Source organism: Streptomyces sp. NPDC001606, assembly GCF_053596835.1.
The window spans coordinates 1-225,480 of sequence record NZ_JBSFHC010000006.1 but is presented as its reverse complement, the minus strand read 5'-3'; the positions used below and the strand labels follow the sequence as shown (position 1 = coordinate 225,480).

General features: G+C 72.8%; 205 protein-coding genes and 7 pseudogenes. 129 read left to right on the top strand and 83 right to left on the bottom strand.

Annotated features, from left to right (window positions below; all coding sequences use genetic code 11):
- Window positions 1-87 precede the first annotated feature (87 nt).
- Together ACWCV9_RS14400 and ACWCV9_RS14395 are read right to left on the bottom strand one after the other, a co-directional pair.
- Window positions 88-663 (bottom strand): annotated as a pseudogene (locus ACWCV9_RS14400) (ATP-binding protein); the annotation flags it as partial.
- 334 nt (window positions 664-997) lie between these two features.
- Window positions 998-1,321 (bottom strand): hypothetical protein, encoded by a 324-nt coding sequence (locus tag ACWCV9_RS14395; protein WP_450786598.1) that lies wholly within the window; start codon window positions 1,319-1,321, stop codon window positions 998-1,000.
- A 311-nt stretch (window positions 1,322-1,632) separates the two neighbouring features.
- Here ACWCV9_RS14395 and ACWCV9_RS14390 point away from each other — a divergent pair, with 311 nt between their 5' ends.
- Complete coding sequence (locus ACWCV9_RS14390; protein ID WP_450786596.1) at window positions 1,633-2,757, top strand: PLP-dependent cysteine synthase family protein; 1,125 nt, start codon at window positions 1,633-1,635, stop codon at window positions 2,755-2,757.
- Window positions 2,758-2,801: 44 nt separating this feature from the next.
- Here ACWCV9_RS14390 and ACWCV9_RS14385 read toward each other — a convergent pair whose 3' ends face one another.
- The 6 genes from ACWCV9_RS14385 to ACWCV9_RS14360 all read right to left on the bottom strand — a co-directional run bounded on the left by ACWCV9_RS14385 (window position 2,802) and on the right by ACWCV9_RS14360 (window position 9,359).
- Window positions 2,802-3,263: an SRPBCC family protein gene (locus ACWCV9_RS14385; protein WP_450786595.1), complete on the bottom strand. Its 462-nt coding sequence runs from the start codon at window positions 3,261-3,263 to the stop codon at window positions 2,802-2,804.
- Between the two features lie 77 nt (window positions 3,264-3,340).
- Window positions 3,341-4,183 carry a DeoR/GlpR family DNA-binding transcription regulator gene (locus ACWCV9_RS14380; RefSeq protein WP_450786593.1) on the bottom strand — a complete coding sequence of 281 codons (843 nt, stop codon included), beginning with the start codon at window positions 4,181-4,183 and terminating at the stop codon, window positions 3,341-3,343.
- A 397-nt stretch (window positions 4,184-4,580) separates the two neighbouring features.
- Entirely contained in the window at window positions 4,581-7,019 is a 2,439-nt protein-coding gene (locus tag ACWCV9_RS14375) for a right-handed parallel beta-helix repeat-containing protein (protein WP_450786591.1), read from the bottom strand.
- A 229-nt stretch (window positions 7,020-7,248) separates the two neighbouring features.
- On the bottom strand, window positions 7,249-7,854 hold the full coding sequence (locus ACWCV9_RS14370; protein ID WP_450786589.1) for an Rv1733c family protein: 606 nt from the start codon (window positions 7,852-7,854) through the stop codon (window positions 7,249-7,251).
- A 202-nt stretch (window positions 7,855-8,056) separates the two neighbouring features.
- Window positions 8,057-8,881: an MOSC domain-containing protein gene (locus ACWCV9_RS14365; RefSeq protein WP_450786587.1), complete on the bottom strand. Its 825-nt coding sequence runs from the start codon at window positions 8,879-8,881 to the stop codon at window positions 8,057-8,059.
- A 43-nt stretch (window positions 8,882-8,924) separates the two neighbouring features.
- Window positions 8,925-9,359, bottom strand: coding sequence for a DUF6643 family protein (locus ACWCV9_RS14360; protein ID WP_450786586.1), 435 nt, complete (start codon window positions 9,357-9,359; stop codon window positions 8,925-8,927).
- A 288-nt stretch (window positions 9,360-9,647) separates the two neighbouring features.
- On the opposite strand from ACWCV9_RS14360, the gene ACWCV9_RS14355 reads away from it, so the two are divergent.
- The gene (locus tag ACWCV9_RS14355; protein ID WP_450786584.1) at window positions 9,648-11,000 is read left to right on the top strand and encodes a TerD family protein; all 1,353 of its coding nucleotides are present in this window, start codon (window positions 9,648-9,650) and stop codon (window positions 10,998-11,000) included.
- Window positions 11,001-11,006: 6 nt separating this feature from the next.
- On the opposite strand, the gene ACWCV9_RS14350 is transcribed toward ACWCV9_RS14355, so the two are convergent.
- Complete coding sequence (locus ACWCV9_RS14350) at window positions 11,007-12,170, bottom strand: glycosyltransferase (protein WP_450786898.1); 1,164 nt, start codon at window positions 12,168-12,170, stop codon at window positions 11,007-11,009.
- A gap of 69 nt (window positions 12,171-12,239) precedes the next feature.
- Between ACWCV9_RS14350 and ACWCV9_RS14345 the strand changes: the two genes are divergently transcribed.
- Together ACWCV9_RS14345 and ACWCV9_RS14340 are read left to right on the top strand one after the other, a co-directional pair.
- Window positions 12,240-13,034: a glutamate racemase gene (locus tag ACWCV9_RS14345; RefSeq protein WP_450786582.1), complete on the top strand. Its 795-nt coding sequence runs from the start codon at window positions 12,240-12,242 to the stop codon at window positions 13,032-13,034.
- Between the two features lie 167 nt (window positions 13,035-13,201).
- Window positions 13,202-13,747, top strand: coding sequence for a hypothetical protein (locus tag ACWCV9_RS14340; RefSeq protein ID WP_385842429.1), 546 nt, complete (start codon window positions 13,202-13,204; stop codon window positions 13,745-13,747).
- Window positions 13,748-13,771: 24 nt separating this feature from the next.
- Here the strand turns inward: ACWCV9_RS14340 and ACWCV9_RS14335 are convergent, their stop codons facing one another.
- On the bottom strand, window positions 13,772-14,743 hold the full coding sequence (locus ACWCV9_RS14335) for an O-antigen ligase family protein (RefSeq protein ID WP_450786580.1): 972 nt from the start codon (window positions 14,741-14,743) through the stop codon (window positions 13,772-13,774).
- Between the two features lie 383 nt (window positions 14,744-15,126).
- On the opposite strand from ACWCV9_RS14335, the gene lnt reads away from it, so the two are divergent.
- The 4 genes from lnt to ACWCV9_RS14315 all read left to right on the top strand — a co-directional run bounded on the left by lnt (window position 15,127) and on the right by ACWCV9_RS14315 (window position 20,149).
- Window positions 15,127-16,740: an apolipoprotein N-acyltransferase gene (lnt, locus tag ACWCV9_RS14330; RefSeq protein ID WP_450786578.1), complete on the top strand. Its 1,614-nt coding sequence runs from the start codon at window positions 15,127-15,129 to the stop codon at window positions 16,738-16,740.
- Window positions 16,741-16,806: 66 nt separating this feature from the next.
- Entirely contained in the window at window positions 16,807-17,286 is a 480-nt protein-coding gene (locus ACWCV9_RS14325) for an NUDIX hydrolase (RefSeq protein WP_385842433.1), read from the top strand.
- A gap of 54 nt (window positions 17,287-17,340) precedes the next feature.
- Window positions 17,341-18,153, top strand: a complete 813-nt coding sequence (locus tag ACWCV9_RS14320; protein WP_450786576.1) for a 3-hydroxybutyrate dehydrogenase — start codon at window positions 17,341-17,343, stop codon at window positions 18,151-18,153.
- Window positions 18,154-18,229: 76 nt separating this feature from the next.
- The gene (locus ACWCV9_RS14315; RefSeq protein WP_450786575.1) at window positions 18,230-20,149 is read left to right on the top strand and encodes a helix-turn-helix domain-containing protein; all 1,920 of its coding nucleotides are present in this window, start codon (window positions 18,230-18,232) and stop codon (window positions 20,147-20,149) included.
- A 50-nt stretch (window positions 20,150-20,199) separates the two neighbouring features.
- Here ACWCV9_RS14315 and ACWCV9_RS14310 read toward each other — a convergent pair whose 3' ends face one another.
- The gene (locus ACWCV9_RS14310) at window positions 20,200-21,576 is read right to left on the bottom strand and encodes an MFS transporter (protein WP_450786573.1); all 1,377 of its coding nucleotides are present in this window, start codon (window positions 21,574-21,576) and stop codon (window positions 20,200-20,202) included.
- Between the two features lie 290 nt (window positions 21,577-21,866).
- Between ACWCV9_RS14310 and mscL the strand changes: the two genes are divergently transcribed.
- From mscL to ACWCV9_RS14295, 3 genes and pseudogenes are all read left to right on the top strand, one after another.
- Complete coding sequence (gene mscL / locus ACWCV9_RS14305) at window positions 21,867-22,319, top strand: large conductance mechanosensitive channel protein MscL (RefSeq protein ID WP_450786571.1); 453 nt, start codon at window positions 21,867-21,869, stop codon at window positions 22,317-22,319.
- 62 nt (window positions 22,320-22,381) lie between these two features.
- Window positions 22,382-22,549, top strand: a pseudogene (locus tag ACWCV9_RS14300) (ATP-grasp peptide maturase system methyltransferase); the annotation flags it as partial.
- 923 nt (window positions 22,550-23,472) lie between these two features.
- Window positions 23,473-23,631 (top strand): hypothetical protein, encoded by a 159-nt coding sequence (locus ACWCV9_RS14295; protein ID WP_450786912.1) that lies wholly within the window; start codon window positions 23,473-23,475, stop codon window positions 23,629-23,631.
- Window positions 23,632-23,685: 54 nt separating this feature from the next.
- Here the strand turns inward: ACWCV9_RS14295 and ACWCV9_RS14290 are convergent.
- The 3 genes and pseudogenes from ACWCV9_RS14290 to ACWCV9_RS14280 form a co-directional block, all read right to left on the bottom strand.
- Window positions 23,686-23,826 (bottom strand): annotated as a pseudogene (locus tag ACWCV9_RS14290) (phosphorothioated DNA-binding restriction endonuclease); the annotation flags it as partial.
- The gene (gene katG / locus ACWCV9_RS14285; RefSeq protein ID WP_450786569.1) at window positions 23,826-26,018 is read right to left on the bottom strand and encodes a catalase/peroxidase HPI; all 2,193 of its coding nucleotides are present in this window, start codon (window positions 26,016-26,018) and stop codon (window positions 23,826-23,828) included. The gene katG and the pseudogene ACWCV9_RS14290, both read right to left, overlap by 1 nt.
- A gap of 317 nt (window positions 26,019-26,335) precedes the next feature.
- Window positions 26,336-26,941, bottom strand: coding sequence for a hypothetical protein (locus tag ACWCV9_RS14280; RefSeq protein ID WP_450786567.1), 606 nt, complete (start codon window positions 26,939-26,941; stop codon window positions 26,336-26,338).
- A 335-nt stretch (window positions 26,942-27,276) separates the two neighbouring features.
- Between ACWCV9_RS14280 and ACWCV9_RS14275 the strand changes: the two are divergent.
- From ACWCV9_RS14275 to ACWCV9_RS14245, 7 genes and pseudogenes are all read left to right on the top strand, one after another.
- Window positions 27,277-27,511: pseudogene (locus ACWCV9_RS14275) on the top strand (DUF5655 domain-containing protein); the annotation flags it as partial.
- Between the two features lie 180 nt (window positions 27,512-27,691).
- On the top strand, window positions 27,692-28,087 hold the full coding sequence (locus ACWCV9_RS14270; RefSeq protein ID WP_450786565.1) for a hypothetical protein: 396 nt from the start codon (window positions 27,692-27,694) through the stop codon (window positions 28,085-28,087).
- Window positions 28,088-28,093: 6 nt separating this feature from the next.
- Entirely contained in the window at window positions 28,094-29,035 is a 942-nt protein-coding gene (locus tag ACWCV9_RS14265; protein ID WP_450786563.1) for a hypothetical protein, read from the top strand.
- A complete protein-coding gene (locus ACWCV9_RS14260) occupies window positions 29,032-31,974 on the top strand; it encodes a CHAT domain-containing protein (RefSeq protein WP_450786561.1) in 2,943 nt (980 codons plus the stop codon). Before ACWCV9_RS14265 ends, ACWCV9_RS14260 begins: the two co-directional genes overlap by 4 nt.
- Window positions 31,975-32,724: 750 nt before the next feature.
- Window positions 32,725-33,813, top strand: coding sequence for a sensor histidine kinase (locus ACWCV9_RS14255; protein WP_450786559.1), 1,089 nt, complete (start codon window positions 32,725-32,727; stop codon window positions 33,811-33,813).
- A gap of 19 nt (window positions 33,814-33,832) precedes the next feature.
- Window positions 33,833-34,507, top strand: coding sequence for a response regulator (locus ACWCV9_RS14250; protein WP_450786557.1), 675 nt, complete (start codon window positions 33,833-33,835; stop codon window positions 34,505-34,507).
- Between the two features lie 76 nt (window positions 34,508-34,583).
- Entirely contained in the window at window positions 34,584-36,092 is a 1,509-nt protein-coding gene (locus ACWCV9_RS14245) for a tannase/feruloyl esterase family alpha/beta hydrolase (protein ID WP_450786555.1), read from the top strand.
- Here the strand turns inward: ACWCV9_RS14245 and ACWCV9_RS14240 are convergent.
- The 3 genes and pseudogenes from ACWCV9_RS14240 to ACWCV9_RS14230 all read right to left on the bottom strand — a co-directional run.
- Window positions 36,089-36,199: pseudogene (locus ACWCV9_RS14240) on the bottom strand (IS5/IS1182 family transposase); the annotation flags it as partial. The gene ACWCV9_RS14245 and the pseudogene ACWCV9_RS14240 overlap by 4 nt on opposite strands.
- 111 nt (window positions 36,200-36,310) lie before the next feature.
- Window positions 36,311-37,252 carry an amidohydrolase family protein gene (locus ACWCV9_RS14235; protein ID WP_450786553.1) on the bottom strand — a complete coding sequence of 314 codons (942 nt, stop codon included), beginning with the start codon at window positions 37,250-37,252 and terminating at the stop codon, window positions 36,311-36,313.
- 683 nt (window positions 37,253-37,935) lie between these two features.
- On the bottom strand, window positions 37,936-38,526 hold the full coding sequence (locus ACWCV9_RS14230; protein ID WP_450786551.1) for a TetR/AcrR family transcriptional regulator: 591 nt from the start codon (window positions 38,524-38,526) through the stop codon (window positions 37,936-37,938).
- Window positions 38,527-38,611: 85 nt separating this feature from the next.
- On the opposite strand from ACWCV9_RS14230, the gene ACWCV9_RS14225 reads away from it, so the two are divergent.
- The 7 genes from ACWCV9_RS14225 (at window position 38,612) to ACWCV9_RS14195 (ending at window position 47,099) form a co-directional block, all read left to right on the top strand.
- On the top strand, window positions 38,612-39,511 hold the full coding sequence (locus ACWCV9_RS14225; protein ID WP_450786550.1) for an alpha/beta fold hydrolase: 900 nt from the start codon (window positions 38,612-38,614) through the stop codon (window positions 39,509-39,511).
- 556 nt (window positions 39,512-40,067) lie between these two features.
- Window positions 40,068-40,895: an FAD binding domain-containing protein gene (locus tag ACWCV9_RS14220; protein WP_450786549.1), complete on the top strand. Its 828-nt coding sequence runs from the start codon at window positions 40,068-40,070 to the stop codon at window positions 40,893-40,895.
- Window positions 40,892-43,609, top strand: a complete 2,718-nt coding sequence (locus ACWCV9_RS14215; protein ID WP_450786547.1) for a molybdopterin-dependent oxidoreductase — start codon at window positions 40,892-40,894, stop codon at window positions 43,607-43,609. The genes ACWCV9_RS14220 and ACWCV9_RS14215 overlap by 4 nt, the downstream gene beginning before the upstream one ends.
- Before the next feature lie 6 nt (window positions 43,610-43,615).
- On the top strand, window positions 43,616-44,590 hold the full coding sequence (locus ACWCV9_RS14210; protein WP_450786545.1) for an antibiotic biosynthesis monooxygenase: 975 nt from the start codon (window positions 43,616-43,618) through the stop codon (window positions 44,588-44,590).
- 82 nt (window positions 44,591-44,672) lie between these two features.
- Window positions 44,673-45,713, top strand: a complete 1,041-nt coding sequence (locus ACWCV9_RS14205; RefSeq protein WP_450786543.1) for a VWA domain-containing protein — start codon at window positions 44,673-44,675, stop codon at window positions 45,711-45,713.
- A gap of 35 nt (window positions 45,714-45,748) precedes the next feature.
- A complete protein-coding gene (locus ACWCV9_RS14200) occupies window positions 45,749-46,651 on the top strand; it encodes an NAD-dependent protein deacetylase (protein WP_450786541.1) in 903 nt (300 codons plus the stop codon).
- 4 nt (window positions 46,652-46,655) lie between these two features.
- Window positions 46,656-47,099, top strand: coding sequence for a DUF6087 family protein (locus tag ACWCV9_RS14195; protein ID WP_450786539.1), 444 nt, complete (start codon window positions 46,656-46,658; stop codon window positions 47,097-47,099).
- 93 nt (window positions 47,100-47,192) lie between these two features.
- Here ACWCV9_RS14195 and ACWCV9_RS14190 read toward each other — a convergent pair whose 3' ends face one another.
- Entirely contained in the window at window positions 47,193-47,618 is a 426-nt protein-coding gene (locus ACWCV9_RS14190; protein WP_450786538.1) for a hypothetical protein, read from the bottom strand.
- A 205-nt stretch (window positions 47,619-47,823) separates the two neighbouring features.
- Complete coding sequence (locus ACWCV9_RS14185) at window positions 47,824-48,435, bottom strand: DUF5317 family protein (protein ID WP_450786536.1); 612 nt, start codon at window positions 48,433-48,435, stop codon at window positions 47,824-47,826.
- Window positions 48,436-48,642: 207 nt separating this feature from the next.
- On the opposite strand from ACWCV9_RS14185, the gene ACWCV9_RS14180 reads away from it, so the two are divergent.
- A complete protein-coding gene (locus ACWCV9_RS14180) occupies window positions 48,643-48,972 on the top strand; it encodes a hypothetical protein (protein WP_450786534.1) in 330 nt (109 codons plus the stop codon).
- A gap of 48 nt (window positions 48,973-49,020) precedes the next feature.
- The gene (locus tag ACWCV9_RS14175; RefSeq protein WP_450786532.1) at window positions 49,021-50,133 is read left to right on the top strand and encodes an ABC transporter substrate-binding protein; all 1,113 of its coding nucleotides are present in this window, start codon (window positions 49,021-49,023) and stop codon (window positions 50,131-50,133) included.
- Between the two features lie 30 nt (window positions 50,134-50,163).
- Here ACWCV9_RS14175 and ACWCV9_RS14170 read toward each other — a convergent pair whose 3' ends face one another.
- The 6 genes from ACWCV9_RS14170 to ACWCV9_RS14145 all read right to left on the bottom strand — a co-directional run bounded on the left by ACWCV9_RS14170 (window position 50,164) and on the right by ACWCV9_RS14145 (window position 56,166).
- Complete coding sequence (locus tag ACWCV9_RS14170) at window positions 50,164-51,036, bottom strand: YncE family protein (protein ID WP_450786530.1); 873 nt, start codon at window positions 51,034-51,036, stop codon at window positions 50,164-50,166.
- Between the two features lie 37 nt (window positions 51,037-51,073).
- Window positions 51,074-52,570, bottom strand: coding sequence for a Dyp-type peroxidase (locus ACWCV9_RS14165; protein WP_450786528.1), 1,497 nt, complete (start codon window positions 52,568-52,570; stop codon window positions 51,074-51,076).
- A gap of 128 nt (window positions 52,571-52,698) precedes the next feature.
- A complete protein-coding gene (locus ACWCV9_RS14160) occupies window positions 52,699-53,190 on the bottom strand; it encodes a hypothetical protein (protein WP_450786527.1) in 492 nt (163 codons plus the stop codon).
- Between the two features lie 105 nt (window positions 53,191-53,295).
- Entirely contained in the window at window positions 53,296-53,808 is a 513-nt protein-coding gene (locus ACWCV9_RS14155; protein ID WP_450786525.1) for a RipA family octameric membrane protein, read from the bottom strand.
- Window positions 53,809-53,839: 31 nt separating this feature from the next.
- On the bottom strand, window positions 53,840-54,526 hold the full coding sequence (locus ACWCV9_RS14150) for a DUF4328 domain-containing protein (RefSeq protein ID WP_450786523.1): 687 nt from the start codon (window positions 54,524-54,526) through the stop codon (window positions 53,840-53,842).
- A 122-nt stretch (window positions 54,527-54,648) separates the two neighbouring features.
- The gene (locus ACWCV9_RS14145) at window positions 54,649-56,166 is read right to left on the bottom strand and encodes a transferase (RefSeq protein WP_450786521.1); all 1,518 of its coding nucleotides are present in this window, start codon (window positions 56,164-56,166) and stop codon (window positions 54,649-54,651) included.
- Window positions 56,167-56,365: 199 nt separating this feature from the next.
- Between ACWCV9_RS14145 and ACWCV9_RS14140 the strand changes: the two genes are divergently transcribed.
- Window positions 56,366-57,688: a cytochrome P450 gene (locus ACWCV9_RS14140; protein WP_450786519.1), complete on the top strand. Its 1,323-nt coding sequence runs from the start codon at window positions 56,366-56,368 to the stop codon at window positions 57,686-57,688.
- 34 nt (window positions 57,689-57,722) lie between these two features.
- Here the strand turns inward: ACWCV9_RS14140 and ACWCV9_RS14135 are convergent, their stop codons facing one another.
- Window positions 57,723-58,874, bottom strand: a complete 1,152-nt coding sequence (locus ACWCV9_RS14135) for a PP2C family protein-serine/threonine phosphatase (protein ID WP_450786517.1) — start codon at window positions 58,872-58,874, stop codon at window positions 57,723-57,725.
- A 48-nt stretch (window positions 58,875-58,922) separates the two neighbouring features.
- A complete protein-coding gene (locus tag ACWCV9_RS14130) occupies window positions 58,923-59,726 on the bottom strand; it encodes a helix-turn-helix domain-containing protein (protein WP_450786516.1) in 804 nt (267 codons plus the stop codon).
- Window positions 59,727-59,799: 73 nt separating this feature from the next.
- Between ACWCV9_RS14130 and ACWCV9_RS14125 the strand changes: the two genes are divergently transcribed.
- Window positions 59,800-60,618 carry a phytanoyl-CoA dioxygenase family protein gene (locus ACWCV9_RS14125; RefSeq protein ID WP_450786514.1) on the top strand — a complete coding sequence of 273 codons (819 nt, stop codon included), beginning with the start codon at window positions 59,800-59,802 and terminating at the stop codon, window positions 60,616-60,618.
- Entirely contained in the window at window positions 60,615-60,965 is a 351-nt protein-coding gene (locus ACWCV9_RS14120) for a hypothetical protein (protein ID WP_450786512.1), read from the top strand. The genes ACWCV9_RS14125 and ACWCV9_RS14120 overlap by 4 nt, the downstream gene beginning before the upstream one ends.
- On the opposite strand, the gene ACWCV9_RS14115 is transcribed toward ACWCV9_RS14120, so the two are convergent.
- Together ACWCV9_RS14115 and ACWCV9_RS14110 are read right to left on the bottom strand one after the other, a co-directional pair.
- Window positions 60,955-62,229 (bottom strand): glycoside hydrolase family 6 protein, encoded by a 1,275-nt coding sequence (locus tag ACWCV9_RS14115; protein ID WP_450786510.1) that lies wholly within the window; start codon window positions 62,227-62,229, stop codon window positions 60,955-60,957. The two genes, ACWCV9_RS14120 and ACWCV9_RS14115, sit on opposite strands and share 11 nt — an antisense overlap.
- 82 nt (window positions 62,230-62,311) lie before the next feature.
- Window positions 62,312-63,253, bottom strand: a complete 942-nt coding sequence (locus ACWCV9_RS14110) for a glycoside hydrolase family 6 protein (protein WP_450786508.1) — start codon at window positions 63,251-63,253, stop codon at window positions 62,312-62,314.
- A 296-nt stretch (window positions 63,254-63,549) separates the two neighbouring features.
- On the opposite strand from ACWCV9_RS14110, the gene ACWCV9_RS14105 reads away from it, so the two are divergent.
- A complete protein-coding gene (locus tag ACWCV9_RS14105) occupies window positions 63,550-64,563 on the top strand; it encodes a LacI family DNA-binding transcriptional regulator (protein WP_450786506.1) in 1,014 nt (337 codons plus the stop codon).
- A gap of 88 nt (window positions 64,564-64,651) precedes the next feature.
- Here the strand turns inward: ACWCV9_RS14105 and ACWCV9_RS14100 are convergent, their stop codons facing one another.
- From ACWCV9_RS14100 to ACWCV9_RS14085, 4 genes are all read right to left on the bottom strand, one after another.
- The gene (locus tag ACWCV9_RS14100; RefSeq protein WP_450786504.1) at window positions 64,652-66,406 is read right to left on the bottom strand and encodes a cellulase family glycosylhydrolase; all 1,755 of its coding nucleotides are present in this window, start codon (window positions 66,404-66,406) and stop codon (window positions 64,652-64,654) included.
- A 74-nt stretch (window positions 66,407-66,480) separates the two neighbouring features.
- Entirely contained in the window at window positions 66,481-67,992 is a 1,512-nt protein-coding gene (locus ACWCV9_RS14095) for a glycoside hydrolase family 43 protein (RefSeq protein ID WP_450786502.1), read from the bottom strand.
- Between the two features lie 48 nt (window positions 67,993-68,040).
- Window positions 68,041-70,026, bottom strand: coding sequence for a beta-galactosidase (locus ACWCV9_RS14090; RefSeq protein WP_450786500.1), 1,986 nt, complete (start codon window positions 70,024-70,026; stop codon window positions 68,041-68,043).
- 228 nt (window positions 70,027-70,254) lie between these two features.
- The gene (locus tag ACWCV9_RS14085; protein ID WP_450786498.1) at window positions 70,255-70,836 is read right to left on the bottom strand and encodes a TetR/AcrR family transcriptional regulator; all 582 of its coding nucleotides are present in this window, start codon (window positions 70,834-70,836) and stop codon (window positions 70,255-70,257) included.
- 258 nt (window positions 70,837-71,094) lie between these two features.
- Here ACWCV9_RS14085 and ACWCV9_RS14080 point away from each other — a divergent pair, with 258 nt between their 5' ends.
- The 5 genes from ACWCV9_RS14080 to ACWCV9_RS14060 are packed head-to-tail and all read left to right on the top strand — an operon-like array spanning window position 71,095 to window position 77,112.
- Entirely contained in the window at window positions 71,095-71,676 is a 582-nt protein-coding gene (locus ACWCV9_RS14080; protein WP_450786496.1) for a (2Fe-2S)-binding protein, read from the top strand.
- Window positions 71,673-72,665, top strand: coding sequence for an FAD binding domain-containing protein (locus tag ACWCV9_RS14075; protein WP_450786494.1), 993 nt, complete (start codon window positions 71,673-71,675; stop codon window positions 72,663-72,665). The genes ACWCV9_RS14080 and ACWCV9_RS14075 overlap by 4 nt, the downstream gene beginning before the upstream one ends.
- Window positions 72,662-74,797 (top strand): xanthine dehydrogenase family protein molybdopterin-binding subunit, encoded by a 2,136-nt coding sequence (locus ACWCV9_RS14070; RefSeq protein WP_450786492.1) that lies wholly within the window; start codon window positions 72,662-72,664, stop codon window positions 74,795-74,797. Before ACWCV9_RS14075 ends, ACWCV9_RS14070 begins: the two co-directional genes overlap by 4 nt.
- Window positions 74,790-75,932, top strand: coding sequence for an XdhC family protein (locus ACWCV9_RS14065; RefSeq protein ID WP_450786490.1), 1,143 nt, complete (start codon window positions 74,790-74,792; stop codon window positions 75,930-75,932). The genes ACWCV9_RS14070 and ACWCV9_RS14065 overlap by 8 nt, the downstream gene beginning before the upstream one ends.
- Window positions 75,933-75,978: 46 nt before the next feature.
- A complete protein-coding gene (locus ACWCV9_RS14060; RefSeq protein ID WP_450786488.1) occupies window positions 75,979-77,112 on the top strand; it encodes a CapA family protein in 1,134 nt (377 codons plus the stop codon).
- A 20-nt stretch (window positions 77,113-77,132) separates the two neighbouring features.
- Here ACWCV9_RS14060 and ACWCV9_RS14055 read toward each other — a convergent pair whose 3' ends face one another.
- Complete coding sequence (locus ACWCV9_RS14055; RefSeq protein WP_450786486.1) at window positions 77,133-77,876, bottom strand: PP2C family protein-serine/threonine phosphatase; 744 nt, start codon at window positions 77,874-77,876, stop codon at window positions 77,133-77,135.
- A gap of 216 nt (window positions 77,877-78,092) precedes the next feature.
- Here ACWCV9_RS14055 and ACWCV9_RS14050 point away from each other — a divergent pair, with 216 nt between their 5' ends.
- On the top strand, window positions 78,093-79,001 hold the full coding sequence (locus ACWCV9_RS14050) for a TolB family protein (RefSeq protein ID WP_450786484.1): 909 nt from the start codon (window positions 78,093-78,095) through the stop codon (window positions 78,999-79,001).
- Between the two features lie 47 nt (window positions 79,002-79,048).
- Here the strand turns inward: ACWCV9_RS14050 and ACWCV9_RS14045 are convergent, their stop codons facing one another.
- Window positions 79,049-79,612 (bottom strand): hypothetical protein, encoded by a 564-nt coding sequence (locus ACWCV9_RS14045; protein ID WP_450786482.1) that lies wholly within the window; start codon window positions 79,610-79,612, stop codon window positions 79,049-79,051.
- An 89-nt stretch (window positions 79,613-79,701) separates the two neighbouring features.
- Window positions 79,702-80,502 (bottom strand): maleylpyruvate isomerase family mycothiol-dependent enzyme, encoded by an 801-nt coding sequence (locus ACWCV9_RS14040; RefSeq protein WP_450786480.1) that lies wholly within the window; start codon window positions 80,500-80,502, stop codon window positions 79,702-79,704.
- Between the two features lie 255 nt (window positions 80,503-80,757).
- Here ACWCV9_RS14040 and ACWCV9_RS14035 point away from each other — a divergent pair, with 255 nt between their 5' ends.
- The 7 genes from ACWCV9_RS14035 (at window position 80,758) to pqqB (ending at window position 87,436) form a co-directional block, all read left to right on the top strand.
- Entirely contained in the window at window positions 80,758-82,470 is a 1,713-nt protein-coding gene (locus ACWCV9_RS14035) for a sigma-70 family RNA polymerase sigma factor (protein ID WP_450786478.1), read from the top strand.
- A gap of 251 nt (window positions 82,471-82,721) precedes the next feature.
- A complete protein-coding gene (locus tag ACWCV9_RS14030) occupies window positions 82,722-82,937 on the top strand; it encodes a hypothetical protein (protein WP_450786476.1) in 216 nt (71 codons plus the stop codon).
- A 160-nt stretch (window positions 82,938-83,097) separates the two neighbouring features.
- A complete protein-coding gene (locus tag ACWCV9_RS14025) occupies window positions 83,098-84,603 on the top strand; it encodes a purine-cytosine permease family protein (RefSeq protein ID WP_450786474.1) in 1,506 nt (501 codons plus the stop codon).
- On the top strand, window positions 84,600-85,151 hold the full coding sequence (locus ACWCV9_RS14020) for a cysteine hydrolase family protein (RefSeq protein ID WP_450786472.1): 552 nt from the start codon (window positions 84,600-84,602) through the stop codon (window positions 85,149-85,151). Before ACWCV9_RS14025 ends, ACWCV9_RS14020 begins: the two co-directional genes overlap by 4 nt.
- Entirely contained in the window at window positions 85,148-85,852 is a 705-nt protein-coding gene (locus ACWCV9_RS14015) for a GntR family transcriptional regulator (protein ID WP_450786470.1), read from the top strand. The genes ACWCV9_RS14020 and ACWCV9_RS14015 overlap by 4 nt, the downstream gene beginning before the upstream one ends.
- A gap of 180 nt (window positions 85,853-86,032) precedes the next feature.
- Entirely contained in the window at window positions 86,033-86,431 is a 399-nt protein-coding gene (locus ACWCV9_RS14010; RefSeq protein ID WP_450786468.1) for an SseB family protein, read from the top strand.
- A 111-nt stretch (window positions 86,432-86,542) separates the two neighbouring features.
- Window positions 86,543-87,436, top strand: a complete 894-nt coding sequence (gene pqqB, locus ACWCV9_RS14005) for a pyrroloquinoline quinone biosynthesis protein PqqB (RefSeq protein ID WP_450786466.1) — start codon at window positions 86,543-86,545, stop codon at window positions 87,434-87,436.
- Here pqqB and ACWCV9_RS14000 read toward each other — a convergent pair.
- From ACWCV9_RS14000 to ACWCV9_RS13985, 4 genes are all read right to left on the bottom strand, one after another.
- Window positions 87,433-87,831 (bottom strand): MarR family winged helix-turn-helix transcriptional regulator, encoded by a 399-nt coding sequence (locus tag ACWCV9_RS14000; protein ID WP_450786464.1) that lies wholly within the window; start codon window positions 87,829-87,831, stop codon window positions 87,433-87,435. The two genes, pqqB and ACWCV9_RS14000, sit on opposite strands and share 4 nt — an antisense overlap.
- A 74-nt stretch (window positions 87,832-87,905) precedes the next feature.
- A complete protein-coding gene (locus ACWCV9_RS13995; RefSeq protein ID WP_450786462.1) occupies window positions 87,906-88,256 on the bottom strand; it encodes a VOC family protein in 351 nt (116 codons plus the stop codon).
- Between the two features lie 127 nt (window positions 88,257-88,383).
- Complete coding sequence (locus ACWCV9_RS13990) at window positions 88,384-90,693, bottom strand: FtsX-like permease family protein (protein ID WP_450786461.1); 2,310 nt, start codon at window positions 90,691-90,693, stop codon at window positions 88,384-88,386.
- Entirely contained in the window at window positions 90,690-91,397 is a 708-nt protein-coding gene (locus tag ACWCV9_RS13985; RefSeq protein WP_450786459.1) for an ABC transporter ATP-binding protein, read from the bottom strand. The genes ACWCV9_RS13990 and ACWCV9_RS13985 overlap by 4 nt, the downstream gene beginning before the upstream one ends.
- A 140-nt stretch (window positions 91,398-91,537) precedes the next feature.
- Here ACWCV9_RS13985 and ACWCV9_RS13980 point away from each other — a divergent pair, with 140 nt between their 5' ends.
- Both ACWCV9_RS13980 and ACWCV9_RS13975 read left to right on the top strand, forming a co-directional pair.
- Window positions 91,538-92,377: a sensor histidine kinase gene (locus tag ACWCV9_RS13980; RefSeq protein WP_450786457.1), complete on the top strand. Its 840-nt coding sequence runs from the start codon at window positions 91,538-91,540 to the stop codon at window positions 92,375-92,377.
- Complete coding sequence (locus tag ACWCV9_RS13975; RefSeq protein ID WP_450786455.1) at window positions 92,374-93,078, top strand: response regulator; 705 nt, start codon at window positions 92,374-92,376, stop codon at window positions 93,076-93,078. Before ACWCV9_RS13980 ends, ACWCV9_RS13975 begins: the two co-directional genes overlap by 4 nt.
- On the opposite strand, the gene ACWCV9_RS13970 is transcribed toward ACWCV9_RS13975, so the two are convergent.
- From ACWCV9_RS13970 to ACWCV9_RS13955, 4 genes are read right to left on the bottom strand one after another with little or no spacing between them, the layout of a single operon-like run.
- A complete protein-coding gene (locus ACWCV9_RS13970; RefSeq protein WP_450786453.1) occupies window positions 93,047-94,078 on the bottom strand; it encodes a LacI family DNA-binding transcriptional regulator in 1,032 nt (343 codons plus the stop codon). The genes ACWCV9_RS13975 and ACWCV9_RS13970 overlap by 32 nt on opposite strands.
- Window positions 94,075-94,980 (bottom strand): carbohydrate ABC transporter permease, encoded by a 906-nt coding sequence (locus tag ACWCV9_RS13965; RefSeq protein WP_450786451.1) that lies wholly within the window; start codon window positions 94,978-94,980, stop codon window positions 94,075-94,077. Before ACWCV9_RS13965 ends, ACWCV9_RS13970 begins: the two co-directional genes overlap by 4 nt.
- Entirely contained in the window at window positions 94,977-95,900 is a 924-nt protein-coding gene (locus ACWCV9_RS13960; protein ID WP_450786450.1) for a carbohydrate ABC transporter permease, read from the bottom strand. Before ACWCV9_RS13960 ends, ACWCV9_RS13965 begins: the two co-directional genes overlap by 4 nt.
- Window positions 95,897-97,213 carry an ABC transporter substrate-binding protein gene (locus ACWCV9_RS13955; RefSeq protein ID WP_450786449.1) on the bottom strand — a complete coding sequence of 439 codons (1,317 nt, stop codon included), beginning with the start codon at window positions 97,211-97,213 and terminating at the stop codon, window positions 95,897-95,899. The genes ACWCV9_RS13960 and ACWCV9_RS13955 overlap by 4 nt, the downstream gene beginning before the upstream one ends.
- Before the next feature lie 236 nt (window positions 97,214-97,449).
- Between ACWCV9_RS13955 and ACWCV9_RS13950 the strand changes: the two genes are divergently transcribed.
- The 13 genes from ACWCV9_RS13950 to ACWCV9_RS13890 all read left to right on the top strand — a co-directional run bounded on the left by ACWCV9_RS13950 (window position 97,450) and on the right by ACWCV9_RS13890 (window position 111,957).
- Window positions 97,450-99,471 (top strand): beta-galactosidase, encoded by a 2,022-nt coding sequence (locus tag ACWCV9_RS13950; protein ID WP_450786448.1) that lies wholly within the window; start codon window positions 97,450-97,452, stop codon window positions 99,469-99,471.
- Between the two features lie 104 nt (window positions 99,472-99,575).
- A complete protein-coding gene (locus ACWCV9_RS13945) occupies window positions 99,576-101,138 on the top strand; it encodes a glycosyl hydrolase 53 family protein (protein ID WP_450786446.1) in 1,563 nt (520 codons plus the stop codon).
- 192 nt (window positions 101,139-101,330) lie between these two features.
- On the top strand, window positions 101,331-101,618 hold the full coding sequence (locus ACWCV9_RS13940) for a winged helix-turn-helix domain-containing protein (protein ID WP_450786444.1): 288 nt from the start codon (window positions 101,331-101,333) through the stop codon (window positions 101,616-101,618).
- Window positions 101,619-101,670: 52 nt separating this feature from the next.
- Entirely contained in the window at window positions 101,671-102,630 is a 960-nt protein-coding gene (locus tag ACWCV9_RS13935; RefSeq protein ID WP_450786443.1) for an SMP-30/gluconolactonase/LRE family protein, read from the top strand.
- Between the two features lie 68 nt (window positions 102,631-102,698).
- Window positions 102,699-103,160, top strand: coding sequence for a fluoride efflux transporter CrcB (gene crcB / locus ACWCV9_RS13930; protein ID WP_450786441.1), 462 nt, complete (start codon window positions 102,699-102,701; stop codon window positions 103,158-103,160).
- A gap of 70 nt (window positions 103,161-103,230) precedes the next feature.
- A complete protein-coding gene (gene crcB, locus ACWCV9_RS13925) occupies window positions 103,231-103,605 on the top strand; it encodes a fluoride efflux transporter CrcB (RefSeq protein WP_450786440.1) in 375 nt (124 codons plus the stop codon).
- Between the two features lie 75 nt (window positions 103,606-103,680).
- Complete coding sequence (locus ACWCV9_RS13920; protein ID WP_450786438.1) at window positions 103,681-104,517, top strand: undecaprenyl-diphosphate phosphatase; 837 nt, start codon at window positions 103,681-103,683, stop codon at window positions 104,515-104,517.
- 170 nt (window positions 104,518-104,687) lie between these two features.
- Window positions 104,688-105,368: a FadR/GntR family transcriptional regulator gene (locus ACWCV9_RS13915; RefSeq protein WP_385841357.1), complete on the top strand. Its 681-nt coding sequence runs from the start codon at window positions 104,688-104,690 to the stop codon at window positions 105,366-105,368.
- Window positions 105,365-106,804: an amino acid permease gene (locus ACWCV9_RS13910; protein WP_450786436.1), complete on the top strand. Its 1,440-nt coding sequence runs from the start codon at window positions 105,365-105,367 to the stop codon at window positions 106,802-106,804. The genes ACWCV9_RS13915 and ACWCV9_RS13910 overlap by 4 nt, the downstream gene beginning before the upstream one ends.
- 41 nt (window positions 106,805-106,845) lie before the next feature.
- Complete coding sequence (locus tag ACWCV9_RS13905; protein WP_450786434.1) at window positions 106,846-107,862, top strand: asparaginase; 1,017 nt, start codon at window positions 106,846-106,848, stop codon at window positions 107,860-107,862.
- A 109-nt stretch (window positions 107,863-107,971) separates the two neighbouring features.
- Window positions 107,972-108,910 (top strand): glutaminase, encoded by a 939-nt coding sequence (locus ACWCV9_RS13900; protein WP_385841246.1) that lies wholly within the window; start codon window positions 107,972-107,974, stop codon window positions 108,908-108,910.
- Window positions 108,911-109,171: 261 nt separating this feature from the next.
- Complete coding sequence (gene mptB, locus ACWCV9_RS13895; protein ID WP_450786433.1) at window positions 109,172-110,575, top strand: polyprenol phosphomannose-dependent alpha 1,6 mannosyltransferase MptB; 1,404 nt, start codon at window positions 109,172-109,174, stop codon at window positions 110,573-110,575.
- Window positions 110,576-110,580: 5 nt separating this feature from the next.
- Window positions 110,581-111,957 carry a glycosyltransferase family 87 protein gene (locus tag ACWCV9_RS13890; protein ID WP_450786896.1) on the top strand — a complete coding sequence of 459 codons (1,377 nt, stop codon included), beginning with the start codon at window positions 110,581-110,583 and terminating at the stop codon, window positions 111,955-111,957.
- A gap of 59 nt (window positions 111,958-112,016) precedes the next feature.
- Here the strand turns inward: ACWCV9_RS13890 and ACWCV9_RS13885 are convergent.
- Window positions 112,017-112,847: pseudogene (locus tag ACWCV9_RS13885) on the bottom strand (D-alanyl-D-alanine carboxypeptidase family protein); the annotation flags it as partial.
- A gap of 88 nt (window positions 112,848-112,935) precedes the next feature.
- Entirely contained in the window at window positions 112,936-114,087 is a 1,152-nt protein-coding gene (gene rho / locus ACWCV9_RS13880; protein ID WP_450786431.1) for a transcription termination factor Rho, read from the bottom strand.
- A gap of 364 nt (window positions 114,088-114,451) precedes the next feature.
- On the opposite strand from rho, the gene ACWCV9_RS13875 reads away from it, so the two are divergent.
- The 4 genes from ACWCV9_RS13875 to ACWCV9_RS13860 all read left to right on the top strand — a co-directional run bounded on the left by ACWCV9_RS13875 (window position 114,452) and on the right by ACWCV9_RS13860 (window position 117,855).
- A complete protein-coding gene (locus tag ACWCV9_RS13875; protein ID WP_450786430.1) occupies window positions 114,452-114,670 on the top strand; it encodes a hypothetical protein in 219 nt (72 codons plus the stop codon).
- Window positions 114,671-114,729: 59 nt separating this feature from the next.
- Window positions 114,730-115,320 (top strand): RNA polymerase sigma factor, encoded by a 591-nt coding sequence (locus tag ACWCV9_RS13870; RefSeq protein WP_450786429.1) that lies wholly within the window; start codon window positions 114,730-114,732, stop codon window positions 115,318-115,320.
- On the top strand, window positions 115,317-116,789 hold the full coding sequence (locus ACWCV9_RS13865) for a hypothetical protein (RefSeq protein ID WP_450786427.1): 1,473 nt from the start codon (window positions 115,317-115,319) through the stop codon (window positions 116,787-116,789). The genes ACWCV9_RS13870 and ACWCV9_RS13865 overlap by 4 nt, the downstream gene beginning before the upstream one ends.
- A 166-nt stretch (window positions 116,790-116,955) precedes the next feature.
- Complete coding sequence (locus ACWCV9_RS13860; RefSeq protein WP_385841239.1) at window positions 116,956-117,855, top strand: hypothetical protein; 900 nt, start codon at window positions 116,956-116,958, stop codon at window positions 117,853-117,855.
- A 58-nt stretch (window positions 117,856-117,913) separates the two neighbouring features.
- Here the strand turns inward: ACWCV9_RS13860 and ACWCV9_RS13855 are convergent, their stop codons facing one another.
- Window positions 117,914-118,312 carry a nuclear transport factor 2 family protein gene (locus tag ACWCV9_RS13855; protein WP_450786425.1) on the bottom strand — a complete coding sequence of 133 codons (399 nt, stop codon included), beginning with the start codon at window positions 118,310-118,312 and terminating at the stop codon, window positions 117,914-117,916.
- A 72-nt stretch (window positions 118,313-118,384) separates the two neighbouring features.
- Here ACWCV9_RS13855 and ACWCV9_RS13850 point away from each other — a divergent pair, with 72 nt between their 5' ends.
- Both ACWCV9_RS13850 and ACWCV9_RS13845 read left to right on the top strand, forming a co-directional pair.
- Window positions 118,385-118,948: a PadR family transcriptional regulator gene (locus tag ACWCV9_RS13850; RefSeq protein WP_450786423.1), complete on the top strand. Its 564-nt coding sequence runs from the start codon at window positions 118,385-118,387 to the stop codon at window positions 118,946-118,948.
- Between the two features lie 3 nt (window positions 118,949-118,951).
- Window positions 118,952-119,707: a class I SAM-dependent methyltransferase gene (locus tag ACWCV9_RS13845; protein ID WP_450786421.1), complete on the top strand. Its 756-nt coding sequence runs from the start codon at window positions 118,952-118,954 to the stop codon at window positions 119,705-119,707.
- On the opposite strand, the gene ACWCV9_RS13840 is transcribed toward ACWCV9_RS13845, so the two are convergent.
- From ACWCV9_RS13840 to ACWCV9_RS13815, 6 genes are all read right to left on the bottom strand, one after another.
- A complete protein-coding gene (locus ACWCV9_RS13840) occupies window positions 119,677-120,420 on the bottom strand; it encodes a GntR family transcriptional regulator (RefSeq protein ID WP_450786420.1) in 744 nt (247 codons plus the stop codon). The two genes, ACWCV9_RS13845 and ACWCV9_RS13840, sit on opposite strands and share 31 nt — an antisense overlap.
- Window positions 120,421-120,568: 148 nt before the next feature.
- Window positions 120,569-121,537 (bottom strand): acetylxylan esterase, encoded by a 969-nt coding sequence (locus ACWCV9_RS13835; RefSeq protein WP_450786418.1) that lies wholly within the window; start codon window positions 121,535-121,537, stop codon window positions 120,569-120,571.
- A 194-nt stretch (window positions 121,538-121,731) separates the two neighbouring features.
- Window positions 121,732-122,316: an Rv1733c family protein gene (locus tag ACWCV9_RS13830; protein WP_450786416.1), complete on the bottom strand. Its 585-nt coding sequence runs from the start codon at window positions 122,314-122,316 to the stop codon at window positions 121,732-121,734.
- Between the two features lie 215 nt (window positions 122,317-122,531).
- Window positions 122,532-123,311 carry a ferredoxin reductase gene (locus ACWCV9_RS13825; RefSeq protein WP_450786414.1) on the bottom strand — a complete coding sequence of 260 codons (780 nt, stop codon included), beginning with the start codon at window positions 123,309-123,311 and terminating at the stop codon, window positions 122,532-122,534.
- Window positions 123,304-123,909 (bottom strand): sulfite oxidase-like oxidoreductase, encoded by a 606-nt coding sequence (locus tag ACWCV9_RS13820; RefSeq protein ID WP_450786412.1) that lies wholly within the window; start codon window positions 123,907-123,909, stop codon window positions 123,304-123,306. The genes ACWCV9_RS13825 and ACWCV9_RS13820 overlap by 8 nt, the downstream gene beginning before the upstream one ends.
- Window positions 123,910-123,955: 46 nt before the next feature.
- Window positions 123,956-124,396 carry a MarR family winged helix-turn-helix transcriptional regulator gene (locus ACWCV9_RS13815; RefSeq protein ID WP_450786410.1) on the bottom strand — a complete coding sequence of 147 codons (441 nt, stop codon included), beginning with the start codon at window positions 124,394-124,396 and terminating at the stop codon, window positions 123,956-123,958.
- A gap of 83 nt (window positions 124,397-124,479) precedes the next feature.
- Between ACWCV9_RS13815 and ACWCV9_RS13810 the strand changes: the two genes are divergently transcribed.
- Window positions 124,480-125,565 (top strand): hypothetical protein, encoded by a 1,086-nt coding sequence (locus tag ACWCV9_RS13810; protein WP_450786408.1) that lies wholly within the window; start codon window positions 124,480-124,482, stop codon window positions 125,563-125,565.
- A gap of 64 nt (window positions 125,566-125,629) precedes the next feature.
- Here ACWCV9_RS13810 and ACWCV9_RS13805 read toward each other — a convergent pair whose 3' ends face one another.
- The 3 genes from ACWCV9_RS13805 to ACWCV9_RS13795 all read right to left on the bottom strand — a co-directional run bounded on the left by ACWCV9_RS13805 (window position 125,630) and on the right by ACWCV9_RS13795 (window position 130,210).
- A complete protein-coding gene (locus ACWCV9_RS13805) occupies window positions 125,630-126,919 on the bottom strand; it encodes a vWA domain-containing protein (protein WP_450786894.1) in 1,290 nt (429 codons plus the stop codon).
- A gap of 302 nt (window positions 126,920-127,221) precedes the next feature.
- Window positions 127,222-128,484, bottom strand: a complete 1,263-nt coding sequence (locus ACWCV9_RS13800; RefSeq protein WP_450786407.1) for an AAA family ATPase — start codon at window positions 128,482-128,484, stop codon at window positions 127,222-127,224.
- A gap of 46 nt (window positions 128,485-128,530) precedes the next feature.
- The gene (locus ACWCV9_RS13795) at window positions 128,531-130,210 is read right to left on the bottom strand and encodes a hypothetical protein (protein WP_450786405.1); all 1,680 of its coding nucleotides are present in this window, start codon (window positions 130,208-130,210) and stop codon (window positions 128,531-128,533) included.
- Between the two features lie 349 nt (window positions 130,211-130,559).
- Between ACWCV9_RS13795 and ACWCV9_RS13790 the strand changes: the two genes are divergently transcribed.
- Window positions 130,560-131,354, top strand: a complete 795-nt coding sequence (locus tag ACWCV9_RS13790) for a putative protein N(5)-glutamine methyltransferase (RefSeq protein ID WP_450786892.1) — start codon at window positions 130,560-130,562, stop codon at window positions 131,352-131,354.
- 12 nt (window positions 131,355-131,366) lie between these two features.
- Here the strand turns inward: ACWCV9_RS13790 and ACWCV9_RS13785 are convergent, their stop codons facing one another.
- Window positions 131,367-133,445 (bottom strand): SpoIIE family protein phosphatase, encoded by a 2,079-nt coding sequence (locus tag ACWCV9_RS13785; protein WP_450786404.1) that lies wholly within the window; start codon window positions 133,443-133,445, stop codon window positions 131,367-131,369.
- Between the two features lie 314 nt (window positions 133,446-133,759).
- Between ACWCV9_RS13785 and ACWCV9_RS13780 the strand changes: the two genes are divergently transcribed.
- Together ACWCV9_RS13780 and ACWCV9_RS13775 are read left to right on the top strand one after the other, a co-directional pair.
- Window positions 133,760-134,641 (top strand): hypothetical protein, encoded by an 882-nt coding sequence (locus tag ACWCV9_RS13780; protein ID WP_450786402.1) that lies wholly within the window; start codon window positions 133,760-133,762, stop codon window positions 134,639-134,641.
- A gap of 93 nt (window positions 134,642-134,734) precedes the next feature.
- Window positions 134,735-135,109 carry a hypothetical protein gene (locus ACWCV9_RS13775; RefSeq protein WP_450786400.1) on the top strand — a complete coding sequence of 125 codons (375 nt, stop codon included), beginning with the start codon at window positions 134,735-134,737 and terminating at the stop codon, window positions 135,107-135,109.
- Window positions 135,110-135,125: 16 nt separating this feature from the next.
- Here ACWCV9_RS13775 and ACWCV9_RS13770 read toward each other — a convergent pair whose 3' ends face one another.
- Complete coding sequence (locus tag ACWCV9_RS13770; protein ID WP_450786399.1) at window positions 135,126-135,533, bottom strand: tautomerase family protein; 408 nt, start codon at window positions 135,531-135,533, stop codon at window positions 135,126-135,128.
- Between the two features lie 158 nt (window positions 135,534-135,691).
- On the opposite strand from ACWCV9_RS13770, the gene ACWCV9_RS13765 reads away from it, so the two are divergent.
- Together ACWCV9_RS13765 and ACWCV9_RS13760 are read left to right on the top strand one after the other, a co-directional pair.
- Window positions 135,692-137,707 (top strand): oxidoreductase, encoded by a 2,016-nt coding sequence (locus ACWCV9_RS13765; protein ID WP_450786398.1) that lies wholly within the window; start codon window positions 135,692-135,694, stop codon window positions 137,705-137,707.
- A gap of 31 nt (window positions 137,708-137,738) precedes the next feature.
- Complete coding sequence (locus ACWCV9_RS13760; RefSeq protein WP_450786396.1) at window positions 137,739-138,284, top strand: PadR family transcriptional regulator; 546 nt, start codon at window positions 137,739-137,741, stop codon at window positions 138,282-138,284.
- Between the two features lie 19 nt (window positions 138,285-138,303).
- On the opposite strand, the gene ACWCV9_RS13755 is transcribed toward ACWCV9_RS13760, so the two are convergent.
- Complete coding sequence (locus ACWCV9_RS13755; protein WP_385841219.1) at window positions 138,304-138,846, bottom strand: hypothetical protein; 543 nt, start codon at window positions 138,844-138,846, stop codon at window positions 138,304-138,306.
- Between the two features lie 181 nt (window positions 138,847-139,027).
- Window positions 139,028-140,002, bottom strand: coding sequence for a fibronectin type III domain-containing protein (locus tag ACWCV9_RS13750; protein WP_450786394.1), 975 nt, complete (start codon window positions 140,000-140,002; stop codon window positions 139,028-139,030).
- Between the two features lie 438 nt (window positions 140,003-140,440).
- Here ACWCV9_RS13750 and ACWCV9_RS13745 point away from each other — a divergent pair, with 438 nt between their 5' ends.
- Entirely contained in the window at window positions 140,441-141,139 is a 699-nt protein-coding gene (locus tag ACWCV9_RS13745; protein WP_450786890.1) for a glycoside hydrolase family 75 protein, read from the top strand.
- A gap of 121 nt (window positions 141,140-141,260) precedes the next feature.
- Here the strand turns inward: ACWCV9_RS13745 and dhaM are convergent, their stop codons facing one another.
- The 4 genes from dhaM to ACWCV9_RS13725 form a co-directional block, all read right to left on the bottom strand.
- On the bottom strand, window positions 141,261-141,671 hold the full coding sequence (dhaM, locus tag ACWCV9_RS13740; RefSeq protein ID WP_450786392.1) for a dihydroxyacetone kinase phosphoryl donor subunit DhaM: 411 nt from the start codon (window positions 141,669-141,671) through the stop codon (window positions 141,261-141,263).
- Between the two features lie 3 nt (window positions 141,672-141,674).
- Entirely contained in the window at window positions 141,675-142,274 is a 600-nt protein-coding gene (gene dhaL / locus ACWCV9_RS13735) for a dihydroxyacetone kinase subunit DhaL (protein ID WP_450786390.1), read from the bottom strand.
- A 67-nt stretch (window positions 142,275-142,341) separates the two neighbouring features.
- Window positions 142,342-143,334 carry a dihydroxyacetone kinase subunit DhaK gene (gene dhaK, locus ACWCV9_RS13730; RefSeq protein WP_450786388.1) on the bottom strand — a complete coding sequence of 331 codons (993 nt, stop codon included), beginning with the start codon at window positions 143,332-143,334 and terminating at the stop codon, window positions 142,342-142,344.
- Between the two features lie 245 nt (window positions 143,335-143,579).
- The gene (locus tag ACWCV9_RS13725) at window positions 143,580-144,815 is read right to left on the bottom strand and encodes a trypsin-like serine peptidase (protein ID WP_450786386.1); all 1,236 of its coding nucleotides are present in this window, start codon (window positions 144,813-144,815) and stop codon (window positions 143,580-143,582) included.
- 474 nt (window positions 144,816-145,289) lie between these two features.
- Here ACWCV9_RS13725 and ACWCV9_RS13720 point away from each other — a divergent pair, with 474 nt between their 5' ends.
- Both ACWCV9_RS13720 and ACWCV9_RS13715 read left to right on the top strand, forming a co-directional pair.
- Entirely contained in the window at window positions 145,290-146,732 is a 1,443-nt protein-coding gene (locus tag ACWCV9_RS13720) for an MFS transporter (RefSeq protein WP_450786888.1), read from the top strand.
- Between the two features lie 133 nt (window positions 146,733-146,865).
- Window positions 146,866-147,114 carry a hypothetical protein gene (locus ACWCV9_RS13715; protein ID WP_450786385.1) on the top strand — a complete coding sequence of 83 codons (249 nt, stop codon included), beginning with the start codon at window positions 146,866-146,868 and terminating at the stop codon, window positions 147,112-147,114.
- Between the two features lie 128 nt (window positions 147,115-147,242).
- Here the strand turns inward: ACWCV9_RS13715 and ACWCV9_RS13710 are convergent, their stop codons facing one another.
- Window positions 147,243-147,830 (bottom strand): rhodanese-like domain-containing protein, encoded by a 588-nt coding sequence (locus ACWCV9_RS13710; protein ID WP_450786383.1) that lies wholly within the window; start codon window positions 147,828-147,830, stop codon window positions 147,243-147,245.
- A gap of 95 nt (window positions 147,831-147,925) precedes the next feature.
- Here ACWCV9_RS13710 and ACWCV9_RS13705 point away from each other — a divergent pair, with 95 nt between their 5' ends.
- Window positions 147,926-148,213: a metal-sensitive transcriptional regulator gene (locus ACWCV9_RS13705; RefSeq protein WP_450786381.1), complete on the top strand. Its 288-nt coding sequence runs from the start codon at window positions 147,926-147,928 to the stop codon at window positions 148,211-148,213.
- Window positions 148,214-148,228: 15 nt separating this feature from the next.
- Here ACWCV9_RS13705 and ACWCV9_RS13700 read toward each other — a convergent pair whose 3' ends face one another.
- The 3 genes from ACWCV9_RS13700 to ACWCV9_RS13690 are packed head-to-tail and all read right to left on the bottom strand — an operon-like array spanning window position 148,229 to window position 150,707.
- The gene (locus ACWCV9_RS13700; protein WP_450786379.1) at window positions 148,229-148,975 is read right to left on the bottom strand and encodes a sulfite exporter TauE/SafE family protein; all 747 of its coding nucleotides are present in this window, start codon (window positions 148,973-148,975) and stop codon (window positions 148,229-148,231) included.
- Window positions 148,972-149,301 (bottom strand): rhodanese-like domain-containing protein, encoded by a 330-nt coding sequence (locus ACWCV9_RS13695; RefSeq protein WP_450786378.1) that lies wholly within the window; start codon window positions 149,299-149,301, stop codon window positions 148,972-148,974. The genes ACWCV9_RS13700 and ACWCV9_RS13695 overlap by 4 nt, the downstream gene beginning before the upstream one ends.
- Before the next feature lie 41 nt (window positions 149,302-149,342).
- On the bottom strand, window positions 149,343-150,707 hold the full coding sequence (locus ACWCV9_RS13690; protein WP_450786376.1) for an MBL fold metallo-hydrolase: 1,365 nt from the start codon (window positions 150,705-150,707) through the stop codon (window positions 149,343-149,345).
- 163 nt (window positions 150,708-150,870) lie between these two features.
- On the opposite strand from ACWCV9_RS13690, the gene ACWCV9_RS13685 reads away from it, so the two are divergent.
- The 3 genes from ACWCV9_RS13685 (at window position 150,871) to ACWCV9_RS13675 (ending at window position 152,337) form a co-directional block, all read left to right on the top strand.
- Window positions 150,871-151,275, top strand: coding sequence for a DUF302 domain-containing protein (locus ACWCV9_RS13685; RefSeq protein ID WP_450786375.1), 405 nt, complete (start codon window positions 150,871-150,873; stop codon window positions 151,273-151,275).
- Between the two features lie 82 nt (window positions 151,276-151,357).
- Window positions 151,358-151,888, top strand: a complete 531-nt coding sequence (locus tag ACWCV9_RS13680) for a MarR family winged helix-turn-helix transcriptional regulator (protein ID WP_450786373.1) — start codon at window positions 151,358-151,360, stop codon at window positions 151,886-151,888.
- A gap of 110 nt (window positions 151,889-151,998) precedes the next feature.
- Window positions 151,999-152,337: a DUF3040 domain-containing protein gene (locus ACWCV9_RS13675; protein WP_450786372.1), complete on the top strand. Its 339-nt coding sequence runs from the start codon at window positions 151,999-152,001 to the stop codon at window positions 152,335-152,337.
- An 84-nt stretch (window positions 152,338-152,421) separates the two neighbouring features.
- Here ACWCV9_RS13675 and ACWCV9_RS13670 read toward each other — a convergent pair whose 3' ends face one another.
- Both ACWCV9_RS13670 and ACWCV9_RS13665 read right to left on the bottom strand, forming a co-directional pair.
- Window positions 152,422-152,985: a hemerythrin domain-containing protein gene (locus tag ACWCV9_RS13670; RefSeq protein ID WP_450786370.1), complete on the bottom strand. Its 564-nt coding sequence runs from the start codon at window positions 152,983-152,985 to the stop codon at window positions 152,422-152,424.
- 110 nt (window positions 152,986-153,095) lie between these two features.
- Entirely contained in the window at window positions 153,096-153,899 is an 804-nt protein-coding gene (locus tag ACWCV9_RS13665) for a polysaccharide pyruvyl transferase family protein (protein WP_450786369.1), read from the bottom strand.
- A 307-nt stretch (window positions 153,900-154,206) separates the two neighbouring features.
- Here ACWCV9_RS13665 and ACWCV9_RS13660 point away from each other — a divergent pair, with 307 nt between their 5' ends.
- From ACWCV9_RS13660 to ACWCV9_RS13590, 15 genes are all read left to right on the top strand, one after another.
- Window positions 154,207-155,208 (top strand): NAD-dependent epimerase/dehydratase family protein, encoded by a 1,002-nt coding sequence (locus ACWCV9_RS13660; protein ID WP_450786367.1) that lies wholly within the window; start codon window positions 154,207-154,209, stop codon window positions 155,206-155,208.
- A gap of 31 nt (window positions 155,209-155,239) precedes the next feature.
- Complete coding sequence (locus ACWCV9_RS13655; RefSeq protein ID WP_450786366.1) at window positions 155,240-156,874, top strand: carbamoyltransferase family protein; 1,635 nt, start codon at window positions 155,240-155,242, stop codon at window positions 156,872-156,874.
- Window positions 156,871-157,872: a glycosyltransferase family 2 protein gene (locus ACWCV9_RS13650; RefSeq protein WP_450786364.1), complete on the top strand. Its 1,002-nt coding sequence runs from the start codon at window positions 156,871-156,873 to the stop codon at window positions 157,870-157,872. The genes ACWCV9_RS13655 and ACWCV9_RS13650 overlap by 4 nt, the downstream gene beginning before the upstream one ends.
- Window positions 157,869-158,783, top strand: coding sequence for an HAD-IIIA family hydrolase (locus ACWCV9_RS13645; protein ID WP_450786362.1), 915 nt, complete (start codon window positions 157,869-157,871; stop codon window positions 158,781-158,783). The genes ACWCV9_RS13650 and ACWCV9_RS13645 overlap by 4 nt, the downstream gene beginning before the upstream one ends.
- The gene (locus ACWCV9_RS13640; RefSeq protein WP_450786360.1) at window positions 158,780-159,790 is read left to right on the top strand and encodes a glycosyltransferase family 9 protein; all 1,011 of its coding nucleotides are present in this window, start codon (window positions 158,780-158,782) and stop codon (window positions 159,788-159,790) included. The genes ACWCV9_RS13645 and ACWCV9_RS13640 overlap by 4 nt, the downstream gene beginning before the upstream one ends.
- Window positions 159,787-160,749 (top strand): glycosyltransferase, encoded by a 963-nt coding sequence (locus ACWCV9_RS13635; RefSeq protein WP_450786358.1) that lies wholly within the window; start codon window positions 159,787-159,789, stop codon window positions 160,747-160,749. Before ACWCV9_RS13640 ends, ACWCV9_RS13635 begins: the two co-directional genes overlap by 4 nt.
- The gene (locus tag ACWCV9_RS13630) at window positions 160,746-161,978 is read left to right on the top strand and encodes a glycosyltransferase (RefSeq protein WP_450786356.1); all 1,233 of its coding nucleotides are present in this window, start codon (window positions 160,746-160,748) and stop codon (window positions 161,976-161,978) included. The genes ACWCV9_RS13635 and ACWCV9_RS13630 overlap by 4 nt, the downstream gene beginning before the upstream one ends.
- On the top strand, window positions 161,975-162,718 hold the full coding sequence (locus ACWCV9_RS13625; RefSeq protein ID WP_450786354.1) for a D-sedoheptulose-7-phosphate isomerase: 744 nt from the start codon (window positions 161,975-161,977) through the stop codon (window positions 162,716-162,718). The genes ACWCV9_RS13630 and ACWCV9_RS13625 overlap by 4 nt, the downstream gene beginning before the upstream one ends.
- Entirely contained in the window at window positions 162,715-164,133 is a 1,419-nt protein-coding gene (locus tag ACWCV9_RS13620; RefSeq protein WP_450786352.1) for a PfkB family carbohydrate kinase, read from the top strand. The genes ACWCV9_RS13625 and ACWCV9_RS13620 overlap by 4 nt, the downstream gene beginning before the upstream one ends.
- Before the next feature lie 186 nt (window positions 164,134-164,319).
- On the top strand, window positions 164,320-165,303 hold the full coding sequence (locus ACWCV9_RS13615; protein ID WP_450786351.1) for a glycosyltransferase family 9 protein: 984 nt from the start codon (window positions 164,320-164,322) through the stop codon (window positions 165,301-165,303).
- Window positions 165,293-166,345 (top strand): glycosyltransferase family 2 protein, encoded by a 1,053-nt coding sequence (locus ACWCV9_RS13610; protein WP_450786349.1) that lies wholly within the window; start codon window positions 165,293-165,295, stop codon window positions 166,343-166,345. The genes ACWCV9_RS13615 and ACWCV9_RS13610 overlap by 11 nt, the downstream gene beginning before the upstream one ends.
- A complete protein-coding gene (locus ACWCV9_RS13605) occupies window positions 166,342-167,250 on the top strand; it encodes a glycosyltransferase family 2 protein (protein ID WP_450786347.1) in 909 nt (302 codons plus the stop codon). The genes ACWCV9_RS13610 and ACWCV9_RS13605 overlap by 4 nt, the downstream gene beginning before the upstream one ends.
- 127 nt (window positions 167,251-167,377) lie before the next feature.
- Window positions 167,378-167,848 carry an STAS domain-containing protein gene (locus ACWCV9_RS13600; RefSeq protein ID WP_450786345.1) on the top strand — a complete coding sequence of 157 codons (471 nt, stop codon included), beginning with the start codon at window positions 167,378-167,380 and terminating at the stop codon, window positions 167,846-167,848.
- Between the two features lie 84 nt (window positions 167,849-167,932).
- Window positions 167,933-169,462, top strand: a complete 1,530-nt coding sequence (locus tag ACWCV9_RS13595; protein ID WP_450786343.1) for an ANTAR domain-containing protein — start codon at window positions 167,933-167,935, stop codon at window positions 169,460-169,462.
- Window positions 169,463-169,521: 59 nt separating this feature from the next.
- Complete coding sequence (locus ACWCV9_RS13590) at window positions 169,522-169,977, top strand: RpiB/LacA/LacB family sugar-phosphate isomerase (RefSeq protein WP_450786341.1); 456 nt, start codon at window positions 169,522-169,524, stop codon at window positions 169,975-169,977.
- A 56-nt stretch (window positions 169,978-170,033) separates the two neighbouring features.
- Here the strand turns inward: ACWCV9_RS13590 and ACWCV9_RS13585 are convergent, their stop codons facing one another.
- A complete protein-coding gene (locus tag ACWCV9_RS13585) occupies window positions 170,034-170,399 on the bottom strand; it encodes a DUF6479 family protein (RefSeq protein ID WP_450786340.1) in 366 nt (121 codons plus the stop codon).
- A gap of 108 nt (window positions 170,400-170,507) precedes the next feature.
- On the opposite strand from ACWCV9_RS13585, the gene ACWCV9_RS13580 reads away from it, so the two are divergent.
- The 3 genes from ACWCV9_RS13580 to ACWCV9_RS13570 all read left to right on the top strand — a co-directional run bounded on the left by ACWCV9_RS13580 (window position 170,508) and on the right by ACWCV9_RS13570 (window position 173,053).
- The gene (locus ACWCV9_RS13580) at window positions 170,508-170,882 is read left to right on the top strand and encodes a ferredoxin (protein ID WP_450786338.1); all 375 of its coding nucleotides are present in this window, start codon (window positions 170,508-170,510) and stop codon (window positions 170,880-170,882) included.
- 87 nt (window positions 170,883-170,969) lie between these two features.
- Window positions 170,970-172,148, top strand: a complete 1,179-nt coding sequence (locus tag ACWCV9_RS13575) for an acyl-CoA dehydrogenase family protein (RefSeq protein WP_450786336.1) — start codon at window positions 170,970-170,972, stop codon at window positions 172,146-172,148.
- 278 nt (window positions 172,149-172,426) lie between these two features.
- Window positions 172,427-173,053, top strand: a complete 627-nt coding sequence (locus ACWCV9_RS13570) for a TetR/AcrR family transcriptional regulator (RefSeq protein WP_450786335.1) — start codon at window positions 172,427-172,429, stop codon at window positions 173,051-173,053.
- Window positions 173,054-173,134: 81 nt separating this feature from the next.
- On the opposite strand, the gene ACWCV9_RS13565 is transcribed toward ACWCV9_RS13570, so the two are convergent.
- The gene (locus ACWCV9_RS13565; protein ID WP_450786333.1) at window positions 173,135-174,736 is read right to left on the bottom strand and encodes an MFS transporter; all 1,602 of its coding nucleotides are present in this window, start codon (window positions 174,734-174,736) and stop codon (window positions 173,135-173,137) included.
- A 186-nt stretch (window positions 174,737-174,922) separates the two neighbouring features.
- On the opposite strand from ACWCV9_RS13565, the gene ACWCV9_RS13560 reads away from it, so the two are divergent.
- Window positions 174,923-175,672 carry an LmeA family phospholipid-binding protein gene (locus tag ACWCV9_RS13560; protein ID WP_450786331.1) on the top strand — a complete coding sequence of 250 codons (750 nt, stop codon included), beginning with the start codon at window positions 174,923-174,925 and terminating at the stop codon, window positions 175,670-175,672.
- Window positions 175,673-175,674: 2 nt separating this feature from the next.
- On the opposite strand, the pseudogene ACWCV9_RS13555 reads toward ACWCV9_RS13560, so the two are convergent.
- Window positions 175,675-175,791, bottom strand: a pseudogene (locus tag ACWCV9_RS13555) (TetR/AcrR family transcriptional regulator); the annotation flags it as partial.
- Between the two features lie 145 nt (window positions 175,792-175,936).
- Between ACWCV9_RS13555 and ACWCV9_RS13550 the strand changes: the two are divergent.
- The 10 genes from ACWCV9_RS13550 to ACWCV9_RS13505 all read left to right on the top strand — a co-directional run bounded on the left by ACWCV9_RS13550 (window position 175,937) and on the right by ACWCV9_RS13505 (window position 188,806).
- A complete protein-coding gene (locus ACWCV9_RS13550; RefSeq protein WP_450786330.1) occupies window positions 175,937-177,079 on the top strand; it encodes a VOC family protein in 1,143 nt (380 codons plus the stop codon).
- A gap of 35 nt (window positions 177,080-177,114) precedes the next feature.
- Window positions 177,115-178,053, top strand: coding sequence for a fumarylacetoacetate hydrolase family protein (locus ACWCV9_RS13545; RefSeq protein WP_450786328.1), 939 nt, complete (start codon window positions 177,115-177,117; stop codon window positions 178,051-178,053).
- 19 nt (window positions 178,054-178,072) lie between these two features.
- Window positions 178,073-179,653 (top strand): bifunctional 3-(3-hydroxy-phenyl)propionate/3-hydroxycinnamic acid hydroxylase MhpA, encoded by a 1,581-nt coding sequence (mhpA, locus tag ACWCV9_RS13540; RefSeq protein ID WP_450786326.1) that lies wholly within the window; start codon window positions 178,073-178,075, stop codon window positions 179,651-179,653.
- Window positions 179,650-181,620 carry an acetoacetate--CoA ligase gene (locus ACWCV9_RS13535; protein WP_450786324.1) on the top strand — a complete coding sequence of 657 codons (1,971 nt, stop codon included), beginning with the start codon at window positions 179,650-179,652 and terminating at the stop codon, window positions 181,618-181,620. The genes mhpA and ACWCV9_RS13535 overlap by 4 nt, the downstream gene beginning before the upstream one ends.
- Window positions 181,621-181,713: 93 nt before the next feature.
- Window positions 181,714-182,556, top strand: coding sequence for an oxygenase MpaB family protein (locus ACWCV9_RS13530; RefSeq protein ID WP_450786322.1), 843 nt, complete (start codon window positions 181,714-181,716; stop codon window positions 182,554-182,556).
- A gap of 76 nt (window positions 182,557-182,632) precedes the next feature.
- A complete protein-coding gene (locus ACWCV9_RS13525; protein WP_450786321.1) occupies window positions 182,633-182,848 on the top strand; it encodes a hypothetical protein in 216 nt (71 codons plus the stop codon).
- A gap of 66 nt (window positions 182,849-182,914) precedes the next feature.
- Window positions 182,915-184,480: a phytoene desaturase family protein gene (locus ACWCV9_RS13520; RefSeq protein WP_450786319.1), complete on the top strand. Its 1,566-nt coding sequence runs from the start codon at window positions 182,915-182,917 to the stop codon at window positions 184,478-184,480.
- 95 nt (window positions 184,481-184,575) lie between these two features.
- On the top strand, window positions 184,576-185,679 hold the full coding sequence (locus ACWCV9_RS13515; RefSeq protein WP_450786317.1) for an NAD(P)H-dependent flavin oxidoreductase: 1,104 nt from the start codon (window positions 184,576-184,578) through the stop codon (window positions 185,677-185,679).
- Window positions 185,680-185,684: 5 nt separating this feature from the next.
- Complete coding sequence (locus ACWCV9_RS13510) at window positions 185,685-187,235, top strand: acyl-CoA synthetase (protein WP_450786316.1); 1,551 nt, start codon at window positions 185,685-185,687, stop codon at window positions 187,233-187,235.
- Window positions 187,236-187,306: 71 nt separating this feature from the next.
- Window positions 187,307-188,806, top strand: a complete 1,500-nt coding sequence (locus ACWCV9_RS13505) for an acyl-CoA synthetase (RefSeq protein WP_450786315.1) — start codon at window positions 187,307-187,309, stop codon at window positions 188,804-188,806.
- 3 nt (window positions 188,807-188,809) lie between these two features.
- Here ACWCV9_RS13505 and paaK read toward each other — a convergent pair whose 3' ends face one another.
- Window positions 188,810-190,123 (bottom strand): phenylacetate--CoA ligase PaaK, encoded by a 1,314-nt coding sequence (gene paaK / locus ACWCV9_RS13500; RefSeq protein ID WP_450786314.1) that lies wholly within the window; start codon window positions 190,121-190,123, stop codon window positions 188,810-188,812.
- 164 nt (window positions 190,124-190,287) lie between these two features.
- Between paaK and ACWCV9_RS13495 the strand changes: the two genes are divergently transcribed.
- A complete protein-coding gene (locus ACWCV9_RS13495) occupies window positions 190,288-190,761 on the top strand; it encodes an HIT family protein (protein ID WP_450786312.1) in 474 nt (157 codons plus the stop codon).
- 76 nt (window positions 190,762-190,837) lie between these two features.
- On the opposite strand, the gene ACWCV9_RS13490 is transcribed toward ACWCV9_RS13495, so the two are convergent.
- Window positions 190,838-191,053, bottom strand: coding sequence for a hypothetical protein (locus ACWCV9_RS13490; RefSeq protein WP_385841145.1), 216 nt, complete (start codon window positions 191,051-191,053; stop codon window positions 190,838-190,840).
- Window positions 191,054-191,219: 166 nt separating this feature from the next.
- Between ACWCV9_RS13490 and ACWCV9_RS13485 the strand changes: the two genes are divergently transcribed.
- From ACWCV9_RS13485 to ACWCV9_RS13470, 4 genes are all read left to right on the top strand, one after another.
- Window positions 191,220-192,059, top strand: coding sequence for an alpha/beta fold hydrolase (locus tag ACWCV9_RS13485; RefSeq protein ID WP_450786310.1), 840 nt, complete (start codon window positions 191,220-191,222; stop codon window positions 192,057-192,059).
- 519 nt (window positions 192,060-192,578) lie between these two features.
- Entirely contained in the window at window positions 192,579-193,361 is a 783-nt protein-coding gene (locus ACWCV9_RS13480; RefSeq protein ID WP_450786309.1) for an MEDS domain-containing protein, read from the top strand.
- Window positions 193,358-194,308: an anti-sigma factor RsbA family regulatory protein gene (locus ACWCV9_RS13475; protein ID WP_450786307.1), complete on the top strand. Its 951-nt coding sequence runs from the start codon at window positions 193,358-193,360 to the stop codon at window positions 194,306-194,308. The genes ACWCV9_RS13480 and ACWCV9_RS13475 overlap by 4 nt, the downstream gene beginning before the upstream one ends.
- Before the next feature lie 165 nt (window positions 194,309-194,473).
- Complete coding sequence (locus ACWCV9_RS13470) at window positions 194,474-194,830, top strand: STAS domain-containing protein (RefSeq protein WP_450786305.1); 357 nt, start codon at window positions 194,474-194,476, stop codon at window positions 194,828-194,830.
- A gap of 13 nt (window positions 194,831-194,843) precedes the next feature.
- Here the strand turns inward: ACWCV9_RS13470 and ACWCV9_RS13465 are convergent, their stop codons facing one another.
- Window positions 194,844-196,457: an acyl-CoA synthetase gene (locus ACWCV9_RS13465; RefSeq protein WP_450786303.1), complete on the bottom strand. Its 1,614-nt coding sequence runs from the start codon at window positions 196,455-196,457 to the stop codon at window positions 194,844-194,846.
- A gap of 186 nt (window positions 196,458-196,643) precedes the next feature.
- Between ACWCV9_RS13465 and ACWCV9_RS13460 the strand changes: the two genes are divergently transcribed.
- The 10 genes from ACWCV9_RS13460 (at window position 196,644) to ACWCV9_RS13415 (ending at window position 206,108) form a co-directional block, all read left to right on the top strand.
- Entirely contained in the window at window positions 196,644-197,444 is an 801-nt protein-coding gene (locus tag ACWCV9_RS13460) for a crotonase/enoyl-CoA hydratase family protein (protein ID WP_450786301.1), read from the top strand.
- A 14-nt stretch (window positions 197,445-197,458) separates the two neighbouring features.
- The gene (locus ACWCV9_RS13455; RefSeq protein WP_450786300.1) at window positions 197,459-198,400 is read left to right on the top strand and encodes a Zn-ribbon domain-containing OB-fold protein; all 942 of its coding nucleotides are present in this window, start codon (window positions 197,459-197,461) and stop codon (window positions 198,398-198,400) included.
- Window positions 198,397-199,461, top strand: coding sequence for a thiolase domain-containing protein (locus ACWCV9_RS13450; RefSeq protein WP_450786298.1), 1,065 nt, complete (start codon window positions 198,397-198,399; stop codon window positions 199,459-199,461). The genes ACWCV9_RS13455 and ACWCV9_RS13450 overlap by 4 nt, the downstream gene beginning before the upstream one ends.
- Window positions 199,458-200,624, top strand: a complete 1,167-nt coding sequence (locus ACWCV9_RS13445) for a thiolase domain-containing protein (RefSeq protein WP_450786297.1) — start codon at window positions 199,458-199,460, stop codon at window positions 200,622-200,624. The genes ACWCV9_RS13450 and ACWCV9_RS13445 overlap by 4 nt, the downstream gene beginning before the upstream one ends.
- 93 nt (window positions 200,625-200,717) lie before the next feature.
- Window positions 200,718-200,960: a DUF397 domain-containing protein gene (locus ACWCV9_RS13440; protein WP_385841138.1), complete on the top strand. Its 243-nt coding sequence runs from the start codon at window positions 200,718-200,720 to the stop codon at window positions 200,958-200,960.
- Between the two features lie 118 nt (window positions 200,961-201,078).
- The gene (locus ACWCV9_RS13435) at window positions 201,079-201,978 is read left to right on the top strand and encodes a universal stress protein (RefSeq protein WP_450786296.1); all 900 of its coding nucleotides are present in this window, start codon (window positions 201,079-201,081) and stop codon (window positions 201,976-201,978) included.
- A gap of 64 nt (window positions 201,979-202,042) precedes the next feature.
- The gene (locus ACWCV9_RS13430; protein WP_450786295.1) at window positions 202,043-202,558 is read left to right on the top strand and encodes a hypothetical protein; all 516 of its coding nucleotides are present in this window, start codon (window positions 202,043-202,045) and stop codon (window positions 202,556-202,558) included.
- A gap of 178 nt (window positions 202,559-202,736) precedes the next feature.
- Window positions 202,737-204,002, top strand: coding sequence for an extracellular catalytic domain type 1 short-chain-length polyhydroxyalkanoate depolymerase (locus tag ACWCV9_RS13425; protein ID WP_450786293.1), 1,266 nt, complete (start codon window positions 202,737-202,739; stop codon window positions 204,000-204,002).
- 135 nt (window positions 204,003-204,137) lie between these two features.
- Window positions 204,138-205,553, top strand: coding sequence for a tannase/feruloyl esterase family alpha/beta hydrolase (locus tag ACWCV9_RS13420; protein WP_450786291.1), 1,416 nt, complete (start codon window positions 204,138-204,140; stop codon window positions 205,551-205,553).
- Between the two features lie 57 nt (window positions 205,554-205,610).
- On the top strand, window positions 205,611-206,108 hold the full coding sequence (locus ACWCV9_RS13415) for a glycosyltransferase family protein (RefSeq protein WP_385841133.1): 498 nt from the start codon (window positions 205,611-205,613) through the stop codon (window positions 206,106-206,108).
- 15 nt (window positions 206,109-206,123) lie between these two features.
- Here ACWCV9_RS13415 and ACWCV9_RS13410 read toward each other — a convergent pair whose 3' ends face one another.
- Together ACWCV9_RS13410 and ACWCV9_RS13405 are read right to left on the bottom strand one after the other, a co-directional pair.
- The gene (locus tag ACWCV9_RS13410) at window positions 206,124-208,094 is read right to left on the bottom strand and encodes an N-acetylmuramoyl-L-alanine amidase (protein ID WP_450786289.1); all 1,971 of its coding nucleotides are present in this window, start codon (window positions 208,092-208,094) and stop codon (window positions 206,124-206,126) included.
- A 321-nt stretch (window positions 208,095-208,415) separates the two neighbouring features.
- A complete protein-coding gene (locus ACWCV9_RS13405) occupies window positions 208,416-209,561 on the bottom strand; it encodes an aminoglycoside phosphotransferase family protein (RefSeq protein WP_450786287.1) in 1,146 nt (381 codons plus the stop codon).
- 337 nt (window positions 209,562-209,898) lie between these two features.
- Between ACWCV9_RS13405 and ACWCV9_RS13400 the strand changes: the two genes are divergently transcribed.
- Window positions 209,899-211,392 carry a DNA-binding protein NsdB gene (locus tag ACWCV9_RS13400; RefSeq protein ID WP_450786285.1) on the top strand — a complete coding sequence of 498 codons (1,494 nt, stop codon included), beginning with the start codon at window positions 209,899-209,901 and terminating at the stop codon, window positions 211,390-211,392.
- Window positions 211,393-211,443: 51 nt separating this feature from the next.
- On the opposite strand, the gene ACWCV9_RS13395 is transcribed toward ACWCV9_RS13400, so the two are convergent.
- Window positions 211,444-212,871 (bottom strand): PP2C family protein-serine/threonine phosphatase, encoded by a 1,428-nt coding sequence (locus ACWCV9_RS13395; protein ID WP_450786284.1) that lies wholly within the window; start codon window positions 212,869-212,871, stop codon window positions 211,444-211,446.
- 346 nt (window positions 212,872-213,217) lie between these two features.
- Here ACWCV9_RS13395 and ACWCV9_RS13390 point away from each other — a divergent pair, with 346 nt between their 5' ends.
- A complete protein-coding gene (locus ACWCV9_RS13390; protein ID WP_450786283.1) occupies window positions 213,218-213,631 on the top strand; it encodes an SsgA family sporulation/cell division regulator in 414 nt (137 codons plus the stop codon).
- Window positions 213,632-213,761: 130 nt separating this feature from the next.
- Window positions 213,762-215,789: a phosphocholine-specific phospholipase C gene (locus tag ACWCV9_RS13385; protein WP_450786281.1), complete on the top strand. Its 2,028-nt coding sequence runs from the start codon at window positions 213,762-213,764 to the stop codon at window positions 215,787-215,789.
- Here the strand turns inward: ACWCV9_RS13385 and ACWCV9_RS13380 are convergent.
- Together ACWCV9_RS13380 and ACWCV9_RS13375 are read right to left on the bottom strand one after the other, a co-directional pair.
- Window positions 215,779-216,804, bottom strand: coding sequence for a Gfo/Idh/MocA family protein (locus ACWCV9_RS13380; RefSeq protein WP_450786280.1), 1,026 nt, complete (start codon window positions 216,802-216,804; stop codon window positions 215,779-215,781). The two genes, ACWCV9_RS13385 and ACWCV9_RS13380, sit on opposite strands and share 11 nt — an antisense overlap.
- 80 nt (window positions 216,805-216,884) lie before the next feature.
- Window positions 216,885-217,979, bottom strand: coding sequence for a baeRF3 domain-containing protein (locus tag ACWCV9_RS13375; protein WP_450786278.1), 1,095 nt, complete (start codon window positions 217,977-217,979; stop codon window positions 216,885-216,887).
- A gap of 157 nt (window positions 217,980-218,136) precedes the next feature.
- Between ACWCV9_RS13375 and ACWCV9_RS13370 the strand changes: the two genes are divergently transcribed.
- Window positions 218,137-218,928, top strand: a complete 792-nt coding sequence (locus ACWCV9_RS13370) for an alpha/beta fold hydrolase (protein ID WP_450786277.1) — start codon at window positions 218,137-218,139, stop codon at window positions 218,926-218,928.
- A 276-nt stretch (window positions 218,929-219,204) separates the two neighbouring features.
- Window positions 219,205-221,046, top strand: a complete 1,842-nt coding sequence (asnB, locus tag ACWCV9_RS13365; RefSeq protein ID WP_450786275.1) for an asparagine synthase (glutamine-hydrolyzing) — start codon at window positions 219,205-219,207, stop codon at window positions 221,044-221,046.
- A gap of 8 nt (window positions 221,047-221,054) precedes the next feature.
- On the opposite strand, the gene ACWCV9_RS13360 is transcribed toward asnB, so the two are convergent.
- Both ACWCV9_RS13360 and ACWCV9_RS13355 read right to left on the bottom strand, forming a co-directional pair.
- Window positions 221,055-221,579: a DUF4232 domain-containing protein gene (locus ACWCV9_RS13360; RefSeq protein ID WP_450786274.1), complete on the bottom strand. Its 525-nt coding sequence runs from the start codon at window positions 221,577-221,579 to the stop codon at window positions 221,055-221,057.
- 51 nt (window positions 221,580-221,630) lie between these two features.
- The gene (locus tag ACWCV9_RS13355) at window positions 221,631-223,265 is read right to left on the bottom strand and encodes an alpha/beta hydrolase (RefSeq protein ID WP_450786272.1); all 1,635 of its coding nucleotides are present in this window, start codon (window positions 223,263-223,265) and stop codon (window positions 221,631-221,633) included.
- Between the two features lie 286 nt (window positions 223,266-223,551).
- On the opposite strand from ACWCV9_RS13355, the gene ACWCV9_RS13350 reads away from it, so the two are divergent.
- Both ACWCV9_RS13350 and ACWCV9_RS13345 read left to right on the top strand, forming a co-directional pair.
- A complete protein-coding gene (locus tag ACWCV9_RS13350) occupies window positions 223,552-224,295 on the top strand; it encodes a chaplin (RefSeq protein WP_450786270.1) in 744 nt (247 codons plus the stop codon).
- Between the two features lie 208 nt (window positions 224,296-224,503).
- Window positions 224,504-225,358, top strand: a complete 855-nt coding sequence (locus ACWCV9_RS13345) for a GNAT family N-acetyltransferase (RefSeq protein WP_450786268.1) — start codon at window positions 224,504-224,506, stop codon at window positions 225,356-225,358.
- Window positions 225,359-225,480: the final 122 nt, after the last annotated feature.

The window sequence follows — 225,480 nt, the reverse complement described above, 5'->3', positions numbered from 1 at the left end:
GGCCGCGCTTGCCGGTGCGGGGCCGGTACTCCCCGGCGCGCCCGCGCTCGCCACCGGAGCCACCGACAGCGGCGCTCCTGTTCCCGCGCCCGCGGGTACGGCGGTCCCGGCGCCGACGGGGGTGGCTCGGGGCGTCACGGCGGCCGGTCCGACGCGGACGGGCTCCGGAGCGGGCCGTGTCTCGGGCGTGGTGTGCGGCGCATGCGCCGGCTGGGTGCGCACTGCTGCCGTCGCGGGCAGCGTGAACCATACGACCTTGCCGTTCTCGCCGTCGGGCCGCGCGCCCCAGCTCTCGCTCACCGCGGCCACCATCGCCAGCCCCCTCCCGCAGGTGGCCAGCGGGGTGGCGTCCAGCGGGTCCAGGGCGTCGGTCAGGGCCGGCGCGTCCGACAGGTCCGCCGTGTCCGTCGCGCCCGCGGCCTCGGCCGGTACGGGGAGGCGCGGGTCGTTGTCGCGCACCGAGACGGTGAGCCGGTCCGGCAGCAGTTCCAGCTCGACGGTGCACGACTTGTCGGGTCTCGCATGCCGGTGGACGTTGCTCAGCAGCTCCGTCACGCCGAGCGCGGCCCGGTCTATCAACGGGTCCAGATGCCAGTAGCGCAACTGCGCAGATACGATTCTGCGGACCTGGCCGATCCGCGACGGCAGGGCTTGGAGCTCCACCGTGCAGTGCCTGCTTGGATGACTGATCACGGCTGCGACTCCCCGATGTAGAGGTCCTGAAGGACCGGAAGAACACGGAGAACAACGGATCCAGCAGGGTGCTTGCGTCCAAACGTCCGCCTGCTGTCGTGGCCGGCGGGCTGGTTCGCAGCGTTATCGCCGGTAAACCCAGAGTGACGTGAGACCAGCGTGACGCAGCGGCAGCGCTCCCGCAACTCGCCGCGACCGGATGACCCCGCCCGGTGCCCGCACCCGGGAACCGGCACCCACGCGCATCGGCGCAGCGGTGCACCGGCCGGCATGCAGGCACACCGGCGCCCGGGCGGCGCGGCGTTCAGTTGCCGCGCCCGGCCGCGCGCCGCACCGCCTCGATGAACCGCCGTGCCGCGGGCGGCCCGGACCGGCCCGGTGCCGGGTCCTGCTCGCCCAGTGTGAGCAGATACCGCGTGCCGTTGAGATCGGCCAACGCCCGGTCGTCCGGGGCGTACCACGGCTTGGACGCGCGCACCGCCTGCACCGGCGCGCTGTCGATCTCGCTGCCGTAGCTGGTCAGCAACTCCAGCCTGCCGCCGTTGATCCGGACCTGCCCGGCCCGGGTGAGCGAACGCATCCGCTTGCCGATCCGCACGCCCGTGGCCGTGAACTCCGGCTCCGCCATTCCCTGCCGCCCCCTTGTAGCTGTTCCCGTGGCTCTCCTGCTCCTGACTGCGCCCCCGTTCGGGACGATCGTCCCGTCGCGTGCAGTCTGCCCCGATGCGGCGAGGAGCACCAGTACGCACGAGGCACATGAGTACGGAGCCCGGAGCACTCGCGCCAGTGCGCTCCGGCCGCCTCGCACGCCTGTGCCCCAGCGTGCCTTGGAGTGGCTGAAAGATGTGTTTATGCAGGTGGGAAGCGGTGCTAAAGATGCCTATGCTCGAGGTGTCGGCCACGCGAGGCGTCGTCGGCGCACAGCCTAAGGAGCCCGCCGTGAGCATCACCCCCCAGACCCGGACCGGCGCCACCCTCGACGTCGACCGCAGCGACGCCGCCTACCGTGACTGGCTCAAAGAGGCCGTCCGCAAGGTCCAGGCCGATGCCAACCGCTCGGCGGACAGCCACCTGCTGCGCTTTCCGCTGCCCGAACACTGGGGCATCGACCTCTACCTCAAGGACGAGTCGACGCATCCGACCGGCAGCCTCAAGCACCGCCTCGCGCGCTCGCTGTTCCTCTACGGCCTCTGCAATGGCTGGATCCGCCCCGGTCGCCCGGTGATCGAGGCGTCCAGCGGCTCGACGGCCGTCTCGGAGGCGTACTTCGCGAAGCTGATCGGCGTGCCCTTCATCGCGGTCATGCCGCGCACGACCAGCGCCGAGAAGTGCCGTCTGATCGAGTTCCACGGCGGCCAGTGCCACTTCGTGGACGACTCCCGGAAGATGTACGAGGAGTCCGCCCGCCTCGCAGCGGAGACCGGCGGCCACTACATGGACCAGTTCACCTACGCCGAGCGGGCCACCGACTGGCGCGGCAACAACAACATCGCCGAATCCATCTTCCGCCAGATGGAACTGGAGCGGTTCCCGGAGCCCGCCTGGATCGTCGCCACGGCCGGCACCGGCGGCACCTCCGCGACGCTGGCCCGCTATGTCCACTACATGCAGCACGACACCCGCATCTGTGTGGCCGACCCGGAGAACTCCTGCTTCTTCGAGGGCTGGACCACCGGCGACCCGGACGTCACCTGCGACTGCGGTTCCCGGATCGAGGGCATCGGCCGGCCGCGCATGGAGCCGAGCTTCGTGCCCGGCGCGATCGACCGGATGATGAAGGTGCCGGACGCGGCCAGCGTCGCCGCCGTACGGGCTCTGGAGCGGGCGATCGGCCGCAAGGCGGGCGGTTCCACGGGCACCGGACTGTGGAGCGCGCTGAAGATCGTCTCCGAGATGGTGGCCGAGGGCCGTCGGGGCAGCGTCGTCACCCTGCTGTGCGACCCTGGCGACCGCTACCTCGACAAGTACTACTCGGACACCTGGCTCGAGGAACAGGGCCTGGACATCACGCCCTACACCGCGGCGATCGAGACCCTGCTGACCACCGGGGTGTGGCCGGACTGACCCGGAGAGGGCGAACAGCTCACTCGAACACGCCGGGCCGCGCTCTAGGCGAGCCGTCCCTCCAGAGCCTTCATCGCCTGTCCGAAGGCCCGGCCCACCGCAGGGCGGGCCAGGCGGCACGCCAGACGGAACGGGGACGTGCCGTCGAGGGCGAAGGTCATCCGCACCCGGGTACCGGCGCCCGCCGGATCGAGGCGCCACTCCTCGACCCAGGCACGGGCGCCCGGGACGTCGGTCACGTCGACCCGGTAGGCGTACACCGTGGGCGCCTCCGCCTCCAGCACGGTCTCCCGGAAGCGGACGCCGCCGCGCAGCCGTACCTCGCGACCGCCCTCGGTGGGCCGGGCGGAGGCCACCGCGGAGAACCACTGCGGCCAGCCGGGCACATCCTCGGCGAGCGCGTGGAAGACCCTGCCCGGGGCGGCGGCCAGCTCCCGGGTGAAGGCGAGCCGCACCGGCGCGGACGCGACGAACTCCGGTCCGACCGGACGCAGACGCTGAGCCATGACGGCGAACTCCTCGTGAAGTCCCGTAAGTCCGCTACGAACGCGGGGCGTTGACGGTCAGCGTAGTTGACGGTACGTCAGATGTCGTCGTCCGATTCGGATTCCGGTTCCGGCTCGCCCGCGACGATCAGCCGTGGCAGATACTCGGAGATCTCCGCGCGCGCCGCGGCCGGCAGGCCCGCGTCGGTCACGAGCGTGTCCACCTGCTCCAGCGTGGCGAACGAACTAAGGCCCACCGTGCCCCACTTGGTGTGGTCGGCGACCACCACGACCTGGCGCGCGGAGTGCACCAGGCGGCGGTTGGTCTCGGCCTCCGCGAGGTTCGGCGTGGACAGGCCCGCCTCGACCGATATCCCGTGCACCCCGAGGAACAGCACGTCGAAGTGGAGCGCGGCGATCGCCTGGTCGGCCACCGGCCCCACCAGCGAGTCCGACGGGGTGCGCACCCCACCGGTCAGCACCACCGTGGCCGCGCCGGGCCGCTGCCCCGCGGTGCGCTGCGCCGCGTGGAAGACATCGGCGACCCGCACCGAGTTCGTCACCACGGTCAGGTCCGGCACCTCCAGCAGGTGCTGCGCGAGCGCGTAGGTCGTCGTACCGCCGGACAGGGCGATCGCCGTGCCGGGCGTGACCAGCCGGGCGGCGCTGCGGGCGATGTCCTCCTTGGCGCTCAGCTCCAGCCCGGACTTCGCCTCGAACCCGGGCTCGTGGGTGCTCGCCTCCACCACCGGCACCGCCCCGCCGTGCACCTTCTCCAGCACACCCTGGCGGGCGAGCGCGTCCAGGTCCCGGCGGACGGTCATGTCCGAGACGCCGAGCTTGCGGGTCAGCTCGTTGACCCGCACTCCGCCCCGGCGCCGGACCTCGTCCAGGATCAGGGCGCGGCGCTGCTCCGCGAGCAGGTTCTGATTCTCGCTCACGTACGCTCCGGTCCTTTCGCCGCCACTCGTCCGAAACACCCTCCGTGCCGCCTCCGACCAGGACGTTCCGTCCGTTCGAAGGTGCGCGGGCGTCCATCTTTTCACGGGCGGGTACGGGGTGCGCCACCAGCCGTACACGATGCGCACACGCCACTGCGGTCACCGCTGTCACGTCCGCCCCGCCGGTCCTGCTGACCAGGCAGGCATCCGCGATCCCGGCGACCCTCGCGGTCCTGCTGCTCCTGGCCGCACGGCTCGCCGTACACACCACCGGGCTCGCCCGCGATCTCCTCGCCTACGGCCGCACCCCCGAGCATCCGCTCCCGGCCCCGATCCTCGGCCACTCCGACTACCAGGCCGACCCCGTCTCCACCCACAAGCGCGGCCGTCCGAGCGCTCACGGCTGCTCCGGCAGGTCCTCCGCGTACAGCAGGGTCAGATCGTCGGTGCTGGGGTCCGCCAGCTGGGCGACCCGGCTCGCATGGCGCTCCACCATCGCCTCGAACGTCTGCCGGGCCGTACGGCCGTTGCCGAACGCGGGGCCCTTCGGGATCGCCGTGAAGTACTTCAGCAGTGCCTCGGAGGCACCCGGCGTCAGCCGGTACTCGTGCTCGTCGGCCTGCTGCTCCACGATCCGCAGCAGTTCCTCGGGGCCGTAGTCACCGAAGGTGATGGTGCGGGAGAAGCGCGAGGCGACGCCCGGGTTGACGGTCAGGAAGCGCTCCATCTCCGCCGTGTAACCGGCGACGATCACCACGACCGCGTCCCGGTGGTCCTCCATGAGCTTCACCAGCGTGTCGATGGCCTCCTTGCCGAAGTCCCGTCCCGCGTCCTCCGGCGACAGCGCGTACGCCTCGTCGATGAACAGCACCCCGCCGCGCGCCTTCTCGAACGCCTCCTGGGTGCGGATCGCCGTGGAGCCGATGTGCTCGCCGACCAGGTCGACCCGGGACACCTCCACCAGGTGGCCCTTCTCCAGCACGCCGAGGGAGGCGAGGATCTCGCCGTAGAGCCGGGCCACCGTGGTCTTGCCGGTGCCGGGGGAGCCCGTGAAGACCAGATGCCGCTTGACCGAGGCCGCCTTCAGGCCCGCCTGCCGACGGCGCCGGCCCACCTCGATCATGTCGGTCAGCGCCCGCACCTCGCGCTTGACGCTCTCCAGTCCGACCAGCGCGTCCAGCTCCCCGAGCACGTCCTTCGACGTCCGCACCGGCTTCTCCGGCCCCGTGGGGGCGGCCGACGGCTCCGGTACGGCGGTGTGCTGCACCGGCACCGAGCCGAGCAGCCCGGGGGAGTGCGGCGCCGTCTGCACGGCCGTCTCGCGGAGCACCGGCTGCCGCAGACTGCCGCTCTCGTCGCTGGTGCAGTCCTCCGCCACCGGGCCGGTTCCGGACCCGCTGTCCAGCCCCGCGTCGGCGAACTCGTACCCACCGCGCGCGCACCGCTCCGTACGGCACCGGCGCAGCGTCGTACGACAGCCGTCGATCACATGGAAGCCGTAGCCCCCGCTGCCGCTCACCCGGCAGTTCAGGAAGCTGCCGCGGCCGCCCGCGGAGACGTAGAACCCGGCCTCGGCGGGGGATTCCACCGTGCAGCGCTCGATGGTCGGGTCGGCGCCCTTGGTGACGATCACTCCGGTCTGGGTGCCGTCCAGCGTGCAGTTGCTGAGCGTGCCGCCGCTGCCGTGGTCCCGGAACCAGGCGCCGGTGGCCGCCTCCCGGATCCGGCAGTCGTCGAGCTGCGCGGTCGCCCCGTCGCTCACCGAGACCGCGGTGTTGCGCACCTGGGACAGGTCGCTGTCCACGACGTCCGCGCGCGAACCGCGGTCCAGCACGAACAGCGCGTCCGGCACGTCGTGCACCCGGCAGGAGTCGAGCACGGCCGTGGCGCCGTCGCTCACCCACACCGCCGGGTAGTCGCCGGTGCTGTCGAAGATCTCGCACTGGTTGGCGTCCACCCGGGTCCCCGGGTCCCACACCGACAGGCCGTTGCGCCCGAACTGACGCACCGTCGTGCGGGTGAGCGTGAGCACCGAACGGGAGCGCAGGTCGACCGCGTTCTCCGGGATGTCGTGGATCCGGCAGTCGGCGAGCGTGAGCACCGCGTCCGTGTCCAGCGTGACCCCGTCGGCGGTGGTGCGGTGCACATCGCAGTCGGTCAGCTGGGCGGTGGCCTGCTGGGTGACCTGCACGCCGGAGCCGCGGACCTCGTAGATCTCACAGCCGACGGCCTCCAGCGAGGAGTTCTCGCCGGTCACGGTCAGCCCGGTGCCCGAGGCGTGGTGCACCCGGCAGCGCTCCAGCCGCGGATGGCCGCCGCCGCGGACCGCCACCCCCGCCTGCCCGGCCGCGACCACCTCGCACTCCTCGAACACCCCGCTGCCGCCGTCGAGTACGGCGATGCCGATGCCCGCCGGGTTGTCGACGGTGGCGCGGCGCACGGTCGGACGGGCGCCGCCGCGCACCTCGATGCCGGCGGCGGACCGGGTGACGATCCGCAGGCCCAGCAGCTCGGGCGTGCCCTCCTCGACCAGCAGCGCGGGCGCCGCCGCGTCCTGGCCCTCGACATGCAGGTCCTGCACCACGGCCGAGGCACGCACGGTCAGCGGCACCCCCGCCTCCGGTGCGATCCGCACCGAGCCCGGCGAACCCTCCGGGCCACGGAGCGTCACCGCCCGCTGCACGACCAGGTTCTCCCGGTAGGTCCCGGGGGCGATGGTGAGGACGTCGCCGTCGGCGGCGGCCTCCAGGGCGGCGGCGAGCGAAGCGTACTCACCCGTGCGGCGCCGCCACCGCGATGTACCGGTGTGCGTCACCTGGACCGTGCCCTGTGCCATGGCGTTGCTGTGCCCCCACCTCGTCGTACTGATGGCTCGCTCCCCGCGGGGGCGCTGCCTCGGCCGCCGGGAGAGGGCAGGCGCTCAGCCGCGCGGGCCGGTGTGCATGCGGACTCCCGAAGACCTGCGTCCCCGCCGGTCGTTCACCCGCGGGTTGTCGCCGAAAGCGCTTCGGCCGGTCCACCGTAGCGTGTGCGTGCACGGTGGGTTGACCAGAGCCGTAAGGCCGTCAGCTGCCGGTGCCCGCCTTGCCCCAGTCCGGGCCCGCCCGCTCCCAGGCCTGGTCCCATCGGGCGTACCGCCGGCGGACCATGCGCCAGACGGCCAGGCGCCGGCCGCTCTCCACCAAGGCCGCGGTGACCAGGGCCGCGCCGAGCCCGGCGAGGACCGCGTGTGCCGTGGCCGTGGCGGAGTCCAGCGGGCGGGCCGCTATTCGGCCGTGCGGGTCCGTCCACAGCCGGAAGTGCTCGCCGGAGTGCGGGGACTTCAGGTCCGCGAGGGTCGGGCCGTGCTGGTGCGTGCCGTCCGGTGCGGTCCAGTCCGCGAGGACGCGGCTGGGCGCGTCGCGCGCGGCGGAGGTGTCGGGGTCGGCCTCCGGCGGGGCGCCCCGCAGGGCGTGCACGACGGTGGCGGTGACGAGATGACGGGTGTGCTGCTGCACCCGCACGGCGCGCTGCAACGAGTTCTCAGCGGCGGTACCGACCAGCCAGCCGGCCACGGGTGCGGCCACGGCGATCAGCAGGAGTGCCACGAGGGCCACCCATGCCTCGGCCAGATCGGTCGCGCGGCGCAGCGGATTGCGCCGCCAGCGCCACAGGCCACAGACTGCCCGCAACTCCTCACCCCCTCACGCTCCGTCAAGCCCCCGGAGCGGACGCTCACCCGCGCCCGGGTCCGGGAGACGGAGCCCCCATCAGCCGCGACCCGCCGGCACCAGGAGCCGCACGGATGTCCCACGCCCTCTCAACGAGCGGCACCCGCCCGCGGTTCCCGGTCCGGTGCACCGGAAAGCGGGGCCTGCCGGCCGTCGCCCCGGCCTACTCCTCGACCCGCACCGGGTCCCCGACCCGGATCGTCCCGGTGGACAGCGGCACGAGGTTCACGCCGAAGAGCAGCTTGCCGCCCACCCTGCGGTGGCGGGCCAGGGTCCGCAGCGGCTCACGGCCGCGAGCGGCGGTGTCCTGGTCGGTGGTGGTCACCACACACCGGCCGCATGGCTTCGCAGCACGGAAGAGCACGTCCCCGACGGAGAGGCGCGACCAGCTGTCCTCGGCCCAGGCGTCGGTGCCGGCCACGACGAGATTGGGCCGGAATCGGTTCATGGGCAGGGGGCCCTCATGGGCGTGGTCGCCCTCGGCCATCAGGGAGTTCAGGGCGTCGAGGGACGCGGTCGTGGTGACCAGAAGGGGATAGCCGTCGGCGAAGCTCACCGTCTCGCCCGGCAGCGCGTGGCCGGGGTCGACCGGGCGGCGGGTGGCCGGGTCGTCCATGTGGACCAGCCGGACACCGGACCCCAGATAGGCGCTGCACCAGGCATGCGCCTCCGCCGCGGCCGGGACCGCCTCGACCTTCGTGCCGAAGATGTCCACCGGCACGGTCGCCGTCGGCTCTGGCACCCGGACCGTCAGCGGTATCCGCCCGGGCGCGGACAGACGAACGCCGCCGCCGGCCAAGGGCTCGGCGGCGGCCAGCGCGAGACGCGGCTGCTCGCGCTGTGTGACGACCTTTCCCCCGTCGTCGACCAGTGTCCAGCGTCGGTCCCCGGCCAGGCCCCAGGGCTCCACCACGGCCTCACGGCACCGAAGGCCCCGGAACGCCTTGACCGGATGGACGTGGAGCGAGTGCACTTCGGTGTTTCCCATGACGCCATCGTGCCAGTCGGCACCGACAGCGGGGACCCGTCGGTCAGTAGCCGCGGTACTGCTGGTTGTTGTACGGATCCTGGTACTGGGCCTGCGCGGGCCGCGGCGCGGCCGGGCGCATGGCCTCGTACCCGGTGCCCGGCGCCATCGGCTGCTGCTGCGGGGCCTGCGGGCCGGGGTAGCCGCGCGGGGCGGCCGCCTGCTGCGGGATGTACGCCGTGGGCGCCTGCTGCAGCGGAGCGGGCTGCGGCGTCTGCGGGTAACCGTAGGCAGGGGCCTGCGGGGACGGCGCCGCCGGGAGGGCGGGCAGCGCCGAGGGCAGGGCGGGGAGGTTGCCGCCCGTGTCGTAGGCGGCGGGGACCCGGATCGGGGCGATCTGCGGGGTGCCCCGCTCGGCCACGAGCGAGTCGTAGATCGGGGTGTCCCGGAAGGAGGCGGAGTAGTAGCCGCCACCATAAGTGGAGCGGGGGGAGGTCATGGCACATAAGTTAAGCCCACGATGTGCTGGTTGGGGAGACCGATAAGAGGGTTGTTTTCCGTGTCGGCAGTGGTCCGGTACCCCCAATCCGAGCGAACGTGGCAAAAAGGGACGCGAATCCATGTTTGGATCGTGTAAAGCCCGAGTTCCTGCGGGGTTACCGCCGGTTGACCGGCGATCTTCCGGCGCCGCTCCGTGGGTGTGCACCCGGACGGGAATAGGTTGTGCGGGCAGGGGTGATTCCGACGACCGGAGACACCGGAAAACCGACACGGGTTGGGGGCGGACATGTCAATGCCGAAGGGGTCGAACACGCAGGTGCCGACCGCGGCCCTGCGCGTCGAACTGGGCTGGCGGTCCGGGCCCGGCGTGCCCGACGCGGACGCCTCGGCGCTGCTGCTCGCCGAGGGAAAGGTCCGCTCCGACGGCGACTTCGTCTTCTACAATCAGCCCGCGCACTCCTCCGGCGCGGTGCGCCACGAGGGCAAGCGGACGGCCGGCGCCCAGGTCGCCGACACCCTCTTCGCCGACCTCGCGCGCGTGGAGAGCGCCGTGGAGCGCATCGTCCTCGCCGCCTCCGCGGACGGCGGAACGTTCGGGCAGGTCCCCGGTCTCTACATCGAGGTGACCGACGCCGCGACCGGCGCCGTGGTGGCCCGCTTCGACAGCCCCGGCGCCACCAGCGAAACGGCGTTCGTCCTCGGCGAGTTCTACCGCCGGCAGGGCGGCTGGAAGTTCCGCGCCGTCGGCCAGGGGTACAGCAGCGGACTCGAGGGCCTCGCGACGGACTTCGGTATCACCGTGGACCAGCCGCAGCACGCCGCACCGCCCGCGGCGAGCGCCCCGGTGAACGCGCCGCCGCCTCCCGCGGCCCCGCCGGTGCAGCCGACCGCGGTCCCCGCGGTGCAGCCGACCGTGACCCTGCCGCCGCCGGCAGGGCCCCCGCCGCAGCCGGCCGCGACCACCCCGCCACCTCCGCCCGCCGCCCCGCCGACCCCCGCGGCCCGGCCGGTACGGCTGTCCAAGGTGACCCTCACGAAGGCCGCCCCCTCGGTCTCGCTGGCCAAGCAGGGCGGCACCTCCGGCACCATGCGCGTGAACCTCAACTGGCAGGTCCGCAAGCAGTTCCCCGGCTGGGGCGGCCGCCGGGGCGGCGGGCAGAGCGACCTCGACCTCGACCTGTGCGCCCTGTACGAACTCGCCGACGGCCGCAAGGGCGTCGTCCAGGCCCTCGGCAACTCCTTCGGCTCCCTGCACCGGCCCCCGTACATCCACCTCGACGGCGACGACCGCACCGGCGCCGTCGCGAGCGGGGAGAACCTCACCGTCAACCTCGACCACATCCAGGAGTTCCGGCGCATCCTCGTCTTCGTCACCGTCTACGAGGGCGCCGCCTCCTTCGCCGGCCTGCACGCCACCGTGACCCTCCAGCCCCAGTACGGCGCGCCGATCGACTTCTCGCTGGACGAGTGCACGGTCCCCTCGACGGTGTGCGCGCTCGCCCTGATCACCCACCAGGGCGGCGACCTCATCGTGCAGCGGGAGGCGCGCTATCTGGTCCCGGAGCGCGGGGTGAGCCCGCAGCGGACCGTGGACCGCGCCTACGGGTGGGACATGAACTGGACGCCGGGCCGCAAGTGACCCCGCTCAGCCCTCCTCCGGCACCGCGTCCGGACGCGCGTACGTACGGCCCTTCCAGGCGGCGCCGCGCCCCCGGTAGTGCTGCACGGCGGAGTCGACCGTCATCAGCAGGTACAGGAACGCGGTGAACGGAAGCAGCGGAGCGAGCCACAGCGGCTGCCGGTAGTACCGCAGCATCGGCAGATACGTGCCGGTCATCACCGCCCACGTCACCGCACCCAGGACCGCGGTCGCCGCACCGCCGGCGGCCGCGCCCGCGACCAGCGCGGCGGGCGGCACCAAATAGACCAGCGCCAGCCCGGCGACCGTACCGAGCAGCAGCAGCGGGTTGTGCCGCAGCTGCGCGTACGCGCTGCGCGAGACCATCCGCCACAGGTCGTGCAGCCGCGGATACGGGCGCACGCTGTCCACCCCGTCGGCCAGCCCCAGCCAGACACGGCCGCCGGCACCCTTCACCGCGCGGGCGAGTGCCACGTCGTCGATCACGGCATGCCGGATGGCGTCCGGGATCCGTGCCCGCTCCGCCGTACCGGCGCGCAGCAGGACGCAGCCGCCCGCGGCCGCGGCCGTACGCGTGCCCTCACGACTGATCCACCGGAAGGGATACAGCTGTGCGAAGAAGTAGACGAAGGCCGGGACGACCAGCCGCTCCCACAGGCTCTCCACCCGCAGCCGGGCCATCTGCGACACCACGTCGAAACCGCCGGTGCGGGCCGCCGCCACCAAGGCGCGCAGGCTGTCCGGCGCATGCGCGATGTCCGCGTCCGTCAGCAGCAGGAACTCCGGGTCGCGCGCGCGTGCCAGGCCGATGCCGTGGCGCACCGCCCACAGTTTGCCCGTCCAGCCCGCGGGCGGCTCCCCGGGCGAAGCGACCGTCAGCGGCAGCCCGCCGTGCCGCCGGGACAGCTCCCGGGCCAGTTCCCCGGTGCCGTCCGTGCTGCCGTCGTCCACCAGAAAGACCTCGGCCCGCCCCGGATAGTCCTGCGCCAGCAGCGACGGCAGACTCGCGGGCAGTACGGCGGCCTCGTCCCGGGCCGGTACGACGACACAGACCGACGGCCACGCGTCCGGTTCCCGGCGCGGCGGCAGCCGGACGTCCGTGCGCCAGAAGAAGCCCTGGCCGAGCAGCAGCCAGCACCAGGCGGCCAGGGACACCACGGTGATCCACATCAGGGCGCTCACGGCCGCAGTCTGCCCCACCGCAACGGCCGGCAAGACTCCATCGTCTATCGTGGCCGGGTGAAGATCGCGCTCATGGACTCCGGAATCGGCCTGTTGGCGGCCACCGCCGCGGTACGGCGACTGCGGCCCGACGCCGATCTCGTGCTCTCGCTGGACCCCGACGGCATGCCCTGGGGGCCGCGCACCCCCGAGGACGTCACCCAGCGCGCGCTGGCCGTCGCCGAGGCCGCCGCGGGCCACCGGCCCGACGCCCTGATCATCGGCTGCAACACCGCCACGGTGCACGCCCTGCCCACCCTGCGCGCCCGGCTGGAGCCCGGGATCCCGGTGATCGGCACGGTCCCGGCGATCAAGCCGGCCGCGGCCGGCGGCGGCCCCTTCGCGATCTGGGCCACCCCCGCCACCACCGGCAGCGCCTATCAGCGCGGGCTCATCCAGGACTTCGCCGACGGCGTCCGGGTGCACGAGGTGCCGTGCTGGGGCCTTGCCGAGGCCGTCGAGCACGCGGACGAGGCGGCCATCGACGCGGCTGTCACCGCCGCGGCCGAGCTGACTCCGGACGATGTGACAACCGTCGTCCTGGGCTGCACCCACTACGAGCTGGTGGCGGAACGTATCCGCGCCGCCGTGCAGCGCCCCGGCGCCGCCCCGCTCGTGCTGCACGGCTCCGCCGGCGCGGTGGCCGCGCAGGCCCTGCGCCGGATCGGCGAACAGCCCGCCCCCGAGGCTCCCGCCGAAGGCACCCTGACCGTGCTGCTCAGCGGCCGCGAGGGCGAGCTGCCCGCGCCCGCGCTGCACTACGCCGAGGGCCGGCTGCTGCCGGTCCCCGGCCCGGTCGCCGACCGCAGCTGACCCGACCGGACGCACCCATGTGCGGCGTATACACATGACGGTCGTTCTTTGTATATGCGTCCTCTGTGTGCGCGCTCACAGGTCCCTGTCAGCCACTGGGCCGGACGGGTGCGGTCACCCTCCGCGAGCGGGTACCCGCGGATCGAAACCTGAGTAACCTCATAAACATGAGGGACCATCCCCGAGCCGACGACACCGCGCGCACCGACGTCTGGACCGGCCGCGCCACCAACCGGGTCCAGTGGCTGCTGGCGCTGGTCGGCGCGGCCTGCCTGGCACTCGGCATCGAGCTGGCCGTGGACTCGGCCTGGACCTCCGGCGTCGCCGCCCTGGCGATGTCCGTCGTGGGCTGTATCGCGGCCGGCCTGCTGGTCCTCTTCGGCACCCTCGCCTTCGTGCACGTCGACCTCAGATGCGACCGGGAGTGCGTCGAGGTGCGGTGCGGCCACATCGGGCTGCCCCGCCGCCGTATTCCGCTCTCGCATGTGGCGGGCGCCGACTTCACCGCCCATGTGACCCCGCGCCACTGGGGCGGCTGGGGCTACCGCTGGCGCCCCGAGAAGGGTACCGCCGTCGTCGTGCGCCGCGGAGAGGGCGTCGTGCTCCGGCTGTGGGACGGCCACACCTTCACGATCACTGTCGACAACGCGGAGTCGGCGGTGCGGGTCATCCGGGACCGGCTGCGGGCGATCACCCCCGGCACGGCCGGCTGAGTCCGCCGCCCATCCCCCCACGGGTCAGGGCCGCGGCGCCGCGTCGTCGCCCGCCCACGGGCGTGCCGTCGCCCAGCCGGCCAGCAGTCCCGCGCCCGCCGTGACCGTCGGAAAACTGAGCGCGTTGCCCACCGCGGCGAGCCCGGCCAGCGCCGTCAGGGCCGCCCCCGCGGTGAGGGCGACCGGCGTCGTACGAGGGCTGCGCCACAGCGCGTGCAGCACCCAGCAGAACACGGCGCCGAGCAGCACGACCCCGACCACGCCCTGCTCCGCGGCCTGCTGGAGCAGCGCCGAGTGGGCCCTGCCGTCGGACGCGGGCGCCGGCGGTGCCGTACGGCTCAGCTCCCCGAACCGGCCGGGCCCGACGCCGAGGCCGCCCGCCCCCTCCCCGAGCCCCAGCGCATCCCGCCACACCCGTACCCGGTGCGGAGTCGACCACTGCGTGAGCACCTCGGCAAGGCCGCCCGGCAGCACATCCGCGGCCAGCGCCCAGACCGTCGCCGCCACCCCGGCCGCCGCCACCGCCAGACCCGCGAGCCCCACACCCCGACGCGGCGCCGCGCCCGCGGCCAGGGAACACAGCAGGACGGCCGCGCCGGTCGCGCAACCGGCCACCGACCCCAGTGCCGCTCCGGCCCCGACGATCCCGGCGGCCAGCGCCCACAGACCCAGGCGCAGCGCCGGTACGGGCGTCGCCCAGGCTGCACAGCACGCCGCTCCGGTGGCCAGGGCCAGCAGGGCGGCCGTGGCCCCGGCATGCCCGAGGGGTACGGCGTACCCGGGGCCGGGGGAGAGGCCGGGCAGGGCCACGGCCAGGGCCAGCCCGGCCAGCGCACCGGCGCCGGGCGCGGCCACCGGCAGCAGGGTCCCGGAGACCCGGCCCGCGGCATAGCCGGCGGTCACGGCCAGCACCGCGAGCAGCAGTCCCTCGGGCCGCCCGTCATGTGCCGCCGCGGTGATCAGCGACCATCCGGCGCACGCTCCTAGCAGGATCATCCCGACCCCGTCGGAAACGTTTCTCTCGCCGCTTTCGGTGTCCGTGTCGTCCGCACCGGTCGCGGACCTCGTCCCCGTCGACCCCACCCGCCGCCCCTCGCACCTGGTCCCCCGACCTATGGCAAGCCCAGACACACGCACCGAGACCGGCCGCATTGCCCAGGCTGGGCTCACCGTAACGGCTCATGGCGGGTTTGGGGACGATGTGCGCGCAGAGGTCCGCATTCCGGTAGTGGCCAGAACGACTCTCCCGGTCCGGGAAAGCGGGCGCCCGCTGCGGCGAGGAACTACCGGCCCGGGGGCGGCCACACCCGTCCCTCGCGATCAGCAGGCCCCCCGCCCGCGCTGTCAACAGCAAGGTCGACGGCCGTACACTCACCCGGGTGACCGTCACCGCACCTTCCCTGGACCAGCCGGACCAGCTCCGGCCGTCTCCCGCGCCCAGCGCGCTCGGCGGCCGCCTGCTGCGCCTGGTCCCGGCCGTCGCCTCCGCCCTGTGCGGAGTGCTGCTCTACGTCAGCTTCCCGCCACGCACCCTGTGGTGGCTCGCGCTGCCCGCCTTCGCCGGCTTCGGCTGGGTGCTGCGCGGCCGGAGCTGGAAGGCGGCGCTGGGCCTCGGCTACCTCTTCGGGCTCGGCTTCCTGCTCCCGTTGCTGGTGTGGACCGGTGTGGAGGTGGGGCCCGGACCGTGGCTCGCCCTGGCCGCGATCGAGGCGCTGTTCGTCGCCCTGGTCGGCGTGGGCGTCGGCGCCGTCTCCCGGCTGCCTGCCTGGCCCGTGTGGGCCGCCGCCCTGTGGATCACGGGGGAGGCCGTACGCGCGCGCGTGCCCTTCCGGGGCTTCCCCTGGGGCAAGATCGCCTTCGGCCAGGCGGACGGTGTCTTCCTGCCGCTCGCCGCGGTCGGCGGCACCCCTGTGCTCGGCTTCGCGGTCGTGCTGTGCGGGTTCGGTCTGTGCGAGGCCGTCCGGCTGATCGCCGAGCGGCGCCGCGGCCATGCCGTCCGGCGCGGGACCGCGGCCGCCGCACTGCTGAGCGTGGCCGTACCGGTCGCGGGAGCGGCCGCCGCGACGCCCCTGGTCAGCGACAAGGCCGAGGCCGGCACCCGCACCGTCGCGCTCATCCAGGGCAATGTGCCGCGCTCGGGCCTGGAGTTCAGCGCCCAGCGCCGGGCCGTCCTCGACTACCACGCGCGCGAGACGTTCGAGCTCGCCGCCGACATCAGGGCGGGCAAGGTCGCCAAGCCCGACTACGTGCTGTGGCCGGAGAACTCCTCCGACATCGACCCCTTCGCCAACCCGGACGCGGCCACCGTCATCGCGGGCGCCGCCAAGGCGGTCGGCGTGCCCGTCTCGGTCGGCGGCGTCGTGGAACGGGACGGCAAGCTGCTCAACGAGCAGATCCTCTGGGACCCGGTCAAGGGGCCGACCCAGACCTACGACAAGCGGCAGATCCAGCCGTTCGGCGAGTACCTCCCGCTGCGCGGGCTGGTCGGCGCCATCAACAAGAACTGGACCGGCATGGTCCGCCAGGACTTCAGCCGGGGCAGCAAGCCCGGCGTCTTCGACCTCGACGGCGCCAAGGTGGGCCTGGCCACCTGCTACGAGGCCGCCTTCGACTGGGCGGTGCGGGACACGGTCACCCATGGCGCCGAGATGATCTCCGTGCCGAGCAACAACGCCACCTTCGACCGCAGCGAGATGACCTACCAGCAGCTCGCCATGTCCCGCATCCGCGCGGTCGAACACAGCCGCACGGTGACCGTGCCGGTGACCAGCGGGGTCAGCGCGATCATCATGCCGGACGGCAAGATCACCCAGCGGACCGGCATGTTCGTGCCCGCCTACCTCGTGCAGAAGGTGCCGCTGCGCACCTCCCGTACACCCGCCACCGAGCTGGGCATCCTGCCGGAGATGGCCCTCGTGCTGGTCGCCGCGGGCGGCATCGGCTGGGCGATCGGGTCGGGCCTGCGTACCCGGCGTCGCACCGCCGGCGCGTGAGCGTACGACGTCCCGGGCATTCCCCGGACGGACGGAACGGCGGACCGGCCCGTTAGGGTCGGCCGCATGGCTACTCCTGACTTCATCCGCACGCTCCGGTCCTCCGCCGGACAGCAGCTGCTCTGGCTCCCCGGAGTCACCGCGATCGTCTTCGACGACGACGGCAGAGTGCTGCTGGGCCGGCGGGCCGACACCCGCACCTGGTCGGTGATCGGCGGCATCCCGGACCCGGGCGAGCAGCCCGCGGCCTGCGCCGTGCGGGAGGTCTTCGAGGAGACGGCGGTGCACTGCGTTCCCGAGCGGGTGGTCCTCGTCCAGGCCCTGGACCCGATCACCTACGACAACGGCGACATCTGCCAGTTCATGGACATCACCTTCCGCTGCCGCGCCGTGGGCGGCGAGGCCCGGGTCAACGACGACGAGTCCCTGGACGTGGGCTGGTTTCCGGTGGACGCGCTGCCCGACCTGCACGAATTCGGCCTCTTCCGGATCAAGCAGGCCATGTCCGAGGCACCCACATGGTTTGACCCTATGACTCTTGGCTGAAGTATGGGCGGCGACCATATGTGGTGAGGGATGGGGTCCGCTTAGGGTCGGCACATGACCTCGCCCAGCCCGTTGAACGGCCCCCCTGTCCAGCCGCTCGCCCTCGACCTCGGCGGCCGTACCGCTCTCGTCACCGGTGCCGCCAGCGGCATCGGACGCGCCTGCGCGCTGCGGCTCGCGGCCGCCGGGGCCGACGTGCGGGCCGTCGACCGGGACGGGCCGGGCCTCGCCGCCCTGGCCGACGAGGCCAAACGCGCGGACCTCGCGGGGACCGTCGTACCGCACGTCGTGGACCTCACCGACCTCGACGCCGCCGAACAGGCCGCCGCCGGCACCGACGTCCTGGTCAACAACGCGGGGCTGCAACTGGTGCGCCCCATCGAGGAGTTCCCGCCCGACGTCTTCCACACGGTGCTGACCGTGATGCTGGAGGCGCCGTTCCGCCTCATCCGCGGCGCGCTCCCGCACATGTATGCACAGGGCTGGGGCCGGATCGTGAACGTGTCCTCCGTCCATGGTCTGCGCGCCTCCGCCTATAAGTCCGCCTATGTGGCCGCGAAACATGGTCTCGAGGGGCTGTCCAAGACGGCCGCCCTGGAAGGCGCCGCCCATGGGGTGACGTCCAACTGTGTGAACCCGGCCTATGTGCGCACCCCACTGGTCGAGAAGCAGATCGCCGACCAGGCACAGGCCCACGGCATTCCCGAGAGCCGGGTGCTGTCCGAAGTCCTGCTGAAGGACAGCGCGGTACGGCGGCTCATCGAACCGGAGGAGGTCGCCGAGGCCGTGGCCTACCTGTGCAGCCCGCAGGCCTCCTTCGTCACCGGCACCTCGCTGGTGCTCGACGGCGGGTGGACGGCCCACTGACGGGCCGGACGCCGCCGGCCCCGAGAGTTTTCCACAGGCCTGACGGGCCGGGTGGCCGATGCGGAATCCTGTGACCATGTCTCGCGATCACGTTCACTCGGCAGCACGCGACAGCACGGAGGCCCCGTTCCTCGAGCTGCTGGCCCGCGACGCCTCCGCGGAGGCCTACGAGCAGCCGGCGCTCCTGGCCCGCGCCGAGGGCGGGCCGGCCGAGCGGATCGCCGCGCTGGAGCACGCCAAGCGGCTCGCCCTGCGCGTCCGGGCGGAACTGGAGGGGCGCCGGCGCCGCGAGGCGGAGCTGTCCGCGCTCTTCGAGACCGCCCACGACCTGGCCGGACTGCGCGATGTGGACGCCGTGCTCCAGGCCATCGTGCAGCGCGCCCGCTCACTGCTCGGCACGGACATCGCCTATCTGAGCCTCAACGACCCGGTGCGCGGTGACACCTACATGCGGGTCACCGAGGGCTCCGTCTCCGCGCGCTTCCAGCAACTGCGGCTCGGCATGGGGGAGGGCCTCGGCGGACTCGTCGCCCAGACCGCGCGGCCGTACGTCACCGACGACTACTTCCACGACGACCGGTTCCAGCACACCCACACCATCGACGCCGGCGTCCGCGACGAGGGCCTGGTCGCCATCCTCGGTGTGCCGCTGATGCTCGGCCCGCACGTCATCGGCGTCCTCTTCGCCGCCGACCGCAGAGCACGGGTCTTCGAACGCGAGCAGATCGCCCTGCTCGGCTCCTTCGCCGCGCTCGCCGCGGCCGCCATCGACACCGCGAACCTGCTCACCGAGACCCGCTCGGCGCTGGCCCGGCTCGAGCGCGCCAACGAGATCATCCGGGACCGCAGCGGCGTCATCGAGCGCGCCTCCGAGGTCCACGACCGGCTCGCCGAACTCGTGCTGCGCGGCGGCGGAGTCCATGACGTGGCCGCCGCCGTCTCCCAAGTCCTCGACGGCACGGTCGAGTTCACGGAGGCAGACGCGGCGCCGGCCGAGCCGCTGGAGGCCTCCCGCGCCGACGGGCACGCCGTGCGGCACGGCAACGACTGGATCGCGGCGGTGGCCGCGGGCGGTGAACTCCTCGGCGCCCTGGTGCTGCGCGGCCATCCCGGCCTCGACCCGGTCGACCAGCGCACCCTGGAACGCGCGGCGATGGTCACCTCACTGCTGCTGCTCGCCCGCCGCTCCGCCGCCGAGGCCGAACAGCGGGTCCGTGGCGAGCTGCTGGACGACCTGTTGGACGCGCGCGACCGGGACCCGCGCCTGCTGCGTGAACGCGCGGCCCGGCTGCACGCCGACCTTGACGCCACCCATGTGGTCCTCGCCGCGCGTCTCGACGGTCCGGCGGCCGACGCCGACGAGGAGGCAGCGGCCCGCCGTCGCCTGTGGTCCGCCGCCTCCCACCTCGCCGCGACCCGGCACGGCCTGGCCGCCGCCCGCGACGGCGGCACCGTCCTGCTGCTGCCGCTCGGCTCCGCCGACACCGCCACGGAGGTGGCCCGCCGCACCGCCCGCCGGCTGGGCGCCGCCGTGCGCCAGCCCGTCACGGTCGGCGCCTCCGCCCCCGTCACGGACCTCGCTGCACACCCCGGCTCCGTGGTCGCCGCCTATGCCGAGGGCCGCCGCTGTCTGGACGCGCTGCTGCTGCTCGGCCGGGCCGGAGACGGAGCGGCAGCCGAGGACTTCGGCTTTCTCGGCCTGCTCCTCGCCGGCGAACGGGACGTCACCGGCTTCGTGGAGCGCACCATCGGACCGGTGGTGTCGTACGACGAGCAGCGCGGGACGGAACTGCTGCGCACCCTGGACGCGTACTTCGCCAGCGGGATGAGCCCGGCCCGCACGAAGGAGGTGCTGCACGTCCATGTGAACACGGTCGCCCAGCGACTGGAGCGGGTGGGCCGGCTGCTCGGCGCGGACTGGCAGACCCCCGCGCGGGCCCTGGAGATCCAACTGGCCCTTCGTCTGCACCGGTTGGCCGCGCCGGAACGGCACTGACCGGCCCCCGAGCGGGGTCCGGTCAGTGCCGGGGGACGAGCGCGCGGGGCTCAGGCCGTGCGCGCCTCGGCGGCCGAGCCGGTCCCGGCGGCCTCCTCGTGCCCGGCCTCGTCCTGGGCCAGGTCCCGGTGCCGGGTCTCCCGGGACACGCCCACCGCGACGAGCGTCAGCAGCGCGGCGCCGATCACATACAGCGCGATCGGCGTCGAGCTGCCGTAGTCGGAGAGCAGCGCGGTGGCGATGAGCGGGGCGGGCGCACCGGCCGCCACGGAGGCGAACTGCGCGCCGATGGAAGCGCCCGAGTACCGCATCCGGGTGGCGAACATCTCCGCGAAGAAGGCGGCCTGCGGCGCGTACATGGCGCCGTGCAGCACCAGGCCGACCGTCACGGCCAGCACCAGGTACCCGAACGAACCGGTGTCCACCAGCGAGAAGAAGGGGAAGATCCACAGGCCGACACCGGCCGCGCCGAGCAGGTACACCGGCCGCCGCCCGACCCGGTCGGACAGCGCACCCCAGGCCGGGATGACGGCGAAGTGCACGGCGGAGCCGATGAGTACGGCGTTGAGCGCGGTCTCCTTGGAGACCCCGGCCGAGGTCGTGGCGTAGACGAGGACGAAGGCGGTGATGACGTAGTAGCCGATGTTCTCGGCCATCCGGGCGCCCACCGCCACGAGCACATCGCGCCAGTGGTGCCGCAGCACCGAGACGAGCGGCGGCTGCTCCGGCTCGTCGGCCCGCCGGGACTCGGCCCGCGCCAACGCCTCCTTGAACACCGGCGATTCGTCCACCGACAGCCGGATCCACAGCCCGACGATCACGAGCACTCCGGAGAGCAGGAAGGGGATCCGCCAGCCCCAGCTGCCGAAGGCGTCGTCGGACAGCAGGGCGGTGAGCAGCGAGAGCACCCCGGTGGCCAGCAACTGCCCGGCCGGGGCGCCGGTCTGCGGCCAGGACGCCCAGAAACCCCGACGGCGCGCATCGCCGTGCTCCGACACCAGCAGGACGGCGCCGCCCCACTCACCGCCGAGCGCGAACCCCTGCACGAGCCGGAGTGCCGTCAGCAGCACGGGTGCGGCGGCGCCGACGGTCGCGTGGGTGGGCAGCAGCCCGATGCCGAACGTCGCCCCGCCCATCAGCACCAGGCTCAGCACCAGCAGCTTCTTCCGCCCCAGCCGGTCACCGTAGTGCCCGAACACCAGGGCCCCCAGCGGGCGGGCCGCGAAGCCCACGGCATAGGTCAGAAACGACAGCAGTGTCCCGACGAGCGGGTCGGAGTCGGGAAAGAACAGCTTGTTGAACACCAGCGCGGCCGCGGAGCCGTAGAGGAAGAAGTCGTACCACTCGATGGTGGTGCCGATGAGACTGGCGGCGACGATGCGGGGGAGGCTGGTCGGGGCTGGTGGAGCGCTTGCGGGCGACGACATCGGCACCACTTCCTGGCGTGGGACGGGGACGTTTTGCGTGTCGCCACACCGTAGGAACGTGCAGGTCAGGGGCGTATGTGGTGGGACACCATAGTTTTGGGAGTGGGAGTGCGTGCGCACCCCATGGGGGCGCTGGCAGAGCCTCGGTGACGGCCGCAACGAGGCCGCGAAGGGCGCTGTCCGAGTTGCGCTGCTCGGGCATGATTCGCAGATCGGACGTAGCAGTGTTGGGATGGCCTGCGGGGCGCGAGTTATGTACCGCAGCGCAGACGACGCCCGGGTGATAGGGCGTGTCGTGCTGGGAAACATGTCGGCGGGGCCTTCTGCGCGGCAACGTGGTCGACCTGGCGGTCGGCATCGTCATCGGAGTGGCGTTCACCGCAGTCGTCAACGGCTTCGTCAGCGCCTTTCTGACCCCGCTCGTGGGGCTGGCCACCGGTGTCACCGGCGACACGGCCCACAAGACCTTCACCGTAGGCGCCACCAAGTTCCCCTACGGAGCCTTCATCAACGCGGCGATCAGCTTCCTCCTCATCGCCGGCGCCCTGTACTTCCTCGTCGTCCTCCCGATCAACAAACTGCACGAGCGCCTCGCTCCCCACCACGACGTCCAGGCCCCCAAGCGGGACTGCCCCGAGTGCCTCAGCCCCGTCCCGGCCCAGGCCCGACGCTGCGCCTCCTGCACCGTCCCCCTGCCCGCGGTACCCGCCCAGGCCGGGGAGACGACCCAGCGGGCCGGGTGACCGGACCCCTGATCGATCGGTGACAGCCGGACAATTTCGGTGCTCAACGCTTGGCCGGGTTGTCCGAGCACTCCCCGAAGCGGATCACCGCCGCGACCGAGGAGGGCGGTCCATCTGCGGTTCCTCGCCCAATGCGCGGTACCGACCGCCAGACGACGAACGTGGGCGAGGCCGTGCACCTGGTCGACGTCGTTACCGGCTCCGCCGCCACCCTTTGGGACGGTGGCGGGCGTAGGCCCCGGCCGCCGACTTGAACACACTCACAGTGCTCCTCTCACGGCATGCTTCTGGGCCCTTCCACCGACTGGGCTGGAAGAAGAGCTCGATGCGCGGGACGGCGTCCTCGTGGTCGAGCAGGTGCACGGTGTGCAACAAGGTGAGGTCTCCCTCGGCGACAGCGATCCCCGCGCTACTCGTTCCACGTGCCCGGCAAGCGCGTGCCAGTAGCCAACCGCGTACGCCGAAGCGGGATGTCGCTGCCCGAGCAGCACGGCCCCATCCCGCTCCAGGTACAGAGGGGCGCCGACCACGTTCGGCTCGGCGGTCATGCTGCACCTCCGCCCATCACGCGGTTGTGGCGTTCCGGGTGCCCTTCGGGCAGCTGCCGCAGGCCGCGAAGGGGGGAACGGCACAGCACCACGAGGGGCAGCACGAGCAGGAAGGTGCCGACGGTCAAGGTGGGGCGTACGCCGATCGTTGTTCCGAGGCCGCCGGCGACCAACGCGGCCAACGGCCGCGCGCCTGGCGTAAGCCAGTGCTCACGGCCTGCGTGCGAGCCTGCATGCCGTCGGCGGTGACGACCTGACGAATGGAGCGTTGGGTGGTTCCTGCCGCCGCGGCACAGGCCAGTTGGAGGTACAGGGCGGCGCTGATGGCGATCTGCCAGGCCAGGGGAGGCTAGCAGCAGGGGGATGTGGGTGAGCGGGGTGACCGCGAGCGCGACCAACATCATCGGACCGGGCCCGTACCAACGCACGAGTGCCGGAACCGTAAGCGCACCTGCTGCCGCGCCGAGGGCTCCGACTCCCAGAGTCACGCCGAAGGCCGTCGGGCTCATCGCGAGGGACCGGAGCAGGTACAGGGACCACAGCATATTGAGGAGCGCCAGCGCGGCCGAGGTAGTCGCGTTCACCAGGGTCAGTGTGCGCAGCCGGTGGTCCTGCTGGACGTGACCGCCGCGGTCGGCGACGCCTTCACCTCCGGTGTCCACGCCGGCCTGACCGTCATCGCCGCCGTGTTCCCGCGCGCGGCCCTCGCCTCGGCCCTTCTGGTGCACAACCGACCGCACCACACCGCCGCCACGACGAAGTGAGGCACGGCGTCCCGCCTTCGCGGCGATGCCGACGGTGCCGGAGCGCAGCAAGGCCGTAGTGGCGGGGCGTAGCGCCATGGAAGAGCCGGCGGGCGTCACCGTCGCGGTGAGCGGCCGCGACAGGGCGTGCGCCGGGCTGTGGGCCGGCGAGCCACGTCCCGGGCGGCCGGTGAGGGCCGACCGGGACGCCGGGCTCAGGCGAGGTCGAACCGGTCGAGATTCATCACCTTGTTCCACGCTGCCACGAAGTCGCGTACGAACTTCTCTTTCGCGTCCTGGGACGCGTAGACCTCCGAGAGGGCTCGGAGCTGGGAGTGCGCACCGAAGATCAGGTCGACGGCGGTGGCGGTCCACTTGACCTCGCCGGTGGCGCGATCCCGGCCTTCGAACACGTTCTCGTCCGTAGCCGACGCCTTCCACTCCGTGCTCATGTCGAGCAGGTTGACGAAGAAGTCGTTGGTCAGAGTTCCCGGCCGGTGGGTGAAGACCCCGTGCGGGGATCCCTTGAAGCCGGTGTTGAGCGCCCGCATGCCGCCGATCAGCACCGTCATCTCGGGAGCGGACAGCGTCAGCAGGTTGGCGCGGTCCAGCATGAGGGTCTCCGGCGACAGCTTCTCGCCCTCCGGAAGGTAGTTGCGGAAGGCATCCGCCTTGGGCTCCAGCACGGCGAACGACGCCGCGTCGGTCTGCTCCTGCGAGGCGTCCGTACGACCCGGTGCGAACGGAACCGTGACGTCGTACCCGGCGTCCCGCGCGGCCTGCTCGACGGCCGCGCACCCGCCGAGGACGATCAGGTCGGCGAGGGAGACCCGCGTTCCGCCGGGCCGGGAGTCGTTGAAGTCCTGCTGGATCCGCTCGAGCGTGCGCAGTACCTCGGTCACCTCGGGAAGGTCGTTGAGTTCCCAGTCCTTCTGCGGCGCGAGCCGGATGCGCGCCCCGTTCGCCCCGCCGCGCTTGTCGGTGCCGCGGAAGCTCGCCGCCGACGCCCAGGCGGTGGTGACCAGCTGGGGGACGGAAAGGCCCGAGCCGAGGATCCTGCCCTTGAGGGCAGCGATGTCCTCGTCCCCGACCAGTTCGTGATCGACCTCGGGAACGGGGTCCTGCCACAGCTGCGGCTCGGGGATCCATGGGCCGAGGTAGCGGGAGACGGGTCCCATGTCGCGGTGCAGCAGTTTGTACCACGCCTTGGCGAACGCCACCGCGAGCTCGTCGGGGTTCTCGTGGAACCTCTTCGTGATCGGGCCGTAGACGGGGTCCACCTTCAGCGCGAGGTCCGTCGTCAGCATCATGGGCGCGTGCCGCTTCGACGGATCATGGGCGTCCGGGACGGTGTTCCTGGCCGAGGGGTCCGTGGGAGTCCACTGGTGGGCGCCGGCGGGGCTGCTCGTCAGCTCCCACTCGTACCCGTAGAGATTGTCCAGGTACCCGTTGTCCCACGTGGTCGGGTCGGTGGTCCACGCGCCCTCCAGACCACTGGTGAGCGCGTGGCGGCCCGCGCCGCTGTCGTACGTGTTCCGCCAGCCGAGGCCCTGCTGCTCGATGGGGGCCGCCTCGGGTTCCGGGCCGATGTAACTGGCGTCGACCGCGCCATGACACTTGCCGAAGGTGTGGCCGCCGACGATGAGCGCGACCGTCTCCTCGTCGTTCATCGCCATGCGCCCGAACGTCTCCCGGATGTCCCGGGCGGCAGCCATCGGGTCCGGGTTTCCGTTGGGCCCCTCTGGATTGACGTAGATCAGTCCCATCTGCACGGCGGCGAAAGGACCGGTGAGTTCCCTGTCGCCACTGTAACGCTCGTCCCCGAGCCATGTGTCTTCGGGCCCCCAGAAGATCTCCTCGGGTTCCCAGATGTCCTCCCGCCCGAAACCGAACCCGAACGTCTTGAACCCCATGGATTCCATGGCGCAGTTTCCGGCGAATACCAGGAGGTCGGCCCAGGAGATTTTCCGGCCGTACTTCTGCTTGACCGGCCAGAGCAGACGGCGCGCCTTGTCCAGGCTCGCGTTGTCCGGCCAGCTGTTGAGAGGGGCGAAGCGCTGTGCGCCGCTGCCGCCACCGCCGCGGCCGTCCTCGATGCGGTACGTTCCCGCGGCATGCCAGCTCATCCGGATGAAGAGCGGCCCGTAGTGGCCGTAGTCGGCGGGCCACCAGTCCTGGGATGTCGTCATCACCTCAAAGACGTCACGCTTCAGCGCGTCGACGTCGAGGGTCGCGAACTCTTCCGCGTAGTCGAAGTCCTCGTCCATCGGGTTGGACCGGGGCGAGTGCTGATGGAGAACCTGGAGGTCCAGCTGATTCGGCCACCAGTCCCGGTTCGTCCTGGGCCGCCGAGTCGGTGTGGGCGTCGGTGAGGGGATTGCCGGATTCTCACTTTCACTGCCGGACATGCCCGTCCTTCTTCCTGTCTCGGTGTTCTGCCGGCCTGCTGCTGCCCTTGACGTCGTCGGATTTGCTGGTGTCGAACGCGTCGACCCATACAATCAGCGCCACGGCCCGCACCGGCTGGAAATGTGCTGTACCGCGTCCGTATGGTCGCGCACCGCAGACCACACCTCTATGAAACACGCAGAGCACCCCCGCAAGATAGATGCGGCAGCGGGCGCGGCCTTTCTTCTCTCGTACCGACTCCTGAGCGAGCCGAAAACGAATTCCACAGCCTTCGTCCGTGCCGGAGGGAGGCCTGGCGGTGATTTCCGCACCCGGGTCAGCAAGCGGTCAGCAGCGGGCCCGACGGTGTCCAGGCCGGCCGACACGCACCCCTGCCCGGGTGGATTGCTGCGTGGCTCGCCAGGGCGCTGCCCGTGGAGTCGGGGTGCGTGCACCCTTTCCCCTCCAGGTCGCCACGCTGCCGGGACATCCGGCGCACGAGGATCACCTCGTCGCTCACGATGCGCAACGCTTCCCTGACTGGATCGGAAGTGACGCGGAGCATCTCGCGACGCGTGTATTCCACAAGGGCGACCAGTAACTGTTCATCGCCAACGTGAACCGTCTGCCGGCTGAGGACACGCTGGGAGTAGACCTGATCTATCACCATGTGAGCCGGGACAGCTTCATCCTTGTTCAGTACAAGAAGATGGTCCAGGTCGGAGCCGGGCGCAGCGAGTGGGGATATCGGCCGGACGGTGATCTTGACGACCAGCTTAAGCGCATGAGGCAGGTAGAAGAGGCGTGTATGCGGCTGGAACAGGATCCGCCGGCCGATTACCGCTTCGTTCACCAGCCGTGTTGGATCAAGTTCTGCAAGCCCGAACAAGTGGCGCCGAAGGGAGATGCGCTGATCGGGGGGATGTACCTCACGCGCGAACACGTCGAGTGGCTGCGAGGGCGGCCCGGACTGGCCACCGGCCGAACGTACGCGGGAACGCAGGGGCGGTCTAACGGGCTGAGAGTGTGAGGGGTGGGTCGACCGTGAACCGGTGGATCCGCCCTCACCACGGCAAGAAGCGGACTTGAGCCGCCGGTTCCGGGGAGAGCGGCGGGGTATCTGCGCGCCGTCGGCTCGGTCAGCGCTCTTCGGTGGCCCGCTCGGCATGGAGAAGGCTGGCCATGTGAGGATGCGGTCACCGCGGCAGCGGAGGGTCACGGTGCTGCGGGTCCTGATCGCACGGCAGTTGGGGCACGCAATCATCGCGGCAGGCTCGTGAGGCGCACATGGAGACGCTGCTAGGCGTCCGTTTCCTGGCGACCGAGTACAGCACCGGGCCGGTCCACAAGGGCCGGATTGATTCGCTCGGGCTGGACGAGAACGGATCGCCGGTCATCGTCGAGAAAGCGCGGCATCGACGTCGGCCTCATCAACCAGGGCCTGTTCTACCTGGCGTGGCTAATGGACCACCGTGCCGAGTTCGAGCACCTGGTCCTGCGGCTCCTGGCGATAGATGACACATGCTGGCGATATTCGTCACGCCGACCCTGACACCGCCTCGGTCGCCCCCCATGCAGCACGGTAGTGAGCTGGTTTGACGATTCATCAGCTCCCTGTTCGTTCCGTCGCTACGATCTGCTTGAACGTGCGGCTGTCGATGCGGAATGACGGCGGCAAGGGGGTGGGGTAGGGATGCGAGACGAGGACATTGTCGCGGCGGTCCGTGCCATGCGTGTGGAGTCGCCCGATCTGTGGACGGGTGATGCCAGCACATGGGTCACGGCGGTGGACGCACTGCTCCGGCGGGCGGAAGTTGGTGAGCGGGTGAGCGATGAGATCCTCGCGCTGCTGACGTCGGATGCCGCGATCCGCGAGGACCTGGGACGTCGTCTGTCGTGGGAGGAGGATACGTATCGCGGCCCCGAGGCCGGCTCGGGCTTCGCACCCCTTGCCGGGTATGGCGACCCCTCGACCGAGGTCGTCTACGGCTGTGCGGTCTGCGACTACACGTACCCGATCTTCGAGGCCGGTGAGTCGGTGCCCGAAGGATGTCCGAGCGGGCATGTCCCCCTCCTCCGGATCACGTGACCCGCCGTGCTCACGACGCTGTGGTCGGGACTGGGCAGCAAGGCGGCAGATCGGTGGGCGGCGCTACTGACCTCGCCCGCGCTGGTGTTCTGGCTGGGCGGGGTGCTCGCCTGGTCATGGGGACAGGCCGGCCTCGGCAGACCCGCGGCAGGATGGCAGGAGTTCGGACATGCCTGGAGCCGGAACTTCAGCAGCATGCCCGCGGTCGCTCAGGCTGCGGTCGCTGTGCTCGCTCTGCTGCTGGTGATCGGGTCGGGGCGGCTGGCCGAGGCACTGAGCTTGGGCGTGCTAAGGCTGCTGGAGGGCTATTGGCCCGGGTGGGCGTCGCCGGCCCGGGCCGCCCTCGTCAAGGCTCGCGGGAAGTCCATCGATGGCCGGGCCGCGCGATGGCGGGAGCTGGCGCGCCGTCGGGCGGAGCTGTCGGCCACCGAGTACGCCGAGTATGCGGCACTGAACACGGCACGGGCGGCGGTACCTCCTGCACCGCGGGACCGGATGCCGACCGGGCTGGGTGATGTCCTCAAGGCGGCCGAGTCCCGGCCCCGCCACCGGTACGGTCTGGACGCTGTGGTGTGTTGGCCGCAGCTCTGGCTGACCGTACCCGAGCATGCGCGCGCCGAGGTCGGCACGGCTCGCGCCCGGTTGGACGAGAGTGCGCAGCTTTGGCTGTGGAGTCTGCTCTTCGCCGTCTGGACGGTCTTCACCTGGTGGGCAATGGGTATCGCGTTGCTGGGGATGGTCGTCGCCTACCGTCTGGCGCTCTCCAGGGCGAGGCAGTACGGCCAGCTGGTCCAGGCGTGCTTCGACCTGTATCGCAAAAACCTCTATGAAAGCCTCGGCTGGGATCTCCCCGCCGATCCCGCGCAGGAGTACGAGGCAGGTCGGCGGCTGACGGCCTACCTGGAGCGGGGGCCGCTACTGGAGCGAGTGTCCGGGGGGCCGGTGTGAACGCACGACGGGTGCAAGCGGCCGAGGAATGGCTCGGGTGGCCGCCGATCCTGCATCCGCCGCTCCGCTTCCGCGGCATCCTCGTGGCGGCGGGCCGTGCGCTCGCCGACTACGTGGACGGCGATGGACCGGCCCGACGACGCCTCGCCGAAGCGCTTGACCAGGTGGTGGCCAACCCGTACTTCGGTACCGGCCCTCGCGAATTCCAGGTGGCGCTGCTCACTCGGGCGGCAGTCGCGCACAATTGGTGCGGAGTGGGCGAGTCGAACGACGCGGAGCTGGCCCGGGCACGCGAACTTCTCACGGACGGACTCCAGCTTGCCACGGCCGGAGGCCCGGAGCAGGCATGGCTGGAGTACAGCCTCGCCAACACGCTGGTCAACCTGTATCAGCGCGGCAGCCGGCCGGACCTGCTCACCGACGCGCTGAACCACGCCCGGCGCAGCGTCGACTGTGCCGGGGACGACCGGAGGCTCGCGGCGCTATGCCGAGCCGGGCTCGCGTCGACCCTGGACACCAGCTTCCGTTCCCACGGCGACGCGGCGGCGCTGGCCGAGGCGGTGGAACACGCCGAGTGGTCGGTGGCCTCGGCGGGAGAGACTCCGCTGGGCCATCGGTTCAGGTACATCCTGGCCAGCGCACTCAGCAGGAGGTACGACGTCTACGGGAACCTGGACGATCTCAACCGTGCCATCGAGTTGCTACGCCAGGCGGCCGAGAGCCGCGACTTCGTCATGGCGCCGAGGACCGGAAACGCGTTTCACGGGACGCTGGCCAGTCTGCTGCGCCGCCAGTATCTGCGCACGCGGGAGGCGACCGTACTCGATGAGGCGATCCGGTTGTTGGTGACGGAGATCGGGGACGATGACTCCCAAGCTGATCCGATCAGCCTGACGAACCTGGGCAACGCGCTGCTGACGCGCTACCAGGAGTACGGCGACCGGGCGGATCTGCTCCGCGCCGTCGACCTGCAGCTGAAGACGCTCAACGCTCGCCGGGAGAGCGACTGGCAGATGGCCTCTGCGCACAACAATGCGGGCAACGCGTTGGCCGCCGCCTCGCGGGCGACCGGTGACAACGGGCTCGGCGAGCTGGCGGTCGTGCACTACCGGAAGGCGCTGGACCTCACCGCGGAGAGCGCTCCCGAACGGGCCTCCCGCGCCTATAACCTGGGCACGGCCTTGCAAGGTCTGAGCGCAAGCAGTGGCGACAGCGCTCGCGTGATCGAAGCCGAGGCTGTGGCCGCTTATCGGGACGCCGTCCAGCACGGCTTGGAGACCTCACTGGAGTGGGCGCTCGCCGCAGCCAGGCGCTGGGGAAACTGGGCAATGGAGCACGGTTGTTGGGATGAAGCATGTACGGCCTACACGGGTGGGCTTGAGGCGATCGGGCAGTTGTTCCGGCTCCAACTCATGCGTGCAGACAAGGAGGCGTGGCTGGCCGAATCCCAGGGCATGCCGGCTGAGGCCGCCTACGCACTGTTTCGTGCCGGTCGGCCCAAGGAAGCAGTCACCACCCTGGAGGCCGGACGGAGCCTGCTGCTGTCGGAGGCGCTGGAGACGGACCGGTCCAGCCTCGACCAGCTCTCCGAAGGCGGCCACGGCCACCTGGTTGACCGGTACCGAGCGGCGACCACGGCGTTGGACGAGGCCATGCGCGGCGGCGCCGAGCCGGCGACACTGCGACGCTGTCGGGCGGCGGTCGACGAGCTGATTGCGCAGATCCGGTCGGTCGACGGATTCCAACACTTCCTGGTGAGAACGGAGTTCGCCGATGTCTGCCGGGCGGTGCCGCGCGGCGCTGTCGTCGTCTACCTCGCGGCAGCCGCACCTGGCGGGGTGGCACTCGCGGTGGACCACCACGGACGGGTCGGTGCGGTCGAGCTGCCCACGGTGACCTCGGCAGCGGTCCGACGCCGGGTCGGCGCGTTGTGGGATGGGCACCGAGGCCCTGCTGGGCAGGCCGGCGCCTGGAAGGGCGCACTCGACGCCGTCACCCGCTGGGCTTGGTCGGCCGTCGCCTCCGCCGTCCTGCCGATGGTCGGCGACGCCGAGGAGATCGTGCTCGTGCCGTCCGGAGCGCTCGCGATGCTCCCGCTGCACGCGGCCTGGCGGCCGGCACCGGAGGCTCCAAGCACACGGCACTATCTGCTGGACGAACGGACCGTGAGTTATGCGCCCAACGCGCGGGCCCTGGAGGTCACCCGCCGGATCGCGGCCCGTACCTCGGCCGGTCACATCATGGTCGTCGCCGATCCTGCGCCAACCTCATTGAAGCCCATCGGGTACGCAGGTGCCGAGGCCGCTTGGGCTCAGCGCTGGTTCCGGGCCAGCGAGGTGCTGCGGGGCAGGGCGGCCAGCCGCACGGCTGTCACGGCGGCCCTGTCGCAAGCACAGGTCCACCACTTCATCTGTCACGGTCGCGCCGAGACTGACAACCCCTTGGACAGTGCGCTGATCCTGGCCGACGACCAGGAACTCACGTTGCGAGAGATCCTGGGCCTGCGACTGCTGCACCCCGATGCCGGAGCCGGGGCCCGCCTGAGCGTGCTGTCCGCATGCGACACGGACCGCCCCGGCACCGCGTTGCCCGATGAGGTCATCTCCCTGCCGAGCGGCTTGATCCAGGCGGGTGTGGCCGGCGTGGTGGCAAGCCAATGGGCGGTACGCAGCGAAGCGGTCAGCCTGCTGATGGCACGCTTCTACCAACTGTGGCGGACCCAGCGACTCGAACCCGCTGGCGCGCTACGCGCCGCGCAACGCTGGCTGCGAGACACGACCAACCAGGAGAAGATTCAAGACCTTGCCCCCGCTCTGATCCCGCTCACCGAGGACCAGGGCCTCGAAGGGCTGGTGCGAAGCCTGCGACTACGTGATCCGGATGCGCGGCCGTACCTCCACTCCGCAGACTGGGCCGCACTGAGCTACCACGGTTCCTGACGGCCTGTTCCGGGCAGCTGGCCTGGGCCCACAACTCTGGCGGTGCCCGCAGGGAGACGGCGCTTCCAGAGAGGCCCTGCAATCGTGATCATGAACGCAGGTGTCAAAAGACTCTGCAGATCAACGGCCAGTAGTGGTCATGCAACTGGCACGCGTACAGGTCAGCGCGTCGTCCGTGCGTCAGGTATCGCTGGCTGTCGCAGGTCCTCGACCGGCTCGGGATGAGGGCGCAAGTGCGCATGGGCGCTCGCATTGCCTCAGCAGGGCGGGCGCGATCGCCGGTCCGCCTGGCAGGCCAGGAGGACGAAGTCACCGTGTCGTGAGCTACCTCGCCTGCTTCAGTGATCGCATGGCGTTGTCCCTCTTCGGGCGGTTGGCTCGTCCTTGTCGGCTCAGGCTTTCGGTGACACTGAGTAAGTGTGTGCGGATGCACCACTTCCTGGCGTGGGACGGGGACGTTTTGCGTGTCGCCACACCGTAGGAATCCGCAGGTCAGGCGCACATGTGGCGGGGCGCCATAGTTCGAGGGTTCGCTATGCGTGCGGCCACCATGCCGGCTCGTGGAAAGGCACGGTCTTCGAAGTTGACCGCGCACCGCTGGTTCATGATTCGGGGGCGAGCCGGCGTATGGGGTCGTCTGGACGAAGCGGTTCTGCACCAGACATGTCCCCACCGGTACGTCCGGGGATGTAACCGCGGGTCGTTCTCCGGACCGATGCCGCGGCCGGCCTCGCCTCCTACGATCACTGTGTGCACAAGCGGGGTCTTCGCTTTGACGCGGGCGCGGCGGCCGGCTTTTTCGTCGTGCTGGTGGCGTTGATCGTGGTCACGCCGACCGGCCCGGACTCGACGGCCGGCTACAGGCTCGCGCTGACCTGCGCCGCCATGCAGGCGGCTGCGGTCGCGCAGATGCGCCGCCACCCCGAGCTCTCGATGGCCGCCGGCATCCTCGCCGGTGTCGGCATCGAGTTGGCCAGCCCCGACATCGGCTGGCTCGGCCAGGTCGCCGCGGTGCTGGCCGGCTACGCCCGGGTCCGCCCGCCGACCCGATCGCTGTGGGTGCTGGGCCTATTGCTGGCGAGCACGCCGTGGAAGCTGGTGCACGGCGACTGGACCACCATGCTGCTGGCCATGGCCGGGCCGTCGCTGGCCTGGACGCTGGGCGAGCTGGGGCGCACGAGGGCGCTGCGCCGACAGGATCTGGCGCGCCGCATCCTCACCCAGGAACGGGAGCGGATCGCCCGGGAGCTGCACGACGTGCTGGCCCACACGGTGTCGGTGATCGTGGTGCAGGCGGGCGCTGCCGGAGACGTCTTCGACACCCGGCCCGACCTGGCCCGCAAGGCGCTCGCGTCGATCGACCGGGCCGCCCGGTCCACGCTGTCCGAGCTGCGACTGCTGCTGCAGACGGTAAGCCCCCAGGAGGACCCGGAAACCGACGCGCCCCAGCCAGGGCTGGACCAACTCGATGCGCTGGCCACGTCATTGCAGGCCACCGGGTTGCGGGTGGAGCTGGAGCGGGACGCGGCGGCCTTGCCACTGCCGGCCGCGGTGGACTTGTCGGCGTACCGGATCGTGCAGGAGTCGCTGACCAACACGCTGCGCCACAGCCAGGCCACCCGAGTCCGGGTGATCGTCCGGCACCTACCGGGCTCGGTGCGACTGGAGATATCCGACGACGGCCCGGCGCGCCCGGTCGGACGGGCCGACGGGTCCGGGCGTCGGGGCATCGTCGGCATGCGGGAACGCGCCCGGCTGCTGGGCGGTACCCTCGACGCCGGCCCGTGTCCCGACGGCGGCTTCCGGGTGCGTGCCGAACTGCCGGTGGAAGCGGCATGATTCCCAAGGAGATGCGGCGGTGACCGTCCGTGTGCTGATCGCCGACGACCAGGACCTGGTCCGGGCCGGCTTCATGATGATCATCGACAGCCGTGAGGACCTCGAGGTGGTGGGCGAGGCGGGCGACGGTATCGAGGCGGTCGCGCTGGCCCAGTCGCTGGTACCGGACGTGATCTTGATGGACGTGCGGATGCCGCGGATGGACGGTATCGAGGCCACCCGCCGGCTGGCCGCAGCCGGCAATCCGGCCCGGATCATCATGCTGACAACGTTCGACCTGGACGAGCCGGTGTTCTCCGCACTCCGGGCGGGCGCCAGCGGCTTCCTGCTCAAGGACATCCGGCCGGACGAACTGGCCGCCGCGGTCCGGCTGGTGGCCCGTGGAGAGGCACTGCTCGCGCCCACAGTGACGCGGCGGTTGCTGGACCGATTCGCCGGCAAGCTGCCCGGCGGTACCGCTCCGCCCGCGCTGGACGCGTTGAGCGAGCGCGAGATCGAGGTGCTGACGCTGGTCGCGCGGGCGCTGTCCAACGATGAGATCGCGCAGGAGCTGACACTCAGCCGGGCCACGGTGAAGACGCACCTGTCGGCCATCCTGACCAAGCTCGGCCTGCGCGACCGGGTGCAGGCGGCCGTCCTGGCGTACGAGACCGGCCTGGTGCGCCCCGGCTCGGCTCCTCAGCCTCGGGGATGACCGCGGGTCCGATCCCGGGACCGATCCGCTGAACCCGTATCGGTCACTAGCGTCCCTCGACGAAGGAGGGAGCACGATGATCCGGAAATCACTGACCCTGCTGGTCGCGGTCCCCTTGATGCTGGGCGGAGCGAGCGCCGCCGCCCACAGCCCTGCCCCGCTGAACTGCGCTGGGCTCACCGCCGCCCACGTCCCGCAGGGGACGGTCACCTCGGCCACCGCTGCCGATGGCTACTGCCAGGTCCAGGGCGTGCTGGAACCGGCCACCAGGTTCACCGTCAAGCTGCCGGTCAGCGGCTGGACCGGCGAGTACGTCCAGCAGGGATGCGGCGGCCTGTGCGGCACGGTCCCCGACCTGAGGTTCCCGCTGTTCGGGTTCAGCTGCCCGGCCGCACTGGACAAGACGCTGGTGGTGGCCGGCGACGACACGGGACACGTGGGGGACCCCGCGGGCGCGCAGCCGGCCACCTGGGGCCGCGACCCGCGGGCCCGCATCGAGTTCGGGCTGACGTCCGAGCACCGGCTGCGGCTGGCGTCAGACGCGCTGATGACCGCGTACTACGGGCACGGTCCGGCATACCGGTACTTCGACGGCTGCTCGACCGGCGGCCGCCAGGGTCTCAACCTGGCCCAGCGGTTCCCGGCCGACTTCGACGGCATCCTGGCCGGCGCCCCGGCCAACAACGAGGCGCCGCTGGCGCTGCTGGCGGCATGGGTCGCCACCCGCAACACCGACGCGCACGGCAAACAGATCCTCGGCCCGGAGAAGATCCCCACCCTGCACGACGCCGTGGTCAAGACGTGCGGCGACGTCATCCAGGACCCTCGGCAGTGCGGCTTCCAGCCGTCGTCGCTGCGCTGCCCGCCGGAGGTGGACCGGCCGACGTGCCTGACACCGGGGCAGGTAGCCGCCGTGGTGGCCTTCTACCGCGGTCCGCACGGCCTCTACAACGGGGGGATGCCGTACGGGTCCGAACTCGGCTGGATCGACCAGTTCGTGGTCCGGTCCGGATCACCCCTGGACGGCAACGCCGGGAAAATCGCCTTCGACTACCTCAAGTACCTGGGCTACCCGACCGTGCTGCCGGACAGTTTCAAGCTGACCGACGTGCGGTTCACCACGGCCACGTACGACCGGCTCAACCTGCTCGGCAACGCCCTGTACAACGCCAACAACCCCGATCTGTCAGCGTTCCGGGCGCACGGAGGCAAGCTGATCATGTACCACGGCTGGGCCGACCCGTCCATCCCGCCGTTCTCCACGCTGGACTACTACCGGGCGGTGCAGAAGCGGGGTGGCGCCGACGCCTACACGCGGCTGTACATGATTCCGGCGGGCTACCACTGCCTGTTCGGGCCGGAAGCGGCCGCTCCGTCGGAGATCGGCTGGCCGGAGTTCCTTCAGCCACTGATGGACTGGGTGGAGAAGGGCACTGCCCCGGGCGTGATCAACGTACCGACGTTGAGCGGTGACTACACCGACGTGATCCGGGACTTGGACGTGGCACCGTTCAACGCGCTCGCCCCGGTCAAGACCGCGCCGGACAGCCTGAACGCGAACTACCACTATGTCGGCCGCTACTAGGTGGACAGTCTGCGGCAGCAGATGAGGGTGGCGGCGAGGGCAGTGAAGGCCAGGAAGGGGCTGGCCTTGCGTGCGGAGCGGCGGTGCAGTCGTCGGCATCCGCTGAGCTTCGCCTCGGCCGGCCTGTCGAAGGGCGTTCCGGTGACGCCGGACGGCCGGGGCGCGAACTCCGGTCCGGGAGAAGGTGCAGTCCGGCCGCTCAGCCCTTCACGGCCGGGTCAGATCCCGGCCAGACGTGGGAAGAGCGCCTCGGCGCTGACGCGGTTGATGGCGTCGAGCTGTCCCGGCTCGAAGCCGTCGTAGCCGTCGAGGACGGAGTCGAGGAGGAGGCCGGAGTCTTCCGGGGCGAAGGGGTGATCACTGCCGTAGAGGATGTGTCCCGGGGCGGCGAAGGCCAGCAGGGAGGGCAGCGCGGCCGGGGTGGAGGACAGCGCGGTGTCGAAGTAGAAGCGCTGGAGGTCGGTCAGGATGCCCAGGGGTGTGGTGCCGGGGTTGAACTGGGCGCCGGCGGTGAACCGCCAGGCGGCGTACGGCAGGAAACCGCCGGCGTGGGAGAGGATCACCTTCATCCGGGTGTGCCGGCTCATCACGCCGTTCAGCGTCATGTGGACCGCGGTGCGGGTGGTGTCGTAGGGGAAGTCCAGCAGCGGGCCGGGCATGCCCTCCAGCATGGGCAGCGGCGGTACATCGGGGTGGACGAACACGACCGCCTCGCGGGCGTCGAGTTCGGCCCACAGCGGCTCGTACTCCTTGTCGCCGAGGTAGCGGCCGCGGACGTTGGAGAGCAGCACCACGCCGTCGGCGTGCAGTTCGTCCAGGGCGTACGTCGCCTCGGCGAGGGCTCCGTCGACATCCGGGAGCGGGAGGCTCGCGAAGAAGCCGAAGCGGTCGGGGCGGTCCCTGGCCAGTTCGGCGGCGTACTCGTTGACCATGCGGGCGATCGCGCGGGCCTCGGTGTCGTCGCCGAAGTGGGTGCCGGGCGCGCTGATCGAGAGGATGCCGGTGGCGATGGAGCGGCGGTCCATCGCGGCGAGCGCGCTGCCGGCGTCCCAGGCGGGGATGGGCCAGCCCCCGGCCGTCACGCCGTGGCAGTCCATCACGGCTCGGTAGGCCGGGGGGATGAGGTGCTGGTGGACGTCGATGCGGCACGGAGAGGTCATGAGTTCTCCCGCCTCCTAATACGTGGGCGACCAATGGACGGCAGCAGGGGCCACGACCTGCTGCGCGCCGGTGACGAGGGCCGGATCATGCCGGCCGAGTGCGCCACGATGATGATCGACTACCTGGCGCCTCCCTGGACACCACGATCAGCGCCATCTCCAGCGGCTCCGAGCAACACTGCCGTAATGAGGAAATAATCAAGCCTGATGGAATGCTCCGTCAAGGGTCATGGCGGAGAAGCACGATGAGCTCATCAAGAGCGCGGTGCTCTCCCTTGCCGTCCGTGGCCGGTGGCGGCCAGCAGCCCTGGTTCGGTGATCGGCCCGCACGACCCGTCGGCAACTGCGTCAGGACGAGGACCGGATCAGCGTGTGACAGCAGCACACGCCCGCGCGGTAGCTGCCTCAGCGGCGAGTTGCAGCGTGGTGAGAGCCCCGGTGGGCCGCGTGGGACGGCCCTCGAGGAGCCGCTGGATCGCTGCGGTGATGGCGTCGCGTTCGTCATCGTGGTCAGTGGCCATCGCGGGGTTCTCCCGTCGAGTCGCGGGCAGTGACGATGCGTTCCATGGCAGGCGAACGCGATTCCCGTTCTGACTAAAGGCTTCGAGAACCTTGATCTCTGTCTAGCCCCTCCGCACATCGAGCAGCGCCTATGGCTCTCAGGCGGAAACTTGATATGCCGGCTATCCGACCGGTCTCAGCGCCCGCGCGAGCGCGTCGACGGTCACACCGACGATCGCCCGGAGTTGCTCCGGGCTCGCCCCGGCCCTACCCATCACCGCGAGAGACTGGTTCACGGCAGCTATGTGTACGGCGAAGTCCTCGGCTTTCTCGTCGGACATTCCGCCAGCCTTCAGCGCGGTGCGCAGGCGTCGGCGCTGTAGGCCGAACAACTCTTTGACATGCTCTGCGACGCTCGGGCTCAGCGTCGGACTCGCCATGACCGACTGGGCCATCAGGCATCCGTCGGGCACGGCGGGGTCGGTGATGCGCCCCAGGGTGACATCGAAGAACGCCCGGACGGCGGCGACGGGGTCCTCGGCCGCGCACGAGAGGGCGGCGTCGAACTTGTCGCCGTAGCGCGTGGCGTAGCGATCCAGGCAGCGAAGGAAGAGCGTGTCCTTGTCGCCGAGCGAGGAGTAGATCGAGCTGCGGTTCAGGCCGGTCGCCCGGGACAGGTCGTCGAGCGAGGTGTCGGCGTAGCCGGAGCGCCAGAACTGGATCATCGCGGCGTCGAGCACCGTGTCCATGTCGAACTGCTTCTTGCCTGCCATGCGGCCCATCCTCCCATCTTGAACTGATCAGTTCAAGATGTGCTAGCGTCGAGTCACGGTCCACCCGCCTCGACGGAGGATTCCCATGACCAACCCCGTCCCCGCCCTGCCCCTGCATGACCTGGCCGGATTCACCCACCGCTGGGTCGACGCCGACGGCGTCCGCCTGCACGCCGTCGAAGGCGGCCGCCCGGACGGACCGGCCGTCGTCCTGCTCACCGGGTTCCCGCAGACATGGTGGGCCTGGCGAAAGGTCATGCCTGCTCTCGCCGACCGGTTCCGGGTCATAGCGATCGACCGGCCGGGCCAAGGCAATTCCGAGCATCCGGAGCTCAGCTACGACACGCACACGGTCGCCGCGCACATCCAGGCCGCGGTGAACGCTCTCGACGTGCGGGACTACTGGCTCGCCGGGCACGACATCGGCGCCTGGGTCGCCTTCTCCCTCGCCCTGAACTACGAGAGCCGACTGCACGGGGTCGCGCTGCTCGACGCCGGAATTCCCGGTATCACCATGCCGGAAGCGATCCCTCTCGAACCGACTCTGGCGTTCAAGACCTGGCACTTCGCGTTCCACGTGGTGCCCGATCTCCCCGAGACGCTGATAGCCGGCCGCGAGCGGGAATACATCAGCTGGTTCCTGAAGACCAAGTCCCTCGCGCCCGACGCGTTCGAGGAAGCAGGGCTCGACCACTACGGCGCGGCCCTCGCCGTCGATGGCGGCCTGCGCGCCGGCCTCGCCTACTACCGCGCCGCCGCCGAGTCCGCGCGCAAGAACCGCGCGGCACTCGAGCAACGACGCCTGACCGCGCCCGTCCTTGCGATCTCCAGCAGCCACGGCTCGATCCCGGACATGGCGGCCTCCATCAGCCCATGGGCCGAGAACGTGACCGGCGTCATCGTGCCCGACGCCGGTCACTACATCCCCGAGGAACAGCCCGAGGCCGTCGCCGCCGCCCTCACCGACTTCTTCAGCGGCCGTTAGTGCTCCAGCAGGAGGGCGATCCCCACTGCGGTCGGGGGCCCGTCAGCTACGGGCCCGCCCCGCGCGCCTACGGACGTGCCGTGAACCGCCCGTCACCCCGCTTGTGCAGCCAGCCCCGGGCGGCGAGCTTGGTCATCTTCGCCGATGCCGGAGCGGCGGCCCGGCATCGGCCCGGGCCTGCTCGGCCAGGCGGTTCGACACTCCGCTCCGGGATCGCCAGTTCGTGCCGCTCGACCTGCCTCCTGAAGTTGCTTGCCCAACTCCTGGGCGAGAGCGACCAGTTCGCTCCGGCGGGCGGTGATCCGCTGCCACTCCTGCATCCCCGCGTCGGCCGCCGACCGTCGCGCGCGCCCACCTTGGAGGCGGTGCCGTGGCCTCGGTACGACGCGTGCATGACCAGGGGTGACTGACCGGGATGCACCGGCTACTTTCCGATGTTCTCACCCTCCGGCCCGCTTCCGTATGCTGCGATAAACTATGACAAAAGCGTCTGTGTCCGTCGATGTCTCGCGGCTCAGTCTTCCGTTGGGTCCGTTCTCTCGTAGGTCGGTTTTCAATGGACCTCAACACCATCACCGAAGTAGTCCGGCGACCGTCCGAGCGGCCGGGCATGGACTGGCACGAGGGCGATGCCTGGCTCGCGGGCGGAACATGGCTCTATTCCACGGAGCAGCCGGACCTGCGACGGCTGATCGACCTGACGGCGCTGCCTTGGGAGCCTCTTGTCCGGACGGACGAGGGCCTGGAGATCAGTGCCACCTGCACCATTCGTGACCTGTACGCCCACCCATGGCCCATGGACTGGCTCGCAGGAATTCTCTTCCGGGAGAGCTGCGAGGCATTTCTGTCCTCGTTCAAGGTGTGGAACGCAGCGACCGTCGGCGGAAACATCTGCATGTCCCTGCCCGCCGGCCCGATGATCACGTTGACGGTCGCGCTGGAGGCGCAGTACGAACTGTGGGCGCCCGACGGCTCCGTGCGCCGTGTCGACGCCCTCGACTTCGTCACGGGCGACCATCGCAACGTCCTCGCCCCCGGGGAGCTGCTTCGGCGCATCACCATTCCGGAGTACGCGCTGCGCAAACGCACCGCGCACCGTCGCTTCACGCTGACCCGGCTCGGCCGTTCGACGGTGTTCCTCGTCGGCACGCAACGGCTGGGAGCCAGTGACCTGTTGCTCACCATCACCGCCGGCACCACGCGGCCGGTCCGTATCGCCTTCGACTCCCTGCCCGATGTCCGAACCCTGCGGCAGAGCATCGACGCCCTCCCGGCCGACGTCTGGTTTGCGGACCCCAATGGGACCCCTGACCACCGCCGGCATCTGACCCGGCACTTCGCCGAGGAGATCTGCCGCGAACTCACGGCTGGGGACCTGGCATGAGCTACGTCGTCAACGGCAAGGAATTCGACCGGGAGCCGGCCCCCGGCCAGTGCCTGCGCACCTTCCTGCGCGAACTGGGCCACTTCGGCGTCAAGAAGGGCTGCGACGCGGGCGACTGCGGCGCCTGCACGGTGTGGCTGGACGGCGCACCGGTACACAGCTGCATCACCCCCGCCTTCCGCGCGGACGGGCGTGAGGTGACCACGATCGAAGGCCTGGGACGCCCCGGCGCCCTGCATCCCGTGCAGCGGCAGTTCGAGCAGGCGCCGGGGTTCCAGTGCGGCTTCTGCACCGCAGGGATGATCATGACGGCGGCGACCTTCACCGAGGACCAGAAGGCGGATCTGCCACGGGCGTTGAAGGGCAACCTCTGCCGCTGCACCGGGTACCGGGCGATCGAGGACGCCGTGCAGGGCATCAGCGCGGTGGAGACGGCAGCACCGGGCAAGGCCGTCGGGACGAGCGTCGGCGCGCCCGCGGGCCACGACGTGGTGACGGGGCGCGCCGAGTTCACCATGGACACGCAGATCGACGGCATGCTGCACCTCAAGCTGCTGCACTCACCCCACGCGCACGCCCGGATCCTCTCGATCGACAAGACCGCCGCCCTCGCGGTGCCCGGCGTACACCGGGTCTACACCTGGGAGGACGTCCCCCGCAGACGGTTCACCACGGCGATCCATACCGACCACCTGGTCGACCCCGACGACACCTACATCCTCGACGACACGGTCCGTTTCGCCGGCCAGCGCGTGGCCGCGGTCCTGGCCGACACGGTCGGGGCGGCCGAGGAGGGCTGCCGGCGTCTCCTGGTCGAGTACGAGGTGCTGCCGGCGGTGTTCGACCCCGAAGCGGCGATGGCCGACGGCGCCCCCCAACTGCACGGCTCCCACGACCCGTTCGTCCGCGACCCCGTCCACAACATCCTGCTCGAGCTGCACTCGCACATCGGCGACGTCGACGCGGGATTCGCCGCGGCCGACGTGATCCACGAAGGCACGTACTTCTCACCGCGGGTGCAGCACGCGCATCTGGAGACCCACGGTTCGATCGCGTGGATGGAGGACGGCCGGCTGAACGTCTGTACCAGTTCGCAGTCTCCGTCGATCGCGAAGGTCAAACTGGAGTACCTGTTCGCGCTGCGCCCGGACCAGCTGAGGGTGTTCTGCAAGCGGGTCGGCGGCGGGTTCGGCGGCAAGCAGGAGGTGATCGCGGAGGATCTGGTCGCGCTCGCCACCCTGGACACCGGGCGGCCCACCTGCCTCGAGTACACGCGTGAGGAGGAGTTCACGACGGCCTCGCCCCGGCATCCGATGACCCTGACGGTCAAGCTCGGCGCGAAGTCCGACGGAACGCTCACCGCCTTCCAGGTACGCAACGTGTCGAACACGGGCGCCTACGGCAACCACGGCGGCGAAACGCTGTACGCGGGCGGAGCCGCCGTCATGATCTACCGTTGCCCCAACAAGAAGTACGACGCGTACGCCGTCTACACGAACACCGTGCCGAGCGGGGCACTGCGGGGTTACGGGATGACGCAGCCGGCGTTCGCCGTGGAGTCGGCGATGGACGAACTGGCCCGCGCTCTTCACGTCGATCCGCTGGAACTGCGCCGGCGCAACATCGTGCGGCCGGGCGAGCCCCTGGTCGCCCTGCACGAGGGCCCCGACGACGTGACCTTCACCGAGGACGGGCTCGCCGCATGCATCGACCTGGTGGGTGACGCCCTGGCCCGGACGGCTGCCCCGCCACCTCCGGGCCCCGAGTGGCTCGTCGGAACCGGCGTGGCGAGTTCCGTCCACGAGACCGCGCCTCCGACGGAACACATCTCCGAGGCCTGGGTCACGCTGGGCGACGATCTCGTTTACGAACTGGCTGTAGGCACCGCCGAGTTCGGGGAGGGAACCTCCACGGCCCATGTGCAGATCGCGGCCAACCAGCTGGGCACGACGCCGTCGCGGATCCGTCTGGTGCAGTCCGACACCGACCGCACGGCATTCGACACCGGTGCCTTCGCGAGCGCGGGCCTCTTCGTGGCGGGCAACGCGGTCCTGCGGGCGGCCGATGCCGTGCGCGACCGCATCCTGCACTTCGCCGCGGCCCACACGGGCGTCCATGTCGTGATGTGCATGATGGACGACGACGGTGTCGTCTGCGGGGACCGACGGGTGTCGCTGGCCGAACTCGTCGCCCTGGCCCGGACGCGCGGGATCCGTTTCACCGCCGCACGCAAGGCATACGGCTCTCCCCGGAGCGTCACCTCCAACACGCAGGGATTCCGGGTCGCCGTACACCGCGTGACGGGTGAGATACGGATCCTGTACAGCGTGCACGCGGCGGACGCCGGGGTGATCATCAACCCGGCGCAGGTCCGGGGACAGGTGGAGGGCGGCGTCGCCCAGGGAATCGGGTTCGCGCTGACCGAGAACCATCACCTCGACGACAGCGGCGTCATGGTCAACCCGAACCTCCGGAACTACCGCATCCCCACCTATGCCGACATCCCCCGTACCGAGGTGCTCCTGGTGGACTCGGCGGATTCGGTGGGGCCCCTGCGGGCGAAGGGGATGGCGGAGTGCTGTATCAACCCGGTCGCTCCCGCGCTGGCCAACGCGGTGCATGACGCCACGGGCGTCCGCTACCGTGCGCTGCCGCTGACCCCGGAACGCATTTACAGCCGGCTCCCCGCGGAGCACTCGGTGCCGACAGGTTGAGCCACCATGAACACCGAAAGGAACGTAGCCGCCGCGGCGACGGCGATCATCGGCCAGAAGGTGCTGCCCGGGATGGAACGGGAGTACGAGTCGTGGCAGGAGGATCTCAACGCCGCGGCCGCCTACTATCCCGGTTTCCTGGGTGCCGAGATCTCCCCGCCGACATCGCTGCAACCCGACTGGGTCGTCGTGTACCGGTTCGACTCGGTGGCGCATCTCCAGGCGTGGATCAACAGCGGGACCAGGCAGACATATCTCGACGCCGGCGCCAGGTACTTCGACGGTCCGGCGACCCAGCAGGTGGTCAGCAGCGGCACCCAGTCACTGGATCCGCTGGTCACCGTGGTGGTCACCCACCGCGTCGCCCCGAACCAGGTCGACGACTTCCTCGACTGGCAGCACCACATGGTCGAGGAGGAGAGCAAGTTCGAGGGGTTTCGGGGGACCGAGCTCTTCCGCCCCATCGAAGGTCTCCAGGAGGAATGGACCACGCTGTACCGCTACGACACCGCCGAGCACCTCGACGCCTGGCTGACCTCGCCCCAGCGGCAGGAGATCCTGGCCGAGGGTGAGAAGTTCAGCGACTTCAGACTGCGCACCATCGACAACTCGTTCGGCAGCTGGTTCGCCTTCGAGGGCAACGGCAGACAGGCACCGCCGCCGCCCTCCGAGACCAGGACCTCCCTCGCCATCTGGGTCGGGCTCTACCCGACCGTTGTGCTGCTGACGCTCGCCCTGTCCCCGCTGCACATGCCGCTCTGGATCGGCCTGCTCGTGGGCAACCTGCTGTCGAGTCTCATCATGAGCTTCCTGACCATGCCCTACTACGTGAACCCGCTGCTCGGGCGATGGCTGCGGCCACCGCCGGACGAACCGGCGGCACGGAGCAACCTCCGTGGCCTCGGTGTCGTCGCGGTGGTGATGACCTTCTGGGCCGCCGTCTTCTACCTCGTCACCGTCCGCTGGTGGACGCTGCCCTGACCGGCGGCGGATGCGGGGCCGGTCGATTGTCAGTGGTGCGTGAGACGGTGAGGACATCGCATCGGAATCAGGGGGAGCTGTCATGTCCGGGAGCCAGAACTACATCAATCACGTCGCCCTCGTGCTGGACGCCAGTTCGTCCATGTCGCACCTGAGCCGCGCGGTCGTCGACGTCGCCGACCGGCAGATCGCCTACCTCGCCCGCAGGTCGAGGGAGCTGGACCAGGAAACCCGTGTCACCGTGTACGTCTTCGCGGACAAGGTGGAGTGCGTCATCTACGACAAGGACGTGCTGCGCATGCCGTCGCTGAAGCAGCTGTACCGGGTCGGTGGCATGACGGCGCTGCTGGCGGCCGCACTGACCTCGCAGCGGGAGCTGGCGCAGACCGCCCAGTTGTACGGCGACCACAGCTTCCTGACGTTCATCCTCACCGACGGGCAGGAGAACGCGAGTCACCGCTGCCCGGGAACGCCGTCCCAGGATCCGCAGGAGCTGGTCCGGGCCGTGGCCGGGATGATCGAGACGCAGCAGGACAACTGGACGCTGGCCGTCCTCGTGCCGGACCAGATGGGCAGGCGCGAGGCCATGCAGTGCGGTTTCCCGAAGGACAACATCGCCATCTGGGACGCCACCAGCACGCAGGGTCTGGAGGAGGCCGGACAGGTCATCCAGCTGGCCACGGAGAAGTTCATGGTGGGCCGCACGAAGGGCATCCGCGGGTCGCGGGCGGTGTTCTCCACGGGCGCCGAGGCGGTCAACAAGGACACCATCAAGGCGGCCGGCCTCACCCCGGTGGATCCGTCGGGCTACGAACTGATCCCGGTGACACGGGACGCGGCGATCCGGGAGTGGGTCGTCGAGTGCGGGCACACCTACCGCACCGGGGGTGCGTTCTACCAGCTGAGCAAGTCGGAGAAGATCCAGGCCCGCAAGCAGATCGCGGTGCTGGAGAAGAAGACGGACCGGGTGTACACAGGGCCCGAGGCCCGGTCCCTGCTCGGCCTGCCGGACGCGGAGATACGCGTCAAGCCGGACCACAACGACGACTTCACGATCTTCGTGCAGAGCACCAGCGTGAACCGCAAGCTCGTCCCGCACACCCGGCTGCTGCTGATGCTGTGACGCCTGCGGCCGCTTCCTTTCCGTACCCTGGCGGCATGCGCATGCGCCCTACTCTGAGCTGGACCCCCACCGGGGAGCTGCCGCCGGGCACCACGGACGTGGAGCCGGTCGTCGATGTGCTGAGCGCCGGCGGTGTGCTGGTGCTCAGCGGGGCGGGCATCTCCACGGAGTCGGGCATCCCCGACTACCGGGGCGAGGGCGGGAGCCTGAGCCGGCACACCCCGATGACGTACCAGGACTTCACCGCGAGCGCCCAGGCCCGGCGCCGGTACTGGGCGCGCAGCCACCTGGGCTGGCGCACCTTCGGCCGCGCCCGCCCCAATGCGGGGCACCGGGCGGTGGCGGCGTTCGGGGGGCACGGCCTGCTCGCGGGGGTGATCACGCAGAACGTCGACGGCCTGCACCAGGCCGCCGGCAGCGAGGACGTCGTGGAACTGCACGGGAGCCTGGACCGGGTCGTCTGCCTCTCCTGCGGCGCCGTGAGCCCGCGCCGGGAACTGGCCCGCAGGCTGGAAGAGGCCAACCCGGGCTTTGCACCGGTCGCGGCGGGAATCAACCCGGACGGTGACGCCGACCTCACCGACGACCAGGTCGGAGACTTCCGGGTGATGCCGTGCGCGGTATGCGGCGGCTTCCTCAAACCGGACGTGGTGTTCTTCGGCGAAGCCGTTCCGCCGCATCGGGTCGAACACTGCCGCGAGCTGGTCCGTACGGCGTCCTCGGTGCTGGTCCTGGGCTCCTCGCTGACGGTGATGTCCGGGCTTCGGTTCGTCCGCCAGGCGGCCCAGGCCGGGAAGCCGGTTCTGATCGTCAACCGGGACCCGACCCGGGGCGACCCGCACGCCGTCACCCGGGTCGCCCTCCCTCTCGGAACGGCCCTCACCACCGTGGCCGACCGGCTGGGCGTCCCCGTCGACGGCGAGGCGATCACCGGGTGAAGCGGTGGGCGTCGACAGCGTCGACCGCAAGGGCGAGAGGTTTCGCCTGACGGTAAGCGTTGGCCTGGGGTGGCAGCGGAGCGCGGTGCTGCGCCACGATGCTGCGATGCACGAGGAGCCGTTGGAGGAGTGGGCGCGGCGTCGTGAGGAGCGCCGGAACGCCGCGAAGGGGAAACTGCGCGCGGTGCCGCTCACCTCGGGTCCGCACCGGGGGGCGCACATCGAACCCCACCAGCCCAGAGTGATCGAGGAATGGAACGGCACCGAGTGGGCGACCGTGGGGGTCGTCCCTGACCTGGCGGCCGCGAAGGCGTTGCTGTATCCGCCGCCTCCGGTGGATCCCGTGGTTTCCGGGGAGGCGAAGTTCCCCGGATCGGACCGGCCGGCGCTGGACAAGGGCCGGGGAAGGCACCGTAAACCCTCCCCGGCGGACGAGCGGAATCGGTGAGCCGCCCGCTCCGCTCAGGGCTCGCCAGGCCCGCCTGGAGGGCTACATGGCCGACGCCCGGGAATGGCCCTGCACCACGTCCTCGACGGGGCTTCAGAACGGGCGCTCGGTCCCGCCCAGGGCGACGAGTTCGGTGCTGTCCAGCACCTCCGCGAGCGCCTGCGGCGCGCCCCGCATATGGAAGTAGTCCCACTGTGCGCGGCGGATCACCTGGTCCGGGTGGCTGAGCCCGCGCAACACATCCCAGTGCAGGGCCTGGGCCCAGACATAGCCCGGTTCACCGTCGACGTCCATGTCCTCCACGTCGATCGGGGTGTCCGCGAGCGCGGAGGCCAAGCGGTGGTCGTCCACGGGCCCGGCGGCGAAGTCCTGGAACGCGGCGGGGTCGGCGCCCAGGGGTGCGTCGTCGGCGGTCTCATCGTCCCGGACCGGCCAGGAGTCGTAGCGATGGGCGCGCACTCCGTCCCGCCAGACCTCCAACTCCAGCCGGTCACCGTCGTACTGGAAAGCGGCCAGCACCGGGGCTCCCAACTCGACGCTGATCGGCCCGGCGAGCGCGAAAACACCGTTGTCGTCGACGGAGGCAAAGGAAATTCGGCGGTGGCCCGCCGGCCGGACGCTCGGCAACCGGCTCGACGGGCACATCATCAGCCGCCGGTCCAGTCGGGGGCGCCGAGGGTGTAGAGGAGGACGGCGATCGAGGCGAGGGTGAAGGCGATCAGCGTCAGGCGTTGCCAGGTGAGGCTGTGGGACATGGCGGGTTCCCTTCTCGGGCGGGGTTGGCCGGGTGGTGCATGGCGGCCGTCACCAGCACGGCCGCGGCGGTCGCCAGGAGCAGGTCGCCGATGCTGACGACGGCGTGCAGTGGCGGAAGAGGGATGGTGTCGCCCAGGGCGAGCAGACGGGTGCTGTGCCCGGCCGGCACGTTCTTGGCGGTCCGGGACCCGGCGCGCAGTCCGGCGTCGGCCGCCGAGGAGGGGCTGTAGGGCATCCGGCCGTTGACGGCGATCGGCAGGGCATTGAGAACCGCACCCGTGAGGGCCAGTCCCACCCCCGTCTTCAACGGCCACGACCTGCCACGCGCGTTGACGCCCAGCCAGAGCAGGGCAAGGCCGAAGGCCAACGCAAGCAGCGGTGCCCCGAGAGGGCGTCCGGCAGCGCCGGGCAGGCCGGCGGTGGCCAGCTGCGCGACCTGCACGGCGGCCGCGAGCCACAGCAGCCACAGCCGTCGCAGTCGTACACCCGGCAGCCTGCCCAGTCGGCCACCGCTGAGGTATCCGGCAGCCGTTCCGACAGCAACCGGTCCGCCGAAGAGGATCAGCGCGGTGGCGCCCATGGTCACACCCCGCAGGTGACGTGCCGTGACACGCTCATCACCGCCCCCGTTGCGTTCTTGCGCTGCAAGAAACGACCGGCCTGCGTCCCCGGGCACCTGCCGCGTCTCGGTGAGACCGTCATCGGATCGTGGCAGAGCCCGGGTGCGGCCGCAAGCACCCGGGACCGACGTTCCTCTGGCGGAAAGGGCATCGCGTTTAATCGGCTGATGGACATGTCCTCCCGAGAGATCCGTCTGCCCCTCAGCGAGGCCGTCGCAGTCCTGCGGGACCTGAACGAGTTCGTCGTCTCCCTCGACCGGCTCGGATCCCGTCAGGCGTCCGGAACCGCCGACGAGCACACCGTCGGCACCTTCATCGCCGACTGGGATGTCGCCCGGCGACTGGCCCACGCCCGAGGCGTCATCAGCGCGGCGCTGGACGCGCAGCTCAGCGAGGAGGAGAACGCCGAGATCGACGCCCTGTGCGAGCAGGGCCGCTTCTACGGCACGGACAGCGCCGCCGGCAAACCGCTCGCGTCGGGGGAGGCCGACCGCTGAAACTGATCATCGACTGCCACCGGATCATCGCACGGGAGACACCGACGCATGAACGCGCCCACATCGCGACCTGGAGCGGAGCGGAGTGACGGGTCGCCCGTCCGGATCGGTGCCCTCGTTCCGCTGACCCAGCCTGGCTGGGTCGAGGCAGGCCGGCACTTGCTCGCCGGAATGGAGCTGGCCGCTCGCGAGGTCAATGACGCCGGCGGGATCGGCGGCAGACCACTCGAGCTGGTGGTCCGGGACACCGCGGCCGATCCACAGCAGGCCGCGGCGGCCGTGGACGAGTTGGCTCGCCTGGGCGTGGCCGCCGTGGCGGGGGAGTATCACAGCGTCGTCGCGCGCGCCGCCGCCGAGCGGGCCGATGCCCTCGGCCTGCCGTTCCTCTGCTCGTCCGCGGTTCTCGACACGCTCACCGAAGAGCCGACGGAATGGGTGGCGCGCCTTGCCCCGGCGCAGTCCCGCGGCTGGCAGACCTACGCGGACTTCCTCCTCGGCGCGGGCCACCGCCGCATCGCCGTGGCAGCCCAGCCGAGTGTCTACTGGGCTTCTGGGACACGCATCCTGCGGGACCGTCTCGCTCCGCGCGGCGGCACCGTCATCGAACTCGACCTGAGCGCGCTCACCCCGACAGCGATGTGCGACGCGCTCGTCGAGCATCGCGCGACGGCCCTGCTTCTTCTGGTCGGCCACCCTGAGCCGGCACTGTCGATCGTGCGGTCCGTCCGCCGCGACCAGCGCCTCGCCGGGACCCTGATGGGTGCTCCGGCCGGGCAACCGGAGTTCGCCGAATGGGCGTCGTCGCTGGGCGGCGACGGCGCCGCGATCCCGTTCCTGCGCTACCTGCCCGAGCGCCTCGGCCCCCTCGGCACCCGGGTCGGGACGGCCCTGCGTGAACAGCTGGCCGAAGAGCCCTCCTTCGTCGCGTTCGAGGGCTACGACACGATCACCGTCCTCGCCGAAGTGCTCCGCTCTCACGGCACGGACCGGGCGCGCATCGCCGATTCCTGGCAGCAGGTTGTGGTCGAAGGCACCCGCGGGACGATCCGGTTCTCCCGCACGCCGGGCATCAGCGTCTGGCAATGGACCTGGCCGCCCCTCCAGATCGTCGACCGGGATCCGGCGGACCCCGGTCGCTTTCGGATCCTCCACACCGGCTGAAGCCGGCCGCGCCTGGCTGCTGCGAGTTCCTCAGAGGCTGATGACCGACACCGTGTCGGCGAAGAAGTTGGTCACGTAGAGGCGGGTTCCGTCCGGGCTGACGGCCACGCCCCGGGGTGCGCCGCCGACCGGGATCGTACCCACCACCTCCTCGCGTCCGGGATCGATCACCGACACGCTGTCGAAGGGGAAGTGGGTCACGTACACCCGGTTTCCGTCGGGGCTCACCGCGATGCCGTACGGGCCTATGGTGACCGGGACACGGCCGAGCAGTGTGTTGCCGGCGATGTCGATGATGGACACCCGGTCGGAGAAGTAGTGGGTGACGTACAGCGTCCGCCCGTCGGGGCTCACCGCCACGCCGACCGGGAAGTCCAGGCCGGTGAACGTTCCGAAGTCCCCTTTCGCGAACGCGTCGGTGACGAACACCCGGTCTTCCAGGGCCAGTGCCAGATAGACGCGCCTTCCGTCGGGACCGGCTGCCACCCCGTACGGCGCATGGCCGAAGCCACTGCCCTGCTCATCGTCCGGAAGGTTGATGATGAACAGCGTCTCGGTCTCCGGAACCGTGACGTGCAGTGTCCGTCCGTCGGGATTGGCCGCCACGCCGTACGGACCCTCGCCGACCGGGATGGTGGCCACCACCTCCCCACGGGAGAGGTCGACCTCCGCCAGGGAGTTCCCCTTGAACTGGGTCACGTAGAGGCGGGTCCCGTCCGGGCTCACCGCCACGCTGTGCGGGCTGCGCCCGACCGGGATGGTGGTGACCCCCGCCGCGACCGGGGGCGCGGTCTCCGCCTGGGGCACCCGCCGGTTCTTCTGCCGGGCCGCCTCGAGAAGGCGCTGCAACGGCGGGTCCAGGTGCGCCGCTGCCAGTTCCCGGCTGTCGTGTTCGATGGTCATGGCATGTCCTGCCTGCTGGGAGACGGACGCGCGGTCGTCACAGGCTGCTCAGGAACGGCAGCGAGGGCATGAAGAAGTACTCGCCGCCCTTCATGGTCACGGCCTGGGTGGGAGCGGGGGTCTCCTGCGTCGCGGCCTCTCCCCAGACCAGCGGCCATGACTGCGGGGGCCGGCTGCCCTGGCCGATGACCGGGTCGAGGCCCGGCTCGGGAGCCTGACCGTGTCCGGGGAATCCAGGGTTGTTCACCCACAGTTGCTGCACGAACTGAAACTGCTGGTCGATCTCGGAGTTGAACGCCATGAACAGCAGGCCGACGCCGCTCTCCGGGTCGACGCCCGGCGTCCGGTCCCCGTAGGTCTGTCCGCGCCGCGCCATCAGATGCCGCTTCTCCCCCTCCGGATCCTCGAACTGGCCGGACCCGCGTGGGTTGGTCTTGCGGACGTGTGCCTGGAACGGGCACTTGTGGGCGTCGGCGTCCTGGTCGTAGGTGAAGTTGTTCATCACCGGCGTGTGGCCTATGGCCTTGGGCTGGAGAGTGAGCGGGGTGCCGTCCCTGAAACGGCCGACGAACATCGCACCGGCCCGTGCGCGGTCGTCGTTGGTGAGATTCAGGGCATTGGCAAGCTCTTCCTCGGCCGCCTTGAAGGCCCGCACGTTCTGTTCCAGCTTGCGCAGGACGAAGTAGCTGCCGAAGTCCGTCCCGGGGTCGGGGGCCCCCGGGTCCGGGACCAGCACCCGGCCCAGCGACAGGAACGGATTCCATACGTCGGTTCCGTCCATCGTGTCGCGCTCCGCCTCCAGGTCCTCCGCGAGGAACAGTGGCAGGCTGCGCCCGTCGACATAGCCGAACTGCTCGACCGCGCGGCCCGCGTCATCGCGCTGGGTCTGGCCGGTCTCTTCGGCGATCACGGTGATCGAATCGGTGAGCAGCGCCTTGACCTCGGCGAGCCGGGCGTCGGCAGGGTCGGGATCGGCGTCGCCCACCAGGACGATGGCGTGGATCACCTGCTGGTACTCCTTCTGCCACTGAGTGGTCTTGGGGTCGCCCAGGTTGGCCACGGAAGCGTCGTCTTTCATCCCATGGTTGAAGATGTCGTCATTGAACGTCACGCCCAGTTGCAGCTTTTCGTAGCCGAGCGCCGACAGCCCCACGCCGACATAGGGGGTGCCGTTCGTGCCGTGTTGGTTGTGCGCGTCCGCTTCTTCGAGCGCCGTCCTGGCCGACTTCATGAGGGGGACCAGACCGGACAGGAAGGCCCGGCCCGCGGACGCGTCGGCGAACTGAAGGATCAGGATGTGCAGACGGTCGCGGACATGCCCCTTCAGGATGTTCGGCTGCAAGTGCTGGAGCATGGTGGCGTCGTCGCCGGTGGCGTTCTTCCACGACAGCGGTGCTGTGTTGTCGAGGTTCACGGGCATGGCAGCCCCCTTTTTCGATATTTCGGCACCTCTTTTCAGTCTGGTGGAGGGAGCCGAAATATGCGAATTGATCGAGGCCCTGGCATGTGCGGGTGCGCGGTATCGCCGGTTCACGGGTGACAAATTGAACGGTGAAAATCTCGGTTGACAGGAAAAGTACTTACACTCCCGGAAAATACTTCGCTGCATCGGGGCGATTTGCCAACAGGATGTGCCGGACAAATACTTGACGTGTAGGGAGGTCAGGTGCCGGACCGCACGGCACCCACAGGCCATACGACGTCGACGGCCAGCCCGGCCGAGCGGGCCGCGGCCACGGTGTCCGCCGTACCGCCGCCGCGGCTCGTGGGGGCGCTGCCGTCCCAGACGGCGACGAGCCGGTCCGCACCCTGGAGCAGTCGGCGATTGGCCGCTTCGTAGGCGGCGCGCCCCGCGTGCTCGTAGGGCATGACCACCACGTCGGAGGCGGCCTTCCGCAGGGCGTCGAACGCGGCGAGGTCCGCGGGACGGACCACCGCTTCCCGGTAGTCCCGGGACGGGATGATCACCGACAGCCGGCCGCCGAGCGAGAGGACCACCTCGGCGAAGAGGGTGTCGGCGCCGCGGGCCAGGCACGAACGCCCCACCAGCGTGTCGTTGCGCAGACCGGCCAGCAGGTCACGGAGTTCCGCGCGCACGGGGCCGACCGTTTCGTCGGCCAGGTCCATGTGACCGGTGACGGCGATGGTGACCATGTGACAACCCGCTTCCCGGCGAGGCGATGTGCCCTTCACCCTAACCCGCCGCGGTGGCGCGGAAAGCGGGAGCCGGCACGCGGCAGCGGGTGGGTGCCGCTTCCGTCACCGCGCGAGAGCGGCGAAGCCCAGCAGGTAGGCCACGGCGAACAGGAGAGGGACCCAGCGCTCCACGCGGCCGAGCGGAAGATAGACACGCCAGTCCCGGCCCTCGCCGAGCGCGCCCCATTCGGCGGCCACGAAGGCGCGGGCAGGCAACCGCTCCTCGAGCGCCCCGATCACCTCGAACTTGCCCTTGTTCAGCTGCTGGTAGGACCGGACCGTGATCCACCAGGCCGCGCACATGCCCAGCAGGACCAGCAGAGCCGCGAAGGCCAGCGCGACCGGGAACCTGCGGTGGTGCTCCTGGGACAGCCAGGTGCCGAGGAAGACGAGCAGACCGCTGTGCAGGGTCAGGAAGAAGGTGTTGGCGAGATTGCGCCGGGCACTGACCCGATCGGCCATCTCCACGCACAGCTTGTACTGCTCGAAGATCGCGGCCTGGTACGTCGCGGCCGTGTCCCGGTAGTGGTCCGCGTCGATGGCCTCGTTCCACAAGGAGTCACCGATTCCGGCCATGTGCCGGCCACCTTCCCCATCTTCGTCACCGTCATACCGCGTTCCGGACACCCTGGGCCTGCCACGCGGTGATGCGCCTGACCACGAGGATGACCAGCACACCGGCGCCCACGTAGAGCGCCGTGAGCAGCGTGGACACGTTCGCGTTGGACTGCACGTCCTGCAAGCTGTCGAACCTCGCGGACATGCGCCACTGGATCGGCTTGACGACGATGGTGGCCGCGAACAGCGCCCACCAGGCGTTGACCAGGGTGACGGGGACGGTCCGCCGCGGGGCGCTGGCCCGCCAGATGTCCGACACGACCTGGTACGGGACCCACAGGTTGACCACCGGGCCGATCCAGCCGCCCACCACCCAGCCCCGGGACCGGCGGTGCGCGGCGGCACCGCTCATCAGCTCGGCGTTGATCCGGGCCCGCCACAACCAGACCAGGAACACCACACCCGCCGCGATCATCACCACGAACGACGGCCAGGACACCAGCTGTGCGAGGGTGTCGGAGTCGGAGGCATCGAGTTCCGCGCTGGTCGCCCGCCCGGCCAGATAGTCGCGGGCGACGAAGTACAGGCGCCAGTTGGCCACCGTCACCAGGACCTCACGCACCAGCTCCAGCGAGACCAGCACCGTCACGGCGGTGGCCGGACCGGTCACCGCCCTGGGCCGCTCCCCACCGACCGGGCCGGCGTTCGCCGGAACGCCCTGCTGTGCACCGTCCATGATCCTCCCCCGAAGACCGGCGGCCCGCTGCGCACAGCCCGGGACCGGGATGCGGTGGGCCGCTGCCCTGTTGTGTCCCCGGTTTCCCGAGAGGTCATGCGGGACGGCCGTAACGAAACGCATCAGCCGAGGCCGGACAGGCGCAGCGCCCGGACCACGAGCCAGGCCAGCAGGGCCAGGGCCGTCACCAACGCGAGCCCTTTCCACAGCGACGTCTGTGTGGCGAGGGTGGCCCGCCAGGCCATCGTCCGTCTGCGGACCCCCACGGACGCCAGCGCGTCCTTCATGGTGCGGGCCACGTGGTGCGCGGGGGAGAGCATCATCATGGAGACCAGGCCCCCCTTCACGGCGCGGCCGGCGCGGCGCAGCAGCGCTCCCCGCGGGGCCGTGGCCCGGGGCACGGGCCCCACCGGGTGCACACGCGGCGTCCAGTCGGGAGAGAACGTGATGACGGCGGAGGTCCAGAGATCGCCCCCGGCCAGCTCGTTCAGCCGGGACGGGACCGGCAGATGCTCGTCCAGCCGCTCGGCCACCTCCGGCAGCCCGCCCGGCGCCAGCAGGACCAGCTTGTGCGCCGGCTGGTTGTCCCTGGCCTGCTGGATCTCCCACCACAGCCCGTCGCCCAAGCCCAGCCGCAGCACGATGAGTCGGGACAGGTCCATCAGTCGCAGCACGGTCGGCTGCCAGTCGTCCAGGGGCAGATAGAACCGCGCCGCCCCCAGCCGCGGCAGCGGCTCCCCGGGCCGGCCCACCGTGATCACCGGGCCGACGGCTCCCAACGCCCCGGTGAGCTGCTCCTCCCGCGAGTGCAGACCGATGAACGCCGCCGAGTCGTCGACCTGGGCCGTGGTGTCGTCGTCGGTGAAACTGCGCAGGTAGAGCACGGGCCGGCGGCCGTCGGCCAGCAGCGCCTGGGCCGCGCCGCGCGCCGAACGGAGGCGGCTGTGGCGCAGGATCAGCACCCCGGCACCCAACGCGGCCAGGCCACCGACCAGCGACAGCATGAACGCCGTCGGCGGCATGTCGGAGCCCTTGCGCTGCGCCGTGCTGACGGCGATGACCCCCGACGCGAACAGCACATAGCCGACGCCGCTGGCCACCAGGAACAGCGGCCGCCGCCACCAGGGCCGGTGCGGGAGGAAGCGGTTGACCACGCGGACGATCTCCGCGGCGCCCGACCGGCGACGCCGCCGCAGCCACAGAGCCGGCACGGGCAGCACCACGGCCGGCACCGCCCACGCCAGCGCGGTCACCCGCGACGAGCCCAGCCGGTGAGCGAGCCTCGTCCGATCCCGCGCGACCTCGGCCGCCAGCCCGGCGGCCCGCGCACGGGCCGGGGAGAACCGGCCCGCCTCGGCGTCGCGGGCGACGGCAAAGACCACGCTCCGGCTGCCTCCTGACGGGGCGTTCTCCGTGAACCACCGCTCGTCCGCGCGGAGTTCGTTGCGCGCGGACACGTCCCCCGCGGCCAAGCGGTCCAGCGCGGCGGTGAACGCGGCGGCCCGCGCCGGGGCGCCGTGGAAGCGGTCGCAGGCCCGCAGGTCCAGGCCCGCGGTGATCGCCAGGTGCAGCGCGACGTACGCCGTGACGATCGCGGCCGCCGTGACCAGCCGCGCGAACGCCCGTAAGCCCGAGGACACCCCAGCCCACCCCCCACCGGACCAGCGCCGTCCGGCGCAGACTGCGTCCTGTCCTACCATCCCGGCCCACCGGCCGGAACCGGTTCCGGCCGCAACCGCGCACCGACACCCCGCCGAGCCTCTGGGCGACCTGTCACCAGTTGTGCCCGCTCCCGTACAGTCCGTGCTGTCGGTCCCCGTCGACCAGGAGAGGACAAGCATGGACGTCGAAGCCGGTCCCGGTGCTCTTCCGTGCGATGCCGCAGCGGTGCGGCCCGTGCCCGAGGCCGGGCCCGGGCTGGTGGAGCGCTGGCGCGCGGGCGGGGGCGAGCTGGTCGAGTTGCTGTCCGAGGTACGACAACAGGTGGGCGGTGTCGCGGCGTTCCGGCTCGGGGCGGCCCCCACCGTACTCGTCACCGACCCCCTCGCGGTCCAGCAGGTACTCGCCCGGTACCCGGAGCTGTACGTCAAGCGCTCCCACCGCGCCCGGCTGCTGATCGGCGACGGGGTGCTCGCCGCCACCGGGACGGCCTGGAAGCGGCAACGCCGGCTGCTCCAGTCCCAGTTCACGGGCACCGGGATGCGCCGCTACGCACAGCGGATCACCGAGGCCGCCCGGACCACCGCACGGCGCTGGGCCGGATACGCCCGCACGGGGCAGACCTTCGACGTCGGACAGGAGATGCGCCGCTTCGCCCTGGACGCCATCTGGCGCTCACTCACCGGGCATCCCCTCGACGAGGGGACCGAGCGGGAACTGGCCGCCGTGGCCGCCGTCGCCACCGCCCTGCCGACCCTGCCCGCCGACACCGGCGACGCCCGGGCCGCCGTCGCCGCCGATCTCGCGCGGATCGACGCGGTCGCCCGGCACGCCATCGACGCCGCCCGGGCCGGCGCGGCAGGTCCCGACGGGCCGGGCCTGCTGCGCGTCCTCCTCGACGCCGCCGCGGACCACCCCGAGTACACCGACCGGCTGATCCGCGACGAGCTGGTCACCCTGCTCATGGCCGGGCACGAGACCACGGCCACCACGCTGACCTGGCTGTACCTCCTCCTCGACCGGTACCCGGCCGCCCGTGAGGCCGCGCTGGCCGCGGGCGGCGAAGGCTCGGCGGAACGCCGGCAGGCCGTCCAGGCCCTGGTCCACGAGACGCTCCGGCTCTACCCGTCCGCCTGGCTCCTGCCCCGGCACGCCACCGAGGACCACACCCTCGCCGGCCACGCCGTCGAGGCGGGCACCGACATCCTGGTCTGCCCCTACCTCACCCACCGCGACCCCGAACTGTGGCCGGAGCCGGAGCGCTTCGACCCCCGGCGCTTCCTCACCCCGGACGGCCGGCCCTCCCACCCGGGCGCCTACTTCCCCTTCGGCATCGGCCCCCGCGCCTGCCTCGGTGTGCAGTTCGCGCTGCGCGAGTCGACCGTCCTGCTCGAACACCTGCTGCCGGGCCACGTCCCGGTCTTCGAGGCCACCCCCGCCAAGGCGGCGTACGGCATCACCGTCCGCCCCGACGGCCCCGCCCCGGCCCGCCTGCGGGGCTGACGGCCCGGCCGCGTCGGCCGCGCACCGGGCCCGTTCACGGCGCCTCGGGCAGCAGACAGACCGCGAGTGCCGCGGTGTCGTCCGTCAGACCGGTGTGGCTGTAGGCCAGCAGGTCGTCGTGGAGCCGGGCGAGCAGGTCCCCCGGCGGCAGCGGACCCCACGAACGCAGGCGCTCCACCAGGGGATAGAAGACACCGGCCGCGTTCCGTGTCTCCGTGACGCCGTCCGTGTACAGCAGCAGCTGATCGCCGGGGCAGAACGGGTACGCGTCCACCTGATAGGGGTCGTCGACCAGCATGCCCAGGTTCAGCGGCGGAGCCGACCGCCCGCTGTCCAGCTCGCGCACCTCGCCGGCCCGCAGCGAGATCGGGGACGGATGGCCGCAGTTGACGATGCGGACGACCTGGCCGTCGGCCGGGATCTCGGCGAAGACCGCGGTGACGAACCGCTCGCCGGCCTCCCGGCCGCCGAGCTGCGTCGCCCGGCGCGTCATGCTCGTCTCCAGGCGGCCGACGAGAGCGGGCAGATCGGGTTCGTCGTACGCCGCCTCCCGGAACGCGCCGAGCAGCGCCGCCGCGGTCTCCACCGCCAGCAGTCCCTTGCCGCGGACATCGCCGATGAGCAGCCGGACCCCGTGCCGGGTGGGCATCGCCTCGTACAGGTCGCCGCCGATCCGGGCCTCCGCGGCCGCGGAGAGGTACAGACTCTCCAGCAGCAGGTTGCCGATGCGGTGCGGCACCGGGCGCAGCAGCACCCGCTGCGCGGTCTCGGCCACGAACCGCACATCGGCGAGGGTGCGCTCACGCCGGATCCGGTGGGCGGCCAGGATCGCGCCGAGGCCGCCCACCAGGGCCGTACACACATAGGAGGCGACGTAGTGACGGTCCCACAGATAGCCGACGGCCCGGCCGGCGCAGCACGGTGTGCCGGCCAGCACCCCTTCCAGGACGAGAGCGAACAGCGTGGCGGCGGCGACACCGGCCGGTCCATGGGCGAAGGCGGCCACCAGGGGTACGGCGATCAGCACGAAGCTCACCGGCCAGTCCACCGGAGTCACCGGCTCCAACAGCAGCACGACCACGACATAGAGGACCGGCAGCCAGCGCAGCCACGCGGGCGGCGCCGGCAGCCGCGCCCGGCTGTCGGCGGCGTCCTCCGGCTTCCGGCCGATCCCTGGGTGCTTCACCCGTCCAGCCTGGTGCGCCACGGCCCGGCACACCGGTGATTGCTCCGCTCAGCGGCATGTCAACGGCGCCCGCAGGGGTCCCTCGGGCCCGGCCGCCCGTACGGCACGCGGGCTCGCGCCCAGCTCCCGGCGGCAGGCCTTGTTGAAGGCCTGGAGGTCGGCGATGCCGACGGCCGCGGCGATGGCGGAGACGGACAGCGTGGACGACAACAGCAGATGACGGGCGCGTTGCAGCCGCCGGTATCGGATGTACGACACCACCGTGCGGCCGGTCTCGGCACGGAACACCCGGGTCAGATGGGTGTGCGAGACACCGACCGCGCGCGCCACCTCCGGTACGGACAGCGGCCCGGCCAGGTGTTCCTCCAGGTAGGCCTGGGCAGCGGCCACATAGGGGTGCAGGCGTCCGGCTTCGGCGCCCCTCGGCAGCTCGGCGATGCGCCACAGGGCGGACCAGACCTCGGCGGAGGCACGTGCGGGAGAGTCCGGCATGGCCGTCACGGTGTGCCGCAGCAGATCGGTCAGGACCGCACGCTCGGCCGCGGCGTCCTGCATCACCGGGACCTCCCGCGCGCTTCCGGCGCCCCGCAGCCGGAAGTGGACGTAGAGATGCTCCGACCTGCCCCGGTAGTGGAAGTGCACCTCGGTGTCCGGGGGCACCAGGCTGACCCGGCCGGGCCGGACGGTGTGCACCGAGCGGCCGAGACGCAGCTCGCCGTCGTAGCCGTAGAGGTGCAGCTGCCACAGGCCGGGCAGCCGGAAGACGTCGTGTGCGGTGGCCACGCCGTGTACCCCGATACCGGCGCCGACCACGGTGGGCGGCTCGTCGAGCCGTAGCGTTGCGCGCTTCACGAGGGTGGAAAGCTACCAGCGGTGGACGATTTCGGCCCACGACCCGGGCCGCCGGGGCCCGTACGTTCGTCGCATGCCCACCACCAAGCGACTCCTGACATCGGTTCAGGTGGCACGGTTCGTCGCGCACGGATATGTGCGTCTGGACGCAGTGGTGCCACCGGAGATCAACGAACGGGCCCTGGCAGCCCTGCCGGAAGGCCTGCCGCAGGTGCCGTACGGCACCCCGCTGGGCGAGGCGTTCGCGCAGGACACCTTCGTCCATCAGCTGCTCGCCCTGCCGGCCGTCGCCGGCGCGGTGGAGAGCCTGGTCGGTCCCGGCCCGACCGTCGACCACCACGCGGTGCATGTGCGCGAGCCGTACGAGGGACAGGCACAGCCGCTGCACGCCGACGCGATCATCGATGTGCGGCCGGACGCCTTCGACATCCAGCTCATGTACTACCCGCACGAGGTGACCGCCGGGATGGGCGGCACGCTGAGTGTGCCGGGGAGCCATCTGCGCAGGATCAACGAGACGGACATCGGCCGGGTGCAGAACCTCCGGGGGCAGACGCGGCTGACCTGCCCGGCCGGCACGGTCGTCCTCGTGCACCACGGCATCTGGCACAGCGGCCGCCGCAACGACACCGCGGACCGCCGCTTCATGTACAAACTCCGCCTCAATCCGACCGTGCCGCAGGTGCGGCTCTGGGACACCTCCGACCTGCACGACCCCGCGGTGACCGCGGAACTCGGCACGTACTTCCCCTGGTACGAGCAGGCCACGGCCCGGCTGGAGATCCACCAGCGGGTGCTGCTGTGGCGCGCCCTGACCGGTGACGACTCCTTCGACGTCGAGTACTGGGTCACCCGCGTCAGCAACCGGCCGGCCCTGAGGAGTCACCCATGAGGCAGCACGTCCTGGTGCTCTACCTCGCGACGTCGGCACTCGACTCCGATGTCGTGGGCTGGTCCCGGTACGACGGCACCGGCCGGTCCCGTCCGACGACCGGCGACGGCGACGAGCCGCCGTACCCCACCGGGCTCGCCGCGCTGCACGACGGCTGGCGCCTGTTCCAGGTCTCCCAGCTGCTGCCGCCGCAAGCAGGCCACGAGTACGAAGTCTCCTTCCTCAAGCACGAGTTCTTCTTCGAGAAGCTGGAGGAAGATGTGCCGCACCCGCTCGGGCCCGGACCCGGTGTCCCCGGACCGCCGGGGGCCACCGGGCCGCAGGCACCGCGCGGGCTCAGCGGTTGAACGTCAGACGGGGTACGGCGTTGCGGGCCAGGGTGTGCGCCTGGTCGGGCCACCAGGCGCCGGCGGGCGGGTCGACGATGCCGTACTCGGGGTCGATCGTGCCGCCGGTGTTGCGGGTGCAACTGCCGTCGGACTCACCGGGGGTCTTGATCCACAGGTAGGCGTCGACCAGCGGGACGCCGGTGTCGGCGGTCGGGCGCGGGCCGAGACCGCGGCCGGGCGCGTTGCACCAGACCTCCGGGTCGCCGGTGTACTTGCCCGGCGCCGGACTCCAGGCGCCCTGACCGTTGCGGCTGGTGTCGATCACGAAGTGGCGCAGCTCGCCGGCCGGCGGGGTGCCCACGTTCTGGTCGTACCAGGCGTCGGTCCACCGCCAGGTGGTGGGGTCGGTGGAGGACACGGAGCCGCCGGGGGTGCCGTCGTTGGGGGCGGCGGACGAGTAGTACTGGCTGGCGCACCAGTCGGTGTGGCCGCGTGCCTGCTCCGGGCCCTCGGTGGCGTACCAGAGGCACTTGGCGATCCAGGTGCCGTATCGGGCGTTGTGGTCGGTGGGGAGCATGTTGGACACGTTCAGGGAGAAGCCGTCGGCGCTCTGGACCCCGGCGTCCTCCAGCCGCTGCGCGATGTCGCCGACCGCCCGCCACTGCACGTTGCCCGCATCCAGGTAGACCGTGCTGTGGGACCTGGCCTTCAGGGTCTTCACGGCATACGCGAGGTCGGCGATGCGGGCGGTGGTGAGGTCGCCGGTCGGGTCGGTGGTGGGCCCGCAGTCCTTGGGCAGGTTGGCCAGCCCGTCGGGTTCGACGACGACCACCGCCTTGTTGTCGCCGACGCCGGCGGCGAAGGCGTCGATCCACTGGCGGTAGGCGGCGGAGGAGGCGGCTCCGCCGCTGGAGTACTGCGAGCAGTCCCGGCCGGGGATGTCGTACGCCACCAGGACGGGGGTCCGGTCGACGGCGTGGGCCCGGCGGACCAGCTGGTGGACCCTGCCGCGCACCTCGTCGGGTGTGCCGTCGGTGAACCACGCGGCCTGCGGCCAGCTCGCGAGCCTGGCCATGTCGACGGCGTCCTCGGTGTCGCCGTTCCTGAGGTCGACGAGGGCCTGCCGGGCGGCCTTGCTGTGCGGGTCCACGTAGAACTTCGTGGCCGGGCTGAGCGCGTGGTGCGCGGGCGTGGCCTGCGCCTGCGTCGCGGTGAAGGCGGCGCAGGCGGTGAGCGCCGCGAGGAGGGCGGTCGCGCGGCGCCGTAGGCTGCGGGGTTTCATGGCTGCTCCTGGTCGGGGGTGGCTGGGGGAGGATCCGCCGCCCGGCCGCGGGGAAGGGGATGGCCGGGCGCGGGGGCCGGGATCAGTAGCCGTAGATCATCTTGTAGGCGACCTCGGGGAGGAACTGGCCGGCCGTGGAGCCGGTTCCGACGCCGCAGTTGCCGTCGGACTCGCCCGGGGTCTTGATCCACAGCAGCATCTCGGCGCCTCCGCCCTTCTGGGTGGGCGTGCCGATCCGCCGGCCGGAGGGGTTGCACCACTGGCCGTTGGAGCCGTTGCCGTTGCGGCTGGTGTCCACGACGAACGGCTTGGTGTAGCCGTAGCGGGCGCTCAGTTCGCTGTTGACGGCGTTGCCGTAGGCGACGTTCTCGGCGGTGGTGAAGTAGTTGGAGATGTTGAGCGAGAAGCCGTGGGCCTGGCGCAGGCCCGCCGCGTTGAGGCGCTGGGCCATGGTCGCGGCGCTCACCCAGCCGGAGTTCCCGGCGTCGAGGTAGACCCAGGTGTTGGGCGCCTGGCGGGCGAACTCGGAGACGGCGCCGGTGATCATGCCCTGGCGCTCGTCGATCTGAGCCTGGGTCATACAGCTGTAGTCCGCGAGGGAGTCGGGTTCCAGGAGGACGAGGGCGGGGCGGCCGGCGATCCCGCCGGCGAACTGGGAGATCCAGCTCGCGTAGGCGGACGGCGAGGAGGCTCCGCCGGAGGACTGCCCGCCGCAGTAGTCACGGTGGTAGATGTTGTACGCGACGAGCAGGGGCAGCTTGTCCTGCTGGTCCGCCGCGCCCACGTAGGCACCGGCGGCGGTGCCGATGGTGCCGCTCCAGGAGCCGAACCAGTGCGCCATCGGGGTGTTGGCGATGGCCGCGCCGATGGCGGCCGCCCGCCCGTCGCCGGGGTTGGCGGCCACCCACTGCTTCGCGCTGGAAGCGGGGTCGACGTAGAAGCCGTTGGTCATGGTGGTCGGGTCGGCCGCGTGCGCGGACGGTGCGACGGCGAGCAGCAGCGGCAGAGCGCCTATCGCTGCCATGAGGGTACGGAGCCTGTGGCGGCGCATGTCGGTACCTCGGTTTCCTGGCGGGGATGCGCCGCACGCTCTCGTCCCGGGCTTGCGACGCGCTGAGGAAGTGCGGTGGTGCGAGCTTGGGAGCGCTCCCATTGGAAGCGGTTCCAGTGGCGCGGAGGGGCTTCTGGGTACGGCCGGTATGGTGTTACGCACTGGTAAAGCTGTCAAGAGTCGATGCCTCAACTGCCCTTCCCAGGGGGAGTGGTGAGCCGTACAGTCCTGTGACTGGAAGCGCTCCCGGTGCGGAAGGCGGATGGCCCATGGCGGCAGACGTGCCCCGTCGGCAGGCGACGCTCGACGAGGTGGCACGGCTCGCCGGCGTCTCCCGCTCGGTGGCCTCCCGCGTCCTCAACAACGCCCCGCACGTCAGCAGCGCCAAACGCGAGGCGGTGGAACAGGCCGTACGGCAGCTGGACTACGTCCCCAATCCGACCGCCCGTGCGCTGGCCACCCGGCAGACCGGAGCGGCTGCCCTGGTCGTCTCGGGGGAGGACCCCTCGATCTTCGCCGACCCGTTCTTCGCCCAGGTGATCGTGGGGGCGTCGGCCGCTCTGGAGGAGGCCGACCTGCATCTGATGCTGTGTCTGGCCGCCTCCGAGCGGGGCCGCAAGCGGGTGGCCGAACTCCTGCGGTCCCGGGGCGCCGACGGGGTCATGCTGATGGCGCTGCGCGAGGGCGATCCGCTGGCCCGGGTGGCCGAGGAGGCGGAGATGCCCGTCGTGTTCGGCGGCCGCCCGGTCGGTTCGACTCCCCGCTGGTACGTGGACGTCGACAACGTCGGCGGCGCCCGGGAGGCCACCGAGCACCTGGTCTCGCGCGGGCGGACCCGCGTGGCCGCGATCTGCGGGCGGCTGGACACCGAGGCCGGGCGCGCGCGGTACCGCGGGTACCGGGACGCCCTGCTCGCGGCCGGACTCGAGCCGTTGCCGCCGCAGGAGGGGGACTTCACCGAGACCGGCGGAGCCGCCGCGATGGCCGCGCTGCTGGCCCACCACCCGGACCTGGACGGGGTGTTCGCCGCCAACGACAACATGGCCGTGGGAGCGCTGCGCGTGCTGCGCGAGGCCGGGCGGACGGTCCCCGCCGATGTCGCGGTGGTCGGCTTCGACGACCTGGCCGTCGCGCAGATCGCCGATCCGCCGCTCACCACCGTCCACCAGCCCATCACGGCGCTCGGCCGGGAGATGGCGCGCATGCTCGTCGCGCTCGTCGACGGGCAGGACCCCACCCCGCTGATCCTGCCGACCCGCCTGGTCACCCGCTCCAGCGCCTGACGGCCGGGCAGGGGCCCGGGTCGCCCTGGCCGCCGGGCGGGCGGGGGCCAGGGCGTGAGGCGGGGCGTGGGCCGGGATGGGCGGCCGGTCAGGAGGCCGAGCCGGTGACCGTGCTTCCGGTCTTGGTGACGTGGTAGGTGACGACGGTGCCGCTCCAGAAGTGGAACTTCAGTGTCACCGGTTCGCCGTCGCGCAGCGTGTTCAGGAAGTCCGTGGTCAGGATGATCGTGCCGTGCGGATAGTCCGGCGAGAAGGCGCGGTTGAACTCCTGGTACGGCGTCCACGAGGCCTGTCCCGCGTTGCTGCCGTCGGCGTACGTGGCCTCCATGGTCGCCAGCAGGTCACCCCGGTACTGCGTGGGAAGGGCGAACGAACCGGTCGTACCCGTGGCGTCCGACAGCACCGGAGGGTCGTAGGTGACGATGTCGATCTGCCAGGGCAGCCCGGCGGAGAACCGGGCCTTGAGCGTGGCGTCGACCCCGTAGGCCCGGTCGCCGGCGAGCCGGGTCAGCGCGCCGGCCGTGAGGGTGAGCCGGTCGCCGGAGACGGTGTAGTCCCGTCCCGGGGCGAGCCGGGTGCCGCCCTGCCACAGGCCCCGGAACGAGGTGCCGTTCCGGTTCAGGGTGAGCGTCTGGGCGGTGATCGGGCCCGACTTCGGCAGGAAGACCTTGTCGAAGGAGGCGGTGCCCGAGCGGGTGGTCCAGCTCGACCTGATCCAGGCGAACAGGGCCGGGTCCCGCCACTGGAGAGTGGAGCGGTTCAGCAGGGAGAAGGGATCCCACAGGGCCGTGGTGACCCCGGCGACGCGCGCCTGGTGGCCGAGCTGTTCGAAGTACTTCAGCCCCTCACCCCGCTCGATGGGATCGGGGTGGGTGTAGTCGGGCCAGCTGAGCGTGCCGTACTCGCCGAGGTAGACCGGGATGCCCTTGGCGACGAACGTGTCGTGCATCCGGGAGAAGGCGTCGGTGAGGTCCTTCTGTGCGGTGGCGTCGTACCGGGTGCCGCCCGCGATGTTCACGCTGAACGGGTACCAGCTGTAGTAGTGCACGGTGGGGACGAGGTTCTTGTCGTGCAGCCTGCCCATCGTGGCGGACAGGTCGTCCATCAGAGGCTGGGTGGGTGAGCAGCCCAGGGTGGGCAGGACCAGCAGACGGCCGGCGTTCCGGCCGCCCGAGGCGCGGACGATGGTGTGGAAGGACGTGTTGAGTTCGTCGAGGAGCTGGGTCTTCTGCGCGTCCGTGGCGTTGTTGAACTGCGGCTCGTTGATGCTCTCGAAGAGCAGGGTGCGCGGCTCGTCCCGGAACGCCGTGGCGACCTGGGACCAGATGGCGTCGAAGCGGGCCAGCACCGTGTCGTGGTGGGCCGGCATGTCCGCGATCCACTGCCACGAGTCGTGGTGGACGTTGATCACGACGTAGAGCCCGTCCGCGAGCGCCCAGTCGACCACCTGCCTGACGCGGCTCAGGAACGTGGCGTCGATGGTGTAGGGCGCACCGGCGGACTGGTGGCCGCTCCAGGTCACCGGGATGCGGACGCTGCGGAAGCCCTGCGCGCGGATGGTGTCGAACAGCGCCTTGGTGACCGGCGGGTTGCCCCAGGACGTCTCGTCGGGAATCGCGTCCAGGGTGTTGCCCAGGTTCCAGCTCGGCTGCATCGCGGCCACCGCGCCCCTGGCGGACGCCGGAACCCTGACCGACGAGCCCGCCGGTTCCCGGGTGCTGCCGGGCGCGGCCAGGGCGGTGCCGCCGGCCAGCCCCAGGAGGACGGCCAGCGCCAGCAGCAGGGCCGCCAGGCGCCCGGGCGGGCGGCCGCGGTGGCGTGCGGGATGCCGTATGTCTGCCATGTGTCTGCCCTTCTCGGTTCCGTCGTGCCTTTCGGTGGGCGGTGGGCGGGGTCCGCTGCGCGGCCGGGAGGAGGTCAGCCGTCCAGCGGCTCGTAGTCGAACCAGTCGAAGTGGACGGTGTTCTCGGCGGCGTACATGCCGATGACGCGGCCGGTGAAGCCGCCGGCGACCTCGGTCGACAGATAGCGGCCGTCGAGCGAGGCGAGGGCGGTGAACGTGCCGTCGGGCTGTTCGACGCCGAGGGTGACGACATCCGGCCCGGTGCACGGTCCGACCGGGGGCGTCGGATCGCTGACGGTGATGCCGAGAACCACGGGCCCGGTAGGGGCGGGCTGCGCGGCCACGACCGTGCGCAGCGGGCCGATGCGCGCGACCACCCGCACCTCGGCGCCGGCCACCTCGATCGCGTAGTGGTGCTGCTCGTCGAGCCGGACGGCCAGGCCGCCGCTGCCCTCGGCCGCGTCCACCAGGACCCGGGCCCGGCACGACGCGTGCTGCTGGCGCCGGCCGAGGAAGACGACGTCGGGCTCGTCCAGGGAACCGCCCCGCGCGCGGAGCGTCAGCCACCCCGGGCGCTCCTTGGTGGTGCAGTGCTCCGCCGGGCGGTCCCGCAGGGAGATCCACGAGGGACCCGGTTCGGCCAGGTCGAAGTCGTCCCGCGGCGCCTCGGCCGGGCCGGGGACGAGGGGCCAGGGCAGCGTGGCCGGGTCCGGGGCCACCGCGCCGACGACCGGCCAGCCGTCCTCCCAGGTCACCGGCGCCAGGAAGGTCTCCCGGCCGAGCACGTGCCAGCCGGGGGTGCCGCCGCGCGGCCGCACCCCGAGCAGAACCATCCACCAGGAGCCGTCGGGGCCCTGGACCAGATCGGCGTGCCCGGTGTTCTGCACGGGGTGGTCGGTGCCGCGGTGGGTGAGGACCGGGTTGTCCGGGCAGGGCTCGAACGGGCCGTCGGGCGTCCGGCCGCGGGCGACCGACACACCGTGGCCGCGCTCGGTGCCGCCCTCGGCGATGAGGAGGTACCAGTACCCGCCGATCCGGTACAGGTGCGGAGCCTCCGGTGCCTTGGCGCCGGGCGTGCCGGACCAGATCTTCCGCGGCTCCCCGAAGGTCCGTCCGGTGGAGGGGTCGAGCCGGACCTGCGACACCCCGGCGACGGTGCACCAGCAGGTGCCGTCCTCGTCCCACGCCAGGTCGGGATCGATGCCGGGCACGCCCGGCGCCCATACGGGGTCCGACCAGGGTCCGGCCGGGTCGGTGGCCGTGACGACCAGATTGCCGCCGCCCTCCCGGACGGTGGTGACGATGAGCCAGAAGCGGCCGTCGTGGTGGCGCAGGGTGGGGGCGTAGATGCCGCGCGAGGACGGCATGGAGGCAGGCAGCCGCAGTTGCTCCGGCCGGTCCAGTACGTTGCCGATCTGGGTCCAGTGCACCAGGTCGCGGCTGTGGAACAGGGGTACGCCGGGGAAGTACTCGAAGCTGGAGCAGGCGAGGTAGTAGTCCTCGCCCACCCGGCAGATGCTGGGGTCGGGATGGAAGCCGGGGATGACGGGGCCGGCCGCGTGGGCGGCCCGGTGCTGGTCTGGCACCCTCGGGTGTCCTTTCGTCGGGTGGTCGGCCAAAAGGGCGGTGACGGGTCAGTGCCCGCGCAGCACCGCGCAGCCGCCGGGCGGCAGGTCACCGGCCGTCGTGCCGGTGAGCAGGTCGTGGGCGGGGGTGCGCAGCGGGACGGCGGCGGGGGTGTGGTTGATCAGGACGTGCCAGTGGCGGCCGTCGGCGGCGTGCCGGGTGACGGCCTCGACACCGGCCGGCAGCTCCGGGTACTCCGGCTGGACGTCGGCCTCCTTCAGCAGCCGGCCGACGAGGGCGCCGTAGTCGCCGTCGTCCAGGCGGGTGGAGAGATACCAGGCCTGCCCGGTGCCGAGGCGGTGCCGGGTGAGCGCGGGGCGGCCGGTGAGCATGCCGTGGGTGTAGGCGGCGAGGGTCTCGGCGCCCTCGGTGTGCAGGAACTCGCTCCAGACCGTGCCGTGCGAGCCGTCGGACAGGGTGATCCGCTCGCCGGCCCGCAGCGGCCGGTACTCCTCGACCCGGATGCCCAGCGCCTCCCGCAGCGGTGCGGCGGGGTATCCGCCGAGGCGGGCGTGCACGCGGGCGTCGACGTATCCGCTCGCGTGCTGGACGAGCAGCGTCCCACCGCCTTCGACGTACCGGCGCAGGTTCTCGGCGCCCGCGTCGGACATCAGGAACAGGGCCGGCGCGATGACGAGCCGGTAGCGGCTCAACTCGTGCTCGGGATGGGCGAAGTCGACCGTGATGCCCGCGTCCCACAGCGCCCGGTGCGCGCCGGCGAGCGACGCGTGGTAGTCGAGGCCGGGGGAGGGCAGGCCGTCCGTGCCCAGTGCCCACCAGGCGTCCGCGTCGTGCAGGACGGCCACCGGGGCGGTGACCGTCGACCCCGCCAGCTCCCCGAGCCGGGCGACCGCCTCGCCGGCCTGCGCGACCTCGCGGAAGATCCGGCTGTCGGGCCCCGCGTGCGGGACCATCGCCGAGTGCCACATCTCGGCACCGGCCCGGGACTGCCGCCACTGGAAGAACAGGGCGCCCTCCGAACCGCGGGCGATGTGGCCGAGGGTGTGGCGCAGGATCTCCCCGGGCTCCTTGGCGAGGGTCCGGTCGCGGTCGTAGACGGTACTGGTGCCCTGCTCCATCAGCAGCCAGGGGCCGCCGCCCGCCAGGGAGCGGGTGCGGTCGGCGTGGCAGGCGGCGTCGGCGGCGGCGTCCAGGCCGGGGGCGCCCGGATACTGGTCGGACGTGACGACGTCGAGTTCAGCGACGAAGGCCCACAGGTCCACGTTCTGGTAGGCGGGCAGCATCAGGTTGGTCGTCACCGGCCGGTCGCTGTGCGCGCGGATCGCGTCCCGCTGCTCGCGGAAGGCGGCGATGATCTCGTCCGACCAGAAGCGGCGGAAGTCCACGCTCTGGCCGGGGTTCTTGTGCCACTGCGTCGCACGCGGCGGCAGCACCTGCTCCCAGGAGGAGTAGCGCTGGCTCCAGAAGGCCGTGCCCCAGGCCTCGTTGAGGGCGTCCAGCGAGCCGTGGCGGGCGCGCAGCCACACCCGGAAGGCGGCGGCGGTGTGATCGCAGTGGCAGAGCGTGCCGTACTCGTTGTGCACGTGCCACAACGCCAGGGCGGGGTGGTCGCCGTAGCGTTCGGCCAGGGCGGCGGCGATCCGCCGGGCGGCACTGCGGTAGGCGGGCGCGGTCAGGCAGTACGTGTCGCGGCTGCCGTGGGTGAGGCGGGTGCCGTCGGCGGTGACCGGCAGCGCGTCGTGGTGGGCCAGGGTGAACCAGGGCGGCGGGGAGGCGGTCGGGGTGGCGAGGTCGACGGCGACGCCGTTCGCGTGCAGGCGCTCGATGTGGGCGTCGAGCCAGTCGAAGTCGTAGCGGCCCTCCTCGGGTTCGAGCAGGGCCCAGGAGAAGACGCCCACCGTGGCCAGGTTGACCCTGGCCCGGCGCATCAGCTCGTCGTCCTCCCGCCACACCGCCTCGTCCCACTGCTCGGGGTTGTAGTCCCCGCCGAAGGCGAGCCCGCCCAGGCGGTCGGTGATGCCGTGTGTCCTCATGGCGGTTCCTCGGGTGAGTGATGGCTGGCCCTGGAGAGTGTCGAAGCGCTTCACCTGGCACGCGAAGATAGCGGCGGGCTTTCCCGCGAAACAAGACTCGTGCAGCGGCGAAAGTTTCCTCAGCCTGAGGTACGGCCGTCCTGCTGGGGGTTCGAGAAGGATTCGATCGCTGTCGATGCGCTTCGACAATGCCGGCCGAGCGCTACGGCGTCGCCGCCGGCCCGTGCGTCAGGACAGCGACCGGGCGCCCGCGCGCAGCCCGTCCATGACCAGGTCGAGGAGGCGGGTGGCGCGGGGGCGCCAGTCGTCGTGCGGGCCGAGCTGCCACAGGCCCGCGATGGCGAGGAGGAAGTCGTCCGCGGTGACGCCGGGCCGGATGGTGCCGGCCTTCTCGTTGGCGCGGAGCAGGAGTTCCGCCGCGGCGGCCACCGGGGTCGGCGAGGGCTTCACCGGGCCGCCCGGGGTACTGGTGACCTGCCGTAGCGCGTCGGCGAGGCCCGCCTTGGCCAGGGCGAACTCGGCGAGCCGGTCCATCCAGGCCCGCAGCGCCTCCTCGGGCGCCCGGGTGGCGAGCAGGTGCTCCGCGCTCTCCGCGACCTGCCGCATCTCATGGCGGTAGATCTCGAGGACGAGGGACTCGCGGTTGGGGAAGTTGCGGTAGAACGTGCCCTGCCCGACACCGGCCTTCCGGGCGATCGCGCTCAGCGGGGCGTCCGCGCAGCGCGAGAGTTCGACGAGCGCCACCTCCAGGATGCGCTCGCGGTTGCGCTGTGCGTCCGAGCGCCGGCCCGAGTCCTTCTGCTGCGGCACTCGTCCTCCTCATGGGATTCTTCCAAACCCCGGCCTTGCTAAACGGACATCTGTCCGTTACTTTTCCAAGTGACCGGACAGCTGTCCGGTTGCCTCCACCATAGCCGCGGACAGGGGAGGACGACAGACGCCGCTGCGTCGACGTCCGGGCCCCCGGCGCCCCGCGGCCGCGCCTTCGCTTCGCACGACAGTCCACCGACAGTCCGACCCCCGGTCAGCCCAGTCCCATCAGTTCTGGAACCGCGAAAGAAGCAGCCCATGGACTCATCGACGTCCAGTGTCATCACCTTGAAGATCAACGGCGAGAAGCACACACTGCCCGTCGACCACCGCACCACCCTGCTCGACGCGCTGCGCGAGCGCCTCGAGCTCACCGGCACCAAGAAGGGCTGCGACCAGGGGCAGTGCGGCGCCTGCACGGTCCTGCTGGACGGGCGCCGGACGGTCGCCTGTCTGCAATTCGCCGTGGCGGCCGAGGGCCGCGAGATCACCACCGTCGAGGGCCTGGCCGACGGCGAGCAGCTGCACCCGGTCCAGCAGGCATTCCTCGATCTCGACGGCTTCCAGTGCGGCTACTGCACCCCCGGACAGATCTGTTCGGCGATCGGCGTGATCGAGGAGCACGCGGCGGGCTGGCCGAGCGCCGTCACCGCGGACATCCGCCCCGAGGCCGGGCCGCCGGAGCTGACCGAGGAGGAGATCCGGGAGCGGATGAGCGGCAACCTGTGCCGCTGCGGCGCCTATGTCTCCATCGTCGAGGCGGTGGCCCGCGCGGCCGCGGCCCGCACGGACAAGGGCCGCGCGCACCCCGCGGCGGACGCGAAGGAGACGGTGGCATGAGGGAGTTCGAGTATCAGCGGGCGTCCGATGTCGCCGGCGCCGTCGCCCTGCTCGGCGCCGACCCGGACACCCGCTTCCTCGGCGGCGGAACCAACCTCGTCGACCTGATGAAGGCCGGTGTCGAGCGCCCCGCCCGGCTCGTCGACATCCGCGAACTGCCGCTGGACCGGGTGGAGTCCACGCCCGAGGGCGGACTGCGGATCGGCGCCACCGTCACCAACGGCGACCTCGCCGCCCATCCCGAGGTACGGCGCCGCTACCCGGCGCTCGCCCAGGCCCTGCTGGCCGGCGCCTCCGGCCAGCTGCGCAACATGGCCACGGTCGGCGGAAACCTGCTCCAGCGCACCCGCTGCGGCTACTTCACCGACGTCACCCGGCCCTGCAACAAGCGGGTGCCCGGCAGCGGGTGCCCCGCCGTCGAGGGCGAACACCACAACCACGCCGTGCTGGGCGCCTCCGCGCACTGCGTGGCCGTACACCCCTCGGACATGGCGGTGCCCCTGGCCGCCTTCGACGCCGTCGTCCGGTTCGAAACGGCCGACGGGCCCGGGGAGTTGCCGCTCGCCGACTTCTACCTGCCCGTCGGGGACACCCCGCACCGCGAGACCGCGCTGCCGCCCGGCGCGCTGATCACCGGGGTCACCCTGCCGCCCGCGCCGGTCGCCGCCCGCTCCCGGTACCGCAAGGTGCGCGAGCGCGCCTCCTACGCCTTCGCCATCGGCTCCGTCGCCGCCGCGCTCGACGTCCGTGACGGCGTCGTCCAGGACGCGCGCCTGGCCTTCGGCGCCGTCGCCTCCCGTCCCTGGCGGGCCGTCGCGGCGGAGCGGGCCCTGATCGGTGCGCCGGCCGGCCCCGAGACCTACGCCGCCGCCGCGGACGCCGAGCTGGCGGCGGCCCGGCCGCTGCCGCACAACGGATACAAGGTGGACCTCGTGCGCAACCTCGTGGTCGCCGTCCTGTCCGAACTCGCCGAGGAGGCTGCACGATGACCACCGCCCCCGCACGGACGTCCGCACCGGCGCCGGCCGTCGGCACCGCCCGCACCCGCGTCGAGGGGCGCGACAAGGTCACCGGAGCGGCCCGGTACGCGGGCGAGGTGCCCTTCGCCGACCTCGCCCACGGCTGGCTGGTGCTGTCCACCGTCGCCCGCGGCCGCATCCGCGCCATCGACACCGAGCCCGTCCTCGCCATGCCGGGCGTCATCGCCGTCCTGGACCACCGCAACGCCCTGCGCCTCAACACCGAGTACGCCGGCATGCTGGGGAGCCCGGACCCGACCTGCGCCGTCTTCCAGCACGACCGGGTGCCCCACCTGGGCTGGCCGGTGGCCCTCGTCGTCGCCGAGACCTCCGAACAGGCCCGGGAGGCCGCCGAGTCGCTCGTGGTGCACTACGAACAGGAGCCCCACGACGTCGACTTCGCGGCCACGCGCCCGGACGCCTACCTGGCGGACGGCCATATGCCGGCGGTGACGGAGAAGGGCGACATCGAGGCCCAGCTGGCCGCGTCCGCCGTCGTCGTCGACGCCGAGTACACCACCCCCGAAGAGCACCACGCCATGATGGAACCCCACGCGGCCACCGCCCGCTGGGACGACGGACGGCTGGAGGTGATCGACTCCAACCAGGGCGTCACCTGGGTCTCGGTGGAACTGGTGAACCTGTTCTCGCTCGACCCGGCCGCGGTCCGGGTGCGCTCGGAACACGTCGGCGGCGGCTTCGGCAGCAAGGGCGCCCGCGCCCACCAGGTGGCCGCCGTCATGGCCGCGACCGTCCTCCAGCGGCCGGTGCGGGTGGTGCTGTCCCGGCGTCAGATGTTCTCGCTGACCGGCTACCGCAGCCCGACCGTCCAGCGCGTCCGGCTCGGCGCCGACCCGGACGGACGCCTGCGCGCCCTGGAGCACCAGGCCGTCAACGTCACCTCCACCGTGTACGAGTTCGTGGAACCGAGCGCCGGGGTGGCCCGGGTGATGTACGACGCCGACGCCCACTACACCGCCCACCGCGTCGTACGGCTCGACGTGCCGAGCCCGACGTTCATGCGCGCCCCGGGCGAGGCACCCGGGTCCTTCGCGCTGGAGGCGGCGCTCGACGAACTGGCCGAGCGGTGCGGGATCGACCCGATCGAGCTGCGGCTGCGCAACGAACCCGAGGTGGGCCCGGTGTCCGGCCTGCCGTTCGCCGGCCGCAACCTGGCCGCCTGCTTCCACGAGGGCGCCCGCAGGTTCGGCTGGGCCGACCGCGACCCGCGCCCCGGACTGCGCCGGGACGGCCGCTGGCTGCTCGGCACCGGTACCGCGGCGGCCTCCTTCATGGCGGGTGCCGGACCGTCCACCGCCTCGGCGACCGCGCACCCCGACGGCACGTTCACCGTCCGGATCGCCGCGGCCGACCTCGGCACCGGGGCGCGTACCGCGCTCACCCAGGTCGCCGCCGACGCGCTCGAGGTGGCCCCGGAGCGGGTCCGGGTGCACATCGGGGACAGCGACTTCGGCCCGGCGATGCTCGCCGGCGGCTCCATGGGCACCCGCTCCTGGGCCTGGGCCGTCAAGATCGCCGCCGGGGAACTGCGCGAACGGCTGGCGCTCGGCGCCGACCTCCCGCCGGAGGGCATCACGGTGCGCTCGGACAGCACTGAGGCCCTCGGCTCCCTCGCCCCGGCCGAACGCCACTCCTACGGGGCCCAGTTCGCCGAGGTCGCCGTGGACACCGCCACCGGCGAGGTGCGGGTACGGCGCATGCTCGGCATCTTCTCCGCCGGCCGGATCATCAACCCGCTCACCGCACGCAACCAGTTCCGCGGCGGCATGATCTGGGGCATTTCCATGGCCCTGCACGAGGAGGCGGTCCGGGACCGCGCCTCGGGCGGCCATGTCGGCCCCGACCTCGCGGGCTACCACGTGGCGACCCACGCCGACGTGCCCCGCATCGAGGCCGACTGGATCGAGGAGACGGACCCGGACGACCCGGTCGGGATCAAGGGCATCGGCGAGATCGGCACCGTCGGCGCCGCCGCGGCCGTCGCCAACGCGGTCTGGCACGCCACCGGGGTACGCCACCGCAGCCTGCCCATCCGGCCGGACCGTGTCCTGTCGGCCGCCGCCGGGACACGGGATGCTTGACCTCGCCGGGGAACTGCACGCGTGGATCGCGGAGGGCCGGGAGTTCGCCGTCGCCACCGTGCTGGCGGTCGCCGGCAGCGCGCCGCGCGGCCCGGGCGCCGCGCTCGCCGTCGACCGCGCGGGCACCGTCATCGGCTCGGTCTCCGGCGGCTGCGTGGAAGGCGCGGTGTACGACCTGTGCCGTACGGCACTGGACACCGGCGCCGCCGTCGTCGAACGGTTCGGCTACAGCGACGAGGACGCCTTCGCCGTGGGACTGACCTGCGGCGGGACGATCGACCTGCTGATCACGCCGGTGACCGCCGGGGCACCCGCGCGCACCGCCCTCGCGGCGGCCCTGGCGGCCGCCGCGGGGGGTGAGCCGGCGGCTCTCGCCCGGGTCGCCCGGGGCCCGGCCGGCCTGCTCGGCCGGGGCCTGCTGGTCCGGCCCGACGGCACCGTCGAGGGCGGCCTCGGCGGCCACCCGGAGCTGGACCGGACGGCGGCGGCCGAGGCCCGCGCCCTGCTGGAGGCGGGCCGCACCGGCACGGTGGAGCTCTCGGCCGACGGCTCGCACTGCCCCGGCGGGCTGACCCTGCTGGTCGAGTCGAACGTGCCGCCCCCGCGGATGATCGTGTTCGGCGCCGTCGACTTCGCGGCGGCGCTGGCCCGGGCCGGGAAGTTCCTCGGCTACCACGTGACGGTGTGCGACGCCCGGCCCGTCTTCGCCACCCGGGCCCGCTTCCCCGACGCCGACGAGGTCGTCGTCGACTGGCCGCACCGCTATCTGCGGCGCACCGGGACCGACGCCCGCACGGTCCTCTGCGTGCTCACCCACGACGCGAAGTTCGACGTACCGCTGCTGACGGAGGCCCTCCGCAGGCCGGCGGCGTTCATCGGCGCGATGGGCTCCCGCCGCACCCACGAGGACCGCGACCGGCGGCTGCGGGCCGAGGGCCTGACCGACGCCGAACTGGCCCGGCTGCACTCGCCGATCGGCCTCGACCTCGGTGCCCGTACCCCCGAGGAGACCGCCCTGTCGATCGTGGCGGAGATCGTCGCCACCCGGCGGGGCGGCACCGGCGTCCCGCTGACCGGATCCACCACGCCCATTCACCACGAGCCCGGGGACCGGCCGCGCCCGGCGGTCGCCTGATCGCCCCCACGTCCCCTTCGGTCGCTTCAGGCCCTAGCGTGGGAGAGTGCACGACGGGTTGGTCACCCTGTTCCTCGCCGGGGACGTGATGCTCGGCCGGGGAGTGGACCAGATCCTTCCGCACCCCGGTGATCCGGCGCTGCGGGAGGCGTACGTCCGCGACGCCCGTGCCTACGTCGAGCTGGCCGAGGCGGCGAACGGGCCGATTCCCCGGCCCGTCGACTTCCGCTGGCCCTGGGGCGAGGCCCTGCCGCTCCTGGACGCCGCCGCGCCCGACGTACGGGTGATCAACCTGGAGACCGCCGTCACCGCCGCCGGGGACTTCGCCCCCGGCAAGGGGGTGCACTACCGGATGCACCCCGCCAACCTGCCGTGCCTGGCCGCGGTCCGCCCGGACGTCTGCGTGCTGGCCAACAACCATGTGCTGGACTTCGGTCCACGCGGCCTGGCGGAGACGCTCGACGTCCTGGCGGGGGCGGGGCTGCGGACGGCGGGCGCGGGCCGGGACGAGAGGGCCGCGCGGCGCCCGGCGACCGTGCCCCTGGGCACCGGCGGACGGGTACTGCTCTTCTCCTTCGGGATGCCCTCCAGCGGGATCCCCGGACGCTGGGCCGCCACCGACCGGTGCGCCGGGGTCGACCTGGTCGCGGAGCCGTCGCCGGCCGCCGCGGCCGCCTTCGCCGCCCGGCTGCGCCAGGTCAGGCGGCCCGGGGACCTGGTGATCGCCTCGGTCCACTGGGGCCCGAACTGGGGCTACGGTGTCTCCCGCGCCGAGGTCCGCTTCGCCCACGCACTGGTCGACGCCGGCGTGGACATCGTGCACGGACACTCCTCGCACCACCCCCGCCCGCTGGAGGTGTACGGCGGCCGGCTCGTCCTGTACGGCTGCGGCGACCTCGTCGACGACTACGAGGGCATCGGCGGCTACGAGCGGTACCGGGACGACCTGCGGGTGCTCTACCTGGTCTCGGTGGCGGCGGACACCGGCCGGCTGGCCGGCCTGCGGATGGTGCCGCTGCGGGCCCGCCGGATGCGGCTGGAGCACGCCCCGCCCGAGGACACCGCCTGGCTGCGCGCCACCCTCGACCGGCACAGCCGCGCGCACGGCACCCGTGTCGAGGACGGCGCCGACGGCACGCTCACCCTCCGGCCCCTGCACGGCGCACCCCCGGACCGCTGACGCGCCCACTGGGCCTTCCGTCACTCCGCGACGCGCACCAGGGCGAGCGTGATGTTGTCGGGGCCGCCGGCCGAGATCGCGGCCTTCCAGAGTTCGTAGGCGGCGCGTCCGTCGTCGTACTCGCGCAGCACGGCGTCCAGCATCTCGTTCGGCAACGGGTCGGTCAGGCCGTCGGTGCTGATCAGACAGCGGTCGCCGGAGCCGAGGGGAGCGGCTGTCACATGCGGGACCACCGGGCGGTACGCACGGGTGCCGCCGAGGCACTGCGTCACCAGCGTGGTGGTACGCCGCCCGGGTGCGAGCGGGGGGCTGTCGTCCGTGCTGAGCTGGAGCACCCCGTCCGGCGGCGCGGCGAAGACCCGGCTGTCGCCCACGTTGAACACCAGCAGCGACCGGGGCAGGACGACGGCGCCCGCCACGGTCGTCCCCATCGTGGCCAGGGCGCCGCCCGCTTCCGCCGCGGCCGCGAACACCTCACGGTTGCAGGCGTGCAGCACCTCGCGCACATCGTCCTCGGTGCCGAGGCGGTCCCCGGCCGCGGCGAGCCGGCGCACGACCAGCGCACTGGCCACCTCGCCGCCCGGCTGCCCGCCGAGCCCGTCGGCGACCGCGACGACGAGCGGCGTACCGAGCGGGAACACCAGCGTCTGCGGGCTCTCCGTCACGGTGGCGCACAGCGTCCACGGCCCGACCACCAGGCTGTCCTCGTTGCGCTCACGGATCAGTCCGGGGTGGCTGAGCCCGGTCACGGCGACGTACGTCATGGAGAACCACCGCCTTTCCCGCCTCGTTCCTCTGCCGGCCGGGCGTGTTACGGCCCTGTGACGCCGAACGGACCGTTCCAGGATCGGCGCCTGACAGGCTCGGCAGCGAACAGAGCGGCAGACGGTCGCGCGGCCCGCAGCGGGCCCCGGGGGACGGCGGAGCGGCTCTGGCGTTGCAGTACCGACCACCTGTAGACGTTCCTGGGGGAATCCGTCATGACCACGCGTACCCGCACCACCGCCGCCGCCATCGCGGTGGCCGCCACCGTCACCGGCAGCGCACTGCTGGGCCTCTCCGGCGCCGCCTCGGCCGCCACCGCCACCGGCCACTCCACCCTGACCGTCAGCAACGGCACCAAGTACGTGCTGATCGACGGCCACCGGGTGAACTTCCACGTGCCCGTCCGGGACCTGGCCTGGTCCCCGAACGGCGCCAAGGCCGCCTTCATCGACGGCTCCGGCAACCTGGACATCGCCAACCCGGACGGCAGCGGGCGCGTGATCGTCGCCAAGAACCCGGGCAACCAGAACTGGTCCCACCCCACCTGGCAGGTGGCCGCCAAGGACACCCAGAACGGCATCCCCGCCAAGGACAACCTCATCTTCGCCGCCCGCGCCAAGGACGTCTCCCGGCTGAAGTACGTCTCCGCCAAGGCCGTCCACGGCACGCCGAAGACGCTGCCCCTCGCCGGGGACCCGGAGCCGGGCGGTGCGGTGCCGCAGACCGGCAACGTCTGGCCGAACGCGGCCGGCCACTACGGCACCGCGGTGTACGCCAACGTCGACACCGGTGCCGTCTACATCCGCGACGACTACCTGCGCCAGCAGGGCGGCAAGCTCACCAAGGGCTCCCAGCCGGCCCTGTCGCCGAACGAGGAGAAGGTCGTCTTCGTGCGCTCGGTCGCCGGGCACGACCACCTCCTCGTGGAGGACTTCGAGCACAACGGCCGCATCACCGACCTCACCCCGCACGCCACCACCGACTACACCGAGCCGGCCTGGTCCCCCGACGGCAAGACCCTCGCGGCCCGCACCCCGTCGGGCACGGTGACCCTGCGCGCCGACGGCACCGGCCACCCGACCAAGGTCACGTCGACGACCGGTCTGGCGGCCTACCGCCCCTGATCCCGGCGGTACGACGGGCCGGGCGGGTCAGAGCGGAGCGGTGCGGGTCACCGGTCCGTCCGGGCCAGCTCGGCCCGCAGCTCGTCCAGATGCACATCCGCCGAGTCGTGCGGCAGGAACTCGACCACGTCGAGGAACCGGAACAGCACCTGGCTGCTGGTGATGGCGTACTCGAACTCGGCGAAGCCCACCACCGCGCCCAGGGTGCCCCGCGCGGCGCCCCGCACCACATGCGCCGTCATCTCGTCCGGCTGCTCCGCCGACAGCCCGCGCCGGGCGTTCGGCCGGGCCAGATAGGGGCACACCATCGACGCGTACAGCATGCACGCGCGGTGCCCCGGCCCCTCCAGCGTCGGCGCGAGATTGCGGTACGGCCGGTCCGCGGCCAGCGCCTCCCCGATCGCCGCGCTCTCCGCGGGGCCCACCACCCGCCACACCGGGCCCTGGGGCATGCCCCGGCCGCACACCGAGCACAGCCGCTGTGCCGCGCAGCGGGCGCTGCGCTCGTAGTCGGTCAGCGCGAACTGCGGTTCCTCCCCCTCCCACGGTGTGATCGCCGGTACCGGATACCCCCGTACGTCCCTCGGCCGGTCGGCAACCCCCGCCGGCATGGGAACACGCTCGAATCGCACAGCCCATCCCTACCAGTCCCGGCGCCCGGACACCAGCACGGGCCGGGCGCCGGGAAGCACCGGCAGGGTCAGAACGCGGTGTGGGCGAACCAGCGGTCGAGCACGGCGGTGTCCCCCGTGATCTCGTAGCCGGGCTCGCCGTACACGCGCCGCCCGTAGAGCAGGAGCAGCAGGTCCGCAGCGGTGGCCCGTACCGTCACCGTGTGCGGTGCGGACCCGGCGGGGCCGGCCTCCGACGCCGGAAGCAGCCGGAAACCGTCGGTGTCCAGCCGTACCGGCCACTCCTCGCCGTCCGTGCTGCGGAAGGCGATGGTCTCACCGGGGCCGCGCAGCCGCGTCACCCCTGGGGCGAAGAGCCCCGCGTACGGCAGGTTGACCAGGAACTCGTCCACCCCGTCGGCCGCCAGGACGGGGTCGACGGCCGACTCCCGGCCGACCGCGCGCTCCGCGTCCACCCGGTGCACCAGCGTCTCGAAGAGCATGCGGCGGGCCCAGAACCGCGCGTGCGGGTCCGCGCCCCACGTCCACATCGCCGCATCCGGATCGGTGTCCCGCAGCACGTCCGCCACCTGCGGCACTCCCGCCGCCACCCACACGGGGTACTCCTCGGCCCGCTCGGGCAGCCCCAGCTCCACGTCACGGCTGCGCGGCGGCTCCTGCACCCGCCGGGTCAGCAGCGCGCAGAACCAGCGCTGGAGCGAACCCACGTGCCGGGTGAGGTCGGCCAGCGTCCAGTCGGGGCAGCAGGGCACGGCCGTCCCGGGGTCGGCCCCTTCGACCGCCGCGGCGAAGCGCCGGGTCTCCTCCTCGATCGCCGCGCGGTAGGTGTCGTACGGCAGCGGATGTGCCGCCTTGTCCGTCGTCGTCATCGGCCGCCGTCATTCCCTTTCTCGGCAGGTACTCGGTCGCGATCAGTGTGGCTGCTGGAGTGCACTCCAAGGCAAATCGCCGCCGACCGGTGTGACGTCTCCCATTGCGGTCCGCCGCCGATGCTGTGACCCTTCGCCGCGAACGACTCGCCGAAGAAGTCGAACATCTCTCCGAGTAACTGTTATCCGCGCGCCCCTCGGCGGTCTCCCAGATATCGGACAGCACCGTTCGGCGACGAGAACAGGGAAGCTTTGATGAGTACACAGCGCACGGTGGGGCCGGCCGCACTGGTGATCGCCGCCCGGGCGGGCGACCCGGCGGCCCAGGACGCCCTGGTCAGCGCCTACCTCCCGCTGGTCTACAACATCGTGGGCCGGGCACTGAACGGCTCGGTCGACGTCGACGACGTGGTCCAGGAGACCATGCTCCGCGCCCTCGACGCGCTCGGCGACCTGCGCACCCCCGAAAGCTTCCGCTCCTGGCTCGTGGCCATCGCGATGAACCGGGTCCGGGCCCACCGGCAGGACCGGCAGTTCGCCCCGGGCGCCGTCGAGGAGGCCGCCGACCTGGCCGACCCGGGCGCCGACTTCGTGGACCTGACCATCGTCCGGCTCCAGCTGTCCGGCCAGCGCCGGGAGACCGCCGCCGCCACCCGCTGGCTGGAGCCGGATGACCAGGAGGTGCTGGCGCTGTGGTGGCTGGAGTGCGCCGGCGAACTGACCCGCGCCGAGGTCGCCACCGCCCTGGAGCTGTCGCCGCAGCACACCGCGGTCCGCGTGCAGCGGATGAAGGCACGGCTGGAGGCGGCCCGGGTGGTCGTCCGGGCGCTCGACTCCCGGCCGCTGTGTACGGACCTGAGCGCCACCCTGGCCACCTGGGACCGCCTGCCCTCGGCGCTGTGGCGCAAGCGGATCGCCCGGCACGCCCGCGACTGCGTCCGCTGCGGCGGCCTGTGGCAGGGGCTGCTCCCCGCCGAGGGGCTGCTCGCCGGGCTGGCCCTGGTCGCGGTGTCGTCGGCGCTGCTCACCACCGTGCGGTCCGCCGCGGCGGCGACCGCCCCGGCCGCGGCCACCGCCCCGCTCCCGCCGCACCCGGCCGACCCGCTCGGCACCCAGGCCACCCAGGTCCTCCCCGCGGCGCAGCCCGGCCCGGGCGACCCCGGCTCCGCCGCCCCGCTCGGCACCGACACCGGTGCGCCGCCCCGCCGGCCGGTGTCCCGGGGCGAGGCCCGGCGGCGCCGGCGGCTGCGGCGGCGCGCCCTGGGCGGGGCCGTGGTGGCGGCCTGCGTGGCGGGCGGCGGCCTGTGGTACCTCGGCCCCGGCTCCGCACCGCGCACCCAGGACACCAGCGCCGCGCGCACCGCGGGCGCGCCCGGTGTCGACCTCGCCGCCCCGAGCACCACCGCGGCCTCGCCGTCGACCGACCCGTCCCCGTCACCGTCCCCGCGCCGGACGAAGAAGAAGGCCACCGCCAAGAAGAGCCCCCGCCCGACCCACAGGACCAGCACCCCCAAGCCCACGCCCACCCGGACGGCGTCCGCCGCGCCGCGTCCCTCCGCCACCCCGCGGCCGGTCCCGCCGGCCACCGGCACCGTCGCCCAGGTGATAGCCCTGGTGAACCAGGAGCGGGCGAGCGCCGGCTGCGGACCGGTCACCGAGAACGCGCTCCTGGACAAGGCCGCGCAGGGCCACTCCGACGACATGGCCGCCCGGCACTTCTTCGACCACGTCAACCCGGACGGCGCCGACCCCGGCCGGCGCATCACCGCGGCGGGGTACAACTGGTCCACCTACGGGGAGAACATCGCCCAGGGCCAGCCGACCCCGAAGGCCGTGATGGACGCCTGGATGAACAGCCCAGGCCACCGCGCCAACATCCTCAACTGCTCGTTCAAGGAGCTGGGTGTGGGCGTGCACACCGGCCCGGGCGGACCGTGGTGGACCCAGGACTTCGGTGCCAAGCTCTGACGCTCCGCCGTACTGCTGACACCGCCGCACTGCTGCCACCGGCGACTGCTGACATCGGCGCACTGCTGGCACCGGTGCGGTGGACCGGCACGGCGCGGCGACCGGCCCCGGGGGGACCGGCCGCCGCGCGGCTGTGCCCGGTGGCCCGGGATCACTTGTTCCGGGAGCGAAGCGGATTCATGTATTCCGTCCGGTCGTGGGAGCGGCGTCGTCCGGGTACTCGGGGGCCGCACAGAGGCAGGTGAGCCCCCATGAGCGAAGACACCCCGTCCCAGGCCGAGGGTGAGCGGGAACCGGACACCACGGCGGCCGGCCAACCGCCGCGCACCACCCCCTCCCAGGCCGAGGGGGAGGACACCACCGAGGAGGGCGGCACCGGGCAGGCCCGGCACGGCGGCAAGCCCGGTCTCGCCCAGCATCTGCGGGAGGAGCCGAGGACACCGATCCAGGAGGAGTTCGACCGCTGACGCCATGTGCCACGACACCCGGCGCGCGCCGCCGGAATGGCAGCTTGATGCCAAACAACATGCCTGTGTCATACGGCAGTTGGCACCCTCTTGACGCTCTCCGGGCCCCCGCCTAGCGTGCAGCGGACACGTCTGGACAGGTTTGGCAGGTGGCTCGGAGATGACGTACCAGCAAGACCCCCTCGACAGCAGATCCACCGCGCGCCCGATGCAGGTGGAGACGCACGGACTCGACGTCATCGGGGACGCGGAGCGCAAGGGCACACCCCGCGTGCTGTTCTGGCCCTGGTTCGGGGCCAACGTCTCCGTCCTCGGGCTGAGCTACGGCGCCTTCGCGTTCGGCTTCGGCATCTCCTTCTGGCAGGCGCTCGTCGCGGGCGTCCTCGGCATCGTCGTCTCCTTCCTGCTCTGCGGATTCATCGCGGTCGCCGGCAAGCGCGGTTCCGCGCCCACGATGGTGCTGAGCCGGGCCGCCTACGGCGTGCGCGGCAACCGGCTGCCGTCCGTCATCTCGTGGATCCTCACCGTCGGCTGGGAGACCGTCCTCGCCGCGCTCGCCACCATGGCCACCGCCACCGTCTTCGACCGCCTCGGCTGGGGCGGCGGCACCGAGACGAAGGTCGCCGCCCTCGTGGTGGTCGCCGCGCTGACCGTCCTCGGCGGAGTCATGGGCTTCGACCTGATCATGCGGCTCCAGACGGCGATCACCGTCATCACCGGCATTCTGACGGTCGTCTACTTCGGCCTCGTCGCCGACCACATCCACTGGTCCGCCGTCAGCTCCCTGCCGTCCGGATCGCCGCAGGAGTTCATCGGCGCGCTGGTGTTCATGATGACCGGCTTCGGCCTCGGCTGGGTCAACGCGGCGGCCGACTACTCCCGCTACCTTCCCCGCAGCTCCTCCAGCCGGGGCGTGATCGGCTGGACCACGTTCGGGGGCTCCGTCGCCCCGCTGCTCCTGCTGGTCTTCGGGCTGCTGCTGGCCGGCTCCTCGCAGACGCTCAGCAAGGCCGTCGCGGCCGACCCGATCGGCGCGCTCACCACGATCCTGCCCACCTGGTTCCTGGTGCCCTTCGCCGTGGTCGCCGTGCTGGGCCTGGTCGGCGGCACCGTCCTCGACATCTACTCCTCCGGCCTCGCGCTGCTCTCCGCCGGCGTGCGGGTGCCCCGCCCGGTGGCCGCCCTCTTCGACGGTGTCCTGATGATCGCCGGCGCGGTCTACATCGTCTTCTTCGCCGGCGACTTCCTCGGCCAGTTCATGGGCTTCCTCACCACCCTCGGCGTGCCCATCGCCGCCTGGTGCGGGATCATGCTCGCCGACCTCGCGCTGCGCCGCCGCGACTACGACGAGACGGACCTCTACCGCCCGCACGGCCGCTACGGCGACGCACCCCTGACACCCCTGCTGCTCACCCTCGCCGCCACCGCCCTCGGCTGGGGGCTGGTCACCAACAGCGCCGCTTCCTGGCTCACCTGGCAGGGCTATCTCCTGGCGCCGTTCGGCCTCGGCGGCAAGACCGGTGCCTGGGCCTTCGCCAACCTGGGCGTCCTGGCCGCCCTCGCCCTCGCCTTCCTGGGCACGCTGCTGCTCCGCCGGGGCCGGGTGCGGGCGCAGGAGGCGCAGGCACCGAGCCCGACAGCCACCGAGGAAGTGCTCAGCCCGTGAACGCCGGCCACCTCGCCGTCATCGACATGCAGCGGGTCTTCGCCGACCCGGCGAGCCCCTGGGCCACCCCCCGCTACGCGGACGCGGCGGCCGGCGTCAAGGCCCTGCTGCCGGCGTTCACCGGCCGAGTCACCTTCACCCGCTTCCTGGCCCCGCGGGACCCGGCCGGAGCCTGGCGCGCCTACTACGAGCAGTGGCCCTTCGCGCTCCAGCCGCCGGACGCCGCGCTCTGGCAGCTCACCGACGGCTTCGCGGACGTCCCCGGCACGGTCCTGGACGCCACCACCTTCGGCAAGTGGACCCCCGAGCTGGCCGCCCGCGTCGGCGTGGGCGGCCGGCTGGTGCTGGCGGGTGTCAGCACGGACTGCTGTGTGCTGTCCACCGCGCTGGCCGCGGCCGACGCCGGCACCGAGGTGCTGGTCGTCGCGGACGCCTGCGCGGGCGCCGACGACGACTCCCACCTCAAGGCGCTCCAGATCATGGAGCTGTACCGGCCGCTGGTCCGGGTCACCAGCATCGCCGAGGTGCTCGCCGGGGCCGGGCCGTGACCGGTGTCCCGCTCAAACACCAGCAGATCAGCAGGACCCTCGCCCGGGAGATCCGCACCGGCCGCAGCCGCGCCGGGGAGCGGCTGCCGGGCGAGCACGCCCTGGCCCAGCGGTTCGGAGTCAGCCGTACGACCGTCCGCGCGGCCCTCGCCGAACTGAACGCACAGGGCCTGATCGTCACCCGCACCGGCAAGGGGTCGTACGTCCTCTTCGACGGCCGGCCGCCGGACGACCGGCTCGGCCGGGCCCGGGTGGTGACCCGCCACGGAGGCGACGGCGCCGTGCACACCCTCGCCGTGCACGAGACGCGCGACAGCGCGCTCGCCGTCGAACTCCGCCTGGACGAGGACATGTTCGTGTGCGTCGAGCGGACCGCGCTGGCCGCCGACGGCACCGTCCTGACGTACGAGCGCAGCTTTCTGCCGCCGGTGCCCGGCATCCGCGAGCTGCCCGCCCAGCGGCCCGGCGCACAGTCGCCCGCCGAGGCGCTGCTGCGGGCCGGGCTGCGGCCCGACCACGGCGAGCAGCGGATGGGCGGCCGGCCGATCGACGCCCGGGAGGCCGAAGCGCTGCGGCGGGCGCCGGGGGACTGGTTCCTGGAGCTTCGGCGCACCAGCCGCGCCGTCGACGGTTCCTTCGTCGAACACCTCGTCAGCCTGCTCGACCCCGCCCGCTGCCACCTGGCCGCCGCCTTCGGCTGACCGCCGCCCAGGACAGTGCTGCCCAGGACACCGGCGGACGCGACCCCGGTGGACGCGACGGCGGTGCACGCGGCGCTCTCGGGGCGCATGGCCCGGCCCGCACCGGGTACGCGAGGCCCAAGCCGCCCGGCGCGCACCTGTCCGGGAGGCCGTACCACTGCCGCTACCAGGGGACCTGCCATGGAGACACCCGCACACGACGCCCTGCCGACTCCGGCCCAGCAGGCGCTGGACGCGCTGACCGAGAACGCCGAGGACCAGGCCGCCCTGGACACCCTCGCGCACAGCGACGTACTCGTACCGGTGCCCGACGACGCGGTCGACGGGGAGGGCGCCGACGCCACGACGGTGGCCCTGCCCGTCCTCGAACAGCCCGGGGGAGACCAGGTCGTCCCCGTCTTCACCACCGAGGGCGAGATGGCCGACCTGCTGCCCTTCGTCTCGCGCTACCGCCTGATCCCCCTGGGCGACCTGGCCTCGCAATGGCCCGAGGAGGATCTCTCGCTGGCCATCGACGGCAGCTCACCCCACGCCCTGACCCTGACCTCCCAGGGGGTGCGCACCCTCCTGGTGCGGTGAGCGGCCGCGGCAGGACGGCCGGAACTGCCCCCGCCGCGGAGTCGTCACCCGCCCCGCCGCCGGGAAGACCCCTGCGGGAGAGACCGGGGCGAGGTGAAGGAGCCGATGGCCGTGAGGGTCGTCCTGCTGGGCACGGCCGCCGGGGGCGGCTTCCCGCGGTGGAACTGCGCCTGCGAGCGGTGCGCGGCCGCCCGGGACGGGAAGCTGCCCGCCCGGACCCAGGAGTGCGCCGCCGTGACCGGCAACGGGCGCGACTGGTGGCTGCTGAACGCCTCGCCCGATCTGCGCGCCCAGCTCGCGGCCACCCCCGCCCTGTGGCCCGGCTCCGGCCGCCGCACCAGCCCGCTGCGCGGAGTCCTGCTCACCGACGCCGAGGCCGATCACACCATGGGCCTGGGGGTGCTGCGCGGCGCGGCGGACCTGAAGGTGTACGCGGCGCCGCCGGCCCGCGCCGCCCTTGCCCCGGCCCGCGCCGCCCTCGGCCGCTACGCCCCCTGGGAGTGGGCGGACAGCCTCGCCGACGGCGGCTTCGTGCTGGCCGGCGGCCTCGTCGTCACCGCCTGCCCGGTCGGCGCGAGCACCCCGGCGTACGTACCGGGGGCGGCCCCCGAGCCCGCCGGGCCGTGGCGGACCGCGTACCGCGTCGAGGACCTGGCCACCGGGGGAGTGCTGGTGTACGCGCCCAGCGTCGGCACCTGGAGCCCCGTCCTGGACGAGCTGTGCGCCGACGCCGACTGCGTGCTGCTGGACGGTACCTTCCTCACGGCGGACGCCTCCGGTACGGCGGCGGCGCGGCCCGGCACCGGACAGGCGCCCCCGGCGCATCTGCCCGTCGACGGCCCGGACGGCACCCTGGCCGCCCTGGCCCGCCTTCAGGTCCCCCGCCGGATCTACACCCACCTGCACCACACGAACCCGCTGCTGGACCCCGGCTCACCGGCCCACGACCGGGTGACCGCACAGGGCGCGGAGATCCTGCCGGACGGCGCGGAGCTGCTGTTCTAGCTGTGCTGACCGGTCAGCGTGCGTTCCAGTGCCGCCCGCTGCAACGGCAGCACCTCGGCGTGCCGTTCGCGGCCCCTGCGGGTGAGGGCGACCCACACCCCGCGCCGGTCCTCCGCGCACACCGAGCGCTCCACCAGGCCGTCCTTCTCCAGCCGGCCGATCAGCCGGGACAGCGCGCTCTGGCTGAGGTGCACCCGGCCGACCAGGTTCTGCACCCGGCACTGGTCACCCTCCGCGGGCGACTCGGCGGCCAGGATGTCCAGCACCTCGAAGTCGCTGGCGCCCAGCCCGTACGGGTGCAGCACCCGGTCGATCTCGCACATCGTGCGCGCGTGCACCGCGAGGATGTCCCGCCACCGCTCCTCGAGCCCTGCGTCGGCCGTCTTGACTGCCATACCCGCACCGTAGCACCGAACCAGCCACTCGTTGAGTGTGCAACTAGTGGGCTCGGTGGGCCGTACGAGGCCGGTCAGCCGACCGGATCCTGAAGCAGCCCCACCAGGTTGCCGTCGGGGTCCTTCACCGAGGCCACGAGCCTGCCGTTGCCCACGTCCCGCACGTCCTGGAGCAGCTCGGCGCCCGCCGCCAGGAGGGCCGCCAGCCGCTCGCGCAGGTCCGTGACGTGCCAGAACGGCACCGGCCCGGTCAGCCCCTGGGCATGTCCGTTGGGGTCGAGGCCGATGTCCTGCCCGGCGGCCTTGAACCCGATGTAGTACGGCGCGTCGACAAAGGGCTCCACCCCCAGCAACGCGGTGAACAGGGCCTTCGCCCGCTCCGGATCCTTGACGGGGTAGATGATCGTTTGCAGGCCGGCGGTCATGGGACGTCACTCCTTCTGAGCTGTGTGCACCGGCGGGGGTGCCCGCCGGTGCTTTCACGCTAGGCCCGGGAAGCCCGCCCGTGCTTCTCCGATCCTGACCGGTTCCGGGCACCCCGGCAGGCCGGCGTCACTCGCCGTGCAGCACCTCCGCAACGGTGAGACGTGCCGCCCGGCGGGCCGGGACCAGCGCACCCATGACGGCGATCAGCACCCCCGCGCAGGCCAGCAGCGCCAGCAGCGGCGCGTGCCAGACGTCCGTCATGGACGACGGCAGGGCGATGTCGATGCCTGCCGCCATGCGGGGTACCACCACCCGGTAGGCGGCGATGCCGAGGGGGACACCGAGCACGGACCCCAGCGCGCCGAGCACCGCCATCGAGGTCATCGTCATCACCGTGACTTGGCGCGGGGTCATCCCGATCGACTTCAGCATGCCGAGGTCGCGGCGCCGGTCGTGGGTGTTGAGGACGGCCGTGTTGAACACCCCGAGGGAGGCGACCAGGGCCAGCATCAGGGTGAGACCGGTCGCGGAGCCGACGATCGTCCCGGTGACGCTGTTCGAGCCGCTGAACTGGACGGACAGCCCCGGGTCGGCTGCCCGCACGGCACGCCCGTACGCCTCCTGGGCCGTGTCCGGGCGCAGCTTGACGTGGTAGGCGATGGGCTTCACCGCCGGCATCAGCGCGGTGACCGTCGGCCAGTCGCCGACGATCAGCTGGTCGTTGGCGTCCATCGTCTCGCCGACGAGCGTCACCTCCTCCGTACGGCCGTCCCTGCCGAGCCGCACCCGGTCCCCGAGGTGCAGACCGAAGCGGCGAAAGACCGGCGTCCCGGCCACCACCTCCCCGGCCCGGTGCATCCAGCGGCCGCGGAGCAGCACCGTGTCCAGGGACCGGCCGCCACGCCGGCCCTCGAACATCACCGGCTGAGTGCTGCCGGCGAGGACCACCTGGTCGTCCGAGCGCGCCGTCACCCGGGTCGCGCCCGGCAAGGAGGCGAGCAGCGCCTGGAGTTGCCGGTCGCTGTGTACCGGCCGAACCTCGGTGCCGTGCCGCTGGGCACCCACGTAGACGGTGACGTCGTAGTCGGCGCGGCGCCCGTTGCCGTAGCTGTCGAGCGTCGCGGCCAGACCGGTCGCGAACGTCACCGTCGTCACCCCCAGCACCACCGCGGCCAGGGTGAGCGCGCTGCGTGCCGGGCGCGTGAACGGCAGTCCCACGCCGAGGCTCACCGACCGCGGCAACCGGGTGCCCGCCAGCCGCCGCTGGAGGCCGAGCGCCCGTCCGGCACGCGGGGCGCTGCCCGCACTGATGGCCCGCACCGCCGGCAGCCGCTGCGCTCGCACCGCGGGGCCGAGCGCGGCGAGCACGCAGACCAGGGGCATGCCGAGCAGGGCGAGCAGGTTCACCCAGGGCGCGATGCCCAGGCCCTCGTGCAGCACCCCCGAGGCCGGCCCGGTGAACACGAACCGGAAGAACGGCGCGGCCAGCAGATTCCCTGCCAGCGTGCCGAGCGCACAGCCCAGTACGGCCGGCACGGAGGTCATCGTCAGATAGACGCCCAGCACCTGCCCCGGAGTGAACCCCAGCGCCTTGAGGATGCCGATGTGCCGGAACCCGGAGACGACCGCCCCGCCGACCACGTTGGCCACGATGAGCACCGCCACCAGGACGCCCAGCACACCGAACGCCACGAGGTACGGCGCGTACGCGCGGGCGCCGCTGCCGATCCGGTGCCTGAGCGCCAGGTAGGTCTGGGACCCGGTGAGCGCGTCGTGCGGCAGTCCGGCCGTCACCCGGGACATCCCCGTGCGCAGCGCACCCTGCGAGGACGCGTCCCGGAACCGGTACAGCATCTGCGTGCCGGTGGGATGCAGGGCCCGCATCTGGGCCGGGACCACCCAGGCGTCCGCCGTGTGGCTCAGGTCGAAGGCGAACCCGACGATGGTGAGGGCGGGGCCCGCCGGTACGCGCAGCTTCCTGCCGAGGTCGTCGGCGGTCCAGTCGGGCTGCCGGTTGACGATCACCTCGCCGGGGCGGCTGGGCCACCGGCCCGCCCACACGTCGACCCGGTCCACCGGGGCCTCGGGGCCGGGGCGGCCCGCGACCGTGATCTCGCCGCCCAGCCCGAAGTCCGCGGCACCGTGCGGGATGCCGAACGTCACCTGGGCGAACGGCCCGGCAGCCGCCTCCACCCCCGGCCGGCGGGCCGAGTGCGCCAGCCGGGCGTCCGACACCTTGCCGGCGTCGTACACGGCCACGACATGCGGCCCGTGCAGCCGCCCGAAGGCGTGGTCGAACGGCGCCGACGCCGCGTCCACGAGCCCCAGCGCGACCACGATCGAGCCCGTCGACACCAGCGTGACCAGCCAGATCACCAGCGTCTGGAGCAGACGCCGGCGCACGGCCGCCCGTGCGGCCCGCCACACCGCCCTCATGAGGACGGCTCCAGGGTGTGCTGACCGGTCACCCGGCCGTCGGCCATCCGCACCAGCCGGCTCGCACAGCGCTGCGCGAGCCGCTCGTCGTGCGTGACGATGACCAGCGTCTGCCCGATCTGGTTCAGGTCGATCAGCAGGTCCATCACCTGCTCCCCGGCCCGGCTGTCCAGCGCCCCGGTCGGCTCGTCGGCCAGCAGCAGCGCCGGCCGGTTCATCAACGCCCGTGCCACGGCCACCCGTTGCCGCTCACCGCCGCTGAGCACCGCAGGGTAGGCATTGCGCCGGCCGGCGATGCCCAGCTCCTCGAACAGCTCCAGGGCGCGCCGCCGGGCCTGCCGGGCCGGAGTCCCCGTCAACTGGGCGGCCAGCGCCACGTTGTCGAGCGCCGACAGGTCGTCGATGAGGTTGAAGAACTGGAAGATCATGCCGATCCGGCGCCGCCGGTACAGCGCGAGGCCCTTCTCGCTCAGTTCCCCTACGTTCTCCCCGTGGACGACGACGCTTCCGGCCGACGGCCGGTCCAGACCGGCGATCATGTTCAGCAGCGTGGACTTGCCGCACCCGGAGGGGCCCATCACCGCGACCGCCTCCCCGGCCCCGATCTCCAGCGACACCGCGTCCAGGGCGACCGCTTCGCCGTACTCCTTGCGCACCCCGTCGAGTCTCACGACGGGGTCTCCCGTTCCCACCTCAGTGACCATGGGCAGGACGCTAGACGGGGGACCGCGCTCGGGGCATCCGTCCCCGGATGGCATCGCGTCCCCGGACTCATCCTGGGGATGCAGTGAACCGAACCCCCAGGTCGATGCGGATGTCAGTGCCGTCTGCGAGCATGAACCGCATGGGGGAGTACGACATGCTGACGGTGGCGCTCGCGATGGCGTGCTCGGCCGTCGTGGGACTCGGCGCGGCGCTGCTGCGCACCCGGCGCCGCTGGCAGGCGGCGGTGGGGGAGCGGGGCTGGCTGCTGGAGCGGGAGCGGGAGAGCGCCGCCGAGGCCGCCGTGGCGGCCGAACGCGACCGGATAGCCCGCGAGTTGCACGACATCGTCAGTCACAACGTCAGCCTCATGGTCGTCCAGGCGAGCGCCGCCCGCGAGGTGCTGGGCACGATGCCCGACGAGGCCGCCGTCGCGCTGCGTGCCGTCGAGGACGCCGGGCGGGGCGCGATGACCGACCTCAGACATCTGCTGGGCCTGCTCGCCCCAGCCCAGGACGGCACCGACACCGATCCGGGCGCGGACCCGAGGAGCACACCGCTCGCTCCGCAGCCCGGGCTCGACCGGCTCGGCAGCCTCGTGGACCGCATATCGTTCGCCGGGCTGCCGGTCGAGGTCCGTGTCTCCGGCGAGCCGAGACCGCTGCCCCAGGGCATCGACGTGACCGCCTACCGCATCGTCCAGGAGGCCCTGACCAACGCACTCCGGCACGGCGACGGCGGATCGGCCGAGGTGAGCGTGCGCTGGGCCGACCACGCGCTGCGGGTCGAGGTGCTCAACACCGGCCCCAGCGTGCTCACCGGCGCCGCACCGGCCGCGCCGAGACCGCACGGCGAGGGCACCGGACGCGGCCTGCTCGGCCTGCGTGAACGGGTCGCCGTCTACGGCGGTGATCTCGACGCCCGGCGCAGACTCGGCGGCGGCTACCGCGTCCGGGCCCGCATCCCGCTGGACCGCCCGTGACCCCGGATGCGCCGGAGCGGGCGCCCCGGGTGCTGATCGTCGACGACCAGACGCTGATCCGGACCGGCTTCCGGCTGATCCTCACCGCCCGGGGCATCGAGGTGGCGGGTGAGGCCGCCGACGGCGCCGAGGCGGTCGGCGCGGCCCGTGCGCTGCGCCCCGACGTCGTCCTCATGGACATCCGCATGCCCGTCCTGGACGGACTGGAGGCCACCCGGCAGATCCTCGCCGAGTCCCCCGACTGCCGGGTGCTCATGCTGACCACCTTCGACCTGGACCGGTATGTGTACACGGCGCTGTCGATCGGTGCCAGCGGCTTCCTGCTCAAGGACGTCACCCCGGAACACCTGGCGGCGGCCGTACGGCTGGTCGGCACCGGCGACGCGTTGCTGGCCCCACAGATCACCCGGCGCCTCGTGGAGCGGTACGCGGCCGAGGCCGGGCGGACACCCGAGCCGGTGCCCCCCGACCTGGCCGCCCTCACCCCGCGCGAGCGGGAGGTGCTGACCCTGCTGGGCCGCGGCCTGTCCAACGCCGAACTGGCCGCCGAGCTGACCCTGAGCGAGGCCACGGTCAAGTCCCATGTGGCCCGCATTTTCGCCAAGCTGGGCCTGCGCGACCGGGCCCAGGCGGTGGTCCTCGCCTACGAGACAGGGCTGGTGAAAGCCGTCAGGCGGACTCCCGGCGCACCAACTCCGTAGGAAGGATCACCGCCGCCGGGTCCTCCCCGCCGATCTGCGCCAGCAGCACCCGGACCATCTCACTGCTGATCCGGTCCCACGGCTGCCGGATGGTGGTCAGCTCCGGGGAGGACGCGGTCGCCGCCGGCGAGTCGTCGAAACCGCCGACAGCGATGTCATCCGGCACCCGCTTCCCGGCCCGCTGGAGGGCCGTCAGCACGCCCTGCGCCATCAGGTCGGACGCGACGAACACCGCGTCCAGGTCCGGGGCCTGCGCCAGCAGCCGCTCCGCGCCCGCCTCACCGCTGGCCCGGCTGTAGTCGCCGGAGACGATCAGCCGGTCGTCCACGGGGATGCCCGCCTCGGCGAGCACCTCCCTGTACCCGGCGAGCCGCTCCACACCGCCGGGGGTGTCCAGCGGGCCGGTGACCACGCCGATCCGCTGCCGGCCCAGCGACAGCAGATGCCGGACCATGTCCCGGGCGCCGTCCCGGTCGTCGGCGGCGACGTAACTCACCTTGGAGCCCAGCCCCATCGGCTTGCCACAGGCGACCAGCGGCACACCGGCCGCGCGCAGTTCCTCGGCGACCGGATCCCCGGAGTGGCTGGAGACCAGCAGCACCCCGTCGACATGGCCGGCGGTGATGTACCGCGTGATCCGCCGCCGCTCGTCGTCGGTGCCCGCCAGCATCAGCAGCAGCGGGACGTCGTGCGCGGCCAGCGCCTGGGTGCAACCGCGCAGCAGCACATTGAAGTTGGGGTCCTCGAAGAACCGCTCCTGCGGCTCGGTCAGCAGAAAGCCGACCGAGTCGGAGCGCCCGGTGATCAGCGACCGCGCATGCCGGTTCACCACGTATCCCGTCTTGCGGATGGCGGCGTTGACCGCCTCCTGCGCGGCGGGGCTGACGTAGTGGCCGCCGTTGAGCACGCGCGAGACGGTGCCGCGCGAGACACCGGCCTCGCGCGCCACGTCGTGGATCGTCGGCGGCCTTCGCCGTCCCCCCGGATTGCCCATGGTCATGACTTTACGGCCCCGGACAGCAGATCCAGGCTCCAGAACCGCTGGATGACCAGGAAGAGGGCGATCAGCGGGAGGACCGCGAGGAAGGCACCCGTGATCACCAGGGTGTACAGGGCGGGCGTGTTGGCCCCCTGCTCCAGCAGGGTGTACAGACCCAGCGTGAGCGGGAACTTCTCGTCGTCGCTGAGCATGATGTACGGCAGCAGGAAGTTGTTCCAGACGGCGACGAACTGGAACAGGAACACGGTGACCATGCCGGGGATCATCATCGGCAGCGCGATCCGGGTGAAGATCCGCCACTCGCTCGCCCCGTCCATCCGCCCGGCCTCCACCACATCGGCGGGGACGGCGGCGGAGGCGTAGATCCGGGCGAGATAGACGCCGTACGGGGAGAGGATCTGCGGCAGCAGCACGGACAGGTAGGAGTCCGTGAGGTTCGCCTTCGCCAGCAGCAGGTACTGCGGCACGGCGAGGATCACCGGCGGCATCAGCACGCCCGCGAGCAGGATGTTGAACATCGTCTCGCGGCCCCTGAACCGGTAGGTGGCGAGCGCGTAGCCGCTGAATGCCGACACGGCGGTCGACAGCAGGGCGCCGAGGACGGCGTACAGGGCGGAGTTGGCCATCCACTCCCAGTAGATGCCGTCCCGGTAGGCGTTCAGGTCCTTGAGGTTCTGGGTGAACCCGGTGCCCGGCAGGAAGGTGAAGGTGGAGAACAGCTCGCGCCCGGACTTGGTGGACGCGATCACCACCCAGGCGACGGGCAGCAGCGTGTAGGCCGCGCCGAGCAGCAGGGTGATCGTCGGCACCAGCGCGGTCCGGCGGCGCAGCGGCGGGCGCCGCGCCGTGCCGGGTGTGGCGCCGGCCGCCGGGGCGGCCTTGTGGACGGCAAGGGTGCTCATCGCGCCTCCTGCTTGTTGCGGCGGTTCGCGGTCCGCAGGAAACCGAAGGACAGGACCAGCGTGACCAGGGCGATCAGGACGGCCTCGGCCGCCGCCGAGTAGATGTCGTTCCGGTGGAAGGCGTCCTGGTACACCTTCATCAGCGGACTCCAGCTGGTGTCCACGGAGTTGGTGAGCGGCTTGAGGGTCGTCGGCTCGTTGTACACCTGGAGCGTCGCGATGATCGAGAAGAAGAAGGTCAGCACCAGCGAGGGCGCCACCATCGGGATCTTGATCCGCAGGGCGATCTGCAACGGGGTGGCGCCGTCCAGCCTGGCCGCCTCGTACACCTCGGCGGGGATGGACCGCAGCGAGGTGTAGATGACGATCATGTTGAAGCCGGTGCCGCCCCAGACCGCGATGTTCGACAGGGCGAGATAGAGCGGACCGCCGTCCAGCAGGTTCGGCTGCGGCAGCTGGAGCTTGGCCAGGACGTAGTAGAAGGGGCTCACGTCCGGCAGGTAGAGGAAGCCCCACAGCAGGGCCGCGACCACGCCGGGGATGGCGTACGGCAGGAAGATCGCGAGCCGGGTGAACGGGGTGAACCGCACCTTTTCGGAGTCCAGCATCAGGGCGAACAGCAGGGCGAGGCCCAGCATCACCGGGACGACGATGCAGCCGTAGCCGAGCACCCGCAGGGCGCCGTGCAGCAGCTCGCTGTCCTTGAAGGCGTCGGTGTAGTTCTCGACGCCGGCCCAGACCTCCTGCCGCGCGTTCGCCCCGAGGCCGAGCCCGGAGATGTGCGTCTTGCGGAAACTGAGGAAGACGGCGTAGCCGATGGGCAGTGCGAAGAAGAGTCCGAAGAGGAGCGTGGCGGGGAAAAGGAAGGCATACGGGGCCCCCTTGACCCCGTACGCCTTCCGGTGTGCGGGGCTTGTCACTGGGAGACCTCGAAGCCCTGCTTCTTCATGTCGGCGACCGTGGCGTCCTGCATCTGCTTCAGGGCGGAGGTGAAGTCCGACTTGTTCTTGGCGGCGGCGCCGAAGGCGTCGTTGAACGTGGCGTAGGCGACGTTCACGTTCGGGCCCCAGGCCGAGGGCGCGGTGGTCTTGGCGATCTCGGCGGCCTTCGGGTAGAAGTCGGCCTGGTTGGAGAAGTACTCCGGCGGGTTGGAGAACGCCCCGCTGAGCTGCGCGGACGTCGAGGCCGGGTAGATGCCGCTGTCCTTGGCCAGGGCGTCGAGGGCGGCGGGGTCGGTGTTCAGCCAGGCGGCGAACTTGGCCGCGGCGCCCTGGTGCGCGGAGTCGGTGGTGACGGCCGTGGAGGAGCCGCCCCAGCTGCCGGTCACGTCCTTCGTCGCCGACCACTGGGGCAGCGGGGCCATCGCCCACTTGCCCTTGGTGTCCGGCGCGGCCGTGGTGAGGGTGCCCGGCGCCCACACGGCGCTCACCCAGGCGATCTGCTTGCCGGTGTCGAGGGCCTTGTTCCAGGACGGGGTGTACATCGGCTGGTTGTCGACGAGGCCGTCCTTGACCAGGCCGCCCCAGAACGCGGCGACCTTCCGGGTGGCCGCGTCGTCGATGGCGACCTTCCACTTGCCGCCGGAGGCGGTCCACCACTTGGCACCGGCCTGCTGGGCCAGACCCGCGAAGAGGCCGGAGTCGTTGGCGGAGAAGGTGGTCAGCTGCTTGTCCGGCGCCTTCTTCTTCAGTTCGCGGGCGGTCGCGGCGAACTGGTCCCAGGTGGTGGGGACCTTCAGCCCGTACTTCTTGAAGAGGTCCTCGCGGTAGTAGAACATCATCGGGCCGATGTCCTGCGGCACCGCGTAGACCGCGTCCGTGCCGAGCGTGGTCTGCTGCCACACGCCGTCGGCGAACTTGCCCTTGACGTCACCGACCTGCTGGGAGATGTCCGCCAGCGCGTTGTTGCTGACCAGGGTCGGAAGCGCCTGGTACTCGGCCTGCACCAGGTCCGGCGCCTTCTTGGCCTTGTGCGCGGTGAGGATCTTGGTGATCAGCGTGTCGCCGGACGCCTGCTTCTTCACCGTGACGGTGATCTGCTCCTTCTTGCCCGGCCCCTTGTTCCACAGGTCCACGACCTTGTCCATGCCGGGGGTCCAGGTCCAGTACGTCAGCGAGACCGGACCGGACTCGGACGTGCTGTCGTCCCCGGAGCCGCAGGCGGCGAGGGCGGTGGCGCCGAGCGCGACGGCGACGGCGGTTGTCACGAGGCGACGGCGCTTCGTGTGCGGCATGGTTTCTCCCCTGACCTGGGCCCCCGCCCGCTGCGGGGACCTGCCATGCAGATGTGCACGTTCACATGACCCGGCTGAACGGCGGGCGCGAACCCCTGTCATGCTTCTGTGAGCGTTCACAGTAGAGAAACATCCCGGACACTTGTCAATGGTTGTTGCTGTGCGGTTATGTTGGGCCTGCACCGCCGATGTTGTGTGTGCACGTTCCCAAATGATCGATGACCGGGAGACCTCACATGCCGGACACCAGCCCCAGGGGCCTCACCAGGCTCGCCTTCGGTGGGGACTACAACCCCGAGCAGTGGCCGGAAAGCGTCTGGCAGGAGGACGTCCGGCTGATGCGCGAGGCCGGCGTGACCATGGTCAGCGTCGGCATCTTCTCCTGGGCCCTGCTGGAGCCGGAGCCCGGGAGCTATGACTTCGGCTGGCTGGACCGGGTCCTCGACCTGCTGCACGCGGGCGGCATCCTGGTCGACCTCGGCACGCCCACCGTGGCGCCGCCGGTCTGGTTCTACCGGGCCCACCCCGAGGCCCTGCCGGTCACCGCCGAGGGCATGCGCTACGAGTTCGGCTCGCGCGGCGCCGTCTGCCACAGCAACGCCGACTACCGCGCGGCCGCGGCGAACATCACCACCCGGCTCGCCGAGCGCTACGCCGACCACCCGGCCCTCGCCCTGTGGCACGTGTACAACGAGTACGGTGTCCCCGTCTCGTCCTGCTACTGCGACTCCTGCGCCGCCCACTTCCGCCGCTGGCTCGCCGACACCTACGGCACCGTCGAGGCGGTCAACGAGGCCTGGGGCACGGCCTTCTGGGGTCAGCGGTACACGAGCTTCGAGCAGATCAACCCGCCCCGGGCCACCCCGACCGCGGGCAACCCGGGCCAGGCACTGGACTACCGGCGGTTCGCCGACGCCACGATGCGGGAGAACTTCCGCGCCGAACGCGACATCCTGCACCGCCTCTCGCCCGGCGTCCCCGTGACCACCAACTTCATGACGGCGCTCAGCCAGTGCGACTCCGTCGACTACTGGGCCTGGGGCCGCGAGGTCGACCTCGTCACCAACGACCACTACCTGATCACCGACGGCCGCCGCACCCACGTCAACCTGGCGATGGCCGCCGACCTCACCCGCTCGGTCGCCGGCGGCGCCCCCTGGCTGCTCCTGGAGCACTCCACCTCGGGCGTCAACTGGCAGCCCCGCAACCCGGCCAAGGCCCCCGGCCAGATGGCCCGGAACTCCCTCGCGCACGTGGCCCGCGGCTCCGAGGGCGCGATGTTCTTCCAGTGGCGCCAGTCCCGGCGCGGCGCCGAGAAGTACCACTCCGCGATGCTCCCGCACGGCGGCACCGACACCCGGGTCTGGCGCGAGGTCGTCGAACTCGGCGCGGCCGTCGACGCGTTGGGCGGCGTCCGGGGCACCCGCACGGTGGCCGACGTGGCGATGCTGTGGGACTGGCAGTCCTGGTGGGCGCAGAACCTGGACTGGCGCCCCAGCGAGGACCACGACGCGCGCGAGCGCGCCGACTCCTTCTACGAGGCCCTGTACGACCGCCACCTCACGGTCGACTTCGCCCACCCCGAGGCCGACCTGTCGGCCTACCCCCTGGTCGTCGTGCCGGCCCTGTACCTGATGACGCAGGCCGCGGGGGACAACGTCCGGCGTTACGTCGAGAACGGCGGCACGCTCGTCGTGTCGTACTTCTCCGGCATCGTGGACGAGCACGACGCCGTCCACGACGGGGCCTACCCGGGCGCGCTGCGCGACGTGCTCGGACTGACCGTGGAGGAGTTCTCGCCGCTGCTCGACAGCGAGCAGGTGCGGCTGACCGGCCCCGACGGCTCCGAGCTGGCCGGGGACGTGTGGACGGAGTTCGTGGTGCCGCGCGGCGCCGAGACCGTCTGGACGTACGCCGACGGCCTCACCGCGGGCGGCCCCGCCGTCACCCGCAACCGGCTGGGCAAGGGCACCGCCTGGTACGTCTCCACCCGCCTCGCCGCGCCGGGACTGGACGCGGTCATCGGCCGGGCGGCCGATGACGCCGGGCTCGCCCCGCGCGCCGACCTGCCGCGCGACGTCGAGGTCGTGCGCCGCACCGGCGAGTCGGGCAGCTACCTCTTCGTCGTCAACCACACCGCCGGCGACACCAAGGTGCCGCTGGACACGCCCGGCACCGAGCTGCTGACGGGCGAACGCGCCGCGGGCCGCCTCGCGGTCCCGGCGGGGGCCGTCCGGGTCGTACGACTCGACGGCTGAGCCGGCTCCCCTCCGCCCGCGTGAGCCACGAGAGCCGTGGGCGGAGGGGTTCTCCTCCCTCCCCGGAGGACCCCCACCCATTCACGTCGAAGGGACGACGGACGATGAGGTTCCATCCCAGACGCACCATCCGGGCCCTGCTGCTGCCGCTCGCCGCGGGGCTTTCCCTCACCTTCCTGCCCGTGCAGGCAGCACACGCCGCGAGCACGCTCACCAACGCCGGGTTCGAGTCCGACGGAACCGGCGTGGCCACCCCCGCCGGCTGGTCCGAGTACGGCGACACCGGCGCCTCCTTCACGGAGGCCGGCGGCCACAGCGGCAGCTACCGGCTCACCCACTACGCGTCCTCCGCCTACAAGGTGGAGACGTACCAGTACCTCTCGGGCCTGACCAACGGCAGCTACGTGCTCACCGCATGGGTCCGCTCCAGCGGTGGCCAGAACTCCGCCTACATAGCCCTCAAGAACTGCGGCAGCGCCGAACAGCGCACCGATCTGCCGATCTCGTCCAGCGGATGGATACGGATCGTCACCCCGATCACGGTGACCAACAACCAGTGCACCATCAGCATCAACAGTGATGCGAACGCGGGCAACTGGATCAATGTTGACGATCTGACCTTCACGTCCGGCACCACCGGTACATCCATCCATGGTGCCGACATCTCCTCCCTCGCCAAGAGCGAGGCCAAGGGCGGCGTCTACAGGACCGCGTCCGGCACCACCGGCGACGCCCTCGCCATCCTGAAGTCGTACGGCATGAACTACGCCCGCCTGAAGGTCTGGGTGAACCCGGCCGACGGCTTCAACGACAAGAGCCACGTCCTGGCCATGGCCCGGCGGATCAAGGCGCAGGGCATGAAGCTCCTGGTCGACTTCCACTACTCGGACACCTGGGCCGACCCCGGCGCCCAGACCAAGCCGGCCGCCTGGGCGGGCCACTCGTACAGCCAGCTCCAGACCGATGTGTACAACCACACGTACGACGTGTTGAACGCCTTGAAGGCTCAAGGCACCACCGCCGACATGGTCCAGATCGGCAATGAGATCAACGGCGGCATGCTGTGGTCCGAGGGATCCACCGACCACTGGAGCCAGCTCGCCGGTCTGCTCAACTCCGGCTACAACGCCACCAAGGCCGTCAGCTCCTCCACGCTCGTCGCACTGCACCTCGCCAAGGGCGGCGACAAGGCCGGCACCGAGGCGTGGTTCGACAAGGCGGTGGCGGGCGGCGTGAAGTTCGACGCGATCGGCCTGTCCTACTACGGCTACTGGCACGGCCCGCTCTCCGACTTCCAGACCACCCTGGACGACGCGGCCTCCCGCTACGGCAAGCCGGTCTTCGTCGCCGAGACGGCCTACCCCTTCACGCTGGCCCAGAACGACTCGCTGGAGAACCAGATCGACCTCACCAGCGAGCTGGTCCCCCGCTACCCGGCGACCGTGGCCGGGCAGACCAAGTGGATGAACGACGTCGCCGGCATCGTGGAGGCCGTCCCGAACCACCGCGGCCTCGGCGTCTTCTACTGGGAGGCCACCTGGACCGCCGTCAGCGGCAACGGCTGGGATCCGGCCGACGCCACCTCCGGCAACGGCTGGGAGAACCAGGCCCTGTTCGGCTACGACGACAAGGCGGTCTCCTCCCTGACGTGGTTCAGCCACCGCTGATCCACCCCTGACCGGGCCCGGCCGTAAGAGGGGACGGCCGGGCCCTTCGCCGTCCCGGGACAGCCCTGCGTACGGTCCCGGTCGCAGTGCCGTGTGCTATCGGACAACGGCGGGGGAGCGGCCCCCACGCGCGCGTCAGCGGCAGCACAGTGGGAAGACGTCGCATGAGGAGGCGGGACGGAGGCGGTGCGGATGCTGGGGACTCCCTCGGGACGCATGCGGCAGGACATCCTCGACTGGATGAAGGACCCGGCCACCCACCTCCCGGGACGGCCGCACGGCGACCCCGCCGACGCGGGCGTGACCGCGCGGGCCGTGGCCGCGGGGCTGGGCGTCTCCCGCCGGACGGCCGTCAGCCATCTCGACTTCCTCACCCGCCTCGGCCTGCTCCGCACCCGGCGCAGCCGCTGGCGCGTCTACTACCGGCGGGACGAGATCCGTATCGCCGAGGTCACCCGGATGTTCGAAAAGGGCTGGTGAGCCCGCGGCCGCCTGGCAGGATGGGCCGATCCGAGCCGGAAGGGCCGTACGCATGCACCCTGTTACCCCGCTGGTCCCGCTGCACTACGTCGGCCTGGGCGCCCGCGGCCCCGAGGACGTGGTGGCCGACCCGCACGGGCGCGTGCTGACCGGCACGGAGGACGGCCGTATCCTGCGGATCCACCATCTCGGCGCGGCACGCACCGCACGGGTGGAGACCCTGGCCGAGACCGGCGGCCGCCCGCTCGGCCTGGAACTCCTCCCGGACGGCGACGTGTTGGTGTGCGACGCCGAGCGCGGCCTGCTCCGCGTCGGCCCCGGCGACGGCAGCGTCCGGGTCCTCGCGGACACGGTGGCGGGGGAGCCGCTCCGCTTTTGCAGCAATGCCGTGGCCCTGCCCGACGGCTCGGTGTACTTCACCGTGGCCAGCCGCCGGTACCCGCTCGACCGGTGGATCGGCGACATCGTCGAACACACCGGCACCGGACGCCTGCTGCGGCTGTCGCCCGGCAGCCGTACGCCCGAAGTCCTCCTCGACGGGCTCCAGTTCGCCAACGGTCTCGCCGTGAGCGCCGACGGCTCCTTCCTGGTGATCGCCGAGACCGGAGCCTGCCGCCTCACCCGCTACCACCTCACCGGCCCCCGGGCCGGGCGCGCCGATCTGTTCGCCGCCGTCCCCGGCATGCCGGACAACCTGTGGCGCGAGGGCCCCGCCGGGCCGTTCTGGGTCGCCCTGGTCAGCCCCCGCGTGCCCGCGCTGGGCCCGCTGCACCGCGGCTCGCCCGCCGTCCGCCGCACGGCCGCCCGGGCCGCCGTCCACGCGCCGTACCGCCCGGCCGGCACGATCGGGGTGCTCGCGCTCGACGACCACGGACGGACCCTGCACCACCTGACCCGGCGCCGCTCCGGCTTCCGCATGGTCACCAGCGTCTGCGCGACCGGGGACCACCTGGTCCTCGGCAGCCTGTGGGAACCCGGCGTCGCCGTCTGCGCCCGGCCGACGCCCGGCTGAGGCGGCGGTACCCTGGTGCCCGCCCGTGATCACCCGTAGGGGGCGGGCCGAACAGGAGACGTACCAGCATGACAGCCCCGCAAGCCGAGAGTGTGGGCGCCCGCCCGGAGCCACGGCGGCGGTCCGCATGGCGTGCCCAGGCGCCCGTCGTCGCGGTGGTGGCCGTCGGCGGCGCCGTCGGTGCGTCCGCCCGCTACGGGCTCGCCCAGGCCTGGCCGACGCCGCCGGGAACCTTCCCCTGGGCCACGTTCGTGACCAATGTCATCGGCTGCGCCGTGATCGGCGTGTTCATGGTCCTCATCACCGAGGTGTGGGCCGCCCACCGCCTGGTCCGCCCCTTCTTCGGCACCGGCGTCCTCGGCGGCTTCACCACCTTCTCCACCTACGCCGTCGACATCCGCACGCTGGTCGACGCCGGCCGCGCCGGGACCGGGCTGGCCTATCTCGCGGCCACCCCGCTCGCGGCCCTCGCCGCGGTGTGGCTGGCCTCGGCCGCGGCCCGCCGGATGCTCGCCGGGGGGCGGGGATGACGCCCCGGAGCGGCCGCGCCGACCAGGCGACGAAACAGGGTGAAAAGGACATGAAGCGTAAGAGGTCGTTGTGAACTGGCTGCTGGTCATCGGGGGAGCCGTGATCGGCGCGCCCCTGCGCTATCTCACCGACCGCGCGGTGCAGGCCCGGCACGACTCGCTCTTCCCCTGGGGCACCTTCCTCGTGAACGTCGTCGGCTGTCTGGTCCTCGGCCTGGTCACCGGCGCCGTCTCCGCCGGGGCCGCGGGTCCCCATCTGCGCCTGCTGCTCGGCACCGGCCTGTGCGGGGCGCTGACGACGTACTCGACCTTCTCCTACGAGACCCTGCGCCTCGCCGAGGCCGGCTCCGGACGCTACGCCGCCGTCAACGTCGTGGCCAGCCTCCTGGCCGGCCTGACCGCGGCCTTTACCGGCGTCTCACTCGCCGGAGCGCTCTGGGGCTAGGCGCTTGCCGCGCCCGGCCGCCCGGCAAGTACCGTCTACGGCAGTGTCGACCACCTTTCCCCAGAACTGGATGCCATGAGCGCCATCTCCGTCGGTCAGTCCGTCGTCCTTGGAGTCGTCGAGGGGCTCACCGAGTTCCTCCCCGTGTCCTCCACCGGCCATCTCAAGATCACCGAGGGGCTCATGGGCATCCCGGTGGACGACAAGTCCGTCGTCGGGTTCTCCGCCGTCATCCAGGTCGGCGCCATCGCCGCCGTACTGCTGTACTTCTTCAAGGACATCAGGCGGATCGTCACCGCCTGGTTCCGCGGGCTGACCAACAAGGACGAGCGCTACCACCACGACTACAAGTTCGCCTGGTGGGTCATCGCCGCCACCATCCCGATCGTGGTCGTGGGCCTGGCGGCAAAGCCGCTGATCGAGGGGCCGCTCGCCTCGCTGTGGGTGGTGGGCGGTTCGCTGATCGCCGGGTCGGTGGTGATGTGGTGCGCGGACCAGATGGGCCGGCACAAGCGCGGTGAGGACGACACGTCCTTCAAGGACGCGATGTGGGTCGGCTGCTCGCAGATCCTCGCGCTGCTCTTCCCCGGCTTCTCCCGCTCCGGCGCCACCATGTCCACCGCGCTCATCCTGGACCTGGACCGGGTCGCCGCCACCCGGCTGTCCTTCTTCCTCGGCATCCCGGCCCTGACCGGCGCCGGCATCTACGAGCTGAAGGACGCCCTCGGCGCGGGCGTGGGCGCCGTCCCGCTGGCCGTCGGCACCGTGGTGTCCTTCGTCGTCGCCTACGCCTCCATCGCCTGGCTGCTGAAGTTCGTCGCCAAGCACTCCTTCAACGCCTTCGTGATCTACCGGATCATCGCCGGCCTGGCGATCCTCGGCCTCTGCGCGGCCGGCGTGGTCAGCGCCTGAACCGGCCCTGCCGATCACCCGGGGTGCGGATGCCTGCATTCAGGCGCCGCACCCCGTGAATGTTTCCTTACTTGATGTCTTGACAGTGCCTGCCCGCAACCCGCAGGATCGCATCCGTGAACCTGTCAGACAGCCAGACAGGTGGTCCGGCCCCGCGGCGCGTCAGCGCCATGGAAGCGGTACTCGGCCACCTCCGCGGCGCCATCGAACGCGGCGAGTACGCCATCGGTGACAAGCTCCCTTCCGAGGCCGAGCTGTGCCGCACCCTCGAGGTGTCCCGGCCCGTGCTGCGCGAGGCGCTGCGCGCCCTCCAGACGATGGGCCTCACGGTCTCCAGGACCGGCAAGGGCACCTTCGTCGTCGCGACCGCCGTCGAGGACCCCACCTTCGGCGACTACGCGGCCAGCGATCTGCTGGAGGTGCGCCGGCACATCGAGATCCCGGTGGCCGGCTACGCGGCCCTGCGCCGCACCCCGGAGAACCTGGACCACCTGGCCCACCTCCTCGACCGCATGGAGCGGGAGACGGACACCACCGCGTGGGTCGCGATGGACACCCTCTTCCACCTCGCCGTGGCCGAGGCCGCCCAGAACCCGGTGTTCCGCCGGGTCATCGAGGAGATCCGCGACGCACTGGCGCGTCAGTCGGCCTTCCTCAACGAGCTGGGCGGGCGCCGTGAGCAGTCCAACCGCGAGCACCGGGCGATCGTCGAAGCGCTGGCCGACGGTTCCGAAGACGACGCGGTGGCGGCGATGAGCCACCACCTGGACCGCGTCGAGACGACCCTCACCGACATCGTGCGCCCCCAGCGGACGCACGACCTCCCCACGGAAGGCGGACCCGAGGCGTGAGCGAGCAGCACCTCAAAGACGAGACGCGCCCCTCGTCCGGCCATGTCGACGCCGGAGACGCGGGCTACAGCAAAGGCCTGAAGCACCGGCACGTCAACATGATCGCCATCGGCGGAGCCATAGGCACCGGCCTCTTCCTCGGCGCGGGCGGCAGGCTCGCCGACGCCGGGCCCTCCCTCTTCATCGCCTACGCCGTCTGCGGCGTCTTCGCCTTCCTGGTCGTACGGGCCCTCGGCGAACTCGTCCTGTACCGCCCGTCCTCCGGCGCCTTCGTGTCGTACGCCCGGGAGTTCCTGGGCGAGAAGGGCGCCTACACCGCGGGCTGGATGTACTTCCTCAACTGGGCGACCACCGGCATCGCCGACATCACCGCCGTCGCCACCTACACCCACTACTGGGGCATGTTCTCCGACATCCCGCAGTGGGTGATCGCGCTCATCGCCCTGGCCGTCGTGCTCACCGTGAACCTGATCTCGGTGAAGATCTTCGGCGAACTGGAGTTCTGGTTCGCGATCGTCAAGGTGAGCGCGCTCGTCGTCTTCATGGTGATCGGCATCTTCCTGCTGGTCACCCAGCACCCGGTCGCGGGCCACCACCCCGGTCCGGCCCTGATCACCGACAACGGCGGCGTCTTCCCCAACGGCCTGCTGCCCATGCTGCTGATCATCCAGGGCGTCGTCTTCGCCTACGCCTCCGTCGAGCTGGTCGGCGTCGCCGCCGGTGAGACCGAGAACCCCGAGAAGATCATGCCGAAGGCGATCAACTCGATCATGTGGCGGGTGGGCCTGTTCTACGTCGGCTCCGTCGTCCTGCTGTCGATGCTCATGCCCTGGAACAAGTACAGCGCCGCCGAGAGCCCCTTCGTGACGGTCCTGTCGCACATCGGCATCCCCGCGGCCGGCGACGTGATGAACCTGGTCGTGCTGACCGCGGCCATGTCCTCGCTCAACTCCGGCCTCTACTCCACCGGCCGCATCCTGCGCTCCATGGCGATGAGCGGCTCGGCCCCGAAGTTCACCGGGCGGATGAGCCGCAGCCAGGTCCCCTACGGCGGAATCCTGCTCACCAGCGGTATCTGTGTCCTCGGCGTGGGCCTCAACTACGTCGTCCCCGCCGACGCGTTCGAGATCGTCCTCAACTTCGCGGCGATCGGCATCCTCGCGACCTGGGGCATGATCATGATCTGTCACCTGCTCTTCTGGAAGAAGACCCAGAAGGGCGAGCTGACCCGGCCGTCGTACCGGCTGCCGGGCTCCCCCTGGACCGAGATCGTGACGCTGGGCTTCCTCGCCTCCGTCCTGGTCCTCATGTACGCCGACGGCGGCGCCGGACGCACCACCGTGCTCTGTCTGCCGCTGATCGTCGCAGCGCTGGTCGCGGGCTGGTACGCCGTCCGCGCCCGGACAGCGCGCACGTCCACCGGCGCCGACGCGTGACCCGCCCACCGGCGCTCTCCAACCCATCGATGCAGGCAGTGATGTACAGCAGTTCCCCCGCCGACGCGCCCGTCGTCCGCGAACCCCTCCACGCCCCGGTCGCCCACCTCATCCGCGGCGGGGTCGTCGAGGGCATCCACTACGGCTCGGTCGTCGTCCTCGGCGCCGACGGCCAGGTGCAGTTCCAGCTCGGCGACATCGAGGCGGCCTTCTACCCGCGCTCGGCGGTCAAACCCCTCCAGGCCGTGGCCATGGTGCGGGCGGGGCTGCCGCTCGACGGCGAGCTGCTGTCACTGGCCGCCGCGAGCCACTCCGGCGAGGAGCGCCACCTCGCCGGCACCCGGCGCATCCTGGAACTCGCCGGGCTCGCCGAGGACGACCTGCGCAACGTCCCCGACATGCCGTTCGACCCGGTCGTCCGGGACGCCTGGGTCCGCGAGGGCCGGCTGCCCTCGCGGCTCGCCCAGAACTGCTCCGGCAAGCACGCGGCCATGCTGTGGACCGCCCACCTCAACGGCTGGTCCCTCGGCGACTACCTCGACCCGAAGCACCCGCTCCAGCAGGCCATCGCCGAGATCGTCGAGGACCTGACCGGACAGCGCGTCGCCCGGGTCACCGTGGACGGCTGCGGCGCGCCGCTGTTCTCCATCTCCCTGCACGGCCTCGCCCGCGCCGTGTCCCGGATCGTGTCGGCCGCGCCCGGCACGCCCGAGGCCCGGGTCGCCGACGCGATGCGCGAGCACGCCGAGATGGCCTCCGGCACCGGGCGGGACGTGGCCGCGCTGATGCGGGCGGTGCCCGGACTGCTCGCCAAGGACGGCTTCGAGGGCGTCCAGGTGGCCGCGCTCCCCGACGGGCGCGCCATCGCGGTGAAGATCGCCGACGGCGCCAACCGCGCCCGCATCCCGGTGGCGGCCGCCGCGCTCGCGCGCGCGGGCGTCGACCCGGCACTGCTCACCGAGTTCGCGGGGGAGCCGCTGCTGGGCGGGGGCGAGCCGGTGGGCTGTGTGCGGGCCGTGCGGGCGCTGGACCCGGTCCCGGTCAGCGCTTGCGCATAGCTGCGCTGAGAGCCCCGCGCGCCTCGGCGGGCGGGGCTCGTCTGACCTGCGGTAACGAGCGGATATCGGCCCTGTCGCGAGTGGGCTCCGGGGCCGGTCCGGAGGCACAATGGTGATCATGACAATGACGTCGTCCCTCACCTTCCTGCCGGTCCTGGAGCGCATCGCCGAGGAGATGGACCGCACACCGGGCCGTGGCCGTCCCGCCGACTACATACCGGCCCTCGCCGCCTGCGACCCGCGCAGCTTCGGCATGGCGGTCGCCGAGCTGGACGGCACCGTCTACGGGGTGGGGGAGTGGCGCCAGCCCTTCTCCGCGCAGTCCATCACCAAGGTCTTCACCCTCGCCCTGGATCTGGCCCGCGAGGGCGACGAGCTCTGGGAGCACGTGGGCCGCGAGCCCTCCGGCAACCCGTTCAACTCGCTGGTGCAGCTGGAGTACGAGAACGGCATTCCGCGGAATCCTTTCATCAACGCGGGCGCGCTGGTGGTCACCGACCGCCTCCAGACCCGTACCGGCGACGCGGCGGGCGAGCTGCTGGCCTTCCTCCGCGCCGAGAGCGGCAACCCGGGGCTGGACTTCGACAAGGACGTCGCCGCCTCCGAGACCGCCCACGGCGACCGCAACGCCGCCCTCGCCCATTTCATGGCGTCCTACGGCAACATCGACAACGACGTGCCGACCCTGCTCGACCAGTACTTCCGGCAGTGCTCCGTCGCCGCCTCCTGCGCCGACCTGGCGCTTGCCACCACCTTCCTGGCCCGGCACGGCATCCGCGCCGACGGCAGCCGGCTGCTCACCCGCAGCCAGGCCAAGCAGGTCAACGCGGTCATGCTGACCTGCGGCACCTACGACGCCGCGGGTGACTTCGCCTACCGGGTCGGCCTGCCCGGCAAGAGCGGGGTCGGCGGCGGGATCATCGCGGTCGTACCGGGCCGGTGCACGCTGTGCGTGTGGAGCCCCGGCCTGGACGAACGCGGCAACTCGGTCGCCGGAGTGGCGGCCCTGGACCGCTTCACCACCCTGACGGGCCTGTCGGTGTTCTGACCCGGGACGCCTCCGCAGATCCACCTGCCGCGTCACACCCTCGTCGTCGCCCTCGAAGTAGCGCCAGAGCTCCAGGTCGTCGTCGTACCCACGGATCCACGTCGGCCTACGGCCACGCCGGCGCAGGACCCGGCCACGAAGGCGCCGCCACGCCGCAGCAGGGCCGGGCCGGGTCGCCCACCATGCACCGGCCACCCCGCGGCCCCCGTCCGGAGAGCTGCGCGTCGCCTCCCGGTCACCCCGCGTTGCCACGCTGCCCCGGTGTGGGCCAAGGCATTCCCCGTCGACCTCCGCCGCTGCCGGCTGCTGGGACTGGCCGGCACCGGCTGTCTCGCGCTGGGCGGTGAGACGGCCGGTGCGCTGCCGGTCGAGGACCTGCTGGACCCCGCCTCGGCCCGGGCCGCGCTCGGCCTGGTCGGGGTGTACTTCGGCGTCGTCCTGCTGACCGCGGCCTGGGTGCTGCTGGGCCGGCTGGTCCGCGGCCCCCGGCCGCCCGGCCCGCGCGCCCTGCTGCTGGTGCTCGCCGTCTGGGCGGCCCCGCTGCTGCTCGCCCCGCCGCTGTTCAGCCGGGACGTCTACAGCTACCTGGCGCAGGGCGCCATGGTCGACGCCCATCTGGACGTCTACACCCACGGCCCCGCCCAGCTGGGCGGCCCGCTCGCCGACGAGGTGGCCCCGATGTGGCGGCACACCGGCGCCCCGTACGGCCCCGCCTTCCTGGCCCTGGCCTCCGCGCTGTCCGCTCTCACCCACGGCCGGCTGCCCGCCGGTCTGCTCGGCATGCGGCTGCTCGCCCTCGCCGGAGTGGCGCTCATGGCCCTCGCGCTGCCCCGCCTGGCCCGGCACAGCGGCGCCGACCCCTCCGCCGCGCTGTGGCTCGGCGCCCTCAATCCGCTCGTGCTGCTGCACCTGGTCGCGGGCGCCCACAACGACGCCCTGATGCTCGGCCTGCTCGGGCTCGGCCTGGTCGCCGCGCGGGGCCGCAGACCCGTGGCCGGCGCCGTGCTCGTCACCCTGGCCGCCCTGGTCAAGGCGCCCGCCGCGCTCGGCCTGCTCGCGGTCGTGGCCCTCCGGGTGCGCGCCGGGCGCCGCCCGCTGCCCGCCGTGCTCACCACAGCGGCCGCCGCCGCGGTGACCACCGTCGCCGCCACGGCCGTGGCCGGCACCGGCTACGGCTGGATCGGCGCCCTGAGCACCCCCGTCTCCCCGCACAACTGGGCCCTGACCAGCCTGCTCGGCCGCGCCACCGGCGCCCTGCTCAGCCACCTCGGCAGCGGCCTCGCCCCGCTGGCGGTCCCCGCCTGGCAACTGCTCGGCCTCGCCGCCACCGCCGTCGCCGTCGCCCTGATATGGCTGCGGCTGCGCCCTCGCCCGGTGTACGCGCTGGGGCTCAGCCTGCTGACCGTCGCCGTGTTCGGCCCGGCGCTGCGCCCCTGGTACGTGCTGTGGGGCCTGTTCCTCATCGCCGCCGCCGCGCCCAGCACCCCGGTACGGCACCGGGGTGCCGCCCTGGCCGGTGTCCTCGCCCTCGCCGTGCTGCCCAGCGGCGGCCCGGCCGACACCGGGCAGCTGCTGCTCGCGGTCTCCGGCGGGGCGCTCGGTCTCGTCGTGCTCTGGCAGGCCCACCAGGCGGCCCAGGCGCCGGCCCCGGGACGTACCGCGTGATCCGGCTGCCGCAGCCCCGCACCGAGCGGGGCCGTCTGCTGCTCGTGCTCGTCCTGGCCGCCGCGGTGACCGCCTTCACGGCGACCGTCCCGCTGCTGCGCGGCTTCTTCGACCTGCGGGTCTACTACGGGACCGTGCACACCTGGGTGGCGCACGGCGGCCGGATCTACGACTACCACGTGCCCGGCACGTCGTACGGCTTCACCTACCCGCCGTTCGCCGCGCTCGCCATGCTGCCGCTGGCCCCGCTCGGCCGCACCGCCGCCGTCGCGGTCTCCCTGCTGCTGAACCTCGCCGCGCTGGCGGCCGTCCTGGGGATCCTCGCCGGCCCGGACCGGCGCCGCTACGGCTGGTTCCGCTGGGCGCTGGCGCTATGTCTGCTCGCGCTGTTCGAGCCGTTGCGGGACACCGTGAGCTTCGGCCAGGTCAACCTGGTCCTGCTCGCGCTCGTCCTCGGCGACGCCTGGCTGATGGCGGCCGGCCGGGACCGCTGGGCGGGCGCCGGGATCGGGCTCGCCGCCGCGGTGAAGCTGACGCCCGCGCTGTTCATCGGGCTGCTGCTGCTCGCCGGGCGCCGGCGTGCCGCCGCCACCGCCGTGGCCGTCGCCGCCGCGGCGACCGGGCTGGCCGCCTGGGCGGACCCCGGGGCGTCCCGGTACTACTGGACCGACGCGCTCTGGCAGACCGGCCGGGTCGGCCGCCTCGACTACGTCTCGAACCAGTCCCTCCAGGGCGTGCTGGCCCGCCTCGGCGAGACCGGCCGCCCGATGTGGGCGACGGCGGTTCTGCTCACCCTGTGCGTCTGGGCCTGGCGGAGTCGCCGGGCGGCCCGGGCCGGCGACTGGGCGGCGGCCTTCGCGCTCACCGGGGCGGCGGCCTGCCTGGTCAGCCCGATCACCTGGGTGCACCACCTGGTGTGGCTGCTGCCCAGCTTCGCCGTCCTGCTGCGCACCGGCCACCGGCGCGTCGCGGCGGCCCTGTACGCGGTGCTGTGCACCAGCGTGGTCTGGCTGTGGGTGGACGGCGCCGCCGGGCCGGGCGGCTTCCTCGGCGGCAACGCCTACACCTGGATCACCCTGGGTCTGCTGCTCGGCCTGCCGGCCGGTCAGTCGCGCGCAGCCCTCCTGGCCCGCCGCGCCACCGCCACCGCGCCCGCTCCGAGCCCGGCGACGCCGAGGCCGACGCCGATGCCCGGCCAGCCCGGGTCCTCGTCCCGCGCCGCCGAGGTGGCCGCCGCGACCGGTACGGCCGGGGCGGCCGGCCGGGACACCGGCCGCAGCGCGTCCAGCGAGCCCACCGGATCCACCCGGCCCGCCGCCGAGAAGCCCCAGTCGAGCAGCGCGCGGGCCTCCTCGTACACCGTGAAGCCGCCGCCGGCCTGAGGGTTGAGCACCGTCACCACCAGGGTGCGCCCGCCCCGGCGCGCCGCCGCCACGAGCGTGTTGCCCGCATTGCTGGTGTAGCCGTTCTTGACCCCGATCAGCCCCGGGTACGGTGCCACGCCGTCCTCGCCGGTCAGCAGCCGGTTGGTGTTCTCGATCCCGTACGACGACCCGTCGCCGGGGAACCGGGCGGAGGCGGTCGAGCAGTACCGGGCGAAGTCGGGGTTGCGCAGCCCCTCCCGCCCGAAGACGGCGAGGTCGTAGGCGGAGGAGACCTGGTCCGGGGCGTCGTAGCCGTCCGGGGACTCCACATGGGTGTCCAGGGCGCCGAGCGAGCGTGCCTTCTGCTGCATCCGCCGGGCGGTGACCTCCCAGCCGCCGCCCAGCGAGGCCAGCACATGCACGGCGTCGTTGCCGGAGCTGAGGAAGACCCCGCGCCACAGGTCGGCCACCTGGTAGCTGTGCCCCTCCTCGACCCCGACCAGGCTGCTGCCCGGGCCGACGTCCGCCAGTTCCTCGTAGCGCACGGTGTGCTGGAGCCCGCTCGGCAGCCGGGGCAGCACGGTGAGGGCGAACAGGGTCTTCAGCGTGCTCGCGGGCGGCAGTCTGCGGTGGGCGTCGGCCGCCGCCAGCACCTCCCCGCTGTCCGCGTCGGCGACCAGCCAGGACAGCGCCGAGACGTCCGGCAGCTCGGGCACGCCCCGGTGCGGCCGGACCTGGACGCCGGAGCGGTAGAGCAGGGAGGGGCCGGGCGTGGCCGCCCGGGGCGCGGGCGGCGCGGGATCCCCGGCGCGGCGGCCCGCGGCGGCGGCCGGGGCGAGCGCCAGCACACCTGCCACACAGAGGGAGCAGGCCGTCGTAGCCGCCCTGGAAGAAAGTCCGGTGATCATGTGATCAACGTAGGAACCGGGAGGGGTGGGTGCCGCGCCGGGCGGGCCGTTCGGCCCACAGGAGCAACCCGGACGACGCACCCGGCCCTCAGCCGCCGGGGAGGGTCGGCCGGACGTGCCGCAGGAACGCGGCGTTGTCCGGGGTGGCGCGCAGCCGCTCCAGGAGGGTTTCCACGGCGGCCGGTCCGCCCTCGCGCGAGCGCAGCGCCCGGCGCAGCCCGCGTACGGCCGTCAACTCGCCCGGGGAGAACAGGAGTTCCTCGCGCCGGGTGCCCGTGGTGTCCAGGTCGACGGCCGGGAACACCCGGCGTCCGGCCAGCTCCCGGTCCAGCCGCAGCTCCATGTTGCCCGTGCTCTTCAGCTCCTCGAAGAAGTAGCCGTCGGCACGCGAGCCGGTGTCCACCAGCACGCTGGCGAGGATGGTGAGCGAGCCGCCCTCCTCGGCCTGGCGGGCGGCGCCGAAGAACCGCTTGGGGCCGAGCAGCGCGCCCGCGTCGACACCGCCGCTCAGGGTGCGGCCGCCGGCGGCGGAGGCGTTGTTGTGGGCCCGGCACAGCCGGGTCAGCGAGTCCAGCAGGACGACGACGTCCTCGCCGGCCTCGACCAGGCGCTTCGCCCGCTCGATCACCAGCTCGGCGAGGGCGATGTGCTCCTTCGCCGACCGGTCGAAGGTGGAGGCGTACACCTCGCCGCGTACCGATCGGCGCATCTCGGTGACCTCCTCGGGCCGCTCGTCCAGCAGCAGCACCATCAGCCGGCACTCGGGATGGTTGCCCGCCACGGCGGCCGCGAACTGCTGGAGCAGTACCGTCTTGCCGCTCTTCGGCGGGGCCACGACCAGGCCCCGCTGGCCCTTGCCGACCGGGGCGAAAAGATCGGTGACGCGTCCGGCGAGCCCGGCCGCCGGGTGTTCCAGGCGCAGGCGCGTGTGCGGGTGGAGCGGGGTGAGATCGCCGAAGCGCCGTCGGGCGCGGAGGTCCGCGGGGGCCCGTCCCTCGACGCGGGCGATCTCCGTCAGGGCGCGCTGGGGGCCGCGGACACCCTCGACGAGGTCGCCCCTGCGCAGCCCGTACCGGCGGATCAGCGCCGGCGGGACCTGCGGGTCGGCGGGCGAGGGCAGGAGGCTCGCGGCGGCCCTCAGCCACCCCTTGCCCTGGGTGTCGACATCGAGGACGCCCGCGACGATCGGGGCGGCCGCGGCCTGCGCGCCCGCGGGACGGTGTTCGAGTGTGGTGGTCATGGTGGCTGGTCCTTTCACGGACGGAAGCAAGCAGGGGGGAAGCGGGGAGAAGGGGGAAGCGGCCGCGAGCGGGAGGCATGACTGTGCCTCCGGGCGGCGGGAACGGCCCCTGGACAGGCATGGAAGCCCTGGTCACGAGGGGTGTTGATCAGAAGCCCGGGCCGGTCGTAAGCCTCGGCCGAGGGGCTGATGGAGAAGAAAGCAGCACCGGTGCCCGTACGACGGGGCACGCACATGCGCTGATCGCACTATACCGGTGACTCCGTGTCCGTCAACAGGCCGCCGCCCGCATCCATTCCCGCGGCCGTACCGCCCGCCGCCGCTTCCCTTTGCACGCTTTCGCGGTCGCAGCGCACTGAGGGGTATGAGCGAATCATCGACGCCGTCGCGGGACGCCTCCGCGGCAGAGCACGGGCCGACGGCGGAACTCCCGGGCCGTACGGGCGAGTTCGTCGCAGTGCTGCACGCGGTGCCGGGGGTCACGATCGCGGTCTACGCGGCAACCCGCTCCGCCCTGCTGACCGTTGCTACCCTCGCGGTCGCCGCACTGCTGGGCCGGGGCTGGATCAGGCGTGGCCGGTAGGCCGCCCCGGCGGCGAACGACTCGGCTCGGCATGTGTCACTGGATCGGAGACCCCGCACTTGTCTCTCACCGACCCGCTTCCGGACCGCTTCGCGGCCTTCTGCCGGCGGGACCTTCCGCGCCTGGTGCGCCATCTGAGGATGTCCGGGTACGACCAGGACCTGGCCGAGGACGCGGCGCAGGAGGCCATGATCGCGCTGCTCGAGGTGTGGGGGACCGGGCGCGTGGCCGATCCCGGGGCCTGGGTGCGCTGTGTGGCCGGGCGCAAGGCCGCCGCGGCGGTGCGCAGGGAGCGCAGGCTCCGCGAGCTGCACGGCCAGGCGGCGCTGGAGCTGGAGCTGTCGGTCCCCGCCGATCACGGCGACGAGGGCGCGATCGGTACCACGCTGCGCTACCTTCGCGTGCTGCCGCCGATGCAGCGGTGGGTCATGGCGTGGCTCTACGACGGCTACAAGTCGGCGGAGATCGCCGAGCACACCGGCCAGACGCCCGCGACCGTCAGATCGCACATCCGGCATGCGCGCCGCTCCTTGCGGCCGCTGTGGGAAGCCGAGAACGCCGAGACCGCCGGGGACACCGAGCGCGCCGGGAACACCGGCAACGCCGGGCACGCCGGGAACGCCGAGAGCAAGGAGGCCGACGGCCGATGAACGAGTCGGACCTGGCCGACGCGGCCGCCTTCGAGGGCTGGATCCGCCGGACGGCCGATCAGCTCGCCGGCACGGTGCTCCCGGAAGAGCGGCTGACGGAGATGATGACCGCGATCCGGGCCGCCGCCGAGAAGCAGGCGGGCAGCGCCGGGCACGCCTTCGAGCAGGTGCTGGAGCGCACCGGCACCGACACCTTCGTCGCGTTCCGTGCGCTGGTGAGCAGGGTCAACCCCGAGGCGTCCAGGGCCCGCAGGCCGGCCGACCTCTACGGGGTGCAGGTCTTCGACGGGCTCGCACAGGACGAGGGTCGCCCGGGTGCCGGCGGGCAGCGGCGCGGCCACCTGACGGTCGTGCGCGACGAGCCACCTCCCGCCCCGGACCTCCGCCTGGCATCGACCGCGGTCGCCGACCTGCTGATGGGCACCCACCTCTACGGCGACCGGGGGGTGGCGCTCCGGGAGCTCTACCAGAACGCGGTCGACGCCTGCCGTTACCGCCGGGCACGCTACGAGTACCTGGCCCGCGCCCGGGGAGTCACCCGCGCCTACGACCCCGAGATCACCTTCACCCAGGGGCGCGATGACGCCGGGCGGCCGTTCGTGGAGTGCGTCGACAACGGCGTCGGCATGGGCGAGGAAGAGCTGCGGAACCTGTTCTCGCGGGCCGGGGCGAGATTCGTGGAGTCGGCCGGGTTCCGGGCGGAGTCGGCCAACTGGCAGCGGTGCGTCCCGCCGGTCGTCCTGCACCACAACAGCCGCTTCGGCATCGGCGTGCTCAGCTACTTCATGCTGGCCGAGGAGGTCGAGGTGACGACGTGTCCGATGGACCGGCACGGCGAGAGCGGCCCGGAGCTGAGACTCGCCGCCGACGGCCGCGGTTCGGCCTACCGCATCGTCCGCGCGCGGGAGCGCGGGGAACCGGGGACACGGGTCCGGCTGCTGCTGGACGAGCCGACGGCCTGCGGCGAGCCGTCCCTGGCGGCGGCGCTGGACCGGGTGCTGGGCATCGCGGCCGTCCCCACCTCCTTCCGCCACGGGGACGACGTCACCTCCGTGTGGACACCCGGTGAGTTCCGCGGCGCGCGGGCCGCCGGGTGGACGGTTCCGTGTCTGGGCGGCCGGGTCCTGTGGTGCGAGGACGGTGGAGCGCTGCTCGTCGACGGCCTGGTCACGGAGGCCGAACTCGACCGCGGGCTCGCCGCGGACCCGGCCGGCGGAACGCTGCGCGGCGCGGTGGTCGATCTGCCGGCCACCACACCCGGGCTGGTGCTGTCGGTGGACCGCAGGCGGGTGGTGAGCGAGGTGTCGGCCACCGTCGAAGCACTGTTGAGCCAGGCGGCCGGCGAACTGGTGGCCGCTCGGGCGGAGTTGGTGACGGCGACATGGCTGGAGCGCACGGAACGGCAGAGTCCGGCGGTGGCGGCCGTCGTGCGGGACGCTCTGGCCCGGCGGTCCGGCACGTCCGGATGAGTCCTCGTGCACAATGGCGGGCCGGGGCGCCGGCCGGGACCGGCCGCCCCGGCCCGTACCGGGCAGGCGGGCGGTCGTGTCATGGATCCGTACCACATGTCCCCAGACCATAACGATCCCGGACTTCCGGGGACTTTACGCGTCGGCCATGCACTATCTTCGGGACATGTCCACGCCACCACAGCCCCCGCAGCCGGCCGGTCAGCAGCCTCCGCAGCCGCAGCAGCCCGCGCCGCAGCCGGGTGTCCCGGCCCAGCCGACGGCCTACCCCTACCCGAACCCGCAGTCGCCGCCGCCGGGGAACTTCTACGCACAGCCCACTCTGGTCGGCCAGCCCGGCCCGGTCCCCCCGGGTCAGCCGCAGGCGCAGCCGGGCAACCCCTATGCCCAGCAGCCCCAGTTCGGCCCGGTGCCCGTCCCTCCGCCCGGTGGCGGCGGCAGCGGCGGGGCCGGGAAGGCGGTGCTGTGGGCGGTCGTGGGCGCGGTGGTCGCCTCCGTCGCGTGGGCCGGCGGGGTCTTCCTCCTCGGCAAGGGCGACAGCGCCGACCTGCGCGGCTACAAGGCGCCCGGCAACCTGTGCACCGCCGGCGACTACTCGTCCTTCAAGAGCGAGTACCCGGAGGACGACTCCAAGCCGACCAAGTCGAACCTCAAGGACCCGGCCCTTGAGGAGAGTTATTGCAGCCTGGGGCTGAAGAAGAGCGGTTCGACGTACTCGGACGCCTATCTGTCGATGCAGCTCGACCTGCACAAGAAGACCGACCCCGGGCCGGAGTTCACCGCGACCTGGAAGAAGTACGGCGACAGCCACAGCGGTTACCACGTCACCACCGTCGACGGCATAGGCGACGAGGCCTACCTCGTGGTGTGGGACACCACCAAGAACTCCTCCTCCGGCTCCCGGTACGTCACCCTCGCCGTACGCGAGGGCTGGACGACGTACCAGATGGGCTACAGCGCCTACCTCAGCTCCTACGACCAGGACAAGAACCCGCCCGCGCTCAGCGACGTGGAGGACTGGCTGAAGAAGGACACCAAGTCGACGCTGGACCAGCTGAAGGGCTGACGGACGGCATCGGACCGGGCCGGACCTCCGCGACGGGGCCGGCCCGGTGGCGCGCCGCTCAGACGGACCGCGCCCGCGCCTCCTGCGCGATCTGCTCGAACCGCGCTCCCATGGCTGCCGCCAGCGCCTGCGCGCCGGACAGCGGGCGGACCATGACCATCAGGTCGTCGATCAGGCCGTCCTCGTTCACATGCAGGATGTCGCAGCCGGTCAGCTCGCGGTCGCCGACCCGGGTGGTGAAGACCAGCACATGGTCGGAGCCGGCCGGGTCGCCGATCTCCCGGACGTACCGGAAGTCCTCGAAGACCTGGACCACCCCGCGCAGGATCGCCGCGGTGATCGCCTTGCCCGGGTACGGCTTGAAGACCGCCGGGCTGCTGAAGACGACGTCCTCGGCCAGCAGCGCCTCGACCGCGTCCATGTCCCCGGCCTCCACGGCCTCGCGGAACGCACGCATCCGCCCACCTCGCATACTCAATTATTTGAATAGGTGCGGGTGAGACTAATCAACGGCTGTTAGCCTGTCCACATGTCGCTCAAGTACGCCGTTCTGGCCGCCCTGCTGGAGGGCGAGGCCTCGGGTTACGAGCTGTCCAAGGTGTTCGACGTCTCCCTCGCCAACTTCTGGCCCGCCACCCCGCAGCAGCTCTACCGCGAACTGGAGCGACTCGCCCAGGACGGCCTGGTGCAGGCCCGCACCGTGCGCCAGGAACGCCGGCCCGACAAGCGCATGTTCACCCTCACCGAGGCCGGCCGCACCGAGCTGAAGACCTTCGCGGCCGCACCCCCGAAGCGGCCCACCGCGATCCGCGACGAGGTCCTCATCAAGATCCAGGCCATGGACGACGGCGACCCGGAGGCCACCCGGGCCCTGATCGAGGAGCGCAGGGGCTGGGCGCGCGGCAAACTGGACCGCTACCGGCGCGTCCGCGAGCGCCTGCTCGCCGGGCGTACCGAGGAGGAGTACCTGCGCACCGCCGACCGCGTCGGCCCGTATCTCACCCTGATGGCCGGGATCTCCTTCGAGGAGGAGAACCTGCGCTGGTGCGAACGGGCGCTCGCGGTCGTGCGGCAGCGGGTGGACCTGGGCTGAGCGATGTTCGGTCCCGAAGGCCCCCGGCTGCGCGAGCTGGCCGTGCAGGCGCTGTCGTCCGTCGAGCGCGGTTACGACCTGCTCGCCCCCAAGTTCGATCACACCCCGTTCCGCACCCCGGACGCGGTGCTGGAGTCCGTCGCGCGGGCCCTCGCCCCGCTCGGTCCCTTCACGGACGGCCTCGACCTGTGCTGCGGCACCGGGGCCGGCACCCGGATGCTGACCGGGCTGTGCCGGGGCAGCGTCACCGGGGTCGACTTCAGCGCCGGCATGCTCGACGTCGCCCGGCGACGGGTCACCGGCCCGGCCGGCGGGCCCGGCCTCGCCTGGGTGCGCGGCGACGCCCGTGCCCTGCCGTTCACCGCCGCCTTCGATCTCGTGGTCAGCTTCGGGGCGTTCGGGCACTTCCTGCCCCGGGAGCTGCCGGGCCTGTTCGGCCAGGTCCACTCGGTACTGCGGCCCGGCGGCCGGTTCGCCTTCCCGGTGCTCGCCCCGCCCCGCCCCTGGCACCCCGCCGCCTGGATGCTGCTCGGCTTCGACGCGGTGATGCGGGTGCGCAACGCGCTGTGGCGGCCGCCGTTCGTCATGTACTACCGGGCCTTCCGGCTCGGCGACGTGTGCCGCGAGCTGACGCGCGCCGGTTTCACCGTCGAACTGCGCACCCTGCCCGGACTCGGCCCGCGGGCCGACGGCGGCCCGCGGGCCCGGCTGCTGGTGGCGAGCGCCGGTCAGCCCGCGGCGGGCAGCATGAACTCGTAGACCAGTTCGTCCTGGTGGGCGTCGACCACGAGATCGGTGATCTCCAGTGGACGGGCGTACTGGTCGTGCACCCGCCGGGTCACCCGGACCGCGGCAGCCGCGCCCGACTGGCTGATGGTGTCCCGGTGGTGCAGGGTCAGACCGGCCTTGCGCATCCAGTCGTAGGCCCGCCGCAGCTGCGCGGGGGTGGCCCCGTCCGCCCGGTCCCGGTAGCGGGCCAGCTCGGCCACCTCCGCCAGGGCCACCGCGGAGAACGACGTCACGGCCGTGCGCAGAGTGCGGCCGTCCGGCGCGGCCGACCGGTAGCGGTGCACCAGCGTCGGCCGGTGCGGGGCCAGGCCCAGCGCCCGCGCGTGCTCCGGCGGCGGTGTCTCCCAGGTCACCGTGGCCCGGTCGACGGCACACGGGTGCGCGGGCCGGGCGCCGACCGGGAAGGTCGGCGACCACGGCGCTCCCACGGGTCGGCCGGACAGCGTGGCATGGCTGCCCCGCCGGTCGGTGGCGACCAGACCGCCGCGGCGCAGCATGTCGAGCGCCTGCCGGACGGTCTCCCGGCTGACACCGAAGTGCGCCGCCAGGTGCCGTTCGCCCGGCAGGCGTTCACCCGGCGGGATGGTTCCGTCGCGCAGTTCGTCGAGCAGCAGCGTCGCGACCTGCGCATAGCGCGGGAGGTCCGCGTGCCGGGGGAGAGCGAGGGGGGTGGTGCGGGCCATGCCGCGCCTCCTGTTGGTGACCAGACGTAGCCGTGCGGGCTCATTGCGCGACCACACTTAGCATTGGTCTAAACCACAAGGGAAGGGCTGCCCGGCGGTTCGGCCGAAACCCGACCGCGTGCTCCCGGCCGCCGCCCAGGCTGCGGACTCAGGCGTACGAGCGCAGCCAGCGCAGCTTCGCCGCCTCCTGGAAGGGGCCGCCGCCCTCGTGGTCGTTGAAGTCGTACACCTCGATCGCCTTGTCCTCGTGCGCCCAGGCGTTGAACGCGGCGAACACCGTCGACGGCGGGCAGGTCTGGTCCTCCAGGGCCGCCGAGAACAGCGCCGGCGCCCGGCCGCGGGCCGCGAAGTGGACCCCGTCGAAGTACGACAGCGTGCGCTGCACCTCCGCCGCGCGGCCGCGGTGGGTCTTGAGGAACAGGCCTATCTCCCGGTACGGGTGACGGTCCGTCGAAACCGTCGCGCGCGGGAAGTCGCACAGGAACGGCACGTCCGGCGCGATCGCGGCCAGATCGGGCACCAGACCGCCCACGGCGATGGTGATGCCACCGCCCTGGCTCCCGCCGGTCGCCACCGTCCGCGCCGCGTCGGTCAGCGGGTGCGACCGGGCCGCCTCCACCGCGCGCACGGCGTCCGTGAACACACGGCGGTAGTAGTAGTTCTCCGGCGCGTCGATGCCGCGCGTCATGAACCCCGGGTACGCCGGTGCGGCACCCACCGGGTCCGCCGTGCCGCCGCCACCGCCCCAGGCGCTGCCCTGTCCCCGGGTGTCCATGATGAAGTGCGCCCGGCCGGTCGACGCCCACAGCAGGTTCTCGTGCGGCAGCCCGCGGCCGCCGCCGTACCCGATGAACTCCACGACCAGCGGCAGCGGTTCGGAGGCACCGGCCGGCAGCTTCAGCCAGCCCTTGACGGGGTGGCCGCCGAACCCGGCGAACGTCACGTCGTACACCTCGACCGTGGACAGTCCGGTCTCCACCCGCTCGAAGCGGGCGTCCAGTTCGTGCTCGCGCGCCTGCTGGAGCGTCTTGTCCCAGAAGGCGTCGAAGTCCTCGGGCTCGGTGGACTCGCTGCGGTACTCGCGGAGTTCCTCGAGGGAAAGGTCGAACAGGGCCATCGGCAACCGCCTTTGTGAAGAAGAGCGTGTCGGCTCACCGTACGCGGGTGATCGGATCACTGGCCAGGCCCAGGCCGAGTCATCGGTGCGCCCGTACGACGGTTGCGGTGCTGGTCCGTGGGTGAGTAAGCGCTTGCTGAGCGAAGGTGTTCGGTGCTCCGGGCAAGGGGGAGTGGTCGGGTGATTCGGGTGGGTCAGGTCCGCGGCTGGGTCCACTTCGGTCCGGTGCGCGCCCACTCCCGCTCCCACTCGGCCAGCCGGTGGCGCAGGGCGATCCGGCGCTCGACCGCGTGGCCGAGGAGGACCACGCCGGCCGCGCCGCCCGCCGCGCACAGACCGACGGAGACCGCGTGCTGCCACACCGCCGCGTCCCCCGGCGGAGGCGGAACGCTGCGGCCCTGGGCGTCGAACCACACGGCGACCACGTCCCCGGTCCGGCTCCCCGCCGGCACCCGGGCCCAGGTGGTGCGGGTGCCCTTGCCGGGCTCGGACCAGCGCACCTCGGCGCGGTAGGGGCGGGCCCGGTCGCCCTCGGTCGCGGACAGTCGCTGCGGCGGGTCGCCGACCACCGTGGCCCGCACCCGGTGCCGCTCGGCCCGCTGGGTCGCCGCGGCCGACGCGGCCTGGTCATGAGCGCGCAGACCCACGGCGACGCCTACCAGGGGCGCCACCACGAACAGCAGGACGGCGACGATCAGCACGGTCCACGCCTCCACGACGTCCGACCGGCGCCGCAGCGGATTGCTCCGCCAGCGCCAGCCATGCATCCGGGTCCGCATGTCCACCTCCGTGCCATCGCCGCGGCGGGAGCGGCGGACGGGCCGGTTCACCGGCCCGTCCGGTCGCACAGCCGTGCACGAGCATCCACACCCGTCTCGTACCCCGTACGGCGCACCTCGCGCACATCCGGAACCGCGACTTCGGGCCCTTTGGAGCGCGGGGGGCGGTATGCGCCCGGCGCTCGCGCGGCCCGCTCGGCGGTGCGACCCGGCGCTCAGCCGAAGCGCTCGATGCGGATCCGCTCGACCGGCTGGCCCGCCGCCACCAGCAGCCGTGAGGCGTGTTCGGCGAAGCCGTTGGAGCCGCACACATAGGCCTCCCATCCATGCGCGGGCTGCTCGGCCAGGAGCGGCGCCACATGTGCGGCCGTCATACGTCCCACCCCCACACCGGGCGGGGCGCTGCGGGTGAACACGGGGGTCGTCTCCGCGCCCAGCTCGCGGGCGTAGATCAGCTCCTCCGGGCCGCGCGCCGACACCAGCATCCGCAGCGGCACGCTCAGGCCGCGCGCCCGGTGGTGGCGCACCATCGACATCAGCGGTACGACCCCCGAGCCGGCGCCCAGCAGCAGCGCGGGCCGGTCGCCCGGCCAGGCGAAGAAGCCGCTCAGCGGGCCGCGCACCTGCACCGTGTCCCCGGGCCGGGCCACCGTGTGGAACCAGCCGGAGACCTCGCCGCCCGGCACGTGGTCCAGGGTCAGCTCCAGGTGCCCGGAGTCGTCCGGCGCGGACGCGATCGAGTAGTGGCGCTGCGCCGTGTACCCGTCCGCCGCGGTCAGCCGCAGCATCAGATGCTGCCCGGGCAGATGCCCGGCCCACCCGGGCACCGCCAGCCGGAAGGTGGCCGTGCGCGGTGTCTCGCGCCGGATCTCCGTCAGGGTGGCCGGCTGCCACGTCGTCGCCGTGCTCGTGCTCACCGCGATGCGGTCGGGCACGGCGAACCGTGTCGCGGGGCCGCTCGGGGCGGCCGGGGGTGTCGTCGTCGGATCAGTCACCGGAGTACCGCTGCTCCTCCCACGGGTTGCCGCGTGCGTGGTAGCCGTTGCGCTCCCAGAAGCCCGGCTCGTCGTGGTCGAGGAGCGTGATGCCCGCGATCCACTTGGCGCTCTTCCAGAAGTAGAGGTGGGGCACCAGCAGCCGCGCCGGGCCGCCGTGCTCGGGCGCCAGCGGCGCGCCGTCGTACTCCCAGGCGATCCAGGCCCGGCCGCCGGTGAGGTCGGCGAGGGGCAGGTTCGCGGTGTAGCCGGTGTGCGAGTACGCGAGGGCATGTGTGGCGGACACATGGGGCCGGACCCTATGGAAGAAGGCGTCCAGCGACACGCCGCCGAACCGCACACCGAACTTCGACCAGCCGGTCACACAGTGGATGTCCCCGGTGTAGGCCGACGCCGGCAGGGTGTGCGCCTCCTCCCAGTCCCAGGTCCGTTCCTCCTCGACCAGGCCGTCGATGCGGAAGGACCAGTCGGTGGGATCGAGGTCGGGGGTGACCTCGGCGGACAGGACGGGCCAGTCGTCGCGCGCGTCGTACTGCCCCGGTGGCAGACCGGGGTTGTGGACGCGCGGACGGCCCGTGAAGCCTCGCGTGACGTTCATGGTTCAACCGTACGCTGCCGTTCCGGCTGCTCCGTCCCTGGTCGGATCAGCTCCGCCCGCCGGCGGGCGGGCCCGCGTTGTACCGCTCCAGATAGGCCGCGAAGCGGACCAGGTCCTCCTCCGGCCAGTCCGCGAGGCGCTCCTGGAAGGCGGCCCGGCGGCTGCGGGTGACCTGGGCCAGGATCTCCCGGCCGGCCGCGGTCAGGTGCAGCACGTGCACCCGGGCGTCCTCCGCGTCCGGCCGGCGCTCGATCAGTCCGGCCCGCTCCAGTGCCGCTACCTGCCGGCTCACCGTGGACTTGTCCAGGGCGTAGTGGGCCGCCAGGTCGGTGGCGCGGCAGCCGCCCTGCTCCTCCAGATGGCTGAGCAGGGTGTACGACACCAGGGACAGCTCGGGGTGCATACGGCCCGCCGAGGCCCGGGCCCGGCGGGCGAACATGGTCATCTCGCGCTGGATCGCCTCCACGGCCGACTCCGCTGCGCTCACGGGAATACCTCCTCCGGCGTTCTAGTTGTATAGTACAACTTGGACGGAAAGTTGTATAAGCCAACCTTTGGAGGTCGCGCGCGATGAGGTCACCGGCACTGCGCCATGTGCTGACGCACCTGATCACCCCGCTGCTGATGTGCATAGGCATGGGGCTCGCCTACATGGGGGCCTTTGTGACCCCTGAGCCGCACCACATGCCCGTCGCCGTCGTCGGCGCCGGACCGCAGGCGAAGGTGTTCGCCCAGACGGTCAAGGACACCGCGGGGGACAAGCTCGACGTCCGTACCGTCGCCACCCGCGCCGAGGCCGTCGACCTGCTCACCTCCCGAGATGTGACCGGCGCCTATGTGCCGAGCGCCAAGTCCCCCGAGCTGCTCGTCGCGAGCGCCGCCTCCGACATGGGGGCCACCGCCGTGGAGAAGGTCTTCACCCCGGTCGCCGCCAAGGAGGGCGTCCCGCTGAAGGTCACCGACGTGGCCGCCCCGGTCGCCGACGACCCCACCGGTCAGGGCCTGTTCTTCCTGCTGATCGCGCTCAGCATCGGCTCCTACGCCTCGGTCGCCGCCCTCGGCGCCGCCGGTGCCGCCCTGCCGATGCGGGTACGCGCACTGCTCGCGCTCGGTGTCTCCGCCGTGGTCAGCGGCATCGGCGCGCTGCTCGCCGGGCCGGTGTTCCACCTCGCGCACCACGACCTCGCGGGCGTGTGGGGCATGGCCTGGCTGTACTCGGCGGGCATCCTCTTCATCGGCGTCGGCCTGCACACCTTCCTGAAGCGGTGGACCACGCTGACCATGATGGTGCTGTTCGTGATGCTGAACTTCACGAGTTCCGGCGGCCTATTCCGACCCGAGCTCCAGAACGGCTTCTTCGGCACCCTGCACGCCTTCTGGAACGGCGCCGGTTTTGTCGAGGGCGTCCGCAGCCTGCTCTACTTCGGCAGCGATGGTCTCGCCCGCAACGCCTGGACCCTCGTGGTCTGGCTGCTCGTCGGCCTCGTGGTCACCGGGATCGCGGCCCTCTACGAGCGGCCCCGGCGAGCCCGGCATGCGGCCGGCCAGCTCCCGGCCGCGGCCGAGACCGCACCGGTAGCGGCCAGCACCCCCGCCGAGGAGACCGAGGAGGCCGAGGAGGCCGAGGAAGAGGTCGAGGAGACGGTCGGCGTCTGACCGAGCCCCGACGGAGACAGGGAGCGCACCGCTCGGAGACGGGCGGAGGCTCCCTGCCGGTCCGTCACCCCGGCGCCGACCCGATCCGCACCGCCCGTGCCCACGCCGGCGGCGCGGTCGGCTCGTCGTACGGGTCCTCCTCGCTCCAGCCCCCGGCGCGCGGGAACAACCCCACCACCGTCCGGCAGGGCGGCCGCTGCTCCGGCCAGGGGGTCTGCCCGTCGGTGAGGACCACCACCACATCGGGCCGCTCCCGCAGCGCCCGCGCGAACCCCGCCCGCAGATCGGTGCCGCCCCCGCCCACCAGCTCGATGCCCTCCGCCCGGCACAGCGGCTGCACGACCCGCGCCGCCGCATCGCACGACAGCACACCGACCAGGTCCCGCCGGCCACCCACGGCCCGGCCGATCGCGGCCACCTCCAGCAGCGCACTGCCGAGTTCCGCGTCGCTGACCGAGCCGGAGGTGTCGACCACCACGCAGACCCGCGGCGGCCTGCGCCGCAGGCTGGGCAGGACGACACCGGGCAGGCTCGCCGCACGCCGCGCCGGGCGGCCGTAGCTGTAGTCCTCGCCCGCACCTCCGCCCGAGGCCGCCGACCGGACGGCCGCACCCAGCAACTCCCGCCAGGGCAGCGGCGGATGGAACACCTCCTCGGCCCAGCGCCGCCACCCCTCCGGAGCGTTGCCCGGGCGGCCGTTGATGCCCTGCGCCACCCGGAAGCGGACGGCGTCCCGCTCCTGCTCGCTCAGCCCGTGGGCACCCTCGGGGCCGAGATCCCACTCCCGGGCGAGCCCGTCGGCACCGCTGCCGCAGTCCAGCCAGGCCAGCCCGTCCGGCATCGCGTCCAGCCGGATGTCCCGTAGATAGGCCTCCATCAACAGGCCCTCGGGCAGCCGCAGCCTCTCCGGGGTCACGGCGCCCGGGGGCCGTACCAGACCGTCGCCGAACACATCGTCGTTGATCTCGCAGTCCGCGGCGATGTTCATCCGCAGCCGGTCCCCGCGACCGGTCAGGCCCTCCTCACGTGCCAGCCGGTCACCTCGGCCGTGATGGTCGCGCAGCAGATGGGCGACCTCGTGCACCCACACTCCGGCCAGCTCCTCCACCGGCATCCGGTCCACGAACGCCGGCGACACATAGCACCGCCAGTGCCGGTCCACGGCCATCGTCGGCACCTGCCGTGACGCCACCGGGTGCAGCGCGAACAGTGCCGTGGCGAGGTAGGGCCGTACCCGGGCGGCGTACAGTCGCGCCGCGTACAGCTTGCCGACGTCGAGGACCGCCGCCGGATCCGGCACCCCGGCCGTCCCTGGCGAACGCTCCGTCAGGTGGTCCGGCGCGCCGGCCGTCATCGGCGATCTCTCCCCCATGGCGTCGGGCGTCCCCGCCGTCATGGCTGTGTCCGCCATCAGGGGCGTCCCCGTCGTCATCGGCGAACGCTCCGTCACGGGGTCTGGTGTCCTCGCCGTCCCGGGCGTCATGGCCGTCACGCCTGGGGCCCCGGCGTCACGGGCGTCCCATCCGGCGCGGGGTCCCTCCGTGACGGGCGCCCCCGCCGTCCCCGGCGCCCTCGCCGTCATCGGTGAACGCTCCGTCACCGGATCCGGCGCCCCGGCGGTCAATCGTGCCCCTGCGGTCCCCGGCGTCCCCGCCCTCATCGGCGGCCCCCGCCGGCGAGCGTGGCCTTTCGGGCGGCCTCGTCGGCCCGGCGGGAGAGGGTCATGGCCGCGCCGAGCCGCTCGATCGCCGCCGGTACGTCCCAGTCGTCCCGGCGCAGCGCGGCCAGTGTGGTCGCGGGGACGACCACCACGTCCGGCGCCCCGCTCTCCATGGCCCGCACCAGCAGGGTCCAGGCCGCGTCCCAGCGGGCCCGATCCGGCCGGTTGCGGACCGCGGCCACCACCCCGTCCAGCACCGCCTGGCGCAGATCCCCGCGTTCGGGCAGCTCCGCCGCCTGCGGGTCGGCGAGCAGCAGCTCGGGGTCGGGCAGGTCCATCCGGTCCAGGCTCGCCAGCAGCTCCAGGCCCGGGCCGTCCCCGACGGTGCCGCGGACCAGCAGCGCCAGCACGTCCCGCGAGGACCCGGCGGCGGTCGCGAAGGCGATCAGCCGCACGGTGGCCTCCCAGCTCCGCGGCGACGGCCAGGCGCCGCCCCGCCGGCTCTCCCCGCCGGGCAGCCGGTGCACCAGCCCCGGCCGGGCGGTGAGGAACCCGCACACCGCGCGCCGTGCGAAGTCCACCGCCTCCGGCAGCCGCTGCGGATCCAGCCGGGGCAGCGTGGCCAGCGGCCAGGTCCCGCCGAGGCCGCGTACGACGACGTCGGGATCGTGCGCCCACTGAAGATGCACGAACCGGTTGGCGAGCGGAGGGCTCAGCTCCCAGCCGTCGGCGGCCGAGGAGCGCGGGTTGGCGGCGGCCACGATGCGCACACCGGGCGGCAGCCGCAGCGCGCCGATCCGGCGCTCCAGCACCAGCCGCAGCAGGGCCGCCTGCACGGCCGGGGGAGCGGTGGACAGTTCGTCCAGGAAGAGCAGTCCCCGCCCGGCCCGTACCAGCCGTACCGCCCAGTCCGGCGGGGCCATCGGGACTCCCTGCACCGCGGGGTCGTCTCCCACGACGGGCAGCCCGGCGAAGTCGGACGGTTCGTGGACGCTCGCGATCACGGTGGTCAGCGGGAGGTCCAGGGCCGCGGCGAGCTGGTTCAGCGCCGCGGTCTTGCCGATGCCCGGCTCGCCCCACAGCAGCACCGGCAGGTCGGCGGTCACCGCCAGGGTCAGCGCCTCGAGCTGGGTGTCGGGGCGGGGCTCGGTGGTGGTGTCGCGCAACAGGTCCAACAGGGCGTCGGCCACGGCGAGCCGGGAGGCGTCGGGGGCTTCGGGGGCGTCAGTGGGCAGGACGGCGGAGACGCAGGAAGGCATGGAGAGGTCACCTTGGGGTGTGAAATGGGTGAAAGCGGAAGGGAGTTCAGTAGAAGGTGGCCGTGCTGCGGTGCCGGCCCCGGCTGGGGCGGCGGTCCCGGACGGCCGAGGGCGTGCCACGGTCCCGGTCGGCGGATCCGGTGCGGCCGGGGCCGGTCAGGCCCGCCCGGTACAGCCCGTAGGCGATGCGCCGTTCGGCGGCCGCCGCCAGTTCGTCGCGCAGCGGGCCGTCCCGCAGGACGGCGCCCGGGCCCAGCAGGCCCTCGACCACGGCCAACGCGCCGGTGGTGTCGCCGTGGGCCAGGCGTTCTCGGACACCGGGCAGGCAGTCCGGGCGGCGGTGCGCCGCGTCGACGGCCCGCAGACAGGGCAGCGGCGGACCGCCGAACGCGGCCAGCAGCTCCTCGCGGCGGATCTCGTCCGGGTCGTGGTCGAGCGGCGCCAGGACGCCGTCGACCAGGCCGATCCGGTGGGTGGCACCCCGGCACTCCACCCGGCCGGCCCGGTCCGCCGGGTCGGTGGCGCGGACCGTGCCGGGCGCCGGGCGGCCCGGGGCCAGCGCGGCGGCGACCAGCGGATGCAGCCGGTCCGCGCCGAGCAGCCCGGCCCGCACCAACTCCAGGTCGGGCGCGACCCGGACGGCCGCGTCCGGCAACACGGGCAGCCCGGCGGTCCCGCCCGGCACGGGCCCGGTGACGGCCCGCAGCCCCGCCCACGGCGCGCCGGTCGCGAACCGACCGGGCCCGCCGCAGTGCCGGCAGACAACCGGGCCGGTCCGGAGCGGGTGTGCCGCCGGGGTCGCCCCGGTGGGCTCCGGCCGGCCGGGGTGCCGCGACGGGCACCCGCCGGGGACGACCGGCACCGGCTCCACCGGTCCGCCCCGGCCGGACCACCCGATGCGGAAGGCGCCGCGGCCCTCTGTGTCCTCGGAGAGTGCGCCTCGGGCTCGGTCCACCACCGCCACGGACCCCACCGGCCCCGATACCCGGCACACGCCGCAAACGGGCCCCTGCGGCACCAGCTCCAGCACCAGCCGACGGCGGCTGCCGAGCCGTACCGTGAACGCACCGTCGGAGCGGCCCTCGGCGTGGCACAGGAGCGCCGCCTCGGCCGCCCAGCGGGCCACGGCACAGCCGAGCCCCGGCGGCGCGAGGCCCAGCGGGTCGAGGTCCGGTGGCGCCGGTCCGTCCGCGCCCGACCGGGTCCGCAGCTCCAGGTGCCTGCTCGCGTCCCACAGGTGGCGGTGCAGATCGAGCCGGAAGCGCCGGTGCGGACGGGGGCGCGGATGGCCGCCGTCCGATGCCCCGGCCGGGTCCCACAGCGCGAGGCTGATCCGCTGGCCGCCGTCGGCCCAGGCCGGGGCGGTACGGGCGACGAGGTGGACGGGGCCCGCCCGGCCGGAACCCGGGTAGCGGGCCAGTGTGAGCGTCAGCCCGGGGCGCAGCAGCCCGTCGGGTGCGACCCTCGGCATGTGCCAGCGCAGCAGGTCGGGCGCGAGCCGGCGGAGGTCGGAGCGGACCAGGGACGCGAGTTCGCGGCCGTGTACCCGGGCGACGGAACGCAGATCGAGGTCGACGTCGATCCGGGCCGCGGCGCAGGCTCCGGCCCAGTCACCGGCCTCGCGGCGGCCGGTGGCGGCCTCGATCATGGACGGTGGCACGGCGTACTCGCGTACGCGCAGCCACAGGGAGAGGCGGGAATCCTCGTGCACGGTCGGGATGAGCATCAGCGCTCACCTTCCGTGGACGGGACCCCCCATCTGTCTGCTCGGTGAGTCGTCATCGCGGGGAGCGTAGTTCTCCGGCCGGGCACCGCGCCAGCGCTTTTTCCGGGCCCGGCGCGCCGGGGGAACGGCCGTGCGGCTGGGGTATGGTGGCCGTCCGGCCGCGGACCGTGCGGCCCCTGTCGCCGAGGAGGTGGGACCCATCACCGCTGTGCCAGCCGGGGTGCTCTCTCTTCCCGACGGCGCGGTGCACCGGCACCGGTGACCGCGGGAGCGCCCCCACTCTCGCGCTCCCGAAAGGCTCAAGGCTTCCGTGCCCTCTTCCGTGCCCTCTCTTCCCAGTGCCTCCCCGCTGTCTCCTGCCTCCCCGCTGTCCCCTGCCGACCCGTCCGCCGTCGTCGCACGGCTCCGCTCCGCCGGATGCGTCTTCGCCGAGGACGAGGCGGAGTTGATCCTCGCCACCGCCCGCGGTCCCGAGGAGGCCGCCGCGATGGTGGAGCGGCGAGCCGCCGGACTCCCGCTCGAACAGGTCCTCGGCTGGGCGGAGTTCCGCGGACTGCGGATCGCCCTGGAACCAGGCGTGTTCGTGCCCCGCCGCCGTACCGAGTTCCTGGTCGAGCAGGCGCTGGCCGAGGCGCCGGACGCGGCCGTGGTCGTCGACCTGTGCTGCGGTTCCGGTGCGCTCGGCGCGGCCCTCGCCGCCGCGCTGGACGGCGCGGAGGTGCACGCGGCCGACATCGACCCGGCCGCCGTACGCTGCGCCCGCCGCAACCTCACCGCCTTCGGCGGCCACGCCCACCAGGGCGACCTCTACGACGCGCTGCCCGCCGGACTGCGCGGCCGCGTCGGCGTGCTGACCGCCAACGTGCCCTATGTGCCCACCGGCGAGGTTCCCCTGCTGCCCGCCGAGGCCCGCGAGCACGAGCCGCTGGTCGCCCTGGACGGCGGCGCCGACGGGCTGGACGTGCTGCGCCGGGTCGCCGCCCGGGCGCCCGAGTGGCTCGCGCCCGGCGGCCGCCTGCTCTCCGAGACCAGCGAGCGCCAGGCACCGGCCGCCGTCCAGGCCTTCACCGACGCGGGCCTGACGGCCCGTCTGGCGGTGTCGGACGACTTTCCCGCACACGTCGTGATCGGTGTACGGCGCTGACCTCCGCGCCGGCTACGGCAGCTCCTGCGCCCGGGCGATGAGCAGGGCCACGTCGTCGTGGTTGTCGGGGTGGTGCAGGGTCCGCAGCAGGAAGTCGCAGACCTCCTCCAGCGGGCGCGCGGGGTCGTCGAGCAGGGACAGCAGGAAGTCCAGGCGCTCGTCCAGCGAGTGACGGCGCGTCTCCACCAGCCCGTCGGTGTAGAACACCAGCACGTCGCCGGGCTCGAAGTCGACGGTCACGGTGGAGAAGGCGACCCCGCCCACGCCCAGCGGCACCCCGGTGGGCAGGTCGAGCAGTTCCGGCGGGCGGCCGGGCCGGATCCGGGCCGGTGGCAGATGGCCGGCGTTGGCGATCCGGCACTGCCGCAGATGCGGGTCGTGGACGGCGTACACACAGGTCGCGATGGAGTGGTCCAGCGCCGAGGTCGTCTTGTCCAGGTGCTCCAGCAGCCGCGCCGGGTCGAGGTCGAGCGCGGCCAGGGTGGTGGTCGCCGTCCGCAGCCGGCCCATGGTGGCGGCGGCGCTGATGCCGCTGCCCATCACATCGCCCACCACCAGCGCGGTCTTGCCGCCGTCCAGCGGGATGACGTCGAACCAGTCGCCGCCGACCTCGCTGGTGGCCCCGGCGGGCTGGTAGCGCGAGGCCACCTCCAGGCCGGTGGTGACCGGAGGATGGCTGGGCAGCAGACTGCGCTGAAGGGTGAGCGCCGTGTTGCGGGCGTTCTGGTACCAGCGCGCGTTGTCGATCTGTACCGCCGCGCGGGCGGCCAGCTCCCGCGCGAGCAGGACGTCGTCCTCGTCGAACGGCGCCGGATTGCGGGTGCGTTTGAGGTCCAGGGCGCCGAGCACCTCGCCGCGCGCGATCAGCGGCACCGCGAGATACGAGTGCAGTCCCGCCCGGCCGAGCAGCGCGGCCGCCTCGGCGGAGCGGGCGATGCGCGGCAGATCCTCGTCCTTCACCTGCGGCACCAGCACCGCCTCACCCGTACGGACGCACTCGGTGACCAGGCGGTCGGGGGCGTACCGGGCGATCTGGCCGGGCGGGTCGGCGGCCCGGACCGCGTCCGAGTCGTCCTCCGGGCGCACCGCCAGCGCCCGGATCACCGCGGACTCCGCCGGGCCGAGCGTGCTGCGCCGGCCCCCCACCACCGCCTCCAGCAGGTCCACCGCGGCCACGTCGGCGAGTTCGGGTACCGCGACCTCGGCCAGTTCGCAGGCGGTGCGCTCCAGCTCCAGCGTGGTGCCGATGCGGGCGGAGGCGTCGGCGATGACGGCGAGCCGGCGCCGGGCCGCCTCCGCCTCCAGGGCGGCCCGGTGCTGCTCGGTGATGTCGACCACGGAGACGGCCACGCCCAGCACGTTGCCCATCGCGTCGTCGAGCCGGTACAGCGAGTGCACCCAGGCGTGGTCGTGGTCCGGGTCGGCGGGGGTACGGCCGACCGTGGTGTCGTCGATCACCGGCACGCCGGTCTCCAGCACCTGCCGGGTACCGGCCTCCACCGGGCCGGAGTCCAGCATCGGCAGCACCTCGTGCAGCCGGCGCCCGATGTGCTCGGCGGCCGGCACGCCGTTGATCTTCTCCAGGGCCGGGTTGACCGAGACGAACCGCATCTCGGTGTCCAGGACGGCGTAACCGATCGGCGACTGCTTCACCATCCGCTCGGACAGCGCGACGTCCTGCTCCAGCCGCCGTACGGTCGACTGGTCGGCGGCGAGCCCCAGCGCGTACACATCACCGCGGTCGTCCAGCAGCCGCATGTTGCGGAACTCCACCAGCCGGGTGCTGCCGTCCTTGTGTCTGACCGGGAAACCGCCGGCCCAGCTCTGTCCGGTGCGCATGACATCGGCGAAGAGCCTGCCGACCAGCTCGCTGTGGCGCTTGTGCACCATCAGCCGGGCGGCGTACTGGCCGAGGGCCTCCTGCGCGGAGTACCCGAACAGCTCCTCGGCCTGCGGGCTCCACAGCACGATCCGGCCATCGGTGTCCAGCACGACCGACGCCACGCCGAGCACATCGAGCAGGCCGCCCGGCCGCAACGGGCCGCGCGCCGGCTCGCCGCTGTCCGCTGCCGGAGCCTCGGCTGCACTCATGCCCCGCACCGCCTTCGCCCGTTCGTACGGCACGCCGTCCCCCGTGCCGACTCCCCTTGTCCTGCCGTGCTCACACCGACTCTCCGCCGCCTTGACCGGTCTACCTCCACCATCTCTCACCACGCGGCGGACGTCCGCCGGAACCAGCCTGCCGCCGTACACGCGTGCGGGGGCTCCTGCCGAGACCGTACAGCGTGATCCCGCGGGCCGTGAGAGTTCCCGCTCATGTTGCTCCATTGGTCTGTACATGACTATCGCGCCACGCCAGACTGTCCGCCGACCGAGTGCCCCCACCCCTGCCCGAGGAGTCGGCCATGCCCGCGTCCGCCCGGCAACGTTGCCATGGAGTCCTCGCCGGACTCGTCACCCTGGCCACCGCCGCCGTCGTGTCCCTCGCCGCACCCGCACCCGCCTTCGCCGCCGACACCTGGACCGAGACCGGCTCCGACCGGGCCGACCCGCTGACCGAGAGCCAGGGACTCGCCTCCGTGGAGGTCCCGGCGAACAGTCCCAACCACTACACCGGCATCGGCACCATCCCGCTCGGCGTCTCCCTGCGCGGCTGGAACCACGTCGGCGACCCGGACGCCTCCTACGAGGGCTACTACATCGAGCCCTACCAGCAGGACTCCGGCAACTCCAAGATGTTCCGCGTGCAGGGGCCCGACGGCGCCTGGTCGGAGTACGTGCACACGCTGAGCCCCGGCGAGGCCCTGAACAACTCCTGGGACGCGATCTCACCCGACGGCCAGTGGATGCTGTCCGGCGAATGGGGCACGATGACCCGCTTCCTGGTCTTCCCCGCGCCCGGCGAGAACCCCGCCACCTCGCCCGGCGCGAACCTCCCGCAGGCCTCGACCGTCGTCCTGGACCACGCCGTCCGCGACGTCCAGGGCTGCGACTTCTCCGGCCCGACGACGCTGCTGTGCTCCTCCGACGACCCGGACGGCAGCCTCTTCGGGCTGACCAAGCCGCTGCTCCAGGTCGACCTCTCCGCCCCGCCGAACGGCTCCGCCGACGTCACCGGCCATGTGACGGCCCTGCGCCCGCTCCCGCTGCGCAGCTCCTGCTCCGGCACCTTCGAGAGCGAGGGCATCGACTACGACCGGCGTACCGGTGTGCTGCGGGTGATCGTGATGTCCCCGGGGTTCTGCGTGCTCACCGACAGCAAGACCTACACGTTTTCCCGCGGCTGAGGTGTGCGCGGCCGCGGGTGGTGTTTTCCTGGGGTTGGACGCGGTGTGCCGGGGTACCCCGTGCCCTCGCGGTACGGCAGGAAAGGAGCGGTCATGGCCCACACGGAGCGGTCGCATCCGGAAACCGTCACGGTGGAGATCAGCGGATGCTCCAAGGAGGACGCTCGCATCGTGTTCGATGCGCTGAACTCCTGCTTCGCGTCCGACCGGGGCGCGGACGAGGTGCCTCAGCAGCTGCACGAGACCCGGCCCATGGTGTGGCTGGGCACCTATGACGTGGCGGAGGCCCGCGGGCGGGAGTGTTCGCCGGTCGAGCTGCACTCGCCGGTCCAGGCGGACGTCCAGGGCGGCTACTGGGCCGTGGACCGGTTCCGGCACACCCTGGACGCCATCTTCAGCGTCGAGGAGACCTGTACGGCCTCCGGCGACCAGGAGCGGGACCTCCATCTGCGGCTCCAGAGCCGCTGACCCCGCCCCCCGGGTCCTACGCCCCGGCCGGCTCCGCGCCGGCCGGGGCATACTGCGCCAGTCCGTCGCCGAAGGACCAGTCGACGTCGGTGTTCTCGGTGAGGGTGACGACGACGTTGTGCGGCGCGGTGCCGGTGCGCTCGTGGACCAGCTCGGCGATCCGCCGGTACAGCGCCCGCTTCCGCTCCGGACTCCGTCCGGCGCGCAGGGTGATCGCCACGAACACCGCCGAGGCGTCCTTCGGCAGGCCCAGGTAGCTGTCGTAGCGCAGGGTGCCGGTGACGCCGTCGTGGCCGGTGAGCACCTGGAAGCGGTCGTCGGGCGGCACGCCGAGCGTCTCGCTCAGTGCCTCCTGGACGGCGTCCCCGAGGGCGCCGAGGCGGGCGGGATCGGTGCCGAGCGCGTCGATACGGACGAAGGGCATGGTGAGACGTCCTTTCCGGGGCGGTCTTCCGTGGGCGCTGTACATACTAGTAGGTACAGAGTGGCCGGTGTCACCCCTAAGGGGTTATGCAACTAGTTGCACAAAGGTGCGGGCTTCCTCTACAACAAGAGGCGACCGCACCCCGCACGGAGGGCCCCATGAGCCGTTACCCCCATCTGCTGACCCCGCTCGACCTGGGATTCACCACCCTGCCCAACCGCGTGCTCATGGGCTCCATGCACGTCGGCCTGGAGGAGGCCGAGCGTGGCTTCGAGCGCATGGCGGCCTTCTACGCCGCCCGCGCGCGCGGGGGAGTGGGACTCATCGTCACCGGCGGCATCGCCCCCAACGACGAGGGCCGGCCGTACGAGGGCGGCGCCAAGCTCACCACCGAGGCCGAGGCCGAGCAGCATCGCGTGGTCACCGAGGCCGTGCACCGCGAGGGCGGCCGGATCGCGCTCCAGATCCTGCACTTCGGCCGCTACGCCTACCACCAGGACCTCGTCGCGCCGAGCCCGCTCCAGGCGCCGATCAGCCCCTTCGTGCCGCGCGAGCTGACCGACGCGGACGTCGAGCGCACCATCGACGACTACGCCCGCACCGCCCGCCTCGCCCGGCAGGCCGGATACGACGGCGTGGAGATCATGGGCTCCGAGGGCTACCTCATCAACGAGTTCATCGCCCGGCAGACCAACCAGCGCACCGACCGCTGGGGCGGCTCCTACGAGAACCGGATGCGCTTCCCGGTGGAGATCGTCAAGCGCGTCCGCGAGGCCGTCGGCGAGGACTTCATCGTCATCTACCGGCTGTCCATGCTGGACCTGGTCCCGGGCGGCTCCACCCTGGACGAGGTGATCACCCTCGCCAAGGAGATCGAGGCCGCCGGGGCGACCCTGATCAACACCGGTATCGGCTGGCACGAGGCCCGCATCCCCACCATCGCCACCTCCGTGCCGCGCGGCGCCTACACCTGGGTCACCAAGAAGCTCATGGGCGAGGTGTCCGTGCCCCTGGTGACCACCAACCGCATCAACACCCCCGAGGTCGCCGAGGAGCTGCTCGCCGGCGGCTACGCGGACATGGTGTCGATGGCCCGCCCGATGCTCGCCGACCCCGACTTCGTCGCCAAGGCCGCCGCCGGCACACCGGACGCCATCAACACCTGCATCGGCTGCAACCAGGCCTGCCTGGACCACACCTTCAGCGGCAGGATCACCTCCTGCCTGGTCAACCCGCGCGCCTGCCACGAGACCGAGCTGGTGCTCTCCCCGATCCGGCTGAAGAAGCGCGTCGCGGTCGTCGGCGCGGGCCCGGCCGGACTCGCCTGCGCGGTCTCCGCCGCCGAACGCGGCCACGCCGTCACCCTGTTCGACGCGGCGAGCGAGATCGGCGGCCAGCTCAACGTGGCCCGCAAGGTCCCCGGCAAGCAGGAGTTCGACGAGACGCTGCGCTACTTCCGCCACCAGCTCTCCGCGCACGGTGTCGACGTACGCCTGGACACCTGGATCACCGCCGCCGACCTGGACGGTTACGACGAGGTCGTGGTCGCCACCGGTGTCACCCCGCGCACCCCGGACATCCCCGGGATCGACCACCCGCGCGTCCTCGGCTACCTCGACGTGCTCCGCGACGGCGCCCCGGTCGGCGAGCGCGTCGCCGTGCTCGGCGCGGGCGGCATCGGCTTCGACGTCGCCGAGTACCTCACCGACGGCGGGGACAAGGCCCACGAGGACCCGGAGACCTACTTCCGCGCCTGGGGCGTCGACATGGACTACCAGGCCCCCGGCGGGCTCGCCGCCCCGCAGCGGCCGGCCCCGCCGCGCCAGGTCCACCTGCTCCAGCGCAAGACCAGCAAGGTCGGCGCCGGGCTCGGCAAGACCACAGGCTGGATCCACCGCACCGAACTGAAGCACCGGGGCGTCACCATGGTGCCGGGCGTGCGCTACGACCGGATCGACGACGCCGGGCTGCACATCACCGTCGGCGAGGAGAGCACGGTCCTCGAGGTCGACACCGTGGTGCTGTGCACCGGGCAGGAGCCGCGCCGGGACCTGTACGAGGAGCTGGTCGCCGCCGGCCGCAGCGCACACCTGATCGGCGGCGCGGACGTGGCGGCCGAGCTGGACGCCAAGCGGGCCATCAAGCAGGGCACCGAGCTGGCCGCGGCCCTGTAGGACGGCGGCCGTACGTCCCTAGGATGAGCCCATGTCTCTCCCGCACGCGATCCTCACCGCCCTGCTGGAAAAGCCGTCGTCGGGGCTGGAGCTGACCCGCCGGTTCGACAAGTCGATCGGCTACTTCTGGTCCGCGACCCATCAGCAGATCTATCGCGAGCTGGGGAAACTGGAGGCCGAGGGGCTCATCCGCACCCTGCCGCCGGAGCAGCCGGCCCGTGGGCAGAAGAAGAGCTACGAGGTCCTGCCCGCGGGCCGCGCCGAGCTGGCCCGCTGGACCGCCGCCGCGCAGGATCCGAAGCCGCAGCGGGACCCGCTGCTGCTCCGGCTGCGCGCCGCCGCGGTCGTCGGCGCGGCCGGTCTGGGCGACGACCTGCGGCGCCATCTGGAGCTGCACCAACGGCAGCTGGCCGAATACCAGGAGATCGAGAAGCGGGACTTCCCGCCGGACCGGGACGCCCCCGAGGACCGGCTGCGCCATCTGGTGCTGCGGGCCGGCATCGACCTGGAGACCTTCTGGACCCAGTGGCTGAGCCACGCCGTCGCGGAGGTCGCCGCGCTGCCGGACACCGACTGAACGCCGGCCGGGCGGTGCGTCAGAGGCGGTACGGCTTCGAGCGCCGCCGCAGCACCCAGCCGGTGGCGATGACCCCGGCGCCCACCAGGGCGGCGCCGATACCGAGGGTCAGCGGACCGTAGTCACGGGCGGCGCCGCCCAGGCCGCCCATCACGCCCCGGGACGGCGTCGGCGTGGACGTCGACGAGATCGTCGGCCTGCTCGGCGACGACGACACGATCACCGACTGGGTGCCCGCCGTACTGCCGCTGGAGCAGACCACGACCACCGTGTACGTCCCCGGGCTCACCTGGGTCCAGGCCGCGGACTGGCTGATGGTGGTGCCCGCCAGCGCCACCTGACGGCCCTGGGAGAAGTTCGCCTGGCGGCTGGTGAGCAGGGCCGCGGTGCCCCAGCTGCCGTTGATCTGGGTGCACGCGCTGGTGACCACCGAGACGGTGGAGCCGGTGGTGCTGACGGAGATGCCCGATGCCGCGGCGGACGGTCCGGCGAGTGCGGCCGGGAGCGTGGCGGCGGCCGCCAGGGTCAGGCCGCAGCGGAGCGGAAGTCTGGAGTTGCGCATCGTCTGGCCTCCAGCGGCACGGTTGGCGGTACGTCCCATGCGCCGCCGAGGGTCGGGAAACGTCCGTGCTGCCTCAATGGCAGCCAACGCGGCCCGGGACCCGCCCGCACACGGAGCGCACCCGGCCAGGTGACGGATTCCACCGTCCGGCGCACCGCGGCCCGCCGAGGGGGTGCGGGAGTCAGCCGGCTGTGCGCACGGTCCGCTGTGCCGTCCAGCCGCCCCACGTCCCGTCCGGCAGCCGCGCCCGCAGCCGTACCCGGTGCTCCTGCCCGGCGGTCCGGCCCGCGTAGAAGCTGTAGTGCGCCCGGCCGGGCGGCGGAGTGCCGCCCCACACCAGCGAGGTGGCCGTGGCGTCGTCGAGCCGCACCTGGTACTCCGTGACGACGCCGTCCACGCGCGGCGGATCCCAGGCCAGGTCGAGGTAGTAGACCCCGCCGGACCGGTGGGCTGTGGCGGTGAAGCCGGTGGGCGCGGTGTCCCGGCCGTCGTCGCTGCCGGGCGTGGTCAGGCGGACGGGCGGACTCGCCGGGGAGGCGTTGTCGGCGGCGTCCCTGGCCCGGACCGTGAAGACATAACCGGTGCCGGGGCGCAGCCCGGTGACCACCGCGGTGGTCCGGTCGCCGCCCACCCCGTGGATCTTCACCCCGCCCTGGCAGATGTCGTACGACACCACGCCGCGGTCGTCCCGGGACGCGCCCCAGGACAGCCGCACGGCCCGGCTGCCGAGGGCCCGGCCGCTCGGCAGCCCGGGCCGGGTCGGGGCGGTGCGGTCGGCCGCCGCCAGGGCGGGGGTGCGCGCCCTGACCGGCCGGCTCGGCGGTCCGAGCCGGCCGTCGGTGTCCCGGGCCCGCACGGAGAACGCATACATGGTCGACGGCCTGAGCCTGATGACGTCCACCATGTGCTGTGAGCCCGGCACTTCGGCCGCTTTCGTGGTGCCCCGGTATACCTCGTAGGAGCGGATGCCCGGACCGTCCGTGACCGCGTTCCACATCACGTGCACGGTCGTGGCGCTACCCGCCATCGCGGTGACCCCGGCCGGGGCGCCGGGCATACGGCCGTCGTCGCCGCCGGCGGCCCCGCCCCAGCCGCACGCCGCCACCAGCAGCAGGGCGGCACAGACCAGGGCGAGCGGAACGGGCGCGCGGCGCACGGCGTGTGCCTCCCCGGGACGGTGCCGGATCCCACGGCAGGACAGGAAAGGTCCGGACCAATATGGCCCCGCTGGTGCGGCCGGGGCAAGAGGGCCGCGTTGGTGGGTGGCCGGAGCGGTTCCGTATGCTGAGTCTCCCTACGACTGAACTCCCGGACAGCGCAGGGAAGTTCATGCCCGAGGCGCGGACTCGCTGTCGTCGCCGGTACCGCGCCGACGCGGGGGGCCGGGGTCCGGAGCCGCACCGGCCCGGACCCCGACCCCTGTTGTCCGTCCGCTGTCCAGTGCCACGGCCCCGGGTGTCGCCTCACGGGGTGTCAGACGCGTGCTCCATCCGGCCCCTTCGGAGCGGCCCTGACGGCCGGGTGCCCGGCGCCGCCCCACAGTGGCCTGGAAGTCTCCGCCGTCCCCGAGGAGAGAGGCCCACCCCACGTGCGTGTGCGTGTCCCGACGCTGACGCTGGCCGCGGCCGGCGCGGTGCTGCTGGCCCCGGCCATCCTGCTCGCCCCGGCCTCCGCCGTCCCGGCCCGACAGGGTCCCGCCCGTAGTGAGGGCGCCGTCACCGCAGCCGACCTGCTGACCCGGGTCGCCGAGTGCGCGCGGATCTCCCACGGCCGGTACCGCACCGACGCCGACCGCCCCGCGACCGTCCCCGTCTGCAACACCCGGAACGCCGTCTTCTGGAAGGCCGATCTGGACATCGACTGCGACGGCCGGCCCACCACCCGCTGCAACAGCCGCACCGACCCGCTGTTCGCCCCGACGACCGCCTTCCAGCAGTCCGACGGACGCCATTTGAACGCCGAGACGCTGCCCTACGTCGTCGTCCCGGCGCCCAGCCCCCTCTGGGACTACCGCGCACACGGCATCCGGGGCGGTGCCGTCGCCGCCGTCGTCTACCGGGACCGGGTGCAGTACGCCGTCGTCGGCGACACCGGCCCGCGCGACCTCATCGGCGAGGCCTCCTACGCCACCGCCCTGGGCCTCGGCATCCGGCCCGACCCCCGCGACGGAGGGACGGACTCCGGCGTCACCTACATCATCTTCAAGAACTCCCGCATCGACCCCATCGAGGACCACACGTCGGCGGCGACCACAGGCGAGCGCCTGGCCAGACGCTTCACAACCGACGAGTAACCCCGCGTGTCCGCACAGGCCCGCCGGAGTCGTCGGCAGGTGTGGCCGGGTACGGCCTGGCAGGGTGCCGGTGTCGGTGTGCGGGGGAGCCCCGCAGGGAGTTCGTACCCGGCGCCCGGGGTCAGGCCTTGCGGTAGGTGTATGCCTCCGTGGCCGCCGCGGCCACCGCGTCCAGGTCGGCGCCCGTGGATGACGTGACCACCGCGGCCACCGCCCCCTCGACGAAGGGCGCGTCCACCAGCCGGGTGTGCTCCGGGAGTTCGTCGCCCTCGGCGAGCAGCGCCTTCACGGTGAGCACCGCGCTGCCGAGGTCGGTGAGCACCGCCACCCCCGCTCCCCGGTCGACCGAGGCCGCGGCGGCGGAGATCAGCTCGGCGCTGGTGCCGAGCCCGCCGCCCTCGGTGCCGCCCGCCGGGGCCACCGGCACCGCGGTGGCCCCGCCCGCCAGGCCCTTCGCCAGGTCGGCGACCGCCGCGGCCACCTCCGCGCTGTGCGACACCAGCACGATTCCGACCAGCTTCTCCTCAGCCACCCTTCAGCCCTCCGCGGTGTCGGCGAGGGCCGCGATCAGCAGCGCGGACGAGGTCGCCCCCGGATCCTGGTGGCCGATGCTGCGCTCCCCGAGATAGCTCGCCCGGCCCTTGCGGGCTTGCAGCGGAACGGTGGCCTCCGCACCCTGCTCGGCGGCGGCCCGCGCCGCGGCGAACCCGTCCCCGAGCGCGTCCACGGCCGGCACCAGGGCGTCGATCATGGTCTTGTCGCCCGGCGCGGCCCCGCCGAGCGCCATCACGGCCTCCACGCCCGCCCGCAGTGCCTGGGCCAGCTGCTCCTCGCCGACCTCGGCGGCGTCGCCGAGCGCTTTGCCGGTCTTGCGCAGCAGCGTGCCGTACAGCGGTCCGGAGGCGCCGCCGACCGTCGAGATCAGCTGGCGCCCGGTCAGCATCAGCACGGCCCCCGGCGTGGCCGGCGCCTCCTTCTCCAGGGCGGCCCGCACCGCCGTGAAGCCGCGCTGCATGTTGTTGCCGTGGTCGGCGTCGCCGATGGCCGAGTCGAGGGCGGTGAGTCGTTCCGCCTCGCGGTCGACGGACGCGGCGGCCGCCGTCATCCAACGGCGGAAGAAGTCGGCGTCGAGCACTGGATCTCCTTGCGTGGTAGGGCTGTTGACCGATGTGCTGGAGGTGTGGGCGGCCTCGTCCGCCCGCTCACATCCCCCAGCGCAGCGCCGGGGTCTTCACCGGCGCGTCCCACAGCCTGAGCAGCTCCTCGTCGACCTGGCACAGCGTCACGGAGGCGCCCGCCATGTCCAGGGAGGTGACGTAGTTGCCGACCAGCGTGCGGGCCACCGCCACCCCGCGCTCGCGCAGCACGCGCTGCACCTCGGCGTTGAACCCGTACAGCTCCAGCAGCGGGGTCGCGCCCATGCCGTTGACCAGCGCCAGCACGGGGCCGCGCGGCGGCAGGTCGTCCAGGACGGCGTGCGCCGCGAAGTCGGCGATCTCCCCGGAGGTCATCATCGGCCGCCGCTCCCGGCCCGGCTCGCCGTGGATGCCGATGCCCAACTCCAGTTCGCCCTCGGGCAGATCGAAGGTGGGGCTGCCCTTCGCCGGGGTCGTACAGGCGCTGAGCGCCACCCCGAAGCTGCGGGAGTTCTCGTTCACCTGGCGGGCGACGGCCTCCACCCGCTCCAGCGGCTGTCCCTCGGCCGCGGCCGCGCCCGCGATCTTCTCCACGAACAGCGTCGCCCCGGTGCCGCGCCGCCCCGCGGTGTAGAGGCTGTCGGTGACGGCCACGTCGTCGTTCACCAGCACCTTGGCGACCTGGATGCCCTCGTCCTCGGCCAGCTCGGCGGCCATGTCGAAGTTCAGCACGTCACCGGTGTAGTTCTTCACGACGAACAGCACCCCGGCGCCGCTGTCCACGGCCGCCGCGGCGCGGGCCATCTGGTCCGGCACGGGCGAGGTGAACACCTCGCCGGGGCACGCGGCGGACAGCATGCCCGGGCCGACGAACCCGCCGTGCAGCGGCTCGTGCCCCGAGCCGCCGCCCGACACGAGCGCGACCTGCCCGGCCACCGGCGCGTCGCGGCGCACGATCACCCGGTTCTCCACGTCCACCGTCAGATCCGGATACGCGGCCGCCATACCCCGCAGCGCGTCGGCCACAACGGTCTCCGGCACGTTGATCAGCATCCTCATGGTGTCTCCTCGGCAGCTAGGCGCTTGCGCCCTGGACCTGCCTTTTCGCAGGTCACCGGCGTTCATGACGGTTCTTGATCCTGGCGGTTGGTCGGAGTGTCGAAGCGGGTCCCCTGCTGGAAGTATCGACCTTGCACCGGCGAAGGTCACCTCCGGCCACCGGATCATGGCCGAGGCGGCCTGCTGCCCGGACACGACGCGGCCCCCGGCGCAGAGCGCCGGGGGCCGCGTCGTGTCGCGTCGGCTTACCGGAACTTCCGGCTGGTCGCCAGGTAGACCTCCTTGGCGTTCGCGCCGAGGCGCGGGCCGGTGACGTAGGTCCGGCGGTCGCTCAGGGAGTTGTTGGAGACCAGGTACGTACGGCCGTTGTGGCTCATGAACCAGGGGCCGCCCGAGGCGCCGCCGTTCATCGTGCAGCCGATCATGTACTGCGCCGGGTACGAGCTGGGGTAGCTGTACCCGAGCACCGCGCGCTTGGTGGCGCCACGGCAGTCGTAGATCTTCGAGCCGTCGTACGGGGACTCCGCGGGGTAGCCGCGCACCTTCATGTTCTTGATCTTGTTGGCGGCCGGGGCGTTGAACCACACCGGAAGCGCCGAACCGATGCTCTCCTGGAGGGACTTGTGGCCACTCTCCGGCTTCACGTGGATCACGGCGTAGTCGTACGCCGAGGCCACGGTCCCCTCGTGGGCGCCGCCCTTGATCCACGTCCCGGACGTGGTGGCCCAGTCCGCCCACCAGATGCCGTAGGGCGAGACGGCGCGGGAGCGGATGTTCTGCCCGGCCTGGCTGATGTTGTACCGGCCGGTGTTGTCGAACGACGGAACGAAGGCGATGTTGCGGTACCAGCCGCCGCCCTTGCCCGCGTGCACGCAGTGCCCGGCCGTCCACACCAGGTTGGACTTGCCCGGGTGCGCCGGGTCGGTGACCACCGCACCGGAGCACACCATGTCACCCTGCGGCGTGCTGAAGAACAGCTTGCCGACGGGCGCCGCGTAGTGGTGGTACGTGGTCGCGACCCGGGTGGCGGCCTTGCGCTTCACCAGGCCGTCGGGCGCGTACATGTACGTGCGGCGGCCGCCACCGGTGCTGGTGTTGCGCGCCACGGTGACCCCGGGAATGCTGGCCGCGGCCTTGGCGACCCGCTCCGGCGTCCAGAAGTCCTTGATGTACGGGTTGGCGAAATCCTCGGCCCGGGACTTCCAGTGGCTGAAGTCCTTCCAGCCACCGTCCTTCCACTTCTGCATGGCCTGGCCGGTCAGCTCGGTGGGCACACCGGCCGGCAGCTTGAAGCCGCCGAGCGACGTCCCGCCGTCCTCTCCGGTGTCGACGCCCGGATCCTTCTGGCCCGCCCCCTGCGACGACGAGGCGGACGCCTTGGCACCCTCGCTGTCCTTGTTGTTGCAGGCCGTGGTGGTCACCATGACCGCGGCGATCACGGCGGCGGCGGCCGCGATGCCGCGGCGGCGTATGAATGGCATGGAGCTGGGTCCCCCTGTGGCTGAATCTTGTCATGCTCCGGCTTGGCTGGAGCCACCCCACTATGCACGGGAGCGGACGCGGAAAGATCATGGGGGGACGGCCGTACACAAGAGCTACATGACCGAAATCTTTCCGTGACATGACGTCACCTCGGACCGCCCGGATGGTTACGGGGTGTCAGGGGAGTGAGTCGGGGGCGTACTCCTGGAGGCCGCGGGCCCCGGTATTGCGTTCGCGCGACCCTTGCCGCGCCGGACAACGCCGAGGCGGTGCGCGCCGAGGCCGCCGAGCGGCTGGAGGCCGCGGCGCACCTGACCGCTCCCGCGCACGCCGACCGGGCGGCACGGCTTCGCGCGGAGGCCGACGTACTGCTGCGCTTCCTCGACGGGCCCGGGAGCGCAAAGCGGGCGGCTGCCGGGGTGGCAGATAAGTCGCTGGCAGAATATTTCGGTGACCGTTGTAATCTGGGACGCATGGCCACCCGCACGAGTCCCCACCCGCCCACCAGGAGCTGGGCCGCACTGCTCACCGCCGAGCGGCCGCGGCCCGAAGGGATAAGGTCGCGGCCCAACGGCTGGTGGCTGGCCGTCGGCACGGTCTGCTTCGGCGCCTTCATGGGCCAGCTGGACGCCAGCATCGTCACGCTGACGTACGGCAGTCTGCGCACCGGGTTCCACACCTCGCTGGCGGCGGTGGAATGGGTGTCCCTGGCCTATCTGCTCACCCTGGTCGCGCTGCTGGTGCCCGCCGGCCGGCTCGCCGACGCGCACGGCCGCAAGCTGCTGTACCTGTACGGGTTCGCCGTCTTCACCCTCGCCTCCGCCGCCTGCGGCCTCGCCCCCACGCTGCTCGCGCTCGTCGCCTTCCGCGTGGTCCAGGCGGCCGGTGCGGCCCTGATGCAGGCCAACAGCGTGGCTCTGGTGACCACCAGCGCCCCGCGCGGGAGGATGCGCAGCGCGCTGGGCGTGCAGGCCGCCGCCCAGGCCCTCGGACTGGCGCTGGGGCCGACGGTCGGCGGGGCGCTGGTGTCGACGCTGGGCTGGCGATGGGTGTTCTGGGTGAACGTGCCGGTCGGCCTGGTCGCCCTGGTGAGCGGCCACTATCTGCTGCCGCGCACCCGGGCCCGGACGAAGACCGCCGGTTTCGACTGGCCCGGGCTGATGCTGCTCGCGCTGGCCAGCACGAGCGCCTTGATGGGCGTGTCCGCGGCCTCCGGCCTCGCGGTGCCCGGCTGGGGCGTGGTCCTGCTCTTCGCGGCGGCCGCCGGTGCCGGCTGGGCCTTTGTGTGCAGGCAGCGGCGGGCCGCGGCGCCGCTGCTGGACCTGGACCTGCTGCGGGTGCGGGCGGTGGCGTTCGGGCTGCTCGGGGCGCTGAGCGGCTATCTGGTGCTGTTCGGGCCGCTGGTGCTGGTGCCGGTCGTGCTCACCGCGCGGGGCTCCTCGGAGCTGACCGCGGGCCTGGTGCTCACGGCGCTGCCCGCCGGGTTCGCGCTGGCCGCGACCGGCGCCGACCGGCTGCTGCCGGCCGTGTCGGCGGACCGTGAGCGGTGCCTGGCCGGGGCCGCCCTGTTCGCCCTGGCGGTGGCCGCGCTGCTGGTCGTACCGCTCACCACGGGCTGGCTGGTGCCCCTGCTGGTGCTGACCGGGCTGGGGCTGGGCACCTTCACCCCGGCCAACAACGCCATGATCATGGGTGCGATCCCGGCCCGCTGCTCCGGGACCGGCGGGGGACTGGTCAACATGACCCGCGGACTCGGTACCGCGCTCGGCGTCGCCCTCGTCACCCTCGCCCTGCACCTGGTGGGCGGCGGGGTGCAGCACGGCGCGCGATGGGCGGCCGGCACCCTCCTGGCGGCCTCCGCGCTGGCCGTCGTCTCGGCGTGGCTGAGCCCGGGCGGACGCCGACGGTCCGCGTGAGCCCGGGTCCCGCCGGGCGGGAACAATTCCGGCGCGCCGGGCGCTGCTCCGAGTACCCGGCTGTACCCACAGGGGTATCGGGGCCGTCCTGCCCGGCGGTCGCCGGGACGACCGGTGGAGGAGCGTGGAACCCATGGAAACGGCGCACACGGACCGGCCGCACCCGGCCGAGGAACACCTCGTGACCACGTGCGGGCGGAGGATCGCCGTACGACGTCTCCAGCTCGGCCTGCCGGACCGGGCCGTCGGCCGGATCACCCTGGACGTGGGCGAGGACTGCGGCGGCGAACCCGGGGTGTGGGCGGCGCTCACCCCCGACGAGGCGCGCGACCTGGCCCGGCTGCTCCTCGGGGTGGCGGAAGCCGCCGACGACCACCGCTGACGCGAAGGGGGGCAGCGCCGGTCGGCCCCCGCTCTGTCAGCCGCCTCGCACCGCACGGCCACAACCCTCTCGAACGGCACCGGCGGTCGCCGTCGAACCGGCGGTGCCCTGAGCGCGCACGGCGGTTCTCAGCGGGCGCGCAGCGCGGCGAGTGCCGCGTCCAGGTCGGCCGCGTGGGGGCGGTTGTGGGGGAGCTTGCCGAGCAGGACCGCCATGCCGCAGGTGTCGGTGAGGGCGGAGAAGACGAGGCCGCCCGCGACACCGGCCGAGAGCAGCGCGAGGGCGGGATGCACGAGCAGGGCGAGGAGCAGCCCCAGCAGCACCAGCGTGCCCGCGGTGAAGCGGACCTGCCGTTCCATGCTCCAGCCGGCCCGGGTGGCGCAGGCCGCGGGCCGGTGCAGATCGTGCCCCTCGGCGGCCCACGCGCTGGTGCCCCCGGTGAGGGTGGCGGCCGGCACGCCCTGCTCGGCCAGGATGCGGCAGGCGCTATCGGACCGGGCGCCGGACGCGCACACCACGAGGACCTCGCCGCGCCGGGCCGCCTGCCGGATCTCCGGCAGCGCGCGGCGGAGGCGGTCCAGGGGGATGTTGAGGGCGCCGGGCAGATGGCCGGAGCCGTACTCGCGGGGTGTGCGTACGTCGATGACGGTCAGCTCGTGCAGTCGCTCGCGGGCCTGGTCGGTGGTGAGGGAGTCGGGGGTGAGGGGAGGTGTCATGACAGCGGTGATCCTTGTGGGGGCCGGAGGTTGTCGTCGTCGTCCCGATTCGGGACGTACAGTACCCCTAGGGGTATTGCCGTGGAGGAGTGGTCGTGGAACTGGAGCTTGAGGGTGCGTCGTTGAAGGCGGTGCTGAACCGGCTGCGCCGGGCGCAGGGCCAGATCTCCGGGGTGATCCGGATGATCGAGGAGGGCCGCGACTGCGAGGAAGTCGTCACCCAGCTGGCCGCGGCCTCGCGGGCGCTCGACCGGGCCGGTTTCGCGATCATCGCCACCGGGCTCCAGCAGTGCGTGGCGGATATCGAGTCCGGCCGCAGGACGGGGGAGGACTCGGAGCAGATGCGGTCCCGGCTGGAGAAGCTCTTCCTGTCGCTGGCGTGAGGCCGGCGGGGGGCATCAGGCCACCGCGTCGACCAGCATGAACCCGGCCACGGCCAGCAGCACCAGAGCGAACACCCGTTGCAGCGCGGCTCCGGGCAGCTTCGCCGACAGCCGCTTGCCGTCCCACGCGCCCAGCACCGCCGCCCCGGCGAACGGGCCGATGAGGGACCAGTCGAGGCCGCTCGCCGTACCGGCGCGCAGGGCCAGCGCGGCGAGCGAGTTGACGCTGATGACCAGCAGGCTGGTGCCCACCGCCGCCCGCATGCGCAGGCCGACCACGTTGACCAGCGCGGGGACGGCGAGAAAGCCGCCGCCGACACCGAGGACGCCGGTGACCGTGCCCAGCCCGGCACCTGCGGCCGCCGCCCGCCCCGGCCGTACCGGCGCGGGGGCTTCGGGCGCCGGGCGGCGCCGGAGCATGGGGAGCGCGGCGGCGACCGCGACCCCGGCGAAGGCCACGGTCAGCGCGGTGGCCGGCAGCCGCCCGGCGAGCGCCCCGCCGAGCATCGCCGGCCCGATCCCGGCCGCCGCGAAGAACAGCCCCGTACGCCACTGGACCCGGCCGTCGCGGGCGTGCGCGAACAGCGCGGTGCCCGACGTGACGCTGACGATGACCAGGCTGGCGGTGGTGGCCGCGACCGGGGTGAAGCCGAGCAGATAGATCAGGGCGGGGACGGCCAGGACGCTGCCGCCGCCCCCGAGCGCGCCGAGCGCGAGACCGATGACGGCCCCCGCCACCAGCGCCAGCACCACCGCGCTCACGCGACGGTCCCTGCTCTGTCATCCCCGTCCGCCGTCGGCAGTCCCGCCGCGGCCCGGTCCGGCATACCGCCGACTCCGTCGACGGCTTCGACGCCTCTCGCGTGCAGCAGTCCGGCGGCCCGCCGGGACCGGTCGCCCGAGCGGCATATCAGCGCCACGGGCGGCAGCCGGACGGCGCCCGGGGAGTGCCCGGCCTGCCGCTCGTGGGGTTCGCGGACGTCGGGCAGTACGGCCGTGCCGTCGGCCCCGGCGGCATGCCCGGCACCGGCGGCCACCTCCTGCACGGTCGCGCGCCCGGGGCCGCCGCGGCCTCGGAAGATGTTCATCTCTCTCACTCCTGTTCGCTCCGGGTGCTCCGCGTGCCCGGTCACGGGGTCCGCACGGCGAGCCCGGCCCGCTCGGCCGCGTCGAAGGAGTCGTCCACCGCGACGACGTCCCGGCCGGCCGCGTCGAGCAGGGAGGCGGCGACGGCGGCGCGCATGCCGCCCGCGCAGTGCACCCACGCCTGCCCCTCGGGGACGTCGCCGAGGCGCCGGCGCAGCGCGTGCACCGGGATGTGCACCGAACCCTCGATGAAGCCGTTCGCCCGCTCGGAGTCCCTGCGGACGTCCAGGACGACGACGCCGGGCCCGGAGTGCCGCGCGAGGTCGGCGAAGCGGGCCCGGGGAAAGGACGCGAGGGACTCGCCCTCGCGCACCCAGCGCGCCGGTTCCCCGGTGGCCGCGGCGGCCGGACGCTCGATGCCGACGCGCACCAGCTCGCGCTGGGCGGCGGCGAGTTGCCCGGGTGAGTCGGCGAGCAGGGTCACCGGCCTGCCCCACGGGATCAGCCAGGCCAGGTAGGTGGCGAGCTGTCCGGCGGCCTCGAAGTTGAAGGAGCCCGCGACATGGCCCGCGGCGAAGGCGACGCGGTCGCGCAGGTCGACCACCCACTCGCCGGCGGCCAGCCGGGCGGCGATCTCCTCGGCGTCGGCGACGGCGGGCGGGGTGAGATCGACGGGCGCGGGCCCGGCGGCGTTGGCCGGGCTCATGTGGGCGTAGTAGGCGGGGATGTCGTCCAGCCCGGCCAGCAGTTCGGCGACGAAGGTGTCCAGGTCCCGGGTCAGGGCCGCGTTGGACGCCTTCTCCTTGCCGATGGTGGTGGCCTCGCCCTCCGCCCGCCCCGAGGAGCAGAAGCTGCCGAAGCCGTGTGTGGGCAGCACCGCGGTGTCGTCGGGCAGTTCGGCGGCCAGCCGGTGCGCGGAGGCGTGCTGGGCGCGGGCGAGGTGCCGGGTCAGCCGGGGTTCGACCAGGTCGGGCCGGCCGACCGCGCCGATCAGCAGCGAGCCGCCGGTGAACGCCGCGACGGCCGTGCCGTTCTCCTCGAGGACGTAGGAGGTGTGGTGCGGGGTGTGGCCGGGGGTGGCCAGCGCGCGCAGGGTCAGCGCGGCGGCCGCGTCGATCTCCGTGCGGTCGCCGTCGTGCACCGGGGTCCGCTCGTACGACACCTCGGCCGCGGCCGGCACCAGGTAGGCGGCGCCGGTGAGGCGGGCCAGCTCCAGGCCGCCGGTGACGTAGTCGTTGTGCAGGTGTGTCTCGACCACGTGGGATATCCGCACCCCGCGCCGCGCCGCCGCCGCGATCACCTGGTCGATGTCCCGTGGCGGGTCGACCGCCACGGCGGTGTGCGCACCGCCGGCCAGATAGCTGCGGTTGCCGAGCCCGGCGATCTCGATGGTGTCGATGAAGAACACGGGAGTGCTCCCTTCCGGTGAATCCGGTGAAAATTACCCCCGGGGGTATCTGTTTCGACAGTAGCATGAGTACCCCGGGGGGTATTTTGAGTCCCGTGTCGGGTACCCATCGACACCGCGGACCGGTACGGCACAGCTCCGCACCGCACAGAAAGGCCAGGTCATGCGCTACGACCGCAGCGTCCACCTCGACACCGACTTCGCCACCGCCGTCGCCCGGGTCCGGGAGGCCCTGGCCGCGCAGGGGTTCGGCATCCTCACCGAGATCGACGTCACCGCGACGCTCAAGGCCAAGCTCGACCAGGACATGGAGGACTACGTCATCCTCGGCGCCTGCAACCCGCAGCTCGCCCACCGCGCTCTGGACGCGGACCGCACCGTCGGCCTGCTGCTGCCCTGCAACGTGGTCGTCCGTACCGACGGCGACGGCACCGCCGTACAGGCCCTGGACCCGGACACGATGGTCGGCCTGACCGGACTGGACGCACTCCGGCCGGTCGCCGAGGAGGCCACCCGCCGCCTCGACGCCGCCCTGGCCGCACTCACCGCGGCCGACGCGGGGCACTGAGCCGCCCCGTACGCCCGACGCGGGGCGTCCGAGCCGCGGACAGCCGGGTCGGCCGGGCCGGCCACACGGCTAGGCTTGCGGCATGTCCGCGCAGCCCAGTACCGACGTCTCCTCGCCTTCTCCCGGCGGCGGTTCGTCGCCCGGCACCGGGGGCGGGGAGCCGCAGGCCCGTCTTCTCACCGAGGCGGTGACCCGGCTGCGGCGCGCGCTGCGCTCCTCGATCCGCACCGACTACCCATGGGAGACCCTGCCCATGGCGCAGGTCGAGCTGTTGCAGGTGCTCGGCGAGCACTCGCCCGCGCGGATCAGCGATCTGGCCTCCCGGCGGCGCCTGGCCGTGAGCACGGTCAGCGGGCTGATCGGCCAGATGATCACCGCCGGGCTGGTCGCCCGGGACGTCGACTCCGCCGACCGCCGGGCCTCCGTCGTGACCCTCACCCACGCGGGGCGGGAGAAGCTCGACGCCTGGACCACCGCCCACGAACGCCGGATCGACGCCGCGCTCGCCGCCCTCGACGACACCGCCCGAGCGGCCATCGCCGACGCGCTGCCCGCCCTCTTCCAACTCGCCGAACACCTCGGCGAACCGGGCGAGGGCACGCCGCCGGCCTGAACAGCCACCGCGTCCGCCATCGCCCGGCACGCCGCTTCGGCCGGTGCCCGGTGGGGAACTCGGCGTCCGGAACGGGCGGAACGCCGACCGGTGGAGGAGGTGCCGTCGCCGTGGACGACTGGGAGATGTGGGAGATGCGCGACGAGGTACCGCTGTCGTCGCGCGAGCGGCTGACGCTGGTGCTGATCGAGGCGGAACTGAGCCGGGACCGCGGGTTCGCCCGCCGGATGGGCGCGGCACCGCGCGAGGTCTGGCTGCCGCTGGCGGTGGCGCTGCTGGCGGTCGCCTCGCTGTTCGTCGCCGTCATGGGCGTCCGCACCTCGGACACCGGGCTCCTGTGGTGCTTCGCGGTGCTGTGGCCGCTGACCCTCTGCCAGGCGTTCCGGCTGCTGTGCCGGGCGGCCCGGCCCCGGCCGGGCTCCACCGACCGCGCGACCCCCTGGATGTGACCCCACGCCGTCGTGCACCCCGGCGCCCGCCCGCTTTTCCAGCAGGCGGGCGCCGGGGTGTGTCGACGCTCGGGACGGGTGCGTTCAGCTCTCCTTGCCCCGGCCGCTCAGCGCGTCCCGCATCCGGTCGACCAGGCCCGCCCCCGGTGCCAGCAGCTTGTTGGCCGGCGGGGTGTCGGGCGCCGACGGGTGCGGACGGGTCGGCGCGGTCTTCTTCGCCCGGCGCACCTTGTCGCCCAGGTCCATCAGCGCGTCGGGCGGACAGGCGGACTCCAGCCTCGGGAAGAGGTTCTGCTCCTCGTCCTGCACATGCGACCGGATCTCGCGCATCAGCTGCATCATCAGCGTGTCGAACCGCGGGTCGTCCGCCTGGCAGCCCTCCAGATCCTTCATGATCTGTTCGGCCTGCGCGTGGTCCTCCAGCTCCTTGTCGGCCAGCGCGTCCCCGCCCGGCACATGCTCGCGCACCGCGGGGTACAGATAGGCCTCCTCCGCGACCGAGTGCCGCACCAGCTCGATCGTGGCCTGGTCGGCGAGGTTCTTGCGTTCCGGGGAGCCGGGCGGCAGCGCCTCGATACGGCCGAAGATCTCCTCGACCTCACGGTGGTCGGTGGTCAGCTCATTGATGACGTTTCCGCCGTGACCCATGTCATTACCTCCTGCGAGATCTGCGGGGCATCGCGGCGGGCCGTGAACGGCCCGCCGTCGCCGCGCCGAGTGCCCCGCGTACGGCCCGCTACACGGCCCTCCCGCGCCGGTCAGCGCATCGAGTGGCGGGCCGCGGCCGTCCGGCCGCACTCCGACAGCGCCCACCCCCACCAGTGGTCCAGCACCTCCTCGTCCAGCGCCCCCGCCTCCACCAGCGCCGGCCAGCCCAGCGTCCGCGCCTGCGCGCCGACCTTCGCGCCGCCCGCCACCGGGTCCACGGCGATCACCGGAGTGCCGGTGCGCAGCGCCAGCACCAGGCCGTGCAGCCGCGTGGTGACCACCACGTCGAAGCGGGAGACGAGGGCGAGGAACTGCTCGGCCGTACCGCACAGTCGCCAGTCGTCCGCGGCCAGCCGGGTGTCGGCCGCGACCCGGGCGCAGTCCTTGCCGGCCAGCCAGCCCGTGATCCGCGCGTTCACGTCCTCGTGCCGGCGGGGGCCGCCGTACTCGCCCTGCCCGGACGAGAGCACCACGCCGGCCACCGGCGGCGGCGGACCCACCGGGGCTCCGGCGGCGAGGTCGGGCCGGGCCGGGGCCGACGTGCCGTCCCGGGCCAGGATCTCGTGGAAACCGGCGACCGCGGGATCCGCCGGATCGACGACCGAGACCCCGGCCGCCAGTCGCCGACAGGTCCTGAATCTGTCATGGAGCGCGGCCACCTGCGGCCCGTGCACCGGACCGCACACGAAGAGCAGCACGTCGTACGCCCCCGGTCGCGCCGTCTGGGCGAGCACGTCACCGGCCGTCGCCTCACCGTCCCGGAAGCTGAACCAGCCGGTCAGCAGCAGCCGTTGCGGTGTCCGGCCGGGCGCGCGCAGTCTGCGCAGCACCGCCGCCGCGGTGTCGTCGTGCATGACCCTCTCCACCGTGCTATGAGATCTCCGGAGTCGCGCCAGTACCCGGCATTGCGGACAATAAGAATCAAACGTGTGAAACCAACTGGCAGGGGAACACAGCTGCCAGTGCCGTCCAGCCAGCGGCGGCCGACCCGGGCGGTCCTCGAGAATCCGTGGGACCGGCCCCGGTTCTTTCCCTCCCGAGCGGGCCGACGACATCGGGCCCCGCGGACGCGGCACGCGCCGAACGCCCATGACAGAGGCGCTGACCAGGCGCGGAACCACGCGGTCCCCGCGGGCGACGCGGACGTAAGGAACAGCTCCCATGACTGGTGACACACCGTTCTCCTGGCGGCGCGCCCTGGTGACCGGCGGCGCCGGCTTCCTCGGCTCGCATCTGTGCGAGCGGCTGCTGGATTCAGGCGTCGAAGTCGACTGCGCCGACAACCTGGCCTGCGGGCGCCGCGAGAACATCGCCCACCTCCAGGACCGGCCGGGCTTCCGGTACGTCCACTGCGACGTCTCCGAGACCGGCTGCGCCGACCTGCTCACCGGGCCGTACGACCTCGTACTCCACTTCGCCTGTCCGGCCTCGCCCGCCGACTATCTGCGGCTGCCCCTGGAGACCCTGGACGTGGGCAGCCTCGGCACCCGCAACGCCCTGGCGATCGCCGCCCGCGACGGCGCCCGCTTCCTGCTCGCCTCCACCTCCGAGGTGTACGGCGACCCGCTGGTGCACCCGCAGCACGAGGGCTACTGGGGCAACGTGAACCCGATCGGGCCGCGCAGCGTCTACGACGAGTCCAAACGCTTCGCCGAGGCCCTGGTCACCGCCCACGCCGGCACCCGAGGCACCGACGCCGGGATCGTGCGGCTGTTCAACACCTACGGGCCGCGCATGCGCGCCCACGACGGGCGCGCGGTGCCCACCTTCATCTGCCAGGCCCTGGCCGGCGAACCCCTCACGGTCACCGGCGACGGCAGCCAGACCCGCTCGCTGTGCTACGTCGACGACACCGTCGACGGCATCCTGCGGGTGGCCGAGAGCAGGTCCGTGCGGCCCGTGAACATCGGCGGCAGCGACGAGATCACCATGGCCGAGCTGGCCCGGCGCGTCGTCGCCCTCACCGGCTCCCGCTCCCCGATCGCGTTCGTCGACCGGCCCGTCGACGACCCCGGCCGGCGCCGCCCCGACACCGCCCTCGCGCGCGAGCTGCTCGGCTGGTCGCCGCAGGTGCCCTGGGAGGAGGGCTTGAAGCAGACCATCGCCTACTTCGCCGCCCAGCAGCCGCCGGCGCCCGACGGACAGCCGGTGCCGCGGTCCTGACCCCGCCCCCTCGCCGCCCAGGAGACAGCGCATGCACGTCCTCGGTATCAATGCCCTCTTCCACGACCCGGCCGCCGCCCTGATCACCGACGGCACGGTCGTGGCGGCGGCGGAGGAAGAGCGGTTCTCGCGCCGCAAACACGGCAAGCGGCCCGTTCCCTTCTCCGCCTGGGAGCTGCCCGAGCAGTCGGCCCGCTGGTGCCTGGAGCAGGCCGGCCTCACCCCGTCCGACCTGGACGCCGTCGCCTACTCCTACGACCCCGCGCTCGCCCGCCCCGCCGAGGACATGGGCCTGCACGACCCCTGGGACCACCTGCGCCAGACCTACGCCCGGGAGGCCCCGAACTTCCTCGCCGAGGCCCTGCCCGGACTCGACCCCGCCAAGGTCCGCTTCGTCCCGCACCACGTGGCGCACGCCGCCTCCGCCGGGCCCGTCTCGCCGTACCCGGACTGCGCCGTCCTGGTCCTGGACGGCCGCGGCGAGTGCGGCTCCCACCTGGCCGGCCGCTACGCCGGCCGCGAGCTGACCGTGCTCGCCACCCAGCAACTCCCGGACTCCCTCGGCCTGTTCTACGAGGACCTCACCCACCACCTCGGCTTCCTGCGCAGCAGCGACGAGTTCAAGGTGATGGCGCTCGCCTCCTACGGCACCCCGCGCTTCGCCGGCCGGCTGCGCGCGTACGTCGAGGCCGGCGAGGACGGCGGCTTCCGGGCCCGGCCGGTGCCCTGGGCCGACCTCGTCCCGCCGCGCCCGCCGGGCGGCACCTGGAGCCAGGACCACGCCGACCTCGCGGCCAGCGCCCAACTCTGCCTGGAGGAGGCCATGCTGGCCCTCGCCCGCTGGCTGCGCGCCCGCACCGGCGAGGACGCCCTCGTCATGGCCGGCGGGGTCGCCCTCAACTGCGTCGCCAACACCCGGCTGTGGCGGGAGAGCGGCTTCCGGCACATCTGGGTCCAGCCCGCCGCCGGAGACGCCGGTACGGCCCTCGGCGCGGCCGCGCACATCGCCGGCCAGAAGGACACCCTGGAGCCGATGCCCACCGCGGCGCTCGGCCGGGGCTGGAGCGACGACGAACTGCGCGCCTGGCTGGAGCGGGCGGCCGTACCGTACGAGGAGCCCGCCGACATCGCCGAGACGGCCGCCGAGGCACTCGCCGCCGACGGGATCGTCGCCTGGTTCCAGGGGCGCAGCGAGTACGGGCCGCGCGCACTCGGGCACCGCTCGCTGCTCGCCCACCCCGGGCACGCGGTGAACCTGGAGCGGCTCAACGCGGTCAAGGGACGCGAGGAGTTCCGGCCCGTCGCGCCCATGGTGCTCGCCGAACGCGCGGCCGAGATCTTCGACGGGCCGCTGCCCAGCCCGCACATGCTGTTCGTGCACGAGGTGGCCGCCGACTGGAAGGACCGCATCCCGGCGGTCGTGCACGTCGACGGCACCGCCCGCATCCAGACCGTCGACCGGGCCCAGGAGCCGCTGGTGGCCCGGATGATCGACGGCTTCGAACGGCGCACCGGGCTGCCGGTGGTGGTCAACACCAGCCTCAACACCGCCGGCCGGCCCATGGTGGACGACCCCCGGGACGCCCTGGAGTGCTTCGGCTCCGCACCGGTCGACCTGCTGGTCCTCGGCCCGTTCGCGGTCCGGCGCGGAAAGGCCTTCGCATGACCGACGCGCCCGCCTACACCGTCGTCGTCCCGACGATCGGCCGCCCCTGCCTCGCCGAGTGCCTGCGCGCCCTCGCCGAGGGCACCACCGCACACGCCCCGCACGAGGTGGTCGTCGTCGACGACCGGCCCGCGCCCGACGGCGACCTGCCACTGGAGCATGCCGGGCAGCTGCTCGACCGGGTCCGCACCCTGCGCACCGGCGGCCGCGGACCGGCCGCCGCCCGCAACGCCGGCTGGCGGACCGTGCGCACCCCCTGGACCGTCTTCCTCGACGACGACGTCCAGGTGCTGCCCGACTGGTCCGGGCTGCTCGCCGCGGACCTGCGGGCGGCCGGCGAGGACGTCGGCGGCATCCAGGGGCAGCTGCGTGTCCCCCTGCCCCTGGACCGCCGGCCCACCGACTGGGAACGCACCACCAAGGGCCTGGAGAACGCCGCCTGGGCCACCGCCGACATGGCCTACCGGACCCGGGCGCTCACCCGCGTCGGCGGCTTCGACGAACGCTTCCCGCGCGCCTTCCGGGAGGACGCCGATCTCGCCCTGCGCGTCCAGCGGGCCGGCTGGGAGCTGGTCCGCGGCACCCGGGTCACCCGGCACCCGGTCCGCCCCGCCCACTGGTGGGCCTCGCTGCCCGCGCAACGCGGCAACGCCGACGACGCGCTGATGAACCGCCTGCACGGCCGCGACTGGTGGGCCCGCGCCCAGGCACCCCGCGGCCGGCTGCCCCGCCATGTCATGGTCACCGGCGCCGCGCTCGCCGCCGCCGGCTGCGCCCTGGCCGGCCGCCGCCGCACCGCCACCGCCTGCGCGGCCCTGTGGACGCTGGGCACCGCCGAGTTCGCCCTCGCCCGCATCCTGCCCGGCCCCCGCACCGCCCGCGAGATCGCCGGCATGCTCGGCACCAGCGTGCTGATCCCGCCGCTCGCCGTACGGCACTGGCTGCGCGGAGCGGTCCGCCACCGCAACGCCGGCCCCCTGGGAGGTGCGGCCGAGTGAGTACCGTCCACGCCGTACCGCTCGGCGCCGTCCTGTTCGACCGTGACGGCACCCTGGTGGCGGACGTGCCGTACAACGGCGATCCCGGCCGGGTCCGGCTGGTGCCCGGCGCGGCCGAGGCCGTCGCGCTGGCGCGGTCGGCCGGGCTGGCCACCGGGGTGGTCAGCAACCAGTCCGGCATCGGCCGCGGCCTGCTCAGCACGGCGCAGGTGCACCGGGTCAACGCGCGCGCCGACGCGCTGCTCGGCGGCCTGGACACCTGGCTTTTCTGCCCGCACGCCCCGGACGCCGGCTGCGACTGCCGCAAGCCCCGGCCCGGGCTGATCCTCGCGGCCGCCACCCGGCTCGGCGTCCCGCCCGCGGCCTGCCTGGTGATCGGCGACATCGCCGCCGACGTCCTGGCGGCCCGGGCGGCGGGCGCCCGCGCCGTCCTCGTCCCGAACGCGGCCACCGCCCCCGAGGAGACGACCCGCTTCGCCGCCGTCACCGCCCCGGACATCCACACCGCGGTACGCGACGCCCTCCGGGCACATGGGCACCTGACACCGGACCAGTGCTCCACGGGGGGCGGGGGCCCGGCGACGGCGATGCCTGAGCCGCCCGCCGGCGGCCCGGGGGCTGGAATTACTGCGGCGCCCGATGGTCGCCCGGCCCCGGGCCGGTGTTCCTCGCGGGACGAAGGCCCGGGAGCTGCCCTGTCCGCCGCGCCCGAGGCTTGCCCGACGCCGGGCTGGCGCCCCTCGCGGGAGGGCCGTCCGGTGGCCGCCACGCCCGCCGTATCCGACAGCCCTCCGGCACCGGGCGGGTCCCCCTCCCGGGACGAGTCTCCGGGAGTTGCCCAGCCCGGCGTGCCCGAGACGGGCCCGGCGGCAACGCACGCACCCCTGATACCCGGGAGGTGGTCGGCGTGAGGTCTCTCGTCGTCCGGCTCGACAGCTTCGGGGACGTTCTACTGGCCGGGCCCGCCGTGCGTGCCGTCGCCGCGCACTCCGCGCATGTCACCCTGCTCTGCGGCCCGCGCGGTGCGGACGCCGCCCGGCTGCTGCCCGGGGTCGACGACGTCCTGGTGTGGGAGGCCCCCTGGGAGGGCTTCGACCCGCCCCCGGTGATCCCGGCCGACATCGACGCCCTGGTCGGCCGGCTGCGCGCCGCCGCCTACGACGCCGCCCTGATCCTGACCTCCTTCCACCAGAGCCCGCTGCCCACCGCGCTGCTGCTGCGGCTCGCCGGGATCGACCGGATCGGCGCCGACAGCGTCGACCACGCCGGACGGCTGCTGGACATCCGCCACCGGCGGATCCCAGGCCGCCACGAGGCCGAGGCGGCCCGGGACACGGCCGCCGCCATGGGGTTCCTGCCGCCGCCCGGCGACGACGGCCGGCTGCGCGTCCTGCCGCCCCCGGACACCGGCAGCCTGACCGGCAACGGCCCGTACCTCGTGCTGCACCCGGGCGCCAGCGCCCCGGCCCGGGCCTGGAGTCCGCGGCGCTGCGCCGAGGCGGTCGCCCTGCTCACCGACGCAGGCCACCGCGTGGTGGTCACCGGCGGCCCCCACGAGACCGTGCTCACCCGGTGCGTGAGCGGCGACCTGGCCGTGGACCTCGGCGGCCGGACCACCCCCCGCACCCTCGCCGGCGTGCTCCGCATGGCCGACGTGGTGATCAGCGCCAACACCGGCCCCGCCCATCTCGCCGCCGCCGTCGGCACCCCGGTCGTCTCCCTGTTCGCGCCGGTCGTCCCGGCCGACCGCTGGGCGCCGTACGGCGTCCCCGTGATCCTGCTCGGCGACCAGTCGGCGCCGTGCGCGGACACCCGGGCGCTGACCTGCCCGGTGCCCGGCCACCCCTGTCTGGACGAGGTCACCGGACAGGACGTGGTGCGCGCGGTGCACAAGCTCATCCAGGAGCGCCGCTCATGAACATCCTCGTCTGGCACGTGCACGGATCCTGGCTCACCGCCTTCGTGCAGGGCCCGCACACCTACCTGGTCCCGGTCACCGAGGACCGCGGACCCGACGGGCTGGGCCGGGCCGTCACCTGGGACTGGCCGAGCACCGTGCAGGAGCGGACCCCGCGGGAGCTGCGGGACACCCCCATCGACCTGATGGTCCTCCAGCGCCCGCACGAACTGGACCTCGCCCTGCGCTGGACCGGCCGCCGCCCCGGCGTGGACGTGCCCGCCGTGTACGTCGAGCACAACAGCCCCGACGAGAGCGCCGAGCGGCAACTCCACCCGCTGGCCGGGCAGTCCCGCATCCCCCTCGTCCATGTCACCCACTTCAACCGGCTGATGTGGGACAACGGCCGGGCACCCACCGAGGTCGTGGAGCACGGCATCATCGACCCCGGCCACCGCTGGACCGGCACCGAGCGGCGCGCCGCCGTCGTCGTCAACGACCCGGTGCGCAGGGGCCGTACGACGGGAACCGACCTGCTGCCCCGGTTCGCCCGGTCCGCACCCCTGGACGTCTTCGGGATGCGCACCGAAGGGCTCGCCGAGCACCTCGGGCTGCCCCCCGAGCGCTGCCGCACCCGCGACCTGCCCCAGCACGAACTCCACCGCGAGCTGGCCCGCTGCCGCCTCTACCTGCACCCCGTGCGCTGGACCTCGCTCGGCCTGTCCCTGCTGGAGGCCATGTTCCTCGGCATGCCCGTGGTCGCACTCGACACCACCGAGGTGCGGGAGGCGGTACCCGAGGGAGCCGGGGTCGTCTCGAACCGCCTCGACGTACTGGAGGACGCCGTACGGACCTTCCTCGCCGACCCCGAGCACGCCCGCCGCACCGGCGCGGCCGCCCGGGCCGCGGCCCAGGCCCGCTACGGAGAGCGGCGCTTCCTGGACGACTGGGAACGCCTGATCAAGGAGGTCACCCGATGAGCCGCATTCCGCACACGGCCGGGCGCGTCGCCATGGTCTCCGAGCACGCCAGCCCGCTGGCCGCGCTCGGCGGACCGGACGCGGGCGGCCAGAACGTGTACGTGGCACAGACCGCCCGGCAACTCGCCAGAAAGGGATACCGGGTCACGGTGTACACCCGGCGGGACGCGGCGGGCCTGCCGGACCGGGTGACCCTCATCGACGGAGTGCAGGTGGTGCATGTGCCCGCCGGACCGCCCGCACCCCTGCCCAAGGACGAACTCCTGCCCCACATGGCCGAGTTCGGGGCCTTCCTGGCCCGGCAGTGGGCGGCGAACCCGCCCGACGTGGTGCACTCCCACTTCTGGATGTCCGGCCTCGCCGCCCTCACCGGCACCCGCGGCCTCGGCATCCCCGTCGTCCAGACCTACCACGCGCTCGGCACCGTGAAGAAGCGCTACCAGGGCGCCGCCGACACCAGCCCCGCCGAACGCCTCGCCATCGAGGAGGCCATCGGCCACGAGTGCGCCCGGATCATCGCCACGTGCAGCGACGAGGTGGCCGAGCTGAAGGCCATGGGCCTGCCGGAGGACCGGATCAGCGTCGTACCGTGCGGTGTCGACCCGGACCAGTTCGCGCCCGCCGGCCGCACCCGCCCGCCCGGCGCCCGCCGCCGGCTGCTGGCCGTCGGCCGGCTCGTGCCCCGCAAGGGCTTCGACCGCGCCATCCGCGCCCTGGCCGGCGTCCCGGACGCCGAACTGCTCATCGCCGGCGGGCCCGAGGCGGACCTGCTCGGCTCCGACCCCGAGGCGGCGCGCCTGTACGGCATCGCCGGCGAGTACGGCGTCCTCGACCGCGTCACCCTGCTCGGCGGGGTCGGCCGGGCCCGGATGCCCCGGCTGATGGCCGGCGCCGACCTGGTGCTGTCCCTGCCGCTGTACGAGCCGTTCGGCATCGTCCCGCTGGAGGCCATGGCCTGCGCCACACCGGTCGTGGCCACCGCGGTCGGCGGCCAGCTCGACACGGTCGTGGACGGCACCACCGGCGTCCTGGTCCCGGCCGACGACGACTACGACCTCGGCGCGGTCGTCCGCAGCCTCCTCGCCGACCCCGAACGGCTCGCCCGCTATGGAGCCGCCGGCCGGCAACGGGTGCTGACGCACTACACCTGGGACCGGGTCGCCGAAGGGGTCGCCGGGGTCTACAGCGAGGTGTCCCCGGTCCGCTCCCTGTCGGGGGTGGTCCGATGAAGGCCGCGGCCCACCTGCGCACCGACCGGCGCGCCGAGCCCTGCGCCGCCCAGGACAGCACGCACTGCGACGACCTCGCCAAGGCACTGGAGGCGTTCCGCGAACACGGCCCGCGCATCGAACGCTGGGGCGCCGAACTCGCCCGCCGCCTGGGCTCCGGGGCCCGGCTGCTGGTCGCCGGCAACGGCGGCAGCGCCGCACAGGCACAGCATCTGACCGCCGAACTCGTCGGCCGCTACCGCGAGGACCGGCCGCCGTTCTCCGCGGTCGCCCTGCACGCCGACACCTCCTCCACCACCGCGATCGCCAACGACTACGGCGTCCAGGAGGTGTTCGCCCGGCAGACCGCCGCCCACGGCCGCCCCGGGGACGTGCTCCTGCTGCTGTCGACCAGTGGCGCGAGCGCCAACCTGCTGGCCGCCGCCGAGCGCGCCCACCGGCTCGGTCTGACCGTGTGGGCGCTGACCGGACGGGCCCCCAACCCGTTGCAGCTCGGCGCGGACGACACGGTGTGCGTGGACGCCCCGGTCGCCGCCACCGTGCAGGAACTGCACCTGGTCGCCGTGCACATGCTCTGCGAGTCCTTCGACCGGGCGGTCGAGCGCGGCACGGCCGGCCCGGGGGAGGCGAACGGCACCGATGGCAAACCCGGTGTCGTCGGGCGGCTCGTCGGCCGGGCCCGGACCGTCGGCCGGTCCGTGGACGGCACCCCGGTGGCCTCCAGGAAGGGACACGCATGAACGCCTCGCACACCCGTCTGGTCGTGGTCGGCGACGCCCTCCTCGACCACGACCTGTGCGGCCGGGCCGAGCGGCTGGCCCCGGACGCGCCCGTGCCGGTCGTACACGGCACCCGGCGCAGCTCGCGGCCCGGCGGCGCGGCCCTCGCCGCCTGCCTCGCGGCCGCCGACGGCCGGCCGGTCACCCTCGTCACCGCCCTCGGCGACGACCCGGCCAGCACCACCCTGCGCGAACTCCTCGCCGACCGGGTCGAACTGGTGGAGGTGCCGCTGGACGGCGCGCTCAGCAGCAAGACCCGCGTGCTGGCCGGGGACCGGCCGCTGCTGCGCCTCGACGACGGCGACGGACGCGCCCGGGCGGCCACCGACGCGGCCGTGGCCGCCGTGACCGGAGCGGACGGCGTCCTGGTCGCCGACTACGGCCGGGGCACCGCCGACGTCCTGCGGGACGCCCTGGCGCACACGCCCGCCCCGATCGTCTGGGACCCCCATGTCCGCGGCCGGCCGCCGGTGCCCGGCGTCCGCCTCGCCACCCCCTCCACGCAGGAGGCCCGCGCCTTCGCCCGGCACCTGGACGAGGGCGAGGGGCCCGGCGAGGAGGCCGGGCTGCGCACCGCCGCACGCGACGCCCGCACCCTCGTACAGGCCTGGCAGGCGCAGGCCGTCGCCGTCACCCTCGGCGAGCGCGGTGCGCTCCTCTCGTACGGCGAGACGCCGCTGCTGGTGCCGACGCCGGCCGCCGCCTCCGGCGATCCCTGCGGCGCGGGCGACCGGTTCGCCTCGGCCGCCGCGGGCCTGCTCGCCGACGGCGCGCTCACCGAGGACGCCGTCCAGACCGGCGTACACGCGGCCACCCGTTACGTCGCCGAGGGCGGCGCCCGCGCGATCGCCGCGCACCAGGAATCCGAGCCGCCGGCGGAGGCCGCCGTCGACGGCGACACCACCGCCGACGCCCTCCGCACCGCCGCCCGGGTGCGCGCCGCGGGCGGCACCGTCGTCGCCGCGGGCGGCTGCTTCGACCTGCTGCACGCCGGACACGTCGCCCTGCTCCAGGCCGCCCGGCGGGCCGGTGACTGCCTGATCGTCTGCGTCAACTCCGACGCGTCGGTACGCCGCCGCAAGGGCGCCGGCCGCCCGCTCGTCCCGGTCGCCGACCGGGTCCGGGTGCTGCGCGCCCTGGAGTGCGTGGACGCGGTCGCCGTCTTCGCCGAGGACACCCCCGAACGCATCCTCGGCGACCTGCGCCCGCACATCTGGGCCAAGGGCGGCGACTACGCCCGCACCATGCTGCCCGAACAGCCCCTGGTGGAGAGCTGGGGCGGCCAGGTCCTGCTGCTGCCCTACCTCGACGGCCGCTCCACCACCACCCTCGCCCACCGAGCCGCCCGCACCCCCACCCCGGCGGCAAACCCATGACCCCGGTCCGCGCCACCCCGGTGGCAAGGCCCTGCCCGGCTCGCGTACCCGTCCCGGAGGTGAGGCCGTGCCTCGGCTCGTACCCCCGTTCAGCCGCGAGGCCGTGACCCGGGGCCGCGCTCCCGTCCTGGCGGTCAGGACACCCCTGCTCGCGCCCCGCCGAACCCCACCCGGAGGATCCACTCGGTGACCCCCACCTCGCACCCCCCGACCGTCCTGGTGCTGCGCGCGCTGGGGCTCGGTGATCTGCTGGCCGGTGTGCCCGCGCTGCGCGGGATACGGCGGGCCTTTCCCGATCACCGGGTCGTGCTCGCGCAGCCGCCGGGACTCGGCGCGCTCGCCCTGACCACCGGCGCGCTCGACACCGTGTTCCCGGCCGAGGCACCGGGCCGGGCGGTGCCCTCCCTCGCCCACTGGCCGGGACCGCCTCCCGACCTGGCGATCGACCTGCACGGCAACGGCCCCGAGAGCCGGGACGCGCTGGCCGCCCTGCACCCCGCCCGGCTGCTCGCCCACGCCTGCCCGGACGGCCCGCCCTGGCGCGCCCAGCTGCACGAACGCGACCGCTGGTGCGCCTTCCTGGACGCCTACGGCATCCCGGCCGACCCCCTGGACCTCCGCCTGCCCCCGCCCCGCACGCCGTCCCCGGCGCCGGGCGCGGTGGTGGTGCACCCCGGGGCGGCGTCGGGTGCGCGCCGCTGGCCGGGGGAGCGGTTCGCCGCGGTCGTACGGTGCCTGCGTGCCGCCGGACACCGGGTCGTGCTCACCGGCGGCCCGGGCGAGGAGCCCCTGGTCCGTTCCATCGCCGAGCGCAGCGGGCAGCACACGGCCGACGTGCTCACCGGCGGACTGCCCCTCGCCGAGCTGTCCGCGCTGGTGGCCGAGGCGTCCCTGGTGCTCAGCGGCGACACCGGCCTCGCCCATCTGGCGGTCGCGTACGGCACCCGCTCGGTCACCCTGTTCGGGCCGGTGTCGCCCCGGCTGTGGGGCCCGCCGCCGAGCCCCGACCACGTGGCCCTGTGGCAGCCCGGCCCGCCCGGCGACCCGCACGGCCGCACCCCCGACGCCCGCCTGCTGCGCATCGGCACCGGCGAGGTGGCCGCCGTATGCCTGACCCTGCTGCGCCAGGCCCGCCCGCACGCCGAACGGGAGACGGCACATGCCCGCTGACCACGCCCACGGCGACGCCCCGCGGCCCGCCGCCGCACCGCCGCCGCCCGCACCGGCCGCGGAGCCGCGCCCGGCCCGGGCGGCGGCCGGCAGGCGGCCGGTCTCCGCCGAGCAGGCGACCCGGCTCCCCGGCCGGTCCGCGGGCGGCGACCAGCGGACCAGCGTCGCGGTGATCACCCGCGACCGCTGCGCCAGCCTGCTGCGCACCCTCGACGCGCTGGCCGCGCTGCCCGAGAAACCGCCCGTCATCGTCGTCGACAACTCCCGGGACGACACCACCCGCAGGGCCGTCGTCGGCCACCCGGCCGTCAGCCGCCTGCTGCGGCCCGCCGCCAACACCGGCGCCGTCGGCCGCAACCTGGCCGTGCGCCACGCCCGCAGCCCCTACGTGGCCTTCAGCGACGACGACTCCTGGTGGGAACCGGGCAGTCTGCGCCGGGCCGCCGACCTGCTCGACAGCCATCCCAGGCTGGGCCTGCTCGCGGCCCGCACCCTGGTCGGCGAAGAGGGCTCAGACGACCCCCTCAACGCCGTCCTCGCCGCCTCCCCGCTGCCCTGCGAAGCCGATCTGCCCGGGCGGCCCGTGCTCGGCTTCCTCGCCTGCGCCAGCGTGGTCCGCCGGGCGGCCTTCCTCGACGCCGGCGGCTTCCACCCGCTGCTGTTCTTCGGCGGCGAGGAGACCCTTCTCGCCTACGACCTGGCCGCCCACGGCTGGGGCGTCAGCTACGAACCCACCCTGTGCGCCCGCCACCACCCCGAGCAGCAGGGCGGCCGCACCGGCCGGCCCTACCTCGTCCAGCGCAACCACGTCCTCACCCGCTGCCTGCGCCGCCCCTGGCCCGTCGCCCTGCGCGCCGGTGCCGACCTGGCGCGGGCCGCCGCGGCCGACCGCCCGGGCGCGCGCCGCGCCCTGCGCGAGACCCTCGCCCGGCTCCCCGCCACCCTCGCCCGCCGCCACACCCTGCCCCCGCACGTCGAAGCCGCCGCCCGCCTCCTGGACCGGCAGGCGGACACACCCGCCGAGGAAGGCGCGCCACCATGACCGGGCACGGCCCCGACGACCGTACGACCGTCGTCCTGATCACCCACAACCGGCGCGACGAACTCCTGCGCACCCTCACCCGGCTGCGCCGGCTCCCCGAACGCCCCCGCGTGATCGTCACCGACAACGCCTCCGGCGACGGCACCGCCGAGGCCGTCGCCCGGGACTTCCCCGAGATGACCCTGCTGCGCCCGGGCCGCAACCTCGGCGCCGTCGGCCGCAACCTCGCCGTCCAGCAGGTCGACACCCCGTACGTCGCGTTCTGCGACGACGACACCTGGTGGGAGCCCGGCAGCCTGCGCCGCGCCGCCGACCTGCTCGACCCCCGGCCCCGGCTCGCCGCCGTCACCGGGCGGATCGTCGTCGAGCCCGGCGGCACCGAGGACCCCGTCGTGCGCGAACTGCGCGAGTCCCCGTTGCCCGGCCCCGGCTGGCTCCCCGGCCCCGCCCTCGGCTCCTTCCTGGCCGCGGCCACCGTGCTGCGCACCGACGCCTTCCGCGCCGGCGGCGGCTTCCACCCCGGCCTCTGGCTCGGCGGCGAGGAGGAACTGCTCGCCTGCGACCTGCTCCGCCAGGGCTGGTGGCTCGCCTACGCCGAGGACCTCACCGTCCACCACCACGCCTCCCGGCTGCGCGACAGCACCGCCCGCCGGGTCCTCGGCATCCGCAACACCCTGTGGTTCACCTGGCTGCGCCGCCCCCTGCCGTCCGCGCTGCGCCGCATCGGGCACCTGATCCGCACCGTCCCCCGGGACACCGCCTCCGCCCGCGCCTTCGCCCGGGCCACCGCCGGACTGCCCTGGGTGCTGCGCCAGCGCGATCCGGTGCCGCCCGAGCTGGAGTGCCGGCTCGCCGTGCTGGAGCGGGCGCGCCGGAACTCACCCGCCCGGCGGTACGTCGGCTGACCGCGTGCCGCCGCCCCGGCTCCGACACGCCCGGACGGTCGTTGCGGCGGGCCCCGGGACAGGGCACAGTGATCCCCCGGTCAGGACGCGGCTGGATGATCCTTCCCCCACCCAGGAAGCGTTGCCCATGGAAGACGGCCGACAGCCCCGTGCCCGCCCGCGCCCCGGCGGCCCCGCCCCCCTGCTTCTGGAAACTGTGCCGGAGCACCGCCCCGAGACCGGCGCGGTCAGTGTCCTGAAGGCCCGGGGCACGGTCGACGCCGCCAACGCCCAGGACTTCGCCCGGGCCCTCGCCGAGCACATCGAGGACGCCGACCGGACCGGCGCCCACCCCCTGCTGAACCTGACCGAGGCGTATCTCGCCTGCCCCGCCGCGGTGCGGGCGCTGGACCGGGCCACCGCGGTACTGGCCTTCTCCGGCCGCGCCCTGGCGGTCGTACAGCCACGGCCGCACGTCCGGGAGGCGCTGCGCGCGGCCGGGCTGCCCGGCGTCCGGGTGCACGCCACGCCGGCGGCCGCCCTGGACGCCCTGGAGGTACGAGGACCGGTGGCACCGGCGGGGCAGGGCGGGGAGCGCGACCCGGCCCGGCGCGGTTGATGGCCGGGCCCCCGCCGGGCAAGGTGGATCACGGTCAGGCAGCGGCCGATCGAGTTCCTTGCGACGTCCTGTCCGGGTGATGCCATGAACCCCGCTTCCGGCCGGCCGGGCACCCCGGCCGCGCTCGTCATCGAGTCCTCCGTCGTGGAGGGACTGCCCGCCGAGGGCGCCCTGCTGCTGCGCATGTCCGGAAACCTGGACGCCGACGCGGCCGAGACCTGGTCGGAGGAGCTGCGCGACCATCTGGAGCGCGCCGACCGCGCCGGACTGCGCCCCGTCCTCGACATGGCGCATGTCCAGCTCGGCGGCGCCGCGGTGCTGCGCGCGCTCAGCGAGACGACCCGAACCCGCTCGGGCCGCCCCGACCTGATCATCGTCCGGGCCCGGCCGGGCGTCCGCGAGGCGGTGCACCTGGCCCGGCTGGACGGCGTCCGGCTGTACGCCACCCTCGACGAGGCGCAGCGCGAGCTGGCTCGCGCCGCCGCCCGGGTGGAGGAGCTGCCCGCCTGGCGGTCGCAGCTCGCGGACCCGCTGCGGCCCTCGTACGAGGATCTGCACAAGGAGGTCCGGGCCCTGCGTGCCCGGGTGCGCACCGCGCCGGTGATCGGCATGGCCCAGGGCACGCTCATGGTCCGCTACGGCCTGCCCGACTCGGGCAGCGCCTTCCGGGCGCTGCGGGAGGCCTCGCAGCGGTTCAACGTGCCGCTGCGGGTCCTCGTCTCCGCCGTGGTGGCGGCCCGGCCCCCGGAGGGCGGGGAGTGGTTCCCGGGCCGTCGCCCGCTGCCCGTGCCCCCGCTGCGGATCCTCGCCCGCGGCGGCCGGGACCCCCGCTACCGGCGGCAGATGGTCGACGCCGTGCTGCACGAGGCGCTGGCCGTCGGACAGGCGCCGGCCGGATACGTGCGGTTCGTCGACCCCGCCGTGCACACGCTGGTGCTGGAGACCCAGTACGGCTGCCCGGACGCCTTCCTCGACCTGCTGGCATGCGGCCGGGACGAGGGTACCGCCGACGGGCTCGCCCGCGCGCGGGGACGCCGGGTGAGCGTGCCCGACGTGGCGGCCGACGCGCTCCTGTCCGAGGAGAGCCGGTGCGCCCTGCTCACCACGGGCACCCACGCCCTCCAGAGCCTCCCGGTGCTGTCCGCCGCGGGTTCCTGCACCGGCGCCATCACCCTGCACTGGCCGGAGGCCGGGCACCGGCCCTCCACCGCCCAGGCCGAGGCCTTCGGCGTGCTGGCCGCCGACACCGCGGCCTGGCTGAGCTGGTACCACCGCACGGTGCTGCTGGACGCACTGGAACACCTCCACCACACCCTGGCCGCCACCGCCCCGGGCGGCTCCCCGGCGGGTGCGTCACCCGCCGCCCCGGGGGAACCCGGAGTCGCGAGGAGCACGCATCACCCGGAGGGAGTCCGGCACATGTCCAATCCGCAGCAGCCCGAACAGCGGCGCAGTGACAAGGGAGGCGCCACCCCGCAGGACAGCGGCGAGCTCAGGGCCCGCCAGCAGGCGGGCAAGGGCACCGGCGCCCACCCGCACGGCACCGACAAGGGGAAGAAGGGCGGGGGAGAGGGCGGCGGAGTGCCTCCGGCACAGCAGCCCGAGCATCCCTGATCCCGGCGCCCGGACCCGACCTGTGCTCCCGCGCCCGCACCCGGCGTACCCTCCCGCGTATGCGCATCTCCGTCTCCTCCGACATGGACGAACCCGTGGCCCGCCTCCTCGTGGCGGAGCTGCGGCGCCGCGGCCACGAGGTACGCGCGCACGGCGCGCTGCGGCCCGGAGCCGACCCGCAGTGGGCGGCCTGCTCGGAGGCGGCCGCCCGGGACGTGGCCCAGGGCGCGGCGGACCAGGCGGTGGTGTGCTGCTGGACCGGCACCGGGGCCTCCATCGCGGCCAACAAGGTGCCCGGCGTCCGCGCGGCCCTGTGCACGGACGCGGTGACGGCGGACGGAGCGCGCCGCTGGAACGACGCCAACGCGCTGGCCCTGAGCCTGCGCCTGACCTCCGAACCGTTGCTCAAGGAGATCCTGGACGCCTGGTTCGCGGCCGAGCCCAGCCAGGACCCCGAGGACCGGCAGAACGTGGCCCGCGTCGACCGCCTGGACACCGCCCGGAAGGATTCCTAGGCGGGTACGGCGGCCGGCGCGGGCCGGGTGTGGGTCGGGAGGGTGTGGGTCCGGGTTCAGTGGGCGCCCAGTCCGCCACCGCCGAACGAGCCGCTGGACCCTCTGCTCCAGCGCGGGCGCTGCTGGTTGGCGCTGGTCTTGGAGTCCATGTTGCTCAGCTCGTACGGGGTGAGCGCGCGACCGCCCTTGGGGACCTTGGGAATCTCGGCGGCCTCCCTGTTCTCCTGCACCTCCCGCACCGGGCCGTCCGGCGGCAGATGGGGCTGGTCCTCGGGCCGCGGCCGAGGGGACTCGCGGTACCTGACCCGGGAGGTCATCCAGAAGCCGCCGGCGAGCAGCGCCAGCACGGCCATGGCCACGAGGAACAGCACAAGGCTCATCAGGCCGCTCGCTGCGGCCAGCTGCGTCGATGCGGTATTCATAGGAGTGGGATACCCAGCCCAGAACGGGATGAACCGGACATAATTATGTGTCCCGTAGTAGGCCTTCCGGTGAGGTTTGCGGGCTGGTGCCCCGGCTACCCGCAGGGGGTGACCCCGACGGCTTCGCAAGCGCAGCTCTACCGGTTCCTCGAGGACCGTTTCACCTGTGCCCAGGCGTGCACGGAGTGCGCCCGGGCCTGCGCCGTGCGCGCCAGTCTGGTCGACCCGGACGGAACCGAGCGCCGGGAGCGGGTGCGCCGGCTCGGCATCATGTGTGCCGAGGTCTGCGACGCCACCTGCCGGGCGCTGTGCGAGGAGAACCGCCAGGACGAGGAGTCGATCCGGGTACGGCTGGAGTGGTGCCGTTCGGTCTGCCTCGAATGCGCCCATGCCTTCGACGGGCAGGCCGGCGCCGAGTCGGCCGCGGCGGCCTGCCGCGCCTGCGCGGCGGCGTGCGCGGACTTCCTGGAGACCCTCAGATGAGCGGTGAGGTGACCGGCCTTCCCAATTTCTGAAACACGTTCTACGGTGTGCGCCGTCAGGACCGCCCTTGGGGAGCCTGGAGGCGCCGTGCACCTCGACCACACGCCCGAGCAGCAGCGGCTGCGCGCGGAACTACGCGCCTACTTCGCGGACCTGGTCCCGGACAACGTCTACGCCCGGTACGCCGACCCGGCCGAGCAGAAGCGGTTCTACCGCGCCACCATCCGCCGGCTCGGCACCGACGGCTGGCTCGGCGTGGGCTGGCCGAAGGGGTACGGCGGGCGCGGCATGACCGCGATGGAACAGTTCATCTTCTTCGACGAGGCCGCGCAGGCCGGCGTACCGCTGCCGCTGATGGCGCTGAACACCGTCGGGCCGACGCTGATGCGGTACGGCACCGAGGAGCAGAAGGCGTACTTCCTGCCCCGCATCCTCTCCGGGGAGATCGACTTCGCGATCGGCTACAGCGAGCCCGGTGCCGGCACCGACCTCGCCTCCCTGCGCACCAGGGCCGTACGGGACGGCGACACCTATGTCGTCAATGGCCAGAAGATCTGGACGACGAACGGCGACACCGCCGACTGGGTCTGGCTGGCCGTGCGCACCGACCCCGAGGCGCCACCGCACCGGGGCATCACCATGCTGCTGGTGCCGACCGCCGACCCCGGCTACTCCTGCACCTTGATCACCACCCTGGCCTCCCACGACACCACCGCCAGCTACTACGAGGACATCCGCGTCCCCGTCTCCCGCCGGGTCGGCGAGGAGAACCAGGGCTGGCGGCTGATCACCAACCAGCTCAACCACGAACGTGTCACCCTCGCCGCCCACGGCACCATGGCCGTCCGCGCCCTGCACGACGTCCAGCGCTGGGCCCTCCGGACCAAGCTCGGCGACGGCCGCCGGGTCGCCGACCTCGCCTGGGTGCGCCGGCTGCTCGCCCGCACCCACACCCGGCTCGAGGCCCTGAAACTCCTCAACTGGCAGATGGTCACGGCCGTCCAGGACGGCACCCTCACCCCGCAGGACGCCTCCGCCGTCAAGGTCTACGGCTCCGAGGCCCGCCGGGACGCCTACGCCTGGCTCATGGAGATCGTCGCCGCGGCCGGCCCGCTGAAGGAGGGCTCGGCGGGCGCGGTCCTCCACGGCGAACTGGAACGCGGCTACCGCTCGGCCGTCATCTTCACCTTCGGTGGCGGCAACAACGAGATCCAGCGCGAGATCATCTCCTGGCTCGGCCTGGGGATGCCCCGGGTACGGCGCTAGCCTGCGCTCAGCAGGAGCCAGGCGCAGACAAAGCCGGACAGGCCTGCCGGTGCCCACGCGGCCTACGCCCGCCGCCGCTACGCCGACGACGTCCTTTCCTTCAGTCCCTGGCACGCCCTGGAGGCCCCCCGCCCACTGGGCTCGATCATGCGCTCCCGCCCAGCTACCGCCCCTGACCAGGTCCCGACCGGCCCCGGATGCGGCCGCGGGTCGGTCGGGACCCGCGTGCCAGAATGGAGAAGACCATTTTCCGCCCTGTCTTCTTCGAGGTTCCTTTCGTGTCCCAGCCCGTCGGCCGTGTGCCCCAGCGACGCAACGCACGGTCCAACAGGGCCCGCATCCTGGCCACCGCCCGCCAGGAGCTCGGGCGGAACCCCGACATCACCCTGGAGGAACTCGCTCGCGCCGCCGGTGTCGTACGGCGCACGCTGTTCGGGCACTTCCCCGGGCGGGCGGCCCTCCTGGACGCGCTGGCCGAGGAGGCCACCGAGGCGCTCCAGGCCGCCGTCGCGGACGGCGCGGGGGCGACGGAACCGGCCGACCGGGCGCTGGCCCACTCCACGTTGGCGCTCTGGCCCGTGGGCGACCGCTACCGGATGCTCCTGGCGCTGGCCCGGAGGGACCTCGGCATGGACCGTGTCGCGGGGATCCTGGAGCCCGCGCGGGTCAGGGTCACAGCCATCGTGGAGCAGGGACAACGGGACGGCCTCTTCCACACCCAGCTGCCGGCCCCGGTGCTGGGCGCCGGTCTGGAGGCGATGACGGTCGCCCTGCTGGAACAGGTCAACACCGGGGCGCTGGAGGACGACGGCACCCGGGTGGCCGTCACCCTGCTCATCGCGGCCGGTGTGCCGGAGAAGCGGGCGCAGATCGTCGTCGACGAGGTGGCCGCCGCCGAGGGGTGAGATCGTGCGCCGCTCACGGCACGGCCCGTTCTGGGGGTGGAGGAGGCCGGAATCGGGGTTCCGGCCTCCGGTGTACGGGGCTCAGGCGCCCACGGTCTCGGTCTGCTCCTCAGCAGCCGGTGCCGCGTCTTCGGCACTGTGCTTGCGGCCGGGCAGGACGGCGACGACGATCAGGGTTCCGGCGGCCATGATGATGCCGCCGATGAGGCTCGTGTGGGCGATGGCGTGGGCGAAGGACTCGTGGACCGCGCCGAGCAGAGTCCGGGCCTGTTCGGCGCCGCCCTGGGGGTTCTTGGCGGCCTGTTCGGCGACCGCGATGCCGCCGCCGACGGAGTCCTTGGCGGTGTCCATGGCCTCGGCCGGGAGGTGGCCGCCGACCAGGTCGGTCAGCTTGTCCTTGTAGGACGTGGCCAGCAGCGAGCCGAGGATGGCGATGCCCAGCGAGGCGCCGAGTTCCAGGGCGGTGTCGTTGGCGCCGCCCCCGACGCCCAGCTCCGACTCGGGGAAGGAGCCCATGATGGTGTCGGTGGCCGGGGACAGGCTCAGGCCGATGGCGAAGCCGAGCAGCAGCAGCGGGGCCACGAAGTCGGTGTAGGTGGAGCCGGAGTCGATCCGGGTGAGCAGGAAGACGCCCACGGTGCCGATCACCATGCCGGTGCCGACCACCAGCTTCACGCCGAGCTTCGGAGCCAGCCTGCCGGTGACCGCGGCACCGACGAACACGGACCCGGCCAGCGGCAGCAGACGGATGCCGGTCTCCAGGGCGTTGTAGCCGAGGACGAACTGGAGGAACTGGGTGGAGTAGTAGATCGAGCCGAAGGTGCCGAAGAAGAAGAACAGCACCGCGAGCATCGCGCCGCTGAAGGGACGCTCGGTGAACTTGCGCACGTCCAGCATGGGGTTCGGGTGCTTCAACTCCCAGCCGACGAAGGCCAGCAGGCCCAGGCCGGCGACGACGGTCGCGGTGATCGGGCCGACGCCCCAGCCGAAGTGCGGGCCCTCGATGGTCGCGTAGACCAGGCAGCCGACCGACACGATCGACAGCAGACCGCCGACGTAGTCGATCCGGCCCATGCCCTCCGCCTTCGACGGCGGCACGAGCAGCAGCGCGCCGATGACGCCGAGGACGGCGAGGGGGACGTTCATCAGGAAGGTGGAGCCCCAGGCGTGGTTCTCCAGCAGCCAGCCGGCGGCCAGCGGACCGGCGGCGATGGCGAGACCGGAGGTCGCGGACCAGGCGGTGATCGCCCTGGCGCGCTCGGCGCGCGGGAACATCGCGACCAGCAGCGACAGGGTGGCCGGCATGACGACGGCGGCACCGACGCCCATGATCGCGCGGGCGGCGATGACGAGGTTCGTCTCGTCGACCAGGCCGCCCATGACCGAACCGCCGGCGAAGATCAGCAGGCCGAGGACGAGGGCACCGCGGCGGCTGTACTTGTCGCCGATCGCGCCCAGCACCAGCATCAGCGCGGCGTAGGGGACGGTGTAGCCGTCGATGACCCACTGAAGGTCACTGCTGCTCAGCCCCAGGTCCTTGGTCATGTCGGGGGCGGCCACGATCAGTGACGTGTTCGCCATGACGACGATCAGCAGGCTCAGGCACAGGACCAGCAGGGCCCACCAGCGCCGGTGGTAGGGCTCCGTCATCTTCTCGACGGGCGTCTTCGCAAAGAGCGGCATGGTCAGGCTCCTCGGCAGGAGGTGAAGCGGGGGCTTCGGGGGCGGAATCGAGGGGATCGCTGCGCGCGGGGCCTAGGGGGGCCCGGCGTCGGGGGGCAGTTAATTGCCCATCGATGTGCAGGCTAGTTTATTGCTCATCGGTGTGCAACTATCGAGTTGCTCTCCCCTGCCAACCGGAGGTCCGACATGATCCACGCCCCCGTGACAGCCGCCTCGGGTGTGAGCGCCCCGCCCCGGACCGGGCGGCGCGTGATCGTCGCCGCTGCGGCCCTGGTGGCCCTGCTGGTCGGCGGAGTCTCGGTCGACCGGATCGCCGCAGCTCGCGCGGAGAGCCGTACGGCCATGGCGTTCCAGGACGGCATGGGAACCGCCGATCGGCCGTCGGTGCACGTCAGGGGCTTTCCCGTGCTGAACCAACTGGCTGCGGGCAGCCTGGACCATGTCGACCTGACCGCCCACGACATTCCGGCCCGCGGCACCACCCGGCCGCTCCCGGTGACGAAGCTGACGGTCGGGATGGACGGGCTGAAGACCTCGGGGAGCGCCGACGAGGCTCACGCGGACGGCGTCACAGCGACTGCCTTCCTGTCGTACGCGGACGTGTCGAGCGCGCTCGGCGTGCAGGTGTCACAGGGGGACGAGTCCGGCCGGGTCGATGCGACCGCGAGTCTGCCGCTCGTCGGCGACGTGACCGTGAGTGCGGCCGTCTCGGCGGCCGGCGGCAACCGCATCGCCTTCACGGACGTCCGCGCGGAGCGGGGTGGGCTGCTCCCTTCGCTGACATCACTCCTCGACAGGGCCCTGGACGAGCCCGTTGCGCTACGGAACGTGCCCGAAGGGCTCCGTCTGCGCTCGGTCACCGCCGGCGAGGACGGAATCGGCGCCCGCTTCACAGGCCGCTCGGTCACGTTCCGCCCGGACGCGTCGTCCGCGTGAGGTCAGGTGGCGTCAGGCAAGGGGCGCCGGGCGACCTCGTGCGCTTCGCCCGCGGGCAGGCCCAGCATCCGCAGGACCATCTCGGCGAGGTCGACCGCGGCATGGTCGCCGTCCACTTCCGAGCCGGAAGCCGGCCGCGACGTGCTCCGCCCCGTGGGGATCGCAGTCCTGATGAATTCATCATTTCCTGCGGCGAACTTCTTGACGACAGAACTGTCACAGTTGATGATTTCCTCAGTACGGCAATGTTGCTCGGAGGGCACCATGTCTGACATGCACGTCAAGGGGGACGTCATCACGGCCCACCAGGACCTCCACAGCGAGCAGGGCGCCCGGCGCGGCGAACACCCCGGCCGCTCCCGGAACCCCGTGATCAAGGTGGCGGACCTGGCCTGGCTGGAGTTCGAGAAGCCCGACCTGGACCGGGCGGAGGTCTTCGCCCGCGACTTCGGCTTCTCCGTCGCCGCCCGCACCGAGCGCGAGCTGTGGCTGCGGGGTACCTTCGCGGGCTCACCCTGCATGGTGATCCGACGCGGTCGTACGTCCCGCTTCATCGGCCCGGCGTTCCGCGCCGCCGAGCGGGCCGACCTGGACCGGCTGGCCCGCGCCACCGGATCGTCCGTACGGGACTCCGACGTTCCCGGCGGCGGCAAGGTGGTCGACCTGCTCGACCCATCGGGCTTCCCGGTCCGGGTCGTGCACTGCGGCGAACAACTCCCCGCACTGCCGGAACAGCGGCCGCTGCTTCTCAATTCCGGCACGGATCACCGTCGCACCAACGCCGCCCAGCGGCCGCCGCGCGAGCCGTCCCGCATCCAGCGGCTCGGCCATGTGGTGCTGGAGACGCGGGTGTTCGGCCGGGCCCTGGACTGGTACCTGGACACGCTCGGCATGATCGTGTCGGACTTCCTGTTCCTGGACGGACAGCGCGATCGCGGCCCGACGATGGCGTTCATACGCTGCGACCTGGGCGGTGTGCCGGCCGACCACCACACCCTCGCGATGCACCTGGGTCCGGGCACGGGGTACATCCACTCCGCCTACCAGGTCACCGACCTCGACTCCATCGCCGCCGGCGGTGAATACCTCAAGGAGCGCGGTTACAAGCGCAGTTGGGGCATCGGCCGGCACATCCAGGGCAGTCAGCTCTTCGACTACTGGCGCGACCCCGACCGCTTCATGCTGGAGCACTTCGCCGACGGCGACCTGTTCTCCAGCGACGTCCAGCCCGGCTGGGCGCCGATGTCCACCAGCGGCCTCGCTCAGTGGGGCCCGCCGGCCACCCGCGACTTCCTCGGCGCGAACCCCTCCCCGCAGCGGGTCCGCGATGTCATCGAGGCCCTGCGCGGCGACAACGAAATGGACCCGGCACGACTGTTCGGCCTGCTCAAGGCCGCCACATCCTGAACCCCCGCACGCGAATCCCTCACAAAGGCACTGACATGAGCACCAATGTCCTGCGCACCGCCGACGGCTGGTGGGTCGTCCGAGGCGACCGAGCCGTCCCCGTCGAGACCAAGGCCGTGACCACCGCAGGGCTGCTGGCCGACCGGCCGGCTGTCCGCGAGGCCGCCGCCTCCGGCGAACCGGGCACGCCTGTCGCCGATCTGGTGGCGCTCTCACCGGTCACCACGCCCTGCCGGGTGGTCGCCCAGATGGTCAACTACCGCAGCCACGCCCGCGATTCGGGCTTCAAGGGCGACATCCCGCCCGCCTTCTTCCGCAAGGCCTCCGGCTCCGTCAGCGGCCCCGGTGACGCCGTCGTCCGGCCGTCGCACGTGAAATTCCTCGACTACGAGATCGAGCTGGGCCTCGTCATGGGCGCGCCCCTGCCCGTCGGCACCGTCGTGGAGGAGCGGGACCTGCCGTCGTACGTCGCCGGACTGGTGATCACCAACGACGTCAGCGCCCGTGAGGTGCAGCTGACCAAGACCCAGTTCTACGAGAGCAAGTCGTACCCCACCTTCACGCCGACCGGTCCGTACCTGGCGTTGCTGGAGCCGGAGGACTTCGCTCATCTCCTCGACCTGAGACTGAAGTTGAGCGTCAACGGCGAGCTGCGCCAGGACCGCACCCTCGCCGACATGATCGTCCGACCGGCACAGGCGCTCACCCTGCTGGCTCGCTTCCAGACCCTGGACGCCGGAGACCTGCTGCTCACCGGTACTCCCGGCGGCACGGCCCTGAAGGCGCCGCCGAAGGCCGTCGAGAAGATCGGCGCGCTGCTGCCCCCGGCGGTGAAGTGGAAGGCGTTCTTCAAGAGCCAGGCGAAGAACCCGCACTACCTGAGCCCGGGCGACATGATCACGGCGACGATCGCGACCCCTGACGGCCGCATCGACCTCGGCGAGCAGCGCACGCCCGTCGCGGCCGCGAACTGATCCCCGAGGTGAGCCGCACATGACCGCCGTTGAAGCCGCCCGTGTGCCCGTCGTGATCGTCGGGGCCGGGCCGGTGGGCGTGACCGCCGCCCTGCTCCTGGCCCGGCGCGGAGTCCGCAGTGTCGTCCTCGAACGCCACCAGGACGTCTACCCGCTCCCTCGCGCCGTCGCAGCCGACGACGAGATCCACCGGATCCTCCAAGCGGCGGGCGTCGGTGAGGAGTTCGCCGCGATCGCCCGCCCGGCGAAGGGGCTGCGGCTGCTGGACGCCCGGCACCGGGTGATGGCCGAGTTCCGGCGCACCGAGCACGGCCGGCACGGCTACCCGCAGACCAGCATGTTCGACCAGCCCGAGCTGGAGCGCGTACTGCGGGACGCCCTGGCCCGGCACCCCGAGTGCGAACTGCGCGGTGGCGTGGAGGTCACCGGCGTCGGCCCCGACTCCACCGCCCCCGTCCGTGTCACCTACCGCGACGACACCGGCGATCACGAGCTGTGGGCCGACGCGGTCCTCGGCTGCGACGGCGCCAACAGCCTCACCCGCGAAGCCATCGGCGGCACCTGGGAGGACCTGCGCTTCGAAGAACGCTGGAAGGTCATCGACGTCGACACGACGGGCCCCGTCCGCTGCTGGGAGGGCGTCGACCAGATCTGCGACCCGGTCCGGCCGGCCACCTTCATGCGCGTGAGCGAGAACCGCTACCGCTGGGAGTTCCGGCTCGGGGAAGGACAAGAGACGGTCCGTGAGCTGATCGCCCCGTGGCTGCCGCCCTCGTACGACGGGGACTTCGAGGTCGTCCGTGAGACGCAGTACACCTTCCGGGCCCGCGTCGCCGACCGCTGGCGCCACGGACGCGTCTTCCTGCTCGGCGACGCCGCCCACCTCACCCCGCCGTTCATCGGGCAGGGCCTGTGCTCGGGGCTGCGGGACGCCTGCAACCTCACCTGGAAGCTCGCCCGCGTCCTCCAGCAGGGAGGCGATGAACGGCTGTTGGACACCTACGAGAGCGAACGCAAGCCGCACGCACTCCATGTGATCCGCCTCGCGGTCGCCATGGGCTGGGCCATGACCGGCGGCCAGGACGGCGCCGCCGCGATCCGCCGCAGGGCGCTGGCCGCCGCCTGCCGTATACCCGGCCTGGCCGAGCGGGCCGGCCGCGACCTCAGCCCGCCCCTCACCGCCGGGCCCCTGGTGCGGCGCGGGGTCCGCCGGGGCCTGGCAGGCACGCACTGCCCCCAGCCGTGGGTGAGCGCCGGCGGAGGACGTACCCGTCTCGACGAGGCGCTCGGCGACTCCTTCGCCGTACTGACCGCCTCCGCACCCGGACCCTCCCTGACCGCGCTCGCGCACGGTCTCGGTGTGCACGCGGTCCCGGTGACCGACCTCGGCGACGACGGCACCCTCGCCGCCTGGCTGCGCGCCGGACGCGCGGACGCGGTCCTGCTGCGGCCCGACCGCGTCGTGATGGACGTCGTCCCCTCGGGCGGCCGCGACTTCACATCGACCGCCGCCTGGGCCTCCCTGCTGCACACCACACGAAGCCCTGTCCCTTCCCCACGGACGGCCCCGAAAAGCCTGTTGAGGAGTACGACGCGATGAGCACGCCCTTCTTCACCCCCGATCCGCAGACGGCGGCCGCCAGCCGCATCGCGGACTTCGCCCGGCGCCAGGGCATGGACCCGCAGGACTACGCCGCCCTGCACCGCTGGTCGGTCACCGACCTGGAGGGCTTCTGGGGCGCGGTGTGGGAGTACTTCGACATCGACGCCGACACCCCCTACGAGCAGGTGCTGGCCGAGGAGCGGATGCCGGGCGCCCGCTGGTTCCCCGGCGCCACCCTCAACTACGCCCACCACGCCCTGCGCAACCTGGCCGACGACGAGGTGGCGATCCTCGCCCTCGACGAGACCGGCTCCGGCGACGAGGTGACCGGCGCCCGGTTGCGTGCCATGGTCGCGTCCGTGGCCGCCACCCTGCGCGACCTCGGCGTCGGCAAGGGCGACCGGGTCGTCGGCTATCTGCCCAACACCCCGCACGCCATCGTCACGTTCCTCGCCGCCGCGAGCCTGGGCGCCGTCTGGTCGGTGTGCGGCCAGGACTACGCCCCCCAGGCCGCCGCCGACCGCTTCGCCCAGCTCGAACCCACCGTCCTGGTCGCCGCCGACGGCTACCTCTTCAACGGCACCACCCAGGACCGCCGCGAAGCCGTCCTCGAACTCGCCCACGCCCTCCCCACGGTGAAGGCGACCGTGCTGGTGAGCCACCTGGGCCTGCCCCGGCCGCCGCAGGCCCACCCGTCGCTGGTCGTCCCCTGGGAGGACGCCTCCACCCGCACCGAGGAACTCGCCTGTGTGCCGGTCCCGTTCGACCACCCGCTGTGGGTCGTCTTCTCCTCCGGCACCACCGGCCTGCCCAAGGGCATCGTCCACGGCCACGGCGGCGTGCTCCTGGAGCACCTCAAAACCCTGGGACTCCACTCCGACCTGGGCCCCGGCGACCGCCTCCTCTGGTACACCACCACCCACTGGATGATGTGGAACCTGGTCGCCTCCACCCTCCTCACCGGCGCCACCACCTGCACCTACGACGGCAGCCCGGTCCCCTTCGCCAAGCCCGACGTGCTGTGGGAACTGGCCGCCCGCCACCGGGTCACCGTCTTCGGCACCAGCCCCCAATACCTGCTGGGCATGGCCAAGTTCGGCATCGCCCCCGCCGCGCACGACCTCTCCTCGGTCCGGGTGGTCGGCTGCACCGGCTCCGCGCTGCCGGCCTCCGCCTATCCCTGGGTCCGGGAACACGTCGGCGACCGCGTGCTGCTGGCCTCGATCAGCGGCGGCACGGACGTCGTGTCCGGCTTCGCGGGCAGCGCGCCCAACACCCCCGTGTGGGCCGGGGAGTTGTCGGCCCCGCACCTGGGCGTGGCGCTGGCGGCGTACGACGCCGAGGGCTTCCCCGTCATCGACCGGGTCGGCGAGCTGGTCGTCACGCGCCCCATGCCCTCGATGCCGCTCTACTTCTGGAACGACCCGGAGGGCACCCGCTACCGCGACGCCTACTTCTCGGCGTACCCCGGAGTGTGGCGACACGGCGACTGGATCACCGTCACGGGGCACGGCTCGGTGATCGTCCACGGCCGCTCCGACTCCACGCTGAACCGCAACGGCGTACGGCTGGGCAGCGCCGACATCCACGACGTCGTCGAACGTCTCCCCGAGATCGCCGAGGCCCTGGTCATCGGCGCGGAGGAGCCCGACGGCGGCTACTGGATGCCGCTGTTCGTGGTCCCGGCAGCCGGCGTCGCACTCGACGACACCCTCCGGGAGAGGATCAAGGACGCCATCCGCAGCGGCGCTTCACCCCGCCACGTCCCCGACGAGATCCTCGAAGCGCCGGGCATCCCGCACACCCGCACCGGCAAGAAGCTGGAGGTCCCGGTCAAGCGACTGCTCCAGGGCGCCCCGGTCGAGCAGGTCGTCAACCCCGCCACCGTGGACAACCCGGAACTGATCGGCTTCTACGTCCACGTGGGCGCCGAGCGCCGCAAGGGCGGGTCCGACTCGTTCTGACGGTGCGCTCACAGCAGCAGCGTCATGGGCCATGAGGGACTGCGGAGCGCTCTCGGGTGCATGATCCCGCGGCGCCCTGGGGAGGACGCGGGCATGGGCGACCCCGGGCTGTTCACACCGCGCTCCGTGACCTGGCAGATGCACGGCGACCCGATGATGTGGGTCGCCGGCGTCCGCGCGCTCTACCTCCAGGCCCTGCACCCGCGCGCCGTCCGGGGCGTCTTCCAGAACTCCGACTTCCGCCGCGACGCCTGGGGCCGGCTGATGCGCACCGCCGACTTCGTCGGCACGACCACCTACGGCACGACCGAGGCCGCCGAGCGCGCCGGCGCCCGCGTCCGGAAGATCCACAGCATGCTGAGCGCGACCGACCCGGACACCGGCGAGCGGTACGGCGTCGACGAACCCGCCCTACTGCTGTGGGTGCACTGCGCGGAGATCGACTCCTATCTGCACGTGCTGCGCCGCTCCGGCTACCCGCTCACCGACACCCAGGCGGACCGGTACATCGCCGAACACCGCGTCAGCGCCCGCCTGGTGGGGCTCGACCCGCGGACCGTACCGGCGAGCCGGGCGGAACTGGCCGCCTACTTCGAGAAAGCCCGCCCGGAACTGGCCGCGGGACCCGAGGCCCGGGCGGTGGACGACTTCCTGCTCCACCCGCCGACGCACCCCCTCCTCATACCGGCGCGCGAGGTCCTGTGGCGGCGCGTGGCGCAGCTGGCGTACGCCGCTCTGCCGCCGTACGCCCATGAGCTGTACGGCAGACCGGCCCCCGCGCCGGCCGTCGTCACCCGCCGGCTGCGCACCACCGGGACCCTGCTGCGCCGCATTCCCGCACATCTGCGCTGGCAGCTCCCGCCCAAACACATCCTGCGGGCCATGGAGCGGCTCGGCCCGCAGGCCCGCCCCGCACCGTACAAAGCCGGACGATAGACCGTGGGCGGGGCGGAGCGGACGGCGAGCGTCCCTCGCCGGGGTGTAACGGGAGCGGTTCCGCAGGGAGGCCCGGGTGGCGGCGGGACTCTCCCACCGCGGGGTGACCGTGGTGCACGACTTCGGCGAGTTGGAGGGGATGCCCTACCTCGTCATGGGCCATCCCGACACCCTCGCCGCCCGCGGCGCCGAGGCGTACTGCCTGGAACCTCTCGGGCGCGGCGCGAAGGCGGTCGCGGTGTGCCGGAGGATGGCGGTGCCGCGCCGGCCCCCGGCACACGGCGCACTTTGACCCGCCACCGGGACAGGGGGATGCACGCTTCTGGCCCCGGTCGATCACCACGTGTTACGAAGGACCATGCCTGCCCACGAGGGAACCCGCGCCTACGACACCGTCATCGTCGGCGGTGGCCACAACGGCCTGGTCGCCGCCGCCTACCTGGCCCGCGCCGGCCGCTCCGTGCTGGTCCTGGAACGCCTGGACCACACCGGCGGCGCCGCCGTCTCCACCCGCCCGTTCGCCGGCGTCGACGCCCGCCTGTCGCGCTACTCCTACCTGGTCAGCCTGCTGCCCCGGAAGATCGTGCGGGATCTCGGGCTGGACTTCCGGGTCCGCGCCCGCACCATCTCGTCGTACACCCCGGCGGTACGCGACGGACGGCCCACCGGTCTGCTCGTCGGCGGCGGCGAGCGGCGCACCCGGGAGGCCTTCGCCCGGCTCACCGGCGGCGAGCGCGAGTACGCCGCATGGCAGCGCTTCTACGGCATGACCGGCCACGTCGCCCAGCGGGTCTTCCCCACCCTCACCGAGCCCCTGCCCACCCGCGACGAGCTGCGCCGCCGCATCGACGACGAGGCCGCCTGGCGGGCCCTGTTCGAGGAGCCGATCGGCGTCACCGTCGAGGAGCGCTTCGAGGACGACCTGGTCCGCGGGGTGGTGCTCACCGACGCCCTCATCGGCACCTTCGCCGACGCCCACGACCCCTCCCTCGCCCAGAACCGCTGCTTCCTCTATCACGTCATCGGCGGCGGAACCGGCGCCTGGGACGTGCCCGTCGGCGGCATGGGCGCGCTCACCGACGCGCTGGCCGCGGCCGCCCGTACGGCCGGTGCGGTCATCGCCACCGGACACGAGGCCGTACGGATCGACACCGACGGACAGCGCGCCGAGGTCACCTATCGGACTGCCGACGGCGAGGGCGTCGCCGCCGCCCGGCACGTCCTGGTGGGCGCCTCCCCGCAGGCCCTGGCCGCACTCACCGGGGACCCGGCGCCGGAGCCCGCCGAGGGCGCCCAGCTCAAGGTCAACATGCTCCTGAGACGGCTGCCCGCGCTCCGCGACCCCGCCGCCGACCCCCGGGAGGCCTTCGCCGGCACCTTCCACATCGCCGAGGGCTACCGGCAGCTCGCCACCGCCCACGCCCAGGCCGCCGCCGGTGAACTGCCCGCCGCACCACCCTCGGAGATCTACTGCCACTCCCTGACCGACCCCACCATCCTCGGCCCCGACCTCGCCGCCCGCGGCTACCAGACGCTCACCCTGTTCGGCCTGCACACCCCGGCCCGGCTCTTCGACCGGGACAACGACGCCGCGCGCGAGGCCCTGCTGAAGTCCACCCTCGCCCAGCTCGACGCCCATCTCGCCGAACCGCTCGCCGACTGCCTGGCCACCGACGCCGACGGCCGCCCCTGCATCGAGGCGAAGACCCCGCTCGACCTGGAACGGGACCTCGGGCTGCCCGGCGGCAACATCTTCCACCGCGCCCTGTCCTGGCCGTACGCCCAGGAAGGCACCGGCCGTTGGGGCGTGGAGACCCGCCACGCCAACGTGCTGCTGTGCGGCGCGGGCGCGGTGCGCGGGGGAGGGGTGAGCGGAGTGCCGGGGCACAACGCGGCGATGGCGGTACTGGAGGCGGCCGTGTGACGCGACGGCGCCCGCCGCACCGTCCGGACCAAAGAAACTGACGGTACGTCAGAAAAAGCCTTCCGTCGTCCGGACGGCTGCGGCATCCTGCGCCCATGCAGACGGAGCTGAGCAAGAAACTGGGAGTCGAGCACGCCGTCTTCGGCTTCACGCCGTTCCCCGCCGTCGCCGCGGCCATCAGCCGGGCCGGCGGCTTCGGAGTGCTCGGCGCGGTCCGCTACACCGCCCCCGGCGACCTCAAACGCGATCTCGACTGGCTCGACGCACACGCCGGGGGCCGGCCCTACGGCCTGGACGTGGTCATGCCGGCCAAGAAGGTCGAAGGCGTCACCGAGGCCGACGTCGAGGCGATGATCCCGGAGCGGCACCGGCAGTTCGTGCGCGACACCCTCGCCCGGCACGGCGTCCCCGAACTGGCCGAGGGCGAGGCGTCCGGCTGGCGTATCACCGGCTGGATGGAACAGGTCGCCCGCAGCCAGCTCGACGTCGCCTTCGACTATCCGATCAGGCTGCTCGCCAACGCCCTCGGCTCCCCGCCCGCCGATGTCGTCGCCCGCGCCCACGACCGGGACATCCTGGTCGCCGCGCTCGCGGGCAGCGCCCGGCACGCCCGCAAGCACCAGGAGGCGGGCATCGACATCGTCGTCGCCCAGGGCTACGAGGCCGGCGGCCACACCGGGGAGATCGCCACCATGGTGCTCACCCCCGAGATCGTGGACGCCGTCGACCCGCTGCCCGTCCTGGCCGCCGGGGGCATCGGCAGCGGCCCGCAGGTGGCCGCCGCCCTCAGCCTCGGCGCCCAAGGTGTGTGGCTGGGCTCCATATGGCTGACCACCACAGAAGCGGACCTCCACTCGCCCGCGCTGACCCGCAAGCTGCTCGCCGCCGGCTCCGGGGACACCGTCCGCTCCCGCGCGCTGACCGGCAAGCCCGCGCGCCAGCTGCGCACCGCGTGGACCGATGCCTGGGACGACCCGGCCGGCCCCGGCACCCTGCCCATGCCGCTCCAGGGCCTCCTGGTGGCCGAGGCGCTCTCCCGCATCCAGAAGCACGAGGTCGAGCCGCTGCTCGGCACACCCGTCGGGCAGATCGTCGGCCGGATGACCGGCGAACGCAGCGTCCAGGCCGTCATGGACGACCTCACCCGCGGCTTCGAACGGGCCGTGGACCGCATCAACCGCATCGCCGGAAGGAGCTGACGGCCATGACCACGCCCCCCGCCGGTTTCTGGGCCCAGGCCGCCCAAAACCCCGGCCGCACCGTCCTCGTCGCCCCCGACGGGCAGGAGTGGACCGCCGGCCGGCTGCACTCCGCCGCCAACCGGCTCGTCCACGGACTGCGCGCGGCCGGACTGGAGCGCGGCGACGCGTTCGCCGTCGTCCTGCCCAACGGCGCCGAGTTCCTCACCGCCTATCTCGCCGCCACCCAGGCCGGCCTCTACCTCGTCCCCGTCAACCACCACCTGACCGGCCCCGAGATCGCCTGGATCGTCGCCGACTCGGGCGCCAAGGTGCTCATCGCCCACGAGCGGTACGGCCCGGCGGCCCGCGCCGCCGCCGACGAGGCGGGCCTCCCGGCCGGCCACCGGTACGCGGTCGGCGAGGCCGAGGGCTTCCGGCCGTACCGCCAACTCCTGGACGGACAGCCGGAGTCGGCACCCTCCGGCCGGGAGCTCGGCTGGGTCATGAACTACACCTCCGGTACGACGGGACGCCCGCGCGGCATCCGCCGCCCGCTGCCCGGCAAGGCCCCCGAGGAGGCCTATCTGGGCGGCTTCCTCGGCATCTTCGGCATCAAGCCGTACGACGGCAACGTCCACCTGGTCTGCTCGCCGCTCTACCACACGGCGGTCCTCCAGTTCGCCGGTGCCTCGCTGCACATCGGCCACCGCCTGGTGATGATGGACAAGTGGACGCCCGAGGAGATGCTCCGGCTCATCGACACCCACCGGTGCACCCACACCCATATGGTGCCGACCCAGTTCCACCGGCTGCTCGCCCTCCCCGAGGAGGTGCGCGCCCGCTACGACGTCTCCTCCCTGCGCCACGCCATCCACGGCGCCGCGCCCTGCCCGGACCATGTGAAACGGGCCATGATCGACTGGTGGGGGCGGTGTGTGGAGGAGTACTACGCGGCCAGCGAGGGCGGCGGCGCCTTCGCCACCGCCGAGGACTGGCTGAAGAAGCCGGGCACGGTCGGCAGGGCCTGGCCGATCAGCGAACTCGCGGTCTTCGACGACGACGGCAACCGGCTTCTGCCCGGCCGGCTCGGCACCGTCTACATGAAGATGACCACCGGCGGTTTCTCCTATCACAAGGACCGGACCAAGACCCGCAACAACCGCATCGGCGACTTCTTCACCGTCGGCGACCTCGGCTATCTGGACGAGGACGGCTACCTCTTCCTCCGCGACCGCAAGATCGACATGATCATCTCCGGTGGGGTGAACATCTACCCGGCCGAGATCGAGTCCGTCCTCCTCTCCCACCCGGCGGTCGCCGACGCGGCCGCCTTCGGCATCCCGCACGACGACTGGGGAGAGGAGGTCAAGGCCGTGGTCGAACCGGCCCCCGGCCACACCCCCGGCCCCGGCCTGGCCGCCGCCCTGCTCGACCACTGCGCCGAGCGGCTCGCCGGCTACAAGCGGCCGCGCAGCGTCGACTTCGTCGCCGAACTGCCCCGCGACCCCAACGGCAAGCTGTACAAGCGGCGGCTGCGCGCCCCCTACTGGGAGGGACGCGCCCGCCAGGTCTGACGCAGACCGGAGCGAGAGCGGTCCGCCGGGGTGCTTGACCGGCCGGTCCGACGGCCGCAGGATCGGCTGTCATGAGGCAGGGACACGGCAGCACGGTCGACGGGGTGCTGCGGCGCAGCGCCCGCCGCACCCCGGCGCGCGTCGCGCTGGAGTACCGCGAGCGGACCTGGACGTACGAGGAACTGGACGACGCCGTCTCCCGCGCCGCCGCCCTGCTGCTCGCCGAGGGCCCCGCCCCCGGCGACCGGGTCGCCGCCTACGGCCACAACTCCGACGCCTATCTGATCGGCTTCCTTGCCTGCGCCCGCGCGGGCCTGGTCCATGTGCCCGTCAACCAGAACCTCACCGGGGACGACCTGGCCTACCTCATCGGCCAGTCGGGCAGCACCCTGGTCCTCACCGACCCGGACCTCGCCGCCCGACTGCCGGGCGGTGTCCGGGCGTTGCCCTTCCGCGACACCGAGGACTCCCTCCTCGCCCGGCTCGCGGACACACCGCCGTACGACGGTCCGGAACCCCGCACCGAGGACCTGGTGCAACTGCTGTACACCTCCGGCACGACCGCGCTGCCCAAGGGCGCGATGATGACCCACCGGGCGCTGGTGCACGAGTACCTCAGCGCCATCACGGCCCTCGATCTGAGCGCCGGCGACCGCCCCGCGCACGCGCTGCCGCTGTACCACTCGGCGCAGATGCATGTGTTCCTGCTGCCCTACCTCGCGGTCGGCGCGACGAACATCATCCTGGAGGCGCCGGACGGGGACCTGCTGTTCGACCTGGTCGAAGCCGGCCGCGTGGACAGCCTGTTCGCGCCGCCCACGGTGTGGATCGGGCTGGCGGGACGGCCCGACTTCGCCACCCGCGACCTCGACGGCCTGCGCAAGGCGTACTACGGCGCCTCCATCATGCCGGTGCCCGTGCTGGAACGGCTGCGCGCCCGGCTGCCCCGGCTCGCCTTCTACAACTGCTTCGGGCAGAGCGAGATCGGCCCCCTGGCCACCGTGCTCGGCCCGGAGGAGCACGAGGGCCGGCTCGACTCCTGCGGCCGGCCCGTGCTGTTCGTCGACGCCCGGGTGGTGGACGACAAGGGCGAGGACGTGCCCGACGGCACGCCGGGCGAGATCGTCTACCGCTCCCCGCAGCTGTGCGAGGGCTACTGGGACAAGCCCGAGGAGACCGCCGAGGCCTTCCGGGACGGCTGGTTCCACTCCGGAGACCTCGCGGTGCGCGACGGCGAGGGCTACCTCACCATCGTCGACCGGGTGAAGGACGTCATCAACTCCGGCGGTGTGCTGGTCGCTTCACGCCAGGTCGAGGACGCCCTGTACACCCACGAGGCCGTCGCCGAGGCAGCGGTGATCGGCCTGCCCGACGAGCGGTGGATCGAGGCGGTCACGGCGGTGGTCGTGCGGCGCGGCGAGGTGACGGAGGAACAGCTCATCGCGCACGTACGGGAGAAGCTCACCCCCTTCAAGGCGCCCAAACGCGTTCTGTTCGTCGACGAACTGCCCCGCAACGCCAGCGGCAAGATCCTCAAACGCCGGCTGCGCGACCGTTTCGGCGGCTCATGACGGTCACGCGGGGTCGCGCGGGCGCAGGTCCACGATGCGGCGGATCTTGCCGACGGACCGCTCCAGCGACTCCGGGTCCACGATCTCCACGTCCACGGACACCCCGATGCCGTCCTTCACGGCCGCGGTGATCGCGCCGGCCGCCGCCTGCCGTACCTCCGCCGGTGCGTCCGGCCGGGCCTCGGCCCGCACGGTCAGCCGGTCCAGCCGGCCCTCACGGGTCAGCCGGAGCTGGAAGTGCGGCGCCACCCCGGGCGTGCGCAGCACGATCTCCTCGATCTGGGTGGGGAACAGGTTCACCCCGCGCAGGATCACCATGTCGTCGCTGCGGCCGGTGACCTTCTCCATCCGCCGGAACGCCCGGGCCGTGCCGGGCAGCAGCCGGGTCAGATCCCGGGTGCGGTAGCGGACGATCGGCATGGCCTCCTTCGTCAGCGAGGTGAACACCAGCTCGCCCCGCTCGCCCTCCGGCAGCACCTCGCCGGTGACCGGATCGACCACCTCCGGGTAGAAGTGGTCCTCCCACACGGTCAGGCCGTCCTTGGTCTCCGCGTACTCCTGCGCCACACCGGGGCCGATCACCTCGGACAGCCCGTAGATGTCGACCGCGTCGATCGCGAACCGCTCCTCGATCTCCCGCCGCATCTGCTCGGTCCACGGCTCGGCCCCGAAGACCCCGACCCGCAGCGAGGTGCCGCGCGGGTCCACGCCCTGCCGCTCGAACTCGTCCAGCAGCGTCAGCATGTACGACGGGGTCACCATGATGACGGCCGGTTCCAGATCCTGGATCAGCTGCACCTGCCGGGCTGTCATACCGCCGGACGCCGGGACGACCGTACAGCCCAGGCGCTCGGCACCGTAGTGTGCGCCCAGCCCACCGGTGAACAGGCCATAGCCGTACGCCACATGGACGACGTCACCGGGCCGGCCGCCGGCCGCCCGCAGCGAGCGCGCCACCATGTCGGCCCACATGGAAAGGTCGTTGTCGGTGTAGCCGACCACCGTGGGGCGGCCGGTGGTCCCGCTGGAGGCGTGGATACGGCGGATCCGCTCACGGGGTACGGCGAACATCCCGTACGGGTAGTTCTCGCGCAGGTCGGCCTTGGTGGTGAAGGGGAAGCGGGCGAGGTCGGCCAGCGAGCGGCAGTCCTCCGGACGGACGCCGGCCTTGTCGAAGGAGTCGCGGTAGAACGGCACACGGTCGTAGGCGTGCCGCAGCGAGGAGCGCAACCGCTCCAGCTGGAGCACCCGCAACTCCTCTGCCCCGAGCCGCTCACCCGCGTCACGCAGGTCCGTCGCATCCGCCGCATCCGTCATGGGGACGCCTCCCTTGCCATCCTCGCATACCGGACAACCGATCATTCGGTCGCCCTGTCGCTGGCCAGTAACGCAGGCCACCGCGGTCCGAGGCAAGGGGTCGGGACGGAATGGCCCGGTGATCCCGACGCCGACCGAGGGCGGGATCGGTAGGGTCGACGATCATGAGTGACGCATGGAAGAGGGACCGGATCGGCAGCGCGCTGCGCGGTGAGAATCCCGCGGTGCTCCGGAGGCTGGACGCGGGGTTCGCGGTCATCGGGGACGTCCAGTTCCTGCCGGGGTACTCGGTGCTCCTGGCGGACGACCCGTCGGTGCGCCGGCTGTCGGAACTGCCCAGGAGCAGGCGGCTGGCCTTTCTGTCCGACATGGACAGGCTCGGCGAGGCCGTCGAGCGTGCCTGCGCGCGGCTGGACCCCGGCTTCCGGCGGGTCAACCTGGAGATCCTCGGGAACACGGACCCGTTTCTGCACGCGCACGTGTGGCCGCGGTTCGACTGGGAGCCGGACCATCTGGTCGGGAAGCCGGTGTGGCTCTATCCACCGGAGACGTGGGGTGACAGCCGCTCCGCGCTGGGTCCCCAGCACACGGCCTGGCGCGAGGCGATCGGTGCGGAGCTGGACCGGCTCGCGGGCTGACGTCCGCGGCACCTCCCGTCCCGCCGCCCGCCCCACGCGCTAGCGGGGCACCGGCACCGGGCACTCCACCCGCTGCTCAGCCGGTGCCGCGGTCCAGTACGCGGCGGGCGGCCTCGGCCTCCGCCGCGGGCGGGGAGAGTTCGTCCAGGGTGTCCAGCTCGTCGTCCGACGCCAGCTCCTGTTCCCAGGCCTCCGCGAGCCGCTCCTGCTCCTGGCGCGGCCGGGCGGCGATCTCCTCCCGGTGCTCCCGGTCCAGGGCTGCCAGGAATCGTTCGACCGGGTCTGTCGACATGCCGTGCTCCTTGTCTCGGACGGGCCTGCTGCCTGGCCCAGCATGGCCGAACCGGCCTGCGCCCGCCGCCCGACACCGCCTGGGAACACCCTGTTGGCCGCGCGGCCTTCCACCCGTGCCGGAAAGACATTGCGCGCCGGACGGGCCGGCCGGGATGATCGGCCCCATGCCGATCTTCACCGCGGCCGACGGCACCCGGCTCGCCTACCACCTGCGGGGCAGCGGCGCGCCCCTCGCCGTGCTGCCCGGCGGCCCGATGCGGGCCTCCGCCTACCTCGGTGACCTCGGCGGGCTGACCGCGCACCGGCGACTGGCGCTGCTGGACCTGCGCGGCACCGGTGGCTCGGCGGCGCCGGCGGACCCGGGGACGTACCGCTGCGACCGGATGGTGGAGGACGTCGACATATGGCGCGCCCACATGGGGCTGGACCATATGGATCTGCTCGCCCATTCGGCGGGCGCCGCCCTGGCGATGCTCTACGCGGCCCGGTACCCGCACCGGATACGACGGCTGCTGCTGATCACCCCCAACCCGTCCGCCCTCGGACTGCGCACCACCCCGCAGGACCGGCTGGCCGCGGCCCGGCTGCGCACCGGGGAGCCGTGGTTCGCCGAGGCGTTCCCCGCCTACCGGGCCTGGCTCGCCGGGGAGGCCGGCTTCGACGACGTGTTCCTGCCGTTCTTCCACGGCCGCTGGGACGACACCGCCCGCGCCCACTGGGACGCCGAGCCCGAGCAGACCAACGAGGAGGCGGCCGACGGCTACTTCGCCGAGGGCGCCTTCACCCCGGACGCCACCCGTGCGGCGCTGGCCGGGCTGACCGCTCCGGTCCTGGTCCTCGCCGGGGAACTGGACGGCGGTCCGCGCCCCGGTCTCGCCCGCCGTGCCGCCGAGGCGTTCCCGGCCGCCGAGTGCGCCGTCCAGCCCGGCGCCGGCCACTACCCCTGGCTGGACGACCCCGACTGGTTCCGGAACCGCATCGGGGCCTTCCTCGCCGAGGACTGACCGTCAGGCGGTCACGTGGGCTGTGTCGGGCAGACCGGATCGGTTCGCCTCGTCCTGGACGGGCATCGCCAGCAGCGAGGCCACCGTCAGACCTGCGTCCGCTTCCGCCGGATGCCGCAAGGTCTTGCCGGGATCGAGCGCATAGGTGTTGCCGCGTCCATCGGGCCCAGTTCGTCAGAGGGTCCGCCATCTCCTGTGTGCGACAGCGGGGAAGACCGGATGTCGCGGAACTTCCCGCGACGGGGGCGGCGGGTGCCTCGTTCACGCCGTGCCAGGGCCGGATCCACGTCCGGCTCCTCGGTGAGCTTCTGAGGCTTGTCGGAGCCCGGGAGCTCTTCGCTCTTCCGGAGCCGACGCACACCGAGCCGCATCATCCCGATCCGGCCACCGCCCCCTCGGTATAGCCGGGGACTCTGCCGGCCGTCACATCCTCGCGCATGCGTGTCAGCCGGGCGAGATACCTCCACAGCAGGGGAAAGGGCCGAAGCAGTAGGGTGAGGAGGGAGCGAGGGAGAAGTAGTGAGAGCGCCGCGCGTACTGCCAACCCTGGACGAGGTCGACACCGGCGATCACGTCTGCCACCTGTGGGACCGTACCGATGACGTCATCGACCGCAGCCGGGCTTTCGTCGCGGACGGTGCGTTGCACGGCGACAAGGTGGTGATCGTCGGCCCGGCCTCGAAGGCGGAGAGCGAGTTCGCACCGCTGGTACTGGACCCTGCCCGGTTGCAGGGCTCACTTCTCGCCGCGGTGCGTCGGGAGGCGGCCGCCGCCGACCGGGAGGGGTTCCGCTCCCTGCGCGTGCTGCACCACGTCAGCCCCGGCGCCCGCGCGGGCCGGGACGGGGAGTGGCTGCGCAGCGAGCTCGATCTGGAGGAGTTCGCCGCCGACACCGGAGCCATGGTGGTCTGCGCCTACAGCGGTGCCGACTGGGATCTGCCGACTCTCCGGCAGATCAGCTGTGTGCATCCTCATCACCTGGGCGTCCATCCGCTCTCCCCCGCGTTCCGGGTGTACCGGACCGAGCAGCAGGGCTGGACGGTGACCGGGACCGTCGACAGTGACGGAGCGGTCGCCTTCGGCACCATCCTGTGCACCCTCCTCGCTCACGCGCCGACCGTGCGTCTGCTCTGCCAGACCCTGGAGTTCTTCGATGCCGCCGGGATGAGCGCGCTGGCCGATGCCGCCCGGTACCTTCCGGACCGCAAGGTCATCCTGGAAGGCACCAACGAGACCGTGCGGCTCGCCTGGGAGCTCTCCGGCTTCGCGGTTCCCGACGTACCGGTGGTGATGGCGCCGTGACCTCCTCTTCGTCCACTTCCCGCGCAGGTACCGGATACCGGCACGAGCTCTATCCGTACTCGGGGGGCGATGAATTCGTCACGGGCGCTCTGGGGTTCATCCAGGAAGCGCTCGACGGTGACGAGGCCGTCGTCGTGGCGGTGCCGCAGGACAAGGCGTCATTGCTGCGCGCACAGATCCGTGAGAACGACACCGTGCGCTACGTCGACACCAGCCGGGTGCAGCACCATCCAGGGCGGCTCATCGCCGCCTGGCAAGAATGGATCAAGGAGCACGTCTCGGAGGGGCGGCCCGTCCGGGGAATCGGCGAAGCCCCCTGGGACCAGGTCCGCAGCGCTGCTGAGGCCGAGGAACTGCGCTACCACGAATGGCTGCTCAACAAGGCGTTCGCCCAGGGGCCGGCCTGGTGGCTGCTGTGCCCGTACGACGTCGAACGCGACCGGGCCGCCCTGACCGAGATGGCACGCTGCCATCCCTACATCCGCAGCGACGGCCGCACCGCGCTGTCCGAGGGCTACGACGCTCAGGCGTCGTACGCGTTCGCCGCCCTGACCGACCCCTGCGACCCGTACGACGAGTTCCTCTACACCAGCGGCGACCTGCCTGCCCTCCGAGACAAGATCGCTGCCTGCGCCGAGCAGCACGGCCTGACCGGCCGGCGCCTGCGCGAGCTGCATCTGGCCGCGACGGAAGTGGCGACCAACAGCATCCGCCACGGTGGCGGCCAAGGCGTGCTGCGCACCTGGAGCGAGGAGCGACGGCTCGTCTGCGAGTTCCGGGACGCCGGCTACCTGGAGGACCCGCTGGTCGGACGCACCAGGCCGGCCGCACGGCAGGTCGGTGGACGCGGGCTGTGGCTCGTCCACCAGCTCTGCGATCTTGTCGAGATCCGGTCCACACCGGACGAAGGGACCACGATCCGCCTGCACACGGAGCTGCCCGGGTAGGCACCCTCATGCCGACGGTCTGGTCGGCGCCCCGGCGCGCAAGGGTGAGAGTGACGGCGTCGCCCCCAGGGTAGGCGCAAGCGTGTGACCGGACGAGACGACAGAGAGGTGCCGGTGCGACGGTTCGGCAGGGGCGCCCACGATCAGGATGGGAGTCCGTTCTCGATGCTGAGGGTGCGGGTACGGCATGCGGACGCGACGGTGGTGCGGCTGCCGGCCGAGGTGGACTACGACAACGCTTCGGGCATCGGCGCCCGGTGCGCGGATCTGGTCGAGGAAGGGTGCGGCACCCTCGTACTCGATGCCTCTGACGTGCAGTATCTCGACTCTTCGGGCGTCAGCATGATCATCACGCTGTCGCGCCTGTGCGACAACGGGTCCGGCGCCCTCCGTCTCGCCGCCTTCAGCGACCACTACCAACAGGTGTGGCGGGTCCTGGGCCTCGACGCGCTGCTCCCCGTCTTCCCCACGGTGGACACTGCGCTCGACGGGCCGGTCCCGGGGGCGTGTGCCGATACCTAGGCGGTGTCGGCCCCTACCGGTCCGCCGCCACCGCCACCTCGCGGGCCCAGCGGTAGTCCGCCTTGCCGCTCGGGGAGCGCCGGATGGAGTCGGTGACGACCAGCTGGCGGGGGATCTTGTAGCCGGCCAGCCGGGTGCGGCAGTGGCTCTGGATGTCGGCCAGTGACGGCCGCGGAGCCCCCTCGCGCAGCTGCACCACCGCCGCCACATGGTTGCCCCAGGTGGCGTCCGGCACCCCGGCGACGAGCGCGTCGTACACGTCCGGATGCGCCTTGAGCGCCTGCTCGACCTCCTCCGGGTACACCTTCTCGCCGCCGGTGTTGATGCACTGCGAGCCCCGGCCGAGGACCGTGACCACGCCGGCCTCGTCGACCGTCGCCATGTCGCCCAGCAGCACCCAGCGCTCTCCGTCCCGCTCGAAGAACGTCTCGGCGGTCTTGCGGGGATCGTTGTAGTAGCCCAGCGGGACATGGCCGCGCTGGGCGATGCGGCCCGCCTCGCCCGCCCCGACCGGCTCGCGCGTGACCGGATCCACCACCCGCGTACGGGAGTTGACCCTGATGCGGAAGCCGCGCTCGGGACCGGAGTCCTCGGTCGCCGTGCCGTTGAAACCGGACTCCGAGGACCCGAAGTTGTTCAGCAGCAGGGCGTTCGGGACCAGTTCCCGGAACTGCCGGCGGACCGTCTCCGACATGATCGCGCCCGAGGAGGAGACGCTGAACAGGGACGAGCAGTCGGTGCCCTTCAGCGGCCCGCTCAACGCGTCGATCAGCGGGCGGAGCATCGCGTCGCCGACCAGCGACATGCTGGTGACCCGCTCCCGTTCGACCGTGCGCAGCACCTCCTCCGGCACGAACTTGCGGTGCAGCACGACGCGCTGGCCGAAGTGGAAGCCGATGAACGCCGTCAGCGTCGAGGTGCCGTGCATCAGCGGGGGAGTGGGGAAGAAGGTGATGCCCGCACCGCCCGCCGCGACCCGCTCGGCCAGCTCCTGCGGCGTCCGCACCGGCTCCCCCGTCGGCGCCCCGCCGCCCAGCCCGGCGAAGAACAGGTCCTCCTGACGCCACATCACCCCCTTGGGCATGCCGGTCGTCCCGCCGGTGTAGATGATGAACCGGTCGTCCCCGGAGCGGGCCGGGAAGCCCCGCCCGGGCGAACCGGACGCCTCGGCCTCGGCGAACGGGACCGCCGAGGCGATCGCGGGCGACCCGGCGCCGACCCGCAGCAGCTGCCGCACCTTCGGCGTGCGGGGCAGCGCTGCGGCGACCCGGTCCTCGAACTCCGCGTCGTAGGCCAGCGCCACCAGGTCCGCATCGCGGTAGAGGTACACCAACTCCTCTTCGACATAGCGGTAGTTGACGTTGACCGGGACGATCCGGGCCTTCAGGCACGCCAGCACCGTCTGGAGGTACTCGACGCCGTTGTACAGGTGCAGCCCCAGGTGTTCGCCGGGCCGGACGCCGCTGTCGATCAGATGGTGGGCGATCCGGTTGGCGGCGGCGTCCAGCTCGGCGTAGGTGAGGCGGCGCTCGGCGCCGGTGCCCGGGTGGTCGAGGTAGACGAGCGCCTCGCGGTCCGGCACCACGTCCACGACCGACTCGAACAGGTCCGCAAGGTTGTACTCCACCGCTCCTCCTGACCCCGGCCGTCCGGCTGCGGAATCGCGCGTCCTCGCTCCGCCGGTCATCAGAGCAAAGGGGAGCACAGGTGTGAAGGGGCCGGGCCAATAAATCTGACTGACTGTCAGAAAACTCTTGAAGTGCCCCCTCGCCTCCTGCAACCTGTTCTCGTTCTCACCGAGGGGAGATGGCCCATGGGCGGGACCGAACACCTCACCGTGCAGCGCGAAGGCGCCACACTGGTGCTCACGCTCAACCGGCCCGACGCCAGGAACGCGCTCTCGCTTCCGATGCTCGTCGGCCTGTACGACGGCTGGATCGAGGCCGACGAGGACGACACCGTCCGCTCGATCGTGCTCACCGGGGCCGGCGGCGCCTTCTGCGCCGGCATGGACCTCAAGGCGCTGGCCGGCGACGGAATGCGGGGACAGCACCACCGCGACCGCCTCACGGCCGACCCCGACCTGCACTGGAAGGCCATGCTGCGCCACCACCGCCCGCGCAAACCGGTGATCGCCGCCGTCGAGGGGTACTGCGTCGCGGGCGGCACCGAGATCCTCCAGGGCACCGACATCCGGGTCGCGGGCGAGTCCGCGACCTTCGGCCTGTTCGAGGTGCGGCGCGGACTGTTCCCGATCGGCGGTTCCACCGTCCGGCTGCCCCGGCAGATCCCGCGCACCCACGCCCTGGAGATGCTGCTCACCGGCAGGCCCTACAGCGCCCGGGAGGCCGCCGCCATCGGACTGATCGGCCAGGTCGTCCCCGACGGCACCGCCCTCGCCAGGGCACTGGAGATCGCCGAGCGGATCAACGCCTGCGGCCCGCTCGCCGTCGAGGCCGTCAAGGCGTCGGTGTACGAGACCGCGGAGATGACGGAGAGCGACGGCCTCGCCGCCGAACTCGCCCGCGGCTGGCCGGTCTTCGACACCGCCGACGCCAAGGAAGGCGCCCGCGCCTTCGCGGAGAAGCGGCCCCCCGTCTTCAAGCGGGCCTGACCCGAGGAGCCCCGATGCCCGAAGTCCTCCAAGCGCCACTCGTCGTCGAGTTCCCCTTCACCCGCTCCCTCGGCCCCGTGCAGAGCGCCTTCCTCACCGGCCTGCGCGAACGCGTCGTCCTCGGCGTGCGGACCAGCGCCGGACGCACCCTGGTCCCACCCGTCGAGTACGACCCCGAGACCGCCGCGGAACTGCGCGAGCTGGTCGAGGTCGCCCCCACCGGGACCGTCACCACCTGGGCCTGGAACCACGCACCCCGCCGCGGCCAACCCCTCGGCACCCCCTTCGCCTGGGTCCTGGTCCGGCTCGACGGCGCCGACACCGCCCTGCTGCACGCCCTCGACGCCCCCGGCCCCGACGCCGTCCGCACCGGCATGCGGGTCCGCGTCCGCTGGGCCGCCCAACGCACCGGCGCCATCACCGACATCGCCTGCTTCGAGCCGTACGACGGCGCACCCGCGGAAACCGGCGGCCGCACCGGCGCCTTCGACAACCCGGTCACCGGGATCGTCGCCCCCGCCCGGCTCGACTACACCTACGCGCCCGGCCGCGCCCAGTCCGCCTACCTCGAGGCCCTCGCGGGACGGCGGATCGTCGGCGAACGCTGCCCGGTCTGCCGCAAGGTCCACGTCCCCCCGAGGGCCGCCTGCCCCACATGTGGGGTCGCCACAGCAGAACAGGTCGAAGTGGGTCCCCGGGGCACAGTCACCACCTTCTGCATCGTCAACATCAAGGCGAAGAACCTCGACATCGAGGTCCCCTACGTCTACGCCCACATCGCCCTCGACGGCGCCGACCTCGCCCTGCACGCCCGGATCGGCGGCATCCCCTACGACCAGGTGCGCATGGGCCTCAGGGTGGAGCCGGTGTGGGCCGAGGGCGCCCGCCACCCCGACCACTACCGGCCCACCGGGGAGCCCGACGCGGACTACGAGACGTACAAGGAGCTGCTGTGAGCGCCCGCACGCCCCGAAGGGACATCGCCGTCGTCGCCTTCGCACAGACCGACCACCGCGGCTCCAGCGCCGACTCCTCCGAGGTGGAGATGGTGATGCCGGTCCTGCACGAGGTGCTGGACCGGACCGGGCTGAAGACCGCCGACATCGGTTTCACCTGCTCCGGCTCCAGCGACTACCTGGCCGGCCGAGCCTTCTCCTTCACCCTCGCCCTGGACGGCGTCGGCGCCTGGCCGCCGATCTCCGAGTCCCACGTCGAGATGGACGGCGCCTGGGCCCTGTACGAGGCCTGGGTCAAACTCCTCACCGGCGACGCGGACACCGCGCTCGTGTACGCCTACGGCAAGTCCTCGCCCGGCTCGCTGCGCGACGTGCTCACCCGCCAGCTCGACCCGTACTACCTGGCCCCGCTGTGGCCCGACGCCGTGGCCCTCGCCGCCCTCCAGGCACAGGCCCTCATCGACGCCGGGGAGACCGACGAGCACGCCCTCGCCGCCGTCGGCGCCCGCAGCCGCGCCGACGCCGCGGCCAACCCGCACGCCCAGCTCAAGGGCGACGTTCCGCACGGCGACTACGTCGTACGGCCACTGCGCACCGGCGACTGCCCGCCGGTCGGCGACGGCGCCGCCGCGGTCATCCTCGCGGCGGGGGAGCGGGCCCGCGACCTGTGTGCGCGGCCCGCCTGGATCCGCGGCCTCGACCACCGCGTCGAGGCGCACGGGCCCGGCGTCCGCGACCTCACCGACTCGCCCTCCACCCGGCTGGCCGCCGAGCGGTCCGGCGCCTTCGAACGGCCCGTCGACACCGCCGAGCTGCACGCCCCCTTCGCCTCCCAGGAAGTGATCCTGCGCAAGGCGCTCCGCCTCGGCGACGACGTCCGCGTCAACCCCTCCGGCGGAGCGCTCGCCGCCAACCCGGTCATGGCCGCCGGACTGATCCGCATCGGCGAGGCCGCCGCCCGCATCCACCGCGGCGACTCCGACCGCGCCCTCGCCCACGCCACCTCCGGCCCCTGCCTCCAGCAGAACCTGGTCGCCGTACTCGAAGGGGAGCCCCGATGAGCAAGGAGCCCGTGGCCGTCACCGGGATCGGCCAGACCAGGCACGTGGCCGCCCGCCGGGACGTGTCGATCGCCGGTCTCGTCCGGGAGGCCGCCCAGCGCGCCCTGGCGGACGCCGAGCTGAACTGGGCCGACGTCGATGCCGTGGTCGTCGGCAAGGCGCCCGACTTCTTCGAGGGCGTGATGATGCCCGAGCTGTACCTCGCCGACGCGCTCGGCGCCGTCGGCAAGCCCCTGCTGCGGGTGCACACGGCCGGCTCCGTCGGCGGGTCCACCGCACTCGTCGCCGCGAGCCTGGTCGCCGCCCGTGTCCACGGCACGGTCCTCACCGTCGCCTTCGAAAAGCAGTCCGAGTCCAACGCGATGTGGGGCCTGTCCCTGCCGATCCCCTTCCAGCAGCCGCTGCTCGCCGGGGCCGGCGGCTTCTTCGCCCCGCACGTGCGCGCGTACATGCGACGCAGCGGCGCCCCCGACACCATCGGCTCCCTCGTCGCCTACAAGGACCGGCGCAACGCCCTGCGCAACCCCTACGCCCACCTCCACGAACACGACATCACCCTGGAGAAGGTCCAGGCCTCGCCCATGCTGTGGGACCCCGTCCGCTACTCCGAGACCTGCCCCTCCTCCGACGGCGCCTGCGCCATGGTCCTCACCGACCGGGCCGGAGCCGCCCGCGCGCCCCGGCCGCCCGCCTGGCTGCTCGGCGGCGCCATGCGCAGCGAACCCACGCTCTTCGCCGGCAAGGACTTCGTCTCCCCGCGGGCCGGCCGGGACTGCGCCGCCGACGTCTACCGGCAGGCCGGCATCACCGACCCGCGCCGCGACATCGACGCCGTCGAGATGTACGTGCCGTTCTCCTGGTACGAGCCCATGTGGCTGGAGAACCTCGGCTTCGCCGCGGAGGGCGAGGGCTGGAAGCTCACCGAGTCCGGCGTCACCGAACTCGACGGCGACCTGCCGGTCGACATGTCGGGCGGCGTCCTGTCCGCCAACCCCATCGGCGCCTCCGGGATGATCCGCTTCGCCGAGGCCGCCCTCCAGGTGCGCGGCCAGGCCGGCGAGCACCAGGTGGACGGCGCGCGCAAGGTCCTCGGGCACGCCTACGGCGGCGGCGCCCAGTTCTTCGCCATGTGGCTCGTGGGCGCCGAACCGCCCGACTCCTGAACGCCGCGCGAAAACCCTCCTCACATGGCCTGTCGGCCGTAGGGACCGGTCGCTAGGCTGGCCCGCGGACGACGAACCGGGAGGAGCACGGACGTGGCCGAGAGCACCATCCAGCAGCACCCGCTCATGGGCTGGGACAAGCCGGAGCTGGACCTCAGCAACGCCGAGTGGCAGTCCAGCAGCCGAGGGCTGGGCGATGTCCAGATCGCATTCGTCGAGGGGTTCATCGCGATGCGCAACAGCGGCCGCCCGGAGAGTCCTTCACTCATCTTCACCCCGGCCGAGTGGGGCGCCTTCGTCTCCGGCGCACGGGAGGGCGAGTTCGACCTCACCTGAACGACCGGTTGTTCCCGCCGTAAATCCGGGACACGCGACCGCGGCGCCCCGCCGGGACCCGCCCCTGAGCGAGGCTGGCCCCAGCAAGGGGAAGGTCGTGCTCCGGAGGTGAGGAACGATGAGCGCTGCGCCGGTCGTCGCCGCGGTCGACGGGTCCGAGGACAGCCTGCGCGCCCTGGACTGGGCCCTGGACGCGGCCCGGCGCCGCGAGGCACCGCTGCGCGTGGTGCACGTACGGCAGTACGCCGCCTGGGGCCAGGCCGACGTGCTGGTCACTGGGGTGCCCGAGGCTGAGCAGGACCCGGTCCTGGACGAGGCGCGCGCCCGGCTGGACCGCAGCACCGGTGTCCCCGCCGTGCAGTACGGGTCCCTGGAGGGGGCGCCGGGCGCGGTGCTGCCCGGACTCGGCGCCGAGGCACAGCTGTTGGTGCTCGGCTCCCGGGGCCGCGGCGGCTTCACCAGCCTGCTGCTCGGCTCCAACGGGCTCGCCGCCGCCCGGGACGCCCAGTGCCCGGTGGTCGTCGTGCCCCGGCCGGGACGCGCGGTGCACGGCGAGGGGCCGGCCGAGCCCGGGCCCCGGGTGGTGGTCGGGCTGCACGCCGACAGCCCCGACGAGTCCGTCCTCTCCTTCGCCTTCGCCGAGGCCGCCCTGCGCGCGGCCCGGGTGCAGGTCATCGCCGCCTACCCGTGGCCCGCCCAGACCTGGGCCGCTCCGGGCCAGTTCGTGCCCGCCCTCGACCAGGAGGCCGTCGCCCGCGAGACCCGGGCCCTCGCCGAGGGGTTCCTCGCCGCCCACCGCGACCGGCACCCCGGCGTCCGGGCCGACACCGAGGCCCTCGCCGGGAACGCCGCCGGACATCTCGTCGCCGCGTCCGAGGACGCCGAACTCGTCGTCGTCGGCCGGCACCGCCGCCGGCTGCTCGCCCCGGCCCGCATGCTGGGCTCCGTCACCCAGGCCGTCCTCCTCCACGCGGCAAGCCCGGTCGCGGTGGTCCCACCCGGACCCCCGGAGGGCTGAGCAGCGCCCCAGCCTTCCTGGACATATATGAAGGCAACGGGAAAAGAGAACTGAAAGGCACACCATGAACAGAGCGCACCGCTGGACCACCGCGCTGGTCGGCACGGTCGGCGCGGCCCTGGCGGCCGCCGGCCCCGTGATGCTGGTACGCGGCCGACTGGGCCGTAAGGAGATCCGCGCCGAACTGGCCGCACAGAAGATCAGCTTCCCCCGCCACGGACTCCCGGCCCGCCTCGCCCCCTTCGCCGGCCAGAGCGTGCAGACCGGCCCCCAGGCGCACGCCTACGCCCAGCTCATCAAGGACCATGTCGTCCAGGCGACCGGCGGCCGCACCTACGCCGAGATCACCGAAGAGCTGCACACCAGCGGCGGCGACGACGAGAAGCTCACCCAGCTGCGCCAGACCGCCTTCATGGGCGAGACACTGCGCGGCTCCCTGCTGAGCGCCTATCAGGCCTGGCACCTGACCACACTGGTCACGGGGCTGGGCGGGGCACTGACCGGCCTCGGCGTGGCACTGCTGGCCGCGGCCGGCACCGCGGGTGCGCGCCCGCCGGCGCCCCGGGACACCCGGCGGTAGCAGAGCGGCCGACAGCCCGCAATCCCTTCGACGGCGACCGGCGTCCCAACGGCTGTGGGGCGCCACGCCATGGCGTCCGGACCAGCCTGAACCTACGGTTCCGCCACACCCGGCGCTCCCGCCCGCGGCCGACCGCACGGGAGCCACCGGGACTTCGCACGCCACCGAAGGAGCCGCCATGTCCCAGCCCGCGTCCCGGAAAACACCCGGAGCACCTCCGCCGGCCCGCCTCCCGCTCCTGCTGTCCCGGCTGCTCGCCCTGGTCGCCGTCGTCCTCGCCACCGCCCTCACCGGCCCCGTGCCCGCCGCCCACGCCGCCGTCTCCCTCACCCGGGTCGGCGACTTCGGCTCCAACCCGGGCGCGCTCACCATGTACGTGTACCGGCCCGCCTCCCTGCCGGAGCACCCGGCGGTGGTCGTGGCCCTGCACGGCTGCACCCAGAACGCCCAGGTCTACGCCGACAACTCAGGACTGCCCCGACTCGCCGACCGCGACGGCTTCCTGCTGGTGCTCGCGGAGACCAGCACCGCCAACAACCCCAGCCAGTGCTTCAACTGGTTCCAGAGCACAGACAACCGGCGCGGCCAGGGCGAGGCCCTCTCCATCCGGCAGATGGTGAGCGAGGCCGTCACCGCGTACGGCGCCGACCCCCAGCGGGTCTACGTCACCGGGCTGTCCGCCGGCGGCGCCATGACCGCGGTGATGCTGGCCACCTACCCCGACGTCTTCTCCGCCGGCGCGGTCGTCGCCGGGCTGCCGTACGACTGCACCAAGGACAACAGCCCCTACACCTGCATGAACCCCGGCGTCGACCTCGGCCCGGACACCTGGGCCCAGCGGGTGCGCGACGCCTACCCGTCGTACCAGGGCCCCTGGCCGCGCGCCGCGATCTGGTACGGCGACCAGGACACCACCGTCGTCCCGCGCAACGCCACCGAACTGCGCGACCAGTGGACCGCGCTGCACGGCCTGTCCCAGATCCCCACCCGCACCACGTCCATCGGGCCGGACGCGACCCGGCAGGACCAGTACCTGGCCGCCGACGGCAGCGTCGCCGTGGAGGTCGACCGGGTCCCCGGCATCGGCCACGGCACCCCCGTCGATCCCGGCACCGGCACCGCACAGTGCGGCAGCACCGGAGCCCCGTACTTCCTCGGCTCGATCTGCTCCAGCTACTGGATCGCCCGCTTCTTCGGCCTGGACACCTCCGACCCGGGTGGCTCCGGCGGCGGCTCCGGCGGTTCGGGCGGCGGCAGCACCGCCGCCTGCTGGACGGCGAGCAACTACGACCAGGTGCGGGCCGGACGTGCCACCACCAGCGGCGGCTCCACCTACGCCAAGGGATCCCAGCAGAACATGGGTCTCTACAACACGTTCGTCACCCACACCCTGAAGGAATCACCCACGGGTTACTACACCATCGCGGACGGCGGCTGCCCCTGACGCGCCGTCAGTCGCCGCCAGACATAGGGGCCGACCACGGTCCAGGGGCCGCCGTCATAGCGGCCTCACACATGTCCGCCGCACCCACCACGCCCCTAACCTCCAGCGCGTCCACCCATCGCCGGAGGAACCCACATGCCCATCCCGCCACCGGCCCGGCCGAGACGCCGAGCCGCACTGCACGCCCTGTCGCTCGCCGCGGCCTGCCTGCTCCTGACCACCCCGGCCACCGCGGCGCCCGCCGACCCGCCGGACGGCCACTGCGCCGGCCGCGCCCTGCTCACCGTGCCCGGCGCCGCCCGTCAGCAGGCCGACTGCCTGGACGAGCTGACCACCGCCGGGACCGTGGCCTCCGGCCACACCGATCCGGCCGACTACGCCGGCCTCACCCCCAAGGACCTGCCCACCCCCAGCGGTGTGCCCGGCATCCAGATCGACGGCTACTTCCCGGACACCTCCACCACCAACACCCACCACGGCTGGAACCACGACTCCCAGTTCGTCATCCGCCTGCCCGACCGCTGGAACGGCGGCCTGGTGGTCGCCGGCACCCCCGGCAACCGGGCGCAGTACGCCAACGACCGGGCCATCGCCGACTGGGTGCTCGCCCGGGGCTACGCCTACGCCGCCACCGACAAGGGCAACACCGGCACGGCCTTCTACCGCGACGGCCGCCGGCCCGGCGACGCCGTCGCCGAATGGAACACCCGCCTCACCCAGCTCACCCGTGCGGCCCGCGCCGTCGTCACCCAGCGCTACCACCGGCCCCCCGCCCGCACCCTCGCCACCGGCCTGTCGAACGGCGGCTACCTGGTGCGCTGGCAACTGGAGAACCACCCCGAGTTGTACGACGGGGGAGTGGACTGGGAAGGCACCCTGTGGCGGGCCGACGGCCCCAACCTGCTCACCTTCCTGCCGACCGCACTGCGCGACTACCCGGCCTACGCCGCCGGCGGCCCCGGCGCGGCCACCGCCGAGGCCGCCCTGCACCGCGCGGGCTTCCCGGCCGGCTCGGAGTTCCTGTGGCCGTACCACCACCGCGTCTACTGGGACCTCACCCAGCGCATCTACCGGGAGGAGTTCGACCCCGGCTACGACGGCCCGGCCGAGGCCGGCACCCCCTACTGCGCCTCCGGCACCCCCGGCTGCGACGCCGACTACGACTACGCGGCCCGCCCCGCCGCCGTGCACCGGGCCGTGCTCCGCGTCGCCCTGACCGGACGCATCGGCAAGCCCCTGATCACCCTCCAGGGCACCCTCGACACACTGCTGCCGATCAGCGAGGACTCGGACGTCTACGCCCGGATGGTGCACGCGGCCGGACGCGACGCGCTGTTCCGCTACTACCGCATCGAGGGCGGCACCCACACCGACTCCCTGGCCGACGCCTTCCCCGACCGGCTCCGCCCCATGGTGCCCTGCCACCACTCGGCCTTCGAGGCCCTGGAGGACTGGCTCACCGGCACCGCCCGCCCACCCGCCGGCCACACGGTCCCCCGCCCGCCCACCGCCACCCCGGCCACCCTGCTGACCAGCTGCCCCCTCCGATAGCCCACCTCCGGGTGCCCGCAGGTCTCCCCGTGCAGTCCGGGCACGTACCATGGCCGCATGTCGTTCCTCCGCCGCCGCAGCGCCACTCCTGCCGGACCCGACTTCGACGTGCTGGCCATGGACCCGGGCGACTGGCCGGGCAACCTCGGTGCGGGCCTGCTGCCCGCCCCCGACGGCACCTGCCAGGGTGTCTTCCTGCGCTACGACCTCTTCGGCGGCCGCGGCCCCGCGATGATCATCGGCAATCTCCCCGAGGGCTCCCCGGCCCGCGAGGTCGCCGAGGGCGAGATCCCCTTCGAGGTGGGCCAGCTGCTGCTGGCGCTGGAGAACGACGAAGAGGTCACCGTCTCCGGCATCGAGGACACCCCGGTCCTCCAGGGCGACAACCTCCTCATCGTGCGCCGGCTGAAGCTGTCCGAGTCGCGGATCTCCTGCGTGCAGTTCGACCGCAGCGATGGCGTCCTCGTCACCATCGCCGCCTGGGACCGCCCCATCACCGACGACCTGTACGCCCTGCTGAAGCCGCTCCCGGCGGAGCTGTTCCAGCAGGGCTGAGGCCCCAGGGCGCCGTCAGCCGGCCGATCCCTCGAGCGTCACGTCGGCGGCGCGCACGAACGCCACCCGGTGGCCGTACTGGATCTCGTAGTACAGGTCCTTGCCCACCACGACCCGGTGCGAGTCGGTGGTGAAGGTGACCGAGTAGTCGTACTCGCCCGGCACCTCGTCACCGACCACGTACCGCTGCCCGGCCGGCAGGGTGTACGGCAGCGCCACCACCGACTGGGCGGGGACCCCCGCCGGGTACGCGGCCTTCTCCGGGTAGGCCCTGCCGTACACCGGGACGGCGGTCAGACCGTCCTTCGGGGTGATCGTCAGCCCCTCGGCGGGCACCGCCGCCGGCTGACCGGGCGGGTTCTCGAACCAGGCCTTCTGGCCGAGGTACCAGATCGCCGTCCAGTCGCCCCAGCGGTCGGCGACCGCGTACTGCTGGCCGGTGGAGACCCGCGAGGACAGATCGTTGACGTCGGTGGTCGGGTCCTTGCCGAAGCCGATGTCCTTGACCAGCGGCGCACTGGTGTCATGGTCCGTGTAGAGCCGCACCTCGCTGGAACCGTGCGCGGTGCAGGCCACGCCCGAGGCGGTGCAGCCCGTGTACGGGGGCTGGTTGGCGGAGTAGTCCGGCAGGATCGTCACCATGCCGGAGCTGCGGCCCCCGGCGCGCTTGAAGGGGTGGCCCAGCAGCTCGAAGTAGTGCCGCCAGTCCCAGTAGGGGCCGGGGTCGGTGTGCATGCCGGGGATGGACGCCGCGGTCGGACCGGGCACGTTCTCGTGGCCCAGGATGTGCTGCCGGTCCAGCGGAATGCCGTACCGCTCGGAGAGATAGCGCACCAGCCGTGCCGAGGACCGGTACATCGCCTCCGTGTACCAGGCGTCCGGGGCGGCGAGGAAGCCCTCGTGCTCGATGCCGACCGAGGCGCCGTTGATGTACCAGTTGCCGGCGTGCCAGGCGACGTCCTTGCCCTTGACATGCTGGGCGATCAGACCGTCGGTGGAGCGGATCGTGTAGTTCCAGGACACATAGGTGGGGTCCTGGACCAGGTTCAGCACACCGTCCCAGGTGCCCTCGGTGTCATGGATGACGATGTATCTGACGCGCTGTGAGAGCGGTCGGTCGCCCAGGTCGTGGTTGCCGTAGTCGTTGTCGCCGAACTGGGCGTACGGCGCCGGGACCCACTCGCAGGACACCGACTCCGGGCACTCGGTGTCGTCCGACCTGACCGTGCGCAGGCCGATACGTTTCAGCTGGGCGGTGTCCGGGGTCAGCCGCGGCTGGGCGGCGAGGGCCATCAGCTGGCCGTCGTCGGTGACGCGCTCCTCGCCGGTGCGCAGCACGTCGTACACGTCGTTCGCGTACGCCGCCGCGGTCGCCGTGTCGTCGGCGCCGGAGAAACGGGCCACCGCGCCGTACCAGTCGGCCGGGTCGGGGCTCAGCGGCTCGCCCAGCCGTCGCTGCGCGTCGGCGAGCAGGGCCGCACCGCCGGCCACGTTCGCCGCCGGGTCGGTGCGCAGCCGCGAGGCCGGGACGCCGGTCAGCTCGGCCGCCCGCGGCAGCGTCCTGAGCCGGGCCGGGAGCGCGGATTCGGACGGCACCCTGACGCCGGGGTGCAGGGCGGCGCGGGCGGTGTCGCCGCGGGCGTCCTCGCTGCCCTCCGCGAAGTGCTCGGTGGTGGCGAGGGCGGTCCGGGCGTCGGTGAGGTGCATGGGGCCGTAACCGCCCGTCACGCTGGGCGCGCCGGCGTGCCGGTCCCAGCGGGACTGGAGGTAGGAGACCGCCAGCAGGACGCTCGGCGGCACGTGGTACTCGGCGGCCGCGGCGGTGAACGCGTGCTGGAGGCGGCCCGCGGAGGCCGTCGTGGCGTGCGCGGCCGGAGCCGCGCCGAGCAGCGGCAGGAGCAGGGCCGCAGAGGCGAGCGGGACAGCGGTCCGCCGCAGGCGTCTGTGGCCGGGGGCGGATGTGGGATCGGTGGCGGAACCTCGCAATGCGGCCTCCTGTGACGGGCGGGCGTGGCGAAGCGTGCGGCGCCGAGCTGGGTCAGTGGTACCGGCTGGCCGACGATCCGTCAATCATGCCGTCACAGTGGCGATTTCCCACGTCACGGAGGGTTTTCGGCGAGTTTCGCGGCGGCGGTGCGCGGGCCTGGGCGGCGTCAGAGGCGTACACCTGTGGGTGCCGCGCCGGAACTCGCCCGAACGGCCGCGGCCCGATTCGCACGGAAGGCGGAACGCGAGCGAATCGGGTGGGAGCACACGAGGGTCCGCGGTGCGCCGCCGCTCTGGCGCACCGCGGACCCTCCTTCCCCGTCAGCGAGTGCCGACGGCCGCGCGGACGGCCTTGCGTGCCGTCTGGGCGTCGTCGTGCAGCCGCCGCAGCAGCAGTCGCTGTTCCTCGCCGGACGGCGCGGCTCCCGGGTGGGCCGGGCCCGCTGCCGCCGGGGCCGACTCGTGCATCGAACGCTGCACGGCCGTCTCGTAGGTGCGGATCTCCCGGGTCAGCAGGAGCATCAGATTCACCAGGAAGGCGTCCCGGGAGGCCGGTCCCGCCGACTGGGCGATCTGGCTGATCTGCCGCCGGGCCGCCGGCGCGTCCCCGAGGACCAGCCACAGCGTCGCCAGGTCGTAACCCGGCAGGTACCAGCCCGCGTGTTCCCAGTCCACCAGCACTGGACCGGCCGGTGAGAGAAGGATGTTCGACAGCAGGGCGTCGCCGTGGTTGAACTGGAGCATGCCGTGCCGCCCCACCTCGTGGGCGATGCCGTGCAGCAGCTTTTGCAGGTCGCCGAGGTCCCGGTCGGTGAGCAGGCCCAGATCGTGGTAGCGGGTGATCCGGGCGCCGTAGTCCAGCGGCATGTCGAAGGTGCCCGCGGGCGGCCGCCAGGCGTTCACCCGGCAGACCGCGCCCAGCGCGGTCCGGATGTCCGTCCGGGGCGGTGCCTCCGTCGGATGCCGCTGGAAGGCCACCGGCCGGCCCGGCATCCGCTCGATCACCAGGGTGCAGTTGTCCGGATCCGCCGCGATCAGCCGGGGCACACGGACCGGGGGCCGGTGCCGGACGAACGAGCGGTATGCGGCTATTTCGTGGCGGCTCCGCTCCGCCCAGGCCGGTGACTGGTCCAGCAGGCACTTGGCGACGGCCGTGCTCCGCCCGGTCGTCCCGACGAGGAGGACGGACCGTCCGTTCCGCCGTAGGACCTGCACCGGAGCGAACTCGGGGCAGATCCGGTGCACCGCGGCGATCGCGGTGCGCAGCTGCGCGCCCTGCGGGCCCGACAGGTCGAGTCTTCCGCTGAGCGGTTGGGTGCCGGGCTGACCCGGGATCCGCCGGGGCCGGCCCACGACCGGGACGGGGCCGCCCGGCCGTGCCGCCGGGTCGAGGAACGGTCCGCCGCCCGCCGGGCGGGTGCGCAGCGGCCGGGTCGGGGCGGACACGGAGGACGATGCTGCGTACATGGGAGATACAGATCCCTTCGTGTGCCTGCGGTGCCTGCCTGAACGTCCGAGCGGACCTCCGCACCGAACGCTGTGCGGAGCTCCGTGCGGAACTCCGTGCGCGCAACCCGTCCCGGTCGCCCGGGCACACCCTGGGGAATGTGCCCGTCATATGCCGCCCTGCCGTCTTTCCGATATCTCGGAGAGGACGGGCGACCGGGTCGGGGTGGCGCTTTCCTACCTGACACCCGATGGCCAGTGGCACACCATCTGGCGGACCCTGGCGAAGCGTGGCGAATAGTCGCCCGGCAACCTCCGCGGGGCTACTGTCAACTCAGCCGAGAACCTGGGGGCTTGAGTGAGCGGACAACCCAACACCCGACTGTCGGACCTGTTCGGCCTGGCCGGCTGGTCGAAAGGCGAGCTCGCGAGACTGGTCAACAAGCAGGCGGCGGCCATGGGCCACCCCCAGCTGTCGACCGACACCTCGCGGGTGCGGCGGTGGATCGACATGGGAGAGATCCCGCGCGATCCGGTGCCGCGGGTGCTGGCGGCGCTGTTCACCGAGCGACTCGGCCGTGTCGTGACCATCGAGGACCTCGGTCTGGTACGGCACGGGCGTGCAGGGAAACGGCAGGGCGACGGGATCGAGGAACACCCCGACGGTATGCCGTGGGCGCCCGAACGGACCGCCGCGGTCCTCACCGAATTCACGGGAATGGACCTCATGCTCAACCGACGCGGCTTGGTGGGCGCGGGTGCCGCGCTCGCCGCGGGATCCACACTCAGCAGCGCCATGTACGACTGGCTGCACACCGACCCGGCCCTCAAGGCCGACGCCCCTGTCCTCGACGACCCGCTGCACGCCGACCCCGCTGGGTTCGACCGCTATGAGGCCGCCCCCATCGGATCGCAGGAGATCGAGGAGCTGGAGCGCTCGGTCGAGGTGTTCCGCGCCTGGGACGCGGCCCGTGGCGGCGGTCTGCAACGCAAGGCGGTGGTCGGTCAGCTCAACGAGGTGGGCGGCATGCTCGCCTACCACCACCCACCCCATCTCCAGCGCCGCCTGTGGGGCGTCGCCGCCAACCTCGCCGTCCTCGCGGGCTGGATGTCGCACGACGTCGGCCTGGAGCCCACGGCGCAGAAGTACTTCGTCATCGCGGCCCACGCCGCCCGCGAGGGCGGGGACCGGCCGCGGGCCGGCGAGGCGCTGTCCCGGGCCGCCCGGCAGATGGTGCACCTGGGCCGGCCGGACGACGCGCTGGACCTGATGAAGCTCGCCCAGTCCGGTGCCGGGGACCGCCTCCAGCCCCGCACCAAGGCGATGTTCCACACCATCGAGGCCTGGGCGCAGGCGTCGATGGGCAAGGGCCAGGCGATGCGCCGCACGCTCGGGCAGGCGGAGGACATGTTCGTCGCCGACCGGGGCGACGGGGAACCGCTGGACTGGATGCAGACCTTCAAGGACGAGGACCTGTACGGCATGCAGGCCCTGGCCTACCGCACGCTGGCCGAGTTCGACCCCGGAGCGGCCGTGCACGCCCAGTACTACGCGGAGAAGGCGCTGGCGCTCCGGGTGGACGGGCGGGAGCGGTCGAAGATCTTCGACCATCTCTCCATGGCCTCGGCCTGCTTCATCGCCGACGACCCGGAACAGGCCTACCGGTACGCCCGGCTGGCCCTGATGTCGATGGGCTCGAACTCCTCGCGGCGCACCTGGGACCGGCTGCGCCAGATGTACCGGCTGAGCGCGGAGTACTCCGGCTACCCGAAGATCCATGAACTGCGGGAGGAGATCAGGCTCGCCCTGCCGAAGCCGCGGCAGAAGGGTGACAACAGCGCACAGGCGTGAGCGCACGGGCGCAGGGAGCCCGTGCGCCGTCGGACCGGCGGGCGGCTCGGCTCAGCCCGTCACCCTGACGACGAGCACACACGCGTCGTCCTCGCGTCCGGCGCCGCCGAACTCCTCCACGACCGTCCGCACACAGTCCCGCGCGGTGCGCGCCGCGCCGAACCGTGGGGCGAGGCCGAGCAACCGGTCCATGGCAGCCGGCCCGCCGTGGTCCGGGACGAGTCCATCGGTGTGCAGCAGCAGCAGATCGCCGGGTTCGAGGGTGACCTCGGCCTGTCCGTATGCGGCGCCCGAGGTGGCGCCGAGCAGCACGCCGTCCGGCGCGTTCAGCACGCACCCCGTTCCGTCGCGGTACAGCAGCGGGGCGGGGTGTCCTGCCTGCGCCCAGACGAGGGTGCCGGTCCCGGGGTGGTAGCGGCAGCAGACGGCGCTGCCGAGGGCTGGTTGCACGGTGGTGTCGAGTAACTGGTTGAGCAGGGTGAGGAGCTGCCCGGGGCGGGCGCCGGACATGGCCATGCCGCGTACGGCGCCGAGCAGCATCGCCATGTTCGAGGCGACGGCCACGCCATGGCCGGTGAGGTCGCCGACGCTCAGCAGTGTCTCGCCGCCGGGCAGCTCCAGCGCGTCGTACCAGACCCCGCCGATCAGGGTCTCGGTCGCGGCCGGCAGGCGGTGGGCGGCGAGGTCGAGGGTGCCCGGGCCCTGGTGCGGGAGTTGCAGGGAGCCGCGCCAGGGCGGCAGCACGGCCTCGCGCAGCTCGTCGGCGATCCGGTGCTCGGTCTGCCGCTCGCCGCGCTGCCGGTGCAGGGAGTCACGGGTCTCGCGCACCGCCCGCTGGGTGCGGCGCAGCTGGCTGACGTCCCGCAGGACGGCCCACATGGAGGTCGTGCTGCCGTCGGCGCCGAGCACCGGCTCGCTCATCATGTGCACGGTCCGCACCGAGGCGTCGGGCCGTACGATCCGGAACTCGCCGTCGATCGGCCTGGCGTCGACCAGGCAGTCCGTCACCATAGCGGTGAGCTTCGGCCGGTCCTCCTCCAGGACCAGGGAGGGAAGTTCGTCCAGGGTGAGGGCGGGCGAGAGCGGGTCGCGGCCGAGGATCCGGTACAGCTCCCCGGACCAGGTGGCCTCGTCGGTGAGCAGGTTCCACTCCGCGCTGCCGACCCGGCTGAGCAGCGATCCGCGGGGGGTGCCGGCGGCCGGCGCGGCGCCGGGGGAGCCGGCGGGGGCGGGCGGGACCGGCTCCGGGCCGTCGCGGAGCTGGGCCAAGTGGGCGTCGAGGTCGTCGAGTTGGTGCAGCGCAAGGTCGTACAGGGCGCGCTGCCAGCGTTCCTCCGGGTCCGCACCGTCGCTCCGGGTGTCCCGCCGTACGGCGTCCACCTCGCCCTTGAGCCGCCGCGCCTGCCTTATCAGCGCTTCGACCGAGCCGCGTCCGGGCGGCTGGGCGGCTGGGCGGTCCGCGGAGACTGGGGACGGCATGACGCACTCCGATGGGGGAGGTTGGCGGCGGGAGGGACGGGGACCGCTACGACTGTCGCACAGCCGGCGACGCGCCGTAAGGGATTTGGCACCACACGATACGGCGATGCTTCCGGCATATGCCAGAGTCTTGCCGGAGCGATCCGAAGGTACGGATGACGTACGCGTCCGGCGGAGCAAGTCGTAGAAGAAATACGGGAGTTGCGCCGTGTTCGCGGACCCTGTCGACATGCTCAACCAGGTGTTCGACGTGCTGGTGTTCCATGGTGCCGTCAACGGCCTGTACATGTCGAAGTCTGACCGGAAACGGCGGCATGCGAAGGGCCCTCACGCACTCCATTAAGGCATGGAGACCATAGTCGAACAGCCCGTCCTGGCCCGCCTCGTCACCGCCGACGACCTGGAGGTCCCGGTCTCGGCCACCCTTCGCTACACCACCGACGATCCGCTGGCCGTCTTCGTGGACTTCCCGGCCGAGGCGGCCCTGGACGGTGAGGAGGTCACCTGGACCTTCGCGCGCTCGCTGCTCGACCAGGGGCTGCGGGCCCCGGCCGGTCACGGGGACGTGCAGATCTGGCCCTCCGGGCACACCCGGACCGTGCTGGAGTTCCACTCGCCCTACGGGCTGGCGCTGCTGCACTTCTCCGCCCCCGCGCTGCGCCGCTTCCTCGGGCGCACCTACGAGGTGGTGGCGGCCGGGCAGGAGGACCTGGCGGGCGTGGTGGAGCGGGGGTTGAGCGCCCTGTTCGGCGGGGTGTGAGCCACGCCCGGCACGGTTTTGACTCTTGTTCACCTCCGCCTCACCGCACGGGTATGGACCTCGCCGGACGCCGCGGGCACCCTTGCGCGCGGTGTGCCGCAGGGGCACTCCCGTGACGAGGACGGGGCGAATGACACCGATCAGCCGAAGAGGCTTCGTGGGGCTCGGCGCATCCATGGCGGCGGGCGTGGCCCTGGGCGGCGCGGGCACCCGCGCATCCGCCGCGGCGGCCACCACGGCGACCGGCACGATCAAGGACGTCCGGCACGTGGTGATCCTCATGCAGGAGAACCGCAGCTTCGACCACTACTTCGGGCGGCTGAAGGGGGTGCGCGGCTTCGGCGACCGCAGCGGCATCACCCTCGCCGGCGGCCACTCGGTCTTCGACCAGCCGAACGGACCGGGCCGCCAGTACCCGTGGAGGCTCAGCGCCACCCCGTCGGCCGGCGGCACCGACGGCGAGACCCTCGCCCAGTGCAGCGGTGACCTCCCCCACTCCTGGTCCTCGCAGCACTCCGCCTGGAACAAGGGCCGCCTGGACAACTGGGTCGCGGGCGTGGGCAACGTCCGCTCGCTCGGCTACCTGGACCGCTCGGACATCCCCTTCCACTACGCCCTCGCCGACAACTACACCGTCTGCGACGCCTACTTCTGCTCCACCCTCAGCGCCACCGGCCCCAACCGCACCTATCTGTGGAGCGGCAAGGTCGACTCCACCTCCTACGACGGCGGCGACGAGTCCGGCCTGACCTGGCAGACCTACGCGGAGGCACTCCAGAGCGCCGGAGTGACCTGGAAGGTCTACCAGAACGCGGCCGACAACTACGGCGACAACGGCTGCGCCTACTTCAAGAAGTTCACCAGCGCCAAGCCCGGCGACCCGCTCTACGACCGCGGGATGGCCTCGGTGCCGAAGGCGACCGGTTCCACCCCGGACGACATCGCCGCCGCCATCAAGGCCGACGTCCTCGCGGGCGCCCTCCCGCAGGTCTCCTGGGTGGTGCCGAACCAGGCGTTCTCCGAGCACCCCTATGCCCCGCCCGGCGACGGCGCGCACTTCGTCAACCTCGTCTACCAGGCCCTCGCCGCCGACCGGGACGTGTTCGACTCGACCGTGCTGTTCCTCAACTACGACGAGAACGACGGCTTCTTCGACCATGTGCCCCCGCCGGCGCCGCCCGCCGGGACGGCCGGCGAGTTCCTCAACGGCGTGCCCTACGGCTTCGGCTTCCGCGTGCCCATGATCGTCGTCTCACCCTGGACCCGTGGCGGCTGGGTCTCCTCGGAGGTGTTCGAGCACACCTCGGTGCTGCGCTTCCTGGAGACCTGGACGGCCGCCCTCGGCACACCGGCCGGCTGCCCCAACATCAGCGCCTGGCGACGCAAGGTCAGCGGCGACCTCACCGGCGTCTTCGACTTCGCCAACCCCGTGTACGGCCCGGTGTCCCTGCCCGCGACCGGCGTGATCGGCATCGGCACCTGCGGCCCGCTGCCCAACCCGGTGCCGACCGACAACGCGCTGCCCGCCCAGGAGTCCGGCACCCGGCCCGCCCGCGCCCTGCCGTACCAGCCGAACGGCTACCTGGACCGGCTGGAGTTCGGCGCTTCCGGGCAGATCCTCGCCTGGATCACCGTGGCCAACCAGGGCGGCCCGGCCACCCGCGCCGCCCACTTCTCCCTCCACCCCAACGCCTACCGCGACACCACCCCCTGGCAGTACACGGTGGACGCGGGCGGCACCGCCTCCGACTCCTTCAACATCGGCACCGGCTTCGGCGACGGCACGTACGACCTGACCCTGGTCGGCCCCAACCGCTTCCTGCGCCGCTTCCGGGGCGACGCCACCCAGGCCGGCCGCTCGGCCGAGGTGCACAGCCGGTACGCGGTCGAGCCCGGCACCGGCAAGCTCGCCGTCTACTTCACCATGACCAACTCCGGTACGTCCTCGGTGAAGTTCACCATCACCTCCCACCACTACCGCAGCGACGGCCCGTGGACCTACACCGTCGCCGCGGGCGGCTCGGCGGAGGACTTCTTCAACGCCGTCGCGTACCAGAACGGCTGGTACGACTTCACGGTGACCGTCGACTCCGACGCGACCTGGTCGCGCCGGTTCACCGGGCACCTGGAGACGGGCGCCGCGAGCGTCAGCGGCTGACCTGGCCGTAGAGGTCCGGGCGCGGGGCGAGGTCGACGGCCACCCGGCCGCCGGCCTCCAGCGCCCGGACCCCCGCCTCGGCCACGACCGAGGCCGCGTAGCCGTCCCAGGCGTCCGGGCCGGTGACCCGGCCGCGCCGGGTGGCGTCCACCCAGGCCTGCACCTCGCGGTCGTAGGCGTCGGCGAACCGTACGAGATAGTCCTGCGCCACCTCCTCCCGGGCGCCGCCGGCGGTGGTGACGACCATGGTGTGCGCGTCGCCGATGCGGGCACTGCCCGCCTCGCACACCGCCTCGCAGCGCACCTGGTAGCCGAAGCCGCAGTTGACGAAGACCTCGACGTCGACCAGCGCACCCCGCTCGGTCTCGAACAGCACGAACTGCGGGTCGAGCAGTCCCTCGGGGGCGCCCGCCGACGACGCGGGACGCAGCACCGTCACCGCCGTCAGCTCCTGTCCGAGCAGCCAGCGGGCCGCGTCGATCTCGTGCGAGACCGAGCTGTTGACGAGCATCGCGCTGGTGAAGCCGGGCGGCGAGGAGACATTGCGGTGGGTGCAGTGCAGCATCAGCGGCCGCCCGAGGGTGCCGCCGTCCAGCAGGGCCTTCAGCCGCCGGTACTCGGCGTCGTAGCGGCGCATGAAGCCGATCTGCGCGTGCCGCCGCCCGAGCCTCGCCTCGGCCTCCACCACCCGCAGCGCGCCGGTGGAGTCCGGCACCATGGGCTTCTCGCACAGCACCGGCAGTCCGCGCGCGAACGCGGCCAGCAGCGCCTCCTCGTGCGCGGGGCCGGGGGAGGCGATCAGGACGGCCTCGACCCCGGGCGCGTCGAGTGCGGCGAGCGGGTCGGTGTGCAGCAAGACCTCCGTCAGGCCCGCCACCACCGCCTCGGCACGCGCGCGGTCGGGATCGGCCACCGCGGCCACCCTCGCACCGCTCACCACATGAGCAAGCCGCCGTATATGGTCGGCGCCCATATGGCCCGCACCCAGTACCGCAACGCCCAGCAGGTCACCCACGCGCGCACTCCCCTCGGCCGACGATCACGCCGTAGCGTACGCGGCCGGGGGAGTGGCGGTCGGTGCCGTGGGGGACCGGCTCAGTACCGCAGGACGCCGGCGATCCCGTCCGCGTCGCCCAGGGTGCCGTCGGGGACGAAGCGGACGTCCGCGCCGGTTTCCAGGCACTGCTCCACGATCTCGTCCACGATGTCCTCGCGGGCGAACGGATCGCCGGCCTCGGAGGGCACCAGATGCGCGCCGACGTCACGGGCGACGACGCGGTAGTTCTCCTCCACCGCGAGCAGCCGTACCCGCCCCTCCCGGGCGCTCTGCCACAGCTCGTCCAGTCCGGCGGCGAAGGTCCGGTGACCGCGCGCGGAGGTCAGCTCGCCCAGCAGTGCCGTGGTGTCCCGGGCCGACTCCGCCTCCATGACCGGTCGGATCGCCTGCCACACGGCGTCGGGGCCGGCGTGCGCGAGGCCGCCGTGGCGCACCTGTACGGCACACCGGGCGACGCTGCCGGCCTCGTCCAGCAGGGCCAGGGCCGCCTCCTCACCGGTGACGTACAGCGGCCGGGGCTGCTCGCGCAGCAGGGTGCTCAGCGCGGTGTCCGCCTGGCGCAGGAACCGCCGGGTGTCCGCGTCGCTGAAGGCGCTCGGCACGTCCCCGATGCGCTGCTGCCGTTCGGCGTCGAAGTTCTCCCGGCTGCGGACGAGCGGGAAGCCCCCGGAGCGCTCCTCGACGACCCGGTCACCACCGCCGCTCCACAGCGTGACGCGGTCCGAGGAGACCGACAGCACCCAGAAGGGCCGTTCGGCGGCCTGGGCGGCGACGAGGTTGCGGGTGAGGAAGGTGTCGGAGAGGACCACCCGCTCCGGGACGCTGCGGGCGAGGGACCAGACCTGGTGCTCGCCCGGGGCGGCGAAGATCGCCAGGCCGTCCTCGGCGTGCGTCAGGTCCACTTCGGCGAGGGCGCGGTCGAGCTGCGCCTCGACCTCCGCCCGCCGCTCGCGGGTGACGCCGGGGTCGGACTCCAGCCGCTTGCGCGCCTCGGCCAGCACATTGCGCAGCCGGACCGGATCCTGGCCGCTCTCGGGTTCGCGGCGGTGTGTCGGGGTCAGCACGGACACCGCCGGGTAGGGACGCGGACGCCGCAGTTCGGCGAGGGCCGCGGGACTCAGTGCGTGCTCCATGACAGCACCATAGGACCGATTCATCTGTCCGGCATTCGGGGTAAAACCGGCGACGGGGCTGGTGAATTCTCCCGCGGTACGACGGTGACGCGAGCCGCCCGGACCGTTACCGTACCCGTCAGTAACCGAACCGCACGGACCGCCCCAGGAGACCCCCATGCCCCAGCTCGACCTCGCCGGAGCGGCCCTGACCTACGACGACGAGGGCCCCCGGGATTCCCCGGAGACGCCCCTGGTCTTCGTCCACGGCTGGACCGCGAACCGGCACCGCTGGGACCACCAGATGGCGCACTTCTCCGGCAGCCGCCGGGTGATCCGGCTCGACCTGCGCGGACACGGCGAGAGCACCGGCGCCGGGGTGCGCACGATCGCCGAGCTGGCACAGGACGTCCTGGCCCTCCTGGACCACCTCGGGGTGGAGCGGTTCGTGCTGATCGGCCACTCCATGGGCGGCATGATCGCGCAGACCCTCGCCCTCGGCCATCCCGCGCGCGTGGAACGGCTGGTGCTGGTCAACTCCATCGGCCGGATGACCTACAGCCGGGGACGCGGGCTGCTGATGGCGGCCTCCACCCTGGTGCCGTTCAAGCTGTTCGTCGCCGCCAACATCCAGCGGGCCTTCGGGCCCGGGTATCCGCGCGAGGAGATCCGCGCGCAGATCCGTGCCTCCGCCGGCACCCCGCGCGAGGTCGTCATGACGCTCTACGGCGCCATGCGCGCCTTCGACCTGCTCGACCGGGCCCCCGAGATCCGCATGCCCACCCTGCTGGTGCACGGCTACCACGACGTCCAGTTGCCCGTGTCCCAGATGCTGCGCCTGGCCAAGGCGTGCCCCGACGCGGTCGTCCGCATCCTGGACGGGGGTCATGAACTGCCCCTGGAGAAGCCGGCCGAGCTGACCGCCGCACTGGACCGGTTCCTGTCCGCGCACACGGCGGAACCGGCCTGACCCGCCCCGCACTTGGTCAACTTTTTAGCTGTGGCCGGTTCCCGGCGGCTCCGGTCCGCCGGCATGGAGAGCGCTTGCTCATCCGCAGGCAAAACGCGGCTGAAACACGCGGGGTAAAGCGTCATCCATGTGACGGCAGCGTTGACCGCTCCCGACCGCCTGACGGAAGGTCGTCATATAGGTGCTCGATACAACTGGTTTCCGGGCCGGTCTCCGCACTCCGCCGAAGCGCAGGTGAGCGGGGGCCGCCAGGGGACCGGAGGCAGGAGGCAGCGCATGTGCGGCATCACCGGATGGGTGTCCTTCGACCGCGACCTGACCGCCGAGGCCACCACATTGCATACGATGACCGAGACGATGGCCTGCCGCGGTCCGGACGACCACGGCACCTGGGCCGAGGGCCCCGCCGCGCTGGGACACCGCCGGCTCGCCATCATCGACCTCCCCGGCGGCCGCCAGCCGATGTCCCTCGCCACCCCCGCGGGAACCGTCGCGCTGGTCTACTCCGGCGAGGCCTACAACTTCACCGAGCTGCGCCGGGAACTCCAGGACCGCGGCCACCGGTTCACCACCGACTCCGACACCGAGGTCGTCCTGCACGGCTATCTGGAGTGGGGCGACGCGGTCGCCGAACGCCTCAACGGCATGTACGCGTTCGCCGTCTGGGACGGACGGCACGACAAGCTCGTGATGATCCGCGACCGCATGGGCATCAAGCCCTTCTACTACTACCCGACCCCCGACGGCGTCCTGTTCGGCTCCGAGCCCAAGGCCGTACTCGCCAACCCGCTGGCCCGGCGCCGCGTCACCCCGGACGGCCTGCGCGAGCTGTTCACCCAGATCAAGACCCCGGGCCACGCCGTGTGGGACGGACTGCACGAGGTGGAGCCCGGCACGGTCGTCACGGTCGGCCGCTCCGGTCTCACCACCCGCGTCTACTGGCGGCTCGAGACCCGGCCGCACACCGACGACCGCGCCACCACGATCGCCACCGTCCGCTCGCTCCTCGACGACATCGTGCGCCGCCAGCTGGTCGCCGACGTGCCGCGCTGCACCCTGCTCTCCGGCGGCCTCGACTCCTCCGCCATGACCGCGCTCGCCGCCCGGCAGCTCGGCGTACACGGCGAGCAGGTGCGCAGCTTCGCCGTGGACTTCGCCGGCCAGGCCGAGAACTTCGTCGCCGACGAGCTGCGCGGCACCCCCGACACCCCGTTCGTGCACGACGTCGTCAAGCTCGCCGACACCGACCACCAGGACATCGTGCTCGACGCCCAGGCCCTCGCCGACCCCGCCGTACGCGACCAGGTGATCCGCGCCCGCGATCTGCCGGCCGGCCTCGGCGACATGGACGGCTCGCTGCTGCTGCTCTTCCGCGCCGTCCGGCAGAAGTCGACGGTGGCCCTGTCCGGCGAGTCCGCCGACGAGGTGTTCGGCGGCTACCTCCAGTTCTTCGACGAGGAGTCGCGCCGCGCCGACACCTTCCCCTGGCTCCCCCTGTCCGCCCGGCACTTCGGCAGCAACACCGACGTGCTGCGCGCCGACCTCGCCCGCTCCCTGGACCTGCCGGGGTACGTGGCCGACGGCTACCGCACGGCCGTCGCCGCCATCGACCGCCTGGACGGCGAGAGCGACTTCGAGTACCGCATGCGGCGGATCAGCCATCTGCACCTGACCCGCTTCGTCCGGGGCCTGCTCGACCGCAAGGACCGGATGAGCATGGCCGTCGGCCTGGAGGTCCGGGTGCCGTTCTGCGACCACCGGCTGGTCGAGTACGTCTACAACACCCCGTGGGCGCTGAAGTCCTTCGACGGCCGGGAGAAGAGCCTGCTGCGCGAGGCGACCGCGGACCTGCTGCCGCGCTCGGTGTACGAGCGGGTCAAGAGCCCGTACCCGTCCACCCAGGACCCGCGGTACGCCCGCGCCCTCCAGGAGCAGGTCAAGGACCTCCTCACCGACCCCTCCCACGCCGTCTTCGACCTGGTCGACCGGGAGCGGGTGCGGCAGGCCGCCGAGCGCGAGGCACCGGTCACCACCCAGCCGGCCCGGCACGGCCTGGAGCGAACCCTGCACCTCGCCCGCTGGCTGGACCTGTACTCACCCGAGCTGGTCCTCGGCTGAGAGCGCGGTCAGCCCAGTCCGATGGCGCGGTCGGCGGCCGCCGCGCTCGGCTGCCACCACGTCGTCACCGGCTCCCACACCAGGATCCGCCGGCCGGTGCCCAGCCGTGCGGCGGTGAAGGCACGGCCGGACTGCGCCGCCGACGCCGCCACACCGAGCGCGTCCACCCTGCGGGCCTCGGGGTCCGCAGGGTCGCCCACGGTCCGTACGTCGGCGTAGGCGGTGCCGCCCGCGGCGAGCCGGTAGCCGCCGGAACCACCCGTCGGCACCGGCAGCGCGGCCCCGTCCAGGCCCTTGAAGGTCACCGTGGGCGCCCGGTCGACGGCGCAGGCGCGGACGCCGCGGTTGGTGACGCGCAGCCGCACCACGGTCGGGTCGGCGAAGGCGGCCCTCGCCCGGACCGCCAGCACCTGCTCGGCGCAGCGGGCCGGGTGTCCGGGGCCGGTCGCGGCCAGGCTCTGCGGAGCGGTCAGCAGCAGGGCCGCGACGGCGGCCGACACGGCGGGTACGGCGATGAAGGCGCGCGGACGCATGCTGGTCCTCCCGGTCTGGTCATGGCCGGCTGCGGGACGGCGACGGCGAGGTCATCGGCCGGCGCCGTCCATGGTGGCGCTCCAGTCGCCGCCGTCGGCCGGGCACGAGCTGCCGCTGGGGGGCAGGGTGCCGTACAGCAGAAAGTCGTCGATCGTGTGGTGCACACAGGTCGAGGAGGAGTAGCCGGTGTGCCCGTCGCCCTTGTTGTCGAGAATCACCGCCGACGGGCCGAGCCGCCGGGCCGTCTCCTCCGTCCACCGGTACGGCGTCGCCGGGTCCCCGCGCGTGCCCACCAGCAGCATCTTCGCCGAGTGCACCTGCTTGACCCGGTCCCGGATGAAGTCCGTGCCCCGCGGTCTGCCGTAGCACATCAGCAGCTGGATGAGCCGGTAGCGCCCGAAGACCGGCGAGGCCTCCTCGTACGCGGCCCGCAGTTCCTTCAGGTCCCGGGTGAGCCGGGCGGCGGTGGGCCGGTCGGGGTCGTCGGCGCAGTCGATCGCCATCAGCGCGGCGGGCAGGTTGTCCGCGGGGACGTGCTGCGGATCGGTCAGGCCGCCGTGGACCGGGTAGCGCCGCTGGCCGGCACTTGCGCCGGTGCTCCGGAGCGGGAGCCGGATGCCGCCGGTGGAGAAGGCGAGCACGCCCCGGGTGTCGCCGTCCTCCGTGAGCGAGGCCAGCGCCCGCTCCAGCAGGGGCCACATCTGCTTGCTGTAGAGGGCCTGCCCGATGGCGCCCACCAGGTCCTGGCCGGAGAAGGAGCCGCCGAAGTCGGTGGGCACCGGGTGCTCGTCGAGCGAGTGCACCAGCCGTACGACCTCGTCGCCGGCCGCACGCCGGTCCTGCCCGAACGGACAGGCGAGATCCGTCGTACACCAGTCCAGGAAGTCGTCCAGTGCGGTCTGCTGCCCCTCGGCGCCCGCGATGCCCTGCTCGGACAGCGGCTCGGTGAGGGTGTCCACGCCGTCCAGCGTCATCCGTCCCACCTTGTGCGGGAACTGCGCCGCGTACACCGCGCCGAGCCGGCTTCCGTAGGAGAAGCCGAGGTAGTTGAGCTTCTTGTCGCCGAGCGCCTGGCGGATCACGTCCAGGTCGCGGGAGGCGTTCACGGTGCCGATGTGGCGCAGCACCGGGCCGGAGTTCCGGGCGCAGGCCGCGGCGGCCTTTTGCAGCTGGACGAGCAGCGCCTGCGGATGGTCGAGGTCGGCGGTCCCGTCCGTCGCCGTCGCGGCCTCGTCGGTGCCCTCGCCGCAGCTGACGGGGGAGGAGCGGCCGACGCCGCGCGGGTCGAAACCGACCACGTCGTATCCGTTGGTCAGGTCCATGAACTGCTTGCCTGCGGAGGCCAGTTCGCTGACGCCCGAGCTGCCGGGGCCGCCGAAGTTGAGCAGCACCGAGCCCCGGGACGGGCCCGTCGCGCGATAGCGGGCCAGGGCGAGGTCCAGAGTGCCCGCGGTGGGCCGGGCGTAGTCGAGCGGCACGGTCACCTTGGCGCACTGGAGGTCCTTGGGCATGTCGGGGCCCGCGCAGGCACCCCACACCGCCTTCTGCCGGTAGAACCGGGACAGGTCGGGCTGCGGCGGGGTCGCCGCGGCCGCGGGCAGCCCGGCTCCGAGCAGCGCCAGAGTGAGGAGTCCGGCCCCCGTGCAGCGCCGCACGGCGGACCGTGTGGACAGCATGGCCAGCATCGATCGCCTCCTGGGGCGCGCCCGTCCTGGGCCGGGGCCGACGCCCTCGGATCACCTTAAGCGGGCCCCGGAAGGCCCGCCTCCGGACGAGCGGGACGGCACCGGGTGCCGTACCCTTCGCTCTCTCCATCCCTTTTGGTGATCATTCAGTGTGCTTTCCATGCGGTTCGATAGCTGTGCCACTCGATGGGGTGAAAGACCGATTGGCCATAACTCGGACGGTTCGCCTGCGTTTTACAGGGTGCGGGTGAATGGCCCGCGACGATGTCTGGAAGGCAGGGAACCTATGGGACGGGCTACCCGAAACGGTGTGATCGCCGCCGCCGCCGTCGCCGCTTCCGGCGCGCTGGCCGTGGCGCTCCCGGTGTCCGGGGCCTTCGCGGCCGCCGGGTCCGGCGCCGACGGAAGCGCGCAGAACTCGCCCGGACTGGTCTCCGGCAACGGCATCCAGCTCCCGGTGCAGGTGCCGGTGAACCTGTGCGGGAACACCGTGAACGTCGTCGGACTGCTCAACCCGGCCGCGGGCAACCGGTGCGTCGGCAGCGGCAGCGGCAGCGGCAGCGGCAGCGGCAGCAGCGGCACGGGCGGTGCCTCCGCGTCCGGCGGGGCGTCGGCGCACGGCGGCGCCCAGGACTCGCCCGGAGTGGTCTCCGGCAACGGCGTCCAGCTCCCGGTCGACGTACCGGTCCAGATCAGCGGCAACAGCGTCAATGTGGTCGGCGTGGCCAACCCGGTGCAGGGCAACACCTCGGTGAACGGCCCGGGCGACCAGCCCCGCGTCCCTCGCCACCCGCAGACCCCACCGGCGCCGCACACCCCGCCGACCCCGCACACCCCGTCGGCCCCGCCGGCCCACCCGGCCCCGCACCCCCGGCACACCCCGCTCCCCGTGGAAGAACCGCCCCGGACCGTGACCACCCTCGCCCACACCGGCACGGACCTCGCGGCCCCCGCCGCCGCGGTCAGCGCCGCGCTCCTCCTGACGGGCGGCGTCCTCTACCGCCGCTTCCGGCAGGGCGGCACCCGCTGACCGGCCGCCGACCGGCACGTACCAAGCCCGCCCGCGCGTACGGCCCGCCCGCCGGACGCGCGAGCGGGCACCGGCCGGTCCGCCGGGACGAGGGACCGGGCCGGCCGGCACACCTGCGCAACGGCCGATCTCCCCATGGCGCGGCCCCCGTTGATCCGGAAGGATGCGGCAGGTCAGCCATGACCCCCGACCGAAACGGAGCGCGCCGATGACCTCTCCGGCCCCCCATGACCTCGTCGTCACCCAGGCCACCCTCGCCGACTGGCCGGTGATCAGCGGATGGGCGGCCGCGGAGGGCTGGAACCCCGGACTGTCCGACGGGCCCGCGTTCTTCGCCCAGGACCCCGAGGGGTTCTTTCTCGGCCGGATCGACGGGGAGCCGGTCTCGGCGATCTCCGTGGTGAACTACGGCTCCGACTACGCCTTCCTCGGCTGCTATCTCGTACGGCCCGACCTGCGTGGCCAGGGGCACGGCCTCACCACCTGGAAGACCGCGCTGGCCCACGCCGGGGACCGCACGGTCGGCCTGGACGGGGTCGTCGCCCAGCAGGACAACTACCGCCAGTCCGGCTTCGAACTCGCCTACCGCACCATCCGGTTCACCGGACCGGCCCCCCAGAGCGAGACCCCCTCCGGGGTCCGCCGGGCCGGGCCCGGCGACCTGGCCGCCCTCACCGCCTACGACGGCGCCTGCTCCCCGGCCGACCGCCCCCGCTTCCTCGCCGAGTGGCTCACCGGCCCCGGCCACCACGCCGTGGTCCGCCACGACGGCGGCCGCCTCACCGGCTACGGCGTCATCCGCCCCGGCCATGACACCCTGCGCATCGGCCCGCTGTTCGCGGACACCGCCGAGGACGCCCGCGCCCTGTTCGCCGCCCTCACCGCCGAGGCGGCCGGCCGGGAGATCGCCCTCGACGTACCCGAGCCCAACACGGCCGGCGTCGCCCTCGCCGAAGCGGCGGGACTCGTCGCCTCGTTCGAGACGGCCCGCATGTACACGGGCCCGGTGCGCGCGCACGCGCAGGAGCGCGTGTTCGGCGTCACCACGCTCGAACTGGGCTGACGGCGCCCGGACCACACCGGTTCGCCGCCTAGGTGTTCTGTCCTGGGAGGTTGTGGACGGGTGGGCCAGGTCTCGGCTGAGGGGTCTTGAACGGGTGAGGGCCTTCCGGTTCGGTGTGGATT

What these genes read in the sequence shown, in the direction of transcription:
- ACWCV9_RS14395 (WP_450786598.1), bottom strand. Translation starts at nt 1,321, where the DNA reads ATGGCGGAGCCGGAGTTCACGGCCACGGGCGTGCGGATCGGCAAGCGG.
- ACWCV9_RS14385 (WP_450786595.1), bottom strand. Translation starts at nt 3,263, where the DNA reads ATGGCTCAGCGTCTGCGTCCGGTCGGACCGGAGTTCGTCGCGTCCGCG.
- ACWCV9_RS14375 (WP_450786591.1), bottom strand. Translation starts at nt 7,019, where the DNA reads ATGGCACAGGGCACGGTCCAGGTGACGCACACCGGTACATCGCGGTGG.
- ACWCV9_RS14365 (WP_450786587.1), bottom strand. Translation starts at nt 8,881, where the DNA reads ATGGGAAACACCGAAGTGCACTCGCTCCACGTCCATCCGGTCAAGGCG.
- ACWCV9_RS14360 (WP_450786586.1), bottom strand. Translation starts at nt 9,359, where the DNA reads ATGACCTCCCCCCGCTCCACTTATGGTGGCGGCTACTACTCCGCCTCC.
- ACWCV9_RS14355 (WP_450786584.1), top strand. Translation starts at nt 9,648, where the DNA reads ATGTCAATGCCGAAGGGGTCGAACACGCAGGTGCCGACCGCGGCCCTG.
- ACWCV9_RS14350 (WP_450786898.1), bottom strand. Translation starts at nt 12,170, where the DNA reads ATGTGGATCACCGTGGTGTCCCTGGCCGCCTGGTGCTGGCTGCTGCTC.
- ACWCV9_RS14340 (WP_385842429.1), top strand. Translation starts at nt 13,202, where the DNA reads ATGAGGGACCATCCCCGAGCCGACGACACCGCGCGCACCGACGTCTGG.
- ACWCV9_RS14335 (WP_450786580.1), bottom strand. Translation starts at nt 14,743, where the DNA reads ATGATCCTGCTAGGAGCGTGCGCCGGATGGTCGCTGATCACCGCGGCG.
- ACWCV9_RS14325 (WP_385842433.1), top strand. Translation starts at nt 16,807, where the DNA reads ATGGCTACTCCTGACTTCATCCGCACGCTCCGGTCCTCCGCCGGACAG.
- ACWCV9_RS14320 (WP_450786576.1), top strand. Translation starts at nt 17,341, where the DNA reads ATGACCTCGCCCAGCCCGTTGAACGGCCCCCCTGTCCAGCCGCTCGCC.
- ACWCV9_RS14315 (WP_450786575.1), top strand. Translation starts at nt 18,230, where the DNA reads ATGTCTCGCGATCACGTTCACTCGGCAGCACGCGACAGCACGGAGGCC.
- ACWCV9_RS14310 (WP_450786573.1), bottom strand. Translation starts at nt 21,576, where the DNA reads ATGTCGTCGCCCGCAAGCGCTCCACCAGCCCCGACCAGCCTCCCCCGC.
- katG (WP_450786569.1), bottom strand. Translation starts at nt 26,018, where the DNA reads ATGTCCGGCAGTGAAAGTGAGAATCCGGCAATCCCCTCACCGACGCCC.
- ACWCV9_RS14270 (WP_450786565.1), top strand. Translation starts at nt 27,692, where the DNA reads ATGCGAGACGAGGACATTGTCGCGGCGGTCCGTGCCATGCGTGTGGAG.
- ACWCV9_RS14245 (WP_450786555.1), top strand. Translation starts at nt 34,584, where the DNA reads ATGATCCGGAAATCACTGACCCTGCTGGTCGCGGTCCCCTTGATGCTG.
- ACWCV9_RS14235 (WP_450786553.1), bottom strand. Translation starts at nt 37,252, where the DNA reads ATGACCTCTCCGTGCCGCATCGACGTCCACCAGCACCTCATCCCCCCG.
- ACWCV9_RS14230 (WP_450786551.1), bottom strand. Translation starts at nt 38,526, where the DNA reads ATGGCAGGCAAGAAGCAGTTCGACATGGACACGGTGCTCGACGCCGCG.
- ACWCV9_RS14225 (WP_450786550.1), top strand. Translation starts at nt 38,612, where the DNA reads ATGACCAACCCCGTCCCCGCCCTGCCCCTGCATGACCTGGCCGGATTC.
- ACWCV9_RS14220 (WP_450786549.1), top strand. Translation starts at nt 40,068, where the DNA reads ATGGACCTCAACACCATCACCGAAGTAGTCCGGCGACCGTCCGAGCGG.
- ACWCV9_RS14215 (WP_450786547.1), top strand. Translation starts at nt 40,892, where the DNA reads ATGAGCTACGTCGTCAACGGCAAGGAATTCGACCGGGAGCCGGCCCCC.
- ACWCV9_RS14210 (WP_450786545.1), top strand. Translation starts at nt 43,616, where the DNA reads ATGAACACCGAAAGGAACGTAGCCGCCGCGGCGACGGCGATCATCGGC.
- ACWCV9_RS14205 (WP_450786543.1), top strand. Translation starts at nt 44,673, where the DNA reads ATGTCCGGGAGCCAGAACTACATCAATCACGTCGCCCTCGTGCTGGAC.
- ACWCV9_RS14200 (WP_450786541.1), top strand. Translation starts at nt 45,749, where the DNA reads ATGCGCATGCGCCCTACTCTGAGCTGGACCCCCACCGGGGAGCTGCCG.
- ACWCV9_RS14185 (WP_450786536.1), bottom strand. Translation starts at nt 48,435, where the DNA reads ATGGGCGCCACCGCGCTGATCCTCTTCGGCGGACCGGTTGCTGTCGGA.
- ACWCV9_RS14180 (WP_450786534.1), top strand. Translation starts at nt 48,643, where the DNA reads ATGGACATGTCCTCCCGAGAGATCCGTCTGCCCCTCAGCGAGGCCGTC.
- ACWCV9_RS14175 (WP_450786532.1), top strand. Translation starts at nt 49,021, where the DNA reads ATGAACGCGCCCACATCGCGACCTGGAGCGGAGCGGAGTGACGGGTCG.
- ACWCV9_RS14170 (WP_450786530.1), bottom strand. Translation starts at nt 51,036, where the DNA reads ATGACCATCGAACACGACAGCCGGGAACTGGCAGCGGCGCACCTGGAC.
- ACWCV9_RS14160 (WP_450786527.1), bottom strand. Translation starts at nt 53,190, where the DNA reads ATGGTCACCATCGCCGTCACCGGTCACATGGACCTGGCCGACGAAACG.
- ACWCV9_RS14155 (WP_450786525.1), bottom strand. Translation starts at nt 53,808, where the DNA reads ATGGCCGGAATCGGTGACTCCTTGTGGAACGAGGCCATCGACGCGGAC.
- ACWCV9_RS14150 (WP_450786523.1), bottom strand. Translation starts at nt 54,526, where the DNA reads ATGGACGGTGCACAGCAGGGCGTTCCGGCGAACGCCGGCCCGGTCGGT.
- ACWCV9_RS14140 (WP_450786519.1), top strand. Translation starts at nt 56,366, where the DNA reads ATGGACGTCGAAGCCGGTCCCGGTGCTCTTCCGTGCGATGCCGCAGCG.
- ACWCV9_RS14125 (WP_450786514.1), top strand. Translation starts at nt 59,800, where the DNA reads ATGCCCACCACCAAGCGACTCCTGACATCGGTTCAGGTGGCACGGTTC.
- ACWCV9_RS14120 (WP_450786512.1), top strand. Translation starts at nt 60,615, where the DNA reads ATGAGGCAGCACGTCCTGGTGCTCTACCTCGCGACGTCGGCACTCGAC.
- ACWCV9_RS14115 (WP_450786510.1), bottom strand. Translation starts at nt 62,229, where the DNA reads ATGAAACCCCGCAGCCTACGGCGCCGCGCGACCGCCCTCCTCGCGGCG.
- ACWCV9_RS14110 (WP_450786508.1), bottom strand. Translation starts at nt 63,253, where the DNA reads ATGGCAGCGATAGGCGCTCTGCCGCTGCTGCTCGCCGTCGCACCGTCC.
- ACWCV9_RS14105 (WP_450786506.1), top strand. Translation starts at nt 63,550, where the DNA reads ATGGCGGCAGACGTGCCCCGTCGGCAGGCGACGCTCGACGAGGTGGCA.
- ACWCV9_RS14100 (WP_450786504.1), bottom strand. Translation starts at nt 66,406, where the DNA reads ATGGCAGACATACGGCATCCCGCACGCCACCGCGGCCGCCCGCCCGGG.
- ACWCV9_RS14090 (WP_450786500.1), bottom strand. Translation starts at nt 70,026, where the DNA reads ATGAGGACACACGGCATCACCGACCGCCTGGGCGGGCTCGCCTTCGGC.
- ACWCV9_RS14080 (WP_450786496.1), top strand. Translation starts at nt 71,095, where the DNA reads ATGGACTCATCGACGTCCAGTGTCATCACCTTGAAGATCAACGGCGAG.
- ACWCV9_RS14075 (WP_450786494.1), top strand. Translation starts at nt 71,673, where the DNA reads ATGAGGGAGTTCGAGTATCAGCGGGCGTCCGATGTCGCCGGCGCCGTC.
- ACWCV9_RS14070 (WP_450786492.1), top strand. Translation starts at nt 72,662, where the DNA reads ATGACCACCGCCCCCGCACGGACGTCCGCACCGGCGCCGGCCGTCGGC.
- ACWCV9_RS14065 (WP_450786490.1), top strand. Translation starts at nt 74,790, where the DNA reads ATGCTTGACCTCGCCGGGGAACTGCACGCGTGGATCGCGGAGGGCCGG.
- ACWCV9_RS14055 (WP_450786486.1), bottom strand. Translation starts at nt 77,876, where the DNA reads ATGACGTACGTCGCCGTGACCGGGCTCAGCCACCCCGGACTGATCCGT.
- ACWCV9_RS14050 (WP_450786484.1), top strand. Translation starts at nt 78,093, where the DNA reads ATGACCACGCGTACCCGCACCACCGCCGCCGCCATCGCGGTGGCCGCC.
- ACWCV9_RS14045 (WP_450786482.1), bottom strand. Translation starts at nt 79,612, where the DNA reads ATGCCGGCGGGGGTTGCCGACCGGCCGAGGGACGTACGGGGGTATCCG.
- ACWCV9_RS14040 (WP_450786480.1), bottom strand. Translation starts at nt 80,502, where the DNA reads ATGACGACGACGGACAAGGCGGCACATCCGCTGCCGTACGACACCTAC.
- ACWCV9_RS14035 (WP_450786478.1), top strand. Translation starts at nt 80,758, where the DNA reads ATGAGTACACAGCGCACGGTGGGGCCGGCCGCACTGGTGATCGCCGCC.
- ACWCV9_RS14030 (WP_450786476.1), top strand. Translation starts at nt 82,722, where the DNA reads ATGAGCGAAGACACCCCGTCCCAGGCCGAGGGTGAGCGGGAACCGGAC.
- ACWCV9_RS14025 (WP_450786474.1), top strand. Translation starts at nt 83,098, where the DNA reads ATGACGTACCAGCAAGACCCCCTCGACAGCAGATCCACCGCGCGCCCG.
- ACWCV9_RS14010 (WP_450786468.1), top strand. Translation starts at nt 86,033, where the DNA reads ATGGAGACACCCGCACACGACGCCCTGCCGACTCCGGCCCAGCAGGCG.
- ACWCV9_RS14000 (WP_450786464.1), bottom strand. Translation starts at nt 87,831, where the DNA reads ATGGCAGTCAAGACGGCCGACGCAGGGCTCGAGGAGCGGTGGCGGGAC.
- ACWCV9_RS13995 (WP_450786462.1), bottom strand. Translation starts at nt 88,256, where the DNA reads ATGACCGCCGGCCTGCAAACGATCATCTACCCCGTCAAGGATCCGGAG.
- ACWCV9_RS13990 (WP_450786461.1), bottom strand. Translation starts at nt 90,693, where the DNA reads ATGAGGGCGGTGTGGCGGGCCGCACGGGCGGCCGTGCGCCGGCGTCTG.
- ACWCV9_RS13985 (WP_450786459.1), bottom strand. Translation starts at nt 91,397, where the DNA reads ATGGTCACTGAGGTGGGAACGGGAGACCCCGTCGTGAGACTCGACGGG.
- ACWCV9_RS13980 (WP_450786457.1), top strand. Translation starts at nt 91,538, where the DNA reads ATGGGGGAGTACGACATGCTGACGGTGGCGCTCGCGATGGCGTGCTCG.
- ACWCV9_RS13970 (WP_450786453.1), bottom strand. Translation starts at nt 94,078, where the DNA reads ATGACCATGGGCAATCCGGGGGGACGGCGAAGGCCGCCGACGATCCAC.
- ACWCV9_RS13965 (WP_450786451.1), bottom strand. Translation starts at nt 94,980, where the DNA reads ATGAGCACCCTTGCCGTCCACAAGGCCGCCCCGGCGGCCGGCGCCACA.
- ACWCV9_RS13955 (WP_450786449.1), bottom strand. Translation starts at nt 97,213, where the DNA reads ATGCCGCACACGAAGCGCCGTCGCCTCGTGACAACCGCCGTCGCCGTC.
- ACWCV9_RS13950 (WP_450786448.1), top strand. Translation starts at nt 97,450, where the DNA reads ATGCCGGACACCAGCCCCAGGGGCCTCACCAGGCTCGCCTTCGGTGGG.
- ACWCV9_RS13945 (WP_450786446.1), top strand. Translation starts at nt 99,576, where the DNA reads ATGAGGTTCCATCCCAGACGCACCATCCGGGCCCTGCTGCTGCCGCTC.
- ACWCV9_RS13940 (WP_450786444.1), top strand. Translation starts at nt 101,331, where the DNA reads ATGCTGGGGACTCCCTCGGGACGCATGCGGCAGGACATCCTCGACTGG.
- ACWCV9_RS13935 (WP_450786443.1), top strand. Translation starts at nt 101,671, where the DNA reads ATGCACCCTGTTACCCCGCTGGTCCCGCTGCACTACGTCGGCCTGGGC.
- crcB (WP_450786441.1), top strand. Translation starts at nt 102,699, where the DNA reads ATGACAGCCCCGCAAGCCGAGAGTGTGGGCGCCCGCCCGGAGCCACGG.
- ACWCV9_RS13920 (WP_450786438.1), top strand. Translation starts at nt 103,681, where the DNA reads ATGAGCGCCATCTCCGTCGGTCAGTCCGTCGTCCTTGGAGTCGTCGAG.
- ACWCV9_RS13915 (WP_385841357.1), top strand. Translation starts at nt 104,688, where the DNA reads ATGGAAGCGGTACTCGGCCACCTCCGCGGCGCCATCGAACGCGGCGAG.
- ACWCV9_RS13905 (WP_450786434.1), top strand. Translation starts at nt 106,846, where the DNA reads ATGTACAGCAGTTCCCCCGCCGACGCGCCCGTCGTCCGCGAACCCCTC.
- ACWCV9_RS13900 (WP_385841246.1), top strand. Translation starts at nt 107,972, where the DNA reads ATGGTGATCATGACAATGACGTCGTCCCTCACCTTCCTGCCGGTCCTG.
- rho (WP_450786431.1), bottom strand. Translation starts at nt 114,087, where the DNA reads ATGACCACCACACTCGAACACCGTCCCGCGGGCGCGCAGGCCGCGGCC.
- ACWCV9_RS13875 (WP_450786430.1), top strand. Translation starts at nt 114,452, where the DNA reads ATGAGCGAATCATCGACGCCGTCGCGGGACGCCTCCGCGGCAGAGCAC.
- ACWCV9_RS13865 (WP_450786427.1), top strand. Translation starts at nt 115,317, where the DNA reads ATGAACGAGTCGGACCTGGCCGACGCGGCCGCCTTCGAGGGCTGGATC.
- ACWCV9_RS13860 (WP_385841239.1), top strand. Translation starts at nt 116,956, where the DNA reads ATGTCCACGCCACCACAGCCCCCGCAGCCGGCCGGTCAGCAGCCTCCG.
- ACWCV9_RS13855 (WP_450786425.1), bottom strand. Translation starts at nt 118,312, where the DNA reads ATGCGTGCGTTCCGCGAGGCCGTGGAGGCCGGGGACATGGACGCGGTC.
- ACWCV9_RS13850 (WP_450786423.1), top strand. Translation starts at nt 118,385, where the DNA reads ATGTCGCTCAAGTACGCCGTTCTGGCCGCCCTGCTGGAGGGCGAGGCC.
- ACWCV9_RS13845 (WP_450786421.1), top strand. Translation starts at nt 118,952, where the DNA reads ATGTTCGGTCCCGAAGGCCCCCGGCTGCGCGAGCTGGCCGTGCAGGCG.
- ACWCV9_RS13840 (WP_450786420.1), bottom strand. Translation starts at nt 120,420, where the DNA reads ATGGCCCGCACCACCCCCCTCGCTCTCCCCCGGCACGCGGACCTCCCG.
- ACWCV9_RS13835 (WP_450786418.1), bottom strand. Translation starts at nt 121,537, where the DNA reads ATGGCCCTGTTCGACCTTTCCCTCGAGGAACTCCGCGAGTACCGCAGC.
- ACWCV9_RS13830 (WP_450786416.1), bottom strand. Translation starts at nt 122,316, where the DNA reads ATGCGGACCCGGATGCATGGCTGGCGCTGGCGGAGCAATCCGCTGCGG.
- ACWCV9_RS13820 (WP_450786412.1), bottom strand. Translation starts at nt 123,909, where the DNA reads ATGAACGTCACGCGAGGCTTCACGGGCCGTCCGCGCGTCCACAACCCC.
- ACWCV9_RS13810 (WP_450786408.1), top strand. Translation starts at nt 124,480, where the DNA reads ATGAGGTCACCGGCACTGCGCCATGTGCTGACGCACCTGATCACCCCG.
- ACWCV9_RS13805 (WP_450786894.1), bottom strand. Translation starts at nt 126,919, where the DNA reads ATGACGGCCGGCGCGCCGGACCACCTGACGGAGCGTTCGCCAGGGACG.
- ACWCV9_RS13800 (WP_450786407.1), bottom strand. Translation starts at nt 128,484, where the DNA reads ATGCCTTCCTGCGTCTCCGCCGTCCTGCCCACTGACGCCCCCGAAGCC.
- ACWCV9_RS13795 (WP_450786405.1), bottom strand. Translation starts at nt 130,210, where the DNA reads ATGCTCATCCCGACCGTGCACGAGGATTCCCGCCTCTCCCTGTGGCTG.
- ACWCV9_RS13785 (WP_450786404.1), bottom strand. Translation starts at nt 133,445, where the DNA reads ATGAGTGCAGCCGAGGCTCCGGCAGCGGACAGCGGCGAGCCGGCGCGC.
- ACWCV9_RS13780 (WP_450786402.1), top strand. Translation starts at nt 133,760, where the DNA reads ATGCCCGCGTCCGCCCGGCAACGTTGCCATGGAGTCCTCGCCGGACTC.
- ACWCV9_RS13775 (WP_450786400.1), top strand. Translation starts at nt 134,735, where the DNA reads ATGGCCCACACGGAGCGGTCGCATCCGGAAACCGTCACGGTGGAGATC.
- ACWCV9_RS13770 (WP_450786399.1), bottom strand. Translation starts at nt 135,533, where the DNA reads ATGCCCTTCGTCCGTATCGACGCGCTCGGCACCGATCCCGCCCGCCTC.
- ACWCV9_RS13765 (WP_450786398.1), top strand. Translation starts at nt 135,692, where the DNA reads ATGAGCCGTTACCCCCATCTGCTGACCCCGCTCGACCTGGGATTCACC.
- ACWCV9_RS13760 (WP_450786396.1), top strand. Translation starts at nt 137,739, where the DNA reads ATGTCTCTCCCGCACGCGATCCTCACCGCCCTGCTGGAAAAGCCGTCG.
- ACWCV9_RS13755 (WP_385841219.1), bottom strand. Translation starts at nt 138,846, where the DNA reads ATGCGCAACTCCAGACTTCCGCTCCGCTGCGGCCTGACCCTGGCGGCC.
- dhaK (WP_450786388.1), bottom strand. Translation starts at nt 143,334, where the DNA reads ATGAGGATGCTGATCAACGTGCCGGAGACCGTTGTGGCCGACGCGCTG.
- ACWCV9_RS13725 (WP_450786386.1), bottom strand. Translation starts at nt 144,815, where the DNA reads ATGCCATTCATACGCCGCCGCGGCATCGCGGCCGCCGCCGCCGTGATC.
- ACWCV9_RS13720 (WP_450786888.1), top strand. Translation starts at nt 145,290, where the DNA reads ATGGCCACCCGCACGAGTCCCCACCCGCCCACCAGGAGCTGGGCCGCA.
- ACWCV9_RS13715 (WP_450786385.1), top strand. Translation starts at nt 146,866, where the DNA reads ATGGAAACGGCGCACACGGACCGGCCGCACCCGGCCGAGGAACACCTC.
- ACWCV9_RS13710 (WP_450786383.1), bottom strand. Translation starts at nt 147,830, where the DNA reads ATGACACCTCCCCTCACCCCCGACTCCCTCACCACCGACCAGGCCCGC.
- ACWCV9_RS13695 (WP_450786378.1), bottom strand. Translation starts at nt 149,301, where the DNA reads ATGAACATCTTCCGAGGCCGCGGCGGCCCCGGGCGCGCGACCGTGCAG.
- ACWCV9_RS13685 (WP_450786375.1), top strand. Translation starts at nt 150,871, where the DNA reads ATGCGCTACGACCGCAGCGTCCACCTCGACACCGACTTCGCCACCGCC.
- ACWCV9_RS13680 (WP_450786373.1), top strand. Translation starts at nt 151,358, where the DNA reads ATGTCCGCGCAGCCCAGTACCGACGTCTCCTCGCCTTCTCCCGGCGGC.
- ACWCV9_RS13670 (WP_450786370.1), bottom strand. Translation starts at nt 152,985, where the DNA reads ATGGGTCACGGCGGAAACGTCATCAATGAGCTGACCACCGACCACCGT.
- ACWCV9_RS13665 (WP_450786369.1), bottom strand. Translation starts at nt 153,899, where the DNA reads ATGCACGACGACACCGCGGCGGCGGTGCTGCGCAGACTGCGCGCGCCC.
- ACWCV9_RS13660 (WP_450786367.1), top strand. Translation starts at nt 154,207, where the DNA reads ATGACTGGTGACACACCGTTCTCCTGGCGGCGCGCCCTGGTGACCGGC.
- ACWCV9_RS13655 (WP_450786366.1), top strand. Translation starts at nt 155,240, where the DNA reads ATGCACGTCCTCGGTATCAATGCCCTCTTCCACGACCCGGCCGCCGCC.
- ACWCV9_RS13650 (WP_450786364.1), top strand. Translation starts at nt 156,871, where the DNA reads ATGACCGACGCGCCCGCCTACACCGTCGTCGTCCCGACGATCGGCCGC.
- ACWCV9_RS13635 (WP_450786358.1), top strand. Translation starts at nt 159,787, where the DNA reads ATGAACATCCTCGTCTGGCACGTGCACGGATCCTGGCTCACCGCCTTC.
- ACWCV9_RS13630 (WP_450786356.1), top strand. Translation starts at nt 160,746, where the DNA reads ATGAGCCGCATTCCGCACACGGCCGGGCGCGTCGCCATGGTCTCCGAG.
- ACWCV9_RS13625 (WP_450786354.1), top strand. Translation starts at nt 161,975, where the DNA reads ATGAAGGCCGCGGCCCACCTGCGCACCGACCGGCGCGCCGAGCCCTGC.
- ACWCV9_RS13620 (WP_450786352.1), top strand. Translation starts at nt 162,715, where the DNA reads ATGAACGCCTCGCACACCCGTCTGGTCGTGGTCGGCGACGCCCTCCTC.
- ACWCV9_RS13610 (WP_450786349.1), top strand. Translation starts at nt 165,293, where the DNA reads ATGCCCGCTGACCACGCCCACGGCGACGCCCCGCGGCCCGCCGCCGCA.
- ACWCV9_RS13605 (WP_450786347.1), top strand. Translation starts at nt 166,342, where the DNA reads ATGACCGGGCACGGCCCCGACGACCGTACGACCGTCGTCCTGATCACC.
- ACWCV9_RS13600 (WP_450786345.1), top strand. Translation starts at nt 167,378, where the DNA reads ATGGAAGACGGCCGACAGCCCCGTGCCCGCCCGCGCCCCGGCGGCCCC.
- ACWCV9_RS13595 (WP_450786343.1), top strand. Translation starts at nt 167,933, where the DNA reads ATGAACCCCGCTTCCGGCCGGCCGGGCACCCCGGCCGCGCTCGTCATC.
- ACWCV9_RS13590 (WP_450786341.1), top strand. Translation starts at nt 169,522, where the DNA reads ATGCGCATCTCCGTCTCCTCCGACATGGACGAACCCGTGGCCCGCCTC.
- ACWCV9_RS13585 (WP_450786340.1), bottom strand. Translation starts at nt 170,399, where the DNA reads ATGAATACCGCATCGACGCAGCTGGCCGCAGCGAGCGGCCTGATGAGC.
- ACWCV9_RS13565 (WP_450786333.1), bottom strand. Translation starts at nt 174,736, where the DNA reads ATGCCGCTCTTTGCGAAGACGCCCGTCGAGAAGATGACGGAGCCCTAC.
- ACWCV9_RS13560 (WP_450786331.1), top strand. Translation starts at nt 174,923, where the DNA reads ATGATCCACGCCCCCGTGACAGCCGCCTCGGGTGTGAGCGCCCCGCCC.
- ACWCV9_RS13550 (WP_450786330.1), top strand. Translation starts at nt 175,937, where the DNA reads ATGTCTGACATGCACGTCAAGGGGGACGTCATCACGGCCCACCAGGAC.
- ACWCV9_RS13545 (WP_450786328.1), top strand. Translation starts at nt 177,115, where the DNA reads ATGAGCACCAATGTCCTGCGCACCGCCGACGGCTGGTGGGTCGTCCGA.
- mhpA (WP_450786326.1), top strand. Translation starts at nt 178,073, where the DNA reads ATGACCGCCGTTGAAGCCGCCCGTGTGCCCGTCGTGATCGTCGGGGCC.
- ACWCV9_RS13535 (WP_450786324.1), top strand. Translation starts at nt 179,650, where the DNA reads ATGAGCACGCCCTTCTTCACCCCCGATCCGCAGACGGCGGCCGCCAGC.
- ACWCV9_RS13530 (WP_450786322.1), top strand. Translation starts at nt 181,714, where the DNA reads ATGGGCGACCCCGGGCTGTTCACACCGCGCTCCGTGACCTGGCAGATG.
- ACWCV9_RS13520 (WP_450786319.1), top strand. Translation starts at nt 182,915, where the DNA reads ATGCCTGCCCACGAGGGAACCCGCGCCTACGACACCGTCATCGTCGGC.
- ACWCV9_RS13515 (WP_450786317.1), top strand. Translation starts at nt 184,576, where the DNA reads ATGCAGACGGAGCTGAGCAAGAAACTGGGAGTCGAGCACGCCGTCTTC.
- ACWCV9_RS13510 (WP_450786316.1), top strand. Translation starts at nt 185,685, where the DNA reads ATGACCACGCCCCCCGCCGGTTTCTGGGCCCAGGCCGCCCAAAACCCC.
- ACWCV9_RS13505 (WP_450786315.1), top strand. Translation starts at nt 187,307, where the DNA reads ATGAGGCAGGGACACGGCAGCACGGTCGACGGGGTGCTGCGGCGCAGC.
- paaK (WP_450786314.1), bottom strand. Translation starts at nt 190,123, where the DNA reads ATGACGGATGCGGCGGATGCGACGGACCTGCGTGACGCGGGTGAGCGG.
- ACWCV9_RS13495 (WP_450786312.1), top strand. Translation starts at nt 190,288, where the DNA reads ATGAGTGACGCATGGAAGAGGGACCGGATCGGCAGCGCGCTGCGCGGT.
- ACWCV9_RS13490 (WP_385841145.1), bottom strand. Translation starts at nt 191,053, where the DNA reads ATGTCGACAGACCCGGTCGAACGATTCCTGGCAGCCCTGGACCGGGAG.
- ACWCV9_RS13485 (WP_450786310.1), top strand. Translation starts at nt 191,220, where the DNA reads ATGCCGATCTTCACCGCGGCCGACGGCACCCGGCTCGCCTACCACCTG.
- ACWCV9_RS13470 (WP_450786305.1), top strand. Translation starts at nt 194,474, where the DNA reads ATGCTGAGGGTGCGGGTACGGCATGCGGACGCGACGGTGGTGCGGCTG.
- ACWCV9_RS13460 (WP_450786301.1), top strand. Translation starts at nt 196,644, where the DNA reads ATGGGCGGGACCGAACACCTCACCGTGCAGCGCGAAGGCGCCACACTG.
- ACWCV9_RS13455 (WP_450786300.1), top strand. Translation starts at nt 197,459, where the DNA reads ATGCCCGAAGTCCTCCAAGCGCCACTCGTCGTCGAGTTCCCCTTCACC.
- ACWCV9_RS13445 (WP_450786297.1), top strand. Translation starts at nt 199,458, where the DNA reads ATGAGCAAGGAGCCCGTGGCCGTCACCGGGATCGGCCAGACCAGGCAC.
- ACWCV9_RS13435 (WP_450786296.1), top strand. Translation starts at nt 201,079, where the DNA reads ATGAGCGCTGCGCCGGTCGTCGCCGCGGTCGACGGGTCCGAGGACAGC.
- ACWCV9_RS13430 (WP_450786295.1), top strand. Translation starts at nt 202,043, where the DNA reads ATGAACAGAGCGCACCGCTGGACCACCGCGCTGGTCGGCACGGTCGGC.
- ACWCV9_RS13425 (WP_450786293.1), top strand. Translation starts at nt 202,737, where the DNA reads ATGTCCCAGCCCGCGTCCCGGAAAACACCCGGAGCACCTCCGCCGGCC.
- ACWCV9_RS13420 (WP_450786291.1), top strand. Translation starts at nt 204,138, where the DNA reads ATGCCCATCCCGCCACCGGCCCGGCCGAGACGCCGAGCCGCACTGCAC.
- ACWCV9_RS13415 (WP_385841133.1), top strand. Translation starts at nt 205,611, where the DNA reads ATGTCGTTCCTCCGCCGCCGCAGCGCCACTCCTGCCGGACCCGACTTC.
- ACWCV9_RS13405 (WP_450786287.1), bottom strand. Translation starts at nt 209,561, where the DNA reads ATGTACGCAGCATCGTCCTCCGTGTCCGCCCCGACCCGGCCGCTGCGC.
- ACWCV9_RS13395 (WP_450786284.1), bottom strand. Translation starts at nt 212,871, where the DNA reads ATGCCGTCCCCAGTCTCCGCGGACCGCCCAGCCGCCCAGCCGCCCGGA.
- ACWCV9_RS13390 (WP_450786283.1), top strand. Translation starts at nt 213,218, where the DNA reads ATGGAGACCATAGTCGAACAGCCCGTCCTGGCCCGCCTCGTCACCGCC.
- ACWCV9_RS13385 (WP_450786281.1), top strand. Translation starts at nt 213,762, where the DNA reads ATGACACCGATCAGCCGAAGAGGCTTCGTGGGGCTCGGCGCATCCATG.
- ACWCV9_RS13375 (WP_450786278.1), bottom strand. Translation starts at nt 217,979, where the DNA reads ATGGAGCACGCACTGAGTCCCGCGGCCCTCGCCGAACTGCGGCGTCCG.
- ACWCV9_RS13370 (WP_450786277.1), top strand. Translation starts at nt 218,137, where the DNA reads ATGCCCCAGCTCGACCTCGCCGGAGCGGCCCTGACCTACGACGACGAG.
- asnB (WP_450786275.1), top strand. Translation starts at nt 219,205, where the DNA reads ATGTGCGGCATCACCGGATGGGTGTCCTTCGACCGCGACCTGACCGCC.
- ACWCV9_RS13360 (WP_450786274.1), bottom strand. Translation starts at nt 221,579, where the DNA reads ATGCGTCCGCGCGCCTTCATCGCCGTACCCGCCGTGTCGGCCGCCGTC.
- ACWCV9_RS13355 (WP_450786272.1), bottom strand. Translation starts at nt 223,265, where the DNA reads ATGCTGGCCATGCTGTCCACACGGTCCGCCGTGCGGCGCTGCACGGGG.
- ACWCV9_RS13350 (WP_450786270.1), top strand. Translation starts at nt 223,552, where the DNA reads ATGGGACGGGCTACCCGAAACGGTGTGATCGCCGCCGCCGCCGTCGCC.
- ACWCV9_RS13345 (WP_450786268.1), top strand. Translation starts at nt 224,504, where the DNA reads ATGACCTCTCCGGCCCCCCATGACCTCGTCGTCACCCAGGCCACCCTC.